Origin of the sequence: Paraburkholderia fynbosensis (genome assembly GCF_902859935.1) — a bacterium.
In the GTDB taxonomy this organism is placed as follows: Bacteria; Pseudomonadota; Gammaproteobacteria; order Burkholderiales; family Burkholderiaceae; genus Paraburkholderia; species Paraburkholderia fynbosensis.
Window position 1 is genome coordinate 399,935 of sequence record NZ_CADIKI010000002.1, and the last position, 184,650, is coordinate 584,584.

Below are 184,650 nucleotides of genomic sequence, written 5' to 3' on the forward strand. Positions count from 1 at the left end.
GCTCGGTGAAGGCGCCGCCGGGCATGTGACGGATGTGCAACTCGATCGGGCCTTCGGCATGCGGCGCGCTCGCCATCGAATAGCTGCGGCGCTTGCCGTCTTTCAGAATGAATTCGAGATACTGGCCGGCCAGATATTGCAGACGTTCGTTGGCGGGCAATTGCAGCTTCACGACGGCGACGTCGTCGGCCTTGCGCTCGATCGCGTTCACGCGGCACGGCAGTTTCTTGACCTGCACGTCGCCGACGCCGGCCACTTCGCGGATATCCACTTCGAGATCGGAGCAGGCGGTGGCGCAACACAGGAGCGCCATGCCGCGCGTCTTTTCGTCGTTCGACAACGCCGACGACGAATGCGCGCGCTGTTCGACTTCGCCGCTCACCACGGTGCCCTTGCACGAACCGCAGGCGCCGTTCTTGCAACCGTAGGGCAGGCCGATGCCTTGGCGCAAGGCGGCGCTCAGCACCGGTTCGTCCTGTTCTACCTGAAACTGCCGGCCGCTTTGCCGGAGCGTGACGTTAAATGCCATAGAGTGTTCGAAATCGAAAAGTCGGGAATCGTTATCGGACTCGCCGGATCAACCGCGCGATACCTGCCGCGCTTGACGGCTACAATGCGTCCACCATGAAAGCGACACGAAACTTCCGCCGGCCGCGCGTGCTGATCGTAGGATGCGGCGATGTCGGCATGCGCTGCGTGCCGCTGTTGCACCCGCGCGCCCACGTCTTCGCGCTGACCAGCCACGCCGAACGCAGCGCCGAATTGCGTGCCGCCGGCGTGACGCCGCTCGTCGGCGATCTCGATGTGCGCCGCAGCCTGAAACGGCTCGCGGGCCTCGCGCCGACCGTGCTGCATCTCGCTCCGCCGCAAAAAAGCGGCGACGACGACCGCCGTACCCGCGCCTTGCTCGCCACGCTGGGCGCGCGCCGCGATGTCGCGCTGCGTGCCGCGAGGGCAGCCGCCGTGTCGCCGGCGGGGCGCTTGCGCTCCGGGTTGCGCGCCATTCATGTCTCGTGGGCGCGTTCTGAAACAGCCCGTATTGTACCCGACGGGGTGCGCCGGACCGCCGCGCCGCGTGCGCCCGTGCGTCTTGTCTACGCGAGCACGACGGGCGTCTACGGCGATTGCGGCGGCGTATGGATCGACGAAACGCGCGCGACGCAGCCGGTCAATGCACGCGCGAAACGCCGCGTCTCGGCCGAGCGGCAGTTGCGGCGCGCGACCGCACGCGGCAGCGTGGCGGCGAGCATCGCGCGGATTCCGGGCATCTATGCGCATAACCGTCTGCCGCTCGCGCGGCTCGACAAGGGCACGCCCGCCCTGATCGACGCCGACGACGTCTATACCAATCACATTCATGCCAACGACCTCGCCGCGATCCTCGTGCGCCTCACGACACACGGCAAGCCCGCGCGCGTGATCCATGCGTCCGACGATTCGTCGCTGAAAATGGGCGAGTACTTCGACGCGGTGGCCGATGCGTTCGGGCTGCCGCGCGCGCCGCGCATCACGCGCGCGCAGGCCGAAGAGCGGATCGATCCGAACCTGCTGTCGTTCATGCGCGAATCGAGACGGCTCGTGAACCGGCGTCTGAAGAAGGAGTTGCGCGTGCGTTTGCGTTATCCGAGCGTGGCGGATTTTCTGCATGAAGCAGGCATGAAGTGAACGTGTGAGCGGGCGGGGCGCAGACGCCGGAAGCGCCGAACCCGAAGCACCCTTCAGAAAGCTCGATCAGGAAGCGCTGCAGAGTTAGCCGAAAACCCGGCAAATATTCGCCGCACCGGGTATTCGTCCGGAAAAATTCCGTTGCGCGTCGCGTTGCCGTCGTGCATCGCGCTGCGCGCGGTTGCGCTCGCTCAGGTCAGCGACGGCAGGAATTCCAGCAGCAGGAAACACAGCATCCCGCCGACCAGAGCGCCGATCAGGTTCGGCGAATATTTGTGCCGCAGCCGCATGATGAGCACCAGTGCGCCGACCAACAGCAGCCCGAAGCATACGAAAGCAACCATCACGTGCGAGATCGTATTGGTGTCGACGATGTGCATGGTGCCCCTCCTTGCAAACCTTTTGTAGTCGTTTGTTTAGACGAGTATAGGGCGCGGTGTAAGGAAGAGCATGCTGCAACGCAGCGGTTCTGCGAACCGCCGCTCGAATCGTTCCCGCAGCTCGACGGGCTTTTCCTGCCGCATCAAGACCTTAAGCAGGCGCTAGCGGTTTACCCGCTCCGTAGAGAATCGAGGTCGGCTTCGTCGAGCCATTGCCAGGCGCCGGGCGCGAGCGCCGTGGGCAACGCGAGTCCGCCGATCCGCTCGCGATGCAGCGCTTCGCAACGATTGCCGGCTGCGGCGATCATCCGCTTGACCTGGTGGTACTTGCCTTCCATCACGGTGAGCGCGAGCGTGTGCGCGTCGCGCGCTTCGGCGTCGACGGCGGCGCTCGGCCTGGTCTCACCATGCAGCAGCACGCCGCTGCGCAGCGCGCTCAATTGCGCGTCGTCGAGCGGATGACGCGTGGTCGCGACGTACAGCTTCGGCACTTTGCGTTTCGGCGACGTGAACAGGTGGACGAACTTGCCGTCGTCGGAGAGCAGCAGCAGGCCGGTCGTGTCCTGGTCGAGCCGGCCTACGCATTGCACGCCGCGCTCGGCGAACTGCGGCGGCAACAGGCTGAACACGCTCAGATGATGTTGCGGATCGCGCGAACACTCGTAGCCGGCGGGCTTGTTCAGCAGCAGATACGCATGCTCGCGATACGGCCAGACGACGCCGTCCACGCTGAAGCGCAGGGTGTCGTCATGGGTCGGGAAATCGGCGTCGGCGTCGGTGCACACAGCGCCGCCGATGCTCACGCGCGCATCGGCGATCAGCGCCCGGCATTGGCGGCGCGAGCCGAAACCTTGAGTGAAGAGAATGCTTTCGAGATTCATGGCGAGCGAAGAATAACACCGCAAGAAGCGGAGCGCCCCGCGGCGCCGGACGGACGACGATGGACTCCCCACCATCACGCAGGAGTTCATCGATGCCCGCCATGTCTTCATCATCCGCGATCCGATTGCCGGCCGTCTTCCAGCGGCTCGCGTGGTCGAATCTGGCCGCGCAATCGGCCGAGCAGATCAGTCTCGCCGCCGCGCCGCTCGTCGCGGTGTTCGCGCTCGGCGCCGACGCGCGCGGTACGGGGCTTCTGCAAACCGCACAGACGCTGCCGTTTCTGTTGCTGTCGATCCCGCTCGGCGTGTGGGCGGACCGCCGCTCGCGCCGCATGTTGATGACGCTCGCCGAAAGCGTGCGCGTGTTCGCGATGCTATGCGTGCTGCTGCTCGTGATGACGCATGCGCTGAGCCTGCCGTTGCTCGCCGCGCTCGGTTTCATCGCGGCGACGGGCACCGTGGCCTACAACGTCGCCGCGCCATCGCTGGTGCCGTCCATCGTGCCGCGCGAAGCGTACGCGAGCGCGAACGGCCGGCTCGAACTCGCGCGCAGCGTCGCGTATTCCGCGGGGCCGGCGGTGGGTGGATTGCTGGTCGGCTGGATTGGCGCGGGCTGGGCCTACGGTTGCGCGGCGGCCTTGTCGGCGCTGGCCGTCGCGTTGCTGGCGGGACTGCGCGAACCGCCGCGCGCGGCCGCTCCCGCGCGCCACTTCATGCTCGAGCTACGCGACGGCACAAGCTTCGTGCTGCGCGACGAGTTGCTGCGGCCGATGCTCGCGACCGCGGTGTTCTTCAACCTTGGCTTCTTCATCCTGCAGGCGGTGTATGTGCCGTACGCGGTGCATCGGCTGGGGCTGAGCGCCTCGGCGGTCGGCGTGACGCTCGGCGCTTATGGCGTCGGCATGGTGTGCGGCGCGCTGGCCGCGCCCGCCATCGCGCGACGGCTCGCGTTCGGCCGCGTGCTGATCATCGGGCCATCGTGCGGTCTGCTCGCCTCGCTCGTGATGGTGGCGACGCTCGTCGCACCGTCGTTCTGGCTCGCGACGGCGAGCTTCTTCCTGCTCGGCGCCGGACCGATCCTGTGGGTGGTCGGCTCCACGACGCTGCGCCAGGCGATCACCCCGGAGCGCATGATGGGCCGCGTCTCCGCGCTCATCAGCACCGCCACCTATGGCGCGCGGCCAGTGGGTGCGCTCCTCGGCGCGGCGCTCAGCGCGCGCTGGAATGTCGACGCCTGCCTGGTCGCGGCAGCGGCGGCTTTTTTCGTGCAGGCGCTGATCATCGTGATGTCGCCAGCGGCGCGGCTTGTGAGTGTTCCGGATCGGACAGCCATGGCCTGCTGACTGCGTTGTCCTTCAACAGTCTCCGCAAAAACCCTCGAAAATGAAAATGAATTTTTTTCCATGGTGTTTTCATGTAAATATACTTTCATGCATTCCAACTACAACCGTCGCGCAGACACACTCGCATGATCGACCATCCTTCCGCCGCATCCCGTCACGCCGAGCAGGCCATTGCCGCGCGCATCGCCGCGGCCATGCCGACGCTGACGCCGATTCACCGGCGCATGGGCGACTACGTGCTGGCCAATCTGTTTCGCGCGGCGACCATGCGGATCGACGAGCTGGCGAGCGTGGTCGGCGCGTCAGTGGCGACGGCGAACCGCTTTGCCCGCGCGCTCGGTTTCGACGGCTATCCGCAGTTCCGCGAAGCACTGGTACGCGGCTTCGAAGCGACGCTCGCACCGGTCGAGCGCCTGCGCAACGCGCAGGAGTCGCTCGCGGCCGGCGACGATCTGGTCGACGCATCGCTGGAGCAGGCCGCCAACAACCTGCAGGCGACGCGCACCGCGATCAACCGCGCCGCCGCTGACGCCGCCGTCGAAGCGATCATCGCCGCGCGCCGCGTGTTCGTGCTCGGCTACGGCGCCAGCGCGTTTCTCGCCGGTCTGATGGAACACGGCCTGATGCCGTATCACGACAACGTGCAGTCGCTCGCGCTGATCGGCGGGCCGTCGCATGCGGCGCGGCGTCTGTTCGCGTCGAACGAAAACGATCTCGTGATCGGCATTGCGTTTCCGCGCTATGTCGAAGACACGATCGAACTCGCGCGCCGTGCCGCCAGCCGGGGCGCCCGCGTGCTGGCGCTGACCGACGGTCCGCATTCGCCGCTCGCGCAATTCGCGAGTCTCTCGCTTTATGTCCGCACCGACCGGCGGCTCGCGGCGAACGCCGATTCCGCCGTGCTGGCGGTAATCGAAGCGCTCTGCGACGCGCTCGCGTATCGCGCCCAACGCTCGGTGAAGGCCGCCGCCGAGGTCAGCGAATTCGTGCTGCCGTGGCTCGTCGAGCCGCAGGCCGGTCCGAGCGACGCAGCGGGCGAACCCGCGCGCGTCACGAGCCGCGCGCCGCGCGCCACCCGCACCCCCCGTACCACCAGCACTCCCAAAACGAAACGATGAACTCCAACGCAGTCATTGCCATTCACGGCGGGGCGGGAACGATCCTGCGCGCGTCGATGTCGGCCGGTGCCGAAACCGAATACCACGCGGCGCTGCATGCAGTGCTGAGCGCCGGCCAGCGCGTGCTCGCCGACGGCGGCAGCGCGCTCGACGCGGTCAGCGAAGCCGTGCGGCTGCTCGAAGATTGCCCGCTCTTCAACGCGGGACATGGCGCGGTCTACACGGCCGCCGGCACCCACGAACTCGACGCCGCCATCATGGACGGCAGCACGCTCGAAGCCGGCGCGATCTGCTGTGTGAAGCGCGTGCGCAATCCAGTTCTGGCCGCACGTCGCGTGCTCGAACGCAGCGAGCACGTGCTATTCACCGGCGAAGGCGCGGAGGCGTTCGCCGCCGCGCAAGGGCTCGAATTCGTCGAGCCCGCGTACTTCGATACCGAAGCACGTCATCGTCAGTGGCTGCTCGCGCGTGATCAGCAGCGCGCGGTGCTCGATCACGACGGCGCCACGCTCGCCGCGGCATCGCCGGCGAATCAAGGCGATGGCGAACCGACACCGCATGAGCCGATCGATCCGAACCGCAAGTTCGGCACCGTCGGCGCGGTCGCGCTCGACCGGCACGGCCACGTGGCGGCGGCCACTTCGACGGGTGGCGTCACCAACAAGCAGGTCGGCCGGGTCGGCGATACGCCGCTGATCGGCGCGGGCTGCTATGCGGACGACGCGACCTGTGCGGTCTCGACCACCGGCTCCGGCGAAATGTTCATGCGTATGGTCGCCGCTTACGACGTCGCCGCGCAGATGGCCTATCGCCATGTCTCGCTGCAGGAAGCGGCCTACGACGTCGTGATGAACCGTCTGCCGAAGATCGACGGCCGCGGCGGTCTGATCGCCGTCGACGCGCGCGGTAACGTCACGCTGCCGTTCAATACCGAAGGCATGTACCGCGGTTTCGCGCGGCTCGGCGAAACACCGGTGACGGCGATCTACCGCTAGCGCGCGACATCCCGCTGGAAGTTTTGCCAGAACCTACGTTAGCCGCGTTCGAAATCAAAGGAACCACCGTGCCGACTCCCTCGCACACTGCCCGTCCGCTTATCGAAACCTTGCCGCCGCAACGCGTGCTCGCGGTCGACGATCTGTCGGTCGCGTTTCGCCGCGGCAACTCGACCTTCAACGCGGTGCGCAATCTGTCGCTGACTGTCGAGCGCGGCGAGACGCTGGCGATCGTCGGCGAATCGGGCTCGGGCAAATCGGTGACTTCGCTCGCGTTGATGCGGCTGATCGAGCATGGCGGCGGGCGTCTTGCCGGCGGCAGCATCGCATTCCGGCGCCGCGACGGCAGCGTGCTCGACCTCGCGCAAGCGTCGTCCGGCACGATGCGCTCGATTCGCGGCGCTGACATCGCGATGATCTTCCAGGAGCCGATGACCTCGCTCAATCCGGTCTTCACCGTCGGCGACCAGATCAGCGAAGCGATCGCGTTGCATCAGGGCAAGAGCCGTCAGGCCGCCCATGCCGAAACGCTGCGGCTGCTCGAACTGGTTCGGATTCCTGAGGCACGGCGGGTGGCCGCGCGCTTTCCGCATCAACTGTCGGGCGGCATGCGTCAGCGCGTGATGATCGCAATGGCGTTGTCGTGCAAGCCCGCGCTGCTGATTGCCGACGAGCCGACTACCGCGCTCGACGTGACGATTCAGGCGCAGATCCTGCAACTGATCCGCGGCTTGCAGGACGAGATGAACATGGGCGTGATCTTCATCACGCACGACATGGGCGTGGTGGCCGAGGTGGCCGATCGCGTGCTGGTGATGTACCGCGGCGAAAAGGTCGAAGCGGGCGCGTCGGATGCGCTGTTCGCCGCGCCCTCGCATCCTTATACCAAGGCGCTGCTGGCGGCCGTGCCGCGCCTGGGTGCGATGCAGGGCACCGATCAACCCGCGCGCTTTCCGATTCTCACCGTCGAACAGGCGAGCCTGAGCGGCGCCGTGCAGGCCGTGCAGTCCGCCGCAGCGATCGCCGACGCGGCGCAGCCGCTGGTGCGGCAAGACACGCCGCCGATTCTGCGCGTGCGCGATCTCGTCACGCGCTTTCCGGTACGCAGCGGTATGTTCGGCCGCATGACGGGACGTGTGCATGCGGTCGAAAAAGTCAGCTTCGATTTGCGGCCGGGCGAAACGCTCGCGCTGGTCGGCGAATCGGGTTGCGGCAAGTCGACGACGGGCCGCTCGCTGCTGCGCCTCGTAGAAAGTCAGAGCGGCTCGATCGAATTCGACGGCAAGGAAATCAGTTCGCTGACCGGCCCCGCGTTGCAGGCGCTGCGGCGCGATATCCAGTTCATTTTCCAGGACCCGTTCGCGTCGCTGAATCCGCGGTTGACGGTCGGCTTTTCGATCATGGAGCCGCTGCTCGTGCACGGCGTCGCGCAGGGCGCACAAGCGCAGGCGCGGGTCGCCTGGCTGCTCGAAAAAGTCGGCTTGCCGGCCGAAGCCGCGCGCCGCTATCCGCACGAATTCTCCGGCGGGCAGCGCCAGCGCATCGCGATTGCACGCGCGCTCGCGTTGAATCCGAAAGTCGTGATCGCCGATGAATCCGTGTCCGCGCTCGACGTGTCGGTGCAGGCGCAGATCGTCAATCTGATGCTCGATCTGCAGCGCGAACTCGGTGTCGCGTATCTGTTCATTTCGCACGACATGGCGGTGGTCGAGCGCGTCAGTCATCGCGTCGCGGTGATGTATCTCGGCCAGATCGTCGAGATCGGGCCGCGCCGCGCGGTGTTCGAAGCACCGCAGCATCCGTACACGAGAAAGCTGATGGGCGCGGTGCCGGTCGCCGATCCGGCGCGCCGGCACGCCAAACGCATGCTCGCCGCCGACGACATTCCGAGCCCGATCCGCGCGCTCGGGGACGAGCCGGTCGTCGCGCCGCTGGTGGCGGTGGGACCGGATCACTACGTGGCGCAGCATCGCGTCGGCGGGGCTTACTGAGGCGCGAGACCTGCAGAAGACCCGAAGCGCAGAACCGAAGCCAAAGAATCGCAGCACAACGTAAAGCAGAACGCAGCGCAAAACCCGAAGCAAAAACGAGCCTCTCGCAACCTCAACTCTGTTTCATCTTGCAGCCTGGAGCCAACCTCATGAACCTGCTGGTCCCGTCTTCTCCGTTTCGTTTGCGCGCGCTGGTCAGCGGCGGCGCGGTGGTGTTCGCGATGCTCGCGGGCAATGCGGCGCACGCCGACACCACGGCCGTGATGGCCGTCGCCTCGACCTTCACGACGCTCGATCCGTACGATGCCAACGACACGCTGTCGCAAGCGGTCGCGAAGTCGTTCTATCAAGGGCTGTTCGGCTTCGACAAAGACATGAAGCTGGTCAACGTGCTGGCCGAGAGCTACGAGGCGAGTCCGGATGCGAAGGTCTACACGTTCAAGCTGCGCCATGGCGTGAAGTTCCAGGACGGCACCGATTTCAACGCGGCGGCCGTGAAAGCGAACTTCGACCGCGTCACCGATCCGGCGAACAAGCGCAAGCGCTACAACATGTTCAGCCGCATCGAGAAGACCGAAGTGGTCGATCCGTACACGGTGAAGGTCACGCTGAAAACGCCGTTCTCCGCGTTCGTCAACGTGCTCGCGCATCCGTCGGCGGTGATGATCTCGCCGGACGCGCTGAAGAAATACGGCAAGGACATCGCGTTCCATCCGGTGGGCACGGGTCCGTTCGAACTCGTGAAGTGGGATCCGGCGGGCGATCTGACGGTGAAGAAGTTCGCCGGCTACTGGAAGAAGGGCTATCCGAAGATCGACGCGATCGACTGGAAGCCGGTGGTCGACAACAACACACGCGCCGCGCTGATGCGTACCGGCGAAGCGGATTTCGCGTTCCAGGTGCCGTTCGAACAGGCCGCGCAATTGCAGTCGAGCCCGAAGGTCGACCTGATCGCATCACCGTCGATCATTCAGCGCTACATCAGCCTGAACGTGAACCAGAAGCCGTTCGACAACCCGAAGGTGCGCGAAGCGCTGAACTATGCGGTCAACAAGGAAGCGCTGAGCAAGGTCGTGTTCGCTGGCTACGCGACGCCGGCCGACGGCGTGGTGCCGCAAGGCGTCGACTACGCGACCAGGCTCGGGCCTTGGCCGTACGATCCGGCCAAGGCGCGTGCGTTGCTGAAGGAAGCGGGCTATCCGAACGGTTTCGAAACCACGCTGTGGTCGGCGTATAACTACTCGACCGCGCAGAAGGTGATCCAGTTCGTGCAGCAGCAGCTCGCGCAAGTCGGCATCAAGGCGCAGGTCGAAGCGCTCGAAGCGGGGCAGCGTGTCGCCAAGGTGGAGAGCGCTCAAGACCCGGCTACCGCGCCGGTGCGGATGTATTACACGGGCTGGTCATCGTCGACCGGTGAGGCCGACTGGGCGGTCACACCGCTCCTCGCGTCCGTCTCGTTTCCGCCGAAGATGGTCAATACCGCGTACTACAAGAACGACACCGTCGACAGCGATCTGAAGCAGGCGCTCGAAACCACCGACCGCACGCAGAAGGCCGCGCTTTACACCGATGCGCAAAAGCGCATCTGGGCCGACGCGCCGTGGATCTTCCTCGTCAAGGAGAAGGTGGTGTACGCGCGCAGCAAGCGTCTGTCGGGCGCGTACGTCGCGCCGGACGGCTCGTTCAATTTCGACGAAATCGCGATCAGATAATGCGTTGAGGGCTCGTCCCGGCGTATTCGATGAAATACGCCGGGACGATAGCCGCGCTACCGCCGGTCTCGACTCTTCGTTGCCCGTATCACTGCCGGATTGGGTTCCATGCTGAACTTCCTCGTCAAACGTTTTTATGGCCTGCTGCCGACGCTCTTCATCGTCGCCGTGCTGGTCTTTCTGTTCGTGCATCTGCTGCCGGGCGACCCGGCGCGGCTTGCCGCCGGTCCCGAAGCGGACGAGGCGACGGTTGCGCTGGTGCGCGCCGATCTCGGTCTCGACCGGCCGATGCCGCAGCAGTTCGCCCACTTCTTCTGGCGCATCGCGCACGGCGATTTTGGTATCTCGACGCGCAGCAAGCGGCCCGTCAGCCAGGAAATCGCCGAGCGCTTCATGCCGACGCTGCTGCTCACGCTCGCCAGCATGGCATGGGCGGTCGTGATCGGGATGACGCTCGGCATCGTGTCGGCGGTGTGGCGCAACCGCTGGCCCGACCGGCTCGGCATGACGCTCGCGGTGTCCGGTATTTCGTTTCCGGCGTTCGCGCTCGGCATGCTGCTCATGGAGATTTTCTCGGTGAAGCTCGGCTGGCTGCCGATCGTCGCCGACGGCTCCTGGCAGAGCTACGTGCTGCCGTCGCTCACGCTCGGCGCGGCGGTGGCCGCCGTGATGGCGCGCTTCACGCGGGCGTCGTTCGTCGAAGTGATGCACGAGGACTTCGTGCGCACCGCGCGTGCCAAGGGTGTGCCTGAGCGGCTCGTGATCGTCAAACACTGCCTGCGCAATGCGCTGATTCCCGTTATCACGATGATGGGTCTGCAGTTCGGTTTTCTGCTGGGCGGCTCGATCGTGGTCGAAGTGGTGTTCAACTGGCCGGGGCTCGGGCGCCTGCTGGTGGATGCCGTATCGATGCGCGACTATCCGGTGATTCAGGCCGAAGTGTTGTTGTTCTCGCTCGAATTCATCATCATCAATCTGGTCGTGGACGTGCTGTACGCCGTGATCAATCCGACCATCCGTTTCAAGTGAGGCCTGCATGAGCACGACCGTGACCGAGTCGAATGTGGCCGACGCCGCGTCCGCCGAACGCGTTATCCGCACACCGTGGAGCGAGTTCTGGCGCAAATTCCGCAAGCAGCACGTGGCGCTCGCCGCCGGCATTTTCGTGCTGCTGCTGATCGCAGTCGCGATTGCCGCGCCGCATATCGTGCCGTACGACCCGGAGAATTTCTTCGACTACGACCCGCTGAACGCGGGGCCGTCCGCTGCGCACTGGTTCGGCGTCGACTCGCTGGGCCGCGATATTTTCAGCCGCATTCTCGCAGGCTCGCGTATCTCGCTCGAAGCGGGCTTTCTGTCGGTGGCGATCGGCGCGGTGATCGGCACGTTCTTCGGGCTGCTGGCCGGTTACTACGAGGGCTGGTGGGATCGCATCACGATGCGCGTCGCCGATGTGCTGTTCGCGTTCCCCGGCATTCTGCTGGCGATCGGCGTGGTGGCGATTCTCGGCAACGGCATGATCAACGTGATCTGCGCGGTGGCGATCTTCAGCATTCCCGCCTTCGCGCGGCTCGTGCGCGGCAACACGCTGATGCTCAAGCAGCTCACGTATATCGAAGCGGCGCGCAGCATCGGCGCGTCGGACTGGACCATCATCGTGCGGCACATTCTGCCGGGTACGATCTCGTCGATAGTGGTGTACTTCACGATGCGCATCGGCACGTCGATCATCACTGCGGCCAGCCTGTCGTTTCTCGGCTTGGGCGCACAGCCGCCGACCCCCGAGTGGGGCGCGATGCTCAACGAAGCGCGCGCCGACATGGTGACCGCGCCGCATATCGCGCTGTTCCCGAGTCTCGCGATTTTCCTCACCGTGCTCGCGTTCAATCTGCTCGGCGACGGCTTGCGCGATGCGCTCGACCCGAAGCTCGACCGGCCATGAGCGCAGCCATCGACTCAGGGCTGGGCGCGCCGCATATCGGCACGTTGCCCGGCGGTCCGCTCGGCACGATTGCGGACGTGCCAGGCGTCACGGTCGGCCATTGCACGCTCGATCAAGGCGCGTTGCAAACGGGCGTGACCGTGGTCCGTCCGCATCGGGGCGATCCGTTTGTCGACAAGGTGCCGGCTGCGGCGTCGGTGATCAACGGGTTCGGTAAAAGCATCGGGCTCGTGCAGGTCGAGGAACTCGGCACCCTCGAAACGCCGATCGCATTGACCAATACGTTCGGCGTCGCATCGGCCGCGCAGGCGCAGATTCGCGCCGCGATACGCGCGAATCCGCAGATCGGGCGCGAATGGTCGACGGTCAATCCGCTGGTGTTCGAGTGCAATGACGGCTACCTGAACGACATCCAGGCGCTGGCCGTTACCGAACAGCATTTCAATGACGCTTTCGACAGCGCGAGCACGCAGGTCGCAAGCGGCTCGGTCGGCGCGGGGCGCGGCATGTCGTGCTTCGATCTGAAGGGCGGCATCGGCAACGCGTCCCGCGTGGTCGAGGTGGCGGGGCGTGGCTACACGGTCGGCGCGCTGGTGCTGGCGAACTTCGGCCGCCTGCCGATGCTGACGATCGACGGCACGCCGCTTGGGCGCTTGTTGGCCGAACGCGCACGCGCGGCACAGGCCGCCTGCGAAACAGCCGCTACGAACACGACGACGAAGCCCGAGCAAGGCTCGATCATCATGATCGTCGCCACCGATGCGCCGCTCGACGCGCGCCAGCTCAAGCGCCTCTCGCTGCGGGCGGCGGCGGGCCTCGCGCGAACCGGCTCGGTATACGGCCACGGCAGCGGCGATATCGCGCTCGCGTTTTCGACTGCTTATACGGTGCCGCACGCCGCCGACTTCGTCACGCTGCCGCCGCTCGTCGCCGACGCGCGTCTGGACCCGCTGTTTCGCGCCTGCGCGGACAGCGTCGAGCAGGCGATCGTCGATGCGTTGTGGAGCGCGGTCTCCGTGACGGGCCGCGACGGTCATCGACGCTTGTCGCTGCACGACGGCGTGCCCGACCTCGCTCAACTACTGAGACCTGCTCGTTAATGAAAGTCCTGATTTCCGCCGACATCGAAGGCGTGGCCGGCGTATTCCACCCCGAGCAGACGCGCGCGGGCAACGGCGAGTACGAAGCCGCGCGCCGCTGGATGACGCTCGAAGCCAACGCCGCGATCGAAGGCGCATTCGACGCTGGCGCGACCGAGGTATGGGTCAACGACTCGCACGGCGGCTTTCGCAACCTGCTGCCGGATCTGCTCGATGCGCGCGCCCAGGTCGTGCTCGGCAAACCGCGCACGCTCGGCATGATGGCCGGGCTCGAATACGGCGCGTCGCTGGTGTTCATGATCGGCTATCACGCGATGTCGCAAACGCGTGGCGTTCTCGCGCACACGATCAACAGCTTTGCGTTCGCGCGGGTTTCGTTCAACGGCGTCGAGCTCGGCGAGGCGGGTGTGTATGGCGCGCTGGCCGAAGAATATGGCGCACGTGTCGCGCTTTTGTCCGGCGACGATGTCTTCGCCGAAGAAACCGCGCCGCGCTTTCCGCATGCGCGCTTCGTCGTCACGAAACGCGCGAGCGGGCACACGAGCGGCGCGACGCAATCGCCGGCCAGCGCGCGCGAGGCGATCAGGAGCGCTGCGCGCGAAGTGGTCCGGCAACACATCGCTGATGGTTATGCCCCGCACGCGACGCGCGCCGAAGCGAAGCCGGTCGAATGCGAACTGCGCGTGCAGACAAGCGCGCTGGCCGACCTGTTCTGCCAATGGCCGACGCTTGCGCGCGTGGACGCGGTGACGTTGCGCTTTGGCGCGGCGTCGGCGGAACATGCGGTGCGGATGCTGAACTGTCTGTCGGCGATGTCGTTCATGCTGCGATAGTCGCAAGTTAAGCGCGGTGAAATGGCCGCGAGCGGGTCTGCGCGCCCATTTCACCGCGCTTACGTCTTGCTCAAGTCCCCCCTTGATGACACGTTTCGCGAGGAAGCGGTACTCTCTGGCATTCCGGAGGTACCGACTTTCTCACTGAACGGGGTACAGCATGGCTAAGCAGACTATCGCGGACTATCTGGCCAGAACACTGGCCGCAGCGGACGTCGAACGGATTTGGGGCGTGACGGGCGACAGCCTGAACGGCTTGTCGGATAGCTTGCAACGGCTCGGTTCGATTCGCTGGATGCATACGCGTCACGAAGAAGTCGCGGCCTTCGCCGCCGGCGCCGATGCCGCCGCGACCGGCAAGCTCGCCGTCTGCGCGGGCAGTTGCGGACCGGGCAATCTGCATCTGATCAACGGGCTGTACGACTGTCATCGCAATCATCAGCCCGTGCTCGCGATTGCCGCACATATTCCGTCCTCGGAAATCGGCCTCGGCTACTTTCAGGAAACCCATCCGCAAGAGTTGTTCAAGGAGTGCAGTCACTTCGTCGAACTGGTGACGAATCCGTCGCAGTTTCCGCGCGTGCTGGCGCGCGCGATGCGCACCGCGATCGAAGAGCGCGGCGTCGCGGTGATCGTGCTGCCGGGTGACGTCGCGCTCGGCGAGGCGCCCGACGAAACGCCCGCATGGGCCGGCACGCTGGAGCGCTCGACCGTGGTGCCGTCCGCCGCCGATATCGACCGGCTCGCCGATCTGCTGAATCAGGCTGGCGGCGTGACACTGCTATGCGGCAGCGGCTGCGCGGGCGCGCACGACGAAGTGGTCGAGTTCGCCGACCAGCTCGGCGCGCCGACCGTGCATGCGCTGCGCGGCAAGCAGTACGTCGAGTGGGACAATCCGTTCGACGTCGGCATGACCGGGCTGATCGGCTTCAGCTCCGGCTATCACGCGATGATGTCGTGCGACACCCTCGTGATGCTCGGCACCGACTTCCCGTATCGCAACTTCTATCCGGCGCATGGCAACGTGGTGCAGATCGACCGGCGCGGCTGCGCGCTCGGCAAGCGCGCGCCGCTGAAGCTCGGGCTAGTCGGCGACGTCAAGGCGACCTTGCAGGCGCTGTTGCCGAAACTGAAGCGCAAGACGGACCGGCGTTTCCTCGAGAACGCGCGCAAGCATTACGCGGATACGCGCAAGGGTCTCGACGATCTCGCGCGGCCCTCCGATCCGGGGCGCGCGATTCATCCGCAATATCTCACCAGCATCGTCGACCAGGTCGCGAACGAAGACGCGGTTTTCTGCGCCGACGTCGGCACACCGACGCTATGGGCCGCGCGCTATCTGACGATGAATGGCAAGCGCACTCTGCATGGTTCGTTCAATCACGGCTCGATGGCCAATGCGATGCCGCAGGCGCTGGGCGCGCAAGCGGCGCAGGCGGGGCGCCAGGTGATCGCGCTGTCGGGCGACGGCGGTTTGTCGATGCTGCTCGGCGATCTGCTCAGCGCGCGCCAGCTCGACCTGCCGATCAAGGTCGTGGTGTTCAACAACAGCACGCTCGGCTTCGTCGCAATGGAGATGAAGGCGGGCGGCTATCTTGAAGCCGGCACCGATCTCGCCGCCACCGACTTCGCGGCGATCGCGCGCGGCGCGGGAATCTACGGAGTCCGGATCGAACATTCGGAGAACATCGAAGCGGCGTTGCGCGAGGCGTTCGCGCATCCGGGGCCGGCGGTGATCGACGTAGTGACCGCAAAGCACGAACTCGCGCTGCCGCCGAAGATTCAGTGGGCGCAGGCGAAGGGCTTCAGTCTGTATATGCTGAAGGCGGTGCTCAATGGGCGAGGCGACGAGGTCGTCGAACTGGCGGCTACGAATTTGCGGTGAAGTTTGAGGCTCATGTGGTGCGTTGGGCAAGGCGGGCGGCTGCGGCGATCAGACTCGCGCAGCCGCAGCCGTGTTCTCGAGCGCATGCGAGACGCACGCCGCAGCCTCACGCGCAGCCGCAGCCGCAGCGCACGGCCGACTACTGCGGCCGGCTCAGCTCACGCGCCGCGCGATCGATCACATCGGCAACCGCGCCCGCATGCGACACCGGCGCAAGATGGCTCGACGCCATCGGCACAACCGTCGCGCCCATCCGGTCGGCCATGAATCGCTGGACTTCGGGCGACACCGCGCGGTCTTTGGTCGTCAGCACGTACCACGACGGCTTGTCCTTCCAGCCGACCTGGCTGACCGTTTCGCCGAACGCCTTCTGCGCAATCGGCACCTGGGCGGTGGAAAGCACGCGCGTCACATTCTCGGGCACGTCCGCGGCGAAGTCAGCGTGATAGCGGGCGCGGTCGAGCCACAGGAAGCCGCTCGGGTCCGCGCTGATAGCCTCGCCTGCGGGCATCGGCGCGGCGCGCTTCATCAGGTCCATCGTCGACTCGTGCAACTGCGGCGCGATCGCGGCGATATACACGAGGCCCGCGACGTTGGGCGCATTCGCGGCTTCGGTGATCACGACGCCGCCCCACGAGTGCCCCACGAGAATCGTCGGACCCTGCTGGCGCGCGAGTACGCGGCGCGTGGCGGCGACATCGTCGGCGAGCGAGGTGAGCGGGTTCTGCACCGAACTCACGTGATAGCCCTTCTGCTGCAATTTCGCGACGACGCCGTTCCAGCTGGACCCGTCGACGAACGCGCCGTGGACCAGCACGACGTTGCGCACGGGGCCGGTCAGCGGCGCGACAGGAGCTTGAGCAGCCATGGCTACTGTCGGCGCGGAACTGGCGGCCGCGGCCGTCGGCGCAGCGGGGGCGGGTGCGCCCGTTTCCATGCCCGGCTGGTCGGCCGGGGCCGGTTGCGCCGTAGGGGCCGCCGTTTGCGCGAAGGCGGCCGGCCCCGCGAAGCAGAGAGACAAGGCAGCGGCGCAAAGCAGGCGTTTGGGCGACATGTTGAATCTCCGCAGGCGGAAAACTTCGACTAGGGCAACATACCGAAGCACCACGCCGGTGACAATCACAAACATCGCGGTTAAGTGCGGCGCAGAACCAACGCGGGTTGCTCCCAGTATTTAGGAAATATCCGCCAAGGTAAAATTACCGGTTTTGCCGGGCCGAACCATCAGTTCGACTGGGTGACCGATATCCATACACTGGGGCGCAATTTGAATAGTGCACAGCAACAAGACGGCCTGAAGCGGGGGCTGAAGAATCGCCACATCCAGTTGATCGCGCTGGGCGGGGCAATCGGCACGGGCCTCTTTCTCGGCTCCGCCAGCGTGTTGCAGGCAGCCGGCCCGTCGATGATTCTCGGCTATGCGATCGGCGGCATCATCGCTTTCATGATCATGCGGCAGCTGGGCGAAATGGTCGCGCAGGAGCCGGTCGCCGGCTCGTTCAGTCATTTCGCGTACAAGTACTGGGGTGACTTTCCGGGCTTCCTGTCCGGCTGGAACTACTGGGTGCTGTACGTGCTCGTCAGCATGGCCGAACTGACCGCGGTCGGCACCTACGTGCATTACTGGTGGCCGGGCGTGCCCACGTGGGTGTCGGCGCTGGTGTGCTTCGCCGCCATCAACGCGATCAATCTCGCCAACGTCAAGGCCTACGGCGAAACCGAGTTCTGGTTCGCGATCATCAAGGTCGTGGCGGTGATCGGCATGATCGTGTTCGGCGGCTTTCTGCTGATCAGCGGCCATGGCGGCCCGCAAGCGTCGGTCACCAATCTGTGGAGCCATGGCGGCTTTTTCCCGCATGGTTTTCATGGCCTCTTCATGATGCTCGCGGTGATCATGTTCTCGTTCGGCGGGCTGGAACTGATCGGCATCACGGCAGCCGAGGCTGCCGATCCGCAGAAGAGCATTCCGAAGGCTGTGAATCAGGTGATCTACCGGATTCTGATTTTCTACATCTGCTCGCTGGCGGTGCTGCTGTCGCTGTATCCGTGGAACGAAGTGGCGGCGGGCGGCAGTCCCTTCGTGATGATCTTCTCGCAGATCGGCTCGACACTGACCGCGAACGTCCTCAACGTGGTGGTGCTGACGGCGGCGCTGTCGGTGTACAACAGCGGCGTGTATGCGAATAGCCGCATGCTCTACGGTCTCGCGGAGCAGGGCAACGCGCCGCGCGCGCTGATGAAGGTCGACCGGCGCGGCGTGCCGTACATGGCGATCGGTTTGTCCGCGCTCGCTACGTTCACCTGCGTGATCATCAACTATCTGATTCCAGCCGAAGCGCTTGGCCTGCTGATGGCGCTGGTAGTCGCTGCACTGGTGCTGAACTGGGCGCTGATCAGCCTGACGCATCTGAAGTCGCGCAAGGCGATGATGGCTGCGGGCGAGACGCTCGTGTTCAAGTCGTTCTGGTTCCCGCTCAGCAACTGGATCTGCCTTGCGTTCATGGCGCTGGTCCTCGTGATTCTGGCGATGACGCCTGGCCTGTCGGTATCGGTGTGGCTCGTACCGGTGTGGCTGCTGGTGATGTGGGGCGGCTACGTGTTCAAGCGTCGGCGCGCGGAGATGCATCGTGGCGCGCGGGTAGCGGGGCGGTAAGTTTTTGTGAGCGGGCGTGGGCGGCGGCAATGCGCTCACGCTGTTGATCGAGGCTGAGACGTCTCTGATGCGATGTGCCCTCGTTAGGCCCGCTCAGACCGCCAGAAACGAAAAACCCCGCAGGCAGCAAACGCTGGCGGGGTTCGTGGCACTACGCAAACAAACGTCAATCGAATTCTTTGGTGCCCAGGGCCGGAATCGAACCGGCACGCCTTGCGGCGGGGGATTTTGAGTCCCCTGCGTCTACCAATTTCACCACCTGGGCAGATCTGCAGCGTACGCGTCAGACTCTGGCGCGCCGCGAAGACGCAGATTATGGCCGAAAATTCGACGACGGGCAAGCCACTTGCTTTCAGCGCGTCATGCGGCGCTCACGCCGTGCGGGAAAACCGTTCGAGCGTCTGCTGGCCGAGATAGCGGTCGAACACCATTGCGATGTTGCGCACGAGCATGCGGCCGGCCATCTGCACGTCGAGCCGCCCGGCACTGATCGACACCAGTCCGTCCTCCTCGAAACCGCGCAAGCGCTCCAGCTCTCGCGCGAACGTTTCGCCGAAGTGGATGCCGTAAGCGGCTTCGAATTCATCGAAGCGCAGTTCCAGGTTGCACATGATTTGCGTGATCACGTCGCGACGCAAACGGTCGTCGGCGGTGAGGCGCACGCCGCGCGCGATCGCGAGCCGGCTCGCGTCGATCGCCGCCGCATAACCGGGCAAGTCCTTCGCGTTCTGGGCATACACGTCGCCGACCTTGCCGATCGACGACGCGCCGAAGCCGATTAGATCGCATTGCGCCCGCGTGCTATAGCCCTGGAAATTGCGATGCAAGGTGCGCTGCGATTGTGCGCGGGCGAGTTCATCGGTGGGCAGCGCGAAGTGATCCATGCCGATGTAGACGTAGCCCGCGTCCGTCAACCGTTCGACCACCCGCTGCAGCAGCGCGAGCCGCTGCGCGGGCGAGGGCAGCGTCGCGGGGTCCATCTGGCGCTGCATCTTGAAGAGCTGCGGCATGTGCGCGTACGCGAACACCGACAGACGATCGGGCGCGAGTTCGATCATCGTGTCGAGCGTGCGGCTGAAGCTGTCGACCGTTTGATGCGGCAGCCCGTAAATCAGATCGACGCCGATCGAATGAAAGTGTGTGTCGCGCGCGGCCTGCATGACGGATGCGGTCATGTCGAGCGGCTGAATGCGGTTGATGGCCTGCTGCACGAGCGGATCGAAGTCCTGCACGCCGAGGCTCAGGCGGTTGAAGCCCAGTTTGCGCAGATGCGCGATGGTGTCGGGCGACGCCTCGCGCGGATCGACTTCGATCGAATATTCGGCCTCGGCATCGGGCTGCAACGCGAAGTGTTCACGCGTGGCGGCCATCAGTTCCGCCGTTTCGTCGTGCGACAGAAAGGTGGGCGTGCCGCCGCCCCAATGCAGTTGCGAGACCGGACGTTGCGTATCGAAACACGCGGCCTGCAACGCGATCTCCCGCTTCAACCGATCGAGGTAGGGACGCGCGTGCGCGCGGTTTTTCGTCGCGACCTTGTTGCAGCCGCAGTAGAAGCACACGGTGTCGCAAAACGGAATGTGGAAATACAGCGAGAGCTCGGTCGAGGATGCGCCTCGGTCGGCGGCAGCGTGCAGATAAGCGGCGGGGTCGAACTGCTCGTGGAACTGCAACGCAGTCGGATAGGACGTATACCGTGGGCCGTTCGCGCTGTATCTGGCGAGCAGGTCAGGGCGGAAAAGCGTATGGGCGAGGGTCATGACGGGCTCGGGCGGTTGGCCACGAGGAAGAGGCGGGAGCCGGCGGGTTTGCCAGACCGGATCGAACTGCGCGAACGCCTCTTGAGCATGGCCTTTTCGGAGTCGTCGAGTTTAAGTGAGGGGTCATCGGCCGGATTGTGTAAAAAGGTCGCACGGAACGCGGTGGCACAATGCGGGTCTGGCAATGCGGTTGCCTGTTTTCGAGATCAGGATGGATGCCGTGAGTGATGTGTTGAACAGCGTGTTGAACAGCGCGTTGACAAGCGTGTCGAAAATCCCGACGAACAGCGACGTGAAGCGCGAGTCGCCGTTTCACGCGGCCGATCATGCGTGCCGTCCCGATTGCGGCGCGTGCTGTATCGCGCCGTCGATTTCGAGCCCGATCCCGGGCATGCCGCACGGCAAGCCGGCAGGCGTGCGCTGCGTGCAACTCGGCGACGATCTGCGTTGTGCAATCTTCGGTCGGCCCGAGCGGCCCGCGTGCTGCTCCGGTCTGCAACCGCAGACCGAGATGTGCGGCACCGACCGTGGCGAAGCGCTCGCCTGGTTGACGCAGCTCGAGGTGCAAACGCAACCGCACGCAGCGGCTCACTAGTCCGTCACATTGGTCGCACCTGCCTCGCGCGCCATCCAACCCGCATCGGCCGACCATCAGGCAACCCAACCGCATGCTCGAGAAGGCTTCCACTGGAGATTTCGCATGATTCGATCCGCAGCGCCGGCCCGGCGCCGCTTTCTGCGCGCCGCGCTGACCGGCTGTAGTGTGCTCGGCATCACCGTATCGCTCGCGGCCTGCGCGACGCCGATGTTTCCGTTCATCCCGTCGCATTACACGTTCTCGCAGCAGCAGGTGCAGGACGCGGTGCAGCGCAAATTCCCATACCAGCGCACGGTCTCGCAGGTGTTCGACGTCTCGCTGACCCATCCGGTAGTCGGTTTTCTGCCGGATGCGAACCGCGTCTCCGTGAAGCTCGACGCGCGCTTCGCGAGCCCGTTCATGCCGCAGCCGGTCGACGGCGTCTTCACGCTGTCGAGCGAGCTGGCCTACGACGCGTCCAGCAGATCGGTCGTGCTGAAGTCGCCGAATGTGGACAACGTCAGCGTGAACGGACAGGCGCAGGTCTATACCCAGCAGATCAACGCGGCGGCGGCGCTGCTCGCGACGCAGTTGCTGACCAACTATCCGATCTACACATTCAAGCCCGAACAACTGCAATTTGCCGGAGTGAATTACGAACCCGGTACAATCACCATCCTTACAAACGGCATACGCGTGCAAATCGTCGAAAAATGACGGAGCGCGCGGCCGGCGGGGCCGCGCAGGCACGTGACTATTCGCGCCGGTCCTGTTCGTTCCGACAATCTACCGCGATAAGGGGCACGGATGGACTGGCTACTGGCTTGCAAGGCGTTGATTCTGGGCGTCGTCGAAGGTTTGACCGAATTTTTGCCGGTGTCGAGCACCGGGCATCTGATCGTCGTCGGCAGTCTGCTGAATTTCACCGACGAACACGCGAAAACCTTCGATGTCGTGATCCAGCTCGGCGCGATTCTCGCCGTGTGCTGGGAGTTTCGCCGCCGCATCGGCACGGTGGTGGTCGGTTTGCCGAGTCGGCCCGAAGCACGCCGCTTCACGCTGAACGTGATCATTGCGACGATTCCGGCGATCGTGCTCGGCCTGCTGTTCGAAAAAACGATCAAGGCGGCGCTGTTCTCGCCGGTGCCGGTCGCGTTTGCGCTGGTGGCGGGCGGTGTCGTGATCCTGTGGGCGGAGGCCCGTCAGCGGACGGGCGGCGCCGAGGTGGTGCGGGTGCGCAACGTGGACGACCTGAGCGCGCTCGATGCGCTCAAAGTCGGTCTCGCGCAGTGTTTCGCGCTGATTCCGGGCACCTCGCGTTCAGGCGCGACGATTATCGGCGGGATGCTGTTCGGGTTGGAGCGGCGAGTCGCCACGGAATTTTCGTTTTTCCTCGCGATTCCGATCATCTTCGGCGCAACTGCGTACGAGCTCTACAAGGACTGGCATCTGCTGTCCACTGACGCGCTTGGCAGCTTCGCGGTCGGCTTCGCGGCGGCCTTCGTCAGCGCGTTCATCTGCGTGCGCTGGCTGCTCCGATATATCGCCTCGCATGATTTCACCGCGTTCGCGTGGTATCGGATCGGCTTCGGCTTGCTGATCCTGCTGGTCGGCTATAGCGGTGTGTTGAGCTGGGCAGAATGAAGTCTCGCGCTTTGCTCGTGCCATGAAAAAAGGTCCGCTCGATTGAGTGGACCTTTTTGCTTTCGGGCAGTCACAACCTGCAGGCGGCTTGCCGGCGCGAGCCTTTACCCGGCGTTGCGTTTGCGGAACACCAGATCCCACACACCATGCCCGAGCCGCAGCCCGCGCCGCTCGAACTTCGTCACCGGACGATACGCCGGGCGCGGCGCATAGCCGTCAGCCGTGTTCTCCAGCGCCGGTTCGGCGCCGAGCACTTCGAGCATCTGTTCGGCATAGTTCTGCCAGTCGGTCGCGCAATGCAGATAGGCGCCCGCTTTCAGGCGCGAGGCGAGCAGTGCGACGAACTTCGGCTGGATCAGCCGGCGCTTGTGGTGGCGCGCCTTGTGCCAGGGGTCCGGGAAAAAGATGTGCACGCCGTCGAGGCTGTCCGGCGCGATCATCTGTTCGAGCACTTCGACCGCGTCGTGCTGAATGATGCGGATATTCGACAGCGACTGCTGGCCCATCAGCTTCAGCAGCGCGCCGACGCCCGGTTCGTGCACTTCGACGCCGAGGAAGTCGTCGTCGGGACGATGCAAGGCAATTTCCGCAGTGGTCGCGCCCATCCCGAAACCGATCTCCAGCACACGCGGCGCGGTGCGGCCGAACACGCTGGTCCAGTCGGGCTGGTGCGGCGTGTAGGGCAGCACGAAGCGCGGGCCGAGTTCGTCCATCGCGCGGCGCTGGCCGGTCGACACGCGGCCGGCGCGCGTGACAAAGCTGCGGATACGGCGCCGATGCAGCGCCTCGTCTTGCGGCGCGTCGTCGTTGGCGGATTGGCCTTCGACAACGCTCGGGGGCGTCGGGAGTTCGTCCGGCAGGCCGGTGTCGTTTGGATCGTGGATCATCTTCGATGCTGCTACAAGGGTGAGGGCTTCGCGGCTCGCGCGGCGTGCCTGTCCGCGCGGGCGGCGCAGGCCGCGAAACGTGCGCGCGGTTGCTTGGGCGCCGTGTTTTGCGATTCACTATGCCGGGCCGCCGCCACTACAAAAAAGCCGCCTTCATGGAGGCGGCTCGTGCGGTATTTTTGCTGAAGGCTCAGCGGAAGGTGGAGCGGGCGATGGGAATCGAACCCACGGCTCTAGCTTGGGAAGCTAGGGTATTACCATTATACGACGCCCGCAGAGCGCGCTATTTTACAGGGGTTTGACGGGTTTGGGGAGTCGGAATCGTGTGAGGTGGCGTGAAAAGTGTATGCACTTCGGAAAATCTTGCTGGCATCGCCGCTAGTATCTTCGTAAGGCGCTCACACGGACGAAAATTTCGAGGTTTTACGTTGAACACGAAACTTTTAATGATAGAATTCGCGTTACTGGAAAACAACCTACGGTGTGTCATGTATGGCGACTTCGCCCGCTGATGGTATTGAAGCACTGGAACAACTCATCGTCCAAAACATTCCGCGCGATGCGCTGATGGCTTGTGAGGATGCATATCACAATGGTGACGCAAAGGCGCGCACCCAAGCGTCTGGGTTTGCGCAAGGGCATCGCCCTTCTGCCGTTGGCTCGGTGAAGCACTTCTACATCAATGAGTCCTTCCACGAAGCCTTGCTCGCTCACGGCGCAGACCCAACTCCGCTCCGCGGCACGCGTCTGGTTGTGGGGCGGTGGGGTATCTTCCACGTCGCCCGGCTCAATGTTCCCGGACACCAGTGGGTCAATCTGCGGCGGAGTGCGACGCGAAAGAAGTTGGCTGAAATCAATCAGAGCATCGAGCGCAAATACGTGCAGCGCGACTTGTTCAATGAAGCGTCAGCCACTACGGCTGGCACCATCTTCATTCTCGGTGTTATGGATGGTGTCGACGCGAACGGCGTCGCTCAGCTGACTCAGGTCAAATTGGCCCTCCCTGCGCCCAATATGAAGTCTTGGTTGTACATGAAGTCTCTGACGGAATTCTTGAGCCTATACGAGCAAACGAACACGGCCGAGCAGCCCGACAACGCTAAGCCCAAACTCAAGACACAACCCAAGAAGCAAACTGGCAATGACGAAGGGAATTAAAGATCTTCAACCCGCAAGGCTTGAACAAGCGCTTGCGGCTCGTGGGCTGACGAAGGGCCAACTGGCAAGCTTGGTTGGCGTTGCGGCGCCGACTGTCACCAAATGGTGCAAAGGCGATCAAGCTCCCGAAGCGGATACGTTTGAGCGGCTTGCGTCTGTACTCAACGTGCAGCCGGAATGGCTCACACGTGCCATGTTACGGCCTGTCTCTAAGCCACTCTATCGCAGCAATGCATCGGCCTTAAAGGCCGCTCGCGCCAAGCTGGAGGCTCGGACCGAATGGACGCAAGAGATTGCCGTTCTCTTGGGCGACTACGTGGATTATCCGAAAGTCAACCTTCCCGTGCGCACGTTTCAGGACCCCGAGCAGATCAGCGACGCCGATATCGAGGCTGCGGCTGAGGAATGTCGCGCGCTTTGGCAATTGGGCCGGGGTCCCGTGCAGAACCTTGCTCTGGCTGCTGAAAGTGCTGGCGTCCTAGTCATTCGCGAAGAAACTGAAATATCGGCTATTGAAGGTCTTTCAAGTTGGAGCGAACTGCTTGGGCGGCCCATCGTGTTTCTGTCGGCTGACAAAGCCAATGCTTTCCGCAGTCGATTTGATTTGGCCCATGAAATCGGGCATCTCATTTTGCATAAGCACATACCGAGAGCTGAAGAGCGCGACCGCTACAACCAGATGGAAAAACAAGCGCATCGATTTGCAGGTGCGCTCTTGCTCCCAGCGGAAACGTTTGCTAGTGAAGTCAGGGTGCCTACAAACCTAGACAATTTGCTCATCCTCAAGCAGCGCTGGGGCGCGTCTGTGGCGGCGATGATGATGCGCTTGCACGCACTTGGCTTGCTTAGTGATGACGATAAGTTGACGCTCTTCAAGCGACGATCTGCCCGTTGGGGATCCAAGGCAGAACCTGGCGACGAAAAATGGGAGCCAGAGGAACCGCGGTTGCTACGACGCACGGTGGAGCTGCTGGTCAACGAAGGGATTTTGCCAGTCGAAAGCATCGCGCGTCACTTGGGCTATTCGCCTCGTGACGTGGAGAAGCTGTGCGGTCTGCGTGTGAATTACTTTACTGCACCAGCTCAGGTAGTGGAGTTAGCCACTCTTCGATCAGCAAGGTCCAGCGATCCGGCTGAGCGTCGAGCCAGTGCCAGTGTGGCCGATGTCGTATCGTTTCAAAAATTCAAGAAGTGACTTGCGACTCTCGACGGGTTCTACAAAATAAACCGATGCCTTCAATGAGAATCGTTGAGGGTTATCTCTAAGACATACCGGCTTGACGAAGCATGAAGCGGTTCACCATTCGTTGAGTCGTGAACGAACTCCGCGTGCAGTGCGGCTCGCATACGCTCCGACAGCAGACCATCGACCAGTCTCGATAATGGTGCCTTATTCGTCTAAAGCAGTTCTTCCTAGCAAACAGATGGGTGCCAAATATCTACAAGCAATAGATTAATCGTGTCTCGATAGTAACTTACCGAAGTGCTAGGGCTTCGCGAGCTTCGCCTGATAGTCGTCTGTAACTTTTATTATCCTATCCAAGATGGCTTTAAACCCATCGAAGTTGATAGTTCCGGCTTTTTTTGCCACGACGTCTCGAGCGAAATGGCCCTTTCCGTAGAAACCAGGCTTGTCATCAGTATGGTTGCTTCGGTCAAATTTCCTGCCATTAAGCTCTTCTTTCAATGTAGCTTCATCGAAAAAATCTTCAATCGCGGTCTCGCTATTGTTGGGCCCGCGTGGCGTTGGAACGACGTATAGGTTGCTCGTAACATGTATAAAATCGGCTAGCCCCTGAGGTTTTTTCTTTTTAGTAATTCCGGCAAGTGCTTCATAGACGCTATGCGCGCCCTTGTCGTTATCTATCAAGACAATGACAGGGAAGCGCGGTGCAGGAGCCTTAAAACAATGTTGCACGTCTGTATGATAGTGTTTGAGAAGCTTGCATATTCCCCCGACACCACCGGTTAGCTCGGTGATCTCGCCGGTACGCGTCTCAGCATACTTATAAAAGCGGACTTTTAATTTTGGCGGCGCGCCTGCCTCAACTAGGCTGGGGTACGTTGCCGATAGCGCCTTTATCGCACAACGTAGGTACACGTTATCCGTCTTACCTTCGCAAACGATGATAGGTTCACGGAGACCGTAGAAGAGGTCGAAATAAAGAAAGCGTCTGAACAACGCCACTCGCCCGGCGGTGCTCTCAAACTCACGACCATTTTCTATGGCTAACTTGTGATTGAATCGATCCACATGGTCGATGTAGGAGAGCATGCCAAGGAGTTGCTTGTTCTCTCCAGCCTTGCGATTTTCAAGAATGATGGTCCCGTTGGCGTCTCTCTTCTTGTAGACGAATTCAAATGCTCCCGTTGTAAAAAGGCTGTGCGCCATCGCACGTACTGTGTATCGATAGGTCGCAGGGACATTTACTTTCTGATTGACCGTAAGACCCGTGACCTCTTGTCGTGAATCACGATATTGCAACCGCGTTTTGGACGGATTGAACGCAAACCCGCTTCTGCTGACCAACCGGTCAAGCTCCGCTCCCGGAACCCACGTATGGTCGCCGTTAAGGGCTGCTATCTCGGGAGGGAACGTCGGATTATTCGTGCTGAATGTGAGGTCATCGGCATATCTCGTATAACTTGCGCTGTGCTTTGCCGCCAAGCTGGAAAGCAGGATATCCATCGGATGGGCGAGCAGGTTAGAGATTACCGGCGAACATGGGCTACCCTGTGGAAGCTTGTTCTCGAAGCACGCTATTTGAGCAATGACCGTGGCAACGTCGGGGTGCAATGCAAAGTTGCGGTCTTTGATAAAAAATCCGCGTACCCGTCCGAAGTTAATCGTGCCAAAGAAATCGTGTAAATCTGCGTTGAAGACAAACCGACGAGTGACATGTACTCGTCCATTCGTCATGATTGTGTGATGCCTCTTGAATCCGTGAGCAATTCCGTGCCGCCGTCCATTTCCAGGCTTAACGTGGGATAGGGCGATTTCGTCACTGCAGTCTTGCAGAACAGATGCTAGCTTTTGCTGAACGAGTTTCAGCCCTAAGGATGGGGCCAAAATTTCTCGTTCTCCGCCATGCCGTTTGGGGATTGTGAAGCGCGTATATTTAGTATCTGGTGCGGTCTTATAAAGAATGTACGCGAGATTTCGTGGCGAGACATCCAGAATAATGGCGAGGTCACGCCGAGCGGCAGCAGCCTTAAGCTTTTGAAGACTTGACATATGTCTCAGAGGAAGTGGCCCGCGGATACTCTTACGCAAACGGCGCAATTCGGATCATGCAGAGGAAATCCGAGGAGCAAATCCCGGAACTTTTATTTCACATGCCATGATTCATGGCAAAAAATCTATCCGCGAGCCGGATGGAACTGTAACAGAATGTTTCGCAGCAGACAATCTCGCTGCGCAGAACGCGCCGAGTTGAGGGCGTTCTGCCGTTGAATGTAGGCGCACGCACCAGCGAGCATTGGTATCAAGATTTTCGATACGTTGCCGTTATGTCGCATTGTGTACAACGGAAGGGCGGATTATCAATGAGAATTGGCCGATTGTGTTTTTGCATCGCCTTGGCATTCCTCGCAACTTTGGCGCGAGGCGAGGGGGCGACCGACCAAACGCTCGAGCGTCAAGAGAAAGCGCTGCACGCGATTGACGAGTTTGCGCACGAAATCTGTAACGATATTTCCACATCAGGTACTCAACAGAACATTACGCTCGATGCAAACGGGCAGGCTCAGTTGTCTCGCCTTCTTAAGTTCGTCGGCGACCTCGGCTTCAACGGAGGCGCGAAGTACTCATTGTCAGATTACAAGGGGCTCGTGCAGGCAGATGTCGGGAAGGCATTGCACGATGCTCAAGAGTGTCGCATAGATGTCTTGAACAGCCTGAAGGACAAGATGCTCGCTAGCCCTTCCGGGTCATCAGACGCCGGTCACACGAGTCGACACGGCGTGCCAACGCAATTGGTATGGCGGCAACCTTCGGAAAGTCCCAATAGCTTTGCGGCTCACTGGCTAACCTACTTGGACAATCAGGAATGGGACAAGGCTTATGCCGAGTTGGGCCAAGAGGCGAAAGACTCGTATAGTGCGAGCGAATTCGCGCAGTTGCTATATTCCCAACGTAGTCCGCGCGGACGTGTCTTAACCCGGAAATTTGTGGGCGCCCAACCAGCGGATCGGAAGGCTACAGCCCCGCCCGACGTGAAGGGAATCGCAGTGCTCTATAACACGACGTTCGAGCATTCATCGAGCGTCACTGCGGAGCCCGGCGAGGTGGTGCTCCTGCTTCTATCACCGCAGGGCAAGTATCGAGTTGCAGCATACAACTGTCAAACGTGTGGTGGGAGTTGACGCGTAGTTTGGAACGTAAGTCGATGCGATGCCGGGGCTCTGATGCCTCTGCGCAGTTTGCGCATGCAGTCAACAACCCTGAAAGACATTATGCTGAGAGAGCGTTTCCCAACAGGCATAGACGCAAAGCTTGAGCAATTTAATTGGGCTTTTGATCGCAGGGCTGATCTTTTGATGGCGGTTCTTCGCGGGCACATGATGGTCGAAGAGCGGCTGCACGATATCATCTCTGCGGGTGTTGCGAACTACGTCAGGCCTGCTGCCGAGAACGATATTTTCAGTTTCGGTACTGCCGCGAAGCTCGTGCGTGCCATGGTGGGCACCGCTGCCACTGCCGATTTTTGGAAGGGCGTTACATCCTTGAATTCCCTTCGCAACGCTCTCGGACACCGGGATCAGCCTGTGCGCCTCGATAAGCTGCTGACTAAGTTCTTCGAAGACACCGAACTGGCAGCTTCTCATCTCTTCAAGGGGCGCGACATAACGTATCGGCATGGTGGTGAATCCGAGGAAACCACCGCCGTTGCCATGCGATTGCGCTGTATGGCGATATGGGCCATCCTCGGAGTCCACGCAGACAATCTCGCGAGAGACTTGGATGCTGCATTAATGTCCCGACGACTGAGATAAAGACCCTTTCGCGCCGTGAGCTTAGTCGCCCGATACGCGTTGAACAACCTCGTTCATCGAGTAGTGAACGAACTGCTTGCCTAGCTCGGTTAGCACATATTGCTTGCTGCCATCGAACGCTGATTCGACCGTGCTGTTGGCTGGTCCGGGCGGCTTACGCACCGTTTGTTTGCGCAGGAATTGTCCATCGGCATTAGTGTCGCGTGCTTGCCGGATGACACCACCTGTACTCAGGTCACGGATCAGCAGCTTGTATAGGTCAGCTTCCGCCGAGTCTTCGCGAACAAGATCGCCGTAATTCGCGGCCCAGATATCGAGCCGGGTTGAGCCGGGATTGCTATAGATCTCGCGGATTACCGCGAGGTGGGATTCGTGGTAAGTGTCCAGCCAGTCGATGAAGAGCCGGACAACGTCATCGGAGCATAGTCGCGTTCCAGCGGCATTCGTCACGAGGTTTGCCACGTAGCGGCGCTTTTCTTCGGTATCGGCCTTGTCCCAGGCGCGAAAGGCTTTCCGCACGATGTCCAGATATTCGTCGCTCGCAAGCCGCTCATCGATATCGTCGCCGATCGCCTCAAATCGCCGACCGATATCTTGCATGGTCCCACTGAGGGTTTCCATCTTGGCTTGATGTTCTTCGAGCCATTGGGTCTGCAGGGAGGCTGCGTGCAGACTGGGTTCTTCAGTCTTCATGCTCGCTAGCGCGCTGATGAATCCACCGACCCAAGGAATACTACCGAGCGCCGCTAAAGCAAACTTCTCAAGGATGCGGCGTTTCGTGCTCGGGTTAAGTTTTTCGAGCTGAGTCCTAATCTGATCGACGGCCGAATCCGTTGGAACGATGGAGTTAGCAGTGCTGTCATTCGAATTCATCTAGCCTCCATGCGTTGCGCTTTAGGGCACCGGCAATTCTACAGCACAGGTTCTCGGTTTTTTGCGTAGAGGGGCGATAAGGGGGTGTCAGCAATCGCCCGTAATGGGTGTGACGACAACGTCCCGTTGTCCAGACAATGTAGTCCGCGGGATAGTATCCGCATGAACGATACCCAATGCGACGGCGATTTTCCGCCTCTTACTGCCGGTCAGATTCTCGATATCGTCGTCACACTTCGCGAAGTATTCGGAAGCACCCTCTCTCGGGCACAGCTTACCGACAGGCTGCTGATGTTTCTTGAGGATGTGCCGGGTTATGAATCTGGCGAGGCGTCGTCATCGCTGATTGAGTCGGCATGGGCAGCGTACCGTAGCCGCTTGGCCGGCCGCTAAGTCTATAAGTTCGTACGTGCCGGGCGGCGTGCTCATCGCACGGCTACCGGAATAAGTTTAGAACACCTGCCGTCGAGAATTTCCTCCGCATGGCGCGGTGTGGCAGATCAGGCTGCCCGCCCGGCGCTCCTGTCTTCCAGAAGCACCGGGAGGGTCCTGCGGACTACGCGTGAAGCCCCCGTAGCGAAATCAACTTCTTGCAAGCGTGACCGTCTTGTTGTGCCTCGGAGTGGAATGCAAAAGTTATCCCAACGTTGTGGCATGAGGTAGTGTGGATTGCCGTGCGCCACTACCGTAGTTTCCGCAATTCCGGAGCGTATTGAGGTGGTCCGGTGGGATTGTTCTCCGCACGGCTTCGCTTCCTCTTAGAATGGCCGCCTTGGCCCATTCTCCGCTTCGCCTTCATCTTGCTAATCGCTCGACACAGCCGTTCCGTTCGTTTGATACTCGCCGCCTTTGCCCTCTGGCTCGTGAGCGCTATTGTCATCGTCGGTGTGTTGGTCGCGTCCGAGACTTCCCGGATGCGAAGGGACTTCACGACTCAGAGCGAGGCCACATACGAAATTATCCGCCAGCGGCTCGACCAGAACGAGGCAGTACTTGCTGGCATCGATTCCATGTTGCACACGTTTCCCGGAGTTGAGTCGGCGGGTCTGAGGGATTATTCACGGCAAATGCTGGCGCGCTATCCGCACATCTACATGATCGAACTGCAGCCGCGTGTCGAAGAAGCTGATCTTTCGAGGTTCGAGGCATGGGCGAGAAAGGCGATTTACCCGCAGTTCTACGTCAAGGACTACGGATACGGCGGCGAGCGACATTGGCATCCGGTGCCAGCTCGCCCGACGTATTACCCGATCACGTTCATGGAGCCTCAGGCCCACGAGGCACTTCCCGTTCTCGGGCTTGATGTCTATGCCGACGGCAAATTCCGTGCTGCGATCGACGAGACTATCCGCACCGGGAAGCCGTCGATCTCCGCGCCATTTGATCTGTACGAAGGCGGACGGGCCTATTTGATCTTTAAAGCCGTCTATGCCCACGTGCCCGATGATCTGGCATCGAGGCCGCGCCTTGCGAGCCGGGTGGTGTCGATGTTGATCCATACCGGCAAGTTCTTGAGCCGCAACGAAGTGCCGTCGCCGTTGGTGTCGATGCGTATCTACGAGCAGGGCTTTAGTTATGACCAGCCGGGCGGGGTGATCGAACGCGTGGATGCGAAACCTGTTCCCGCTTGGATCAGGCGTTTCACTCCGGAATTCGTGTATCGAAAAACGCTTCCGAGCCAGATACAGCCATTCGTCTTCGAGACCCGTCGGCAGCTCGGGGCAGAGGTCATTCCTGTGTTGCCAGTCGGGCTGGCGCTGATTGTTACCTTCGTGATCAGCCTGCTCGCGCTCGTCATCTATCAACAGCAGATCGTGAGTAGGCGGATCGCGCGAGAAACCGAACGACGCGTGTATCTGCGGGAAGAGCAAGCGCAGGTTGCCCGCTTACATACGATGGGCGAAATGGCCTCGGGAATTGCCCATGAGCTAAACCAGCCGTTAGCGGCAATTCTCAGCTACAACCAGGCATGTGTTCGCATGTTGCATGAATCGAACCCTGACTTCGTGGCAATCGAAGGTGCAATGAAATCAATGACCGATCAGGCAAAGCGGGCGGCCGATATCATTGTGCGACTGCGAGCATTCGTCAGCAAGCGCCCGGCTCAGGTTCTTCCGTTGGATATGCGGAAGGTCGTGCAGAGTGCGCTGTCATTGGCCGAGCCGTGGCTAAGGCAGGGTTCTGTGGTGGTCAACGTTGATATTCCGGCGGAAATTCCCGATGTGCTCGCGGATAGCGTGCAGATTGAGCAGGTCGTGCTCAACCTGATCCGCAATGCGGTTGAGGCGATGGATTCTATGCCCGCAGGCAGCCGTGTACTGACGCTTGTCTTAGGTCATGACAGGCTCGCGGTGACGTTATCCGTGCGGGATACAGGGCTGGGTGTCTCCGAAGACATGCGAAAGATGCTGTTCCACCCTTTCCACACAAGCAAGGCCGACGGCATGGGGCTTGGTTTGACTATCTGCCAATCCATTGCGGAAACCTACGGGGGAGCGGTGGTAGAAAACCCGTCGATGTCATCCGGTGCTGAATTTCAATTGAGCTTGCCGATCAGGCAATCGAGGAACCTGACATGACGTCCACCGACGAAACAGTCGTCTATCTAGTCGACGATGACGCAGCGGTGCGTGACGCCTTGGCCCTGCTGATTCGGTCTATCGGGCTGAAGGCCAAGAGCTACGGAGACCCCGCGGCGTTTCTTGCCGAGCTCAAGGGCGACGAGATAGGTTGTCTCGTGCTCGACATCCGGATGCCTGCTCTGAGCGGGTTTGCTGTGCAGGAACGTTTGGCTGCGATGGGCTGCAATTTACCCATCATCCTGATCACGGGGCACGGGGATATGGCGCAATGCCGACGCGCCTTTCGGGCCGGCGCAGTGGATTTCCTGACCAAGCCGATTGACGAGACTGCGCTGATCGAGAGTCTGCAGACCGCCATTCATCGTGGCAGGGAACAGCAGGGCATGAGGCAGCAGATTAATGATGCCCGTGAACGGATGAGTCGTTTGACACCGCGAGAACGGTCTGTATTCGATCTCGTCTGCGACGGCTTGCAGAACAAGTTGATCGCGGACCGCTTGCATCTGTCACTGCGAACAGTGGAGGCGTATCGGGCTTCTATCTTCGAGAAGCTTGAAGTAGCATCGGTTGCCGATCTAGTTCGACTGCGTCTTATCGGCAACGAGCGCCAAAACTTGATACCGTAGATTCCACATTTCTTCCCGTAGTTGCCTGACTGATTGGCTGGGTTGCCGATTCATAGAATCAGAGTGATCGTGGGCAGTCCTCGTCAGTAACTTGAATATGGAGTACGGGAAAATGAAAAGTCTTGGCAAAGTCATCGGGGTAGCCGCAACAATCGCTGTTGCGGCGATGTGCAATGGGGCCGATCTATGACGCACATCTACGATATCGGATGCGATTATGATCTAGAGTACGATATGGTAAGCGATGCGGAACGAGCGAGGCGGCGTCGTATCTTTGAGTCGTTTATGCGGGAAATTGTGTCCTATATGGAGGATGAAATTCCCGACGATCTCACGCGATGTATACCCGCAATGAAATTGCTCATGGAGATGAAGGAGGGGCGCGAGCCACCGCAAGAAATTGCAATTCAGTTAGATATGATTCTTGGCGGTCAGCGTTTTGTTGGTAAGCTTTAGTAATGGTAAGGATACCTTAAAGAAGCGTGTCAATCTCGAACTGCGAATGCTGTAAATCCATTATTGACCGGCGAGTGAGTGAATGTCGCGCAATTCCGAAGATAGCCCGTTCGCAATGATCGTGCGCCTATGGTGCACATTGGTTGCGTGCTTCTGGATCCTCCTGTTCTTATCCCTTCCTCTTCTGGCTTTGTTTGGAATTGCTAAAGCAGCAAAGTATAAAAGAGAGGCAAAGCACAAGATAGAAAAGAAGTACTGGTCGAATCAGATTGTCCAGTGTGGGTGTCTTTTATATATAGCCGTTAATTTGTACGCTCACATCTTTCAGGATTTTCTGCATGTCGGATTTGAAAGGCAAAGGCAGATGATGGGCTGGTTTGATACGGTGATGGGTTTGCCGGGGCTTATTTGGTATATCTTCACTGACCGTGCTGTTGCAAATTCGGGCGATTCATCCCAATTCTTGTTTGTCACTTTCTATGGTGTGTTGATCTTGCTGTTCTTCAGTATGTTCTTGGACTACTGTAAAGTTTACGGTCGTGCGGAATGGGGTGATGGGCACTGGGAGGCTCCAGATCGCGTGAACAGGGCACGAATCGCGAAACGGGAAAAGAGGTTCGCACGCCAACACGCACTATCAGCCGAGTGGCATCAGTTGCAATGTGCACATCCGAGAAACTTGGATCAGTGGGCAGAATTGTCGAAAGCTGAAAGGGAAGCAGCAATCGAGATTTGGGACGAGACGGCGGATGTTCTTTGGAAGAAGCTTGAGCAGGAAAACGCGCGGCTGCGTGAAGACAGCTGAGAGTGAAGTCAGATCTGCAACTCATTAAAAATATAATAAACGGGTTTGCTCGGCTTATGGGCGATGTGAAAAATAGATAACATGCAACTTCCAACGAAAAAAGCTTTCCAACGATGGGGTGGGGACGGACTCGTGTTCTACGGAACCTACCTGCATCCGAATCCGCGTCTATACAAGTACATGTGGCAGATCTGGACGCCGGATTCGGCGCTTGAGGGATCTGACTTCTTCGAGCATGGCCCGCGCTATAGTACGGCGCGCTTTCATGAACTGGAGAGGGAGTTGATCAGTGCGGGCGTTTCGGGATTCATCTACAACCGGAAGTTGCCGCGTCGTGGACTTGGAGCGCCTTTCGACCTGACGCATTCTCGATGGGCGAATAGGGTTTGGGCTCCCTCATGGGAAGATGACCCGGACTCCGAATGGAACGGACATAAGTGAGGGCGAACGCCCCGGTGATTTCAGTGCTTGAAATCCAGGTTACGTGCGCATACTAGGAATTCCAAAAGTCTGGCGGAACACGGATGACGATGCCGAAAAAATTTCTGTAACCGGCTATCTCGGACGCCATTGCCGTGATGAGGAGATCGATATGGGATTCGAAACGTTGTACGAAGGAAAGGCTTGGCCCGAAGCCAAAGAGCGTCTCGGAGTGATGTCGGTCGATACGCTCAATCGTATCTGGCTACTCGTTCTTGAAGAGGATGGTTATCTAATCGCTATCGCGAAGAACGGCGAGGATGCATTGCTCGGTCGCATGTGCAAGCGCGATGATGGCAAGTTCTGCATCGAAATCGTTGTGCGCGCCCCAATCGAAAACAATATGCTTGGCCGTTACGAGTTCTGGCATGTCGATTCGACCGATAAGCAACGTCATGCTCAGAGGCTCAACGAAGTAATACGGGACCATCTCGCTTGATTTCGGATAGAAGAATGATTCCCTCTTCCGGAGCGAGACCGGATACGCGCGGCATCAATCGCGCTGCGCGATCCCGGTTTGTACGCCTTTTATAAGAGATGGAAAGTGACCTGTTTTTCAGGCGGGTTGAAGCCGCCAAGCCCCCCGAGTCATGCGGGGTCGAGCAGCAGCGAGTCGATGACTTTTACGGCCTTGCGACTCGCATCGTTCGGGCTCAGGTGAGCATAGCGCTGGGTCATTTTCGGATCGCTGTGGCCCAGCAACACGGACACTTCATACAGGCTGACACCCGCCCTGACCAGCTTGCTCGCGAAGGTATGTCGAAACGTGTGGAGGGTCACGCGTCCTCCGCGTTCCTTGACCGCTGCCGGATCATTTAGCCCCGCGCGCTCGATCGCTTTCTTGATCGACTTCGTGCTGTAGCCGCGCTCGTTGCCCGTGCGGTCTTCGAAGACGTACCGCTGACCTGGCCTGCGTTCCTCCCACCGGCGACGTAGGATCGCTTCGAGTCGGGAGGTCATGTACAGCACGTCCTCGTTCCTTACCTTGCTCCGGTACAGATTGATTGTGCAGGCGTCGAGGCTGATCGCCGACCACGGAATGTTTGCGACCTCCGAGTATCGACACCCCGTATCTAGCAGGAAGACCGTGATATCGTAGTTGTCCTGCACATTCCGCGTCATCTCGGGTGTTCGCGTTTCTAACGGCTTTAAACCGTTTCTAAGCCGCTCCGGCTCGAGTTCGAGCAATAACGCCGACTCTTCGCTGGAATCCAGATATCGAAGTCTATAAGAAGTCTTAAGCGCGGGAAACACGATTTCGCGATTCACTTTGAAGCCGAGCTTCGTCATCTCGTTGATGGTCGCGCGCAGCAATCCAATCTCGTGTTTGATTGTCGCAGGCTTGTCGCCCTCGGCCTTGCGTTTTGCGACAAGGACCTCGAAATCACGTGTTGTCAGTTCGTGTAGCAGCATGTCGGGCGGAAATCCGTAACACGGAAGCTTTGCCTTCGTCTTCGAATGAAGCTTGTACCCCATCGCTTTCCGAATGCCTGACCACATGCCGCTGTAATAGGCAGTGCCCTTGCGGGACTCCACGTACTGCTCAAGCGCATCCTTGACTGTTATTTCGGGCGAGTCGCCGAGGTATCGCTCGCTGTGCGCGCGGTTGCGGAACTCGCGTTCGACCTGCGCGGCTTTCGTCTTGTTCGGCGTCCCCGTGGAACCGAAGAACTTTTTTCCCTGAATCTGGAACTGGTAGTACCAATTTTTGCTGTTGTTTCGACGGATTAGCGTCATGGCGTTGCTCCTTACGGAATGTAATTTATAAGCAACACCATCCAGTCAGAGACGGAGTATGACAACAGCTTTTGCCCATGCCAGGGACAAAAAAACGGACCGTGCCGGAACACGATCCGTTCGGAAGGAGTCACTTGCGACGGGTTAAGCTGCGGGGGTTCCCCGGTCTTCGTCCGCGTCGAAATTCTCTTCGGTCATGCCGGAGAGCAACTTCTTTTGCCAGTCCTTCTGCCGCTGCTGGACTTCCGCATCGATGAACTCATGCCCGACATAGGCCTTGGTGTGTTCGTTGAACTCAAGATCGACGATCAGCCTCAAGCCCTTGTAAACGCGATGAGGCTTTGATACAGGTTTATACCCCTTGTCCGCCAGAATCATGCCGAACCGCTTGCCGGAATAGGCGAAGTTGTACTGCGAGTCGGTCCACGCCTTAAAAAACTTATAGGTGTCGCCGAAATGGATTTCACCATTGGGATCGTCGCGCGTGAATTCCGACAGCCAGCTTTCGACAACATCCATTTCACTGCGGTATTCCGCGACCTCGTTCGAGATGATCGCCGGCTCATTGAGCTTGTACCCATTCTCCTGCCATTGCTTGCAGCCAGCAAGCGCCCAGTTCAAGATGCCTGGGAGTTCGTCGCGCAGTTTGCGTTCGAGGTCCGGGTCACGTTTCTCGGGCGGAATCGTCACAGTGAACGGAATCAGCTTCATACGACGCCAGATGCCATGATCGTTGCCCTTGATCGTCGGTTTGTAGTTACCAGCGAGCCAGAGCTTGAAGCGCGGCTTGAACTCGAAAGCATTTTGGTAGAGCATGCGCGCGGTGATAACTTCGCCGCCGGTATACCACTTCACCGTTTTCTCGCTGAAATGGCGACCCTCTTCAACCTCGCTCATAGCGACGAGACGTTTCCCGGCCAAGCGGGCAACTTCGCTGCTTGCTGCATTTGGGGACATGGCAGCACCGCCGTTCTTGTCAAGCAACATATCTCCGTTCGCCTGTGCTCCGAGATCTCCGAAGAGAGCCCGCAGCAAATTGAGAAAGGTTGATTTTCCGTTTGCACCGCTGCCAAAAGCGAAGAACAGAGCATGCTCCGACGTTTGCGTGGTCAGCGTATAGCCGATGGCGCGGCGCAGGTACTCCACAAGCTCGACGTTCCCGTTCATAATTTGAATCAGGAATTTCTCCCACAACGGGCATGTCGCATCAGGATCGAAGTTTACCCCCGCAGTTTGCGTAATACGCAGCGCGGGGTCCATCGGCATGAACATGCCGGTCTGCAGATCAACGAGTCCGTTCTTTGCTGGGAAGATCCATTCTCCCTCATCAAGGTTGCGAACCGAGACCGCGATGCCGGGCTCGGACCTGAACAGTTCGACTGCATCCTTGAGAGCTTTGTTGCTTTCGGTGTACTTCGCGTGAAGGACCATCTCCTGGCGACTACCTGGAGACAGGCGGCGAATCTCCTCGTGAATCAGGGGAATGATTTCGCGGGCGAGATACAGCACACGTAAGTCGTCTATAAAACGCCACGCGCCGGTCGAGGTTTTTTCGAGCCACTGCTTCATCTCCGAGACGAAACTGAGTGTATCGCCGTACAGTTCCGACATCCGACGCGCATTTCCGAGGTCAGTCGCGCGCGAGACGTTGCCGTTATTCTTCTGGTGGGAACTGACTACGTTTGCAGCAATCTGCGATACTTCCGATTCCGACAGCGGTGGCTCGCAGTTGGCGGCGTTGTATTCAAGCAGTTCTTCTTCCAGCAGGTCGGGATTCAGGCCAGCATTGAGCAGGGAGAACCCCTCAAACGCGACTGAATCATTGCGGCTACCGATGACCACAGTTTTTAATTTGGCGGCTTTCCGTTTAGGCGACTTCGTGTTTTGTGTGGAGCACAACAAGTTAAGCAACGACGCGGGCGCTTCGGAAATCGGCAAAATGGGTTCGTCGAAGAAATAGGGCTCCCCATTGATGATTGACGGTGGGGCCAGACAGTAGCCGCCTTCTGCCTTCACATCGACGCGAGGCAGAAAATTGATCCGGCTCGGCACCCTGAGGCTCGGGGGATACCTGTAGATAAGATGGTACCCTCCAGATGGCGTGAACACTTTGCGAGTGGGCGGGAGCGCACCGTATTCTTTCTCCAGGCGACGCATAGATTTGAGGCCTGTCGCGTCTCCGTTCTTCACATCGACATCGATAACAAGCGAGTAATCTGAGGCGGGACCTGTCGCGTAGGCTACGTTATAGTCGGGGCATTCATCAGCCCACTCCTGATGCTTTGCTGGATCCTTGCTTGCATCCTTGAATCCATGTGGCGTAGCGGGAGCCTTTTCGTTCGGGCGAATGGGAAAACAGGCGAAACCTTCCGCTGCGAGCTCGGAGTATTTCTTAGTTGGGTCGATATTCATAGTTTAGGAATACGTAATAGATGACCGAGAAACCACTACCGGGGGTCTCTCGGTGTGTTTGGTATAGGATTCCGGAGTTAGTCGGCGCGCGCGGACACGGTGATCACTTTTTGGTCGCGGAAATTACAAACGCACGCAACCGCTTCCCGGCGCCTCGTTGGAATGATGCTAGTGAGTGCATAAACCGCTTTGCACTCGTCGCAAACATTCCCGGCCGCAGCGCGGCGCGAGCCGATTGCCCTAGGTCGTGGGTGCTTCGTCAGATGTTTCGGACAGAGCGCTTCATCACCGGTACCGTAACTACAGACCGTGAAGGGACCTGCATGAAGATCGGTGGCCCAGACCGGATAATGTTCCTCGATGCAGACGAGCTTATATTCTTCGGGCATGAAGGCCGAAACGTCCCGCGAACAAAAGAGCGTGTCAGGTTTCGCAGTTTTAGCCATGCAGCACCTCGCGGAAGTGATCTTCTTCAAGAGATTCCAGCGAGAGAAGCCTGCTAGTCGCATAGACCGTATTGCAGTCGTCACAGACGATACCGCACGCCTCGCAATCCACTCCGATTGTGCGCGCCGGCTCATGGCGAGTCAGGAGGAGCGGGCAGAGGACAAGATCACCGGTGTTGTAGCAGTAGACGGGGAGGGGACCATCGCCGATATCCGCAGGCCAAGTCGGGCGCTCCGGACTCAGATAAGCGATGTCGTAGCCGGGAGCGAACTTCCGAACGTCGCCGTCGCAGATAAACGTGTGAGGATATACAGTAGTAGTTTCCATATTTTCGCTTTCAAATTTTTCTATCGAACCGGGGTTAGATTAGGATCACGAATTTAATAATCGGAATACATGTACTCATGGTTGTAGCCTTCCGATTCAGTTCAGGTGAATAGCCTCAGGTCGGTCGGGAAACGCATTTGGATGGATGCTATCTCCCGAATCACTTCAGCTAGTGAGGTTTGGAATAGGCAGAGGCGATATCACGCGGACGCGCCTGAGTCTTGTTCTGCGGGCGCGGATGCCGTGTAATAGATGTGTTTGCAGCTCGGGCAGAGAATGCCTTCTGCCGGACCGCCCTCGTAGCCCACGGTGTTGCCGACGCCATGCCGATTGCGATGCTTAGGGCACAGCACCAAAGCCCCGGCAGCTACCATAGAAAGAGGGTAGGGTGCGCCTTCGGCGATGCCTTGCTCCGCGAGGGGCCAGACGAGGTGTTCAGGGTCAAGCGAGTATGAGACGCTATATTCCGAGACTGGAATCGGAGGTTTGCGTTTGTACTGTTTGCGCGGACGACGCTGAGCATCGACGTGCTTAGTATCAGTAGTGGGAATATTTTCGGTGTGAGCTGCATCGAGGTTCTGCTTCGATTGGACTGCAGGCTCAGCAGCAGTAGTGCAAGATGAATGCATGAGGTGACCGTCTTCAATTCGAGTGAAGGTCAATGACATGCTGCAAGACGGTAGAGTATATGCAGCGGACGCCATCGACCAAATTCCGTTCGTGATGAACGGGCTTTTGATCGAAGATGCGTCTCACTGCACCACCCAGGTAACTGGACTGAGGACCGCTCAAAACGCGCATCCCCTCGGGCTGGTCACACACATACCTCCATTGCCCGGTGCTGGCGAGAACCCCATCGAAGTCGAAAACGACTTGTTAATTGATGGTTCTAGGTGCCAAGATCTCTTGATGGACTCAACTGTATCGGGGTCGATCCACGCATGCAAGCGGGCGTTGGAAACTGGTAAACATTGCCCGTATCGCGCCGAGGCTGACGGGAAAGGACGTTTTTCGAATACCGGGGCGAGATGGGCTGTTACAAATCCTTGCGGCAGGTTTGTCGTGCGGAGGTCATTGTAAGACGCGTGGCGGGGCTATAAATTTGTCTCCGGCGCATGTTTTCTCTTCCGGTTCCTCCGGCCGCACGCATCCATGCCCCCGCCTCCATGCCTGTTGCGCGAGCGCAACACATCTTAAACAATTCAACGATTCTCATCAATTTTCAGAAAGTTCTCTCTATCTCTTCCTCTATATAAAAACTTTCTAAAAACAAGAGAAATTGTTTAATCGTTTAAAAAGCCGTTCCCTTCAGTTGGATGGGAAGAAATTTGATCCCGACATGCAACGGGCGGTCGGCGACGGCCAAAACACGGGGCTTGGCGGGGATGGTCCTACGGCAGAATCTTAATAAGCTGATGATCTGGCTCGGAAATCCCTGCTAGATCAAGGGTATAGAGCGCCGGTGCGTAAGGGTGACGTGAAAACTGTGACTGTTGCTCGATGAGTTTCGAGGTGGTCGGCGTTGTGTTGGTCATTGTCGTTCGCCTGCCGTTGCCTTGAAGGGCGATCTACGGGACCCTGGACGCACTTTCAACGAATGGAGTGCGATCATGGTTGATCAGAAGCAAGGGGTGGTCAGCAAAGACGTGACAGCAGGCAAGTCGGCTGCTGTTGACCCGAAGGCAGGAGCTGCTACTTCGGCCGCGAGCGCGACGCCTAACGATACCGCAGCGAAGACTGAACCAGCTACGCCGACGAAGATGGAACTGGCGACGGAGATCTACAAACGTATGCGGACCCTCAAAGACGTGACCCGGAAGGACATCATCGAAAAGTTTATCGCCGAGGTGAAGCTGACGAAGGCTGGCGCGAGCACGTACTACCAGATGATCAAGGACAAGCACGAGCCGCAGGGCAAGAAATAATCGATGTTGCTGCCAGATCGAAAAGCTCCTTCCCGGGAGCTTTTTTTTTCGTTCGCCATAGCGCCGGTGCAATCTAATATGGACTTCGGAGTCCATGCGTCAGCTGACATTTCAACCTGGACGTCCCAGTTCGGGCCCGTTGCTGCCGTTCGAGTTCCGCTGCAAAACGTCAGCTCTGCAGCGGGTTGCGATGGTTCGCCCTACGGCCAAGCGCTTCGCTGCTCAGCCATTCAGTTCTGACGACCCCTTCCGCAACGGCCGCTTCAGTGCATCGTTCATCGTTGGTCAAAAGTCAGAGTAACGCTTTGCCCCCTTAGTGCCTAGATGCGCTTGCCGCACCGTTGCATCGTCATCCCCCATATCCGGACGTGCTATCTATCGAGGCGGACACGCAAACGGCGTGCTCGTTCGCGGAACGCTTTCTCCCCCCCTTCCAGTATGTCGCAGACGATCTTACGGATTTCGGCGTCTTCCAAGCCTCCGGCGGTGTACGTGAACGACGGTAGGCCGCCGCTTCCCGACGGGTTGGCGTTGGCTACGATGATCTGATCGGCATCGGTGTTAATTACCAAGTTGGCGTTGTGTGTGACCATTATTACCTGCCGCTTTGATTTGGCCGAAATGAAGAGCGATACCAGTTCGTCAAAGACGGACTTAGGATCAAGATTCTCTTCCGGTTGATCAATAATCAATGGCCGGTCATCGGCATCGTCCAGCGCCAAGTAGAGGAGCAGGAGGACGATACCGCGGGTGCCTGGTGAGAGTTTCCGGATGTCGATGCCGTCATACAGGATTTCGTACCTTACTGCGATGTGGTCCGTACTGAAAAGCCAATGAGCGAATCGCTTGGACCACTGCCGGAAAGCTTCTTGCGCGGCTGGAGCGAGAGGTGCTTGATCGCGCAATGCTTTGTAGTGGGCGGTGATGAACCCACTCATGGCAGTTTGCACGTCCGCGGCAGTACCTGTTTCCCAAGCCGATAGAAGTTCAGCGCGCACCGTGTTCTCCAACGAACCTCGACCATAAAAATCGCCAGCCTTGCGGCAGTCAATCAAATCGTTCTCCCCGACGCTTGCCCATTGAGCCACGTCGGCGATCCGCGATACTTTAAAGCTCAGCTTCTTCAGTGTCCCCTCCATGGCGCCGAGGCGTTCCATGAGTGGCGCGTACAGTTCGGTCAGGGCGTTTTGCTCCTTCACTACGGCGTCGAACAAGCGGCCATATGCAGCTTCCCGCTCCTGCTGGAAAATCTTTCGCCGTTCGGCGGCACCCTTTGCATCGTCTAATCGCGTCTTCAGGGCCTGAAGGGCCGCCTTCTCGGTAGCGATCTTCTTAGACAAAGTAGTGTATTGGTTACGCACCACGGTGTCGGCGCTGATGCGCTTTTCGAGACGGGCCATCTCTGCCTTGAGAACAGCGAGCTGTATCGTCTTCAAGTCTGCGTCCGCCAGTATCAGTGGGACGGTGGGGTCACCCTCGGGCGGGGCAACACCATTTAGCTTTGCGATCTCCTTGTCTGCCCAGCCGACATAGTCGGCGAGTGCTTTGTCGACGTCACCTTGATAGACCAGTAGGAAATCGCCCCATTGCGTCTGGTTGAGGCCACTGTTTGGATGACGCGCTATGACCTGTCGCAGCATTTCTGGCGCCTTCGATGTCCGCGTGCTTTGAACCTCGTCCTGCATTGCGACGAATGTTCTGCGCTGATTCGCCAAGGCGTTAACCCGCGTACTCAAGGCCTGCGCGGCTTCGGTGAGATCCGTGTACCGCTGGACCTGCGCTTCGGCGCCCTTGAGCACGAGCTTAGACAGGTCGAGCGCGTAACCGGCCAGCAGCTTTTCCTTCGCAGCGACCTGGGTTGTAAGGCTACTGACGATGGCTTCTTTCTCTAGTTCATCGGCGATGCGGTCCGACGTCGCCACTATCGCTTCGGCCTCTAGGCGACGTGCTTGGCGGAACCGAGTTGTACGCTGGTCACGCAATTCCTCAAAGCTATATGCGCCATCTTGGCCCAGTGCCGCGTGGGCCTCAAAGATCACGCGCTCTATTTCTCGCACCAGCCCTTCGGACGCACCCTTTGAGGAGCAGAGTTCTTCGACGAACTGTTGCGACAGATATCGGGCGCGAGGAAAGGCCCTGACATCGTCGGCATCTCGACCATCGAGGTAACAGCCTGATTCATCTCCGCCGCCCCAGCCGAGCTTAACAGTCGCTTCTCCGACGAGCGGACGCGCGCGAACCAGGAAGGATGGGCTGACGTCATCGTCGGCTGCCCATGCGGCCTCTGGGATGGCGTCGCATCCCGCGGCAATAACGTCTGCCAAGGCAGTCTTTCCTGAACCCCTTGCGCCGATGATGGCAACCAAACCGGGATTTAGCAGCACAACTTTGGTTGCGGCCCACGCCGCATCATCGATTCGCACATGTGATATCACCTGCGACGGCATTGCACCGGTCGGCGGCTCGCGCCCCACGTAGGCGCGCCCGTCTGGATCAATGCAAGCTTGCTTCAAGCTGTCGAAGGTCAACGCACCCTTTATCCAAGAGAACCTGTCATCTTCAGGTTTCCCGATGGAGGAGAGATCGTGAGCATCACTGCCATGCAAGCAGGGTTTGCATCCACCATATCTGTCGTGCATTTGCTCCAAGGTCACCGTGCGCTTTCCCAGCCAAAATTCGCGCTGCGCTGGACTGCTCGCAAAGATGACGTGTGCAAACTTTTCCAGCTCCTGTCGAATCGTCTTGTCCGCCGCTTGGCGCACGCCAGATGTACCGTCACCTTCGCCGCCAGCTATGGCGATAAGGATGTTCTTATTGGCCCAAGCACTCTCTTTGAACGCCTTGCGCAGCGAATCGAAGTTGACCTTGAACTGCGTGGCTCCTTCAATCAAAGCGGATCGATCGTCTTTGATGGCACTGTCGGAAGCCTTGCCCAGGCGAATCAGGTCTGCCTTAGTGCAGTCAAAGCGATCATCGAAAGCGTTGAACTGGAGCCGGGAAAGAAAACGCTTGATCTCCTCAACGTGAGCCAAGTCAGTCGGATTGACCAGCAGGTGCACGTTTACAAAGCCCTTCTTCGCGGCGATATCGAGACGTAGCTCGACGTTGGGAAGCAGGAGCTTGACGTTGGGCAGTCGGTCGGCGGCCTTTCGGCGAACGACCTCTTCATAGGTGTCCGTCGTGTAGTAGTCCGTGACCGCAAGGGCCTCTATCACTGGCGAGCAGCTTTCCAGCGCAGTCAGATAGCTATTCCATGGGTCTCCCCCGCCAAACTGATTGTTCAGGACGGTGCCAGGGCCGTGAATATGCGGCTCCCAACGATGCCATTCCGATCCCCGGCTCATCATCTTGTTCTCCTTTTTATGGTGTCGTAGTCGTTTGATTCTGGCTGAATGACAGCCGAAGCCGCCCAACGCGTGACAGCCGTGGGCTCAGTACCTGATCACTGATGGGCTGGAAACACCCTAGCACGAGTTTTTCGCGCTTCCTGAGCTATGGATCGCCTGCTGAGCGTAACGGCCTTTCTCAGCCTATATCGGCCACCCGGATTTTATCTTTTTATGACGGTTCTTGGCCGCCATGAGCCGCTCGGGGCTATTGGGCCGATGAGTGACAAGACGGCGAAAAGATGCCATCTAGATCAATAGCTTCCGACTTGATGTGCTGGGGTGAAAACTGGCGTCGCCGTCAAACCCGCATAACACGTGGTTTTCAATGGTGCCCGCTGGAAAACCACGTCTAAAACCCGCATGAATAGTGGGTTTGCTCAAGCCGTTGCAGCTTGGGAAGCTAGGGTATTACCATTATACGACGCCCGCAGAGCGCACAATTCTACTCGGGAAAGGGCGTTCAGCGCAAATCACGCCACGCTTTCCCGCCAACCCTGCGCATCTTCAGATGACGAAGTAGGTGAGTTGAACGGCAGCGCGGGTGACCACCATCAACAGCACCTGCACGATCACGAACAACAGGATTGGCGACAGATCGATTCCGCCCAGTTGCGGAATCACCCGGCGCAGCGGATTCAGGAACGGCGCGGTCAGCTGATACAGAATCGGCATGGCCGGCGAGCGCGGGTTGAGCCAGGACAGCAGTGCCATCAGGATCGTCATCCAGATGATCAGATTCAGCGCCCACTTGATGACGGTCAGCACGGCGACGATCAGCAGCGTCGGCACGAGCGTGAGTGGATCGGCGCCGGTGAGGACCACCATCAGCACGACGTACACGATCGCCGCGATCAGCGCCGCGACGAGGCTCGCCCAGTCGATGCTGCGCGTACTCGGCAAAATGCGCCGCAGCGGCAGCACGATCCAGTTGGTGGCCTGCAGCACGGCGTTCGTCACCGGGTTGTAGGGCGGCATGCGCACGACCTGCAGCCAGGCGCGCAGCAGCAGCGCCGCGCCGAACAGCGTGAAGACGGTATTGAGCAGAAAACGGGCGATATCGCCAAACATCTCGTGTCCTTATGCTTCGGATGGCGGCCGTCGAGCGGTCGCGGAGTGCCGGCGTCGACCGTTCAGTGCGCGCCGGCGGTTCATTGGGATTGCATGCGCGTTTCGCGCGTGGATTCGGTGACTCGGCTTCAGACCGGATGCCCCGGCAAGCATGATGACACGCCACCGTTTCACCGCTGTCTGCTCGACATCACACGGAAATCTTGATCTCGCTGATCAGGATCGTGCCGTTGCCGCCGTCGGTGTAATTGGGAATGTCGGCCGTCAGTTGCTCGGCGGCCGGCTTGAAGACTTTGTAGAAGTCGTCCGCACTGTCGAACAGGAAGTGGCCCGCGGCCACATACGGCGGCGGCGTTCCGGGCGGCCCGGCGTTGATGCCGACGTCGACCGACCAGCCCTTCAGCGACGGCCCGAACAGCTTCGCCGCGAGCGGCATATGCGTGACGCTGTAATAGTCCACATCGAAGTGGCCGTTTTCCCGATACGGATAGAGGATGCTGACCTTGATCATTGTGCGTTCTCGTCTGTTGGTCCCGAAGCGCGGCGCTGGCGGATTGCGTGCTGCGCCGGACGTCACATTATCACGCCTTACTTGACGCTTGCACCTGCTGCGGCCTGATTCAGCGACCGGTTCAGCGATTCTTCCACCGCCGCGGCGATTGCCTCGATCGCCGCGGGCGGGCTCGCGCGGCGCTCGGCGAGTCCGACCGCGCGCCGGGACAGCAAACCGTACAGCGCGGCGTGGTCGCCGCCGAGCTCTTCGAGCAGCGCCAACTGCTTAGCCACGACCCCGGTATCGCCGCGCGACACCGGGCCCGCGAGCGCGTTGGGCAACCCTTTGTCGCGCGCGGTTTCGATGGTGCCGGCGAGCATCGGCAGCAGCGCGCGCAGCGCGTCGTCTTCGGCGAAACCCAGTGTGCCCCACAGCGCGACGCATTCGGCGAGGCTGCACAGCGCGAAGCTGGCGGCGTAGTGGGCAGCGGCGTGATACAGCATGCGGCCGCCCGGCGGAATCGACAGAGGATGGCAGCGCAGTGCGATGGCCAGCGCTGTGAGCGTGTCCTTCAGCGCGCCGTTGGCCTCGATCGTCACCGAGCAGCCGGCGATCCGCTCGAGATCGGCGAGGTCCCCGCTAAAGAGGTACAGTGGATGAAATCCGCCGATCGCCGCGCCCCGGTCGCGCGCCGGTGCCAGCAGATCCACCGGCGACGCGCCGCTGCAGTGCACCAACGCCTTGCCGGACTGGGCAGCGTCCGGGCCGAAACGCAGTGTGTGCGCTGACGTACCGATGCTGTCGTCGGGAACGGCTAAAAAGACGATATCGGCGGCGTCGACAACATGCTGTGGATCGTCCGATGCCGTGCAATGCTCGATCTGACTGGCAAGCCTGGCGGCTGAGCTCGCCGTGCGGCTCGCTACTGCTGTGACCGGATAGCCGGCGCGTGAAAAGCTCAGCGCAAGACAACGCGCGAGCCGGCCCGCACCGATAAACCCGAGGCGCGGCAAAGGGAACTGGGACATGGTTGCCTGCTCCAGACGGGACATTTGAACGGAAAGCAGAAGTATCGCGCATTTGGCTGCCAGCAGACTGATCTGGCACCGACTTTCCTCCGAGCGGCTTGCGCACGATCTGCCGCCTGCAGCCGGTCATTCGACCGCGCCACGGCGGGTTCGAAAACTGCTCGACATTCGCGATTCGCGATTCGCGTGATACGTCAGTTTGGTAGTCGCTGTCTCTGGGTACTTCGTTTCGCAGTCAGATTCGGGAGGTCGACGATGAGCATTTTTTCTTACCGGAAGCACTTGCGGTTCCTGACACCTGCACAGCGCCGTCGCTGGTGGGACCAGAAAAAGCGCCTGACGCCGCGTGTGCGCATCAGCGGCGCATATGTCCCGCCCAGCGTGTCCCGTGAATTTGCCTATGTGAAAGTCGGCTAAACGGCGACGCTCACAGGCGAGAAATGCCCGGCGTATTCGCCGGGCATTTTTTATGGCGCGGCTCGATTGCGCCGTCAGGATTGAAGCTAATTTGTAATCAAACATTACTGAAACGCGAACTCGAAAAACGCCGGTGTCGTGAAATGACGATGGGCGTATCTCTGCAACTCCTCAAACCCTTGATTCTCGGCTCACCACGGTGCTGCGGCGAGGCTCGGCGCGCCTGCCCAAACCGTGAACTATTGCGACGAATTGCAATTTGCAACAAATGCGAACAGAAGTGCCAGGCCTTTTTCGATAAATTGTTCCAATAGCATGCAAGGCATGCGAAGTCGGCGACCTTAATAGGCCGCGCTAGGAGAACAAAGTGAAAAAGATCATTCCGTTCGTTGTTGCCGCAGGGCTCGGCCTTGGCCTTGCTGGTGCTGCTGAGGCGCACGTTTCCGTGGGTATCGGGATTGGGGTTCCGGTCGCGCCTGCTTATCCGGTGTATGCCGCGCCGCCGCCCGTTTATTACGCGCCGCCGCCGCCCGTCTATGCACCGCCCGTCGTGTACGCGCCGCCGCCCGTCGTGGTAGGTGGCTACTACGGGGGCTATGGCCGCCCTTATTATCGCCACGGCTACTATCACGGTTATTACGGACACGGTTATTACGGCCACGGCTACCATCGCCGCTAAATGCGGTATGTCCGTTGAGGACTGACGACGGCGTAACGCCGGCTTGATCGCCGGGTTACGCCGTTTTTGTTTGATGCCGCCGCGCCAGCGGCATTGACGTTCCAAAGCATTCGCGAAGCTGGGAGAATGGCTGTTTCGCCAACGCCCAGGAGAGTTTCGCCGATGCAAGCGCTTCCCGCTCCCACTTTCGACGACGTACTCGACGCCGCTGCGCGTCTTGAAGGCGTCGCCCACCGCACCCCGGTCCTGACATCGAGCACGTTCAACGAGCGCACGGGCGCGTCGGTGTTCTTCAAGTGTGAAAATTTTCAGCGCATGGGCGCGTTCAAGTTTCGCGGCGCCTATAACGCGATTTCGCATTTCGACGCGGAACAGCGCAAGGCGGGGGTGCTGACCTATTCGTCGGGCAATCACGCGCAGGCAATCGCGCTGTCGGCGCGCCTCGCCGGCATCCGCGCGACGATCATCATGCCGCACGACGCCCCGGCCGCCAAAGTAGCGGCGACCAAGGGCTACGGCGGCGAAGTGATCACCTACGACCGCTACAAGGAGAACCGCGAGGAGATCGGCCGGCGGCTTGCCGAGGAGCGCGGCATGACGCTGATTCCACCGTACGACCACCCGCATGTGATTGCCGGGCAGGGCACCGCGGTGAAAGAGTTGCTCGACGAAACCGGCCCGCTCGACATGCTCTTCGTATGCCTCGGCGGCGGCGGCTTGCTCGGCGGCAGCACTTTGTCGGCGGTCCAGCTGAGCCCGACGTGCACGATAATCGGCGTGGAACCGGAGGCGGGCAACGACGGCCAACGGTCGCTCGCGCGCGGCGAGATCGTGCATATCGACACGCCGCGCACGATCGCCGACGGCGCCGCCTCCACGCATCTCGGCGACTACACGTTCGCGATCATCCGCAAGCACGTGGCGCGGATCGAAACCGTCAGCGACGCGCAGTTGATCGAGACAATGCGCTTTTTCGCGCAGCGCATGAAGATGGTGGTCGAGCCGACGGGTTGCCTCGCCGCGGCGGCGGTGTTCAACGGCATCGTGCCGGTGAAGGGCAAGCGGGTCGGCGTGGTGCTGAGCGGCGGCAACGTCGATTTGCCGAAGCTCGCGGAGTATCTCGCCTGAACGACGACGGCTTGCCAGCGCAAGCCGTTTCTTCATCAGCTCGCGACGTGCGTGCTTTGCACGATCAGATCGCGATACCCGTTGACGATCACGCTGTACGAAAAATACGCGAACAGCAGCGCGGACAGCACATGGCAGGCGCGCAGCAGACCGGCGCCGGCGCGCTTGCGGCCATGACTGCCGAGCCCGCAGATGAAGATCGTCCAGCACAGCCCGCCGAGGAAAAAGCCGCCGAGGAAGATCAGTGCGGTTCTCGGACTGGTGGCGCCCGCTTTTGCGATTAACGCGCCGCCGACCGCCGCGAACCATAGAATCGCCGACGGCGACGACACCGCCAGCAGCACGCCGCGCAAAAAACCGCGCCATGGCAACAGAGGCGTCGCAGCGGCGCCTTGGCCCGCTACCGCCGGCGCCGTTGCCGGGAACATTGCCTCGCGCGCCATTTTCCACGTGAGAAACAGCAGGACCGCCGCGCCGCCGATCCATACCACCCAGCGCACCGATTCGAACTGCAGCAGTGCGGCCATGCCCGCGAGCGCGAGCGCCGCGTAAATCAGATCGCCGACACATGAGCCGAGGCCGAGCCAGAACCCCGGCTTGAAACCGTGCGACAGCGTCAGCGAAATAATCGCGACATTCACGAGGCCGATATCCAGGCACAGCGACAACGACAGGAAAAACCCGTCCGACATCATAGAAAAGGCGTGCATCCGAGCAACTGCTCCATCTGCTTTGTTATTGGTCTTGCCGTACGGCTCGCCTTACAGGCCCAACTCGTTCCACAAGCTGTCCACGCGCTGTTTGACCGCGTCGTCCATGACGATCGGGCGGCCCCATTCGCGGTCGGTTTCGCCGGGCCATTTGTTGGTCGCGTCGAGCCCCATCTTCGAGCCGAGGCCCGCGACGGGCGACGCGAAATCCAGATAGTCGATCGGCGTGCGATCGACCAACACGGTGTCGCGCGCCGGATCGATACGCGTGGTGATCGCCCAGATCACCTCTTTCCAGTCGCGGATATTGACGTCCTCGTCCACCACCACGATGAATTTCGTATACATGAACTGGCGCAGGAAGCTCCACACGCCGAACATCACGCGCTTCGCGTGCCCAGGGTAGCTCTTCTTCATCTGCACGATCGCCATGCGGTAGCTGCACCCTTCGGGCGGCAGATAGAAGTCGGTGATTTCGGTGAACTGCTTCTGCAGCAGCGGCACGAACACTTCATTGAGCGCGACGCCGAGCACGGCCGGCTCGTCGGGCGGTTTGCCGGTGTAGGTGGAGTGATAGAGGGCGTCGCGCCGCATCGTGATGCGCTCGACCGTGAACACCGGGAACCACTCCTGTTCGTTGTAATAGCCGGTATGGTCGCCGTACGGGCCTTCGAGCGCGTGCTCGTACGCCGCCGACGCGCCCTTCGCCGGACGCGGCGGCGCGCCTGCGGGAGCGGGCGAGGGCGTGCCCTCTTGCGGATAGATGAAGCCTTCGAGCACGATCTCGGCGCGCGCGGGCACCTGCAGGCCGTCGACGCCCGGCGTCAGGCACTTAGCCAGTTCGGTGCGCCCGCCGCGCAGCAGACCTGCGAACTGGTATTCGGACAGGGTATCGGGCACCGGCGTGACCGCGCCGAGGATGGTCGCCGGATCGGCGCCCAGCACCACGGCCACTGGATACGGCTTGCCGGGGTTTTGCAGCGCGAACTCGCGAAAATCGAGCGCGCCGCCGCGATGCGCGAGCCAGCGCATGATCAGCTGGTTGCGCCCGATCAGTTGCTGGCGATAGATGCCTAAATTTTGCCGGCTCTTGTTGGGACCTTTCGTGACGGTCAGGCCCCATGTGATCAGCGGACCGGCGTCGCCTGGCCAGCACGTCTGGATGGGCAGTCTGGCGAGGTCCACGTCATTGCCCTCCCAGACGATTTCCTGGCAGGGCGGCGCGCTCACCGTCTTCGGCGCCATATCCCACACCGCCTTGGCGAGCGAGAGCAGCTTGCCCGCGTCCTTGAGGCCCTTCGGCGGCTCCGGCTCCTTCAGTGCCGAGAGCAGCCGGCCAACGTCGCGCAGCGACTCTAGCGCCGCGCCGTCGCCTTCGCCGGCTTGCGCGTCAATACCCATGCCGAGCGCGACCCGGCGCGGCGTGCCAAACAGGTTGCCGAGCACCGGGAACGCATGCCGCTCCTTGCTCTCGAACAGCAACGCGGGGCCACCGGCGCGCAGCACGCGGTCGCATACCTCGGTCATTTCCAGGTTGGGCGAAACGTTTTGCGAGATGCGGCGCAGTTCGCCAATCGTTTCGAGGCGGCCGACGAAGTCGCGCAGGTCTTTGTATTTCATCGGGTGCGGTCAGGGCCGCATCAGCGGCGAGAGAGAAGGGCGCGGCGGGCTGCAGGGTGCCGGGACGAATTGTCGATTTTACCTGCGTTGGCTAGCGCACGTAGATCGACCGAACGACGTAAGCCGAACAGATGAGTTCGGTGCCTCCAAAAGGCGCATCCCGTGCGGCTTCTGACGGACTGAACACCGTTCATTATTACAAATAGTTATACATTTGCTATTCTATAGTGTTGACGATCTATAAAACCCTGCATAGAATCCGTCCACATTGGTTGCAGGGCATGAACCTTTTTACCACTGCCCCCGGTCCCACTGACGCAACGCGTCACCGCTTACCGATTCCCTGCACGGTTTTGCCGGCTTTTGAAGTCCTTGCCAGCGCCGATTGACGCTGGTTTTTCGCGTGGGAGCCAACGCCTGCCTTCTTGGCATCGCGTTTGCCATTTTTTTCGAGATGGCTCCCCACAAACGGTATTTGCCGTTTTCCCGACGTCGCTGCTGCCCTAACCAGACAGAGCGCGCGATGTCTTGACTCTACGAACGTGTGGTACCGCCATCTTCATTGGGCGGGGTTCGCAGATCATGCAACATGGGAGATCTGAATGAACGCCTGGTTATCGTGGCGTCCCGATGAGCGTATCGCGCAAGTTGTGCGTGGTGTGCTGCGTCGCGGGACGCGAATGAGTCATTATCTGTTCAGCATTGTCGGCGGTGTCGCTGTCGTGCTGGCAGTCGCGCTGTGGCTGATGCCGGCTTGGCGCGGCACGCTCGCCGCGCGGTTGATGCCGGTCATCTCTGCGGCCGTGCAAGCGGGTCCCGCCCGTCTGCTGCAGGGCAATCCGCTGCCGTCCTTTGGGCCGCCTGGCAACGTGGCTGCGTCTTCCGACGACACGCTGTCGGCCAACTCGACGAACGGTGCGGAAACGAACAACGGTGCAAACAGCGGCGGCACCAGCCTTACCGTGAGCAATACCAGCTTCGACGGCGCTTTTGACGGCTCCGGCTCGACCGGTATGGGCGTCGCGGCGCTGAACGGGCTCGATCCGCGCACCATGCAGAGCGTCACCGCGCTCGCGCGCATGATCCCGTCGCAGCGCGTGTCCGCCGATGCGCGTGACGATCGCGTGCTGATCTCGAGCCGCGAGCAGGATCTGGTCGCGTCATACCTGGCGCGGCGCTATCGCGTCGCTCAGGAGCCTGTCAGCGAGTTGGTGAAGGCAGCCTTCGACACCGGCCGCGAAGTCGGTCTCGATCCGCTCCTGCTGCTGTCGGTGATGGCGATCGAATCGGGCTTCAACCCGTACGCCGAGAGCGGCGTGGGTGCGCAAGGCCTGATGCAGGTGATGTCCAAAGTGCATTCGGACAAGTTCCAGTATTTTGGCGGCGAGAGCGCGGCCCTCGAACCGGTCGCGAACATCAAGGTGGGCGCGCTGGTGCTGAAGGATTGCATCGCCCGCGGTGGTTCGCTGCCGGGCGGCTTGCGTCTTTACGTCGGCTCGACCTCGCAGGACGACGGCGGCTACGGCGCCAAGGTGATGGCCGAGCGTGGCCGTCTGCGCGACGTGGCGCGGGGCCGCAAGGTGCCGATCAACGCGCCGCAGGCTCCGGTACTGACCGCGTCCACCACCGCCAATGCGGCGGCCAGCGGCGGCAAGCGGGTGCAGGTGACGCTTCAGGGCGCCCATCAGCTGAGCGTGGCGAGTCCGGTGACGGCGCCGGCGGCTCCTGAGCAGGACGATGCCAACACGAAGCACGTGGCATCGGCTTCGGAGTTGGGCGCCTGAAGCTGGGCGGCATCGTGCCGACGTAGCTGTCGGCAATGTGATGCATGAGCAGCGGTGATGGAAAAAGGACACCTAGGTGTCCTTTTTTTGCGTCTGGAGGATCAGGAGGGGGCGCGGCGCGCTGGTGGTCGGCGCGTCAGGCGTGTGATGGCGCAGAGGTACTTGGCAGGTCCAGCGCGAAAAATTCCGGGCGCGGCAGATCCCGCCCGCAGCACGCTCAGTGCCGCCCGAAAAGCTTCGCCAACCGCTCGACCGCCTCCTCCAGCTTCGGATAGGCCGTGGCATACGACAACCGGATGTACTCCTTCGGCGCGTGCGTGCCGAAGTCCATGCCCGGCACCAGCACTACGCCCGCGTCGTGCAGCATGGCTTTGGTGAGCGCCGCGCTGTCGCCGGCAGCCGCATGCGAGACGGTGCGGCAATCGGCATACACATAAAAGGCGCCGTCCGGCATCACCGGGACCGAGAAGCCCAGCGACTGCAGCGCCGGCGCGATGAAGTCGCGGCGGCGCTTGAACTCGAGGCGCCGCGCTTCATAGACGGCGATCGTTTCCGGCTCGAAGCAGGCAAGCGCCGCGTGCTGGGCGAGCGCCGACGCGCAGATGAACAGGTTCTGCGCGAGCTTTTCGAATGCGCCCACCATGCCGGGCGGCACCACCAGCCAGCCAAGCCGCCAGCCGGTCATGTTGAAATACTTCGAGAAGCTATTGACGGTAATCACGTCGTCGCCGAACGAGAGCGCCGACACCGGCTTGGCGTCGTAGCTCAAGCCCTGGTAAATCTCGTCGACGATGGTGAATCCGCCACGCGCCCGTACGGACTTGACGATGCGTTCGAGTTCGGCCGGTTCGATCGACGTGCCGGTCGGATTCGACGGCGACGCGAGCAGCACGCCGCGGGTGTGCTCATTCCACAGGCGCTCGACATCGGCGGCGGTCAGCTGGAAGCGTTCGGCCGGGCCGCTCGGCACCATTACTGGCTTGCCTTCGGCGGCGATCACGAAATGACGGTTGCACGGATAGCACGGATCGGGCATCAGCACTTCGTCGTCGCGATCGACCAGCGCCGCGCAAGCCAGCAGCAACGCGGCGGAGGCGCCGGCGGTGACGACGATCCGCGCCGGATCGACGCTGACGCCGTAGACCTCGGCGTAATGCGCCGAAATCGCTTCGCGCAGCGCGTGCAGGCCGAGCGCATTGGTGTATTGCGTGACGCCACGGCGAAGCGCATTGGCCGCCGCTTCGATGACCGGCTCGGGCGCGGTGAAATCGGGCTCGCCGATTCCCATGTGAATGATGTCGCGTCCGTCGCGCTCGAGAAGCGCTGCCTCCTTGGCCAGTTCCATCACGTAGAAAGGCTGGATGGCGTCGACACGCGCAGCAAGCCGCACCAAAGGTTCGGTCACGGAGTTCATACGATCAAATCCAGTTCAGAAGCAAAAGCGGGACGGCGTCCGGCGCATTCATCACGCGCGAAACGGCGTCCCCGCAAACAGTTCGGCTTTGTCAGGCGAGGCGCGAGACACCGGCGTGGCCGGGGTCTTGCACCTCATACTCAATGCTTGCGAGCCGCCTGTGTTTCGTCAGCGCGCAGTTGCGCCGAGAGCTTGTCCAGCACGCCGTTCACGTATTTGTAGCCGTCGGAGCCACCGAACGTCTTGGCCAGTTCAACCGCTTCGTTGATGACCACGCGATAGGGAATATCGACGTGATTCTTCAACTCGAACGCGGCAACCAGCAGCACCGCGCGCTCGACGGGCGAGAGCTGCTCGATGGGACGGTCGAGACACGGGGCGATGGCGGCGGAGAGCGCTTCCGAGTCGCGCATCACACCATGCAGGATCGCGTCCAGATGCTCGTGGTCCGCCTTGTCGAAGCCTTGCGCGCCGCGCAGTTGCGCGTCGATCTCGCCGGCGGGCGAACCCGACAGCAGCCACTGATAAAGCCCCTGCGTGGCCAGTTCGCGGGAGCGTCGGCGTGCGCTCTTCATGCCTCTTCCTCTTCTTCGTCTTCTTCTTCGTCGTCGCCGCCGAGTTGTTCGAGCGCGACGGCGAGATTCGCCATTTCGACGGCCACGCGCGCCGCGTCACGACCTTTCTCGGTCATCCGGGCGACGGCCTGTTCGTCGTTCTCGGTAGTCAGCACGGCGTTCGCAACCGGAATGCCGAAGTCCAGGCCGATGCGCGTGATGCCCGCGCCGCTTTCGTTCGACACCAGTTCGAAGTGGTATGTTTCGCCGCGAATCACCGCGCCCAGCGCGATCAGGGCGTCGAACTGCGCGCTTTCCGCGAGCTTTTGCAGCGCCAGCGGGATCTCCAGTGCGCCCGGCACGGTGACGAGCAGCACGTCTTCGCCGGTCACGCCGAGGCGTTCCAGTTCTTCGATGCAGGAGTCCGCGAGACCGTTGCAGACGGGTTCGTTAAAGCGCGCCTGAACGATGCCGATGCGCAGTCCGTCGCCGTCGAGATTCGGTTGGTATTGTCCGATTTCCATGTGAATTCCGTAGTGTTTTGAGTGGGCGCTAAGCGCGTGAATGGTCGGATCAGCCTTGCGGAGCCTGCGCGGCGCTGCCCGGCATCGGAACGAACCCCGTGACTTCGAGACCGTAACCCGACATGCTGCCCAGCTTGCGCGGGTTCGACAGCACCTGCATCTTGCCGACACCGAGCTCGCGCAGAATCTGCGCGCCGATGCCGTACGTCTTGAAATCGACCGGCCGGCGCTTGAGCGCGTTGGCTTTTTCCTTTGAGTCGAACGCCTTGAACACGTCGATCAGATGGTCTTTCGAGTCGCCGCAGTTCAGCAGCACGACCACGCCGAGGTCGCGTTCGGCGATCTCTTTCATCGCCGCGTCTAGCGTCCACGAGTGCGTGGATTCGCCGACTTCGAGCAGATCCAGTACCGACAGCGGCTCGTGCACCCGCACCAGCGTGTCCTTGTCCGGGTTCGGGGTGCCGCGCACCAGCGCGATATGTGGCTGGCCGCTCGGCTGATCGAGATACATGACCGCGCGAAACGCGCCGTGCGCGGTCTGCATGGTGCGTTCGCAAATACGCTCGACGATCGACTCCGTGCGGCTGCGGTAGTGGATCAGATCCGCGATCGTGCCGATTTTCAGATCGTGCTCTTTTGCGAACTCCATCAGGTCCGGCAGGCGCGCCATCGTGCCGTCGTCCTTGATGACTTCGCAGATCACCGCGGCCGGCGTGAGACCCGCCAGCGCGGTGAAGTCGCAACCCGCCTCGGTATGGCCGGCGCGCACCAGCACGCCACCGGGCTGGGCCATGATCGGGAAGATGTGGCCCGGCTGAACGATGTGCTCGGCTTTGGCGTCCGGCGCGACCGCCGCGGCGATCGTGCGGGCGCGATCGGCCGCCGAAATGCCCGTGGTCACGCCTTCGGCCGCTTCGATGCTGACCGTGAACGCCGTGCCGTACTGCGTGCCGTTGCGGTAGGTCATCAGCGGCAGGTTCAGCAGCTTGCAGCGCTCCTGCGTGAGCGTCAGGCAGATCAGGCCACGGCCATAGCGCGCCATGAAGTTGATCGCTTCCGGCGTGACGAACTCGGCGGCGACCACAAGATCGCCCTCATTTTCGCGGTCTTCTTCGTCGACGAGGATCACCATCCGGCCGGCTTTCAGTTCGGCGATGATCTCTGGAGTGGAGGCGAGCGTCATGTTGGCGAGATTTTCGGGAAAGCGCGTATTTTACGCCACGCGCGAGTCCAAGTCGCCTCCGCCGGATGGCATAGGTCGTTTGGCCGACTGGCGACGGCCCCCAGGGCGTTGCTATGCTCCTCGAAACGATGCACGCATGAAGCGGCTGAAAGCGGCGGGGCGCCGCTGTCAGCCCATGCGCGGCCGGGCCTTGGCCCGGCGCGGGTCCGTTATTTCGGCGCGTTCAGCATGCGCTCGACGTAGCGCGCAATCAGATCGATTTCCAGATTCACCTGCGTGCCTTCGCGCAAACGCTTGAGCGCGGTTACTTCAACCGTGTGCGGAATCAGGTTGATCGAGAACTCGCAACCGTCGTCGCGATCTTTAACCGAGTTGACGGTCAGGCTCACGCCGTTGACGGTGATGGAGCCTTTGTACGCCAGATAGCGGCCGATCTCGCGCGGCGCCAGCACGCGCAGTTCGTGCGATTCGCCGATCGGCGCGAAATGCGTGACCGTGCCGAGGCCGTCCACGTGGCCGGAGACGATATGGCCGCCGAGCCGGTCGTGCGCGCGCAGCGCCTTCTCCAGATTGACTTCGCCGATTTCGCCGAGGCCCGCCGTGCAGTTCAGGCTTTCGCGCGACACGTCGACTTCGAACGAATGCGCGGTCTTCGCGACCACGGTCATGCAGGCACCCTGGATCGTGATGCTGTCGCCGAGCTGCACGTCGCCGAGGTCGAGGCCGCCGGCTTCGACGTTCAGGCGCACGCCTGCGTCGCCGTCCGTGCCCAGCGGTTTGACTGATTCGATGCGGCCCACTGCCGCGACGATTCCTGTGAACATCGTGCTAATCCTTCATTTCGAAACAGAGGGAGGCGCGGGAGTCGTGCCGGTTTCGGCTGAGGTCTGCGGCGCGATGCGCGCGAGAATCCGCAGATCGTCGCCGATCCGGTCGACCGCGTGGAAATTCAGCTTGACACGGCCGTCGAGCGATTCGGGCGCGCCGAGGTTGAACATGCTCATCGAATCCATGCCGAGCAGACTCGGCGCGAGATAGACGAGCAGTTCGTCGACGCAGTCCTCGCGCAGCAGCGAGCCGTTCAGCTTGTAGCCTGCCTCGACGTGCAACTCGTTGACGTTGCGCTCGCCGAGCACTTTGAGCAGGCGCGGCAGATCGACCTTGCCGGCCGCGTTCGCCAACGGGATGATCTCGGCGCCGCGATCGCGTAACGCGGCCGCCCGATCGGCATGGCGCTGATCGAGATTGCCGCAGAAGATCAGGGTGGGTGCGCCGGCCAGAATCTGTGCGTCCGGCGGCACGTCGAGCTGACTGTCGATCAGCACGCGTTGTGGCTGACGTGGCGTGTCGACCGCGCGTACCGTCATGCGCGGGTCGTCTTCCCTGACGGTGCCGATGCCGGTCAGAATCGCCGATGCGCGGGCACGCCATGCATGACCGTCGGCGCGCGCCGTTTCGCCGGTGATCCATTGGCTGATGCCCGACGGCAAGCCGGTGCGGCCATCCAGCGAGGCCGCCACTTTCATGCGGACCCACGGGCGGCCGCGCGTCATGCGCGACACGAAGCCGATGTTCAATTCATGCGCTTCGTTCGCAAGCAGCCCGCAACGCACTTCGATGCCGGCGTCGCGCAGCATCGCGAGACCTCGTCCGGACACTTGCGGATTCGGGTCTTCCATTGCCGCGACCACGCGCGCGACTTGCGCGTCGACGAGCGCGTTCGCGCACGGCGGCGTGCGGCCGAAGTGGCTGCACGGTTCGAGCGTCACGTAAGCGGTGGCGCCGCGCAGATCGTGGCCGCGCGAGCGCGCGTCCTTCAACGCGCGAATCTCCGCGTGATCCTGGCCGGCAGGTTGCGTGAAGCCTTCGCCGATCACCTCGCCGTTCTTGACGAGCACGCAACCTACGCGCGGATTCGGATCGGTGGTGTACATGCCGCGCCTGGCCAACGCGAGCGCGCGTTCCATATGGACGAAGTCGGTTTGCGAAAACATCGGGATCCGGTCGGGTACGGTGGCTAGGCTGTATCGTGTTTCGGTTTCGGCGGTCTTTGCTGCTTCGAAGCCGCGCGGGCCTCAGGCCGCGAGCGACGCAAAGGCGCCGCGCGCCGCGTCGATCGTGGCGTCGACGATCGCATCGTCGTGAGCGATCGACACGAAGCCCGCCTCATACGCCGACGGCGCGAAGTACACGCCCGCGTCGAGCATCTTGTGAAAGAACGCGTTAAAGCGCGGCACGTCGCTCTTCGTGACTTCGGCGAAGCTGCTAGGGATCGACTCGGCGAAGTAGAGGCCGAACATGCCGCCGAGCGAATCGGCCGCGAACGGCACCTTCGCTTCGCCTGCGACTTGTGCGAGTCCCTGCACGAGGCGTGCGGTGCGTGCCGCGAGCGTGTCGTAGAAGCCTGGCGCCTGGATCAATTGCAGCGTCTTCAGGCCTGCGGCAACCGCAATCGGATTGCCCGACAGCGTGCCCGCCTGATAGACGCCGCCGAGCGGCGCGAGGTGAGCCATGATGTCGCGCCGTCCGCCGAAGGCCGCCGCCGGCATGCCGCCGCCGATCACCTTGCCCAGACACGTGAGGTCCGGCGTGATGCCGTACACCTCTTGCGCGCCGCCGAGCGCCACGCGAAAGCCGCACATCACTTCGTCGAAGATCAGCACCGAGCCGTATTCACTGCATAGGCGGCGCAACGCCTGCAGGAATTCCGGCGTGGCGCGCACGAGGTTCATGTTGCCCGCGACCGGCTCGACGATCACCGAGGCGATCTCGTTGCCGAACGCCTTGAACGCTTCTTCGAGTTCGGCGACGTTGTTGTATTCGAGCACGGTGGTGTGCTTCGCGATGTCCACCGGCACACCCGCCGAGGTCGGATTGCCGAAGGTCAGCAGGCCCGAGCCGGCTTTGACGAGCAGGCTGTCCGCGTGACCGTGGTAGCAGCCTTCGAACTTGACGATGCGGCTGCGGTTCGTGAAGCCGCGCGCGAGACGCAGCGCGCTCATGGTCGCTTCCGTGCCGCTCGACACCATGCGGACCTGTTCGATCGACGGCACGAGCTCGCAAATCTCTTCGGCGATTTCCACTTCCGACTCGGTCGGCGCGCCGAACGAAAAGCCGTTGGCCAGCACGCGCTGCACTGCTTCGAGCACTTCCGGGTGAACGTGGCCGAGGATCATCGGGCCCCACGAGCCGATGTAGTCGGTGTAGCGCTGACCGTCCGCGTCCCAGAAGTAGGGGCCTTGCGCGCGCTCGATAAAGCGCGGCGTGCCGCCGACGGAACGGAAGGCGCGCACCGGCGAGTTCACGCCGCCAGGAATGGTGCGTTGCGCGCGTTCGAAGAGGAGTTCGTTTTTGGACATGGCGATGGCTGGAATTGGGGTTGCGCAGCGGCGCAGGCTGCCCGTGGGCGATTCGCGCGATGCTGGGATAGGTGGAGAAATTGTACCGGAGTCGGCGTGAACGGGTCTTGCGGCGGGCCCGATAGCGTCCTTATGGCGCGGCTCGTGCGCCACGCCTTTTAACTTTGTTGTGCGCGTTTCGTCACGCCTTCTTCGCCGTGGTCCGGGTTGCCGGCGCGCGTCTCTGCTTGCTTGTCGTCTTTGGCTTCGAGTCCTCGGGACTTGGGGCCGTGCGTTGTGCGGCCTTCGCATGCGCCGTGACTTTGCTCGAACGCGTGGGGCCCGCCGGCGTGTCGAGTTTCGGCGGCTTGCGTTTGCCCGTGAGTTCGGCCCAGCGCTTTTCCAGCGCGCCTTCGGCGATCGGCTTGATCACGGTGCCCGAACTCTGCGCGTCCCATGTCTGCACGGAGAACGGAAATGTGCGCAACATCTCGCGCGGGATCACCGGTGCTTCGTGCGCGTCGACGAGCCAGTCGTACACGAAGTCGATGCATAGGCGATAGCCGCGTTTCGTCGCCGGGTCGAGGACTTCATAGGGGGCACGCGTTACGTAACCCGAGCCGAAGATGCCTTTCGGTTGCTGCGCGACGCGATGCAGGAATACGCGATCGCCCGGCAGGATGCTGCGCGCAAATCCGCAGCCCCACACGTCGCCGACCGCGACGCCCGCGGCGACGCGTTTCGCAACGTCGGGCAACTCGGGCCACGGCCATTTCTTGGGGCTCCAGATCAGCAGGAAGGCGGTCATCGCATGCTCGAAGCAGAATGGATGGGGAAGGGCGTGCCTAGCTCCTGGCCGCGGCCCGAACGGTCAGGCGGCAGCTTAACCGATCGACGGCGCGCTTGCCGCGCGGTGTCCACCCAGTGGCCGTCCGGCCATGTTCGCGTGTGGAAACCGGCGAGGCACGGCTAAACACGGTGAGATACGACGCGAACGGCCCGAACGGCCCGAACGGCCCGAACGGCGAGCACAGCCCAGGCACTCGCAAGCCGAGCCCGTCGCGTACAATCGGTCCCGATACGTTGCTGCTATCCCGTTCTACCCGCTCTGCTGCCGATGTCGGCGCGGCGCTCCATCCGGATTCCCATGTCTCACGTCCCCAGAAGCCGGCCAGATGGCCGGCTGATTCTGTTGCTCGGTGCGCTTGCCGCGTGCGGGCCGATTTCCATCGACATGTATTTGCCGAGCCTGCCCACCATCGCGCAGGCCTTCGCGATCAGCACCGGCGCGGCCCAGGCGACGCTCACCAGTTTCATGTTCGGCTTTTCGATCGGCATGCTGCTGTACGGCCCGCTGTCTGATACATATGGACGGCGGCCGGTGCTGCTAGGCGGCATCGTCATGTATGCGCTGGCGAGCGTGGCGTGCGCGCTGTCGTTCTCGATCGGCTCGCTGGTGATGTTCCGCTTCGTGCAGGCGCTCGGCGCGGGCGCGGCGTCGGTGCTCGCGCGTGCGATTGCGCGCGACGCACACGGGCCGACCGATGCCGCCCGCGTGCTGTCGATGCTCGCGATCGTTACGTCGATCGGTCCGTTGCTCGCGCCGCTGATCGGCGGACAGCTACTGCTGCTCGGCGGCTGGCGCGTGGTGTTCGTCGTGCTGACGCTGTTCGGCGCGGTGTGCGCGGTGACCGCTTTCTTCAAGGTGCCGGAAACCTGGCCGCGCGAGAAGCGCGCGCAGTCGGCGCTGCTGAAATCGTTCGGCGCGTACGGCAAGCTGCTGCGCGATCCGGTGGCGTGGGGGCACATGCTGTGCGGCGGCATGGCGTTCGCATCGATGTTCGCCTACATCACGGCGACGCCGTTCGTGTACATCGAGTATTTCCACGTGTCGGCGCAGCATTACGGGTTCCTGTTCGCGTTGAATATCGTCGGCATCATGTTCGGCAACTTTCTGAACACGCGTCTGGTCGGCCGGCTCGGCTCGCTGCCGATCATCTCCTTTGCGGCGACCGTGAGCTGTGTGGCTTCGCTGTTCGTCTGCCTCGTATCGCTGACCGGGTGGGGCGGCTTGTGGTCGATCGTGTTCGGTCTGTTCTTCGTGGTGGGCGTGGTGGGTGTGCTGTCCGCCAATTGCACGACCGATCTGATGCACCGTTATCCGCTGAATGCCGGCGCTGCGGCCGCTGTGTTCGGCGCGGTGCAACTGGCGCTCGGCGCATTGTCGAGTCTGGCGGTCGGACTATGGCAGGACGGTTCGCCGAGAGGCATGGGCATCGTGGTCGGCGTCGCCGGTTCGTTGTGTTATGTCGGGCGGATGCTGGTCGTCCGGTGGCATGGGACGAAGGCGCCTGCGGCGGTCGTGTGACGGTTGCCACGAGGTTTCGGCCGAGGTTGCCTGAGCCTTGCCCGAGGCGAACCCGATAGATCGCCGGCATGACACATCCGTTCGTCGCTCGCAACCGGGCGTCTCTACGGAAAACACCAGGTGTTGCGTGCGCGCGACCTTGCGTTTCAAATTGCATTGCTATGATGGCGTCACTGTTCCTCGGAGCGGCAATCATGGCGATCAGAGACTTGATGAATGGCGAACGGCAGCATGCGGCTTTCGCCGAAGCGCAGAAGCTGGCCGACAGCGGCGCTTATCACGATTACACGGACATCGAATACGTCTTGCGCTTTGATTATGGGTTGACCGATGTATCGGCGCTGCTCGACAGTCAGCCGATGCATCGCGACCTGAATCGCCGTTGCGCGGACGCGCGCGAAAAGCTGGAGACGCTCAGCGCGTGACGGGGCGGTGGGCGGACTCGTTGGTCGATGCGTGTGAGCGGTGCCGGATGCTGGTTGGTTCGTGGCGCGCAACCTCGTGCAGCGAATGCGGCGGCTTCCATTCGCTATGGCCGCGGGTTGCGTGACCCTTCGTCACCATTGGAGTGAATTCATGGCGGATAGCCAGCAGGAACCACGTCTACCAAAGACGGACAATCCCTCTACGCTTGCAAAACCAGGTGGTTATTACAGCCACGTCGCGATAGCAAACGGCTTCGTGTTCGTCTCCGGGCAATTGCCGATCAACGCGCAAGGCGACAAGCTCGCCGATGCGTCGTTCGAAGCGCAGGCCGAACAGGTTCTGGCGAACGTGCAGGCCGCTCTCGACAGCGCCGGCAGTAGCATCGCGCAACTCGTGCAGGTGCGCGTCTATATCGTCGATGTCGAACACTGGATGAGCTTCAACCAGATCTACACTCGCTGGGCTGGTGAAGCACGGCCCGCACGTGCCGTCGTGCCGGTGCCCCAACTGCACTATGGATTCAAGATCGAAATCGAGGCGACTGCGCTGGTTTAGATCGTGGTGTTTGCGCCGCAGCGTGACCGCACGCGGCACAAACGAAAAACGGGCCAATTGGCCCGTTTCGTGATGACTTGGCGGAGGCGGTGTTCGCCAATAAGGCCGCCTAGCAAGGGATTGTGGGCGAGATTGGCGATTCGTCCACCATCCAGTCCACCATCCGCTGCTGTGCCCTTCAGAGGTCAGCGCAGGCGCCGTAAACGTCTGTGTTACCAACCTACTGAAAAGAAAAATGAGAAGACTCTGTTGCGTGATACTGTCCGTTATGGCCCTGACCGGCTGCTCTGATGGCCACTTGAAAGTGAGTTTGGGAACCAACCCGTACTCGACCAGCATGCCTCAACTGCGTATCACCGCGGTCGAACAAGGGATGGTCCTTCGAGGCGTCAAAATAAATGACGGAGATTGCAACCTAGCCCCGCTGGAGTTCTTCCCAAGACGATTGTTTGTCGACAGGGCGGAAACGGTCAACGTTGCGGGAGAATGCGTCGTGAAAAAAGCAGAGATCACAACGGCGGACGGGACGTACTCGTTCCGGTTTTAAAGCCGGCCCCGATCGGCGCCGCGGCGACTGACCTTTAACACCTCTTGCCGCCATCGAAACCGCATCAAAGCCCCGCAGCGCAATGCGAAGGGGCTGATTAACGCGTGTTAATGGCCTTAACAAAATCGCTGAAGGGGAAAATTTTCTGCGCGTGCGAGAACGTGCGGTCTAGGCCGGCTCAGGCCGACGAAGATTCCTCATAGCCCTGGCGTCGGCGCGCTGCCGCGGCGCCTCTTTGGATCATCCCAGCGAACGTGATAAGAGCCCTTCATGTCCGGGTTGCCCTCGTGGAATTCGCGCCACACCTCCGTCGGCGTACGCCCCGGCATCAAATGACTCTGGGCATGAACGTGCGCGCCGCCCTTGAAATGATTTTCAGCAACGTTGGTATCGCGTTGATCGAAGTAGAAGAAGGTCCATCTCGTATGGTCGGGTAGATAGAACATGTGTCCAACGAGAAAGCGGCGCTCTTCGAACGTCTGCGTGATCTTTCCGAACGCCTTCAATGCAACCGGGTTGAGTCTGCCAACCCCGTTCGTCGCGATGGCTCTGCGATCGTCTTCGGTCAGGTCGAGGTGGGGAGGCAAGAAGTCACGATGCGAGATCTGATGGAGCCAAGGCAGTATTCCAGCGTCACACGCGACGACGATATTCACAAAGTCGCTGACGTTAATTGTCTTGTCACGGCAAAGCTTCTTCACGTCCTTCAGTTTTTTGGAGAGGAGCAAATCCATGATTATCTGCAATCCGGCCGGACTACCTCGTTCGATGTGGTTTGTTCTTTGTCATCACTGACGTCTGACGGGGATGGAATATGGTGGATATTAAATTTTATTTTTCGCGGGCGTGGAAATTTGACGAACTGGTCGGTCCCGGGCTGGCATGCCCCCGACTTTGCCTACACCCCTTGGGTGCGGCCAATGAAAGAGCCGCGCCAAGAACGTCTGGCGCGGCTCAGTGCCGGTGCCTCAGGTAAGGCCGGCGGGGACTCGCGTTGCCCCCGGCACATCCCGGCTCGCCATGGCTCGCCTCTGACGTAAGGGTGTCTCTTACATCATAGGCTGCATGGTGACGCGTACTTGTGCATTATCAATTGCTATCAATCGTGCGGCCGGGGACCTGGCGGTGCGTGGGGTGATCGGTCAGGCGTGCGTGAGAGGGCAAGGTAAAGCACGCGTCCTATCGGTATTCGTCAATCTCAATGGTGCCGCCCATGGCTTCCATCATTGCCCGAATGTCATCAGGCACGTCGGGCACGCGGTCGCCGGTCTCGTTGTCCCAATAGCAGAAGAAACGCATCTGTGCGCCTTTGTTTGCGAGTAGCTGGCGCAAGTCGTCTCGCGGCAAATTCAGGCGATCAATGAGATAGCGGAGATGCGGTTCTAGCGAGTCGCTACGAATGGCGGCCTTGCTTTTCACCCCCCACACGCCGGTACGCCCCGGCACCCTGCTCAAGCGCCCCGACGGAGTCATAAAAGGCTTGCCCTTGACTATCGCCGTGTCCGGCGGAACGCCGAAATATCTAGTCCAAACTTCGGGATCCAAATCATCCCCGGCTATCGAAAATGATGCATGTGCGAGTTGATGTGCGTTCATCGTATGAAGGTCAGTTTGCATAGTCGTGCATATTGCCGATGATGTTTTTCCTAAATTCAACGTCCCCACTATCGTGCCAAATGACATTGTCATCGCCTCGCAGCTTGAGGTCGTCTTTCATCGCATGGACCATGTCGCCAAACGTGTCGCGGTCGTATCCGAGCATTTTTGCCGCGTAGTTTGGATTGTTTGTTCTAGCCGCCAGCTCTTCCACGTCACCGCTCACGGCATCCGGGGTGTACTCGAAAGGCTGCGCGTCGCCGAGTGGCGTCGAGGTGTCGTTGCCCGATTCTGCGAACCCATCGGCCACGCCGTCATCTTTATCCATATCCATATCCGTGTCGCCGCCGACAAGCGCGCCGGCCACGGCCTCCACTATCCCAAGCAGGCCACCGCCACTGCTGCTGCGGCTGCCGGTCATCGCGGCGCGCGCGGCTATCCGTCTCACCTCGATGGTAGCGGGATCGTACGGGCCGGACAGGACCGGCTCGCCGTTGAATGAGGCGGTGCCGGGAGGGAACAGATTGGGTGAGCGGCTCCAGTAGGTTCCACCTCCACCCCCCGACGCCGGCCAGCGCAGCGGTGCTGGGCTGGGGCTGTACACACGGGCCAGCCCCGAGTGCCGATCGCGATGGACCACCGGCATCAGGCGTTCGTCCGCGACGGCTCGCCTGAGAACGCGCTCGATGCCGGCATTGTCGGTCGGCAGGTTCCAGTGCGGGAGACCCAGCGCATCCCTGACATAGGTCTGGATTTCGCGTAGAGCCTGACCGCCCGTGATCGTTCGAAGATCCCAGCGTGGCCGGAAATACCGGTCGAAGTCTTTCCGGTCCTGTTCAAGCTGCCTGCGCGCGTCTTCTTCTTCGTCCCGCCTGGCGTCCCTCATGAACGACGACCAGCCTCGCGAGCGGCGGCTATCACGATCCCAGGACAGGTGACTGCACCGTTCCCGCTCCATGCTGTGATACTGGCTGGCGGGATGCAGTGTGCATTGCCAGCCGCACTCCAGCGGAATTTCGAGCGTGTTCCGAGACATATGGAGATCTCTGTTTTTGTGACGGCGTAAAACTAGCAGATGATCGCAGCGCTATGTTTTTGGGATAGACCCTTGCCAGAAATCTTCACGGGCCAGTCTCGATCGCCGCATGAAACGGTTGTCCGGTCCGGACTCGAAACGAAAACCGGCCCTTGGGGGCCGGCTGCACTGCTTATCTGAGGCGTACAGAGACGCGAGTACTCAGAAAAGGCTCTGTCGACGCATCAGCTCCAGCAGCGACATGTCGGACAGCGCGCGGCCGGAGCGTGGGCTTGGGAATACGAGGTCAACGTCTTTCTTCCGCTCGATCGACTCAAGCAGGCGAACGGCCGCCGGCGAAAGCGGCACGCGATGCTCTTTCTTGGCCTTCATTTTCTCGGCAGGCACCGACCAGACCTTCTTTTCCATGTCGATCTCTGACCACTCGGCGAAGCGCGCCTCTCCGGAACGCGCCGCGGTCAATATCGTGAATTCCAGACAGCGGGCGCTCGCGCCTTCCGTCGCACGCAGCGTGACCATGAATGCACCCATCTGCACGATCGGCAGGGCGGGGTGATTGCGTATGCGCTTCGTCTTTTTCGGCGCGGACAGCAGCTTGTCGAGGTTGCCGCGCCACGCCGCCGGATTCACGCCTTCATCGCGGAAGCCTTTCACGCGCGCCCAGTCGAGAATCGCTTCGATGCGGCCCCACAGGCGCGATGCGGTTTCCGTCTTCGTCGTCCAGATCGGCTCAAGGATCTCTGTGACGTGAGCACGCGTGACGTGTCGAACCATCATCTTGCCGATGAGAACGTATGCATATTCTTCGAGTGTGTAGGTCCACTGGGCGCCGTGCTTCGAGTTGCGCCATTCCGGCTCTTTGGCCGTGATGAAACGCTTCGCCGCTTGCTCGAACGTCATTTCGAGTGCTTGACTCGCGCGCAGACGGCTTTTGGCCGCTTTCTTCTGCATAACCGGATCGACGCCGGGGGCGATATCCTCACGCGCGGCCAGCGCCTTCATTCGCGCTGCCGCGACACCCATGCCGGATTCGGCGTATGCGCCCAAGTCAATTTCACGGCGCTGACCCGCGACGGCGACACGGAGCACCCATGAGCGCGCATGTTCGCTGACGACTTTGAGATACAAGCCGGCCACGCCGCCAACGGGATGTTTTCCCGGGGTCGTCAGTCGCTTGACGGCCAGCGGCCCGAGTTCCTTGGCTTTCTTTGGTATCGTTGCTCGTTATCGATCGGCGCGCCGGCAGTCCACCAACGCTAGTCCACCATCCAGTCCACCATAAGATTTACGACTGAACGCGATGAATTGCAACGAAACCGGACGACTACATCTGGGAGTTTTGCGCTGAGAGCCTTAGCTGGTAAGGCTTGCGCGATTGAATCGGATTGACCCGGACGGACCAAAACAAGCGTCCTGGCGGAGGCGGTGAGATTCGAACTCACGGAAAGATTGCTCCTTCGCCGGTTTTCAAGACCGGTGCCTTAAACCACTCGGCCACACCTCCAAGCCCGAAATTGTAACCCGAAAAAACCTCGCTGCGGTGCTCAGTCGCTCGGCAGTCACTGCGGATCTTTCAGAAACAGCGCTTGCAGATCGTTCAGGAACGCCTGGCCGAGCGGCGTGGGCGCGATCTTCTCGTGGTCGCGTGTGATCAGCTTGCGTTTTTCGGCTTCCTGCAGCGCCGGCTCGATCGACGTCATCGACAGCCCCGTGCGCTCGATAAACCGATGCACCGGAAACCCTTCCACCAGCCGCAGCGCATTCAGCATGAACTCGAACGGTAAATCGCGCGGCGCGACTTCGTGCTCTTCCTGCACCGCCGTGCCCGCCTTCGCCTGCTCGATGAACGTGGTCGGATGTTTGTAGCGAACCTGGCGCAGCACGCGATTCGGAAACGACAGCTTCGTATGCGCGCCGGCGCCGATGCCGAGATAGTCGCCGAAGCGCCAGTAGTTCAGATTGTGCTTGCTCTGCCGATGCGGCTGCGCATACGCCGACACCTCATAGCGCATGTAGCCTGCGGCCGTCGTGCGTTCGTGGATCCAGTCCTGCATGTCGGCGGACGCGTCGTCGTCGGGCAACGCGGGCGGGAATTTTGCAAACAGCGTGTTCGGTTCGAGCGTCAGGTGATACAGCGACAGATGCGGCGGCGCGAACGACAGCGCCGTGTCGATATCGGCCTGGCATTCGGCGAGCGTCTGCCCTGGCAGCGCGAACATCAGATCGAGGTTGAAGTTGTCGAACGTGGTCGCGGCGACTTCGACCGCGTGGCGCGCTTGCGCCGCGTCGTGAATCCGGCCGAGCGCCTTCAGATGCGCTTCGTTGAAACTCTGGATCCCCACCGACAGCCGGTTCACGCCGCTCGCGCGAAACTGCGCGAACTTGTCGGCCTCGAACGTGCCGGGGTTGGCTTCGAGCGTGATCTCCGCGTCGGCGTCGAGCGGCAGCAGCGCGCGGATATCCGACAGCATCCGGTCGAGACCTGCCGCCGACAACAGGCTGGGCGTGCCCCCACCGATGAACACCGTATGCACCTGACGACCCCAGATCAGCGGCAGCGCCATCTCGAGGTCGGCGCGCAATGCGTCGAGGTAATCGTTCTCCGGAAACGTCTCGCCTTTCCACTCGTGCGAGTTGAAATCGCAATACGGACACTTGCGCACGCACCACGGAAAATGCACATACAGCGCCAACGGCGGCAGCGATGTCAGCCGAATACTGCCCGGCGAGGTGAATGCCTTGATGACGCCGTTGCCGATGTCGGCGGGCGCCGGCCTGATCGGAATCATGCTTCCTCCGAGAGGCGCGCAAGCAGTTGCCGCAACGCAATCGCACGATGGCTGCTGGCGTTTTTCACCGCGGGCTCCAACTCGGCGGCGCTCGCGTTCAACGACGGCAAAAAGAAGTACGGATCGTAGCCGAAGCCATGTTCGCCGCGCGGTGCGTCGAGAATTTCGCCATGCCAGCGGCCTTCGGCGATCAGCGGTTCGGGATCGTCCGCGTGACGCACGAGCGCGAGCACGCAGTAGTAATAGCCGCGCCGATCGGTTTCACCCTGCAACGCGGCGACGAGGCGCGCGTTATTCGCGGCGTCGCTTTTCTCGCCGCCGGCGAGCTGTGCGTAGCGCGCCGAATACACACCCGGCGCGCCGCGCAATGCGCGCACACACAGACCGGAGTCGTCGGCGAGTGCGGGCAGGCCGGTGAGCTTCGCCGCATGACGCGCCTTGGTCAGCGCGTTTTCGACGAAGGTCGGATGCGGCTCTTCCGCTTCCGGCACGTTCAGCGTGCCCTGGGCAATCAGTTCGATGCCGGCCGCGTCGAGCAGCGCCGCGAACTCGCGCAGCTTGCCCGCGTTGTTCGACGCCAGCACGACTTTCTTCAACGCCGCGCCTGATGCATGCGCGCCGTCGTCTTGACGAACCTCATTCACTCTTTTGCTCCAGCGCTTCTTTCTGCCTCGCGATCAGCGTGTTGATGCCGTCGCTCGCCAGGTCCAGCAGCGCGTTCATTTCGTCGCGCGAGAACGGCACGCCCTCGGCGGTGCCCTGAATTTCGACGAAGCCGCCTGCGCCCGTCATCACCACGTTCATGTCGGTGTCGCACTGCGAGTCTTCGTCGTAGTCGAGGTCGAGCACCGGCAGCCCGTCGTACACGCCGACCGAGATGGCCGCGACGTAATCGGTGATCGGTGAGCTTTCGATGCGGCCCGTGGTCAGCAGTTTCGCCACCGCGTCATGCGCGGCCACAAACGCGCCGGTGATGCTGGCCGTGCGCGTGCCGCCGTCGGCCTGGATCACGTCGCAATCGATGTGCAGCGTACGCGCGCCGAGCTTCTCGAGATCGAACACCGAGCGCAGCGCGCGGCCGATCAGCCGCTGGATTTCCTGGGTGCGCCCGGTCTGCTTGCCGCGCGCCGCTTCGCGGTCGCTGCGGGTATGGGTGGCGCGCGGCAGCATGCCGTATTCGGCGGTGAGCCAGCCCTGGCCGCGGTCGCGCAGGAACGACGGCACGCTCTCGGCGATGCTCGCGGTGCAGATCACTTTTGTGTCCCCGAACTCGACCAGCACCGAGCCCTCCGCGTGCTTCGTGTAGTGGCGCGTGATGCGCACGTCGCGCAGCTGATTGGCCTGGCGGCCGCTGGGGCGTTGGGTGTCGTTGGTCATGTCGGGATCGGTCAGGAAGAAATGCAGAGGGAAACCGCGATTTTACAGCCGATCGACGGGCGCGGTGGGCCGCGCCGAATGGTGCATCGGTAAAGTCGAGTCACTGCGCGGGCCACTAAGCGGGTCACTGAGCGGACCACTTAGCGGACCACTGAGCGGACCACTGAGCGGACCACTGAGCGCTCGCCCGCACGCACGCTCGCTCGCGGGGGAGGTCGCCGCCAAAAATGGGATAATGCCGGTTCTCCGTCCCGCGTCTCGTACACGCCGGGCGATCTGCCTCTCAGGCCTGCGTCGAACGCATGGCCGCAATCGCGAGAAATACGATGATCTACAGCATGACTGGCTATGCGAGCGCCACGCGCGAACTCGTCGCGGCCTCGGGCACAGGCGGCGTGAGCGTGTCGGTCGAACTGCGCACGGTGAACTCGCGCTTTCTCGATCTGAATTTCCGCATGCCGGAAGACGTGCGCGTCTGCGAGCCGACGCTGCGTGAAATGCTGATGAACAAGCTGTCGCGCGGCAAGGTGGATATCCGCATCAACCTGCAACGCAGCGAACAGTCGGCGAACGCGGGCGCGATCAATCGCGACGCGCTCACGCAGCTGGCACTGCTCGAACGCACGGTGCTCTCGACATTCCCGGAAGCGGGCCGCCTGCGCACCGGCGAGATTCTGCGCTGGCCGGGCGTGCTGGCCGAAAGCGGCGTGGCGCCGGAAGTGCTGCGCGACGCGGTGCTCGCGTGCGGCAAGCAGGCGATCACCGACCTGATCGACGTGCGGGCTCGCGAAGGCGCGCAACTCGCGACGATGCTGCTCGCCAACGTCACCGAAATGGAAACGATCGTCACGAAGATCACGCCGCTCGTGCCGGAACTGATTACGAGGCACCAGCAGAAGATCGTCGAACGGTTGCAGGAGGCGCTCGGCATCGCCGCGCCGGACACGGCCGCGACGATCGTTTCGCGCGAAGAGATCAACGAGCGGATTCGCCAGGAAGTGACGATGTACGGCATCCGTATCGACATCGCCGAAGAACTGTCGCGCCTCACGGCTCACCTGAACGAAACGCGTCACGTGATCGAGAAGGGCGGGAAGGTCGGCAAGCGGCTCGACTTCATGATGCAGGAGCTGAACCGCGAGGCGAACACGCTCGGCTCGAAGGCGGCCGCGAAGGAACTCGCGGATTCGTCGATGACCCTGAAGCTGCTCATCGAACAGATGCGTGAGCAAGTACAGAATCTGGAATAAAGCTGGACACCACCAACATGATCGATCACCACACACGCGAAAGCGGCGCACCGCGCAATCCGTACGCCGGCGCTTATCCCGGCAATCTGTTCATGGTCGTCGCGCCTTCGGGCGCGGGCAAGTCGACGCTCGTGAACGCGTTGCTCGCCGGCGACGACGCGATCCGCCTGTCGATCTCGTACACGACGCGCCCGCCGCGTCCGAAGGAGCAGGACGGCGAACACTATCACTTCACCAGCGTCGACGACTTCATGAAGCGTCACGACGAGGGCGAGTTTCTCGAAAGCGCGGAAGTGCACGGCAACTACTACGGCACGTCGCGCGTGTGGATCGAGGAACAGATGAGGAGCGGCCACGACGTATTGCTCGAAATCGACTGGCAGGGCGCACAGCAGGTGAAGAAGCAGTTTCACAACGCGGTCGAAATTTTCATCCTGCCGCCGTCGCTCGACGCGCTCGAAGAGCGTCTGAAAAAGCGCGGCCAGGACGAGCCGAACGTGATCACGCGCCGCCTGCTGGCAGCCGGCAGCGAGATGGCGCACGCGGCCGAAGCGGAGTACGTCGTAATCAACGAGAACTTCGATCGTGCATTGAGCGAACTGCAGTGCCTCGTCGCCGCCACGCGTTCGCGCTTCGCCTCGCAGTACGCGCGTCACACGCAGCTTTTCGTGCAGCTCGGCATTCACCTGCCGCACGCTTGAGCGCGGCGTTGTGCCGAGCACATAAGGTAGAATAAGCAACATACTGAGAAGGAACCCAACATGGCCCGCATTACCGTCGAAGACTGCCTCAAACAGATCCCGAACCGTTTCGAACTCGCGCTTGCCGCAACCTATCGCGCGCGTCAGCTCGCTCAAGGCCACACGCCGAAGATCGAAAGCCGCGACAAGCCCACCGTCGTCGCGCTGCGCGAAATCGCATCCGGCCAGGTCGGCGTCGAAATGCTGAAGAAGGTGCCGGTTTAAGGCGCAGTGTTCCGTTTTCGATTGCCACGTATTTGCCACACCCAGTTGCATCACTAACGTACAGACCGGCGTCCAACCCTAACCCGCTACGGAGGCGACCATGAGTGCTACCCCGCCCGCCGCCACGGAAGCGGACCACGACGCCGACTCACCCTCGTCTGCACGGAAGTACATCGACGCGGTCCTGGAACAATCGTTCCGCCATCTGTTCGGACCCACCGCCACGCCGGAGCAACCGCGCCGGCATGACGTCGTCTCCATCGCCAAACTGACGTCCGTGTTGTCCGGCTATCTGCAGCCGGAAGAGATCAAGGACATCAAGGCGGCGTTCCATTTCAGCGACGAAGCCCACCTCGGCCAGTACCGCCAGAGTGGCGAGCCTTACATCACGCATCCTGTCGCCGTCGCGGAAATGTGCGCCGGCTGGAATCTCGACGCCCAGTCGATCATGGCGGCGCTGCTGCACGACGTGATGGAAGACCAGGGCGTGACCAAGGCCGAACTCGCCGAGCGCTTCGGTGCGAAGGTCGCGGAACTGGTCGACGGCCTGTCGAAGCTGGACAAGATGGAGTTTCGCAATCGCGAAGAAGCGCAGGCGGAAAACTTCCGCAAGATGCTGCTCGCGATGGCGCGCGACGTCCGCGTGATTCTGGTGAAGCTCGCCGACCGGCTGCACAACATGCGCACGCTCGGCGCGGTGCCGCCGGAAAAGCGCCGCCGCGTGGCCCGCGAGACGCTGGATATCTACGCGCCCATCGCCCACCGCCTGGGCCTGAACAACACCTATCGCGAACTGCAGGATCTCAGCTTCGCCAACTTCAATCCGCATCGGTACGCCACGCTCGAAAAAGCCGTCAAGGCGGCGCGCGGCAACCGGCGCGAGGTGGTGGGCAAGATTCTGGAGTCGGTGCAGCGCGCCATCGCCGACGCGAAGATCGACGCCGAAGTCACCGGCCGCGAGAAAACCATCTTCAGTATCTACAAGAAGATGCGCGACAAGCAGTTGTCGTTCTCGCAGGTGCTCGACGTGTACGGCTTCCGTGTGGTGGTCGAAAGCGCGCTGGAGTGCTACACCTGCATCGGCGCGCTGCATGCCTTGTATAAGCCCGTGCCGGGCAAGTTCAAGGACTACATCGCGATCCCCAAGGTGAACGGCTATCAGTCGTTGCATACCACGCTGGTCGGCCCGTTCGGCGCGCCGATCGAGTTCCAGGTGCGCACGCGCAAGATGCACGAGATCGCCGAAGCGGGCGTGGCCGCGCACTGGCTGTACAAGAACGGCAGCGCGGATCTGAACGATGTGCAGAAACGCGCGCACCAGTGGCTGAAGTCGCTGCTCGACATTCAGAGCGAAGCGGGCGATTCGAGCGAGTTCCTCGAGCACGTCAAGATCGACCTGTTCCCGGACGCAGTTTATGTGTTCACGCCGAAGTCGAAGATCATGGCGCTGCCGCGCGGCGCCACCGCGCTCGATTTCGCGTATTCGATCCACAGCGACCTGGGCAACCAATGCGTCGCGGTGAAGATCAACAATGAACTGCTGCCCTTGCGCACCGAGTTGAAGAGCGGCGATATCGTCGAAGTGATCACGGCGCCGTACTCGAAGCCGAATCCGGCATGGCTCGGTTTCGTGCGCAGCGGCAAGGCGCGTTCGGCCATTCGCCACTATCTGAAGACGATGCGGCTGAACGAGTCCGTGCAACTCGGCGAGCGTTTGGTCGACCAGGCGCTGAAGGGCTACGGACTCGCGCTGTCGGATGTGACGCCGGAAGCGTGGGAAAAACTCGTGCAGTGGACGGGCAACAAGAACCGTCAGGAAATTTTCGCGGACATCGGTCTCGGCCGGCGTGTCGCGGCGGTGATGGCCAAGCGCATCGAAGTGCTGATGAGCGGGCGCGACGCCGACGACGACGGCTCGCGCTCGGGGTCCACGCCGCATGCGCCGCCAGTGGTCATCACGGGCACCGAGGGCATGTCGGTGCAGTTGTCCGCCTGCTGTCGTCCGATTCCGGGCGACGACATCATGGGCTATATCGGCATCGGTCTTGGCATGGCCATCCACACCACCGACTGCCGCGTCGCGCAGCGCATCCACAAGCGCGATCCGGGCCGCTGGATCGACGTCGCGTGGGCGCCGCAGCCGGGCCGCCTGTTCGACGTCGCCGTGAAGGTGCTGGTCAAGAACACCAAGGGCGTGTTTGCCCGCGTGGCGGCCGACATCACGTCGGCGGATGCGAACATCGTCCATATCGCGATGGACGAAGATCTTTCGCAGGAATCCACGGTGCTGCGCTTCGTCATTCAGGTCAGCGATCGCGTTCATCTGGCCAACGTGATGCGCCGCGTGCGTACGAACCCGGACGTCATGCGCATTGCGCGTGAACGGCCGAGCGAAGAAGGGCATCACCGTCACGAAGGCGGCATGCGAATCGATCGCGAGCGCGCGGACTACTGAGCGCGGTTTTGCGCCGCTGGTTCGCCTTGGCGTACTCAGCGGGCGCCAGATGTTCTCTGCTCTTATCTGAACGTGCCGGCTACCGGCAAGTCTCACCTGAAACTCTGGGAGAACGCTGATGAAAGTAGCCGAGCTCAACGGCGTGGCGCTCGATTATTGGGTGGCCCGCAGCCTGCACGACTTCGTGCGCGAAATCTATTTTACCGACAGCGGCGAAACCGTTTCGATTCGCGGCAATGACCGCGGCCGTCCATGGGACGGGCGCTTCACGCCATCCACATCGTGGGAGGCGGCCGCGGCGGTCCTCGAGCGTGCGCAGCGGCTCGAAGTCAGTGAGCGGACCGATGGCGGCGCGGCGCACTGTGTCGCGGAGTTTCACGGCGGGCAGCGGGCCGTCGAAGGGCGGGGCGATTCATTGCGGGTGGCGTTGCTGCGAGCGTTCGTCGCAAGCCGTTTCGGCGATAGCGTGGACGAAGTGCTGCGCGAGCCGCAAGCGCTGACCGGCGACCGGGTTCGGCCGATCGGCGAGCGCACGTCCGGGGATGTTGTCGAGGATGTGCCGAGCCCGGATGGGCGAATTGGAGATATCCAGTCGCCGCCGCGGTAACCTGAGGGTGATGCGAGCAGAGTGCCCGAGCGCTTGCGCAAAAGCACGAGACAAAAACAAAGGGCCTTCCGAATAGAAGGCCCTTCATAGGTGGTGCGGCTGGCAGGATTCGAACCCACGACCCCTTGGTTCGTAGCCAAGTACTCTATCCAACTGAGCTACAGCCGCACGCTTAAACCGGTGATGCTTGCTGCAATGAAACTGGGTGAAACTGAGGACTTCCGGCAGGAAACCCTCGAATAGTTGGTGCGGCTGGCAGGATTCGAACCCACGACCCCTTGGTTCGTAGCCAAGTACTCTATCCAACTGAGCTACAGCCGCACACAGAAACGAGATTATAGCCAAACGTTTTGGAAAATGGAAGCGTGTAACCGCGATTTGTCTCGTGGGCCTGATCGTGTACCCTTGATAGGCAGTCGATTGCTGCAGTTAACGGACCATCATGAACAAGGCCTTTGTCAAAGAGTCGAGTGAAGAGAATGACGACGACCTCGACGTCGCCCAGCCGGAAGTCCCCGCGGGTACCAAAAACTACATCACGCCTGGCGGTTACCGGCGCATGCGCGATGAACTGCTGAATCTGATCGATGTCGAGCGGCCGGAAGTGGTCAGACTCGTGTCGTGGGCGGCGTCGAACGGCGATCGCTCGGAGAATGGCGACTACATCTACGGCAAGCGCCGCTTGCGCGAGATCGACCGGCGAATCCGTTTTCTGACCAAGCGTCTGGACCTCGCTGAAGTCGTGGATAGCAGCAAACAGGAGAACGTCGATCAGGTTTTCTTCGGCGCGACCGTCGACTATGCGACGGAAGACGGCGCCGCGCATGCCGTGACAATTGTCGGGATCGACGAGGTTGATCTGGATATCGGGCACGTGAGCTGGATTTCGCCGATTGCCCGTGCGCTGCTCAAGGCAAAGATCGGCGATACGGTCACGTTGTTCACGCCGGCCGGTCCGCAGCCGATCGATATTCTCGACGTCAAGTACCCGCCGCCGGATCCGGGCGGATAAGCGCGCCCACGGCGTGCTTGATATCGATGAGGGCGGGGAGCGGATCAGACGGTCTCGTTGAAATCCTCCGCGCTGCTGCTCAACGTGGGGCAGCAGGGAGCGTTTCTCTGCTATGGGCAAGCAGTGCAGGCACCCGATCGACCACGCCGCTACGCTTCCAGTTCAGATACCTCGCGTAGCAGGTTTGTTGCGGCGGCTTGTGTGCGGGAAGGCACATGCAGCGCTCGCCGGTACACTCGATCCATAGAATGGCTTCGGGCACACGGCGCGCGACTCGGCGGCCGGGTGTCCGATGGCCTTTTGCATGGCTGCCGGCGGAACAGCTATTGAATGTGCCCCCGCCCGGCACTCGCCAGTCGCTCTATCTCGTCTGTTCCTCAAAAGCATCGTAGGGCGCATGTAGACGGGGCGAAAAAAAGGCGCCGCGAACGGCGCCTTCGATACTGCGAGTACTCCGCAGCTCTTGAAGCTTAGAAGCGATGACGCAGACCTGCGGTCACAGCGATTTGCTTGTTGTTGCTCGACGCTGCGCCCAGACCATTGATGCTGGCGTCGACGATGGCGCCCTCGTTGGTTTGCTGATACACGCCTTGCAGGTACACGTCGGTACGCTTGGACAACGAGTATGCGGTTTGCAGGTTGAACTGATTCCAGTGCATATGCGAGCTGGACAGGTTCGCGCGAGTGTACGTATATGCACCGGCGATGCTCAGAGCCGGCGTCAGAGCATAACGGGCATTGGCTTCGAAGTTCTGGAAATGAGCGCTGTTGGTCGGGAAGCCAACGCCACCCGCCACGCCCGACGAGCCCTGGCTGATGCCGGCGAGGCCCGACAGGTTCGTTTGCGAATACACGAGGCCGACCGTTGCCGGGCCGAACGCGTAGTTAGCGCCTGCGCCCCACGTTTGCTGACGTTCAGCGATGAACGTGTTGTCGCCCGAAACCGCACCACCCGAGTTGAACGCAGCGGCTGCAGTGTTCGCGCCGTTGCTGTTCAGTTGCATGTAAGCAGCAGCGACGTTCAGGCCACCCCAGTTGTACGACGCGCCTGCGCTGTACGCACGGTTGTTCGCGAAGCCGGCAGCCTGGTTCGAGAAGCCGTACAACGCGCCGAACTTGAAGCCGCCGTAGTTCGCGCTCTGGTACTTGACCGAGTTATTGATACGGAACGAGTTGTTCAGGTTGTCGTTGTCGAACGGGTGCGCGAACTGCGTACCGCCATATTGCGTGCCCGTCAGCGCCAGCGGGCCGACGTAATCGACCATGCTGTCATACTGACGACCGAGGGTCACGGCGCCGAATTGGTCGCTTGCCAGACCGACGAACGCCTGACGGCCGAACAGACGGCTGTTCTGCTTGAGCGTGCCATCATTGATGCCGAAGCCGTTTTCCAACGTGAAGATGGCCTTCAGACCGCCGCCCAGATCCTCAGCGCCACGCAAGCCGAAACGGCTGCCGTTCACCGAGCCGCTCGTCATCTGCCAGTTGCTGTGGTCGTGCTGGTTGTTCGTATAGGTGATGCCGGCGTCGATCAAGCCGTACAACGTCACGCTGCTTTGCGCATGCGCGGCGGTTGCAAAAACGCCCGTGAGGGCCGCGACCATGAGTGTCTTCTTCATTGTGTAACTCCGAGAGCGAGAGATGTACTTTGAACCCTGGCTTGGGAGACCTTCACACGAGCGCATGTGCTGCGAGAGGCAGATTCGTGTGAAAAGCGCGTTGACCAATTCGCGCTGGTTTCCGGTTAGGCAGAGTTTAGAGAGACACTTCGCAAAGTGGGCGTTCCGATTTTCGCAATAAAGTATTACTCGATCTGAAACGATGTGCGAATGCTGCTTGAGCCTTATGGATAAAGGCTTGCAGCGTTATTGCGGGAGCGGGGTGACGGATTCGCGTTCGATTGCGTTGCTCATTTGCGACACTAAACGATGCAAAAAAACAACGCACCAATATCAAAAACAGGATTGTTGTTGTCTATGCAATAGCAGATTGCTAATTGTGTGAATAATGGAAATGAGTTGTGCGTCTATACTGGAAGTTCTGCTTCTCGAAGCAGACTTTTTCGTTGACGAAAAAGATCTCCAAACCTTTGTCGGCGCGACTCCCCAGTCGCGCTTTTTTTTCGTCTGCGCGCTTCGAATTCGCAGCGCATCACTCAGTGTGCGTGCGCTGCGCCCTCAAGGTCGCTCCAGTCGGTTGTCGGCGGGGCGCTCCAGTCTTCCATCACGTACCGGCGGGCGTCCATCGGGGACGACAGCAGGTTCTGCCAATGATCCCCGTGCCACATGGGATCGAATTCGAACGGCGCCTCGCTGACCGGGTCGGGATGATCCGAAACGCTCTTTGCGTGCAAGGGGGCGAGCCAGACAAAGAGGCGGCGGAGGTGATTGAGCAGCATGGCAATCTCCTGATACACGTTCACTTACAACCACTAGATTCGATCTTCCCGCCGTGAATGTGGCGCAGCAAGTCGGACAAACACTTACTAAATACAGCTTTTGTTACATTTTATTTTCCATAAAGCAGAAAAATTTCCCGTCGTCGGAGGCGCATTTGAAATGTTCGGACAATATTGCCTTGATGGTTTACTCAGTAGTTAATGAATATGCGTTCGGGATTTAATAGTGAAATCCGGTCGTTATCTCGGCATGTGCTAACTGCATATGAAAAATTTACTTGACGACGATTATTCGTTCCCCGTATAACGGCAAGTCTGAATTTCAGCTGTCAGCTCCGGTCTTGGCAGGCTGCCTGATATCAGGGTGGCCGGCGAAGCGACGGTGTTATTCGGACATAAGGGCAATGCCCGATTTTTGTACATCATCGAGGGAAACTGAAAATGGAAACTGGTATCGTCAAATGGTTCAACGATGCTAAGGGTTTTGGCTTCATTACGTCGGATTCGGGTGGAGAAGATCTGTTCGCACATTTTTCCGAAATTCGCGCTGAAGGCTTCAAGTCGCTGAAGGAAAACCAGCGGGTTTCCTTCGAAGTCAAAGCCGGCCCGAAAGGCAAGCAGGCAGCGAACATCCAGCCTCTGTGAGCCGTGCGGGCGCGCCGCCGATTGCCAGAGAGCCCTCGCCCCGTGCGAGGGTTTTTTTATGGCTTGTACAATTTTTCCAGTCAGATCCGTGAGAGTTTTTTGATTAAAGCCGCGTGGCTTGAATGGCGAAGCGTTGATTTTTGGGCGTGGTAGTTATTGTTTTGGATCAAATCGAATAGTGTTCCCCGGTTCGCCGGCCGTGAACGGCATCGGGCGGTTTACGCTAAAAAGGGCGTTCTCTCGGGCGATCGCATCGCGTCGATGCGATGCGATTTGGGTGCGGGCGGGTCAACTAAGGCATACTTGCCGCAAAGCCACGCGTCTAAAGTATCTCTTTCCATGTCCGAACAGTTTTTGCCGGAACCGGCCCTTGATGTACCCATTGTCTTCGTCGACCTCGAAACCACTGGCGGCTCGACCAGTGAGCATCGCATTACCGAGGTCGGCGTCGTCGAAGTAGGCCCGGCCGGCGTGTCGCGCTGGAGCACTCTGGTCGACCCGCAACAGTCGATTCCGTCATTCATCCAGCAGCTCACCGGCATAACGAATGCGATGGTGCGCGGCGCGCCGACCTTCGACGAAATCGCACCGGCGCTGTTCGAACGCCTGAGCGGCAAGCTCTTCGTCGCGCATAACGCCAGTTTCGACCGCGGTTTTCTGCGAGGCGAGTTTCGACGGACCGGGCTCGCGTTTGATCCCGATGTGTTGTGCACCGTGCGTCTGTCGCGCGCATTGTTTCCGACGGAAAAGCGTCATGGTCTGGACGCGCTGGTCGAGCGTCATGGGCTGGTGCCTTCAGACCGCCACCGTGCGCTCGCCGACGCCGATCTGATCTGGCAGTTCTGGCAACGTCTGCACGGCCTCGTGCCGCTGGACGTGCTGCGCGCGCAGATCGAGCGCACCACGCGCCGCTACCGGCTTGCCGGTGACATCACGGAAGATCTGCTCGACACCGCGCCCGCCGGTTGCGGCGTCTACGCTTTTTATGGCGAAGGAGACTCCCCGCTGTACGTCGGGCGAAGCGTGCGCGTACGTCAGCGGTTGCGCTCGCATCTGACAGGTGAGCGGCGTTCGTCGAAGGATATTCGGCTGGCGCAGCAGGTACGGCGTGTCGAGTGGCGTGCGACCGGTGGGGAGCTGGGGGCGATGCTCGCGGAGGCGCAATGGATTGCGACGCTGCGTCCTGGCCATAACCGGCTTCCGCGCGTGACAAAAAGCGACCCGGCGGATGCGCCCTGGCCATTTCAGGGGCCGGTCGTTTTTGAGGAGCGCGAGGAAGCGTCGCAGGCGCGGGCTTTCCATGTCGTCGACCGCTGGCGCTACGTCGGGCATGCGCCGTCGCTCGCGCAGGCGGCCGAGTTGTATGCGTCGAGCGTTGCTGGGTCATTCGAGCTGTCGACGTATCGCATCCTGCAGAGCCATCTTGCACGTGGGCTACGCGTGGTGCCACTGAGCGTTTCGAGCGACGCACCGGCTTCGAGCCTCGCTTGACGCGCGGCCTCACCGCTCAAAGCAAAGCAGGTTCAGTCAATCAGGTGAGCGCAGTTCGGCCGTGCGCGGCAGGCCGAGCGCCTTGGGCCACGTGCTTCGTCCCCCGGTCACGATCAGCCAGTCGCGCCCACGCCGCCCGTTTCGCACACGTGACCTAGCGCGCGCGTCAATGCGCTCGCGTGAGCAGAGTCGTAGCGGGTCAGCGATTTCCAGTTGGCAAGCGATTGCGCGACGCGCGACGGGCAGTCGTCCGCCGTGCGCAGCGGCTGCACACGCGCAAGACTGGTTACGAGCGATTGCGTCAGCCGGTCCAACTGCGGCCTCGTGCTGGTCGCGAGGTCGGGCGCGGGCCCTTGCGGCGGTTGCGTGCTGCGCCAGGTCGCAAACAGCGCGTTCTGCACGTCCTTGCTTGCGTCGATCTGATCCTGGAAGAACGCACGGGCGAACGCCGGGTCGACGTTCGCCGCCGTGGCGCGCTTTTCGACATCGGCAAGCAGTGCGTTCTCGCGCGGCGTATCGGTAATCGCCTGATGGTTGGCCCACTTCCAGCGCGCGACCGGTTCCGCGAGCGCGAGGCGCTGCGAAGCCAACGCAATCAGATTCGTGAGCGCCGTGTCGTCGCCGTCGGCGACGGCGGGGGACGGGGCGAGGGCGACGCAAGCGGCCAACGCGAGTGCGCAGGATGCGCCAAATCGATACGAGCGATTCATGGGAAATGGACTTGGCCGAATGGCCGCTGAAGAAAACCAGAAGAATAAATGATGCGGCGGTCGCGGAGCGTTTAGTCCGACCGACAGTCAGTGTCCGGTTGTCAGACGCATGAACCGGAAGCGCGCGCGATGAGACGCCGCGGTCCGAAAAGTCGGACGGCGCGCGCTTCAGCCGAGCCGAACTAGCGTCGCGCGCCGCACGCAAGACGCTTAGTGGGACGCGCGCTCACACCGCGCGTCCGCTACGCGCGGAATTCGATGCTGCATCGCGCCACTGTCCAATTACTTGGAGTCGCACGACCTACGTTGTTCGTCGAAAAATGCGCGCACGTGCTCAGGCAATTCGGCACCCAGAAACTCGACGCCAGCGGGTTCCGGATCCGGGCAAAAGACTTTATCCGGGGTCGGAATCTTCGTTGGTTTGGCATCCATGATCTTTCTCCTTTACCAACCGATTATCTGCCTCGGTCGCTGTTTTGCACCAGTGTGAGATGCTGGTCGGATGTTCTCTGTTGCTTTAACGGCACAAGCCAACACTTCAACAGAGTGTTTGAATAGAATTTATCGTCTGCCTATTGTCGTGCGATTCTTCCGCGCGAATCAAAATCAGTCCGGCCTGCTGCGTCGTGTCCTTCCCCGCCTTGTCCCAGCGGCTTCGCGCCCGAAGGCCCCTTTGGCGCCCGCGCGATACACACTGCCGATGACTTTCGTGTGACCAAATCGGCGTATTTCGTGCGGTGCAGCATCGGCAGGATTTTCTCGATAAGTGACTGAACGTTCGTTAATTACCGATGCACCTAGTCTCGATCGTCGTCGTCTCCCTACTGTTTCGTAAACGATTGATTTACGGTTTCGTTGACGAAATTAACCTTTATTAAGGTTTTTCTTCGAAGACTCGCGAATTCACAATCGGCATCAGTTCGAACTCAAGTCTTGAACGACTTGGCGTGGCGAGCGAAACAGCTGATCGCCCGCCGAACCGAGTCGCGCATTGCGGGGCAAAGGGGCGGCCACGCCTGTCCTGGAAGAGGGTGTGCCTTCGCGTCGGCAGTGCGCGTTGGCGTGCATTCATGTTCCGACTCAGGTCGGCGAGATTAGAAGCGCGACCGCGAATGACCCCCCGCGTTTCTGCACGCGATGCCACGCTCGGCTTTCGCGCCAAAACATCCTCACCGGATGAGATGCCGCTCAACGCAGCCGCCGCCTATGCTTGAAGGAGCTATCTCCCACACGACGTGCGGTGGCTAACGGACGCGGCTATCCCCGACGCGGACGATGTCAGTCTTCGCTCTTTGGAGAAGTTCCATGGAAAACGCTGTCTACTGGAAAGGACGTCAAGTCGGAATCGAATGTGCCGGCAGAATCTTGTGGTTTGCGTCGGCGCCGCAGGCAGCGGTCGCCGCGTACGGCAAGGCACGAGAAGAGCCGGCGGTGGCGGAGGATTCCATCGTGGCCCGCAACCTCGTCATGACGCAGTCATATGACCGCTCGCATTTTCGAGGATGATCAGCGCGGCCGCTTTCATCGAACTGGCTCCGAAGGGAGTCAATGAAACCCGACTTGCTCCTGGCGCGAGCGAATTGAACATTGGCCGTTCGCGTCGCGGAATTCTCTTATTGCGCGACGGAGCGCTTGACGCATTAACGTCGTCGTATGAGCTTTACCGCTTCAACCGGAAAGCAGGTTCACAAGGGCTCGAGCCAGCGAGTTCTGAATGACGGCTGCGCGACAACTCCGTTCAAATGAACTTACGGGACGCGGACGACTCCTCGCCGGCACGTGCAGTCGACCTGCGTCAGGTTGATCAGCGCGAATGTTTCGCCCATCTCTTCCTGTTTCCGCTTTGCACGAAAGCGCGGTGACATTGTTCGGCGCTGAGCCGATATTTTGAGATGCGTGGATCGACGTAGTGAGCGATGCGGATCGCACGCGCGTCTGTCTCGTCGATGGACACCCAGAAAGCAAAAAGCCCAGTCGCAAGGACTGGGCTTTTTGCTTGAATCTTGATGGTGCCGGAAAGAGGAATCGAACCCCCGACCTTCGCATTACGAATGCGCTGCTCTACCGTCTGAGCTATTCCGGCATCAGGAGAAACGAGATTATAGGGACTTCTTCAGCAGCTTGGCAAGTCCCCTAACTCATTTTTTTATTTCGAGATGGTAGCGGGTGACGCGATCGACCTCGTTCTTCGAGCCGAGGAACACCGCTACGCGCTCGTGCAGGCTTTTCGGCTGAATGTCCAGAATGCGTTTTTCGCCGTTGGTCGCCGCGCCGCCCGCCTGCTCGACGATAAACGCCATCGGGTTCGCTTCGTACATCAGGCGCAGCTTGCCCGGCTTGTCCGGCGTGCGCTTGTCAGCGGGGTACATGAAGATGCCGCCACGATTCAGGATACGGTGCACGTCCGCGACCATCGACGCGATCCAGCGCATGTTGAAATCGCTCTGGCGTGAACCATCCTTGCCGGCCTTCAATTCGCCGATGTATTGCTCGACCGGCGGATACCAGTGTCGCTCGTTCGACGCGTTGATCGCATACTCGCGCGTTTCGACCGGAATGCACATGTCGCTTTGCGTGAGCACCCACGATCCGAGTTCGCGGTCGAGCGTGAAGCAATTCACGCCGTTGCCCGTGGTCAGCACGAGCACGGTTTGCGGACCGTACACTGCGTAACCCGCGGCGACCTGTTGCGTGCCCGGTTGCAGGAACGACTGCTCGGTTGGCTGCTGGCCGTCCGGGCAACGCAGCACCGAGAAGATCGTGCCGATCGACACATTGACGTCGATGTTCGACGAGCCGTCGAGCGGATCGAACACCAGCAGATATTCGCCCTTGGGATAGTTCGCCGGAATCGGGAAGAACTGTTCCATTTCCTCGGATGCCATGCCGGCCAGGTTGCCGCCCCATTCATTGGCTTCGAGCAGGATTTCGTTCGACAGGATGTCGAGCTTCTTCTGCACTTCGCCCTGTACGTTCTCGCTGCCCGCGGTGCCTAGCGCATCGCCGAGCGCGCCTTTGCTGACGTGGTAGCTGATCGCCTTGCATGCACGCGCGACGACTTCGATCAAAAGGCGCAGGTCGGCTGGCAGGTTATTGGTCTCGCGCTGCTGCTCGATCAGGTACTTCGTGAGAGTGGTACGACGTTGCAAAGCCATTGCTGTGCTCCGGGAAGGCTAGAGGAATATCCCGATTTTACCCGCTCGGTGTGTCTGCTCTGTGCTTTTAAGCGCGAAGAGCGTGCGTTGATGCGGCCGGCGCTGTGCGGCGCGGGCGTCATCAGGCTTTGCGGCGTGCTTTGCCGGCGGCGTGGCTGCCCCGCACGCTGACCGCGAGCGCTGCTGCGCGGGCATGCTCGGCCGACACTCTCGGCATTTTCGGGCGATCCGCCCGGGGCATCGGTTCGATCTCCCGTTCGATCTGCTCGCCGGCCGCCGCGGTGGCGACGCGCAGGTCGTAGGCGATCTGCAGGTTGAGCCAGAATTGCGCGCTCGGTTACTGGGCGGCGCGCGCAGACTCATGATGGAGTCGGCGCATCGATCATCCGCAGCCTGTGGCGTGCGAGCGTCTGGATGTGACGCGGCAATGAGTGCACGAACTCGCCTTGAAAGGTTCTCGCAGTAGTTTTGTCGCCGAATGTCGTGATCATAGAGATCACATAACGCATGGCGTTAAACGCAAGCCGTTAAGTGAATGCGTTTGCTTTCGCCCCGCCGGCGTCAGACGAACAGTCGTCCAGATGGCTAACGCCTACTTCGCCAAGTACGGACGCCGGCGCCTAACTCAGGACAAAAAAAGCCGGCAACGCGTGCCGGCTTGTCGAAGCGAGTGCCGCTGTCAGGCGGCGATCAGGCCAAGGCTTTTTCCACGATCTCGCGCACGTCGCGCGACTTCACCTGTGACGCCACTTTCTCCAGCGCCGCGCGCATGCCTTCGCGCAGCGCCGGTGTGAAGCGGCGCCACAATTCGAGCGAGCGGGCGAGGCGGGCGGCCACTTGCGGATTGATCGCATCGAGCGCGATCACCTGATCGGCCCAGAACGCGTAGCCCGAGCCGTCTTCGGCGTGGAATTGCGCGGGGTTCGCCGCACAGAAGCTGAAGATCAGCGAACGCGCGCGGTTCGGATTTTTCAGATTGAAGGCCGGATGCGTCATCAGCTTGCGCACGATGTCGATCACCGGACGTTGCGCGCTGCCGCGCTGCGTGGCCTGCAAGGCGAACCATTTGTCGATGACGAGCGGCTCCTTTTCGAAGCGCCGGTAGAAGTCGTCGAGCGCCTGCTGCGCCTGAACGCTGCCGCCGTTGGCGGCAGCCGCGTTGAGCAGCGCGGAGAGCGCCGCCGCGCGGTCGGTCATGTTGTTCGCCGCGTCGTATTGCGCGGACGCGAGGCGCACCGCCTCGGCGGGATCGTCCAGCTCCGCGAGATACGACAGTGCGAGATTCTTCAGCGCGCGATGGCCGCCCGCCTCGGGCGTCGCCTCGTAGGCGCCCGGCGTGCGATGCTGCTCATATACTTTGAGCCAGTCGTTTTTGAGCGCATTCGCGAGACGCTTGCGCACGAACTGCCGGGCGGCATGCACGGCCGCCGGATTCGACTCGGCCATCTGCTCGGCCAGGTACGCTTCGGACGGCAGCATCAGCGCGAGTTCGCGGAACGCCGGCGACAGTGTTTCGTCGGTGAGCACGCGCGCAAACGCGGCGACCACCGAGTCGTCGAGTTGCAGCGGCACGCCCGAGGCCGCGCGGCCGGCGAGCGCCATCAGCTCGCGAGTGGCGAGCCGTTGGCCGGCTTCCCAACGGTTGAACGGATCGCTGTCGTGCGCGAGCAGGAACGCGAGCTGGTCCGCCGAGTAGTCGTATTCGACGATCACCGGCGCGGAGAAATTGCGCAGCAGCGACGGCAGCGGCTCCTGCGCGACGTCGACGAACGTGAAGGTCTGTTCGGTTTGCGTGAATTCGAGCACGCGCGTGGTGGCGGCCGACGCCTTCGCTTCGCCTTCCAGCTTGAGCGGCAAATCCGTGCCGTCCTTGCCGATCAGGCCGATCGCAAACGGAATCAGCAGCGGTCCTTTTTGCGTTTCGCGCGCGGCCGCCGGAGCGTCGCCGTAACCTTGGCGCAGCGTCACGCTGTAGCGCCGCTGCGCGGCGTCGTACTGGGCGCGCACGGACACCCGGGGGGTGCCGGCCTGGCTGTACCAGCGCTCGAACTGCGCGAGGTCGCGGCCGTTCGCGTCGGCGAGCGCGTGGCGGAAGTCGTCGCAGGTCACGGCCTGGCCGTCATGGCGCTTGAAGTACAGGTCCATGCCCTTGCGGAAGCCGTCACGGCCGAACAGCGTCTGATACATCCGCACGACTTCCGAGCCTTTCTCGTAGACGGTCATCGTGTAGAAGTTGTTGATTTCGACGTAGCTTTCCGGACGCACCGGATGTGCCATCGGACCCGCGTCCTCGGCAAACTGCATCTGGCGCAGCACGCGCACGTCCTCGATGCGCTTGGTCGCGCGCGCGGCTTCGTCCGTCGCGCCGCCGGCCATGTCGGCCGAGAATTCCTGATCGCGGAACACCGTCAGGCCTTCCTTCAGGCTCAGCTGGAACCAGTCGCGGCAGGTTACGCGGTTGCCGGTCCAGTTGTGGAAGTACTCATGGCCGACCACCGCCTCAATGTTCGCGAAGTCGGTGTCGGTTGCCGTTTCGGGGTTCGCCAGCACGTACTTCGTGTTGAAGATGTTGAGCCCCTTGTTTTCCATCGCGCCCATGTTGAAGTCGCTCACCGCGACGATCATGAAGCGGTCCAGATCGAGTTCGAGCCCGAAGCGTTCTTCGTCCCAGCGGATCGAATGGATCAGCGAATCCATGGCGTGACGGGTCTTGTCCAGATCGTGCGGCTCGACCCACACCTGCAGCAGCTTTTCCTTGCCCGAGCCGCTCTTCACGCGTTCTTCGAGTGCGACCAGCTTGCCCGCGACCAGCGCGAACAGATAGCTAGGTTTCCTGAACGGATCTTCCCAGCGCGCGAAATGACGGCCGTCCGGCAACTCGCCTTCTTCGAGCAGATTGCCATTCGATAGCAGTACCGGATAGTCGGCCTGGCTCGCGCGCAGCGTGACCGTGAAGGTCGCCATCACATCCGGGCGGTCGAGGAAATAGGTGATGCGGCGAAAGCCTTCGGCCTCGCACTGCGTGAAGAAGTTGCCGCCCGATACATAGAGGCCCGACAGCGTGGTGTTCGCGGCCGGATTGCAGATGCTGGTGAGCGTCAGTTCGAAGCTGTCCGGCACGTTGTCGAGCAGCAGTCCGTGCTCGTGCGCATGCGCGTTGGCGAACGGCTGGCCGTCGATTTGCGCGCCGACGAACTCCAGTTGCTCGCCCATCAGTTCGAGATGCGCGGCGCGGGACGCGTCCGGGTTGCGGCGCACGCGCATCGTATTCCTGACGACCGTGCGTTCGGGAACCAGATCGAACTCCAGCGCGACGGTGTCGATCAGGAAGGCGGGCGGCGCGTAATCGGCGCGGCGGATCACATTGGGCGTTGCGGTATCGGCCATGGCGTTCTGTAGTGTTGGTACTCGAGCGGTCAGGCGCGCGAAGGGCACGCAAGCCGGGCTGGTCGGGCCATTGTACAAAGCCTCGGGCAATCGTGCGGAGCGAACTTTTTACCGGTTCGCGGAGTCAGCGTCTTATCGGGCACCCGCGCGTGAAAAAGCCGCGTGCGCGTTCGACGCAGCGGTCATCACTGGCGATAATGGGCAATTCAAAGGCCTCACGAGGTAGACCATGAATATCGATCGATGGACCCGCCGCGTCACGCTGCTGTTGGCCGCGCTGGCGGTGCTCCTGTCCGGCTGCACGACCTACGTGACGACTCAGGTCACGGCGTTCTCCGACTGGAGCGGCAGCGACGCCACCCGCACCTTCGCGTTCACGCGGGCGCCGGATCAGCAGAACAATCTCGAACTCGCCACCTACGAGCGCATGGTCGCCAGCGAACTCGCGGCGCATGCGTTCCGTGAAGTCGACGGCGCACAAGCGCGCTATCTGGTCGGACTCTCGTACGGCATCCGCTCGGACATGGTGACGGTTGCGCAACCGGTGTACTACAACCCGTGGCCGTCGCCGTACTGGGGCCGGCCGTTCGATCCGTGGGGACCGTGGGGTCCGTATCCGGCCACATATGTGAACCAGACCTATCCGATTTTCACGCATCTGCTGGGCATACGGATCACCGAGCGCGCGACCGGCAAGGAGGTCTACAACGTGACGGCCCGCAACTCGGGCGGCGAGTCGTCGCTGGTGAGGGCGATGCCGTATCTGGCGCGCAGCGCGCTGGCCGATTTCCCGCTCGGCAATGGCGCAGTGCATACGGTGAAGATTCCGCGCGGCGAGGGCGGCGGCCCAGCGAACGAAGTGGTCGCGACCGGCAGCGCGCCGGCCGGGGTGCCGGTTCCGGCGTCGGGCGCCAAGGCGGCGGAGTAGGCGACGGGCAGCGTGGCGCAGGTGGAAGCGCAATAAGAACGGCCCGGCGGGTTATCCCTGCCGGGCCGTTCCGTTTGTGCAGTCTTGAGAAGCAGGACGTCTTACGCGATCCGGAGTTTTACAGGCTGGCCGTGCAGCGAAGCGCAACGCTAGTGCGATGCACCCGAGCGCGCCGTGCCGCCCGAACACCGCACAGGCGCCGCCCGAGCGCCGCCTAAACGCCGACCCCAAACAACGCCATCGCCCCCAGCACCACGAACAGCACTGCCGCGATGCCGTGCACGAGCCCGGTCGGCAGGCGGTGGGCGAAGCGGTCGCCGAGCAGGATCGCCGGCACGTTGGCGATCATCATGCCGAGCGTGGTGCCTGCCACCACGCCGAAGAAATCGTGAAAGCGCGCGGCGAGAGCGACCGTCGCAATCTGCGTCTTGTCGCCCATTTCCGCGATGAAGAACGCCACCACGGTCGCGCCGAAGACGCCGAAGTGCGTGCGGTTCGTGTTGGCTTCGTCCTCGTCGAGCTTGTCCGGCACGAGGATCCACAGGCCCATCGCGATGAACGAGGCGGCCAGCGCCCAGCGCATGATGGTCGGCGTCACCAGCGAGCCGAGCCACGCGCCGAGCGCACCCGCACCCGCGTGATTGATGAGGGTCGCGGTGAGCACGCCGAGAATGATCGGTACGGGTTTGCGGTAGCGGGCCGCGAGCACGAGCGAGAGCAGTTGTGTCTTGTCGCCGATTTCGGCGAGCGCGACCGCTCCAGTCGAAATGAGAAAAGCGTGATTCACGATTGTGAGGGTTCCTCGGGCCGAGATGTGAACGAGCGACGACCCACGACACGCCGGGCCCTGTTGCGGCGCGTGTGTGGATCATCGGTCTCGCCAGGCCAGAGGCTGCGGCTGCCATGGCCATGCAGGCCAAGTCTGTTGACAGGCGCCCCCGCGAACCGCACGTTCGACGCACCGGGTACAGCGGTGCGCAATGCCGCGGGGCGGCTACTCCCCAATGAGCGACGGAGTATAGCAGCCAGGGATGTGTCGGATTGCGCGAGCGGGCTGCGCGGCGACCGCGCGTTGCTCAGGCGGATGGGCAATGAGCGGGTCGAGCGAGGGAAATGTTTCTCGCATACCGGGCCCGCCGTAACGCTTGGCCTGTGTGCAAATGTTCGGATCTGAAACACCTGTGAAGAAAGTCGAATGAAAGTATTCGCGCAGATCACGCGTTTCCGACCGGGCCGCCGGCCTGATCCGAAACATGCCGGAAGGGACTTTCAGCCGGATCGCGGCGTGGGGCGCAAATGTCAATGCGGCGGCCCGGCACGGTTTAGCCACCTGTCGCACCGGCGATACGGATACAGATGGATACGTCTTTTGTGGCTGATTTAATCCAGAATATTCAGTATGATTCCGGCGACCAGGAGCGCCTCGGACGATTCATCTGACTCAACGTCACAGGCCTCTAACAATTAGGGCAAGTGCCGTTAATGCGCGACCCTATAAGAAAATTGCCCACCGGCTGGAGATCGCCGATCCGCGCGGCGTGTGCAGGCCGCGACGGTTCGTGTTCCGTCTGGCGCCTGAGCCTCTCCCCCGTTTCAACGCGCAAGCACCGATATGCCCGATCTGCACTGGACCATTCCGGTCGGTCGCTGGTCTAGCTGGCCGGCCACCGCATCTGCCGCACCCGATATTGGCTTTATCGAGCCGATCGTGCGGCGTCGTCTGAGCACGCTGTCGAAAGTCGCGCTGAAGGTCGCGCATGACTGCGTCGCGCAGGACGCGGTCCGGGTGGTGTTCGCGTCGCGGCATGGCGAATTGCGCCGCACCACCGACATCCTGCGCAGCATCAGCGCTGGCGAACCGGTTTCGCCGACCGCCTTCAGCCTGTCGGTGCTGAACGCCATGACCGGCGTGTTCGGTATCGCGCGCGGCGACCGCTCGGCGGCCAGCGCGATTTCGGCCGGCGCGCAAACGCTCGGTTACGCGCTGCTGGAAGCGCACGCGCAATACGCGACGCAGTCCGACTCGCCGGTCTTGCTGGTGTACGCCGACGAACCGGCCGACGCCGCCTACGGCACGATTGAAGACGAAGTGCAGGGCGGCGCGCTCGCCATTCTGCTCGACGGCGAGGCGGCGACTGGGCATATGGTGTGCTCCCTGTCGCGCGCCGTCGGTGATCAGACGTCCGGGCGGCTCGGCGGCGTAAGCGAAGCCGGCGCAGCCCAACCCGGCGAAACCGGCATTGACGCGGGCGCGCGCGCAAGCACCGGCGTCGCTCCAACCCCCGCGCCCGCGTCGTTCGCGACCCAGAGCCAGGCGTTGCTGCACTGTCTGGAAACCGGCCAGCCTGCATGCTGGCAGCGCGCCGACATCATCTGGCACTGGAGTTGGCATGACCGCGCGGCTTGATTATCTGTGGCGTTTTTGCGCGACCGGCATGGCCTTCGTGATATTCGGCGTGTGCGGCATGCTGTTTTCCGTGCTGGTGTTTCCGCTCGCATGGCTGTGGCCGCATCGCGCGTCGCGGCAGCGGGCGGTGACCGGCGTGATCCACTGGTTTTTCCGCGCGCTGGTCGCCGTGTTGCGGCGCATCGGCGTGATGGCGCTCGACGTGTCGGGATCGGACGCGCTGCGCGCCGGCGGCCCGGCGATCGTGGTGGCGAATCATCCGACCTACCTCGACGTGATGGTGCTGCTGTCGCTCACGCCGCGCGCCTGCTGCGTCGTGAAGAACGCGCACTGGCGCAACCCGTGTTTCTGGGGGATCGTGCGCGCGGCGCAATACGTCAGCAACGCAGACCCCGCCGAATTGATCGAAGCGGGCGCACGGCAACTCGCGGCCGGCTACACGATGATTATTTTTCCCGAAGGCACGCGCAGTCCCGCGCCGAACCGGCTGCACGCTTTTTCGCGCGGCTTCGCGCACATGGCGCTGAAGGTCGGCGCGCCGATCGTGCCGGTGCTGATGGATTGCGATCCGCCCGCGTTCACCCGGCAGATGCGCTGGTACGACGTGCCGGCGCGCGCGTTCCGGATGCGCGTGAACGTGCTCGATCCGCTCGGCGTCGAGCAGTTCGCGGCGCATGACACGGCACCGGCTCTGGCGGCGCGCAGCGTGACGAGCGCCGTCGAAGCCCACATTACCCGGCACCTGTTCGATTATGGATTCTTTAAAACTGGAAATTAAACAGCTTCTGATCGAAGCGCTCGATCTGGAAGACCTGAGCCCGGCCGATATCGACGACGATGCCCCGCTGTTCGACACCGACGGCATCGGTCTCGATTCGATCGACGCGCTCGAAATAGGCATCGTACTGCGCAAACAATACCAACTGACCATCGCGGCCAATGACGAACGCACGCGCGAACATTTTCGCTCGATCAGCACGCTAGCCGCGCTGGTCGAGAGTCAGCGCGAAGCGGCGCACGCAGCGAACGAAACCGCAAAGAAGGGGGAATAAACCGTGTCCGACGCAGAGATTCTTGAACGCATCCGTGAGATCTTCAAAGAGAACTTCGCCATCGAGCCCGAACAGGTGACGCCCGACGCTCATCTGTTCGAAGACCTCGATCTCGACAGCATCGACGCCGTCGACCTCGCGATCAAACTGCAGGAAATGACCGGCCGCCGCATCAAGCCGGAAGAATTCAAGTCGGTGCGCACCGTCGGCGACGTGATCGGTGCGGTCGAATCTCTGCTGGCGGCCCAGGGCTGATGCCGCTCGCGCGCTCGCGGGTGGCAGCGGCGCCGCCGGACGCTGCCGTGGCGACGCCCGGCACTGAGCGCCATTGGGGCAAGACCGTCGTGCAGGTGCTGTTCAAGCTCGCGTATCCCGCGCTGATTCTGTGCGCGTGGCGCTGGGACGAGCCGCGCCTCGTCGGCGGCATGCTGTTTGCGATTTTGTGGCTGCAGCGCTGGGCGGGCAGCGGCCCGGTCGCGGCTTCGCTGCGGCGTCTGTCGGCGATCGACTGGGGCGTGGTCGGCTTGCTGAGTGTCGCGTCGGCGGCGATCGTCGTCACCGATAGCGAACTGCTGTTGCGCCTCTACCCGTCGCTCGTCAATCTTGGTTTGCTGATCGCGTTCGGTGCGACGCTCGTGCGCGGCCCGTCGATGATCGAAAAATTCGCGCGCCTCGGCAATCCGGATCTGCCGCCCGCGGCGGTCCATCACACGCGGCGCGTGACGCAGGTGTGGTGCGCGTTCTTCGTGCTGAACGGCGCGTTCTCCGCCTACACGGCGCTGTACTGGAGCCGCGCGAGCTGGTCGTTGTATAACGGCGCGATTGCCTATGGACTGATCGGCGTGCTGCTCGTGGCCGAACTCATCTGGCGTTATCTGGTCGTGTTGCCGCGAGCCGCGCGTTCGGAGGCGGCATGATCGCGCTGCATGATCTGCTTTCGGTTTGCGGGAAACCATCGTCGAACACGCCGGTGTGCCGGGACGGCGGCGAGGTGCTCGATCGCGCGGCGTTTCGCGCGCGCGTCGCGGCATGGATCGCACGGGTGCAAACGCGGGCCGCGCAACGCTACGCGTTGTGTATCGACGATCCGTTCGACTTCGCCTGTGCGTTGTTCGCGCTGTTCGCGTGCGGCAAGGAACCGGTGATTCCGGCCAACGCGACGCCCGGCTATCTCGCTGATCTCGCCGACGCCTACGATGCCATGCTGACCGATGCGGATCTGCCGCCGTTCGCGCGGCAAGCGGGCGCAGACGCCAGCGCAACCGTCGGCACAGGACACTTCATCGACCCACAAGCCCCGCTGACGCTCTACACGTCCGGCAGCAGCGGCAGCCCCAAACCGATCCGCAAGACGCTCGCGCAGTTCGACGCCGAAGTGCACACGCTCGAGCAGCAGTGGGGCGCTTTGGTCGGCGACGCGACGATGCTTGCGAGCGTGCCGCATCATCACATCTACGGTTTGCTGTTTCGCGTGCTCTGGCCGCTGGCGGCCGGCCGCGCGTTCGACCGGGCGATCAGCCTCGAGCCGCTGCATTTGCAGAGCCGCATCGAGCAATGCGGTGCAACCGTGGTCGTCTCGACGCCCGCGCAGTTGTCGCGTTGGCCCGCGTTGCCCGGCTTCGCGTCGTTGCTGCCGGCCCCGCGCGCCTTCTTTTCGTCGGGCGGCCCGCTCGCGCTCGATGCCGCGCAGCCCTACGCTGCGGCTTACGGCGCCGCGCCGCTCGAAATCTACGGCAGCACGGAGACGGGCGGCATCGCGTGGCGGCGTCAGGATCGGACCGATGCGTGGCAACCGGTGAGCGGCATCGAAATTCGCCGCGATGAAGATGGCGCGTTGAACGTGCGCTCGCCGCATCTCGGTCACTCTGGCTGGCACCGCACCGACGATCAGATCGCCTGCGACGAGCATGGCCGCTTCCGTCTGCTGGGCCGGCTCGACCGTGTGCTGAAGCTGGACGGCAAACGCGTGTCGCTGCCCGAGCTGGAAGCGCGTCTCGCGCTGCATCCGTATGTCGCGCAAGCGGCGCTCGTGCCGCTCGCCGGCGCGTCGCGCGAACGCGTCGGCGCGCTGGTCGCACTGACCGAAGCGGGCAGCGTGGCCTTGCGCGACGAAGGCCGCGTGCTGCTCGCGCGAACCTTGCGCCGGCATCTCGCCGGTTATGTCGACGTGGTGGTGCTGCCGCGTCATTGGCGTTTCCGGCTGAGCTTGCCGTTCGACGCGCGCGGCAAGCTGCCGGTCAGCGCGGTGGCGGCCGCTTTCGGCGCGCGCGCCGAAGGTATGGAAGTGCTGGCCGAAGCGCTGACCCGGGCACACAGCGGCGACACGCTGCACTACGAACTGCGCGTGCCGCCCACGCTCGTGTATTTCGCCGGCCATTTCCCGGGGCTGCCGATTCTGCCCGGCGTGGTTCAGGTCGACTGGGCGGTTCGCCTTGCCGCCGATCATCTGCCGGCCGTGCGCGCGGTGGCGTCGATCGATCGGCTCAAGTTCATGGCGCCGGTTTCGCCGGGCGCGGTGCTCAAGCTCACGCTGGCCCACGACGCCGCACGCCGGCGCGTGCAGTTCGCGTACCGGCTGGAGGGCCGTGAATGCGCGTCGGGCGTGATCGTCTATCGGGAGCCCGGGTGATGAAGTTCGCTCCCTGCATCGTCATTCCGATCTACAACCACAAGGACGCGATCGGCGCGAGCGTCGCGCATCTCGCGGTGCATCGCCTGCCGATCTTCGTCGTCGACGACGGCAGCGACGACGCGACGCAGCAGGTGCTCGCCGCGCTTGCGCAGCATTACGCGGGGCAACTCACGCTGTTGCGGCTGCCCGTCAACGGCGGCAAGGGCGCGGCGGTGATGGCGGGGCTGCGCGCCGCGCGCGAGGCAGGCTACACGCACGCATTGCAGATCGACGCCGACGGCCAGCACGACGCGACCGACGTGCCGCGTTTCATCGACGCCGCGCGCGCCGAGCCTCGCGCGGTGATTCTCGGTCGCCCGGTCTACGACGAGAGCGTGCCGAAAGCGCGCCTTTATGGCCGCTATCTGACGCACGTGTGGGTGTGGATCGAAACGCTGTCGCTGACGATCCGCGACTCGATGTGCGGCTTCCGCCTTTATCCGCTGGCGCTCGCATGCGAGCTGATCGACAGTGTGCCGTTGCCCACGCGCATGGACTTCGACATCGAGATCCTCGTGCGCCTGCATTGGCGGCGCGCGGCGTTCCGCTCGATTCCGACGCGCGTCACCTATGCCGCCGACGGCGTGTCGCATTTCGACGTGCTGTGGGACAACGTGCGCATCAGCCGCAGCCACACGCGGCTCGTGTTCGGCATGCTGTGGCGTCTGCCGATGCTGCTCGCGCACAAGCTGATGCCGCGCCGCGCCGCGCCCCTGGATGCACCGCACGAAGCACAACAACGCGATGAACCGGATGACGAGGCCTGGTGGCGGATCGCCGAACGCGGCAGCCACCTCGGCATGGCCTTGCTCGCGCTCAGTTGCAAGCTGTTCGGCCGCCGTTTCACCGGGCTCTGGCTGCATCCGGTCGTCGCGTACTTCCTGCTGACGGGACGCGCCGCGCGCGAGGCGTCGGGCACATACTTCAGGCATCTCGGCGCGGCCGCGCCGCAAGACGAAACGCCGCGCCCGGGGTGGTTGTCCGCGTATCGTCACATGCTGGCGTTCGCGCAGTCGGGTTTCGACAAACTCGCCGCGTGGTCCGGCCGCTTCGACGACTCGGACGTGACGTTCGAAGATCGTTCGGCGTTCGAAGCATTATTGGCGAGCGGCAAGGGCGCACTCGTCATCGGCGCGCATCTCGGCAACCTGGAGATGACCCGCGCGCTCGCCGCACACGGTGCTCACGCGAAGGTCACCGCCGTGGTCTACACGGAGCACGCGCGCCGCTTCAACAGCGTGCTGGCGTCGGCCAATAGCGAGTTCTCGCGGCATCTGCTCGAAGTCCGCGACTTCGGACCCGAGACCGCGATGCTGATGCAGCAGCGCATCGATGCCGGCGAGCTGCTGGTGATCGTCGGCGACCGTGTGCCCGCGCACGAAGCGGGCCGTACCACCGATGCGCGGTTTCTCGGCGCGAGCGCGCCGTTCGCGCAAGGTCCGTATGTGCTCGCGCACGCGCTCGGCTGCCCGGTCTACCTGTTCTTCTGCCTGAAAGAGCACGACGGTTATCGTCTGTATTTCGAGCCGTTCGCCGAACGCATCGAATTGCCGCGCCGCGAACGCGCGCAGCATCTCGCCACGTGGGCGCAGCGTTACGCGGCACGTCTCGAACACTATTGCCGCAAGGCTCCCTATCAATGGTTCAACTTCTTCGATTTCTGGGCCAGCCCCAAGCGAGGCGCGAATGGCCGAACATGATCTGAGCGAAGCCGGCACGAATACGCAAGCCGGCGTGAATCGACACGCAGCGGCGGTCGTGATCGGCGCGCGCAAACTGACGATCGAAGAGGTCGTCGCGATTGCGCGGCAGCGCGCACCGGTCGCGCTGAGCGCGGACCCGGCATGGCGCGCGCGTATCCAGCGCGGCGCGGAGTTTCTGCGCCGCCATCTGGCCGCGGGCGCGACCGTCTACGGCGTGAACACCGGTTACGGCGACGCCTGCGTGGTCGATGTGCCGATGGAACTGGTCGAAGCGTTGCCGCTGCAACTGATGCGTTATCACGGCTGCGGTATGGGCCAGTATCTCGACGACGCACAAACGCTCGCGGTGATCGCCGCGCGCCTGAACTCGCTCGCGTATGGTTTTTCCGGCGTACGTCCGGTGTTGCTCGAACGCCTTGCCGATCTGATCAATCATCGCGTGTTGCCGCGCATTCCGGCCGAAGGCTCGGTCGGCGCGAGCGGCGATCTGACACCGCTGTCGTATGTGGCGGCGGCACTTGCCGGCGAACGCGACGTGCAGTTCGACGGCGCGCTGCGCGATGCGCGTGACGTATGGACCGAACTCGGCCTCGCGCCGCTCACGCTCGCACCGAAAGAAGGCCTCGCGCTGATGAACGGCACGGCGGTGATGACAGGCCTCGCCTGTCTCGCGTTTGCCCGCGCAAATCATCTGACGCGGCTCGTCGCGCGTTTGACGGCGCTCTCGACCGTCGCGCTCGACGGCCGTGCCGCGCATTTCGACGCGACGCTGTTCGAGGTGAAGCCGCACGCGGGCCAGGCCGAAGCAGCCGCGTGGATTCGCGACGATCTGAGGGGCCGCGACGATACGCCCGGGCATCGTCTGCAGGACCGGTATTCGATTCGTTGCGCGCCGCACGTGATCGGCGTCGCGCGTGATGCGCTGACGTGGGTGCGCCGCGATGTCGAGAACGAATTGAACAGCGCCAACGACAATCCGCTGATCGATCCCGACAACGGGCGCGTGCTGCACGGCGGCAACTTCTACGGCGGGCATATCGCGTTCGCGATGGATGCGCTGAAGGTCGCGATCGCCAATCTGGCCGATCTGATGGACCGGCAACTCGCGCTGCTGGTCGACGTCAATTTCAACAACGGCTTGCCGCGCAATCTGTCGGGCGCCGAGGCCGCGCGCGCCGCGATCAATCACGGCTTCAAGGCCGTGCAGATTTCGTCGTCGGCATGGACTGCGGAAGCGTTGAAGAACACGATGCCCGCGAGCGTCTTTTCGCGCTCGACCGAGTCGCACAATCAGGACAAGGTCAGCATGGGCACGATCGCCGCACGCGACTGCTTACGCGTGCTGGAGTTGACCGAACAGGTGGCCGCCGCGCATACGCTCGCGACGGTGCAGGCCGCGCGGCTGCGGTTGCGGACCGACGGCACGACGCCGGTGCCGGCGCCGCTGCGGCGGTTTATCGACGAGGTGGGCGCGGTGTCGCCGTTCGTCGCCGAGGACCGGGCGCTGGAGAGCGAGCTGCGCGCATTGACCGCGCGCATCGCCGCCGGCGATCTGCTCGACGGCTATGGTCAGGGAGCGAACGCATGAGCGGAACGCCCAAAGTGCTGAGCGCGAGCGCGACGGTCGAAGTGGCGTTTCACGACGTCGACGCGATGAACGTGTGCTGGCACGGCAACTATCTGAAGTACTTCGAGATCGGCCGTGCAGCGCTGCTGCGCGCGTTCGACTACGACTACCGTGAAATGCAGGCGTCGGGCTATCTATGGCCGATCGTCGAGGCGCATCTGAAGTACGTGCGCCCGGCCGTCTACGGTCAGAAGCTCGATGTGCGCACGCAACTGCTCGAACACGAAAACCGTCTGAAAATAGGCTATGAAATTGTCGATTGCGAATCCGGTACGCGACTGACGAAGGGCTATACGATCCAGGTCGCGGTCGATGCCGCGACCCAGGAGTTGCAGTTCGTCTCGCCACCAGTCGTGTTCGACAAGCTGGAGCGAGTATGGGGACGATGACATTGCGTGCGCTGATGGTGAGCGTGTCGAGCCTGATCGGCGTGGTTGGCGTGATGGCGTGGCCGGCACCAGCCGTGAGCGCAACGGCGGCACCGGCGGCAGCCACCGCACCCGCTGGCAACCCCGCGCTCGTTTCGCAGATCGCCGCGCACCTCGCCGAGGCCAAGGGGGTGCGCGCGCAGTTCACGCAGACGCAGACCCTGGCCGCAATGAAACAGCCGCTCGTCAGCAACGGCACGCTGCTGTTCCTGCGCGAGCGCGGCGTGCTCTGGCGGATCGACACGCCGTATCAAGCCGCCTATGTGATCACCGACGCGGGCGTCGTGCAGATCGACGCCACCGGTCGGCGCGTGAACGCCCACGGCGCGCAAGGCACGCGCGGCGTCGCGCAGGTCTCGAAGATGATGCGCGCAATGCTCGGCGGTGACTTGTCGGCGCTGTACTCGCAATTCGACGTGCAGGCCGAAGGCAGCACCGCGCAATGGCGCATGCAGCTGACGCCGAATCAGCCGCAGATCGCGCAATCGATCAAGCGTCTGGAAATGGAGGGCGGCGACTATCTGCAAAGCTTGCGCATCACGCTGGCGAACGGCGATGTGACGAAGCTAGAGTTCACCAGGAGTACGGCGGTGAGCGAACCGACGGCGGCTGAAGGTAGCCTGCTCGGAGCGCCGTAATGAATATACGGGACGTGCGACACATGCCGCGACAGCGGTCGGCGAAACAGACGTGGGGCGTGCGCGCCGCGTGGCTGCTGCTCGCGCTGATCGCGGCGCTGTATTGCGCGTGGCGCTTCGCGGGGCCGTCGCCGTTGCAGACCAATCTGCTCGCGCTTCTGCCCGCCACCGAGGCGGACCCGGTCGCCGAAAAAGCGGTCGACACGCTGGCGAGCGCGCTCGGCGACCGCACCGTGCTGCTCGTCACGAGCAACGACGGCGCGCACGCGAAAGCGGCGGCGAGGCAGCTTGGCGCGGCGTTGCAAAAGAGCGGGGCGTTCGGCTCGGTGACGGCGGAGTTGCCGCCGTTCGATCTCGCGCAGATTGCTGCGTTGTACATGCCATATCGCTTTGGCTTGTTGACGGCGGCCGATCGCGCGGCGCTGGCGGGAGGGGCGGCCTCGGAAAAGGCAGCGCCCCAAGCCAACTCGACCCTGCGCGGCACCCTCGCCCAACGCATCTACAGCCCATTACACGGCGGCCTGACCACGTCGCTCGCCGACGATCCGTTCGGCTGGCTCGAACGCTGGCTTAGCGGCCTGCCGCTCGCGACGTCGAACCTCGACATCGAAGACAACCTGCTGGTGGCGCATCGCGGGGCCGCGACCAGCGTGCTGATCGTCGCGACATTGCGGGGCTCCGCGTACGAAACCCAAACGCAGCGCGCGGTGCACGCGGCGCTCGTCCAAGGCGAAAGCGCGTTGCGGCAGACGTTCCCCGATGTGTCGGTAGCGCGCACCGGCGCGGTGTTCTACGCGGAGTCGGCGCGCAGCGCGTCCGAGCGCGAAGTGCATCTGATCGGCGTCGCGTCGCTGTGCGGGATCGCGCTGCTGATGATGTGGGTGTTCCGCTCGCCGCGCCTGTTGCTGCTCGGCTTCGTGTCGACGGCGCTCGGCATCGTCTGCGCGCTCGCGGCCACGCTGCTGGTATTCGGCCAACTGCATCTGCTGACGCTGGTGTTCGGCGCGAGTCTGATCGGCGAGGCCGTCGATTATTCGATCCAGTACTTCGTCGTGTATCTCGGCGCGCAGCGCGACTGGGACGCACGGCGCGGCGCGCGCACGGTGCGGCCCGCGCTGACGGTCGCGTTGCTGACGAGCCTGCTCGGCTACGCGATCCTGCTGTGGGTGCCGTTCCCCGCGCTCAAGCAGATCGCGTGCTTCGCGATGGTCGGCATCGCGACCGCATTCGCGTCCGTGCTGTCGCTATTGCCCACGCTGCTGACCCGCGCGCCGAAGCGCAGCCCGCAACGCGTGTTCGCGGGTGCCGCACGTTTGCTGACGCTCTGGCATCGCGCGATGGGCGGACGGCGCGCATGGGGTGTGGCCGTGTTGTTGCTGATCGCCGCGATTCCCGGCTGGCTGCGCCTGACCAGCGACGATGATATCCATCTGCTGATCCAGCGCGACCCGTCGCTCGTCGCGCAGGAGAACAAGGTGCGCGATGCGGTGGGCGTCGATAACAGCGCGCAGTTTTTCGTCGTGCGCGGCGCGACGCCGGAAGTCGTGCTGCAACGCGCCGAAGCGCTGGGCGCGAAACTGGACGGCTTGGACGGTACGCCGAACCAGGTCGGCGGTTATGAGTCGGTGGCGCAATTCGTGCCGTCGGCACAGCGGCAGAACGACGACCGCGCGTTGCTCGCGCAGCATGTGTTCAACGATCCCGCTGCGTTGCGCGCGACGCTGCTGCAAGCGGGCTTCAAGGACGAAGTCGCCGATGCCTGGCTCGCCGCTTACGCGAAGCCACCAGCGCCGCTCACCGTCGAGCGCTGGCTGGCCGCGCCGTGGTCGCAACCATACCGGCATTTGTGGCTCGGCGAAGTCGACCCGGCCGCGAAAACCTATGCGGCCGTCGTGATCCCGCAAGGCGTGACACCGCACAACGCGCCCGCACTGAATGCGCTCGCGCAAAGCGTGCCGGGCGTCGCGTTCGTCGACAAGGCCGCGAGCGTGTCGAAACTGTTCGGCGCGTATCGTGTCGACAGCGGCTGGTGGCTCGGCGGGGCGCTTGCACTCGTGCTCGTATTGCTGATCGTGCGATACGCGCCGAAGAAAGCCTCTTTCGGTAGCGCTTCGAATGAAGCCGCCTTGGGGCACACGCCGCAGAAAAACGTGTTGCAAAACGCCTCAGAGCAAGACCTCTCCTGGGCCGCGCAACCCGACGCGCGGCTCGCGCCCACGCAACGTGAAGCCTCTTCGGTGGACGCCCGGAACACGGCCTCTGCGTCCGACGCTCGGCAAACGGTCTCCCCGGCAGCCGGCCTGCGCGGCGGCATCGCCACCACGTTGCCGGTGGCGCTCGCAGTCGGCGTGACGCTCGCGGTGTTCGGCTACGCGGGCGTACCGCTCAACCTGTTCAACTGGCTCGCGTTGATGCTGGTACTCGGCGTCGGCGCAAACTATGCGGTGTTCCTGCGCGAAGGCTGCCTGCGCGCGCACGCGGATCTCGGCGCGGTGTGGACCGGCGTGCTGCTGTCGGCGGCCACCACGCTGTTGTCGTTCGGCATGCTCGGCATGAGCGAGATGCCCGCGCTGAAGAGCTTCGGCGCGACGCTCGCGCTCGGCATCGCGGTCTCGGTGCTGCTCGCGCCGATCGGCATGCCATCGGAATCGAGGAGGGTGGCATGAAGACGCCATCGGTTTATTTGCATGCGCTCGGCATGATCAACGCGCTGGGCGGCAACATCGACGAGATCGTGCCGGCGCTCGCCGCGACGCGCGCACCTGGCATGGCGAACGTGCATACCGGCATCGGCGACGCGTTTGCCGGCAGCGTGCTGGCGCCGCTGGATCTTGCGCCGCCCGCTGCCCTCGTGCGTTACGACTGCCGCAACAACCGTCTGCTGCTGGCCGCACTCGCGCAGATCGCCCCCGCCATCGACGCCGCGCGCGAACGTTACGGCGCTCACCGGATCGGCGTGGTGCTCGGCACCAGCACGTCGGGCATCGAGGCGGCCGAAGCCGCGTTCGTCTATCACGCGCAGGCGGGCCAGTTGCCCGAGAACTTCAACTACCGGCAGATGGAGATCGGCACCGCCGCGCCGTTCGCCGCCGCCGCGCTCGGCGTGCAAGGGCCGGCCTTCACGATTTCGACCGCGTGCACGTCGAGCGCGAAAGCCTTCGGGTCGGCGCGGCGTTTGCTGCAATTGCAACTGTGCGATGCGGTGGTGGTGGGCGGGGTCGATTCGCTGTGCGAATTGACCCTGCAGGGTTTCGCGTCGCTCGAATCGACCAGCGGTGTGCGCACCAATCCGATGAGCGTGAACCGTTGCGGGATCAACGTCGGCGAAGGTGCCGCCGTGTTTTTGATGAGCCGCGACGAAGCGGCGGTGCGTCTCGCGGGCCTCGGCGAATCGAGCGACGCGCATCATATTTCGTCGCCAGACCCGCAGGGCGCGGGTGCCGAGCTGGCGTTGCGCGAAGCGCTCGCCGATGCGGGCATCGGACCGTTTGCGCTCGACTATGTGAACCTGCACGCCACCGCCACACGCAAGAACGACGCAATGGAAGCGAAGCTGATGGCGCGCGTGTTTCCCGACGGCGTCGCGACGAGCGGTACCAAGCCCTTGACGGGCCACCAGCTCGGCGCGGCGGGCGCCACCGAACTCGGCTTCGCGTGGCTCACGCTCGCACGCGAGGACGTGCCACTGCCGCGTCACGTGTGGGACGGCGAGGCCGACCCCGCCTTGCCGGCGCTCGACCTCGTGGAAAGCGAACGCTTCCTGTCGCGGGGCGCGGGCGCGCAATACGTAATGAGCAATTCGTTTGCGTTTGGCGGCAGCAACGTCAGCGTGATCCTCGCACGGTGACGCGCATGACGGCCACGACGCCCAGCTTCGCGCAACTCGCGCAGCAACCGATCGAAGCGATCATTCCGCATCGCGGCAGCATGTTGCTGATCGACGCCGTCGACACGTTTGCCGAGGAAACGCTGAGCGCGCGCGCCCGCGTGGACTCGCAGGCATGGTATGCCGACGCCGATGGCGCGATGCCCGCGTGGATCGGCATCGAACTGATGGCGCAGGCGATCGCCGCGCACGTCGCGTTGCTGGCGATGCGCGGCGGCGGCCACGCGCGGCCAGGCGTGCTGCTCGGCTCACGCAGCTACAAGGCGTTGCAGCCGACGTTCGCGGCCGGCGCGTGCCTTTCGGTCCGCGTCCTCGAACTGTTGCGCAGCGAGGCGGGCCACGGCGCATACGAATGCACGATCCATCACGGCGAGCTGTGTTGCGCCGAGGCCGTCATCAAGGTTTTTCAACCGCCCGATTTCCAGTCATTCATCGAAGGGAGTTTCAGTTCATGAGCCGGCGTGTTCTCGTTACCGGCGCAAGCCGCGGCATTGGCCGTGCGATTGCGTACAAGTTGGCCGCCGACGGCTTCGCGGTCTCCGTGCATTGCCGCACGGGACGCAGCGAAGCCGACGCGGTTGCGACGGGCATCGCCGCGCAAGGCGGCACCGCGCGCGTGCTGCAGTTCGACGTGCGCGAGCGCGCCGCGTGCCGCGAGGTGCTCGAAACGGACCTCGCCGCGCACGGACCGTACTACGGCATCGTATGCAGCGCGGGCGTGACGCGCGACGCCGCGTTTCCCGCGCTCACCGAGGAAGACTGGGACATCGTGATCGAGACCGGTCTCGACGCGTTCTACAACGTCGTCCATCCGCTCACCATGCCGATGGTGCGCGCGCGCAAGGGCGGGCGCATCGTCACGATCGCGTCGGTGTCCGGCGTGATGGGCAATCGCGGCCAGGTCAATTACAGCGCGGCGAAGGCCGGGCTGATCGGCGCGACCAAGGCGCTCGCGGTCGAACTGGCGACGCGCAACATCACCGTCAATTGCGTCGCGCCGGGTCTGATCGAAACCGGCATGCTCGAGCAGATGCCGCTCGAACAGGCCTTGAAGACGGTGCCGATGAACCGCGTCGGCCAGCCTGCCGAGGTCGCCTCGGTGGTCAGCTTCCTGATGTCGGATGCGGCTTCCTATGTGACGCGCCAGGTGATCGGCGTCAATGGCGGGATGGTGTGATGAAGCGCGTCGTCATTACCGGCATGGGCGGCGTTACCGCATTCGGCGATAGCTGGGACGTCATCGAGGCGCGCCTGAGAAGCGGTGAGAACGCGGTGCGGCGCATGCCCGAATGGGATTACTTCGAATCGCTGCATACGCGGCTCGCCTGTCCGCTGCCCGATTTCAACGTGCCGGCCCACTATCCGCGCAAGAAAACGCGCTCGATGGGGCCGGTGTCGATGTACTCGGTGCGCGCGAGCGAACTCGCGCTCGCCGATGCGGGGTTGGCGGACGACCCGAGCATCGCCGACGGCCGCATGGGTGTCGCGTACGGCTCGTCGTCGGGCTCGGTGCAGCCGATCCGCGCGTTCGGCGCGATGCTCGAAACCGGCTCGATGGGCAGCGTCACGTCGAACAGCTACGTGCAGATGATGCCGCACACCACGGCGGTCAACGTCAGCCTGTTCTGGGATCTGAAAGGCCGGATCATTCCGACTTCGTGCGCGTGCGCGTCGGGCAGCCAGGCGATCGGCTACGCGTTCGAGGCGATCCAGAGCGGCAAGCAGACGCTGATGCTCGCGGGCGGCGCGGAAGAACTGTCGGGCCCGGCGGTCGCGGTGTTCGACACGCTGTACGCGACCAGCACGCGCAACGACGAGCCGCATCTGACGCCGCGTCCTTTCGATGCCGCGCGCGACGGCCTCGTGGTCGGCGAAGGCGCGGCCACACTGGTGCTCGAAGAATACGAACACGCGGTGGCGCGCGGGGCGCGGATTCATGCAGAGATCGTCGGCTTCGGCTGCAATTCGGACGGCGCGCACATGACCCAGCCGACCGCCGACACTATGGCGCTCGCCATGCAGCTCGCGCTGCGCGACGCGCAACTGCCGCCTGAGGCGATCGCGTACGTGAACGCGCACGGTACCTCGACCGATCGCGGCGACATCGCCGAGAGCCATGCGACCGCGCAGACTTTCGGCGAGCGCATGCCGATCAGTTCGCTCAAGAGCTACGTGGGGCACACGCTCGGTGCGTGCGGCGCGCTCGAAGCGTGGTGGACCATCGAGATGATGAAGCGCAACTGGTATGCGCCGACCTTGAACCTCCACAGCGTCGATCCGGCCTGCGCGCCGCTCGACTACATCGTCGGCACGGCGCGTGAGATCGATGCCGAACATGTGATGAGCAATAACTTTGCATTCGGCGGCATCAACACGTCGCTGATTTTCAGGCGCGTTCGATGAGCGTCGCGCTGCAACGCGTGGTCGTCACGGGCATGGGGATCGTGTCGTGCCTCGGCAATACGCTCGACGGCGTGTCCGCCGCCTTGCGCGCGGGCCGCTCGCGCATCGAACGGATCGACGCGTGGCGTGAGCGCGGGTTCGGCTCGCAGGTGGCGGGCGTCGCGTCGGCCGCGCACGAGCCGCCGTTCGAGCGCAAGCTCGAACGCTTCATGGGCGATACCGCGCGCTTCGCCTGCCACGCGGCGCGCCACGCGGTCGACGACGCCGGGCTCGCGCCTGCTGCGTTGCGCTCGCCGCGCGCCGGGGCGGTGATTGGCTCGGGCGTCGGCACCCTGGCGAGCTACGACGCCGCGCTCGCGATCGCGCAGGCGCGCGGCGTCGAAAAGGTGCCGCCGTACATCGTGCCGCATGCGATGAGCAGCACCGCGTCGGCGAACGTCGCGCAGGTGTTCGGGCTCGAAGGAGTGAGCTATTCGCCGTCGTCGGCATGCACGACCTCGGCGCTCGCCATCGGCCAGGCGATGCAGTTGATCCAGACGGGCCGCCAGCAGATCGTGCTGGCCGGCGGCAGCGAAGCGCTGCACGAGAACACGACATTGCTGTTCGACTCGATGGGCGCGCTGTCGCGGCGCTTCAACGACACGCCGCAGCACGCGTCGCGTCCGTACGATACACAGCGCGACGGCTTCGTGATCGCGTCGGGCGGCGGCGTGCTGGTGCTCGAAGCGCTCGATCACGCGTTGGCGCGCGGCGCGCGCATTTACGCGGAGCTGACCGGCTTCGGCGATTGCACGGACAGCGCGGCGATGGTCGCGCCGCGCGCGGCCGGCATCGCGCGGGCGATGCGCGGCGCGCTCGACACGGCGACCAGGCGTCCCGATTACATCAACACGCACGCACCGTCGACGCCGCTCGGCGACATCGAGGAACTGCGCGCGTTGCGTGACGTATTCGGCGCCGCGTCCGGGCGGCGCATGCCGGCGTTTTCGTCGACCAAGGGGATGACCGGGCATTCGATCGGCGCGTGCGGCGCGCACGAGGCGATCTACACGCTCTTGATGATGCGCGATGGGTTCATCGCGGGCACGGCGGATATCGGCGCGCCGGAGCCGGAAGTGCGCGGTATGCCGCTCGTGCGCAGTGCGCACGCTGCGCGTATCGACGCGGCGATGTCGGTGTCATTCGGGTTCGGCGGCAGTTGCGCGAGCCTGATGTTCGAAGCATGGCAGAGCGGTTGAATGGGCCGGCAACGCGGCCGGAAAAAGCGGCCGCGACTTCAAAAATAACGAAGGTGATGACAATGAAAAAAAAGGCTGTGCTGGGTGCGCTCGTCGTGGTGGCGTTGACGCAGGCGGGTTGCGCGACGCAGGTGAAGTCGCTGCCGTTCGCGGCGGCTGGCGGCGAGTCGCGTGGCGAGGTACCGGTGTTCTTCGGTCGGCAGGACCATCCGGCGGTACAGAGCCAGCTGGGCGAAGTGGCGTATTCGGTGCGCATCGCGCGCAAGGTTTCGAGTCCCGACGACGCATGCCACGAAGCGCTCGCCGAAGCGGTGCGCAAGCTGCGCGACGCGGCGCGCGCGCGTCATGCGAATGCGGTGATCGACGTGTCGACGCGGTTTCATAGCACCGAAACCAGTTCGTCGACCGACTTCACGTGTGGCGTGAGTCCGAGCGCAGCGGCGCTTGCGGTGCGCGGGCAACTCGTGGTGCTGGAAGCGCATTGAGTCGAAACGAGGCGGCAAGGAGCCTTGCTGCCCGGTTCTCGGAAAAGGCGCGTTGCAACCGGCTTTAATCAGCCTTGAGCGCCGCGACATTGACCAGCGTCTCACGACGCTTGCCCGGTTGCGGGCGATGCAGACCGAGCCGTTCGAGCAGACCGAAGTCCTTCGCGCGGCTCCACCAGAGATAGGGCAGCGAGACGTTGCGCTGGCCGAAGCTGAAGCCGCAGCGGCGAAGCATGTCGAGGTAGCCGTCGGCGCTCTTTTGCACCTGCATCGGATGACGGAACAGCAGCCGGATCACCCAGGACTTGATGTACGCATCGGTCGATTCGGCGAACAGCAGGATGCCGCCCGGCTTGAGCACGCGGCGGAACTCGGCGAGCGCACGCTCCTGTTCGACGAGATGATGGAAGGTTTGATGGCAGAACACGATATCGGCGCTGGCGTTGGGCAGCGGCAGGTTCGCGCAGTCGCCGTGCAGCAGTTCGATATCGGCCAGCGCGGCGCGGCAGGCCCGGGCCGCGTCGGCGGCGAGCGTGAGCGACGGCGCATGGAAATCGATGCCGACGATGCGGCGCGGCTTGAACGCATCGGCGAGCAGGCGAAACGAAATGCCTTGCCCGCAGCCGACGTCGACGATGACCGGCGCATCAGGCAGGGGGGTGTCGATCAAACGTTTGAGATCGTTGATCGCGACGCGCAGCACATGATGCTCCCACGTGTGCGTGCGCAGGAACCAGATGCCGAAAGCCGTCTCCGGCACGAACGGCACGCTGGATGTTTCGGTTGGCGACACGCTGCACTCCCGGCGAAATGTTGTCCTTGCAGTCAGAGGCGTGATTGTAACGAGAAGTAAGGGCGCGACGTATTGCGGCGCGCCGCATGCAAACCATTGAGGCAATTTTGAGCACACATTCATCAAAGCGCATGAGCGTCGATGTGGCGATCATCGGAGCCGGTCCGGCCGGTGCGGTAGCGGCCGCGCTATTGCGCCAGGCGGGCCGTTCTGTGCTGGTGCTGGAGCGTCGGCATTTCCCGCGTTTCTCGATCGGTGAGAGCCTGCTGCCGCAAAGCATGGCCTACCTTGAAGAGGCGGGGATGTTGCAGGCGGTGGTCGAAGCGGGCTTTCAGCATAAGAACGGCGCGCATTTCGTGTATCGCGACCAGTCGTCGTCGTTCGATTTCCGTGACAAGCATTCGGCCGGTTGGGGCACCACTTATCAGGTCGAGCGCGCGGCGTTCGACGACATCCTGATTCGCTGCGCCGCCGCGCAGGGCGCCGACGTGCGCTTCGGCCATACGGTACGCGCGGTGCATCCCGGTGCCACGCCGCTCGTCGACGTGATCGACGAAGCGGATCACGCGTATCAGGTCGAGGCGCGTTTCGTGCTCGATGCGAGCGGCTTCGGGCGCGTGCTGCCGCGTCTGCTGAATCTCGAATCACCGACGCGGATGCCGACGCGCGCCGCGATCTTCACGCACGTGCGCGACGGTATTCCGGTCGACGCGTGGGACCGCAACAAGATCTGCATCGCCACGCATCCGGAGCGCCGCGACGTGTGGTTCTGGATGATTCCGCTGGCGGGCGGGCGCTCGTCGGTGGGGTGCGTGGCGCAGGCGAGTTTTCTCGACATACCGGAAGCGGAGCGCGACGCGATGCTGCGCGCGCTGATCCAACAGGAGCCGACGTTGAACCGGCTGATTGGCCACGCGCCGTTCCTGATGCCGGTGCGCCATATCGGCGGCTACGCGGCGAACGTCGAGCGCCTGCATGGGCCCGGTTACGCGCTGCTCGGCAATGCCGGCGAATTTCTCGATCCGGTGTTCTCGTCCGGCGTGACGATCGCGCTGCGCTCAGCGCATCTCGCGGCGCACACATTGAACCGGCAACTGGACGGCGAAACGGTCGACTGGTCGGCGGATTACGACGTGCCGCTGCGCAAAGGCATCGACACGTTCCGCGCGGTCGTCGAGCGTTGGTACAGCGGCGAGTTGCAGGACATCATCTATTACCCGGACCAGGTGCCGTCGATTCGCCGCATGATCAGCGCGGTGCTGGCGGGCTATGCGTGGGACGAGTCGAATCCGTATGTTGCCGATCCGGTGCGGCGGCTTACTGCACTGCATGAGGTGTGTATGCAGCGGTGAGCGGCGGCATCGTTTGGGCCGCACGTTGAAGAGGTCAAATGAAAACGGCGCTTTCCGATTGAAGCGCCGTTTTTCATTCAGCGGCCCGAGCGAGGCGGCCTCGTCATGTCGCGATCAACGCGCACTCAAGCCGCACTCAAGCGGCACTCAAGCGGCATTCAAGCCGCAATCCGCGCCGCCCGAGCCGCATGCTGCCGCACAGCGTCGCGACGATGCACGCGCTTGCCGGCCGCATACGTTTCGTAGACCGCACGATCGTCGCCGAGCAGCGCAAACGCGAACAGCAGTTCTTCCAGCGATTCGGTGCGCGCGGTGCGGCGCGCGAGCAGCGGCGTCGCCCGCGGATCGAGCACGACGAAGTCTGCTTCCGAGTTCGGTTTCAACGTGCCGACCTTGTCCGCGAGATCGAGCGCAACGGCTGCGCCCGCGGTCGCCAGATAGAACATGCGCGTGGCGCTCAGATGATGCCCGCCCAGGCGAGCGACCTTGTGCGCCTCGTTCATCGTTTGCAGCATCGAGAACGAGGTGCCGCCGCCGACGTCGGTTGCCAGCGCGATCGGCATGCCCGCCGCGTCGGCCTTGTCGAAATCGAACAGACCGCTGCCGAGAAACAGGTTCGAGGTCGGGCAATGCGAGGCGAGCGTGCCGGTTTGCGCCATGCGTTGGCGATCCTCCTCGTCGAGGTGGATGCAATGGCCGTACACCGCGCGGCGGCGCAGCAGGCCGTAGTGATCGTAGATGTCCAGATAGCTGCGGTGGCCGGGAAACAGACCCGCGACCCATTTCACTTCGTCGACGTTTTCCGCGACGTGGCTCTGAATGAACACGTCCGGATGCTGGCGCGCCAGCACGCCGCACGCTTCGAGCTGCGCTTCGGTCGAAGTCGGCGCGAAACGCGGCGTGAGCGCGTACATCTGGCGCCCGCGATTGTGCCAGCGGCCGATCAGTTCGGCGCTGTCGTCGTAACCCGATTGCGCGGTGTCGCGCAGGAACTCGGGGCAGTTGCGGTCCATCAGTACTTTGCCCGCGACCATCCGCAGATTGCGCGCTTCGCTCTCGGCGAAAAGCGCGTCGGCGGATTCCTTGTGGACCGTGCAGTACACGAGCGCGGTGGTCGTGCCGCACGCGAGCAGTTCGTCGACGAAAAAGCTCGCGGTGTCGCGTGCATACGCCGGATCGGTGAAGCGGCGCTCGGTCGGAAACGTGTAGGTGTCGAGCCACGGTAACAAACCCGGCGCCGGCGACGCAATCATGTCCGTTTGCGGAAAGTGAATGTGCGTGTCGATGAAACCCGGCACGATCAGCTTGTCGCGCATTTCCTGCACCTGGGTCCCCGGCGCGAGCCGCGCCGCGAGCGCCGCATACGCGCCCGCCGCGGCCACGTGGCCGTCCTCGACGATCAGCAGGCCGTCCTCGTGGAACACCGCCGCATCGGGCGACTGAGCGGGGTCGCCGGTGAAGGTCAGCAGTTGCGCGCGAAATGCCGACTGCGCTGCTTTGGCCGGGTGGGCCGGGTTAGTCGCTTGAGTCATGGAAAAACCGTCTCCGAATGTGAAAAGCCTGGCAGCGCGGACGGACGAACGGTGCCGCCGTGGCCACTTTATGTCGGCACCGTCAGTGCGAGCCGCTTTGATGCCAGTGCGCGTCGAGCTTCGCGATCAGCGCGCCACGCTCCGCGGGCGTCACGAACGACGCTTCGAAGCTGTTGCGGATGATCGTGTAGACCTCGGCGTCGTTGAGCTTCAACGCGTCGATGGTGGCGAGATAGTTGGCGTTGACGTAGCCGCCGAAGTAGGCCGGGTCGTCGGAGTTCACCGTCACCGCGACGCCGCGATCGAGCAGGTCCTTCAGCGTGTGCTTGGTGAGGTCGTCGAAGACGCACAGCTTCAGGTTCGACAGCGGGCACACGGTCAACGCGACGCGCGAGTCGGCCAGACGCGTGACGAGCGCCGGGTCCTCGATGCTGCGCACGCCGTGATCGACACGGTCCACTTTCAACAGATCGAGCGCTTCGTAAATGTACGAGGGCGGCCCTTCCTCGCCCGCGTGCGCGACGAGTTTCAGGCCGAGCGCGCGCGCCTTCGCGAACACGCGTTCGAACTTCGATGGCGGATGGCCGCGCTCCGACGAGTCCAGGCCGACACCGATCAAGCGGTGCTTGTACTGCTCGAACAGCGGCAACGCTTCGTCGAAGGTGGCGAGCGCATCCTCCTCGGACAGATGACGCAGGAAGCACAGAATCAGCTTGCTCGTCATGCCGCGTTTTTCCGCATCGGCGAGCGCGCGTTCGATGCCGGCCACGACGGTGGCGATCGGCACGCCGCGCTCGGTGTGCGTCTGCGGGTCGAAGAAGATCTCGCTGTGAATCACGTTGTCGGCGAGGCACCGTTCGACATACGCCATCGTCATGTCGTAGAAGTCCTGCTCGTGCAGCAGCACGCTCGCGCCCGCGTAGTAGATATCGAGGAACGATTGCAGATCGGTGAACGCGTAAGCGGCGCGCAGCGCGTCGATCGAGTCGTACGCGAGCGTCACGCCGTTGCGCCCGGCGAGCGCGAAAATCAGTTCGGGTTCGAGCGAGCCTTCGATATGAATGTGCAGCTCGGCCTTCGGCGCCCGCGTGGTCTTATCGGCGAGCGAGGAGGAGATCGTGGTGGCGGTCGTTGTAGTCATGGTGGTTCGAAGTTTGTTGGAGCCGTTGCGCGCCGGGGTCGCGTTTCAGACCGCTTGCGGCGCGTGATGCGTGCCCGTGTTTGCCTCGACGGCCTGCAGCACCTGCGCGGCCGCCGAGATCGCGATGATCTCCGGCGACTTGTCGACGATGCCGTCGACGCCGAGCGGGCACTTCATCCGCGCGATCTGCGACGGGTCGATGCCGCGCGCCGCAAGCCGGTGTTCGAACTGCTTGCGCTTGCTATGCGAGCCGATCATGCCGAAGAACGCGAAGTCGCCGCGCCGCAGAATGCGCTCGGCCAGTTCGAGATCGCGCGCATGATTGTGCGTCATCACGATGAAGTATGTGTTCGGCGCGGCCTGATCGATTGCTTCGTCGGGCGCGTCGTTCGGATCGAGCTTGACGTTCGGCGCGTGCAGCGATTCGAGCGGCGGGAACTGGGCGTCGCGTTCGTCGACCCAGCGCACGGTGCAGGGCAGCGTGGCCAGCACGCGCACGAGCGCGGCGCCCACATGGCCCGCGCCGAACAGCACGACGGAGAAGTCGCCCGGCGCGATGGTTTCGGTGAGCAGCGCGCTGCTGTCGTCGAAACCGGCGCCGTCCCACAGCAGGCAGTCGGCGGCATCGACGCCTGGCTCGGGCTCGGACAGCATCACCGCGTCCGGCGCGGGGCCGAATGATACGCTACGCACGGTCGATTGACCCGCGGCCACGCGCTTCGCGAGCGACGTGATCCAGCCGAGGTCGCCGATGTCGAGCCGCTCGAACGCCAGTATCACCGCGCCGCCGCAGCATTGGCCGAGGCTCGGGCCGAGCGCGAAACGCTCCAGCCGGCGCATATGCGGCGAGCGCATGCCGTCGCGCAGCACCTGGCGCGCGGTCTCGATCGCCTTCCATTCGAGGTGGCCGCCGCCGATCGTATGCTTCGCCGATTCGCGGGTAACGATCATCTTGGTGCCGGCTTCGCGCGGCGCCGACCCTTCGACGCGCGCGACCGTCACCAGCACGGCGGCGTCGCCGTGCGCGAGCAGTTGTTGCAGCTCAGGTAGCCAGGCTTGCATCCGGCGTTTCTCCATACAGGGCGGCGCGGGGTGTCCGCGCGGCCGGTTGCGCTTTTGCGTGCGGCCTGACGCGTTCGTGTCGCGTGAGGCCGTGGGGTCGATTCATTCCGGTCATTCTATTGCGGTTGTTTCAGGCCGTCGCGCCGGTGCTCGTCTGCGTGGCGGATTGTTCGGCCGCATAAGCGGACTGCAACGCGTCCAGCGCATCGAGTATTGCTTCGGGCGTGGCCGGCGCGCGTAACGGTGGAGCAGGTTGCGCGCCTGGCACGGCCGCCGCGATCGCGTCGCGAATCGCAAGGAACACCGAAAACGGCAGCAGAAGCGGCGGCTCGCCGACAGCCTTCGAGCGGAACACGGTCGGCTCCGCGTTCTGGTTCTGATAGAGCTGCACATAGAACGCGGCGGGCGTGTCGCTGACGGCGGGAATCTTGTACGTGGACGGCGCGTGCGTCATCAGCCGGCCATCGCGGTTCCACCACAGTTCCTCTGTGGTGAGCCAGCCCATGCCCTGAATGAAGCCGCCTTCCACCTGGCCGATATCGATCGCCGGATTGATCGACTGCCCGGCATCGTGCAGCACGTCCGCGCGCAGCAGTTTCCATTCGCCGGTCAGTGTGTCGATCACGACTTCGGACACCGCCGCGCCATACGCGAAGTAATAGAACGGATGGCCGGTCAGCGTCTTCGCATCCCAGTGCACTTTCGGCGTCGTGTAGAAACCGTCCGACCACAATTGCACGCGCGCGAGATACGCCGCGCCGACCAGTTGTTCGAAGGGCATTGCGCCGCCGTTCACCGACACCGTGCTATTGGCGAATTGCACGTCTTGTGCATTGCCGCCGAGCTGTTTCGCCGCGAGTTCGGCGAGCCGCGCGCGAATCGTGTGCGCCGCCGCTTCGGCCGCTTTGCCGTTCAGATCGCTGCCGGTCGACGCCGCGGTCGCCGACGTATTCGCGACTTTGGACGTATCCGTCGCCGTCACCCGCACGCGTGAGAGCGGCAAACCGAACTGATTCGCGACCACCTGCGCGACCTTCGTGTTGAGCCCCTGGCCCATCTCGGTGCCGCCGTGATTGACGAGCACCGAGCCGTCCTTGTACACGTGCACCAGCGCGCCGGCCTGGTTCAGAAACGGCACGTTGAACGAGATGCCGAACTTGACCGGCGAAAACGCGATGCCGCGCTTGAGCACCGGACTGCTCGCGTTGAAGGCGGCGAGCGCCGCGCGCCGTGCGCGGTAGTCGCTGCTATCGAGCAGCGCGTCGGTCAGCGGCGCGATGATGTTGTCGGTGACGCGCTGCCCATACGGCGTCGTATCGCGTTCGCCGACGCCGTAGTAGTTGGCGAGACGCACGTCGAGCGGGTCGCGCTTCAACTGACGCGCGATGCCGTCGAGCATCACTTCCGTCACGAGCGCGCCTTGCGGTCCGCCGAAGCCGCGGAACGCGGTGTTCGATTGCGTGTTGGTCTTGCAGCACAGCGCGACGATATCGACGTCGCTGAGGTAGTACGCGTTGTCGACGTGGCACACGGCGCGCGTCGCGACCGCGCCCGACAGATCGGCCGAATAGCCCGCGCGCAAAGCGATTTCGACGCGCGCGCCGAGAATGCGGCCGCTGTCGTCGAAGCCCGCCTCGTACTCGTAGACCGCGTCGTGGCGCTTGCCGGTGATCATGAAATCGTCGTCGCGATCGGCGCGCAGCTTGACCGGACGGCGCAGCAGCTGCGCCGCCAACGCCGCCACGCACGCGAACAGGGCCGACTGCGATTCCTTGCCGCCGAAGCCGCCGCCCATGCGCCGGCATTCGCACACCACGTTGTGCGCGGGCCAGTCGAGCATATGCGCGACCACCTGCTGCATTTCGCTCGGATGCTGCGTCGAACTGTAGACGAGCATGCCGTCCATTTCCTTCGGCACCGCGTAGGCGACCTGGCCTTCCAGATAAAACTGCTCCTGGCCGCCCACTTCGAACGTGCCGCTGATTCTGTGCGGCGCGGCGGCGATCTGCGCGTCGGGCTCGCCGCGTTTCAGATGCAGCGGCGGCAGCACGAACTGCTTCGCGGCCTTCGCTTCGGCGGGCGTGAGGATGGCTTCGAGCGGTTCGTAGCGGATCACGTCGTCGCTTTTTGCGAGCGCTGCCGCTCGGCGCGCCAGTTCGTGGCTCTCGGCAATGACCGCAAACACCGGCTGGCCGAGATACAGCACTTCGTCGACGGCGAGAATCGGGTCGTCGTGCAGCACCGGGCCGCAATTGTTTTCGCCGGGGATGTCCGCCGCGCTCAGCACCGCGATCACGCCGGGCGACTTCCTGAGCGCGTCCAGATCCATCGACACGATCCGCGCGTGCGCATGGCGCGACAGGCCGAGCGCCGCGTGCAGCGTGCCTTGCAGTTCGGCGATGTCGTCCGTGTAGGTGGCTTCGCCGCTCACATGCAGTGCAGCCGATTCGTGCGGCAGGGACACGCCGATTGCGGCGTGGTTGTCGTGTTCACGCGCGGCGGCGTGCTTGCTCGCCAGCGTCCCGCCCGCGTGTTCGACGAAAGCATCGGTGCGGTTCATCACAATGGCTCCTTCGCTGCGGCCGCATCCGGCACCGCCGCCACGCCTGACAGCGCGGCCGCGAAGCCGAACGCATTCACGTCGAGCAGCGCGAGCGGCGCGTCCTGGCGCGTTTCGAGGTGAAAGCGCCACAGCAGGTTGCGCGCCACCTTCAGCCGGTAGGCGCTCGACGCGCGCATGTCGGTGAGCGGCTGATAATCGGCGACGAGTGCGTTCATCGCCTGCCGCGCGGTGCTTTCGTTCCAGGTTGCGCCGTTCAGCACGGCTTCGGTTTGCGCGGCGCGCTTCGGCGTGGCCGCCATGCCGCCGAAGGCGATGCGCGCGGTCTGAATCGCGCCGTCGGCGCCGAGGTGCAGGGCGAACGCAGCGCATACCGCCGAGATGTCCTGATCGTAGCGCTTCGACACCTTGTACGTGCGAAAGCGCAGGTTGCCCGCCGGGCGCGGCACGCGCAGCGCCGCGACGAATTCGCCGGCGGCGAGCGCGGTTTTCTGATAGCCGAGATAGAACGCGTCGAGCGGCAGCGTGCGGCGGGTCGGGCCGTGGCGCAGCACGACTTCTGCGCCGAGCGCGAGCAGCGCGGGCATCGAATCGCCGATCGGCGAGCCGTTCGCGACATTGCCGCCGAGCGTGCCGGCATTGCGGATCGGCAGCGACGCGAAGCGCGTCCACAGTTCGGCGAGTTCGGGATAGTCGACGGCGAGGGCCGCGTATGCGTCTTCGAGCGTGACGGCCGCGCCGATCGTCAGCGTCTGCGCATCACGTTCGATGGTTTTCAGTTCGGCGACGTTGCCGATGTACAGGATGTCGCCGAGATCGCGGAACTGCTTGGTGACCCATAGGCCGACGTCGGTGCTGCCGGCGAGTAGCCGTGCCTGAGGATGCGCGGCACGCAGCGTGGCGAACGCCTCGAGCGTGACCGGCGCGCGGAAGGTGGACGAGCCGAACGCCGCGCCGCGTGCATCGGGCGCGCCGTATTCGAAGGTGTCGTGGCGTTGCAGATCGCGCAAGGTGTCCGCGATGGCGGCGCGGTCCAGCGTCACGCGCGGGTAGTGCGGATAGTCGAACATCTTCTGCGACGCCTCGACGATCGGCCGGTAGCCGGTGCAGCGGCACAGATTGCCGGACAACGCGGCGTTGATTTCATCGCGGGTGGGCAGGCCGGCGTCGGCGGGCTGGTTTTCGTAAAGCGCCCACATCGACATCACGAAGCCGGGTGTGCAGAAGCCGCATTGGGAACCGTGGCAATCGACCATGGCCTGTTGCACGGGGTGCAGCGCGCCGTCGGCGGCGCGCAGGTCTTCGACGGTGAAGAGCGCGCGGCCGTCCAGCGTGGGCAGGAACTGGATGCAGGCGTTGACCGCTTTGAGCGCGAGCGCACCGCGCGCGTCCAGTTCACCCACGACCACCGTACAGGCGCCGCAGTCGCCTTCCGCGCAACCTTCCTTGGTGCCGGTGCAAAACGCGTCCTCGCGCAGGTGCTGAAGCACGGTGCGCGTCGCCGGGACGCCCGCGACCTCGCGGACGGACCCCTGGTGATAGAAGCGGATGGTTTGCGTTGTCATGGCGAATCCGAAAGACAGTGCGGACCGGGCGCGCGTTACGCATGGGGTCGCCAAAGCCGGCCTCGCGCACGTAGATCGCCATCCAGGTCCCAAGATAGCATTACCGCGGCCCGAAAATATTTCCCATGTCGCATGAAGCTTATTCGGCGGTGGTCATGAGCGGTCCGTCGCCTCAGTACGATTCGCGCGGCGACGGGAAGTTGCGCGGGCGGGCGGGATTGGGCAAAAGCCGGACGGGAGCGTGTGGGCGGGTGCTTGCCCGGGCGCTTGCCGGTTATTGCCGGGTCTTTGGTAGGTCATTGCGGCGTTGGTGCCGCGGTTTTTGCCGATTCATTGCCGGGCATCGCAAAGACGCTCGCACAAGCCACGCGGACGCAAAAACGCCGGCCTTCGGCCGCCGCGAACGGCGATGCGAAGTCCGGCGTGGTGTCGGGACAGGAAGGGGGAAGCGCGTTCAGGCGATCCGGCGGCGATTGCGGACCAGGCTCAAAGCCAGCGGAATGAACGCGAGCACGAACGCGACCAGCGACCACATCGGCAGCGTCAGGCCGAGAATCGGCGGATAGGCCGTCTCGCACAGGCCGGCCACCTTGAACACGCCCGGCAGCCAATGGGCGGGCGGCAGACTGTCGACCACGGGCTGCAGCGCGTCGAAGCCGCAGCTAAAGCCCGGATTGGCCTGCACATACACGTGGCGCGCGGCCGTCACGATGCCCGCGAGCGCCGACAACGCCGCCAGCAGTTCCAGCAGACGCACGCCGCGCCAGTGGTTGAAGCGGGCGCCGAGGAAGGCGAAGATCGCGGTCAGCAGGAAGAAATAGCGCTGGATGATGCACAAGGGGCACGGGTCTTCGTGCAGGAAGTACTGCAGGTACAACGCGCCGCCCACCAGGGCGACGCAGATGAGGCCAAGCAGAACCAGCAGGGAGCGCTCTCGGCGCAGCATCGCAGTGTCGTTGTTCATGGATCGTAGGGCCGTCTGAAGACAAAAGGGCAAGTGCCCGCGATTCTAGCGCGAACCCCTGCCCCGACGCTTATCGCACTATTGCGTCCGCTGGGCCGCTGGGCCGCTGGGCCGCTGGGCCTCCTAGCCGCCCGGCATCGCACTCGCCGCCCCCTCCCGCTCAACGAATCGCGTTGAGCACCGCCTGCGCGCCGCGCCCGATCGCCAGCAGCGCATCGTCGGCGTGCAGCGCGCCCGCCAGCATCAGCCCGACCGGCGCGTCGCCGCGCAGATGGCAGGGCAGCGACAGCGCACAGGTATCGAGGAAGTTGAACACGCTCGGGTTGCGCAGGATCAGCGCATTGGTGCGGCCAAAGGTGTCGTCGTCGTGGATCAGGTCTGCCACGCGCGGTGGCAGCACCGGCACGGTCGGCGCGACCACAGCGTCAAAGCGCTGCCACAGCGTGCGCGCGGCTTCGTCGAGCATCGCTTCGCGTTCGGCGAGCAGGTCCAGATAGTCGACGGCGCTGGCCGGCTGGCCTTTGAGAATGCGCGTGAGCACGCGCGGGTCGTATTGCTCGCGATGCTTGTCGAGCAGCGGCCGATGCCACGCATACGCTTCGATCGGCGAGAAGCCGAAGCGGTTGATTTCGGGCAAGCGGTCGAGCGGCGCGAAACGCACTTCGCTGACGATCGCGCCGGCCGCTTCGAGGTGCTTGAGCGCGGTGTCGATCGCGGCGGCGACCGCCGGCTCGACGCCGTCGGTGACGAAGTTCGTCAGCACGCCGAGGCGCACGCCTTCGAGCGGCCGCGCGGCCGGAATGCGCGGCTCCAACCCGGCCAGCATCCGGTCGACCAGCGCGCAGCACGCGACCGACACGCCGATCGGCCCGAACGAATCGAGCGTCGTCGAGAGCGGCACGCCGCCCTGCTTCGGGATGCGCGAGGCAGTCGGCTTGAAGCCGGTCAGGCCGCACAGGGCGGCCGGGATGCGGATCGAGCCGCCGGTGTCGGTGCCGAGCGCGATGGCCGCCATGCCGTCGGCAACCGAGGCCGCCGCGCCCGACGACGAGCCGCCCGAAATGCGCTCGTCGCCTTTCACGTTGCGCCGGTACGGCGAGAGCGGATTGCCGTAGTGCGGATTCAGGCCGAGTCCGGAAAACGCGAACTCGCTCATGTTGGTGCGACCGACGATCACCGCGCCGGCCCGCTTCAAACGCGCGACCGCGACGGCGTCGGTTTTCGCGGGCGGGGCGTCGGCGAGCACGACGGAGCCCGCGCGGGTCGGCTGGCCTTCGATGTCGAACAGGTCCTTGACCGACACCGGAATCCCGGCGAGCGGCGAGAGCACGGTGCCGGCTGCGCGCAGGCGGTCATGCGCGTCGGCGGCGGCGCGGGCGCTGCCGGCGTCGACGTGCATGAAGGCGGCCGCGCCCTGGCCGGCCGGATCTTCGATCCGTTCGAGCGCGGTTTCGACGAGCGCGCGGCTCGTGGTGCGTCCGGCGGCGAGGTCGGCGGCAAGCTGGGCTAGCGGCGGGAAGGACGTGAATTCAGTGGCCATGATGTCGGTGAGAATCCGGTTGAACCGGGCGAAGCCGGTTGATCAAGGGATGCGGCAGGTGAAGGTGGCTAATGAAGAGGGCAAACAGGTGTGCGCTTGAAAACGGTCGCCGTGACGCACCGTGATGCGTGCGCCCCGGATGCTTCAGATGCGGTTGAAGAGCGTCGCGCGGAACGCCTCGATATGCTTCTGCACCGATCGACGCGCGCCTTCGGCATCGCGCTCGCGCAGCAGCCGGAACAGTTCGAGATGTTCTTCATGGACATCTTCGAGATGATGCGGCTCGGACAGCGAAATGAACCAGAAGCGCAGCGAGCGCTCATGCAACCCGCGCAGGATGTCGGCGAGCACCGGGTTGCGCGAGGCGGCCGAGACGGTCAGATGAAATTCGCGGTCGATGTCCATCATCCCTTCGACGTCGTGTGCGGCGACGCACACCGACGAGCGGTCCAGCAGCGCCTGCATCGCGTCGTAGTCGTGCTGCTGCGCGTGGCGCGCGGCGAGTTCGACGCAGTAGCTTTCGTTGACGAGACGCACGTCGATGATCGCCAGCACGTCGTCGAGCGAAACCGGCCGGACCATGATGCCCTTTCTCGGCATGATGGTCAGCATGCCTTCGTGCACGAGGCGGTGCAGCGCCTGGTGGACCGGCGTTCTACCGATCCCGGTCAGCGCCATCAGTTCCGCTTCGTTGAGCACCTCGCTCGGCCGCAGCCGCATCGTGATGATCTCGCGCTTGACGAACGCATACGCCTGTTCGGCGAGGCTCGCGGCGGCGCTCGCACGGGTGGGCGGGGAAGGGCGGGCAATTTGCTGGAGCGTCATGGGTCGAGCGAGCGGGCGGTGTCGTCCGCATTGTAGTGCAAGGTTTTGCGCGCACGGGGCGCGCGGTGCGCATGGATGTCGAGCTGCGCGGACATCGCCGCGATCGTGCTCCGGGGGCGGGCCGGATGCGCACCAGACCACGTGTGCTGCGCGTCATCCGTCACGCCCCTGCGCCACGCATCTGTGTCGCTCTTTGCGCCGCAAACTCGATTCCGGCGCGCTTCATGCCGGGCTCACGCACGCCCCGGCGCAACCTGCGCCGCATGCCGCACCTTCACGCGCGGCATCATCAACGTGACCAGCCCGCCCACGGTCAGCGCCCCCGCGATCAGCACCAGTCCGAACGTCACGCTATGCGTCGCGTCCTTGACGATGCCGAGCACGTACGGGCTCACATAGCCCGCGAGGTTCGCGATCGAGTTGATGACCGCGATCCCCGCGACGGCCGCCGTGCCTTGCAGGGCAGTCGTCGACATCGACCAGAAGATGCCGAAGCCCGCGAGGATGCCGATATACGCGATCGAGAGGCCGGTGACGGCGAGCGGAATCGAGTTGGTCACCGATGCGCTGCCAAGCAACCCCGCCGCGCCGATGAAGCAGCATATCGCGTAGTGCCAGCGCCTCTCGCCGGTGATGTCCGACGAACGGCCGATCAGGATCATGCCGATGCCGGCGGCCAGATACGGAATCGCGGTGACGAAGCCGTTGGTGACGAGGTTCGTCACGCCGAGATCCTTGACGATCTGCGGCAGCCAGAACGAGAAGCCCGCGTTGCCGGTGACGAGGCAGAAGTAGATCAGCGTCAGCAGCCAGAAACGGCCCGAGCGCAACGCGACCGCGAGACTGTGCTCGGCGCCGGCCGCCGTGGCCGCGCTGTTTTCCCGCGCGAGGCGGCTCGTGATCACGCGCTTTTCGTCGGCGCTGAGCCACGCGGCTTCGGTGGGCGTGTTGCGCAGGACGGCGAGCGCCCAGAAGCCCGCGAGAATCGACGGAATGCCTTCGATCAGGAACATCCACTGCCAGCCGCGCAAGCCGTGCGCGTCATGCAGCGCCGACATCAGAAAGCCCGACAAAGGCGCGCCGATAATGCCCGCCACCGGAATGGCCGCCATGAACACGGCGACCATTCGTGCGCGCCGGTCGGACGGAAACCAGAAGGTCAGATACAGCACCACGCCCGGCACCAGCCCGGCTTCGGCCACGCCGAGGAAAAAGCGCAGCACGTAGAACATCGTTTCGCTGTGCACGAACATCATCAGGCACGACAGCAGGCCCCACAGCATCGTGATGCGGGCGATCGTGGCGCGCGCGCCGAACTTCTTCAGCAGCAGGTTGCTCGGCACTTCGAACACGAAGTAGCCGAAGAAAAAGATCCCCGCGCCGAGTCCGTACGCCGCGTTCGACAACCCGAGGTCGCCGGTGAACTGCAGCTTCGCGTAACCGATGTTGACGCGATCCAGATACGACAGCACATAGACGAGAAACAGGAACGGCATGATGCGCCAGGTGATCTTGCGCAGCGCGGTGGCTTCGAGCAGCGCGTCGGCATTGACGGCGGGCGATGGGGAGCTCATGCGTGCCTCATTCGACGATAGGTAGCGCGCGCACGCGATAGGCGTGGCGCAGCGTGCGGTTCAGGATGGGGTCGTGCAGTTCGAGTTCGAGCGCATCGCCATCGGCCATCCCGACGATACCGCCTTGCACCGCCAGCGTGCCGCAGAACATCGCCGCGCCGGCGGCGAGCGGCGCGCGAGCGAGCAACTCGGCGGCCGGCAGCAGCGATGCGACGCTGCCTTGCTGATAGACGCGCCGCTCGCCGTTCGCGACGGCATACGCGCGCATTTCCAACTGGTCCCAGTGGCCGGCGACGTCGTCGAAACGCCACGCGTCGCGCGCGAGCGGTTTCGGGCAGACCTGCTTGGAGACGGTCACGCCGTACGCCTCCACCTCGCGGTCGGTGTGGTCGGAGCCGATCGTGACGAGCAAGCCCGCTGGCGTTTGCAGCAGCACACACTCGGCTTCGCCGCTGGACTTCACGCCGACCACGTCGATCTGCTCGGCCTGCGTCAGCAGTTCTGCACCGAGCCGATAGAAGCACGGCGTGGTGGACGGCCGCTTCACGCCGAGTTCGGCCAGTTCTGCAATGTGATGCTCGATGGCCGCCTGATCGCGCCCGGCCCACCCGGCGATGGTCAGACGGCTCACCTCGACCTGCTCCGCACGGCTCTGGCCGGCGCGGTCTGCAACATGGAAAGACAACGGCTGCATCAATCGGCTCCAAGGGAAAATATGCGGCAGATATTATTGTGATATTTCACACAAGTCCAGCGTGTCAAAAATATTCCGGCTGACGCTGCGCGCAACGGGTGCGATATTCCTGGGAGAATCCCAAGCCCTTCGGCCTTTTGCGCGATCGGGCGGTGCGGACGCGGCTGGTACACTGCCTCTTTGAGATTACTTTTTGTAAGGGACGCATCCATGCACCATGGCATTGGCTTCATTCAGGATCTGGCGGTCGTGATGGCGCTCGCCGGCGTCGTCACCGTGCTGTTCCATCGCCTGAAGCAGCCGGTGGTGCTCGGTTATATCGCCGCGGGCGTGATCATCGGGCCGTACACGCCGCCGTTCCAGTTGATCCACGACGAGCAGACCATCCAGACGCTGGGCGAACTCGGCGTGGTGTTCCTGATGTTTTCGCTGGGCCTCGAATTCAGCCTGCGCAAGCTCTTCCAGGTCGGCGCGACCGCGATCGTCGCGGCGCTCTCCGAGATCGTGCTGATGCTGTGGATCGGCTACGAGATCGGTAGCGTGTTCGGCTGGAGTCCGATGGATTCACTGTTCCTCGGCGCGATCCTCGCGATTTCGTCGACCACCATCATCGTCAAGGCGTTGTCCGAACTGGGCCTGAAACGCGAACGTTTCGCGCAACTGGTGTTCGGCATTCTGATCGTCGAGGACATTCTCGGCATCGCGATGCTCGTGCTGTTGACCGGCATCGCGCAGACCGGCCAGTTGAGCGCCGGTCTCGCGATGGTCACGCTCGGCAAGCTGCTGCTGTTCATGACGGTGTCGCTGCTGGTGGGCGTGCTGGTGGTGCCGCGTGCGCTGAACTACGTGGCGCGCACGCGCAGCGACGAGATGCTGCTGGTGTCCGTGCTCGGCTTCTGCTTCGGCTTCTGCCTGCTGGTGGTGAAGCTCGACTACAGCATTGCGCTCGGCGCGTTCCTGATCGGCGCGATCATCGCGGAGTCGCGCCATCTGCATCGGATCGAGCATCTGATTGCGCCGTTGCGCGACGCCTTTTCCGCGATCTTCTTCGTGACGATCGGCCTGATGCTGAACCCCGCCGTGCTGCTCGACTACGCGTGGCCGATCGCGGTGATCACGGTCGCGGTGATCGTCGGCAAGATCGTGTCGTGCGGGCTCGGCACCTTCCTCTCGGGGCAGGACGCGCGCACCTCGATGCGCGTGGGCATGACCGTGTCGCAGATCGGCGAGTTCTCGTTCATCATCGCGTCGCTCGGCTTGACGCTGAAGGTGACGAGCGCGTTTCTCTATCCGATCGCGGTGGCGGTGTCGGCGCTGACCACGCTCTTCACGCCGTATCTGATTCGCGGCGCCGATCCGCTGACCCGGCGCCTCGGCCAGGCGATGCCGGCCACGCTCGCCAACGCGTTCAGCCTCTATGGCCAGTGGCTGCGCAGCTTGAGCACGGGGAGCGGCGAGCCGACGCTCTTCAGCATGACGCGCAGGATCATCGTGCAGATCGCGGTCAACCTCGCGCTGGTCGCCGCGATTTTTCTGACCGTGTCGTATAGCGCGCCGTATACCGGCAAGCTCCTCGCGCACTGGCTGAGTTCGGAGCCGATGCAGCGGGTGGTGCAGTGGAGCGTCGCGCTGGTCGTGTCGCTGCCGTTCCTCGTGGCGGTGTATCGCAAGACCAAGTCGCTCGCGCTGCTGCTCGCCGAAGTCAGCGTGCAGCCGGCGACAGCAGGGCGCTTCACGAGCGCGCTCCGTTACGCGATCTCCGACCTGGTGCCGGTGGTGTCGATGGTCGGCGTGTTTCTGCTGGTCGCGGCGCTGTCGGGCAGCATCCTGCCGCCGACCGGCCTGCTCGCCGTGGTGCTGGTCTGCGCGGCGGTGCTGCTCGCGCTCGTGTGGCGCTGGTGCGTGAAGATCCACGCGTCGATGCAGATCGCTTTGCGCGAGACTTTCGAGGAACAGCCGGATCATGAGTGATCGGGACGGACGCTGTGCGCTCCGCGGCTTCGCCAGCCGCGAGTTCCGCCGGAGTGCCCGCAACAATGTGAGCAATTGTGTGTGCGTTTGCGGGGCGTGGCGGGCTGGCGGATAATCAGGGCATATTCATTCGTTCGCGTGGAAGGCGCCTGTCTGACTGTCATGAGCGAAAATAAACCTGACAACGCCGGCGAGCCCGGCAGCCCATCGTCGCCTTCGGCGTCGCCAACCCCGGTGCCGCCGGCAGCAACGCCCGGCGCGTCGAAACCCGGCGCCACACCGCCCGAACCGGCGGTTTCGCTACCTCCCTCGCATGAAGACGCGATCCAGTCGCCGATGAAGGATGTGACGCCGGCTGCCGAAGAGGCGGCCGCGCGCTCGTCCACTGACGACCCCGAGAGCGCGTCGACCGTGACGCCCACCGATCCCCAAACGGCCCGCCGGCGCGATGCGGCCGAAGCGCGCAGTTCGGCCGCTGCATCGACGGCGAAGCAGGAAGCCGAAGTGCATGAGCGCGAGGCGCGCCATGCGGGCGCACCCACTGCGCATCCCGGCATCATGAAAGGCGCGAAGAGCGCGGCCGGCACGACAAGCACCAGGAGCGCGCCGAGCTTCGCGAGCAGCGAGCCGTTGGCCGGCGGGTTGACCACGCCGGTCTCGACCGACGACAACGCCGCCGAACCAGCGGAGACCTCCACCTCGCGCCCGGCCGGCGCGCCGCCGCCGGGCTTCGGCGCGGCGCCCGACTTCAGCGCGACCAATCCGCCGCCGCCCAATGCGTTGCCACCGTCGCCGCCGCGCTATCTGAAGCAGAACGATTCGGCGTGGACGGTGTTCGGGCGCATCATCGCGGCGCGCGCGCGTCAACTGTTCGATCGCGCGGGACAGCGGATCACGCAGCGCACGCTGCGCATCGGCGTGTCGGCGCGCATCTTCCATCCGGAGCCGGGCGCGAAGGGGCTGCGCGGCAAGACGCTGCAATACCTCGAGGAATCGATCGCGCACTGGGTGATGTCGCGTGACGTACTGGTGTTCATGATTCCGACCGTCGGTCATCAGGGCATGCTGCATCCGAGCAACATCCGGTTGCGTGACTACGCGAAGCATCTCGACGGCTTGCTGTTGCAAGGCGGCGCCGACGTTTCTCCGCAGACTTACGCGGAAGAGGCGAGCAGCCACGAGTGGCCCGGCGACCGCGTGCGCGACATGTACGAACTGGAGTTGCTGCACGAGTTTGTCGAGTCGGGCAAGCCGGTGCTGGGCGTGTGCCGCGGCTGTCAACTGATCAACGTGGCGTTCGGCGGCACCTTGTATCAGGACATCGCGACCGATGTCCCGACGGCGGCTGCGCACGTCAACGAGAACTACGATCAGCATCGGCACGGGATTCATTTTCCGGACGGTTCCACGCTGGTCAACATGTTCCCTGGCCGGCGCGATGCGATCGTCAACTCGATTCACCATCAGGCGGTGAAATCGCTCGGGCGCGATCTGAATATCGAGGCGGTGTCGGCGACGGACGGCATCATCGAAGCCGTGCGCTACCGGCGTGCGCCGTTCGTGATGGGCGTGCAGTGGCATCCGGAGTTTCATCGCGCGGGCGGCCCGGAGTTGCTCGATTGCACGCCGCTGCTCGATACGTTTTTGCGGGTGGCGCGGGAAACGCGGTTTTGAGGTTTTTTGTGTTGGTCTGGCTCGCGTTCCGGTGTGTGGACTGGGAGGGGAGCAGGCTTCGGTTAAATGCTGTTCCCCGAAGCTAATTTGTTTGACGCGCCGTCGCGTGATGCGGCGGTGCGCTTCGCGCGGCATTCGGCCTGCGCTATTTCCCTTTGTTTCCATCTGGCAGTTTGCCTCTGCATTGTCTTGACGGCTGGTATTGCGCGACCTCGCGTGACTGATGCGAGCACTCCGGGTTCCAGTTCGTCAGCCTCTCTTTATCAAGACAATAAGGAATCCGATCGTAGATGAATTTTGCGATATGGCTCCGGCTGTCTATCGCAATATTGAAACCCGCTCGCTGTTGGATTCGTACAAATCCAACGACAAGTTGGGAAACTTGTGCGCGAGGTGGTTTGCTACGGTTTGCTCCTATCCCGAAACGTTTATTTGCTGATTGGCACTTTGCTTATCCGGATTCGTTCGCCGTCAATGTATCTCAATTTGAAGCCGTGTCAGGCGGCATTTGAGTGCTTCGCTTCACGGCAAATCCGCGCGATAATCTGCGGCTCTCTTGGGATCTGGATGGAGCAAGCAGGTATGAAGTATCACTTAATAATACGGCGTGCCATGCTGCTCGCGGTTTCATACGCACTGCTGCCGCATGCCGGTTTGGCGCTCGCGGCGCAAAGCGAAGATGCCGCGCAGATTGGCGGTATGCGGCCGGCAACCAGCGCGTTGACGCCGCAGCCCAATGCGGCCGCTCTCGCCGATGCGCGGGCGGATACATCGTCCGCATCGGATGCATTGGACGCAGAGAACTCCTCGAGCGACGCGCCAGGCAATGTCGCCGAATTGATGCAGATGATTCACGACGCGAAGCTGAGCGAACTGCGCACCACATACAACGGCAGTTACGGCGCGAGTCTGTTCTTCTACCCGCAAGAAATGACTTACTACGTCGCGTTATTTCAGAACAAACATTTCTGGCGCGTGATCAAGTCCGAGAACGTGAATCGGTCGGAAGCGATCTACGCGGAGTTTGCGCAGCAGACGGCGCAGCTCGCAGATGTCGAAATTCGCCGTGTGCAGTTACAGGCGCAAAAGGCGTACATCGCGGAGATCATCGCGATGTCGCAGGATCGCGCGAAACGCCTGCAGGCCGATCTGGCTGTCGCACGTACGCAGCAGGCCAAGGTCGATGACTACCAGCGACAAGCGCAGGGCGAGGCGGTCACGTTGCGCGCGGAAAAGGAACGCGCGCAGGCGCAATTGCGTGCGGCGCAGAACGAAGTGATGCAATTGCAGCGGCAGACGGAATTCGGTCTGCCGACGCAGAGTGGACTGCCGCCGCAAAGCGGATTGTCGAACCGGAAGTAATGGCCAAATAGCGGCGTTGTGATTGGAGAAAAGCCCGGCTATGAACGAACAGCCGGGCTTCCTTTTGCCGCCCAGATTTCGCTGGCGGCGGGTAGCGGCACGTTAGCGCTTCACTTCCCGAATTGATCTGGGACCTCGGTCACGCGACGCTGTGACATATGGTTTATCCATTCCGTCCCGTTGCCGATCGGCGAATGGTTTGACGCAGCAGGGCGGGGCGGCGGCGCGATATCGCGCAGGTGCGTGGCGGCGGACATCGTGACGTCGGCGTATTCGTCGACGCCGAGTTGCGCCGGCGCGAGAGGCGAGTAATTTCCCGCAGCGGAAGGTGCCGGCGAGGTTCGTTGCGCGCTCGGCGGGACGGTGATGTGCGGCATACCGTCGACCATGGGCGCAGCGCGCGATAGCGGATTTGCAGTCGTGCTGCGCGCAAGATGATCGCGTGTTTTTTCTCGCCGGCTGCCGGCCGTTTCGCGAAGCGTGTGGCGGCGTGAGACAGGATCGCTGCTTGCGACATGCGGCGCCGCCGCTGCTTGAGTCGCGCGGGGCACAGGCGCATAAGTGGAGCGGGCAGACGAAGATGCACGCTCCGCACGCGCCGATGTCGCGCTTCGAGCCCGCGCTTTAACTGCGCCACCGCTAACGGGTTCCCTCGCAATAACCACATCGGGCACGCGACGCTGCGCCGGCGGCACATCGCGGTTGGCGGTGGCCGTGACCACGGGTTTCTCAACGGCGATCATCTGGCGATGCGCCGAATCATCGAACGCAATCCATGCGAGTATCGCGGCGCCACTGAGTGCGCATGCGCCACCTGCGAACGCTTTCCAATGGGGCGGAACATCGCGCGACCTGGACACGAACACAGGTGCCTCGACCATAGTCAGCGCGCCGGCCTCAGCGCCCCCATGCGGAGTTTCTTCACGCGCAGGGTGAAATACCGTCGTCGCACGCGTCGCTGTTGCTGCCGAAGCAACTGCCGCAGCAGCGCGCCGTGCATTCAACGGCACCCATGTGCAAAACGACAAGATGGCCTTGTCGCTCATGCAGAAGGTGCGCAGCACCGCTGCATAGAGCGCCTTGATTTCGGTGCGCCAGCTTTGACCAGGCGGAAGAAGCGTCCAGTCACGGCCGAAGGGCGTCGGCAGACGATCGAGCGGACGCAGGCGCGGCATAGCGATCGCGCCTTCGATCAGGGTGAACGGAATAGTGGACATCGGTCTGTTCCGGCGCCTCGTAGTGGGGCCGCCGTGGGCGGCTGCGGGGATCGGTAGGGACTCAGGCTTGCGGTGATGCAGATAGAACGCCTTGCATGCATACCGCACGTCGACGCGAACATCAGCAAGCGTATTCACGAGGAACACATGACCGGGTGCACGCACGCCAACCGGTGACGCCCTCGATTACACGCGATGATGCCGGGCCGCTGTCATACCGGAAATCAGACCGCTCCGAAAAAATGGGGACATCCCCGAGACCCGGACCGATCCAACCACGACGACCCGTCCTCGCGCTCGCCGCCTTATCGATTCAACCGGTACACGTAGCGCAGCGCGGTGATATCCACGCCGCCCATGTGATCCGGTTCAGCGCCGACGAACTGCCAGCCCTGCCGCTCATAGAATCCGATCGCCGGCGTATTGCCTTCGAGCACGTACAGATACAACTGCGCCTCGCCTTGCGCGCGCGCCCAGTCTTCGGCGGCGCGCATCAGCAGCTTGCCGACGCCGATGCCCTGATAGCCCGGCAGCGCATGCAGGTTGTCGAGCAGCACGCCCCACGTTGATTCCGGTTGCCGTTCGACGCAGACGAAGCCGATCGGCTCGCCCGCCAGTTCGGCGATCAGCACGATGCGGCGCTCGCCGCCCGGCGCACTGAGCCGCGCTTCCCAATATGCGGCGCGCTCGCGCGTGACTTCGCCATCGAGGAACGCGTCGGGCAGCAGGCCGCGATACGTGGCTTGCCAACTGGCGCTGTGAATCGACGCAATCAACGCGGCGTCGTCGACGGTGGCGGGGCGCAACGAAAGAGCGGGGAGGGTTCGCATCAGCTGTTGATCAACGCAAGTGCCGGGGCAGAACAGTTTACCGCGATGAATGCTCGCGTCGTCCGTAAGCAAACTGTATGCATTTCGCAACAGCGCCATCAACGGTAACATTACCTGGGGCGGCTTCCGCATGAGTCTCAAGGTTTGCCCTGATTCCGCGTCGATACGTTCACCAGGATAATGCTGCGCCCCCCGGCACGGTCTTTCCTTACCGTTTGCCTGCGGCCTCCGTTTGCACTCGTGCAGCGGATCGTTTCAACTGCCCGCCGTCATCGTGTCACGGCGACGGGCCTATCAGAGAATTTCATGTCCACAGCTTCTCCGACCCTTTCCGTTCAGGAAGAATCCAAGGTCAAGACAGTGTTCCGCGTCGTCAGCGGCAACTTTCTTGAGATGTACGACTTCATGGTCTATGGCTACTACGCCTCGGCGATCGCCAAGACCTACTTCCCCAGCGGCAACGAATTCGCATCGCTGATGCTGTCGCTGTCGGTGTTCGGCGCGGGCTTCCTGATGCGGCCGATCGGCGCGATCGTGCTGGGCGCCTACATCGACCATCACGGCCGCCGCAAAGGTCTGATCCTCACGCTCAGCCTGATGGCGCTCGGCACGCTCACGGTCGCGGCCATCCCGGGCTACGCGACCATCGGCCTCGTCGCACCGGTGCTCGTGCTGCTCGGCCGGCTATTGCAAGGCTTCTCCGCCGGGGTCGAACTGGGCGGCGTGTCCGTGTATCTGTCGGAGATCGCGACGAAGGGCAACAAGGGCTTCTATTGCTCATGGCAGTCGGGCAGCCAGCAGGTCGCCGTGGTGTTCGCCGCGCTGATCGGCGTGACGCTGAACAAGCTGCTGCCCGCCGACCAGATGACCGCCTGGGGCTGGCGCGTGCCGTTCCTGATCGGTTGCCTGATCGTGCCGTTCCTGTTCATCATCCGCCGTTCGCTGAAGGAAACCGAGGAGTTCAAGGCGCGTAAGCATCGTCCGAGCATGAGCGAGATCATGAAGTCGATGGTCACCAACTGGGGCGTCGTGCTGGGCGGCATGGGCATGGTCATCATGACCACGGTGTCGTTCTACACGATCACCGCCTACACGCCGACCTTCGGCAGGGAAGTGCTGAAGCTGTCGTCCATCGACACGCTCGTCGTTACCGTCTGCGTGGGTCTGTCGAACCTGGTCTGGCTGCCGGTCGCGGGCGCGCTGTCGGATCGCATCGGCCGCCGTCCGGTGCTGCTCGCGTTCACGATTCTGACGATCGCCACCGCGTATCCGGCGCTGCAATGGCTGGTCGCCGAGCCGTCGTTCGCGCGCCTGCTGGCGGTCCAGTTGTGGCTGTCGTTCCTGTACGGCAGCTATAACGGCGCGATGGTGGTGGCGCTGACCGAAGTGATGCCGGTCGAAGTGCGCACGGCGGGCTTCTCGCTCGCCTACAGCCTCGCGACGACGGTCGGCGGTTTCACGCCGGCGATCGCGACGCTGCTGATTCACGTCACGAGCAACAAGGCGGCGCCGGGTCTGGTCCTCGGCGTGGCGGCGATCTGCGGCTTGATCGCGACGCTGTTTCTGTATCGGACGCGGGAGTCGCGCAATCAGTATCGAGCGGCTTGAGCGCTCGCGGCCGCGCCGCGGTTGCACGGGTTAAAGAAAAACCCCGCGTTCTCACGGACGCGGGGTTTTTTTATTATTGAACGTGGCGGGGAGCGTGTGATGCAGTGCTGTCGTGCGGGTTGCCTGCGGTCGCTGGCTTGCGGTGCGGTGCGGCGCTTTGCGTGCGCCCCTGCGTGCCCGGCGCCCCCATGCGACCTTGCTTCCATCACCACGCGCAACTAGCCTTTGCGCAACTCGCTCGCCACCTTGTCGACGACTTCGTCCCACGCGCCGGGCCGCGGCTGACGCACGAGGGTCGCGCCCGGATACCACGGGCTGCGCGCGTCGCCCTCGAACCAGCGCCAGTCCGCCGCAAACGGCAGCATCAGCCAGAGCGGCTTGCGCAATGCGCCGGCGAGGTGAGCGATGGACGTGTCGATCGACACCACCGCGTCGAGCCGTTCGATGATCGCCGCGGTGTCCGCGAAGTCGCCAATCCGCGCGTCGAACCGATGGATCGATGCGGCGCGCGGATGCGCGTCGAGCGTCGCGCGTTCGTCGGCGCTCAGCTCGGGCTGCAGCACGATCCAGTCGATGCCGTCGAGCGCGAACAGCGGTTCGAGCGCGGCGAGCGGCATCGAACGCGTTTCGTTCTGCTGGATGCGTCCCGACCACGCGAGGCCGATCTTGCGTTTGGCCTGGCCACCGAGCGAGCCGCGCCATTTGCGGCCGTATGCGGGCGGCACGTCGAGATAAGGCGTGCGGGCGGGGATGGTGTCGAAGCTCGTGCCGAGCGCGAGCGGCAGGCTCAGCAGCGGGCATTGCAGATCGGCGGCGGGGCGCGGCGCGCCCTGCGCGATCAGCGTCACGCGCCAGGCCTGGGCGGCGGGCGCGAGCAAGGGCAGCAATGGCGGCTGGACTTCGAGCACCACGCGCGTCGCGCGCTGCGCGGCGAGCGGGACGAAGCGCACGAACTGCAGCGTATCGCCGAAACCCTGCTCGGCGTGGATCAGCAGCGTGCGTTGTTCGATCGGCTCGCCGTGCCAGCGCGGCAGCGTGTGGATGACCGGCTGCGCGACGGTCTGCAGCCGCCATTCGTATTCCGGCAGCCCGCGTGCGAAGTCGCGCAGGGTGAGCCACGCGAGCGCGCGGTTCATGTGCGCGGAGGCGAGCTCGGGGCGCAGGCGCAGCGCCTGATCGAACGCGCGCACGGCTCGCGCGGGCGCGCCGAGCGCCTGATGCGCGGTGCCGAGACTGAGCCAGGCGAGCGCGAATTGCGGATCGAGGCCGACAGAGCGTTCCAGATACGGCAGCGCCTGCGCGTGGCGCCCGAGTGCGGCGAGCGCGTTGCCCATCCCGTAGATGGCGGGCGGCAGGTTCGGCTGGAAACTCAGCGCGGCCTCGAACGACGCGACCGCTTCGGCATGGCGGCCGGTGGCGTCGAAGGTATTGGCGAGATTGAAGTGCGCGGCGACGAAGCGCGGCTCGGCGGCGAGCGCCGCCTGGAAGCACGGGATCGCCTCGTCCGCGCGACCCAGCGCGTTCAGCGCCATGCCCATGTTGTTCAGCGCGCCGGCATGGCCGGGGCGCAGTTCGAGCGCGCGCCGGAACGACGCGATCGCTTCCGCGTGGCGCCCCAGCGCGTGCAGCGCGTTGCCGAGATTGTTGTGCGACGACGCGTCACCGGGCTGCAGGCGCAGCGACCGTTCGAACGCCTCGGCGGCGTCTTCGTGACGACCCAGCGATGCGTACGCGTTGCCGAGGTTGTAGTGCGCCATCGGGAAGGACGGCGCGAGGGTCAGCGCGTTGCGGAACTGTTCGATCGCGTCGTCGATCTGGCCGAGCGCCTTCAGCGCGTTGCCGAGATTCAGTTGCAGCGCGGCGTCTTCCGGGCGCAGGTTCACGGCGCGCCGCACGAGTGCGGCGGCTTCGGCGTGCTGGCCTTGCTGATGGCGCAGCACGCCCAGCAGGTGCAACGCGTCGACGTGCGTGGGATTGCCGTCGAGCGTCGCGCGATAGCCGCGTTCGGCGTCGTCGAGGCGGCCGTCACGATGCGCCGCGAAAGCGCGGTCAAATACAGGTTGCATGACGGGGGATGGCGTTCGGGTGAGGCAGAGGCCGCATTTTCCCACACTCGCCGGAGCGCGCTCCGGTTTGACCGGTTTGCCTACCCTCTATAGCATCTGGATACCTGTGCATGGTTTTGCTGCGATGCATCGATTCGAGATGTCCGTGGCGGATTGTTCAACGGGTTCCTGCGGGGCTTTCGTGCTGGGTGTGTGTCTGCGCCGGCCAGTGGCGCGGCGCGTGCGGCACGCGATCGGCGTGCAGCCGGCCGGGTTGCTTCGCCTGCCCGGCGACAATTCTCTGGATGCATGATGAAGAAGAAGGATGCGGTGGGTCTCGAGGATGAAGGGCTCGCGCGGGAGCGGAACGCGCATGGACCTGCGCATGCCGCCGGTGCGCATCGGCGCGATGGGGTGGACGGACTTCGTGATGAAAGCGGTGGGGACGGCTCTCATGGCGGGGATGTCCGAAGCGGCAATCCGCCCCGCGGTCACGATGGAAGTGGTCACGGCGATAGCGGCAGCGCCCATGGCGGTCACGAGCACCACGATCACCGCGACCCCAGCCAGCCCAGCAACACCCACGGCCACCACCCCCGCGCCGGCCACCACCATCACCACCACATCCCCGCCGCAGGCCATGGCCGTGCTTTCGCCATCGCCGTCGCGCTGAACATCGCGATCGTCGTAGTTCAGGCGATCTACGGCGTGCTCGCGCATTCCACCGCGCTGCTCGCCGACGCGGGCCACAACCTCTCCGACGTCCTCGGCCTGCTGCTCGCATGGGGCGCCGCCTGGCTCGCCACGCGCCGTCCGTCGGCGCGCTATACGTTCGGCTACGGCAGTTCGTCGATCCTCGCCTCGCTCGTCAACGCGGGGTTGCTGCTGTTCGCGTGCGGCGTGATCGTCACCGAGGCGATCGGGCGCCTGATGAACCCCGCGCCGGTGGCCGGGCTCGCGGTGTTCGTCGTCGCGACCGTGGGCGTGGTGGTGAACGGCGTGTCCGCGTGGCTTTTCATGCGCGGCCAGAAGGAAGACCTCAACATTCGCGGCGCCTTCCTGCACATGGCCGCCGATGCCGGCATTTCGGCGGCGGTCGCGGTGAGCGGCCTCGTGATTCTCTATACCCGCTGGCTCTGGCTCGATCCGCTGATGAGCCTCGTCGTGGTCGCGGTCGTCGTGGCGGGCACGTGGAGCCTGTTGCGCGATTCGCTACGCCTCGCGCTCGACGCCGTGCCGCCCGGCATCGATGCGCAACGCATCCGCGAATATCTGGCCGCGCAACCCGGCGTGGTCGACGTGCACGACCTGCACGTGTGGGCGCTGTCGACCACCGGCAACGCGCTCAGCGCGCATCTGGTGATGCCGGCGGGCCATCCCGGCGACGAGTCGCTCGACCACATCGTCAGCGCGTTGCGTGAGCGTTTTTCGATGCAGCATGCAACGCTGCAAGTCGACCTCGGCACGACCGAGCATCGTTGCGCGCTGGACCACGCGCCGCATGCGGATTGATTCAGATAGTGCGCAACTGAGGTGATGCGGCTGGACTCACGTCATGCGGAGCGGCAGTGCAATAAGCCGCTCCGGGAACGTCATCGGCAGAGCGCCGTGCGCATTCCCACGTCTGCCGAATGACGCAGCGCACTGCCGCCCTCAATATCGGCGGCGTACACTAGAGCGCATTGTTGTCTCCGGAGTGCCGCATGGACGCTGCAGCCTACGACGCGTCGCCGGTGCTGATCGTCGGGGCGGGTCCGACCGGACTTGCCGCAGCGATGAGTCTCGCGCGTGCCCATATTCCCGTGCGTCTGATCGACAAAGCGATGCAGCCGAACCCATATTCGCGGGCCATCGGCATTCAGGCGCGCACGCTCGAACTGCTCGAGCAGCATCGGCTGGTCGAACCGTTTCTCGAACTCGGTCATCGCGCGCGCATCGCCAATCTTTTTTCGAACGGCATGCGTCTCGCGCAACTCGATTTCGATCCACTGCACACGCGCTATCCGTATCTGCTGTTTCTCGACCAGTCCGTGACCGAGCGCCTGCTCACTGAACATCTCGCCACCCTGGGCGTGGCGATCGAACGGGGCGTCGAACTGACGATGTTCTCGCAGGGCTCCGCAGGCCTGCAGGCGACGCTGCGTCGTGCCGACGGCCACGCCGAAACGATGCGCCCGTCATACATGATCGCCGCCGACGGCGCGCACAGTGCGATCCGTCATCGGCTGGGTCTGAGCTTCGAGGGCAAGACCTTCGAGCAGACCTTCCTGCTCGCCGATCTGCACGCCGAAACCGCGTGGCCCGATGACGAGTTCCACATCTTTGCGTCGGGCGAAGGCCTCGTCGCGCTGTTTCCGATGGGGCACGGCCGGCATCGGCTGATCGCGGATCATGCGATCGAACCGGCCGCGGTCGCCTCGCCCCCCACACCCGTGGTGCTCGGCGAGCCGCCGCTCGACCGGGTGCCCGAGCCGTCGCTCGAACAATGCAAGGCGCTGATCGCGCGGCGCGTGCGCGAACGCGTCGACGTGTCGGATCTCGCGTGGTCCTCGTATTTCCATCTGAACAGCCGGATGGTGGAGCGGCTGCGCGTCGGCCGCATCTTCCTCGCTGGCGACGCCGCGCATGTGCATAGCCCGGCCGGCGCGCAAGGCATGAACACCGGCATTCAGGAAGCGTTCAATCTCGGCTGGAAGCTCGCGCGCGTGCTCAAAGGCGCGGCGCCGGACCGGCTGCTCGATACCTACCATCTCGAACGGCATCCGATCGAGCGCGACGTGCTGCGGCAGACCGGCTTCATTACGCAGATGGCCGAGGCCGATCACGGGCCGCTCAAGCTGCTGCGCGAACGCGCGATGCCGGTGCTCGCCGCGTTCGGTCCGCTGCGCGATGCCGCGCGCCTGACCATCAGCGAATTGTCGATCCAGTACCGGCGCAGTCCGCTCACGCTCGAACGGGTGCTCGACGGCGGCCCGCGCGCCGGCGAACGCGCGCCCGATGCGCTGGTGCATGTGGTCGATGGGCCGCTTGGTCGCGCGCCGGGTGTCGGCTGCATTTTCGATCTGCATGATCCGGCGTTCTTCTCGCTATTCCTGCTGGTGCCGCCGCTGCCCGTCGACGATACGCCGCTCGATCCGGCCGCCAAACATGCGCCGCCGCCAGACCCGGAACTGGAGCGGCTCGCTGCCGAAGTCGAGCGCCTGCTACCGGGCGCGGTGCGGATCTGGCGCATCACCGATACGACCGGCGACGGCGGCCCGGCGTTGTCCGAATCGTATGGACGCACGCGGCCGTCGTTCTATCTGGTGAGGCCGGATGGCTATATCAGTGCGCGCGGACGCACCGGCTCAGATTTGCACGGCCTGCTGCGCCATTGCGAAGCGTGGTTTGCGGTAGGGGGCGAGATACCGGAGCAGGCGGCGCTGTGAGGTGAGCCGTTGTTGGTTTTCGCTGTCTTGCCAGGAAGAAGAGGGAGAGCGCCGCGCGACCGGTTGTGCGTGAATCGTGAGCGAGCAGAGACCGACTCGTGAATTCGCCGCTGCCTGAAGCGAAAGGCTGGCCGCGTCGCAAGCTCGTGAGGCACGTCTGCTTTCTGAATATCGAGGCGGCTGCTCTCGAGCCGTCGCTTAAGCGACGGTTCGAGCCGCTGCTCGATCCACCGAGCAGCCGCCTCGATCTGAACCGCCTAAGCGGTCGAAGCCGCCGCGGGCGTCAACTCCTCGCGATGCCCGACGAGCGCCTCCCTGACGAAGTCCGACAACACAATGCCGTTCGCATCCGGTGCCTCGTCGAGCGCCGCCAGCAGCGCGCGCCGCATGCGCGGCTCCCAGAACCGGCGAATATGATCGGCAACCCCGGCGAGCGCCTCCTCGTGGTCCGGCATCGACTCGAAGAAGTCGCCGATCCGGTTCGCCATGTCGATCAGGTTTTGAGTGTCCATCGCTCGCCTCACTTACCCGATGTCGTATTGGCCAGCTCGCGCTGTCTGAGCAGATCGAGCTGCTCGCTGTTAAAGCGCGAGTAGTCCTGCTGCCATTGCGACGGCTGTTCGACCGGCGTCACCTGCACCGCGGTCACCTTGTATTCCGGACAGTTGGTCGCCCAGTCCGAGCTATCGGTGGTGATCACGTTCGCGCCCGATTCGGGGAAGTGGAACGTCGTGTAGACCACGCCCGGCTGCATGCGCTCGGTCACCTTCGCGCGCAACACGGTCTGCCCCGCGCGCGATTCGATGCCGACCCAGTCGTCGTTCCTGATGCCGCGATCTTCGGCGTCCTGTGGATGGATTTCGAGCCGGTCCTCGTCGTGCCAGCGAGAGTTCTCGGTGCGGCGCGTTTGCGCGCCCACGTTGTACTGCGACAGGATGCGGCCGGTCGTGAGCAGCAGCGGAAACTTGCGCGTGACTTTTTCCGGCGACGCGATGAACTTCGTGATCACGAAGCGGCCCTTGCCGCGCACGAAGGCGTCGACGTGCATGGTCGGCGTGCCGTCCGGCGCGTTCTCGTTGCACGGCCACTGGATGCTGCCGAGTTCGTCGAGCTTCTGATACGACACGCCGTGGAAAGTCGGCGTGAGACGCGCGATCTCGTCCATGATCTGCGACGGGTGCGTGTAGTCCATTTCATAGCCGAGCGCGCGCGAGAGCAGGATCGTCGCTTCCCAGTCGGCGTAACCCGCGAGCGGCGGCATCACCTTGCGCACGCGCGAAATGCGGCGCTCCGCGTTGGTGAAGGTGCCGTCCTTTTCGAGGAACGACGAGCCGGGCAGCAGCACGTGCGCGTACTTGGCGGTCTCGTTGAGGAAGATGTCCTGCACGACGATGCATTCCATCGACGACAGCGCCGCCGACACATGATGCGTGTTCGGGTCCGACTGCACGATGTCTTCGCCCTGGCAGTAGAGGCCCTTGAAGGTGCCGTGCACGGCGGCGTCGAACATGTTCGGAATGCGCAGGCCGGGTTCCGGCTGCAGCGTAACGTTCCAGGCGTCTTCGAACAGCGTGCGCGTGACCGTGTCGCTGATATGGCGGTAGCCCGGCAGTTCGTGCGGGAACGAGCCCATGTCGCACGAACCCTGCACGTTGTTCTGGCCGCGCAGCGGATTCACGCCCACGCCTTCGCGGCCGATGTTGCCCGTTGCCATCGCGAGGTTGGCGATGCCCATGACCATCGTCGAACCTTGCGCATGTTCGGTGACGCCAAGGCCGTAGTAGATCGCGGCATTGCCGCCCGTCGCATAGATGCGCGCGGCTTCGCGCACCTGCTGCGCGGGCACGCCGGTGAATGCCTCCGTGGCTTCCGGCGCGTTCTCCGGCAGCGCGACGAAATCGCGCCACTGCCCGAACGCGCGGGTTTCGCAACGCTCGGCGATGAACGCTTCGTTCAGCAGACCTTCGGTGACGATCACGTGCGCGAGCGCGTTCACGATGGCCACGTTGGTGCCCGGGCGCAATTGCAGATGATGCGACGCCTTCACGTGCGGCGTATCGACGATATCGATGCGCCGCGGATCGACGACGATCAGCTTCGCGCCCTCGCGCACGCGGCGCTTCAGACGCGAGGCGAACACCGGGTGGCCGTCGGTCGGATTCGCGCCGATCACCATGATGACGTCGGCTTTATCGACCGACGCGAACGTCTGCGTGCCCGCCGATTCGCCGATCGTCGTCTTCAGGCCATAGCCGGTCGGCGAGTGGCACACGCGCGCGCAGGTGTCGACGTTGTTGTTGCCGAACGCGGCGCGCACGAGCTTCTGGACGAGATAGGTTTCCTCGTTCGTGCAGCGCGACGACGTGATGCCGCCGATCGAATCGCGCCCGTGCTTCTCCTGGATGCGGCGGAATTCGGACGCGGCATAGCTGATCGCTTCTTCCCAGCTGACTTCGCGCCACGGGTCGGTGATCTTCGCACGGATCATCGGCTTCGTGATGCGGTCCTTGTGCGTCGCGTAGCCCCACGCGAATCGGCCCTTCACGCAGGCGTGGCCTTCGTTGGCCTGGCCGTTCTTGTGCGGCACCATCCGCACGACCTGGTTGCCCTTCATCTCTGCCTTGAACGAGCAGCCGACGCCGCAATACGCGCAGGTGGTGACGACCGAATGCTCGGACTGGCCGAGCATGATCACGGACTTTTCCTGCAGGGTCGCAGTCGGGCATGCGGCGACGCACGCGCCGCACGACACGCACTCCGAGTCCATGAACGGCTGGTTCTCACTGGCCGCCACGCGCGATTCGAAGCCGCGTGCGGCAATGGTCAGCGCGAACGTGCCTTGCGTTTCCTCGCATGCGCGCACGCAGCGATTACAGACGATGCACTTCGACGGGTCGTACGTGAAGTACGGGTTCGACTCGTCCTTCTTGTCCTTCAGGTGATTCGCGCCGTCGAAACCGTAGCGCACTTCGCGCAGCCCGGTCACCCCCGCCATGTCCTGCAGCTCGCAGTCGCCGTTGGCGGGGCAGGTGAGGCAGTCGAGCGGGTGGTCGGAGATGTACAGCTCCATGACGTTGCGGCGCAGCGACTGCAGACGCTCCGTTTGCGTGCGGACCTTCATGCCTGCTTCGACCGGCGTCGTGCACGACGCGGGATAGCCGCGCTTGCCTTCGATTTCGACGAGACACAGCCGGCACGAGCCGAACGGTTCGAGCGAATCGGTCGCGCAGAGCTTCGGCACGTTGACGCCGGCTTCGGCGGCGGCGCGCATCACCGAGGTGCCGGCGGGCACCGTGATCGCCTGGCCGTCAATTTCGAGCGTGACGTCGACGTCGGCGTGACGCGCGGGGGTGCCGTAGTCGGTGTCGTCGAGGAACGAGCGGGTGGCGCGTTGCTGCGCTTGCGACTTGCACGCGCAGTTGCCTGAGCCGCAGCCGCCGGCGGGAGAGTTGAGCATGTCTGACATGGTGAGCTCCTGGGTCAGGCCGCGGCCTTGGGCACGCTGTGAGTTGTATCGGCGAGACCGAAGTCTTCGGGGAAATGGTCGAGCGCGGACAGCACCGGGAACGGCGTCATGCCGCCCATCGCGCAGAGCGAGCCGGACACCATCGTGTCGCACAGATCGCGCAGCAACTGCACCTGGCGCGTGGACGTGTCGCCGTTGCGAATCCGGCCGATCACTTCGACGCCGCGCGTCGAGCCGATCCGGCACGGCGTGCACTTGCCGCACGATTCGATCGCGCAGAAGTGCATCGCGTACTGCGCGAGCTCGGCGAGATTCGACGTGTCGTCATGCACGACGAGACCGCCGTGGCCGACCACCGCGCCGACCGCCGCATACGCCTCGTAGTCCATCGGAATGTCCCACTGGCTTTCAGGCAGATACGTGCCGAGCGGGCCGCCCACCTGCACGGCACGCGCCGGCCGGCCGCTGGCCGTGCCGCCGCCGAAGCCGTAGAGCAGTTCGCGCAGCGTCACGCCGAACGCGAGTTCGACGAGGCCGCCTTGCTTGACGTTGCCGGCCAGCTGGAACGGCAGCGTGCCGCGCGAGCGGCCCATGCCGAAGTCTTTGTAGAACGCCGCGCCGCGCGCGAAGATGATCGGCACGGTGGCGAGCGTGATCACGTTGTTGATTACGCTAGGCTGGCCGAACAGGCCCGAGAGCGCCGGCACCGGCGGCTTCGCACGCACGATCCCGCGCTTGCCTTCGAGCGATTCGAGCAGCGCGGTTTCCTCGCCGCAGACGTACGACCCGGCGCCTTTCGCGACGAACAGTTCGAAGCGGTGCGCGCTCTCGCCGAGCACGCTGTCGCCGAGCCAGCCGGCGGCGCGCGCGCGGGCGATGGCCGCTTCGAGCGTCGCGATCGAATGCGGATATTCGCTGCGTACGTAGATGTAGCCGACCGTCGCGCCGGTCACGACGCCCGCGATGATCATGCCTTCGACCAGCATGTACGGATCGCTTTCCATCACGAGGCGATCGGAGAAGGTGCCCGAGTCGCCTTCGTCGGCATTGCAGACGATGTACTTTTGCGCCGCTTGCGCGCCGCGCACCGTGCGCCATTTGATGCCGGCCGGGAACGCAGCGCCGCCGCGGCCCCGCAGGCCGGATTCGATCAGCGCGGCGCAGGCGGCGTCGCCGTCGGTTCGCAGCGCCTGACGCAGGCCTTCGAGGCCGCCGTGCGCGACGTAATCGTCGATCGAGAGCGGGTCGGTGATGCCGATGCGCGCGAAGGTCAGGCGTTGCTGCTTCTTCAGATACGGAATCTCGTCGACCACGCCGACGCGCCGCGCATGCTCGCCGCCTGCGACGAAGCCGGCGTCGAACAGCGCGGCGACGTCATCGGCTTCGATGTTGGCATAGCCGATGCGGCCTTCGGCGGTGGCGACTTCGACGAGCGGTTCGAGCCACAGCAGGCCGCGCGAACCGTTGCGCACCAGTTCGATCTCGACGCCGCGGCGCGCGGCTTCGGCTTCAATGGCCTGCGCCACGGCATCGGCGCCGAGCGCGAGCGCCGACGAATCGCGGGGAACGTAGATGCGCGTCATGCCGGCACCTCCACGCATTTGCTGGCGGCGGCGAAGAGCGCGTCGAATTTCTGCGGCGTGACCCTCGCGTGCAATGTGCCGTTGAGCATCATTGCCGGCGACAGTGCGCATTGACCGAGGCAATACACCGACTCCAGTTCCACCGTCGCGCCAGGCTGATGGCCGGCGTCGAAGCGGCAACCGGTGTGCGCCTCAATGTGCTGGGCGAGCGCTTCGGTGCCCATGCTGCGGCAGGCTTCCGCGCGGCACAGTTGCACGGTGACCGGCGCGGCGGGCTCGCTGCGGAAGTGGTGGTAGTAGGTGATGACGCCGTGCACTTCGGCACGCGACAGGTTCAGCGCACGCGCGAGCGGCGCAACGGCGCCGGGCGGCACGTAGCCGAGTTCATCCTGAATCGCGTGCAACACCGCAAGCAGCGACATACCCGGACGCGCGTGACGCTGCACGAGCTGATCCGGCACGATAGTGAGGGAATCGGTCAAAGGGGGCTCCTCCAAGGTCATATATGCACTTGTTATTCATAAAGCGTGCACTTATGCTTCGTCTATTCAAATATGGTGTAGGTATAGCCGAACGATAGGCGGGCAAATCGGCTCGCGCAATAGGAAAGAGTTGAACATATATGATCAGGATCGAATGTCAGGCACAACTGGTGGTGAAGGGTGCGGACGGGCGCGAATCCAGCCTGTCGGACGTGGTGCCGCTGCTCGCGCTCGTCGACGAATCCGGCAGCATCGCGCAGGCGGCTACGCTTAAGGGTTTGTCCTACCGGCATGCGTGGGGTTTGCTGCGCGGCATCGAAGAGCGTCTGGGCGGTCCGTTGATCGCCAAGGAGCGTGGCCGCGGCTCCGTGCTATCCGAGCTTGGGCAGGCGGTTCTGCGTGCGCAGCGTCTGTGCGGCGAGCGGCTCGACGGCAACATGCAGGCGCTCGCGAGCGAAGTGGCGAGCGACCTGAATCGCTGGCTCGCGCCGCTCGCCGACGACGTGCGGATTCATGCGTCGCACGGCTACGCGGTGGCCACGCTGGTGACGGTGCTGGTCGCGAGCGATCTGCCGGTCGAGATCAAATACCGCGACGGTGTGGACGCCGTCAGCGCGCTCGCGCGCGGCGAGTGCGACCTGGCGGGCTTTCACCTGCCGCTTGGCGAGTTCCGCGCGGCTTGCGCCGACACGTACCGGCGCTGGCTCGATCCGCAGCGGCACGTGCTCGTGCACCTCACGCGACGCAAGCAGGGGCTGTTCATCGGCAAGGGCAATCCGAAACGGATCGACGGACTCCGCGATCTCGCACGCGACGACATTCGCTTTGTCAATCGTCAGCCGGGCTCGGGCACGCGCATCCTGCTCGATCTCGCCCTGCGCCAGCTCGGCATCGATCCGGACCGGGTCAATGGCTATGCGTCGACCGAACTCACGCATTCGGCGATCGCGGCGTTCGTCGCGAGCGGCATGGCGGATGTGGGCTTCGGTGTGGAGCCTGCGGCGCATCACTTCGGGCTCGACTTCATCCCGATCGTCGACGAGGACTATTACTTCGCGTGCGACCGCGCGAATCTCGAACGCACGCCGCTCGCCACGGTGATCGATCTGTTGCGTGGCAGCGCGTTTCGACATAACGTCGAGCATCTCGACGGCTACGATCCGCGCGGCTGCGGCAAGCTCGTCGATCTTGCCGCCGGTCTCGCCGGATCCCCCGATGCGCTGACGTAAGAGGCTGTAAACTTCGGGCTGCCTGCGGCGCTGCGAATCGCCGCCGTTTCGGCTACTCTCTCAACTTCCGCTTCCGCCTTAACCGCGCGCCACGCCGCGCTGACTCGATATGAAAGCTCTTCTCCACGTATGTGCCGCCGCCGCGACGGCGAGTGTGCTGCTCGCTACCGCCCCGGTCGCCTTTGCACAGAATTCACCCGGCGTGCCGGGCGGCATCCTGCAAGACCAGTTCCGTCTTGCCGAACATCCGCAAATGCCGTTTGCCGCGTCGGCGCCGTCGGGCAAATACCAGTCCGGCAAAAAGTCGGCCATGCGCAAGCGCGGCGACATGGGCGATCCGAACGGCTGCAATCTGCAGTGTCCTAAAGACGAATAACGTTGCCCGCATGGCGGCGCAGGGCTCGCCCCGGCGCCGCCGTTTCACGGCCGATGTTCGATCGGCCGCTGCTCACACTCAGGGCTTGGCCGTGTGCCACATGTCCTTGAAGCCTTCCCCCTTCGCATCCCCCGCCTGCTTGTCCTCCGCGTAGCGATACAGCGGATGGCCCTTGTACGCCCATTGCTTCTTGCCGTCGGCGCCGGGGATCAGCGTCCAGTCGCCCGACGGTTTGTCCGCCGGGCCCGCCGTGGCCGCGGGCCAGTGGCTCATGCAGCCGCCGGTACAGGCGCTCACGCCGGGCGTGGTGTCTTTGTCGAACGTATAGAGCGTCATGCCGTCCGCATTGACAAAGCGGCCATTGTTCACCTTGGGCGGGTCGGCGAACGCGCTTTGTTGCAGCGCGACTAGCGCGAGCGGGGCGAGGAAAAGGATGGTCTTGCGCATGATGCGGGCTCCTGGGTTGACAGTGTGGTTGACTGCGTGTGGTTGGAGTATAGGCAGCGGGTGGAATCCGGCCGGCCATCGGTGTGCCTGCCAGCAATAAACGGATGAGCGCGGGTGGATATTCCGTGTCGGGTCGATTGTTGCGGAGTTTTTCGTAAAGCCGTGATTTGCGGCGATTAAGTTTATTGAAATTGCAAATGGGCCGTGAATTTTCCTTGCGGAATTGGGAAGGTTCCCTGTCATTTTTATGAAAAATAATTCAGTCTATTGGCCATATTTAATGTGGCTGCGCTATTGTCGTGTCTGATTAATGAGTAAATCAATGAGTGTTTTAGCCGGCTGCGGATAAAGACAAGACGCCCAAGGAAGAAGATCGTCGACGCGTGGCGCCGCGGCGTGCCGCGATGCATGTATGTGGCGCCTGCGATTTGATAATCGGGTGGTGGTTATTAAATACACCCGGGAAGTGTAAAAAAACGCAAAGAGCCACTCATAAAGAATTCCCGATGTTAGGATTTGCATCGCTCGGTGAATCGGGGTTTTATCTCGCGAGCTAATTTTTTTAACCATTAGATAGGTAATCAAAATGCAAAAGATCAATCGCAATGACTTGGCTAAATCCGCTGTTGCAGGCGGCTGCTGCAAGGGCGCTGCCAGTACGCCGGCCACGCAGACGCCCGTTGTCAAGGCGTAAGCTTGTGAAGGCGTAAAAGTCTCACGCGCCGGAGTGGTCGTCGTACGACCACTCCGGCCCTTTCGCGTCAACGTGGAGTGAAATATGGGGTGGTGGAGCGCCGCTCCGGTCAGGATGACTTCGCTGCGAAACGAAATCGCGCGCGCAAGGCGCCGGCTGCAAGGATGGTCGATCGCTCATATGCCGCCTTCGGTAATCGAACCGTTGGCCGCTGCCGTATGGAAAGCTCACAGCCTCGTCGACGCGCGTGCACGCTGGAACGGCATCTCGCGCTGCGAGAGCGGGCGCGACATGCCGGGGTCGGCGCCGTTCAGCGCAACGCAGGTTTCGTCCGGCAGCTTGCGTGAAAGCCTGATCGACAAGCGGATCTATTACGGCCGTCTGTTGCGCGGCCGCGAGGACTGGCCGGACCTGCAACACGTGGCGCAGATGCTTGCCGCCCGAATCCGGCAATTGCAGGCCGAGGTGCCGGGGCGTCCTGTCATCGTGTCGCCGTTTCACTACGTGTCGCAATACGCGAACATTTATGTGATCGACGCATTGCGCGAAATGCTCGGGCTCGAATCGATTTCGGTGGTGTCGGGCGTGCCGCGCGACATGTACGGTGACGACCAGACGCTCATCCCCAGCGTGACCGTGCTGTACACGTACGGCGACGATAACCGTAATGGCCTTGGCCTGCGCGTCGCGAGAACGTTGAGGCGCAACGGCGTCGCGGTACTGTTCGCCGACGTGCCGCCGTTCGCGCTGCACCGCTATCCGATGGAAACGGTCGGCGTGTCGATCTTCGGTCGCAACGCGCGCATTCACAACGGCGTGTTCCGGCTAGGCGCGCCGTTCAATGCCATGCTGCTGCCGTTTTATCTGCGTTTCCGGCAAGGGCGGTTCAGCGCCGAACTGTTCGGACCTTTGCCGCTTGCCGCTCCTGACGCTCCGCAATGGCTCGCCGGTTACATCGAAAGCGCGGCGCTCGACAACTATCCCGACTGGCTCGTATCAGGACATCCGTCGATGTACGCGTTCGCGCCGGTCCGCTAGACACCCGCGCCCAGCCTGGTGGCCGCGTGGCACGACGTTCGCCCAGACGGGCCGCTGCGGCGGAACTCATAACAACACTGGCCGGCACCGGGCAGCAATCACGCTATGGAACCCATCAATCTCCCCCAGTTCAGGGACGTCTCATGGCGCTGGATCGCGTATGCGACCTCCGCACTCGTGAGCGTCGCCATCGTGTTCGCGTTCGTCTACGACGTCGAACTGAAGCAGGACGTGCGTGCGGAAATCGTATCGCCGTCCGAAATCAAGATTCAGGGGCTGAGCGGCCTCGTGTCGGACATCTATGTGAATCGTTCGACGCGCGTCGCGCAGGGCGCGCCGCTGTTTCGCCTGGACCGCGATCTCTCGCTCGCGAGCAATGGCCTGCAACGCAAAGCGTTCGACGAGCATGACCGCGACGAACAGCTCCGCACGAGCGACGCGCAATATCTTCAGCGCAGGGCCGATCTTGCCGCGCAACTGAATGCCGCGCGGCTCACCGCGCAAAGCCGCCGGGCGGAAATCTCCGCGCTCGACGAACAACTGGCGCAGAACCGCGCGCTCGCCGACGAAGCCGGCCGCAAGCTGACGCGGCTCGTGTCGGTGGCCGACTACATCACCGCCGACCGGATCGAGCAGGCGAGTGCCGACATCCATCAGGCGAAAGTCGCGCTCGCGCAAAGCGCGGCGCGCCGTCAGCAACTCGACGCGGATCTGGGCGCGGCGATCGGTACCCAAACGGGCCTGGGCGCGCAACTCAATGAACTGGACGCGCGCCACGCACGCGAGTTGCAGGACATTCGCATGCGCTTCGAACAGACCCGCCGGGACGCGACGATCTCCGCGCCGAAAGCCGGCGTGGTGACGTACTCGGGCCTCGTGCCGGGGCGCACTCTCGCACCCGACGACGTCGCGCTCGTGATCTCGACCGGCGAGAAGGGCGCGTTGCGCGCCGCGCTGCGCATTCCGTCGCGACGGCGCGGTTTCGTGCGCGAAGGGCAGATCGTGCGCCTCAAGTTCGATGCGTTTCCATACGCGAAATTCGGCAGCTACCCCGCGCGGATCGATTCGATCTCCCGCACCACCGTGCGCTCGGCGATGTCGCCCGCAGCCGCATCCGAGCCGGGCAGTCCCGACGGAGACTACATGGCGTGGGCCACGCTAAGCGGCGACACGTTCCACTTCGAGCGGCAACGCTTCGACATTCTGCCGGGCATGGCGGCGACGGCGAGCATCGTGATCGAGCGCCGCACCATCGCCGAATGGGTGCTCGCGCCGCTGTTCCGTGTGCTGCGAGGCTGACGATGCGCGCGATCTATCAGAACGAAGTCGCCGAATGCGGTTACGCCTGTCTGGCCATGGTGCTGTCGCACTTCGGCCGCGCGACCGAAGTGCGCGAGCTGCAGGCGTTCAGGCCGATCTCCGCCAACGGTTTGACGATGATGGACCTGTACGACGTCGCGCTCGAATACGGGCTTGCGGTGCAGGCGTACCGCTTCGGCAGCGGCGATCTGGCGAGCGTGAAGCGCGGTTCGATCATGCATTTCGGCGGCGCCCATTTCGTCGTGTTCGAAAAGTACGGGCGCGGCTACGTGCAGGTGATCGATCCGGCCACCGGTCGGCGCCGTATTTCGATGGACACGTTCGTCGCCAATGTGTCAGGCTTCCTGCTCGAATGTGCGCCGACGCCGGCCATGCCGCGCGTGCGCAACAAGTCGCGGGTGCCGGCGGCGCTCGCGCGGGTGCGTGCGCTGAATCCGCAACTCGGCGCGCAGATCGTCAAGGTGATCTTCATTGCGCTCGGCAGCCAGTTCGCGATTCTCGCGATGCCGTACCTCGGCAATCTCGTGCTCGACGACGTCGTCGCCGCCGACAACCTGAATCTGCTCAACGTGCTGGTGCTGACGTTCTCCGGCATTTTCATCGCCGGCGCGCTGAGCCAGTACATCCAGACCTACCTCGTCGAACTGTTGCACGGCCTCGTGCAGATGAACATGATCGAGGGCTTGCTCGCGAAGCTGTTGAGCAATCCGATTCCGTACTTCGAGAAGCGCCATGTCGGCGATCTATTCGCGCGCGTGAAAGCGCAGGACGAGATCAGCATCTACGCCACACGCACGGCGATTTCGCTTGGCATCGATCTCGTGGTCGGTTTGCTCGCGCTGCTCCTGATGCTGGTGCAGAGTCCGCAGCTGACCGCGATTGCGCTGCTGATTTTCGTGCTCTACGTGGCGGTCTCGTTTGCGCTGTTCACGCGCATGCGCGATACGCACGCACTCGTGCTCGAAGAATCGGCGCGCTGCGACGACATGCTGATCGAGACGATACGCGGCGCGTCGTTGATCAAGCTGTCGCAGGGCGAGACGCGGCGTACGGCGATTTTCATGGCGAAGTATCGCGCCTATTTTGCGGCGCTCGTGCAGAACAGCCGTCTCGGCAGCGCGCGCGATGCGATCCTGAAGCTCGTCAACTACGCCGACATGATCGCGATCACGTGGTTCGCCGCGCGCCTGATGCTCGGCGGCGCGATTTCGGTGGGCGTGTTCTATTCGTTTCTGATCTACAAGTCGCTGCTGTCGGAGCGCTTTGCGAACTCGATCAACGCGGCCTTTGCGTACTTCATGCTGAGCGTCCCGGTCGCGCGGGTCGGCGATATCGTGGACGGTGACGCGGAGCGCTACACGCCGCCGGGCGAGGCGCACAAGAGCGTCGAAGTGCGTGCTTTCGAGCGCATCGACGTGCGCAACGTGACGTTCCGCTACGGCGCGTCGGATCAGCCCGTGCTGAAGAACGCGAACATCGTGATACGCAAGGGCGACAAGATTGTGATCACCGGCGCGTCGGGCAGCGGCAAGTCCACGCTGTTCAAGCTGCTCGCGGCGGCCGAACCGCTTCAGGAGGGCGAGATCATGCTGAACGGCATCGCCTGGCCGAATCTCGCCGTCGACGAAATCCGCCGTCACGCCGTGCATATGCGGCAGGGCGATCTGATCCTGCACGGCTCGATTGCGGACAACGTGACACTGTTCGCGGGCAACGTGGACGAAGCGCGCGTTCACGCGCTGCTCGACGACGTCGGGCTGCTGCGCGACGTGATGCGCTTGCCGATGCGCACGCGCACGGTGATCAGCGACACGATCGCCAATATTTCCGCCGGGCAGCGGCAGCGCCTGCTGCTCGCGCGTGCGCTGTACCAGCAGCGCGAACTGCTGCTGCTCGACGAGCCGACGTCGAATCTCGATCCCGCGTCGGTGCGGCAGATCGTGGCGTTGCTGCAGCGTATCGAACGCACGGTCGTCGTGATTACGCACGACATGTCGCTCGCGGCGGCGTTCGACACGCGCTACCGGCTGGTCGAAGGCGAGCTGGTGTGCGAGGCGCGCGCCGAGGTGTTGGCCGATGAATAAGCGCACCGTATCGCGCCTGCTGATCGTGCTTGCCTCCGCCGCGCAGACGAGTACCGCGGCGGCAGCCGACCTGCTCAGCGTCGCCGCTCTGGCCGCCGACCATGACGCGGACCTGGCCGCCTCGCGCGCGGGTTCCCGGGCCGCGCGCGAGGCGCTGCCCAAAGCCCGCGCGGCGTTGTTGCCGCAACTGTCGGGCGGCTGGGGACGCGCCTACAACCGCACGGCGATCGAGGGTTTCCCACGCGACAGCTACTGGCAGAACGGCTGGACTGTCGAGCTGTCGCAACCGGTCTTCGACTGGGGCCGCTGGACGGCCTTCCGGCAGGCCGACCTGATCGGCGCGCGCGGGGTGGTCGATGCGGCGCGCGCGCAGCAGGCGGCCATTCTGCAGGCGGTACGCGCGTACTTCGACGAACTCGCCGCCGAAGACGAACTGGCCCGCGCCGACGACTACACGGCCGCGCTCGAACAACACATGGTTCAGCTGCATCGGCGGCAGGCGGCGGGCGAGGCGACTGTGATCGACTTGCAGGAGGCCGAGGCGGCGCGCGAGCAGGCGCAGGTGCAGCAACTGGATGCTCGCAGCGATTTGCAACTGCGGCGGCTCTCGCTCGAACAGATCACAGGGCAGCCGTTTGCGGGGTTGTCGCGGCTGCCGGATACCGTGTCGATGCCGTGCCTGAGTCCCGACAACGAGGCCAGCTGGATCGCGCAGGCTGAAGCACACGACTATCTGGTGCAGTTGAAGCAGATCGACCGGCGCATCGCGCAATTCGACGTCGAGAAGGCGCGGGCGAGAAATCTGCCGGTCGTGAACCTGACGGCGAGCCATACGCCGGCAGGCGCCGCCTCCGGCTACTCCCGTCCGACGACGACCACCACCGCAATGCTGTCGGTGACGATTCCGATTTTCGAGGGCGGCGGGACGGACGCGATCATCGACGAGACGCTGGCGCTTCAGGACAAGGCGCAGGACGAACTGGTCGGCGCAACCCGGCTGGCTGGCGCGACGGCGCGGGAAAACTGGTCACGCTTTCACGACGGCGTCACGCGGGTCGATGCGCTGACGCGTCTCGCGCAGACTTCGCACGCCGCATTACTTGCGACGCAGGTGGGCTACAAGGTGGGCAGCAGGACGAGCACCGACGTGTTGCGCGCGGCGGATTCGTTTTACGCGAATCGCCGGGATCTGATTCGGGCGCGCTACATGGCGCTTGTTGGGTTGCTGCAACTGAAGGCCGCGACGGCGGCGCTGGACCTGGACGAGGTAGCGCGGGTGAATGGTTTGCTGGTTGGCGCGGACGGGGGCAGGGCGATCGAGACGGATCGCGCCGTCGTGGAAAAAACGGATCGACGCGTTGCGCCTGAAAGCATGCCGCCGACCAGGTCGATCGACGGGCCGCCAGTGATGACGCCATTCGAAGCCTTGCGCGTCGCGCAGCGCAAACCGCTTGCGGCGGCTCCTTGACCGGAGCGGCTGGGGCTAGGCCGAAATGCTGGCGAATGCCGGCTGCATTGGGCAAACAAAAAAACCCCGGGAGCCTGCGGCTAACGGGGTTTTTCATACAACGCTATTGCTTGCGCGGTGTTTGGTGGAGGCGGCGGGAATCGAACCCGCGTCCAGAAGCACTCTACGACCAGTTCTACATGTTTAGTTCTGTCATTTGATTTAACCCCAGTGACGCGGACGAACACGCTGCACTAAAGCGATTCACTAGATTTTCGACCCGGGCGTCGTGACGCCGCCAAGGCTTAACTGACGTATATGACCTCTGTCGGTATTGCTACCGGTCTTGCGACACTAGCCCGTCAGTGAACTAGGCAGAGGACGGCGGCCCTTAGGCTGCCAGTGCGAACGTATCGTCGTTTGCAGTTACGTTTTTCCCATTGATTAACGAGGTGACGGGTCCTCGACATGCCCTAGCCGCTTCGCAACCCCTGTCGAAACCAGGTCGCCCCCGCGGTTCGTTGCTCAAGATTTCTGAGCCAGAAGCAGATTTTACAGTAGTTTGACGGCCGCGTCCTGACTCATTGGCATAGCGGCCACCGTGGTGCTTCAGCCAATATCGCGCAGCAGCTTCTGCAATTCGCCCGGCGATTGGACGACATGCTGTGCATGCCACTGCGTCGGTGGAATGTCGTTGCCGCAGTAGCCGTACGCGGCTGCCACGGTCTTCATGCCCGCCGCGAAACCGGCCTGCACGTCGCGCAGGTCGTCGCCCACATAGACGATGCGCTCCGGCGCCACGTCCAGTTCCTGCGCGGCGTGCAGCAAAGGCGCCGGGTGCGGCTTCGAATGCGCAGTCGTGTCGCCGCTCACCACGCAGCCCGCGCGCTCTTCGAGCCCAAGCTGCGCGACCAGCGGCTCGGTCAGCCGCGCCACCTTGTTCGTGACGATGCCCCAGCGCACGCCACGCGCATCGAGATCGTCGAGCAGTTCGGGGATGCCGGGAAAGAGCGTCGTCTCGATGCACAAGTCCGCTTCGTAGTTGGCGAGAAACTCTTCGCGCATCGACGCAAACTCGTGATTGTCCGGGCCGATGCCGAACGCGCCGCCGATCAGCCCGCGCGCCCCCGCTGATGCCAGCGGACGCAGGTCTTCGAGCGGCACCATCTCGAGGCCGCGGTCGTGGCGCATCTTGTTGACGGCGGCCGCGAGATCGGGCGCCGTGTCGGCCATCGTGCCATCGAGATCGAACAGCACAGCCTGGCAAAGACCGAGCGCGTTGTCGTTGTCTTCTCGTTGGGGCAGGGCAGTAGGGTCGCTCATTATCGGATTGGGTTGGGCATGTCGGGGCGGATCAGGCGTCGCGGCGGCAGGCGAGCAGGTAGTTCACGCTCGTGTCGGCGGACAGCGTGAAATGCTTGCTGAGCGGGTTGTAGACGATGCCTTTGATGTCGGCCGCGCGCAGGCCGGCGGCGCGCACGAAGCTCGCCAATTCCGACGGACGGATGAAACGCGCGTAGTCGTGCGTGCCCTTGGGCAGCATCCGCGCGATGTATTCGGCACCGATCACCGCGAACAGATACGACTTCACGTTGCGGTTCAACGTGGAAAAGAACACCCAGCCGCCGGGCTTCACCAGCGTCTTGCAGGCCTCGACGATCGCACCGGGCACGGGCACGTGTTCGAGCATTTCCATGCAGGTGACCACGTCGTACGTTCCCGGTTCGCGGGCGGCGAGCGCTTCCGCGGCGATTTCTTCGTAATTAACGGTTACGCCGCTTTCAAGGCTGTGAAGATCGGCGACGCCGAGCGCTTGGGTCGACAGGTCGATGCCCTTCACGTGCGCGCCGAGACCGGCCATCGATTCGGAGAGAATCCCGCCGCCGCAGCCGATATCCAGCACTTTCTTACCCGCGAGATGCGCGTGGGCGTCGATCCAGTTCAGGCGAATGGGGTTGAGTTCGTGCAGCGGCTTGAATTCGGCATTCGGGTCCCACCACCGGTGCGCGAGGTCGCTGAATTTCTGTAGTTCGTGGGGATCGGCGTTGGTCATGGCGAAAGCTGCCTCGATGAGAGCGGTGAGCGGGCGCTCGAGGATAAACCCTGAGTATATAGGTCGAGGGACAGGGCGGCAAAAGGACGGCTCGTGGCATCGCCTCGACAGGTGCCCGTGCGGCTTGGTGGGCGACGCTCGCGGCTGCCACAGGGCGACGCGACCTGCATTGCGCGACCGGCTATGCATAAAAAAAGCCCCGCCGAAGCGGGGCTTTGATACTGCGGCAACCTGAAGCTTACTGCTTCGGCGTGCCCACAACTTCGACTTCCACGCGACGATCCGGTGCGAGGCAGGCGATGAGTTGCTTGCGGTTCTTCTGGTTGCAACCGGTCGTGACCGGGTTGCGACGGCCCTTGCCTTCCGTATAGATACGGTTGGCTTCGATGCCCTTGCTCACCAGGAATGCCTTCACAGCTTGAGCGCGGCGCATCGACAGACGGTCGTTGTACTTGTCCGTACCGATACGGTCCGTGTGACCCGTTGCGACGACGACTTCCAGGTTGATGCCTTGGATCTTCGATGCGAGTTCGCTCAGCTTTTCCTTGCCGGCCGGCTTCAGAATTGCCTTGTCGAAGTCGAACAGCGCGTCAGCTTGATACGTAATCTTTTCGCTAGAGATAGCCGGTGCGGGTGCGACCGGTGCTGGCGGGGTCGGAGCCTGGGCAACCAGGGCGCCGTCGCACTTGGCGTTGGCCGTTGCCGGCGTCCAGAATGCATCGCGCCAGCAAAGCTCGTTCGTGCCGTTCATCCACACGTATTCGCCGGTACCATTCACCCAGTTGTCGTTCGTAGCTTGTCGCGACGCCGGCACCGACTGCGCCACGGCGGATGCAGCCATAACTGCGGTAGCTGCAATGAACGCGAGCTTTGAAAGTTTATTCATATTTCTCCTCTCGAAATTGAGATTACCGCAGGTTTACTGCGAGCCTGTTGACGAAGACAAGTCATACATTGCTCGAAGTATAACATTGGTGCGGAACAAAAAACTTGGTGTGTAGACTTCGAGCAGTGTCTAACTCTTTGTGCGTTGGCATTTTGCCATATCGTTCCCTTCCGACGATAAAAAAATCCGCGCCCGATCAAATCCCCCTTTAATTGTGGTGCATGCGCAACAGAAGCAATCGCCTGGAGGGGCCGCCAGTCATGGCTGAGCGGCGGATTGCCCCACGCACGAATCGCGCCTGGGCGGCAAGAAAACGGAGTCCCCGCGAGCGCCTCGCGGAACTCCTGCTAGTAGGTATACGTACCCTCGGCGGAGGCGGATTCACGGCATGTTAGAATCGCGTGATGCGTTGCGCCTGCAATGCTTACGCGAAGGCGCGGGGTTGATCCGTTGCCTTGGCATGTAAAAGATACGGATAATGGATCAATTCGCCAAAGAGACTCTGCCAATCTCCCTAGAGGAGGAAATGCGCCGTTCGTATCTCGATTACGCGATGAGCGTGATCGTAGGGCGTGCGCTTCCCGATGTTCGCGATGGCCTGAAGCCGGTGCACCGGCGCGTGCTGTACGCGATGCACGAACTGAACAACGACTGGAACCGCGCGTACAAGAAGTCGGCGCGTATCGTCGGCGACGTCATCGGTAAATACCACCCGCACGGCGACACGGCTGTATACGACACCATCGTCCGGATGGCGCAGAATTTCTCGCTGCGCTACATGCTAGTGGACGGCCAAGGCAACTTCGGTTCCGTCGACGGCGACAACGCCGCGGCGATGCGCTACACCGAAATCCGCATGGCGAAGATCGGCCACGAACTGCTGGCCGACATCGACAAGGAAACGGTCGACTTCACGCCGAACTACGACGGCAGCGAAAACGAGCCGGCCATCCTGCCCGCGCGCATTCCAAATCTGCTGATCAATGGCTCCTCCGGCATCGCGGTCGGCATGGCGACCAACATTCCGCCGCACAACCTCAACGAGGTCGTCGACGCCTGCCAGCATCTGCTGAAGAATCCGCAAGCCACGATCGACGAACTGATCGAGATCATTCCTGCGCCCGACTTCCCGACCGCCGGCATCATTTACGGCGTGGCCGGCGTGCGCGACGGCTATCGCACGGGCCGCGGCCGCGTGGTGATGCGCGCGCTCACGCACTTCGAGGAAATCGATCGCGGCCAGCGCATGGCGATCATCGTTGACGAACTGCCGTACCAGGTCAACAAGCGCTCGCTGCTCGAGCGCATCGCCGAGCTGGTCAATGAGAAGAAGCTCGAAGGCATTTCCGACATCCGCGACGAGTCCGATAAGAGCGGCATGCGCGTCGTGATCGAGTTGAAGCGCGGCGAAGTGCCGGAAGTGGTGCTCAACAATCTGTATAAGGCCACGCAGCTTCAGGACACCTTCGGCATGAACATGGTCGCGCTGGTCGACGGCCAGCCGAAGCTGCTCAACCTGAAGGAAATGCTGTCGTGCTTCCTGTCGCATCGCCGGGAAGTGCTAACGCGGCGAACTGTATACGAACTGCGCAAGGCCCGCGAACGCGGTCACGTGCTCGAAGGCCTCGCGGTCGCGCTCGCCAACATCGACGAGTTCATCGCGATCATCAAGGCCGCGCCGACTCCGCCGATCGCCAAGCAGGAATTGATGGCGCGTCCGTGGGATTCGTCGCTGGTGCGCGAGATGTTGTCGCGCGCCGAGACGGAAAACGCGTCGGCCGGCGGTCGTGAAGCCTACCGTCCGGACGGGTTGAACCCGTCGTTCGGTATGCAATCCGATGGCCTCTACCGGTTGTCCGACACCCAGGCTCAGGAAATTCTGCAGATGCGTCTGCAGCGCCTGACCGGTCTGGAGCAGGACAAGATCATCGGCGAGTACCGCGAAGTGATGGCGCAGATCGCCGACTTGCTGGACATTCTGGCTCGTCCGGAACGCATTACGGCGATCATCGTCGACGAACTCGCGTCTATCAAAGCCGAATTCGGCGACGCGCGCCGCTCGAAGATCGAGCTGAACGCCACCGAGCTGAACACCGAAGATCTGATCACGCCGCAGGAAATGGTCGTGACCATGTCGCATGCGGGCTACGTGAAATCACAGCCGCTGTCCGAGTACAGCGCGCAGAAGCGGGGCGGTCGCGGCAAACAGGCCACGGCGATGAAAGAAGACGACTGGATCGACACGCTGTTCATCGCGAACACGCACGATCACATTCTGTGCTTCTCGAATCGCGGACGCGTCTACAGCGTGAAAGTCTACGAAGTTCCGCAGGGTTCGCGGAATTCGCGAGGCCGTCCGATCATCAATATCTTCCCGCTTCAGGAAGGCGAAAAGATTACGGTTGTTTTGCCGGTCAAGGAATTTTCGGCTGACAAGTTCGTCTTTATGGGCACCGCGTTAGGAACCGTCAAGAAGACGCCGCTGGAAGCCTTTGGCCGCGTGTTGCGCAAGGGTATTATTGCCGTCGGTCTGGATGATGGCGATTACCTGATCGGCGCAGCGATTACGGACGGTCAGCACGACGTGATGCTGTTCTCGGATTCGGGCAAGGCGGTTCGCTTCGATGAGAACGATGTGCGTCCGATGGGTCGGGAGGCGCGCGGCGTGCGCGGCATGCAGCTCGAAGACGGACAGAACGTGATCGCGTTGCTGGTCGCCGGCGACGAGCAGCAGTCGGTGCTCACCGCTACCGAAAACGGCTTCGGCAAGCGTACGCCGATCATCGAGTACACGCGGCACGGGCGCGGCACGAAGGGCATGATCGCGATCCAGACGTCGGAGCGCAACGGCAAGGTCGTCGCCGCCACGCTGGTGGATCAGGAAGCGCAGATCATGCTGATCACCAATACGGGTGTGCTGATTCGCACGCGCGTGTCGGAGATCCGCGAAATGGGACGTGCAACCCAAGGTGTTACACTCATCAGCCTCGACGAAGGGACCAAACTTTCCGGTCTGCAACAGGTTGCTGAGGCCGTAACGGAGGGTGACGTGGAAGGCGACGCCGAAGGTCCTGCCGAAGGTGGCAACGGCAGTGAAGACGGTGGCGCAGCCTGATTCGCGTCGGCCGATTTCAGTCTCGGTTAATGGTTGAAAGCTAAGCTGCGCCGGGAATGATGGCGTGTCGGATCGATACGTATCCCGCGCAGCGCGCAGTTCAAGTTAATTTCTCTCAGGGAGTAATGATGCAAAAACGATTCAAACAACTGATGTTGCTGGCTGCCCTCGTGCCGACCTTCGCTATGGCTCAAGCACTGCAAAGCCAGGCCCCGGCGGCCCCGGCTGCTGCCGCAGCACCGGTTGACCCGGCCAAGCAGGCTGCCATCAAGGACCTGCTGGACGCAATCGACGCGCAGAAGCTGGTCGGCGCGATCGGCAACAGCGCGCAGATGCAAGCCAAGCAACTGGTTCCGGCTATCCTGTCGGACGCGCTGAGCGAAAACAAGACGATGTCGGACAAGCAGAAGCAGGCTGCTGTGCCGTCGCTGCAAAAGAACGCCGTGCCGAAGCTGGTTGACGGCGCGGGTCAAGTGTTCGCAACCGACAGCTTCCGTCAGGACGCAATGCAAGCTCAGTACGACGCCTACGCGAAGTACTACAGCACGTCGGAAATCAAGGACCTGACCGCGTTCTACAAGAGCGCGACCGGCCGCAAGTTCATCCAGGTGCAAGACCAGGTTGGCCGCGACGTCGTGAACGGTCTGATGCAAAAGTACATGCCGCAATCGATCAAGGCGACGCGTGACCAGGCTGACAAGGAAGTCGCTTCGGTCAAGCCGGCTAAGTAATTCCAGGTCGAAAGGCTGCGCTGAAGTCGCGCGAGCCGCCGCCTGGTGAGCGCGCCTCGTAGCTTGTACGGCGCGCCGGGTTTGGCGGGTTGGCGTTGACAATGCGATAATGGCCGTTTGCGCACACGCGCAGACGGCCATTATCTTTTTTTGGCGCAGAATCGCGGCGGATTCGTTGTGACATTCGCTTTAGCCAGTTCTCGCCAAGCGAACCCGAGCCGTCGAATTCGCTTGGCCCGCTTCACTGTGGCTGCCTACCGGTTGCCACCTTCGCCGATTTTCGCGCGATCTTTCTTTTTTCGCGCCCGCTTCCAGGACTTCACGATGCGCGTCTTTAATTTCTCAGCCGGCCCGGCGGCCATGCCCGAAGAAGTGCTGCGCCAGGCTGCCGACGAGATGCTCGATTGGCAAGGCAGTGGCATGAGCGTGATGGAAATGAGCCATCGCGGGAAAGAATTCATGTCGATCCACGAGGAAGCGCTCACCGACCTGCGCGAGTTGCTCGCGGTGCCGGCGAGCCATCGCATCCTGTTCCTGCAGGGCGGTGGTCTGGGCGAGAACGCCATCGTGCCGATGAACCTGATGGGCGCGAAGCCGCGCGCGGATTTCGTTATCACCGGTTCCTGGTCGCAGAAGTCCTCCAAGGAAGCGCAGAAGTACGGCACCGTGCATCTGGCCGCTTCCGGGCAGACGGCGGACGGCTTTACACGCGCACCGGCGCGCTCGGAGTGGCAGTTGTCGGACGATCCGGCATACGTGCATCTGTGCACGAACGAAACCATCCACGGTGTCGAAACTTTTGAGATTCCCGATCTCGGCGATATTCCGCTCGTTGCGGACGCGTCGTCGCACATCCTGTCGCGTCCGATGGACATCGCCAAATACGGCGTGCTGTTTGGCGGCGCGCAGAAGAACATCGGCATGGCCGGCGTGACGGTGGTGATCGTGCGCGAGGACATGCTGGATCGTGCGCAGGCAATCTGCCCATCGGCCTTCGAATGGAAGACCGTCGCCGAGAACAATTCGATGTACAACACGCCGCCCACCTACGCGATCTACGTCGCCGGGCTGGTGTTCAAGTGGTTGAAGAAGCAGGGCGGCCTTGCCGCGATGGAAGCGCGCAATCTCGAGAAGTCGAAGCTGCTGTACGACGCAATCGACTCGAGCGGCTTCTATTTGAACAAGGTCGAGCGAGGCTCGCGCTCGCGGATGAACGTACCGTTCTTCCTCGCCGACGAGTCGCGCAACGAAGATTTCCTGGCCGGCGCGAAAGCGCGGGGAATGGTGCAGCTAAAGGGCCACAAGTCCGTCGGCGGCATGCGGGCGTCGATTTATAACGCCGTCCCGCTCGAAGGCGTCAAAGCGCTTGTCGAATACATGAAGGAATTCGAACAGCGCAACGCCTGAGTCATTGACTAGCAGGCGCGCGCATCCTTTCCAGCAGTTACCCGGCAGGACCGTTTTCACCCAATGGACGACGAACTCAATACCCGACTCAAACCCCTGCGCGATCGCATCGACGCGCTCGACGCGCAGTTGATCGCACTGCTCAACCAGCGCGCCGCGGTGGCGCTCGAAGTGGGCGAGGTCAAGAAGCATTTCAACGCGCCGGTGTTCCGTCCCGAACGCGAGCAGCAGGTGATCGCGCGTTTGCAGGACATGAGCGAAGGGCCGCTCGCGAGCGAGCATATCAGCGCGATCTGGCGCGAGATCATGGCGGCCAGCCGCGCCCTCGAAAAGACCATCAAGGCGGCGTACCTCGGGCCGGTCGGCACCTACAGCGAACAGGCGATGCACGAGTACTTCGGTCAGTCGATCGAAGGCCTGCCGTGCCCCTCGATCGACGAAGTGTTCCGCTCGGTCGAAGCGGGCGCGGCGGAATTCGGCGTCGTGCCGGTCGAGAATTCGACCGAAGGCGCGGTGTCGCGCACGCTCGATCTGCTGCTGCAAACGCAGCTCACGATCGGTGGCGAACTGGCCTTGCCGATCCACCACAATCTGTTGACGCTGAACGGCGGCCTCACGGGCGTGAAGCGCGTCTGCGCGCATGCGCAGGCGCTCGCCCAGTGCCAGCGCTGGTTATCGACGAACGCGCCGCATCTGGAACGCCAGGCGGTGTCGAGCAATGCGGAAGCCGCGCGGATGGCGGCGGAAGATCCGAGCGTCGCGGCCATCGCCGGCGATCGTGCCGCGACCCACTACGGTTTGCTGGTCGTGAACGCGCTGATTCAGGACGACCCGCACAACCGCACGCGCTTCGTGATGATCGGCAAGCAGCCGGCCGGGCCGAGCGGTTACGACCAGACTTCGCTGATCGTGTCGGTGGTCAACGAGCCGGGCGCGATGGTCAAGCTGCTGGAGCCGCTCGCGCGCCATAGCGTGTCGATGACCCGTTTCGAATCGCGTCCGGCTCGCGTCGGCACGTGGGAGTACTACTTCTACATCGACGTCGAAGGCCATCGCGACGATCCGGCGGTTGCCGCCGCGCTGACCGAACTCGGCGAAAAAGCCGCGTTTCTGAAGATACTCGGTTCGTATCCGCGCGCCCGCTGACGGCGAGCTGCCAACGGAACGTACGCAATGAGACTCGGGCGGCATCGGGCCGCCCAGCCGCATATTCAATTACACATAGTCGTTCGGAGATATTCATGACAGCGTCTTTCGGCCCCTCCTACGTGCGCGCGATCGCGCCTTACATCGCCGGCAAGCCGATTTCGGAAGTGGCCCGCGAGTTCGGTCTGGACGAAGCGACCATCGTGAAGCTGGCATCGAACGAGAATCCGCTCGGCATGCCCGAGTCGGCGCAACGCGCGATGGTGCAAGCCGCGAGCGAACTCGGCCGCTATCCGGACGCGAACGGTTTCGAACTGAAGGCGGCGCTGAGCGAGCGCTACGACGTGCCGGCCGACTGGATCACGCTCGGCAACGGCAGCAACGACATCCTCGAAATCGCCGCGCACGCGTTCGTCGAGAAGGAGCAGTCGATCGTCTTCGCGCAGTATTCGTTTGCGGTCTACGCGCTCGCGACGCAAGGCGTGGGGGCGCGCGCGATCGTCGTGCCGGCCGTCAAGTACGGTCACGACCTTGACGCGATGCTTGCCGCGATCACCGACGATACGCGCCTCGTTTTCGTCGCCAATCCGAACAATCCGACCGGCACCTTCATCGAAGGTCCGAAGCTGGAAGCGTTTCTCGACAAAGTGCCGCGCCATGTGGCCGTGGTGCTCGACGAGGCGTACACCGAGTATTTGCCGCAGGACAAGCGTTACGACTCGATCGCATGGGTGCGCCGTTATCCGAATCTGCTGGTCTCGCGCACGTTCTCGAAGGCGTTCGGCCTTGCCGGCCTGCGCGTCGGCTTCGCGATTGCCCAGCCTGAATTGACCGATTTGCTAAACCGTCTGCGTCAGCCGTTCAATGTGAATACGCTGGCGCAGGCCGCGGCCATCGCCGCATTGAACGACAAGGCGTTTCTCGAGAAGAGCGCGGAGCTGAACGCGCGAGGCTATCGCCGTTTGACGGAGGCGTTCGACAAGCTCGGTCTCGAGTACGTGCCGTCGGACGGCAACTTCGTGCTGGTGCGCGTCGGCAACGACGACGCGGCCGGCAACCGCGTCAACCTCGAATTGCTGAAGCAGGGCGTGATCGTGCGTCCGGTCGGCAACTATGGTTTGCCGCAATGGCTGCGCATTACGATCGGGCTGCCGGAAGAAAACGAAGCATTCCTTGCGGCGCTCCAAAAGACGCTCGCCGCCGCCTAAGCGGTACTTCTCGACCCGCGCGCCTGATCGGCAAACCTGATCAGCATGACTGGCGCGCTTTTCCTGTGACCGACGTGGCCGCGTTTTCTTTTAACAAGCTGGTGATTTTCGGTGTCGGGTTGATCGGCGGATCGCTCGCGCGCGCTCTGCGTGAACGCGGCGAGACCGAGGGAGCACGCAAGGTGATCGGCGTCGGGCGTTCGTCCGCGTCGAGCGAGCGCGCTTTGGCCTTGAGCGTAATCGACAGCGCCGCGGCGTTGAGCGACGACGCCGCACTGCGTGAGGCGCTATCCGGTGCCGACTTCGTGCTGCTGGCGGCGCCCGTCGCGCAGACTCAACCGTTGCTCGAACGCATCGCGCCGCATCTCGACGCGAGCACCATCGTCACCGATGCTGGCAGCACGAAGTCGGACGTAGTCGGCGCCGCTGGTGCGGCGCTCGGCGCGCGGATCGGCCAGTTCGTGCCGGGGCATCCGATTGCCGGCCGCGAGTCGAGCGGCGTCGATGCCGCCTTGCCCGATCTGTATGTCAATCGCAACGTCGTGCTGTGCCCGCTGCCGGAGAACGCGCCGCAGGCAGTCGAGCGGGTCGCGGCGATGTGGCGCGCCACCGGCGCGCTCGTGCGCGAAATGACGCCCGCGCAGCACGACCGCGTGTTCGCGGCGGTCAGCCATTTGCCGCACGTGCTGTCGTTCGCGCTGGTCGAGCAGATTCTCAATTCACCTGACGCCGCGTTGAAATTCTCGTTCGCGGCGGGGGGCTTCCGCGACTTCACGCGGATCGCCGCGTCGAGCCCGGAAATGTGGCGCGACGTGTGCGTCGCCAATCGCGTCGCGCTGCTCGACGAACTCGACGCGTACACCGCGGTACTCGGGCGGCTGCGCGCAGCGATCGACGCCGCCGACGGCGCCGCGCTCGAAGCCGTATTCGCGCGCTCGCGGGTCGCCCGCACCGAATGGCAGGAGCAGCGCGCGGTGGGCACGGCCCAAAGCGACGCGTCGAAATAACCGGAAACTGGACTCAATCATGGAATTCCTCGATCTCGGACCATTTTCTCGTGCGTCCGGCACGGTTCGTCTGCCCGGCTCGAAGAGCATTTCGAACCGGGTGTTGCTGCTCGCGGCGCTCGCCGAAGGCGAAACGACGATCACGAACCTGCTCGACTCCGACGACACTCGCGTGATGCTCGACGCGCTCGAAAAGCTCGGCGTGCGTCTGAAGCGCGACGGCGACGCCTGCGTCGTGACCGGCACGCGCGGCGCCTTCACCGCGCGTCAGGCCGACCTGTTCCTCGGCAATGCAGGCACGGCGGTGCGTCCATTGACCGCGGCGCTGGCCGTGAATGGCGGCGATTACCGGATTCACGGCGTGCCGCGCATGCACGAGCGGCCGATCGGCGATCTGGTCGACGGCTTGCGCCAGATCGGCGCGAGGATCGACTACGAAGAGAACGAAGGGTATCCGCCGCTGAGGATTCGCCCGGCGCGGATCACCGCCGACGCGCCGATCCGCGTGCGCGGCGACGTGTCGAGCCAGTTTCTGACCTCGCTGCTGATGACGCTGCCGCTGTTGCGCACCGAAAGCGGCGCGACCACCGTGCAGGTGGACGGCGAACTGATCTCGAAGCCGTATATCGAGATCACGATCAAGCTGATGGCGCGCTTCGGCATCGAGGTCGAGCGTCACGGCTGGCACCAGTTCGTCGTGCCGTCGGGCCAGCGCTATCAGTCGCCGGGTACGATCATGGTCGAGGGCGATGCATCGTCCGCTTCATACTTTCTCGCGGCCGGGGCGCTCGGCGGCGGGCCGCTGAAAGTGGAAGGCGTGGGCCGCGCGAGCATCCAGGGCGATGTCGGCTTTGCCGATGCGCTCATCAGGATGGGCGCGAACCTGCAGATGGGCGACGACTGGATCGAAGTGCGCGGTGTCGGCAACGACCACGGCAAGCTCGATCCGATCGACATGGACTTCAACCTGATCCCCGACGCGGCCATGACGATTGCCGTGGCCGCGCTGTTCGCGGACGGCACGACCACGCTGCGCAACATTGCCAGCTGGCGCGTCAAGGAAACCGACCGGATCGCCGCGATGGCGACCGAGTTGCGCAAGGTCGGCGCGAAGGTGCAGGAGGGCGAGGATTTTCTCGTCGTCACGCCGCCTGAAAAGCTGATTCCGAACGCTTCCATCGACACCTACGACGACCACCGGATGGCCATGTGCTTCTCACTGGTGAGCCTCGGCGGCGTGCCGATCCGCATTAACGATCCGAAGTGCGTCGGCAAGACGTTTCCCGATTATTTCGAGCGCTTCACCGCGCTCGCTCAACCCTGATTCGACCCGAATCGACTGACGTGCGACTTTTTCGATGAAACCGATCCGTCCCTTTCACCAGACGCCCGTCATTACGATCGACGGCCCGAGTGCCTCCGGCAAAGGCACGGTGGCCGCGCTGGTTGCCGCGAGCCTAGGCTTTCACCTGCTGGATAGCGGCGCGTTGTACCGGCTCGCCGCGCTGGCCAGCCTGCGCTACGGCATCGCGCCTGACGATGCCGACGCCCTTGTCAGACTGATCGACGACCTGCATATCACTTTCCGCGAGGGGCTGGCGCAGCTCGACGGCGTCGACGTGTCGGCCGAAATTCGCGCCGAGGACGTCGGCAGCCGCGCCTCGGCGATCGCCGTGCACGCGCCCGTGCGAGCCGCGTTGGTGGCGCGTCAACGGGCCTTTCGCAAGGAGCCGGGGCTGGTTGCCGACGGCCGCGACATGGGCACTGTGATCTTCCAGGACGCCGTGCTGAAGGTGTTCATGACCGCCAGTGTCGAGGCCCGTGCGGCGCGCCGGCATAAGCAATTGATCCAAAAAGGGTTTTCTGCTAATATGGATGACTTGCTTCGGGATTTGCGTGAGCGCGACGAGCGTGACAGTCAGCGCGCCGCCGCGCCACTCAAGCCTGCAGCGGATGCAAAGCTGCTTGATACCTCCGCGTTGTCGGTCGACCAGGCGGTCGAACAGGTGGTGCAATGGTATGAAGCTCTAGTCCCGCATGGCTGATCCACGAGCAGTGTTTTGAGTCAGCGCGTGGGCGCCGTAGAAGTCCGTTGTCAGTAGGTGCTTCGCGATTGTCGCGAAGCGTTGTATTAACCCTTTAACCCCGCGTGGCATTCGCTTTCTTGCCGAAGTTGCTGACCGTCCGGCCAGCCGGGCACCGCGAGAACCATGCAAATTTTGATTTTTATGTCCGACCTGCAAACCTCTACCCCGAATACCGAATCTTTTGCGGCTCTGTTCGAAGAGTCGCTGACCAAGCAAGACATGCGCGCCGGCGAAGTGATCTCCGCCGAAGTCGTGCGTGTTGACCACAACTTCGTGGTCGTCAACGCTGGTCTCAAGTCCGAAGCCTACATCCCGCTCGAAGAGTTCCTGAACGACGCGGGCGAGGTAGAAGTGCAGGCGGGCGACTTCGTTTCCGTCGCGATCGACGCGCTGGAAAACGGCTATGGCGACACGATCCTGTCGCGCGACAAGGCGAAGCGTCTGGCTTCGTGGCTGTCGCTGGAAAAAGCGCTCGACAACAACGAACTCGTGACCGGCACGATCACGGGCAAGGTCAAGGGCGGCATGACCGTGATGGTCAACGGCATCCGCGCGTTCCTGCCGGGTTCGCTGGTCGACACGCGTCCGGTCAAGGATACGACCCCGTACGAAGGCAAGACGCTGGAGTTTCGCGTCATCAAGCTCGACCGCAAGCGTAACAACGTCGTGCTGTCGCGTCGTGCCGTGATCGAAGCAACCCAGGGCGAAGAGCGCGCAAAGCTGCTCGAAACGCTGAAGGAAGGCGCGATCGTGGAAGGCGTGGTCAAGAACATCACCGACTACGGCGCGTTCGTGGACCTCGGCGGTATCGACGGTCTGCTGCACATCACCGACATCGCATGGCGTCGTGTGCGTCACCCGAGCGAAGTGCTGTCGGTTGGCCAGGAAGTCACCGCGAAGATCCTCAAGTTCGATCAAGAGAAGAACCGCGTTTCGCTGGGCATCAAGCAACTGGGCGACGATCCGTGGGAAGGCATCTCGCGCCGTTACCCGTCGGGCACGCGCCTGTTCGGTAAGGTCACCAACATCACCGACTACGGCGCATTCGTCGAAGTGGAATCGGGCATCGAAGGCCTCGTCCACGTGTCGGAAATGGACTGGACCAACAAGAACGTTGCACCGTCGAAGGTTGTGCAGTTGGGCGACGAAGTCGAAGTCATGGTTCTCGAAATCGACGAAGACCGCCGCCGTATCAGCCTCGGCATGAAGCAGTGCAAGCCGAACCCGTGGGACGACTTCAGCCGCAACTTCAAGAAGGGCGACAAGCTGCAAGGCGCCATCAAGTCGATCACCGACTTCGGCGTCTTCATCGGTCTGCCGGGCGGCATCGACGGTCTGGTTCACCTGTCGGACCTGTCGTGGAGCGAAACGGGCGAAGAAGCAGTTCGCAAGTACAAGAAGGGCGACGAAGTGGAAGCGATCGTTCTCGGCATCGACGTCGAGAAGGAACGTATTTCGCTGGGCATCAAGCAGCTCGAAGGCGACCCGTTCAGCAACTTCGTTGCAATGAACGACAAGGGTTCGACCGTCGACGGCGTGGTCAAGACGGTGGACGCGAAGGGTGCAGTGGTTCAGCTGTCGGCTGAAGTCGAAGGCTACCTGCGCGCTTCGGAAATCGCACAAGACCGCGTGGAAGATGCTCGCAACGTGCTGAAGGAAGGCGACAAGGTCAACGCGATGATCATCAACATTGATCGCAAGTCGCGCGGCATCAACCTGTCGATCAAGGCTAAGGATTCGGCTGAGCAACAGGAAGCCATCCGTGGTTTGGCTTCGTCGGATTCGAGCGCGGCAGCTACCGGCACGACGAACCTCGGCGCGCTGCTGAAGGCCAAGCTTGACGGCCAGAACCAGTAAGCCTGAGAGGTCTGCTGCAGTATGACCAAATCGGAATTGGTCGCCCAGCTGGCTACGCGATTTCCGCAGCTTGTACTTAAAGATGCGGATTTCGCGGTGAAGACGATGCTTGATGCGATGTCGGAGGCGCTTGCCAACGGTCATCGCATCGAAATTCGCGGCTTCGGCAGCTTCGGCCTCAACCGCCGTCCCTCCCGCGTCGGACGCAATCCGAAGTCGGGCGAGAAGGTGCTGGTACCTGAGAAGCACGTACCGCACTTCAAGCCGGGCAAGGAATTGCGTGAGCGGGTAGATCGTCGCGCGGGCGAGCCGTTGAAGGCCGAAGAGCCGGATGACGACCTGTAAATGCTTCGCTGCGCGTTTTGCAGCGTGGCATTGGTAGCGTCAGCGGCCAAAGCCAGTTGGCAAAAGACCAGAAAAAGCGCCTTTGGGCGCTTTTTTTTCGCCCATAGATTTTCTAGCCGCGTTGTCGTAGCTGTTTGACCGCACCAAGCCGCATCAAGCCAAGCTCACGCGCGTGCGTCCCTTCGCCACTCTGCCAGGCCCAAGCACCCGTCCCCTCAGTCCTTATTTGCGGCGAGAGCAGGATAAACCCCACGTAAGCCGCAATTCGCCACTTCCTGCCCAGCCACGAGGGCTTCAATTACAATACGGGTCACTTCGGCGCGGGCAATACATTGGCGCGACGCGTCATCGAGCCGGCGTCACCTCGCAACTGCCGTCAAGAGACACATTCATGAAATTTATCGTCTGGTTGATCCGTGTGCTGGTGTTCGTGCTGCTGCTGGTGCTGGCGCTCTCCAACACACAACCTGCTACGTTGAATTTCCTCGCCGGCTACATGTGGTCGGCGCCCTTGATCCTGATCGGTCTCGCGTTCTTCGTGGTGGGGCTGTTGGCCGGACTGGTGTCGGCAATGCCGACTACGGTGCGCCTGCGCATGGAAAATGGCCGGCTCAAGCGCGAGTTGCGCGCGGCGCGCGAAACGCCAGTGGTGGTCGAACAACCACCCATGCCGCCGCTGATCTGAATTTCCTTCCGCCGCGCAAGGTTGAGCGCGGCTTTCCGTTCCTGCTTTCCCGCACATTTGCATTAATCGCATGGATCTAGACTTCTGGTGGCTGCTCGTCATCCCCGTCGCTTTCGCGTTCGGCTGGATGGCTGCGCGCTACGACCTCAAGACGCTGCTGTCCGAGAGCGCCAACCTGCCGCGCTCGTATTTCCGCGGCCTGAACTTCCTGCTCAACGAGCAGCCTGACCAGGCGATCGATGCATTCATCGAAGTGGTCAAGCTCGACCCCGAAACGATCGAACTGCATTTCGCGCTAGGGAATCTGTTCCGGCGCCGCGGCGAAACGGACCGCGCGATTCGCGTGCATCAGAATCTGTTGAGCCGCGCCGACCTGCCGGTCAGCGAGCGCGACCACGCGCTTTACGAACTGGGCCAGGACTTCCTGAAAGCGGGCCTGCTCGATCGCGCGGAGGAAACTTTCCGGTCGCTCGAAACCGGCGACTACGCGTTAGGCGCACAACGAGCGCTCCTCACCATCTACGAGATCGAGAAGGACTGGGTCAAGTCGATCGACACCGCGCGCCATCTGGAAACGATGGGCGCCGAATCGCTCGGCAAGGAAATCGCGCAGTTCCATTGCGAGCTTGCGCAGGAAGCGCTGCAGCAGAACAATCCGGACGAGGCCCGCCGCCAGCTCGGCTTCGCGCTGAAGGCGAACCCGACCAACGTGCGCGCCACTATCCTGTTCGGCGACGTCGACGCGGCTGGCGGCGAGCAGGCCGCGGCCATCGACCAATGGCGGCGCGTCGAGGAGCAGAATCCGGCCTATCTGCCGCTGGTCGCGGAGAAAGTGATGAAGGCCTATGAGGCGCTTGGCCGTCCGCAAGAAGGCGCCGATCTGCTTACCGCCTGGGTCGACCGGCATCCGACCAACGATCTGCTCGATGTAGCCTATCAGCACGTCGCGTCCCTGCGCGGTCCCGATGCGGCGCACGCGCTGGCACGTTCGCAGATGCAGAAGTCGCCGAACCTGGCCGGCATGACGCGTCTACTGGAGGCGCAGCAGGCCGTCGCGGAGGAGCCGCGGCGCAGCGAGCTCGAACTGATGCGTACGCTGATCCGTCAGCGCACCAAGAATCTGCCGCGCTATACGTGCCAGAATTGCGGCTTCAGGGCGCGGCTTTTCTATTGGCAGTGCCCGGGTTGCAGCGGATGGGAAACCTATGCGCCGCGTCGTGTCGAACCGATTGTCGCGTCGAATTGACGGCACTGCGGGCGTCGCGGCATTAACCGCAGGGCCGCCGCGCCCCGCGCATGGCGGCAGCATCGGCGCGGGCGGATTTTGCAGCGAGTTCGTCCCGGCCTCATGACCGGCAATCATCACCGGAACCCTCTACCGGAAGGCGTATGAAAATCACCATTATCGGCACAGGCTATGTCGGCCTCGTCACTGGCGCGTGTCTCGCTGAGATCGGTCACGACGTTTTCTGTCTTGACGTCGATCCGCGCAAGATCGAAATCCTCAATAACGGCGGCGTACCGATTCACGAGCCGGGTTTGCAGGAGATGATCGCCCGCACGCGCGCGGCGCGCCGCATCACGTTCTCCACGGATGTCGAGGCCAGCGTGGCGCACGGTGACGTGCAGTTCATCGCGGTCGGTACGCCGCCTGACGAAGACGGCTCGGCCGATCTGCAGTACGTGCTCGAGGCGGCTCGCAACATTGGCCGCACGATGAACGGCTTCAAGGTGGTCGTCGACAAATCGACGGTGCCGGTCGGCACAGCGCAGCGGGTGCGCGCGGTGATCGCGGAAGAGCTCGCCAAACGCGAATTGGCGGGCAGCGACCAGCATCGCTTTTCGGTGGTCTCCAACCCCGAGTTTCTGAAGGAAGGCGCGGCGGTCGACGACTTCATGCGACCCGATCGCATCGTGATCGGCAGCGACGAAGACGAAGCCGGCCAACGCGCGCGCGAACTGATGAAGCGCCTGTACGCGCCGTTCAACCGCAATCACGAACGTACGCTGCACATGGACGTGCGCTCGGCCGAATTCACCAAATACGCGGCCAATGCGATGCTCGCCACGCGCATTTCGTTCATGAACGAAATGTCGAATCTGGCGGATCGCGTCGGCGCGGATATCGAAGCGGTGCGCCGCGGCATCGGCTCGGACCCGCGCATCGGCTATCACTTCCTGTATGCCGGTTGCGGCTATGGCGGCTCGTGCTTTCCGAAGGACGTGCAGGCGCTGATTCGCACCGCCAGCGAGAGCGGGCACAACCTGCGAATCCTCGAAGCGGTCGAGGAAGTGAACGACAGGCAAAAGGACGTACTGGTTCAAAAGATCACCGCCAAGCTCGGCGACGATCTGAGCGGCCGCACGTTCGCCGTCTGGGGCCTCGCATTCAAGCCGAATACCGACGACATGCGCGAAGCGCCCAGCCGTCGCGTGGTCGCCGAACTGCTGGCGCGTGGCGCTCAGGTGCGTGCGTACGACCCGGTCGCGGTGACCGAAGCGCGCCGCGTATTCGAGCTCGATTTGCACAACGCGCCCGAGCAGCTCGCGCGTCTGACCTTCACGAGTACGCAGGACGAAACGCTCACCGGCGCCGACGCGCTCGTGATCGTGACCGAATGGAAGGAATTCAAGAGTCCGGATTTCGTGTACCTCAAATCGGTGCTGAAGTCGGCGCAGATTTTCGACGGCCGCAATCTCTACGAACCGGACGCGATGACCGAGCTCGGCATCGACTATCACTCGATTGGACGCCCCTATGCCCAACCCTCTGAACTTCCGGCCGATGCCTGAGGCCATGCCGGGAGCTCCCGCGTCCACGCCGGCGGCGCAGCTCACGGTCGTGCCGCGCGCGCAACTCGGCGCGGCGCGCGTGCTGGTGGTCGGCGACGTGATGCTGGACCGCTACTGGTTCGGCGACGTGAACCGCATCTCGCCCGAAGCGCCGGTGCCGGTGGTGCACGTGCAGCGTCAGGAAGATCGTCTGGGCGGCGCGGCGAACGTCGCGCGCAATGCGGTCGCGCTCGGCGCGCAGGCCGGCTTGCTGTGCGTGGTCGGCCATGACGAACCCGGCGAGCGCATCGTGCAGTTGCTCGGCGAAAGCGGCGTGACGCCGCATCTCGAACGCGATCCGGCGCTGCTCACCACGATCAAGCTGCGCGTGCTGTCGCGGCAGCAGCAGTTGCTGCGCGTCGACTTCGAAAACTCGCCGGCGCATGAAGTGCTGCTCGCGGGCCTCGCGCGTTTCGACGACTTGCTGCCGTCGCATGACGTGATTCTGATGTCGGATTACGCGAAGGGCGGCCTGACCCACGTCACGCAGATGATCGCGAAGGCGCACGCGGCGGGCAAGCCGGTGCTGGTCGATCCGAAGGGCGACGACTGGGAGCGTTATCGCGGCGCGACGCTGATCACACCGAATCGCGCGGAGTTGCGCGAGGTTGTCGGTCAGTGGAAGTCCGAGGAGGATCTGCTCGCGCGCGTGACGAAGCTGCGCGCCGAACTGGCGTTCAAGGCGCTGTTGCTGACGCGCTCGGAAGAGGGCATGACGCTCTTCTCCGACGACGGCGTCCTGCACGCTTCGGCCGTCGCACGCGAAGTGTATGATGTCTCGGGTGCGGGCGACACCGTGATCGCCACGCTCGCCGCCATGCTGGGCGCGGGCCTCACGCTGGTCGACGCGGTTGGCCTCGCGAATCGCGCGGCGGGCATCGTGGTCGGCAAACTCGGTACCGCCACCGTCGACTACGACGAACTCTTTCATTGATGCGGTCCGCCGGGTCTTTCGTCACGCGCCATCGCGCAGCGTGAAAAGAACCCACGGGGCGTCAACCGAAGTCCCATGCAAAGCTGTCGATTGGAGTCGGCGTTTTAGCGCTCGACCCCAGTCCCACGCAGGGCTCATTACCGCAGGATCATCATGACTCTCATCGTCACCGGCGCGGCCGGTTTCATCGGCAGCAATCTCGTGAAGGCGCTCAACGAGCGCGGCGAACAACGCATCATCGCCGTCGACAATCTGACGCGCGCCGACAAGTTCAAGAATCTGGTCGATTGCGAAATCGACGACTATCTCGATAAGACCGAATTCGTCGAGCGCTTCAAGCGCGGTGACTTCGGCAAGGTGCGCGCGATTTTCCACGAAGGCGCCTGCTCGGACACGATGGAGACCGACGGCCGCTACATGATGGACAACAACTTCCGCTACAGCCGCGACGTGCTCGATGTCTGCCTCGCGCAGAACATCCAGTTTCTGTATGCGTCGTCGGCAGCGACGTACGGCGGGTCGAGCCGCTTCGTCGAAGAGCGTGAAGTCGAGCAGCCGCTGAACGTGTACGGCTATTCGAAATTCCTGTTCGACCAGGTGATCCGGCGCGTGCTGCCTACCGCGAAGAGCCAGATTGCGGGCTTCCGTTACTTCAACGTGTACGGGCCGCGCGAAACGCATAAGGCGCGCATGGCATCGGTCGCGTTTCACAACTTCAACCAGTTCCGCGCCGAAGGCAAGGTCAAGTTGTTCGGCGAATACAACGGCTATGCATCGGGCGAGCAGACGCGCGATTTCGTTTCCGTCGAAGACGTGGTGAAGGTCAACCTGTTCTTCTTCGACAATCGGGACAAATCGGGCATCTTCAATCTCGGCAGCGGCCGTGCGCAACCGTTCAACGACATCGCGAGCACCGTGGTCAACACGCTGCGTGCGCTGAACAACGAGCCGGCGCTGTCGCTCGCGGATCAGGTGCAGCGCGGCCTGATCGAGTACATTCCGTTTCCCGACGCGCTGCGCGGCAAGTACCAGTGCTTCACGCAGGCCGACCAGTCGAAGCTGCGCGCGGCCGGCTACGATGCGCCGTTCCTGAGCGTGCAGGAAGGTGTCGATCGCTACGTACGTTGGCTGTTCGGCCAGGTGTAAATAATTCGGATCCCTCTTTAAACTGGAATCTCCCGGTTGGTGATGGTCGCCAACCGGTTGTACGAGGGAGGTTCCACATGTTTCGAAAAATTCTGGTCACCGCGGCCATGCTCGCCGCATTCGGCCACGCGTATGCGGCGGTCGACGTCAACACGGCTAACGAGGATGCGCTGCGCGGTATCAAAGGCATCGGTGCTGCCAAAGCGAAAGCCATTCTCGACGAGCGTGCAGCGCATGGTCCGTTCAAGGACCCGGCCGATCTCGGCAAGCGCGTCAAAGGCATGGGCGGGCATACCGTCGAGCGCCTGCAGGCGGAGGGTCTCGCTGTCGGTCCGGCTGGCGCTGCTGCTAACACGCAGGTTGCGGCGGCTGCACAGACCAAAGTCGCGGCCGCTCCGGCCGACGGTTCCAAAAGCAACCTCGCAGTGGCGGTAAAGAAATAAGCCGACGCGGGCCGTGCGCGCGGTTGCTTCACTGTGCGCACGGCCCGCGGCCGTCACCCCCTTCATGGTCGGAGTGAAACGAACACTCCTTCAGCTGTCATGCAGATGACTGGCTCCCGCGGTTCTCAGTCGCGGGGTTTTTTGCGTGGCGGGGCGCACGGCTCACGTCGGTTTTTTGCGTGTCGCAGCATGGCGGACGCGCGCGATGACCGTATTGCATCCATGCCGCCAGAAGGGCCGCACGGCGGCCGCGGGCACGGTGGTTTAGAATCAATAGATTAAGACTCCGCGCATCGACAGCACCAGAACCGATATGGCTTACAAAACGATTGAAGATACGATCGGCAATACGCCGCTCGTGCAACTCGTCCGGCTCCCCGACGACGAAATCCGCAGCCGCAATAACGTCGTGCTTGCGAAACTCGAGGGCAACAATCCCGCGGGATCGGTGAAGGACCGCCCGGCCCTGTCGATGATCAAGAAAGCGGAAGCCCGCGGGCGCATCAAGCCGGGCGACACGCTGATCGAATCGACGAGCGGCAACACCGGCATCGCGCTCGCGATGGCGGCGGCGATCCGTGGCTACAAGATGGTGCTGATCATGCCGGAAGACCTGTCGGTGGAACGCCGTCAGAGCATGGCGGCCTATGGTGCGCAGATCGTTCTGACGCCCGTGACCGGTGGCATGGAGTACGCGCGCGATCTAGCCGAACAGATGCAGCGCGAAGGCAAAGGCATCATCCTCGACCAGTTCGCGAATCCGGACAATCCGGCTTCGCACATCGAGGGCACGGGCCCGGAAATCTGGCGCGACACCGAAGGGCGCATCACGCACTTTGTCTCGTCGATGGGGACGACCGGCACGATCATGGGCGTGTCCACTTATCTGAAGACGCAGAATCAGGCGATCGAGATCATCGGCGCGCAGCCGGAGGAAGGCTCGCGCATTCCGGGTATTCGCAAATGGCAGGAAGCCTATCTGCCGAAAATTTTCGACCGCAGCCGCGTGGATCGCGTCGAGAACGTGAGCCAGGCCGCCGCCGAAGCGATGGCGCGCCGGATGGCATCGGTCGAAGGTATCTTCGCCGGCATTTCGTCGGGCGGCGCATGCGAGGTCGCGCTGCGTATCGCGCGCCAGGTCGAGAATGCGACGATCGTGTTCATCGTCTGCGATCGCGGCGACCGGTATCTGTCCACCGGGGTCTTTCCCGCGTAAGCGTGCATCGCCACGCCCGCCTATGAAAAAGCGCCGGTCGAACCGGCGCTTTTTTTATGTCGGCTGGTGAGGCGCACAGAGCATGCGCATCACGATCGCTCTATTGCGAATTGCCGTTCGGCGCCGTCGCGCCAGTGGCGCCGTTCGCCGCGTTGCTTGCCTCCATCTGCGCTTTGACCTTCTGGCCCAACTGATACACCGCCAGCGCATAAAAGAAGCTGCGGTTATAGCGCGTCAGCACGTAGAAATTCTTCAGCCCCAGCTTGAACTCGGTGCCGCGCCCCGGCGACGGCAGGTCGACCACCGTCACCGGCGTGCCGGCTTCTGCGGCGACGTCCACGTCCGGTTCGTTCAGCAGCAGTCCGGCGCGCAGCAACTGTTCGAGCGGCCAGTGCGGCTCCGGCTGGCCGTCGGCGGCCGCTTGGGCGACGCCCAGGCTGCCGGCGTCCGAGCCGATCCGCCACACCACAGGCCGGCCGTTTTCCCAGCCGTTCTGACGCAGATAGTTCGCCACGCTGCCGATCGCGTCCGCCGCGCTCGTGCGCAGGTCGATGCGCTTGTTGCCGTCGTAGTCCACCGCGTATTGCGTGATGCTGCTCGGCAGGAACTGCGGAATGCCGATCGCGCCGGTGTACGAGCCGAGCACCGTGGTCGGGTCGATCTGCGCGTCGCGCGTCCACACCAGATAGTCTTCGAGATTCTTGCGGAAGGTGGCCTGACGGTCGCCGCGATTGGCGGTGTTCGGGTAGTCGAAGCTCAGGGTGGTCAGCGCGTCGAGCACGCGGAAGTTGCCCATGTAGCGGCCGTAGATCGTTTCCACGCCGATGATGCCGACGATCACCTCCGGCGGCACGCCGAACTCTTCATACGCGCGTTGCAACGTAGCCTGGTTCTCGCGCCAGAAGCGCACACCGGCGTTGATGCGAACCGGGTCGAGAAAGCGCGACTGATACACGCGCCAGTTCTTCACTGCCGGTGACGGCGAGGGCGTGACGAGCTTGACCGCAGTCGCGGAATAGCTGACGCCGGCGAACAGTGTGTGCAGCGCGGACTCGTCGAAGTCGTAGCGCGCGACCATGTCGTTGATGAACGCGTCGACATTCGCATTGTTCGCGTAGCGCTGCGGAATGATCTCTTCTTCAAACGTTTGCCCTTGGGGCACGGACGGTTGCGGCTGGCCCTGCGCGAGCAGCACCGGCTGTTTCTTGCCGACGCCTTGCGCGAGCGCGGGACTGGTTGCCATGACCAAGCACGATGCGACGGACAATGAGGCGGCCAGCGCGCCGAGATGAAGCCGGTTTCGTGCAGACAGAGCAAGCTTGACGGTCATAGTGAGCAAGGGGTGCAGTGTGCGGGAGACGGGGAAAAGTTTCGGGGGCAGTATACCCGACGCCTTCTGCAAAACCGTGTCGAACTCGTCACAGCCGCATCGTGTGGTAACTTGACGAGTGTCGGCGCGCCGCGAGGGTGCGCCCCTGGATGGAGACACGCTACGCGCGCTGCGAAGGCGTTGCGTCGCAGAAGAAAATCATGGCAACAGGTTTTTATTCTCACGCCGACTGTCTGCTGCACGACATGGGGCAATGGCATCCCGAATGTCCCGCGCGCCTGCAGGCCATCGAAGATCAATTGATCGCGAGCCGCATCGACTCGCTGATCGAGCGCGAGTCCGCGCCGCTCGCCGACGAAGCCGCGCTGCTGCGCGTGCATACGCAAGCGCACGTCGACTACATCCGCAGCCGTTCGCCCGCCGAAGGCATCGCCGAGATCGATCCCGATACGGCGATGAACCCCCACACCTGGCAAGCCGCGTTGCGCGCGGCGGGTGCCGCGGTGGCCGCGACGGACGCGGTGATCGAAGGCCGTTACGACAATGCTTTCTGCAGCGTGCGTCCGCCCGGCCATCACGCGGAGCCGGCGCGCGCGATGGGCTTCTGCTTCTTCAACAACGTCGCGATCGCCGCGCGCCATGCGCTCGACGTGCACGGGCTGCAGCGCGTGGCGATCATCGACTTCGACGTGCATCACGGCAACGGCACCGAAGCGGCCTTCTCGGGCGATCCGCGCGTGCTGATGTGCAGCATCTTCCAGCATCCGTTCTATCCGTTCACCGGCGCCGACAACCAGGCGTCCAACATGTGCAACGTGCCGATGCCCGCGCGTTCGAAGGGCATGGAGGTGCGCGAGGCGGTGGACATGCTGTGGCTGCCGCGCCTGCATGAATTCAAGCCCGAGATGCTGTTCATCTCGGCGGGCTTCGACGCGCATCGCGAGGACGACCTCGGTAACATGGGCCTCGTCGAAGACGACTACGCATGGATCACCGATCAGATGCGCGAGATCGCGAAACGTCATGCGCGCGGACGCATCGTCAGTTGTCTCGAGGGCGGCTACAACCTGTCGGCGCTTGGACGCAGCGTGGTCGCGCACATGCGCTCGCTGGCCGGCATCTGAACAGCCTGCCCTGCCATTGGCGGCAACCACGCAACGCAAATGAGGAGCGGGTCATGAACGCGAAGGCGAGCAGCGCTTCACTGATCGAGATCGAACACGATGCGTATCGGGTGCCGGGCGTCGTGCAGTTGACGATGAACCGGCCCGACGCGTTCAACGCGCTCTCCGAGGCTTTGCTCGATGAGATGCAGAATGCGTTGACGCAGATCGCGGCGTCGGATGCGCGCGTGGTTGTCATCGCGGGGGCGGGGCGGGCGTTCTGCGCGGGGCACGATCTGAAGGAAATGCGCGCGACGCCATCGCTGGCTTATTACCAGCGGCTGTTCGCCCGCTGCACGAAGCTGATGATGACGATCCAGCGTCTGCCGCAACCGGTGATCGCGCGTGTGCAGGGCATTGCCACGGCGGCCGGCTGTCAACTGGTGGCGATGTGCGATCTGGCGGTCGCGGCGGACTCCGCGCGTTTCGCCGTATCTGGTGTGAACCTGGGGCTGTTCTGCGCGACGCCTTCGGTGCCGCTCTCGCGCAACTTGTCGCGCAAGGCGGCGCTCGATATGCTGCTCACCGGCGAGTTCATCGACGCCGCCGAAGCGAAGCACCAAGGCCTCGTGAACCGCGTGGTTCCCGCCGACGCGCTCGACGTGGAACTCGCGCGCCTCGCCGCGACGATCTGCGCGAAACCGGTCGAAGCGGTGAGCGCTGGAAAGTGGCTTTTCTATCGCCAGCTCGAAATGGGCATCGAGGCGGCTTACCAGCTCGCCGGCCAGACGATGGCCTGCAACATGATGGATGACTCCGCGCTCGAAGGCGTGCAGGCGTTCATCGACAAGCGCGCGCCGGACTGGAAGCGCTAGGCGGGCGCAAGGGTAACGGTGGGTGCTGTGGTGACCTCGGCGGCCAGGGAGCATCAAGGTCAGCGCGTTTGCGAGTGGCCACGGCGGGAGAGGCCGCGCTTCGCCATCGCGTCAAACGCTCAACGCCCCACCGCCCGCTTCTCGATCCAATCGATCAGCCCCCCGATCACACGGTCGCGATCGAGATCGTTCATCGTCTCGTGATAGCTGCCTTCGTGCAGCGTAAGCGTCTTGTCCGGCGAACCTGCGTGCTGGCCGAAGGCGCGGCTGCCGTCGGGCTCGGTGAGCTGGTCGGCGGTGCCGTGATACACCAGCAGCGGCATGCGCAAATTCGCACGGCCACGTTCGATCCGCGCCATCGCCAGCAACAGCTCCGCGGCGGTGCGCGCCGGAATCGCATCGTGATGCACGAGCGGGTCGTTGCGATTGGCATTCACCACCGGCTGAAGACGCGACAGCAGCGCGGCATCGATCTTCATCGCCGGGAAACCTGGATAGACACGGCTGATCACCTGGCTTAGTGCAAGCATCCAGCGCGGCACGTCGCGTCCCGGCGCGAGCGCGGGGCTCGACAGGATCAAACCGCTCAGCCGCCGGCCGCTCGCGTCGAGCCGCTCGATCGCGTACAGCGCGGCGATCGCGCCACCCATGCTGTGGCCCATCAGAAAGAGCGGCGCGCAGCTTTGCGCGGCGGCGTCGAGCAGGGCCTGCGCGTCGAGCAGATAGTCGTCGAAACGCTTCACGGAGACCCGCTTGCCGGGCGCGTGTCCGTGGCCGCGCAGGTCGATCGCGACCAGTTCGATGCCGGCCGCATTCAGACGCCCGGCCAACGCGGCGTAGCGGCCCGCGTGCTCGGCCAGCCCGTGCAGCAGTGCGACGGTCGCGCGCAGCGGCCCCTTGGCCGGCCAGCGGTACAACGGCAATGCGACGCCATCGGCGGTGGTGACCGACGAGCGCTGCGGCCCGTCGACGTTCTGCCTCCCGCCGCTCGCGCGCACGTTGTTATTTTCGGATGTTTCCATGGCTGCAGCTCGTCCTGATTCTGGTTCGCCCGATCATAGTCGCAGCGATGCCCGGCGCGCGAGCATTGCATCTCACGCGACCCTCTAATGCTCATAGGTTATGAAAAGATCGTAATTGATTATTAAAGGGAATGACGGCCCTGCGGTAGAATTGCGGCCTCAAATCCCAATAAAAGCAACGGCGGCCGCTTGTCGCGAGCGCACAACGCTCGGCGACAGACTCCGCCGTTTCGTTTTTCCATGATCGAAATACGCAACATTTCCCAGCGGTTCGCCGGGCCCCAAGGCTGGGTCGAGGCGCTGCACAACGTCAATCTGTCGATTCCGGCGGGCGAGGTGTTCGGCATCATCGGCCGTAGCGGCGCGGGCAAGAGTACGCTCGTGCGCACCATCAACCTGCTGACGCGCCCCTCCGAAGGCAATATCGTCGTCGACGGGCGCGATCTGACCACGCTGCCCGCCGCGCAGTTGCGCGAGGCGCGCCGCGAGATCGGCATGATCTTCCAGCACTTCAACCTGCTGTCGTCGCGCACCGTGTACGAAAACGTCGCGCTGCCTCTCGAACTCGCCGGCATGAATCGCGACGAGATCGAAGCGAATGTGTTGCCGCTGCTCGAGCTGGTCGGCCTGTTGGCGCAGAAGGATCGTTATCCGGCGCAGATCAGCGGCGGGCAGAAGCAGCGCGTGGGTATCGCGCGCGCACTGGCGAGCAAGCCGAAAGTGCTGCTCTCGGACGAAGCCACCTCCGCGCTCGACCCCGAAACCACGCGGGCGATTCTCGACCTGCTCAAGCGCATCAATCGCGAACTGAACCTGACGATCGTGCTGATCACGCACCAGATGGACGTGATCAAGCAGGTCTGCGACCGCGTCGCGGTGCTGGACGCGGGCCGGGTGGTCGAAGAGGGCAAGGTGATTGACGTGTTCCTGCAGCCGCGTCATGAAGTGACGCGCGCGCTGATCGGCGACGTGATCGCGCAGGAGTTGCCGCCAGCGATGAAGGCGCGTGTCGCAGAGCGCCTGAAGACCGGCAGCGGCCACCTGCTGCGGCTCGCGTTCACGGGCTCGGGCGTCGACCAGCCGATCCTGTCCGAAACGATTCGCCGCTATGAACTCGACTTCAACATCCTGCACGGCCAGATCGACGAGATCCAGGGGCAGGCGTTCGGCTCGCTCGCGGTGCTCGCGGGCGGCGAACCGGCTAAGGTGGCGCAGGCGCTGACGTACCTGCGCGAACAGGGTGTGGTGGTGGAGGAGCTCTCGCATGTTGAGTGAAATGTTCGATATGTTCGTCCAGTCGTTCTGGGAAACGCTCGTGATGGTGGGCATTTCCGGACTGGTCGGCGCATTGGTGGGATTGCCGCTCGGCGTGCTGCTGTATCTGACGGACCGCCAGGGCGTGCTGGAAAACGTCGCGGTGAATCGTGTGATGGGCGTGATCGTCAATGCGGTCCGCTCGACGCCGTTCATCATCCTGCTGGTCGCGGTGATTCCGTTCACGCGCCTCGTCGTGGGTTCGTCGATCGGGACGGCGGCGGCGGTCGTGCCGCTGACGATCGCCGCCGCGCCGTTCATCGCGCGGCTGGTCGAGACCGCGCTGCGCGAGGTCGATCGCGGGCTGATCGAAGCGGCCCAGGCGATGGGCGCGACCACCGGCCAGATCGTCTTCAAGGTGTTGCTGCCGGAATCGCTGCCGGGCGTGGTCGCCGGCTTGACGATCACGTTCGTGTCGCTGGTCGGTTATTCGGCGATGGCCGGCGCGATCGGCGGCGGCGGTCTCGGCGACCTCGGTATTCGCTACGGCTATCAGCGTTTTCTGCCTGAGGTGATGTTGACGGTCGTGGTGATCCTGATCGTGTTCGTGCAGCTGGTGCAGTCATTCGGGGATTGGCTCGTGCGTCGTTTGAGCCATAAATAAACACGGGTCATCGGAACCCGCTAGCAGAGTCGGAAAGGTCCATCATGCAACGTCGCTTCATTCTCAAGCTCGCAGGAGCGTTCGCCGCCGCGTCGCTGTTCGCCGCCGCGGCTCACGCCGAAGACAGCATCAAGGTCGGCGTCACCGGCGGTCCGCATGCGCAGATCATGGAAGTCGTGAAGACGGTCGCGGCGAAGAACGGTCTGAATATCAAGGTCATCGAATTCTCCGACTACGTACAGCCGAACGCGGCGCTCGCCGGCGGCGATCTGGACGCGAACAGCTACCAGCACGACCCGTACTTGCAGGCGCAGGTGAAGGATCGTGGCTACAGGCTCATCCGCATCGCGGACACGGTTACCTATCCGATGGGAATCTATTCGAAGAAGGTGAAAACGCTCGCCGAACTGCAACCGGGCGCGAAAATCGCCGTGCCGAACGATCCGACCAACGGCGGCCGGGCACTGTTGCTTCTGCAGAAGCAGGGTCTGCTGAAGCTGCGCGCCGATGCGGGTCTGAAGGCGACGCCGCTCGATATCGTCGAGAATCCGAAGAAGTTGAAGATCGTCGAACTCGACGCCGCGCAAATCCCGCGCTCGTTGAACGACGTCGACGCGGCCGCCATCAACACGAACTTCGCGATGGAAGCCGGCCTGAAGCCGAAGCAGGACGCGATCGCCATCGAAGATCCGAAGGGGCCGTATGTGAATATCATCGCAATTCGCGAAGCCGACCGGAACAAGCCGTGGGTCGCCAGGCTGGTCGCGGCGTACCATTCGCCGGAAGTGAAGCAGTTTGTCGACAGCAAGTTCGGTGGGTCGGTGATCACCGCCTGGTGAGCCAGCCGCCTGCACATCGGGCAAGAGACGACGGCCATGACGAATTAGAGGCGTAAGTTGAAACCCGGGGTTGCCGCCCGGGTTTTTTCGAGATTAAAATAGAACGATCGTTCGTTATTGTCGTCACGCCACTGGGGAGCGATATCCTTCTGCTAAAGCGCCCGCGACAAAAGGCTGTCCCGAGGCCAGTCGCTATAATGTTCGTTGGGTTGACGTATTCGTAACTTTGGAGCGTGTGCATGAAAATCCTGGTGCCAGTCAAGAGAGTGGTCGATTACAACGTGAAAGTCCGGGTCAAGTCGGACGGCACGGGCGTCGACATCGCGAACGTGAAGATGTCGATGAATCCGTTCGATGAAATCGCGGTGGAAGAAGCGGTGCGTCTGAAGGAAGCCGGTGTGGCGACGGAAGTGATCGCCGTGTCGGCCGGTGTGACGCAGGCGCAGGAAACGCTGCGCACCGCGCTGGCGATCGGCGCGGATCGCGCGATCCTGATCGAGTCGACCGACGAACTGCAGCCGCTGGCGGTCGCCAAGCTGCTCAAGGCGCTGGTCGACAAGGAACAGCCTTCGTTGATCATTCTGGGCAAGCAGGCCATCGACGACGATTCGAACCAGACCGGCCAGATGCTCGCCGCTTTGGCGAATCTGCCGCAAGCGACGTTTGCCTCGAAGCTTGTCGTGGCTGACGGCAAGGCAACCGTGTCGCGCGAAGTGGACGGCGGCGCCGAAACGCTGTCGCTCACATTGCCGGCCGTGGTCACCACCGACCTGCGCCTGAACGAGCCGCGCTACGTGACGCTGCCGAACATC

Annotated in this window: 161 protein-coding genes, 6 tRNA genes, 1 other RNA gene, 1 pseudogene and 1 riboswitch (1 of these 170 running past the window's edge); of the genes and pseudogenes, 95 read left to right on the forward strand and 74 right to left on the reverse strand. The window is 63.2% G+C overall.

Translation table 11 applies throughout. The features are described from left to right. A protein-coding gene (locus HV770_RS04780; RefSeq protein ID WP_175158325.1) for a CDP-6-deoxy-delta-3,4-glucoseen reductase crosses the window boundary here: on the reverse strand, window positions 1-529 show its 5' portion. 503 nt of this gene lie to the left of the window's left edge; the window shows 529 of its 1,032 coding nt (coding positions 1-529); the start codon lies at window positions 527-529; its stop codon lies beyond the left edge, outside the window. Window positions 530-624: 95 nt separating this feature from the next. Between HV770_RS04780 and HV770_RS04785 the strand changes: the two genes are divergently transcribed. Continuing rightward, complete coding sequence (locus HV770_RS04785; RefSeq protein ID WP_175158326.1) at window positions 625-1,665, forward strand: Rossmann-fold NAD(P)-binding domain-containing protein; 1,041 nt, start codon at window positions 625-627, stop codon at window positions 1,663-1,665. A gap of 191 nt (window positions 1,666-1,856) precedes the next feature. Here the strand turns inward: HV770_RS04785 and HV770_RS04790 are convergent, their stop codons facing one another. Next, complete coding sequence (locus tag HV770_RS04790; RefSeq protein WP_175158327.1) at window positions 1,857-2,045, reverse strand: hypothetical protein; 189 nt, start codon at window positions 2,043-2,045, stop codon at window positions 1,857-1,859. A gap of 170 nt (window positions 2,046-2,215) precedes the next feature. Further along, window positions 2,216-2,926 carry a pseudouridine synthase gene (locus tag HV770_RS04795; protein WP_175158328.1) on the reverse strand — a complete coding sequence of 237 codons (711 nt, stop codon included), beginning with the start codon at window positions 2,924-2,926 and terminating at the stop codon, window positions 2,216-2,218. Window positions 2,927-3,018: 92 nt separating this feature from the next. On the opposite strand from HV770_RS04795, the gene HV770_RS04800 reads away from it, so the two are divergent. From HV770_RS04800 to poxB, 10 genes are all read left to right on the forward strand, one after another. After that, window positions 3,019-4,269: an MFS transporter gene (locus HV770_RS04800; protein ID WP_175158329.1), complete on the forward strand. Its 1,251-nt coding sequence runs from the start codon at window positions 3,019-3,021 to the stop codon at window positions 4,267-4,269. Window positions 4,270-4,394: 125 nt separating this feature from the next. After that, complete coding sequence (locus tag HV770_RS04805) at window positions 4,395-5,387, forward strand: MurR/RpiR family transcriptional regulator (protein ID WP_175158330.1); 993 nt, start codon at window positions 4,395-4,397, stop codon at window positions 5,385-5,387. Further along, window positions 5,384-6,382, forward strand: coding sequence for an isoaspartyl peptidase/L-asparaginase family protein (locus HV770_RS04810; RefSeq protein WP_175158331.1), 999 nt, complete (start codon window positions 5,384-5,386; stop codon window positions 6,380-6,382). The genes HV770_RS04805 and HV770_RS04810 overlap by 4 nt, the downstream gene beginning before the upstream one ends. 68 nt (window positions 6,383-6,450) lie before the next feature. Next, complete coding sequence (locus HV770_RS04815; RefSeq protein WP_175158332.1) at window positions 6,451-8,373, forward strand: dipeptide ABC transporter ATP-binding protein; 1,923 nt, start codon at window positions 6,451-6,453, stop codon at window positions 8,371-8,373. 149 nt (window positions 8,374-8,522) lie between these two features. Then, complete coding sequence (gsiB, locus tag HV770_RS04820) at window positions 8,523-10,085, forward strand: glutathione ABC transporter substrate-binding protein GsiB (protein WP_175158333.1); 1,563 nt, start codon at window positions 8,523-8,525, stop codon at window positions 10,083-10,085. A gap of 108 nt (window positions 10,086-10,193) precedes the next feature. Then, the gene (gsiC, locus tag HV770_RS04825) at window positions 10,194-11,114 is read left to right on the forward strand and encodes a glutathione ABC transporter permease GsiC (protein WP_175158334.1); all 921 of its coding nucleotides are present in this window, start codon (window positions 10,194-10,196) and stop codon (window positions 11,112-11,114) included. A 7-nt stretch (window positions 11,115-11,121) separates the two neighbouring features. After that, complete coding sequence (gene gsiD, locus HV770_RS04830) at window positions 11,122-12,027, forward strand: glutathione ABC transporter permease GsiD (protein WP_175158335.1); 906 nt, start codon at window positions 11,122-11,124, stop codon at window positions 12,025-12,027. Beyond that, window positions 12,024-13,127, forward strand: a complete 1,104-nt coding sequence (locus tag HV770_RS04835; RefSeq protein WP_175158336.1) for a DmpA family aminopeptidase — start codon at window positions 12,024-12,026, stop codon at window positions 13,125-13,127. The genes gsiD and HV770_RS04835 overlap by 4 nt, the downstream gene beginning before the upstream one ends. Beyond that, window positions 13,127-13,960 (forward strand): M55 family metallopeptidase, encoded by an 834-nt coding sequence (locus HV770_RS04840; RefSeq protein ID WP_175158337.1) that lies wholly within the window; start codon window positions 13,127-13,129, stop codon window positions 13,958-13,960. Before HV770_RS04835 ends, HV770_RS04840 begins: the two co-directional genes overlap by 1 nt. A gap of 160 nt (window positions 13,961-14,120) precedes the next feature. Then, the gene (gene poxB / locus HV770_RS04845; RefSeq protein WP_175158338.1) at window positions 14,121-15,845 is read left to right on the forward strand and encodes a ubiquinone-dependent pyruvate dehydrogenase; all 1,725 of its coding nucleotides are present in this window, start codon (window positions 14,121-14,123) and stop codon (window positions 15,843-15,845) included. A 139-nt stretch (window positions 15,846-15,984) separates the two neighbouring features. Here poxB and HV770_RS04850 read toward each other — a convergent pair whose 3' ends face one another. Continuing rightward, complete coding sequence (locus HV770_RS04850) at window positions 15,985-16,899, reverse strand: alpha/beta fold hydrolase (protein WP_175158339.1); 915 nt, start codon at window positions 16,897-16,899, stop codon at window positions 15,985-15,987. A gap of 213 nt (window positions 16,900-17,112) precedes the next feature. On the opposite strand from HV770_RS04850, the gene HV770_RS04855 reads away from it, so the two are divergent. After that, window positions 17,113-18,498, forward strand: coding sequence for an amino acid permease (locus HV770_RS04855; protein ID WP_175158340.1), 1,386 nt, complete (start codon window positions 17,113-17,115; stop codon window positions 18,496-18,498). Window positions 18,499-18,678: 180 nt separating this feature from the next. Here HV770_RS04855 and HV770_RS04860 read toward each other — a convergent pair. Further along, window positions 18,679-18,763, reverse strand: a tRNA-Leu gene (locus HV770_RS04860). Between the two features lie 106 nt (window positions 18,764-18,869). Next, window positions 18,870-20,255, reverse strand: a complete 1,386-nt coding sequence (gene hemN, locus HV770_RS04865; protein ID WP_175158341.1) for an oxygen-independent coproporphyrinogen III oxidase — start codon at window positions 20,253-20,255, stop codon at window positions 18,870-18,872. 274 nt (window positions 20,256-20,529) lie between these two features. Here hemN and HV770_RS04870 point away from each other — a divergent pair, with 274 nt between their 5' ends. The 3 genes from HV770_RS04870 to HV770_RS04880 all read left to right on the forward strand — a co-directional run bounded on the left by HV770_RS04870 (window position 20,530) and on the right by HV770_RS04880 (window position 22,476). Then, on the forward strand, window positions 20,530-20,850 hold the full coding sequence (locus tag HV770_RS04870) for a YkgJ family cysteine cluster protein (RefSeq protein WP_425497372.1): 321 nt from the start codon (window positions 20,530-20,532) through the stop codon (window positions 20,848-20,850). Window positions 20,851-20,955: 105 nt separating this feature from the next. Beyond that, window positions 20,956-21,549 (forward strand): DUF1439 domain-containing protein, encoded by a 594-nt coding sequence (locus HV770_RS04875; RefSeq protein WP_175158342.1) that lies wholly within the window; start codon window positions 20,956-20,958, stop codon window positions 21,547-21,549. 90 nt (window positions 21,550-21,639) lie between these two features. Continuing rightward, entirely contained in the window at window positions 21,640-22,476 is an 837-nt protein-coding gene (locus HV770_RS04880; protein ID WP_175158343.1) for an undecaprenyl-diphosphate phosphatase, read from the forward strand. Between the two features lie 104 nt (window positions 22,477-22,580). Here HV770_RS04880 and trmB read toward each other — a convergent pair whose 3' ends face one another. Together trmB and HV770_RS04890 are read right to left on the reverse strand one after the other, a co-directional pair. Continuing rightward, window positions 22,581-23,363 (reverse strand): tRNA (guanosine(46)-N7)-methyltransferase TrmB, encoded by a 783-nt coding sequence (gene trmB, locus HV770_RS04885; RefSeq protein WP_175158344.1) that lies wholly within the window; start codon window positions 23,361-23,363, stop codon window positions 22,581-22,583. Between the two features lie 201 nt (window positions 23,364-23,564). Continuing rightward, window positions 23,565-23,638 (reverse strand) — tRNA-Gly (locus tag HV770_RS04890). A 217-nt stretch (window positions 23,639-23,855) separates the two neighbouring features. Between HV770_RS04890 and HV770_RS04895 the strand changes: the two genes are divergently transcribed. Together HV770_RS04895 and HV770_RS04900 are read left to right on the forward strand one after the other, a co-directional pair. Beyond that, window positions 23,856-24,521 carry an alpha/beta hydrolase gene (locus HV770_RS04895; RefSeq protein ID WP_175158345.1) on the forward strand — a complete coding sequence of 222 codons (666 nt, stop codon included), beginning with the start codon at window positions 23,856-23,858 and terminating at the stop codon, window positions 24,519-24,521. Further along, complete coding sequence (locus tag HV770_RS04900; RefSeq protein ID WP_175158346.1) at window positions 24,505-25,716, forward strand: XRE family transcriptional regulator; 1,212 nt, start codon at window positions 24,505-24,507, stop codon at window positions 25,714-25,716. The genes HV770_RS04895 and HV770_RS04900 overlap by 17 nt, the downstream gene beginning before the upstream one ends. Before the next feature lie 291 nt (window positions 25,717-26,007). On the opposite strand, the gene HV770_RS04905 is transcribed toward HV770_RS04900, so the two are convergent. Continuing rightward, complete coding sequence (locus tag HV770_RS04905) at window positions 26,008-27,756, reverse strand: retron Ec67 family RNA-directed DNA polymerase/endonuclease (RefSeq protein WP_175158347.1); 1,749 nt, start codon at window positions 27,754-27,756, stop codon at window positions 26,008-26,010. 311 nt (window positions 27,757-28,067) lie between these two features. On the opposite strand from HV770_RS04905, the gene HV770_RS04910 reads away from it, so the two are divergent. Further along, window positions 28,068-28,886 (forward strand): DUF4019 domain-containing protein, encoded by an 819-nt coding sequence (locus HV770_RS04910; RefSeq protein ID WP_175158348.1) that lies wholly within the window; start codon window positions 28,068-28,070, stop codon window positions 28,884-28,886. Between the two features lie 63 nt (window positions 28,887-28,949). Beyond that, on the forward strand, window positions 28,950-29,516 hold the full coding sequence (locus HV770_RS04915; RefSeq protein WP_175158349.1) for a hypothetical protein: 567 nt from the start codon (window positions 28,950-28,952) through the stop codon (window positions 29,514-29,516). Between the two features lie 21 nt (window positions 29,517-29,537). On the opposite strand, the gene HV770_RS04920 is transcribed toward HV770_RS04915, so the two are convergent. Then, complete coding sequence (locus HV770_RS04920) at window positions 29,538-30,389, reverse strand: hypothetical protein (protein WP_175158350.1); 852 nt, start codon at window positions 30,387-30,389, stop codon at window positions 29,538-29,540. A gap of 162 nt (window positions 30,390-30,551) precedes the next feature. Here HV770_RS04920 and HV770_RS04925 point away from each other — a divergent pair, with 162 nt between their 5' ends. The 6 genes from HV770_RS04925 (at window position 30,552) to HV770_RS04950 (ending at window position 35,777) form a co-directional block, all read left to right on the forward strand. Next, window positions 30,552-30,782 (forward strand): hypothetical protein, encoded by a 231-nt coding sequence (locus HV770_RS04925; protein WP_175158351.1) that lies wholly within the window; start codon window positions 30,552-30,554, stop codon window positions 30,780-30,782. 332 nt (window positions 30,783-31,114) lie between these two features. After that, window positions 31,115-32,968, forward strand: a complete 1,854-nt coding sequence (locus tag HV770_RS04930; protein WP_175158352.1) for a CHASE domain-containing protein — start codon at window positions 31,115-31,117, stop codon at window positions 32,966-32,968. Then, window positions 32,965-33,597, forward strand: coding sequence for a response regulator transcription factor (locus HV770_RS04935; RefSeq protein WP_175158353.1), 633 nt, complete (start codon window positions 32,965-32,967; stop codon window positions 33,595-33,597). Before HV770_RS04930 ends, HV770_RS04935 begins: the two co-directional genes overlap by 4 nt. Window positions 33,598-33,783: 186 nt before the next feature. Further along, on the forward strand, window positions 33,784-34,053 hold the full coding sequence (locus HV770_RS04940) for a hypothetical protein (RefSeq protein ID WP_175158354.1): 270 nt from the start codon (window positions 33,784-33,786) through the stop codon (window positions 34,051-34,053). 82 nt (window positions 34,054-34,135) lie between these two features. Continuing rightward, complete coding sequence (locus HV770_RS04945; protein WP_175158355.1) at window positions 34,136-34,858, forward strand: hypothetical protein; 723 nt, start codon at window positions 34,136-34,138, stop codon at window positions 34,856-34,858. Window positions 34,859-35,342: 484 nt separating this feature from the next. Beyond that, window positions 35,343-35,777 (forward strand): hypothetical protein, encoded by a 435-nt coding sequence (locus HV770_RS04950; protein ID WP_246290708.1) that lies wholly within the window; start codon window positions 35,343-35,345, stop codon window positions 35,775-35,777. A 149-nt stretch (window positions 35,778-35,926) separates the two neighbouring features. Here the strand turns inward: HV770_RS04950 and HV770_RS04955 are convergent, their stop codons facing one another. The 5 genes from HV770_RS04955 to HV770_RS04975 form a co-directional block, all read right to left on the reverse strand. Next, a complete protein-coding gene (locus tag HV770_RS04955) occupies window positions 35,927-37,075 on the reverse strand; it encodes a site-specific integrase (RefSeq protein WP_175158357.1) in 1,149 nt (382 codons plus the stop codon). A gap of 144 nt (window positions 37,076-37,219) precedes the next feature. After that, the gene (locus HV770_RS04960; protein WP_175158358.1) at window positions 37,220-39,487 is read right to left on the reverse strand and encodes a phage/plasmid primase, P4 family; all 2,268 of its coding nucleotides are present in this window, start codon (window positions 39,485-39,487) and stop codon (window positions 37,220-37,222) included. Between the two features lie 438 nt (window positions 39,488-39,925). Beyond that, window positions 39,926-40,261 carry a hypothetical protein gene (locus tag HV770_RS04965; protein WP_175158359.1) on the reverse strand — a complete coding sequence of 112 codons (336 nt, stop codon included), beginning with the start codon at window positions 40,259-40,261 and terminating at the stop codon, window positions 39,926-39,928. Window positions 40,262-40,461: 200 nt separating this feature from the next. Beyond that, window positions 40,462-40,929, reverse strand: coding sequence for a hypothetical protein (locus HV770_RS04970; protein ID WP_175158360.1), 468 nt, complete (start codon window positions 40,927-40,929; stop codon window positions 40,462-40,464). A 723-nt stretch (window positions 40,930-41,652) separates the two neighbouring features. After that, window positions 41,653-41,796 (reverse strand): hypothetical protein, encoded by a 144-nt coding sequence (locus HV770_RS04975; protein ID WP_175158361.1) that lies wholly within the window; start codon window positions 41,794-41,796, stop codon window positions 41,653-41,655. Between the two features lie 75 nt (window positions 41,797-41,871). Between HV770_RS04975 and HV770_RS04980 the strand changes: the two genes are divergently transcribed. Further along, window positions 41,872-42,186 (forward strand): hypothetical protein, encoded by a 315-nt coding sequence (locus tag HV770_RS04980; RefSeq protein WP_175158362.1) that lies wholly within the window; start codon window positions 41,872-41,874, stop codon window positions 42,184-42,186. A 371-nt stretch (window positions 42,187-42,557) separates the two neighbouring features. Here the strand turns inward: HV770_RS04980 and HV770_RS04985 are convergent, their stop codons facing one another. The 4 genes from HV770_RS04985 to HV770_RS05000 all read right to left on the reverse strand — a co-directional run bounded on the left by HV770_RS04985 (window position 42,558) and on the right by HV770_RS05000 (window position 48,164). Further along, complete coding sequence (locus tag HV770_RS04985) at window positions 42,558-45,533, reverse strand: TrlF family AAA-like ATPase (RefSeq protein ID WP_175158363.1); 2,976 nt, start codon at window positions 45,531-45,533, stop codon at window positions 42,558-42,560. Window positions 45,534-46,079: 546 nt separating this feature from the next. Then, complete coding sequence (locus HV770_RS04990; protein ID WP_121315481.1) at window positions 46,080-46,643, reverse strand: YggT family protein; 564 nt, start codon at window positions 46,641-46,643, stop codon at window positions 46,080-46,082. Window positions 46,644-46,833: 190 nt separating this feature from the next. Next, window positions 46,834-47,154, reverse strand: coding sequence for an EthD family reductase (locus tag HV770_RS04995; protein WP_121315480.1), 321 nt, complete (start codon window positions 47,152-47,154; stop codon window positions 46,834-46,836). A 77-nt stretch (window positions 47,155-47,231) separates the two neighbouring features. Continuing rightward, window positions 47,232-48,164, reverse strand: coding sequence for a Rossmann-like and DUF2520 domain-containing protein (locus HV770_RS05000; protein WP_175158364.1), 933 nt, complete (start codon window positions 48,162-48,164; stop codon window positions 47,232-47,234). A gap of 784 nt (window positions 48,165-48,948) precedes the next feature. On the opposite strand from HV770_RS05000, the gene HV770_RS05005 reads away from it, so the two are divergent. Next, window positions 48,949-49,260 carry a hypothetical protein gene (locus HV770_RS05005; RefSeq protein WP_175158365.1) on the forward strand — a complete coding sequence of 104 codons (312 nt, stop codon included), beginning with the start codon at window positions 48,949-48,951 and terminating at the stop codon, window positions 49,258-49,260. 162 nt (window positions 49,261-49,422) lie between these two features. Continuing rightward, window positions 49,423-50,388: a threo-3-hydroxy-L-aspartate ammonia-lyase gene (locus HV770_RS05010; protein ID WP_175158366.1), complete on the forward strand. Its 966-nt coding sequence runs from the start codon at window positions 49,423-49,425 to the stop codon at window positions 50,386-50,388. Between the two features lie 35 nt (window positions 50,389-50,423). Here the strand turns inward: HV770_RS05010 and HV770_RS05015 are convergent, their stop codons facing one another. Beyond that, window positions 50,424-51,098 (reverse strand): LysE family translocator, encoded by a 675-nt coding sequence (locus tag HV770_RS05015; RefSeq protein WP_175158367.1) that lies wholly within the window; start codon window positions 51,096-51,098, stop codon window positions 50,424-50,426. Window positions 51,099-51,149: 51 nt separating this feature from the next. After that, entirely contained in the window at window positions 51,150-52,718 is a 1,569-nt protein-coding gene (locus HV770_RS05020) for a UbiD family decarboxylase (protein WP_175158368.1), read from the reverse strand. A gap of 602 nt (window positions 52,719-53,320) precedes the next feature. Here HV770_RS05020 and HV770_RS05025 point away from each other — a divergent pair. Next, entirely contained in the window at window positions 53,321-54,502 is a 1,182-nt protein-coding gene (locus tag HV770_RS05025; protein ID WP_175158369.1) for a lytic transglycosylase domain-containing protein, read from the forward strand. 217 nt (window positions 54,503-54,719) lie between these two features. Here HV770_RS05025 and HV770_RS05030 read toward each other — a convergent pair whose 3' ends face one another. The 8 genes from HV770_RS05030 to HV770_RS05065 form a co-directional block, all read right to left on the reverse strand. Beyond that, window positions 54,720-55,916: a pyridoxal phosphate-dependent aminotransferase gene (locus HV770_RS05030; RefSeq protein WP_175158370.1), complete on the reverse strand. Its 1,197-nt coding sequence runs from the start codon at window positions 55,914-55,916 to the stop codon at window positions 54,720-54,722. Window positions 55,917-56,056: 140 nt separating this feature from the next. Beyond that, complete coding sequence (gene nusB, locus HV770_RS05035) at window positions 56,057-56,491, reverse strand: transcription antitermination factor NusB (protein ID WP_121315472.1); 435 nt, start codon at window positions 56,489-56,491, stop codon at window positions 56,057-56,059. Continuing rightward, window positions 56,488-56,994 (reverse strand): 6,7-dimethyl-8-ribityllumazine synthase, encoded by a 507-nt coding sequence (gene ribH / locus HV770_RS05040; protein WP_006050161.1) that lies wholly within the window; start codon window positions 56,992-56,994, stop codon window positions 56,488-56,490. The genes nusB and ribH overlap by 4 nt, the downstream gene beginning before the upstream one ends. A gap of 49 nt (window positions 56,995-57,043) precedes the next feature. Beyond that, window positions 57,044-58,177: a bifunctional 3,4-dihydroxy-2-butanone-4-phosphate synthase/GTP cyclohydrolase II gene (gene ribBA / locus HV770_RS05045; protein ID WP_121315471.1), complete on the reverse strand. Its 1,134-nt coding sequence runs from the start codon at window positions 58,175-58,177 to the stop codon at window positions 57,044-57,046. Between the two features lie 209 nt (window positions 58,178-58,386). Continuing rightward, complete coding sequence (locus tag HV770_RS05050) at window positions 58,387-59,001, reverse strand: riboflavin synthase (RefSeq protein WP_175158371.1); 615 nt, start codon at window positions 58,999-59,001, stop codon at window positions 58,387-58,389. A 12-nt stretch (window positions 59,002-59,013) separates the two neighbouring features. Further along, on the reverse strand, window positions 59,014-60,171 hold the full coding sequence (gene ribD / locus HV770_RS05055) for a bifunctional diaminohydroxyphosphoribosylaminopyrimidine deaminase/5-amino-6-(5-phosphoribosylamino)uracil reductase RibD (RefSeq protein ID WP_175158372.1): 1,158 nt from the start codon (window positions 60,169-60,171) through the stop codon (window positions 59,014-59,016). Window positions 60,172-60,252: 81 nt separating this feature from the next. Beyond that, on the reverse strand, window positions 60,253-61,536 hold the full coding sequence (gene hemL, locus HV770_RS05060; protein WP_175158373.1) for a glutamate-1-semialdehyde 2,1-aminomutase: 1,284 nt from the start codon (window positions 61,534-61,536) through the stop codon (window positions 60,253-60,255). A 181-nt stretch (window positions 61,537-61,717) separates the two neighbouring features. Beyond that, window positions 61,718-62,323 carry a hypothetical protein gene (locus tag HV770_RS05065; protein ID WP_175158374.1) on the reverse strand — a complete coding sequence of 202 codons (606 nt, stop codon included), beginning with the start codon at window positions 62,321-62,323 and terminating at the stop codon, window positions 61,718-61,720. A 339-nt stretch (window positions 62,324-62,662) separates the two neighbouring features. Between HV770_RS05065 and HV770_RS05070 the strand changes: the two genes are divergently transcribed. The 3 genes from HV770_RS05070 to HV770_RS05080 all read left to right on the forward strand — a co-directional run bounded on the left by HV770_RS05070 (window position 62,663) and on the right by HV770_RS05080 (window position 64,864). Beyond that, complete coding sequence (locus HV770_RS05070) at window positions 62,663-63,883, forward strand: Bcr/CflA family multidrug efflux MFS transporter (RefSeq protein WP_175158375.1); 1,221 nt, start codon at window positions 62,663-62,665, stop codon at window positions 63,881-63,883. A gap of 194 nt (window positions 63,884-64,077) precedes the next feature. Continuing rightward, complete coding sequence (locus HV770_RS05075) at window positions 64,078-64,308, forward strand: hypothetical protein (RefSeq protein ID WP_175158376.1); 231 nt, start codon at window positions 64,078-64,080, stop codon at window positions 64,306-64,308. A gap of 151 nt (window positions 64,309-64,459) precedes the next feature. Then, window positions 64,460-64,864 carry a RidA family protein gene (locus HV770_RS05080; protein ID WP_175158377.1) on the forward strand — a complete coding sequence of 135 codons (405 nt, stop codon included), beginning with the start codon at window positions 64,460-64,462 and terminating at the stop codon, window positions 64,862-64,864. A gap of 744 nt (window positions 64,865-65,608) precedes the next feature. Here the strand turns inward: HV770_RS05080 and HV770_RS05085 are convergent. From HV770_RS05085 to rph, 8 genes are all read right to left on the reverse strand, one after another. Next, window positions 65,609-66,145 (reverse strand): hypothetical protein, encoded by a 537-nt coding sequence (locus HV770_RS05085; protein WP_175158378.1) that lies wholly within the window; start codon window positions 66,143-66,145, stop codon window positions 65,609-65,611. 445 nt (window positions 66,146-66,590) lie between these two features. Then, entirely contained in the window at window positions 66,591-67,007 is a 417-nt protein-coding gene (locus HV770_RS05090) for a DUF4279 domain-containing protein (protein WP_175158379.1), read from the reverse strand. 10 nt (window positions 67,008-67,017) lie between these two features. After that, entirely contained in the window at window positions 67,018-68,043 is a 1,026-nt protein-coding gene (locus tag HV770_RS38420) for a hypothetical protein (RefSeq protein WP_246290709.1), read from the reverse strand. Between the two features lie 201 nt (window positions 68,044-68,244). Further along, window positions 68,245-69,180 carry a tyrosine-type recombinase/integrase gene (locus HV770_RS05100; protein WP_343048050.1) on the reverse strand — a complete coding sequence of 312 codons (936 nt, stop codon included), beginning with the start codon at window positions 69,178-69,180 and terminating at the stop codon, window positions 68,245-68,247. A 277-nt stretch (window positions 69,181-69,457) separates the two neighbouring features. Continuing rightward, window positions 69,458-69,547: transfer RNA gene (locus tag HV770_RS05105), tRNA-Ser, on the reverse strand. Between the two features lie 55 nt (window positions 69,548-69,602). Continuing rightward, complete coding sequence (hemW, locus tag HV770_RS05110; protein ID WP_175158380.1) at window positions 69,603-70,832, reverse strand: radical SAM family heme chaperone HemW; 1,230 nt, start codon at window positions 70,830-70,832, stop codon at window positions 69,603-69,605. Continuing rightward, a complete protein-coding gene (gene rdgB / locus HV770_RS05115) occupies window positions 70,829-71,476 on the reverse strand; it encodes an RdgB/HAM1 family non-canonical purine NTP pyrophosphatase (RefSeq protein ID WP_175158381.1) in 648 nt (215 codons plus the stop codon). The genes hemW and rdgB overlap by 4 nt, the downstream gene beginning before the upstream one ends. Continuing rightward, window positions 71,469-72,209, reverse strand: a complete 741-nt coding sequence (gene rph / locus HV770_RS05120; protein WP_121315456.1) for a ribonuclease PH — start codon at window positions 72,207-72,209, stop codon at window positions 71,469-71,471. Before rph ends, rdgB begins: the two co-directional genes overlap by 8 nt. Before the next feature lie 326 nt (window positions 72,210-72,535). Between rph and HV770_RS05125 the strand changes: the two genes are divergently transcribed. From HV770_RS05125 to HV770_RS05145, 5 genes are all read left to right on the forward strand, one after another. Then, window positions 72,536-73,459, forward strand: a complete 924-nt coding sequence (locus HV770_RS05125; protein WP_121319031.1) for a YicC/YloC family endoribonuclease — start codon at window positions 72,536-72,538, stop codon at window positions 73,457-73,459. 17 nt (window positions 73,460-73,476) lie between these two features. After that, window positions 73,477-74,160 (forward strand): guanylate kinase, encoded by a 684-nt coding sequence (gene gmk, locus HV770_RS05130; protein WP_121315455.1) that lies wholly within the window; start codon window positions 73,477-73,479, stop codon window positions 74,158-74,160. A gap of 60 nt (window positions 74,161-74,220) precedes the next feature. After that, window positions 74,221-74,424, forward strand: a complete 204-nt coding sequence (gene rpoZ / locus HV770_RS05135) for a DNA-directed RNA polymerase subunit omega (RefSeq protein ID WP_044848533.1) — start codon at window positions 74,221-74,223, stop codon at window positions 74,422-74,424. A 100-nt stretch (window positions 74,425-74,524) separates the two neighbouring features. Further along, window positions 74,525-76,879, forward strand: coding sequence for a RelA/SpoT family protein (locus HV770_RS05140; protein WP_175158382.1), 2,355 nt, complete (start codon window positions 74,525-74,527; stop codon window positions 76,877-76,879). A gap of 118 nt (window positions 76,880-76,997) precedes the next feature. Continuing rightward, window positions 76,998-77,486 carry a phage protein NinX family protein gene (locus HV770_RS05145; RefSeq protein WP_175158383.1) on the forward strand — a complete coding sequence of 163 codons (489 nt, stop codon included), beginning with the start codon at window positions 76,998-77,000 and terminating at the stop codon, window positions 77,484-77,486. A 91-nt stretch (window positions 77,487-77,577) separates the two neighbouring features. On the opposite strand, the gene HV770_RS05150 is transcribed toward HV770_RS05145, so the two are convergent. Together HV770_RS05150 and HV770_RS05155 are read right to left on the reverse strand one after the other, a co-directional pair. Further along, window positions 77,578-77,654 (reverse strand) — tRNA-Arg (locus HV770_RS05150). A 76-nt stretch (window positions 77,655-77,730) separates the two neighbouring features. Then, window positions 77,731-77,807 (reverse strand) — tRNA-Arg (locus HV770_RS05155). Between the two features lie 121 nt (window positions 77,808-77,928). On the opposite strand from HV770_RS05155, the gene greB reads away from it, so the two are divergent. Beyond that, complete coding sequence (greB, locus tag HV770_RS05160; protein ID WP_175158384.1) at window positions 77,929-78,498, forward strand: transcription elongation factor GreB; 570 nt, start codon at window positions 77,929-77,931, stop codon at window positions 78,496-78,498. A gap of 79 nt (window positions 78,499-78,577) precedes the next feature. Here the strand turns inward: greB and HV770_RS39640 are convergent, their stop codons facing one another. From HV770_RS39640 to HV770_RS05175, 3 genes are all read right to left on the reverse strand, one after another. Next, window positions 78,578-78,847 carry a transposase gene (locus tag HV770_RS39640; RefSeq protein WP_425497368.1) on the reverse strand — a complete coding sequence of 90 codons (270 nt, stop codon included), beginning with the start codon at window positions 78,845-78,847 and terminating at the stop codon, window positions 78,578-78,580. Between the two features lie 121 nt (window positions 78,848-78,968). After that, on the reverse strand, window positions 78,969-80,117 hold the full coding sequence (locus HV770_RS05170) for a porin (protein WP_175158386.1): 1,149 nt from the start codon (window positions 80,115-80,117) through the stop codon (window positions 78,969-78,971). Window positions 80,118-80,653: 536 nt separating this feature from the next. Continuing rightward, window positions 80,654-80,896 carry a hypothetical protein gene (locus tag HV770_RS05175; RefSeq protein WP_175158387.1) on the reverse strand — a complete coding sequence of 81 codons (243 nt, stop codon included), beginning with the start codon at window positions 80,894-80,896 and terminating at the stop codon, window positions 80,654-80,656. A gap of 441 nt (window positions 80,897-81,337) precedes the next feature. Between HV770_RS05175 and HV770_RS05180 the strand changes: the two genes are divergently transcribed. Next, window positions 81,338-81,541 carry a cold-shock protein gene (locus HV770_RS05180; protein WP_175158388.1) on the forward strand — a complete coding sequence of 68 codons (204 nt, stop codon included), beginning with the start codon at window positions 81,338-81,340 and terminating at the stop codon, window positions 81,539-81,541. A gap of 339 nt (window positions 81,542-81,880) precedes the next feature. Then, window positions 81,881-83,032 (forward strand): exonuclease domain-containing protein, encoded by a 1,152-nt coding sequence (locus tag HV770_RS05185; RefSeq protein ID WP_175158389.1) that lies wholly within the window; start codon window positions 81,881-81,883, stop codon window positions 83,030-83,032. A gap of 113 nt (window positions 83,033-83,145) precedes the next feature. Here HV770_RS05185 and HV770_RS05190 read toward each other — a convergent pair whose 3' ends face one another. Both HV770_RS05190 and HV770_RS05195 read right to left on the reverse strand, forming a co-directional pair. Next, entirely contained in the window at window positions 83,146-83,742 is a 597-nt protein-coding gene (locus HV770_RS05190) for a chorismate mutase (protein ID WP_175158390.1), read from the reverse strand. Between the two features lie 282 nt (window positions 83,743-84,024). Beyond that, window positions 84,025-84,174 (reverse strand): hypothetical protein, encoded by a 150-nt coding sequence (locus tag HV770_RS05195; RefSeq protein WP_175158391.1) that lies wholly within the window; start codon window positions 84,172-84,174, stop codon window positions 84,025-84,027. An 873-nt stretch (window positions 84,175-85,047) separates the two neighbouring features. Here HV770_RS05195 and HV770_RS05200 point away from each other — a divergent pair. Beyond that, on the forward strand, window positions 85,048-85,248 hold the full coding sequence (locus HV770_RS05200) for a hypothetical protein (protein WP_175158392.1): 201 nt from the start codon (window positions 85,048-85,050) through the stop codon (window positions 85,246-85,248). Window positions 85,249-85,749: 501 nt separating this feature from the next. Here the strand turns inward: HV770_RS05200 and HV770_RS05205 are convergent. The 4 genes and pseudogenes from HV770_RS05205 to pepN all read right to left on the reverse strand — a co-directional run bounded on the left by HV770_RS05205 (window position 85,750) and on the right by pepN (window position 90,284). Next, a tRNA-Thr gene (locus tag HV770_RS05205) sits at window positions 85,750-85,825 on the reverse strand. A 55-nt stretch (window positions 85,826-85,880) separates the two neighbouring features. Further along, window positions 85,881-86,897 carry a class 1 fructose-bisphosphatase gene (locus tag HV770_RS05210; protein ID WP_175158393.1) on the reverse strand — a complete coding sequence of 339 codons (1,017 nt, stop codon included), beginning with the start codon at window positions 86,895-86,897 and terminating at the stop codon, window positions 85,881-85,883. A gap of 121 nt (window positions 86,898-87,018) precedes the next feature. Then, window positions 87,019-87,231: pseudogene (locus tag HV770_RS38425) on the reverse strand (HigA family addiction module antitoxin); the annotation flags it as partial. A 356-nt stretch (window positions 87,232-87,587) separates the two neighbouring features. Next, window positions 87,588-90,284: an aminopeptidase N gene (gene pepN / locus HV770_RS05215; protein ID WP_175158394.1), complete on the reverse strand. Its 2,697-nt coding sequence runs from the start codon at window positions 90,282-90,284 to the stop codon at window positions 87,588-87,590. Between the two features lie 229 nt (window positions 90,285-90,513). Here pepN and HV770_RS05220 point away from each other — a divergent pair, with 229 nt between their 5' ends. Next, window positions 90,514-91,212 carry a DUF4136 domain-containing protein gene (locus HV770_RS05220; RefSeq protein WP_175158395.1) on the forward strand — a complete coding sequence of 233 codons (699 nt, stop codon included), beginning with the start codon at window positions 90,514-90,516 and terminating at the stop codon, window positions 91,210-91,212. Between the two features lie 214 nt (window positions 91,213-91,426). Here HV770_RS05220 and HV770_RS05225 read toward each other — a convergent pair whose 3' ends face one another. After that, the gene (locus tag HV770_RS05225; protein ID WP_175158396.1) at window positions 91,427-91,999 is read right to left on the reverse strand and encodes a TMEM165/GDT1 family protein; all 573 of its coding nucleotides are present in this window, start codon (window positions 91,997-91,999) and stop codon (window positions 91,427-91,429) included. Between the two features lie 12 nt (window positions 92,000-92,011). Continuing rightward, window positions 92,012-92,227: riboswitch (yybP-ykoY riboswitch) on the reverse strand. Window positions 92,228-92,824: 597 nt separating this feature from the next. Between HV770_RS05225 and HV770_RS05230 the strand changes: the two genes are divergently transcribed. The 17 genes from HV770_RS05230 (at window position 92,825) to HV770_RS05315 (ending at window position 109,750) form a co-directional block, all read left to right on the forward strand. Then, the gene (locus HV770_RS05230) at window positions 92,825-93,619 is read left to right on the forward strand and encodes a beta-ketoacyl synthase chain length factor (protein WP_175158397.1); all 795 of its coding nucleotides are present in this window, start codon (window positions 92,825-92,827) and stop codon (window positions 93,617-93,619) included. Continuing rightward, the gene (locus HV770_RS05235) at window positions 93,603-94,397 is read left to right on the forward strand and encodes a lysophospholipid acyltransferase family protein (RefSeq protein ID WP_175158398.1); all 795 of its coding nucleotides are present in this window, start codon (window positions 93,603-93,605) and stop codon (window positions 94,395-94,397) included. The genes HV770_RS05230 and HV770_RS05235 overlap by 17 nt, the downstream gene beginning before the upstream one ends. Next, the gene (locus tag HV770_RS05240; RefSeq protein WP_121315440.1) at window positions 94,372-94,671 is read left to right on the forward strand and encodes a phosphopantetheine-binding protein; all 300 of its coding nucleotides are present in this window, start codon (window positions 94,372-94,374) and stop codon (window positions 94,669-94,671) included. Before HV770_RS05235 ends, HV770_RS05240 begins: the two co-directional genes overlap by 26 nt. A 3-nt stretch (window positions 94,672-94,674) precedes the next feature. Continuing rightward, entirely contained in the window at window positions 94,675-94,926 is a 252-nt protein-coding gene (locus HV770_RS05245) for an acyl carrier protein (RefSeq protein WP_175158399.1), read from the forward strand. After that, window positions 94,926-95,588: a COG4648 family protein gene (locus tag HV770_RS05250; protein WP_175158400.1), complete on the forward strand. Its 663-nt coding sequence runs from the start codon at window positions 94,926-94,928 to the stop codon at window positions 95,586-95,588. The genes HV770_RS05245 and HV770_RS05250 overlap by 1 nt, the downstream gene beginning before the upstream one ends. Further along, window positions 95,585-97,300 (forward strand): ApeI family dehydratase, encoded by a 1,716-nt coding sequence (locus HV770_RS05255; RefSeq protein ID WP_175158401.1) that lies wholly within the window; start codon window positions 95,585-95,587, stop codon window positions 97,298-97,300. The genes HV770_RS05250 and HV770_RS05255 overlap by 4 nt, the downstream gene beginning before the upstream one ends. After that, on the forward strand, window positions 97,300-99,042 hold the full coding sequence (locus HV770_RS05260; RefSeq protein ID WP_175158402.1) for a glycosyltransferase family 2 protein: 1,743 nt from the start codon (window positions 97,300-97,302) through the stop codon (window positions 99,040-99,042). The genes HV770_RS05255 and HV770_RS05260 overlap by 1 nt, the downstream gene beginning before the upstream one ends. Then, window positions 99,029-100,633, forward strand: a complete 1,605-nt coding sequence (locus HV770_RS05265) for an HAL/PAL/TAL family ammonia-lyase (RefSeq protein ID WP_175158403.1) — start codon at window positions 99,029-99,031, stop codon at window positions 100,631-100,633. The genes HV770_RS05260 and HV770_RS05265 overlap by 14 nt, the downstream gene beginning before the upstream one ends. After that, a complete protein-coding gene (locus HV770_RS05270) occupies window positions 100,630-101,061 on the forward strand; it encodes an acyl-CoA thioesterase (protein WP_168664760.1) in 432 nt (143 codons plus the stop codon). Before HV770_RS05265 ends, HV770_RS05270 begins: the two co-directional genes overlap by 4 nt. Further along, on the forward strand, window positions 101,049-101,738 hold the full coding sequence (locus HV770_RS05275; protein ID WP_175158404.1) for an outer membrane lipoprotein carrier protein LolA: 690 nt from the start codon (window positions 101,049-101,051) through the stop codon (window positions 101,736-101,738). Before HV770_RS05270 ends, HV770_RS05275 begins: the two co-directional genes overlap by 13 nt. After that, window positions 101,738-104,404, forward strand: coding sequence for an MMPL family transporter (locus HV770_RS05280; protein WP_246290712.1), 2,667 nt, complete (start codon window positions 101,738-101,740; stop codon window positions 104,402-104,404). The genes HV770_RS05275 and HV770_RS05280 overlap by 1 nt, the downstream gene beginning before the upstream one ends. Further along, the gene (locus tag HV770_RS05290; protein WP_175158405.1) at window positions 104,401-105,585 is read left to right on the forward strand and encodes a beta-ketoacyl-[acyl-carrier-protein] synthase family protein; all 1,185 of its coding nucleotides are present in this window, start codon (window positions 104,401-104,403) and stop codon (window positions 105,583-105,585) included. The genes HV770_RS05280 and HV770_RS05290 overlap by 4 nt, the downstream gene beginning before the upstream one ends. Window positions 105,586-105,590: 5 nt before the next feature. Continuing rightward, complete coding sequence (locus HV770_RS05295; protein ID WP_175158406.1) at window positions 105,591-106,079, forward strand: hotdog family protein; 489 nt, start codon at window positions 105,591-105,593, stop codon at window positions 106,077-106,079. Continuing rightward, window positions 106,076-106,801 (forward strand): 3-ketoacyl-ACP reductase FabG2, encoded by a 726-nt coding sequence (locus HV770_RS05300; RefSeq protein WP_175158407.1) that lies wholly within the window; start codon window positions 106,076-106,078, stop codon window positions 106,799-106,801. The genes HV770_RS05295 and HV770_RS05300 overlap by 4 nt, the downstream gene beginning before the upstream one ends. Beyond that, window positions 106,801-108,027, forward strand: a complete 1,227-nt coding sequence (locus HV770_RS05305; protein WP_175158408.1) for a beta-ketoacyl-ACP synthase — start codon at window positions 106,801-106,803, stop codon at window positions 108,025-108,027. The genes HV770_RS05300 and HV770_RS05305 overlap by 1 nt, the downstream gene beginning before the upstream one ends. After that, a complete protein-coding gene (locus HV770_RS05310; RefSeq protein ID WP_175158409.1) occupies window positions 108,024-109,265 on the forward strand; it encodes a beta-ketoacyl synthase N-terminal-like domain-containing protein in 1,242 nt (413 codons plus the stop codon). The genes HV770_RS05305 and HV770_RS05310 overlap by 4 nt, the downstream gene beginning before the upstream one ends. A gap of 62 nt (window positions 109,266-109,327) precedes the next feature. Then, window positions 109,328-109,750 carry a signal peptidase gene (locus tag HV770_RS05315; RefSeq protein ID WP_175158410.1) on the forward strand — a complete coding sequence of 141 codons (423 nt, stop codon included), beginning with the start codon at window positions 109,328-109,330 and terminating at the stop codon, window positions 109,748-109,750. 64 nt (window positions 109,751-109,814) lie between these two features. Here the strand turns inward: HV770_RS05315 and HV770_RS05320 are convergent, their stop codons facing one another. Further along, window positions 109,815-110,543, reverse strand: a complete 729-nt coding sequence (locus tag HV770_RS05320) for a class I SAM-dependent methyltransferase (RefSeq protein ID WP_175158411.1) — start codon at window positions 110,541-110,543, stop codon at window positions 109,815-109,817. Between the two features lie 107 nt (window positions 110,544-110,650). Here HV770_RS05320 and HV770_RS05325 point away from each other — a divergent pair, with 107 nt between their 5' ends. Next, window positions 110,651-111,895: an NAD(P)/FAD-dependent oxidoreductase gene (locus HV770_RS05325; RefSeq protein WP_175158412.1), complete on the forward strand. Its 1,245-nt coding sequence runs from the start codon at window positions 110,651-110,653 to the stop codon at window positions 111,893-111,895. A 158-nt stretch (window positions 111,896-112,053) separates the two neighbouring features. Here the strand turns inward: HV770_RS05325 and guaD are convergent, their stop codons facing one another. The 10 genes from guaD to HV770_RS05375 form a co-directional block, all read right to left on the reverse strand. Further along, on the reverse strand, window positions 112,054-113,427 hold the full coding sequence (gene guaD, locus HV770_RS05330) for a guanine deaminase (RefSeq protein WP_175158413.1): 1,374 nt from the start codon (window positions 113,425-113,427) through the stop codon (window positions 112,054-112,056). 82 nt (window positions 113,428-113,509) lie between these two features. After that, complete coding sequence (locus HV770_RS05335; protein ID WP_175158414.1) at window positions 113,510-114,568, reverse strand: adenosine deaminase; 1,059 nt, start codon at window positions 114,566-114,568, stop codon at window positions 113,510-113,512. 45 nt (window positions 114,569-114,613) lie between these two features. Further along, on the reverse strand, window positions 114,614-115,630 hold the full coding sequence (gene xdhC / locus HV770_RS05340; RefSeq protein ID WP_175158415.1) for a xanthine dehydrogenase accessory protein XdhC: 1,017 nt from the start codon (window positions 115,628-115,630) through the stop codon (window positions 114,614-114,616). A 130-nt stretch (window positions 115,631-115,760) separates the two neighbouring features. After that, window positions 115,761-118,190 (reverse strand): xanthine dehydrogenase molybdopterin binding subunit, encoded by a 2,430-nt coding sequence (xdhB, locus tag HV770_RS05345; protein ID WP_175158416.1) that lies wholly within the window; start codon window positions 118,188-118,190, stop codon window positions 115,761-115,763. After that, a complete protein-coding gene (xdhA, locus tag HV770_RS05350) occupies window positions 118,190-119,755 on the reverse strand; it encodes a xanthine dehydrogenase small subunit (protein WP_175158417.1) in 1,566 nt (521 codons plus the stop codon). Before xdhA ends, xdhB begins: the two co-directional genes overlap by 1 nt. Window positions 119,756-120,209: 454 nt before the next feature. Beyond that, window positions 120,210-120,719 carry a disulfide bond formation protein B gene (locus HV770_RS05355; protein ID WP_175158418.1) on the reverse strand — a complete coding sequence of 170 codons (510 nt, stop codon included), beginning with the start codon at window positions 120,717-120,719 and terminating at the stop codon, window positions 120,210-120,212. A 160-nt stretch (window positions 120,720-120,879) separates the two neighbouring features. Then, on the reverse strand, window positions 120,880-122,259 hold the full coding sequence (locus tag HV770_RS05360) for an amidase (protein ID WP_175158419.1): 1,380 nt from the start codon (window positions 122,257-122,259) through the stop codon (window positions 120,880-120,882). 144 nt (window positions 122,260-122,403) lie between these two features. Continuing rightward, entirely contained in the window at window positions 122,404-123,084 is a 681-nt protein-coding gene (locus HV770_RS05365; protein WP_175158420.1) for a GntR family transcriptional regulator, read from the reverse strand. Between the two features lie 233 nt (window positions 123,085-123,317). Next, window positions 123,318-124,658 carry an MFS transporter gene (locus HV770_RS05370; protein WP_175158421.1) on the reverse strand — a complete coding sequence of 447 codons (1,341 nt, stop codon included), beginning with the start codon at window positions 124,656-124,658 and terminating at the stop codon, window positions 123,318-123,320. A gap of 7 nt (window positions 124,659-124,665) precedes the next feature. Beyond that, window positions 124,666-125,352 (reverse strand): DUF2848 domain-containing protein, encoded by a 687-nt coding sequence (locus HV770_RS05375; RefSeq protein WP_175158422.1) that lies wholly within the window; start codon window positions 125,350-125,352, stop codon window positions 124,666-124,668. 210 nt (window positions 125,353-125,562) lie between these two features. Between HV770_RS05375 and HV770_RS05380 the strand changes: the two genes are divergently transcribed. From HV770_RS05380 to HV770_RS05390, 3 genes are all read left to right on the forward strand, one after another. Then, window positions 125,563-127,323: a cation:proton antiporter gene (locus HV770_RS05380; RefSeq protein ID WP_175158423.1), complete on the forward strand. Its 1,761-nt coding sequence runs from the start codon at window positions 125,563-125,565 to the stop codon at window positions 127,321-127,323. A 162-nt stretch (window positions 127,324-127,485) separates the two neighbouring features. Next, window positions 127,486-128,997: a gamma-glutamyl-gamma-aminobutyrate hydrolase family protein gene (locus tag HV770_RS05385; RefSeq protein WP_175158424.1), complete on the forward strand. Its 1,512-nt coding sequence runs from the start codon at window positions 127,486-127,488 to the stop codon at window positions 128,995-128,997. A gap of 582 nt (window positions 128,998-129,579) precedes the next feature. After that, window positions 129,580-130,359, forward strand: a complete 780-nt coding sequence (locus HV770_RS05390) for a DUF2968 domain-containing protein (RefSeq protein WP_175158425.1) — start codon at window positions 129,580-129,582, stop codon at window positions 130,357-130,359. A 110-nt stretch (window positions 130,360-130,469) separates the two neighbouring features. Here HV770_RS05390 and HV770_RS05395 read toward each other — a convergent pair whose 3' ends face one another. Together HV770_RS05395 and HV770_RS05400 are read right to left on the reverse strand one after the other, a co-directional pair. Beyond that, window positions 130,470-130,736 carry a hypothetical protein gene (locus HV770_RS05395; RefSeq protein WP_175158426.1) on the reverse strand — a complete coding sequence of 89 codons (267 nt, stop codon included), beginning with the start codon at window positions 130,734-130,736 and terminating at the stop codon, window positions 130,470-130,472. A 1,145-nt stretch (window positions 130,737-131,881) separates the two neighbouring features. Continuing rightward, on the reverse strand, window positions 131,882-132,406 hold the full coding sequence (locus HV770_RS05400) for a GNAT family N-acetyltransferase (protein WP_175158427.1): 525 nt from the start codon (window positions 132,404-132,406) through the stop codon (window positions 131,882-131,884). Window positions 132,407-132,712: 306 nt separating this feature from the next. Here HV770_RS05400 and tcuC point away from each other — a divergent pair, with 306 nt between their 5' ends. Continuing rightward, window positions 132,713-134,014, forward strand: coding sequence for an MFS transporter (gene tcuC, locus HV770_RS05405; protein ID WP_175158428.1), 1,302 nt, complete (start codon window positions 132,713-132,715; stop codon window positions 134,012-134,014). Between the two features lie 218 nt (window positions 134,015-134,232). Here tcuC and HV770_RS05410 read toward each other — a convergent pair whose 3' ends face one another. After that, window positions 134,233-136,080 carry a tetratricopeptide repeat protein gene (locus HV770_RS05410; RefSeq protein ID WP_175158429.1) on the reverse strand — a complete coding sequence of 616 codons (1,848 nt, stop codon included), beginning with the start codon at window positions 136,078-136,080 and terminating at the stop codon, window positions 134,233-134,235. A 291-nt stretch (window positions 136,081-136,371) separates the two neighbouring features. Here HV770_RS05410 and HV770_RS05415 point away from each other — a divergent pair, with 291 nt between their 5' ends. Both HV770_RS05415 and HV770_RS05420 read left to right on the forward strand, forming a co-directional pair. Beyond that, on the forward strand, window positions 136,372-137,571 hold the full coding sequence (locus HV770_RS05415) for a cation diffusion facilitator family transporter (RefSeq protein WP_175158481.1): 1,200 nt from the start codon (window positions 136,372-136,374) through the stop codon (window positions 137,569-137,571). 191 nt (window positions 137,572-137,762) lie between these two features. Continuing rightward, complete coding sequence (locus HV770_RS05420) at window positions 137,763-139,487, forward strand: FAD-dependent monooxygenase (RefSeq protein WP_175158430.1); 1,725 nt, start codon at window positions 137,763-137,765, stop codon at window positions 139,485-139,487. Window positions 139,488-139,744: 257 nt separating this feature from the next. On the opposite strand, the gene HV770_RS05425 is transcribed toward HV770_RS05420, so the two are convergent. Genes HV770_RS05425 through HV770_RS05440 form a run of 4 tightly spaced genes read right to left on the reverse strand, consistent with a single transcriptional unit; the run spans window position 139,745 to window position 145,039 of the window. Then, window positions 139,745-139,999: a formate dehydrogenase subunit delta gene (locus HV770_RS05425; protein ID WP_175158431.1), complete on the reverse strand. Its 255-nt coding sequence runs from the start codon at window positions 139,997-139,999 to the stop codon at window positions 139,745-139,747. Between the two features lie 8 nt (window positions 140,000-140,007). Then, the gene (fdhF, locus tag HV770_RS05430; protein ID WP_175158432.1) at window positions 140,008-142,953 is read right to left on the reverse strand and encodes a formate dehydrogenase subunit alpha; all 2,946 of its coding nucleotides are present in this window, start codon (window positions 142,951-142,953) and stop codon (window positions 140,008-140,010) included. A 14-nt stretch (window positions 142,954-142,967) separates the two neighbouring features. Further along, a complete protein-coding gene (locus HV770_RS05435) occupies window positions 142,968-144,536 on the reverse strand; it encodes a formate dehydrogenase beta subunit (RefSeq protein WP_175158433.1) in 1,569 nt (522 codons plus the stop codon). Then, window positions 144,533-145,039: an NAD(P)H-dependent oxidoreductase subunit E gene (locus HV770_RS05440; RefSeq protein ID WP_175158434.1), complete on the reverse strand. Its 507-nt coding sequence runs from the start codon at window positions 145,037-145,039 to the stop codon at window positions 144,533-144,535. The genes HV770_RS05435 and HV770_RS05440 overlap by 4 nt, the downstream gene beginning before the upstream one ends. Before the next feature lie 119 nt (window positions 145,040-145,158). Here HV770_RS05440 and HV770_RS05445 point away from each other — a divergent pair, with 119 nt between their 5' ends. Together HV770_RS05445 and HV770_RS05450 are read left to right on the forward strand one after the other, a co-directional pair. After that, window positions 145,159-146,247, forward strand: coding sequence for a substrate-binding domain-containing protein (locus HV770_RS05445; protein ID WP_175158435.1), 1,089 nt, complete (start codon window positions 145,159-145,161; stop codon window positions 146,245-146,247). 109 nt (window positions 146,248-146,356) lie between these two features. Then, a complete protein-coding gene (locus HV770_RS05450) occupies window positions 146,357-146,623 on the forward strand; it encodes a hypothetical protein (protein ID WP_175158436.1) in 267 nt (88 codons plus the stop codon). A 78-nt stretch (window positions 146,624-146,701) separates the two neighbouring features. On the opposite strand, the gene HV770_RS05455 is transcribed toward HV770_RS05450, so the two are convergent. Beyond that, a complete protein-coding gene (locus HV770_RS05455) occupies window positions 146,702-147,070 on the reverse strand; it encodes a COG4315 family predicted lipoprotein (protein WP_175158437.1) in 369 nt (122 codons plus the stop codon). Window positions 147,071-147,944: 874 nt separating this feature from the next. Here HV770_RS05455 and HV770_RS05460 point away from each other — a divergent pair. The 4 genes from HV770_RS05460 (at window position 147,945) to HV770_RS05475 (ending at window position 153,674) form a co-directional block, all read left to right on the forward strand. Then, entirely contained in the window at window positions 147,945-148,802 is an 858-nt protein-coding gene (locus tag HV770_RS05460; protein WP_246290714.1) for a hypothetical protein, read from the forward strand. Between the two features lie 105 nt (window positions 148,803-148,907). Further along, on the forward strand, window positions 148,908-150,101 hold the full coding sequence (locus tag HV770_RS05465) for an HlyD family secretion protein (protein WP_175158439.1): 1,194 nt from the start codon (window positions 148,908-148,910) through the stop codon (window positions 150,099-150,101). 2 nt (window positions 150,102-150,103) lie between these two features. Then, window positions 150,104-152,206, forward strand: a complete 2,103-nt coding sequence (locus tag HV770_RS05470; RefSeq protein ID WP_175158440.1) for a peptidase domain-containing ABC transporter — start codon at window positions 150,104-150,106, stop codon at window positions 152,204-152,206. Further along, window positions 152,199-153,674 carry a TolC family protein gene (locus HV770_RS05475; protein WP_175158441.1) on the forward strand — a complete coding sequence of 492 codons (1,476 nt, stop codon included), beginning with the start codon at window positions 152,199-152,201 and terminating at the stop codon, window positions 153,672-153,674. The genes HV770_RS05470 and HV770_RS05475 overlap by 8 nt, the downstream gene beginning before the upstream one ends. 122 nt (window positions 153,675-153,796) lie before the next feature. Here the strand turns inward: HV770_RS05475 and ssrA are convergent. From ssrA to ompA, 4 genes are all read right to left on the reverse strand, one after another. Further along, window positions 153,797-154,166, reverse strand: a transfer-messenger RNA (tmRNA) gene (ssrA, locus tag HV770_RS05480). A gap of 96 nt (window positions 154,167-154,262) precedes the next feature. Then, a complete protein-coding gene (gene gph / locus HV770_RS05485; RefSeq protein WP_175158442.1) occupies window positions 154,263-154,976 on the reverse strand; it encodes a phosphoglycolate phosphatase in 714 nt (237 codons plus the stop codon). Between the two features lie 31 nt (window positions 154,977-155,007). Then, window positions 155,008-155,706, reverse strand: coding sequence for a bifunctional 2-polyprenyl-6-hydroxyphenol methylase/3-demethylubiquinol 3-O-methyltransferase UbiG (gene ubiG / locus HV770_RS05490; protein ID WP_175158443.1), 699 nt, complete (start codon window positions 155,704-155,706; stop codon window positions 155,008-155,010). Window positions 155,707-155,944: 238 nt separating this feature from the next. After that, window positions 155,945-156,592, reverse strand: a complete 648-nt coding sequence (gene ompA / locus HV770_RS05495) for an outer membrane protein OmpA (RefSeq protein ID WP_175158444.1) — start codon at window positions 156,590-156,592, stop codon at window positions 155,945-155,947. Between the two features lie 478 nt (window positions 156,593-157,070). Between ompA and gyrA the strand changes: the two genes are divergently transcribed. The 17 genes from gyrA (at window position 157,071) to cysM (ending at window position 176,751) form a co-directional block, all read left to right on the forward strand. Continuing rightward, complete coding sequence (gyrA, locus tag HV770_RS05500) at window positions 157,071-159,707, forward strand: DNA gyrase subunit A (protein WP_175158445.1); 2,637 nt, start codon at window positions 157,071-157,073, stop codon at window positions 159,705-159,707. Window positions 159,708-159,835: 128 nt separating this feature from the next. Beyond that, window positions 159,836-160,438 carry a DUF2059 domain-containing protein gene (locus HV770_RS05505; RefSeq protein WP_121315390.1) on the forward strand — a complete coding sequence of 201 codons (603 nt, stop codon included), beginning with the start codon at window positions 159,836-159,838 and terminating at the stop codon, window positions 160,436-160,438. A gap of 324 nt (window positions 160,439-160,762) precedes the next feature. After that, window positions 160,763-161,845 carry a 3-phosphoserine/phosphohydroxythreonine transaminase gene (serC, locus tag HV770_RS05510; protein ID WP_175158446.1) on the forward strand — a complete coding sequence of 361 codons (1,083 nt, stop codon included), beginning with the start codon at window positions 160,763-160,765 and terminating at the stop codon, window positions 161,843-161,845. 63 nt (window positions 161,846-161,908) lie between these two features. Next, window positions 161,909-162,991, forward strand: a complete 1,083-nt coding sequence (gene pheA / locus HV770_RS05515) for a prephenate dehydratase (protein ID WP_121315388.1) — start codon at window positions 161,909-161,911, stop codon at window positions 162,989-162,991. Between the two features lie 95 nt (window positions 162,992-163,086). Beyond that, on the forward strand, window positions 163,087-164,199 hold the full coding sequence (hisC, locus tag HV770_RS05520) for a histidinol-phosphate transaminase (RefSeq protein WP_175158447.1): 1,113 nt from the start codon (window positions 163,087-163,089) through the stop codon (window positions 164,197-164,199). A gap of 65 nt (window positions 164,200-164,264) precedes the next feature. Further along, a complete protein-coding gene (locus HV770_RS05525) occupies window positions 164,265-165,206 on the forward strand; it encodes a prephenate dehydrogenase (RefSeq protein WP_175158448.1) in 942 nt (313 codons plus the stop codon). Window positions 165,207-165,225: 19 nt separating this feature from the next. Then, entirely contained in the window at window positions 165,226-166,530 is a 1,305-nt protein-coding gene (aroA, locus tag HV770_RS05530) for a 3-phosphoshikimate 1-carboxyvinyltransferase (protein ID WP_175158449.1), read from the forward strand. A gap of 34 nt (window positions 166,531-166,564) precedes the next feature. Beyond that, entirely contained in the window at window positions 166,565-167,251 is a 687-nt protein-coding gene (gene cmk, locus HV770_RS05535) for a (d)CMP kinase (protein ID WP_175158450.1), read from the forward strand. A gap of 165 nt (window positions 167,252-167,416) precedes the next feature. After that, window positions 167,417-169,150 carry a 30S ribosomal protein S1 gene (rpsA, locus tag HV770_RS05540; RefSeq protein ID WP_175158451.1) on the forward strand — a complete coding sequence of 578 codons (1,734 nt, stop codon included), beginning with the start codon at window positions 167,417-167,419 and terminating at the stop codon, window positions 169,148-169,150. A 21-nt stretch (window positions 169,151-169,171) separates the two neighbouring features. Further along, on the forward strand, window positions 169,172-169,495 hold the full coding sequence (locus HV770_RS05545) for an integration host factor subunit beta (protein ID WP_175158452.1): 324 nt from the start codon (window positions 169,172-169,174) through the stop codon (window positions 169,493-169,495). 391 nt (window positions 169,496-169,886) lie between these two features. After that, window positions 169,887-170,180: a LapA family protein gene (locus tag HV770_RS05550; protein ID WP_175158453.1), complete on the forward strand. Its 294-nt coding sequence runs from the start codon at window positions 169,887-169,889 to the stop codon at window positions 170,178-170,180. A gap of 70 nt (window positions 170,181-170,250) precedes the next feature. Next, a complete protein-coding gene (gene lapB / locus HV770_RS05555; RefSeq protein WP_175158454.1) occupies window positions 170,251-171,426 on the forward strand; it encodes a lipopolysaccharide assembly protein LapB in 1,176 nt (391 codons plus the stop codon). A gap of 143 nt (window positions 171,427-171,569) precedes the next feature. Continuing rightward, a complete protein-coding gene (locus HV770_RS05560) occupies window positions 171,570-172,973 on the forward strand; it encodes a UDP-glucose dehydrogenase family protein (protein WP_175158455.1) in 1,404 nt (467 codons plus the stop codon). Next, entirely contained in the window at window positions 172,939-173,946 is a 1,008-nt protein-coding gene (gene rfaE1, locus HV770_RS05565) for a D-glycero-beta-D-manno-heptose-7-phosphate kinase (RefSeq protein ID WP_281366193.1), read from the forward strand. The genes HV770_RS05560 and rfaE1 overlap by 35 nt, the downstream gene beginning before the upstream one ends. 153 nt (window positions 173,947-174,099) lie before the next feature. Further along, complete coding sequence (rfaD, locus tag HV770_RS05570) at window positions 174,100-175,092, forward strand: ADP-glyceromanno-heptose 6-epimerase (protein WP_175158456.1); 993 nt, start codon at window positions 174,100-174,102, stop codon at window positions 175,090-175,092. A gap of 77 nt (window positions 175,093-175,169) precedes the next feature. Further along, window positions 175,170-175,535 (forward strand): ComEA family DNA-binding protein, encoded by a 366-nt coding sequence (locus HV770_RS05575; RefSeq protein ID WP_175158457.1) that lies wholly within the window; start codon window positions 175,170-175,172, stop codon window positions 175,533-175,535. A 313-nt stretch (window positions 175,536-175,848) separates the two neighbouring features. After that, a complete protein-coding gene (gene cysM, locus HV770_RS05580; protein ID WP_175158458.1) occupies window positions 175,849-176,751 on the forward strand; it encodes a cysteine synthase CysM in 903 nt (300 codons plus the stop codon). Between the two features lie 100 nt (window positions 176,752-176,851). Here the strand turns inward: cysM and mltB are convergent, their stop codons facing one another. Further along, on the reverse strand, window positions 176,852-178,000 hold the full coding sequence (gene mltB / locus HV770_RS05585) for a lytic murein transglycosylase B (protein WP_175158459.1): 1,149 nt from the start codon (window positions 177,998-178,000) through the stop codon (window positions 176,852-176,854). Window positions 178,001-178,281: 281 nt separating this feature from the next. On the opposite strand from mltB, the gene HV770_RS05590 reads away from it, so the two are divergent. Beyond that, the gene (locus HV770_RS05590; protein WP_175158460.1) at window positions 178,282-179,205 is read left to right on the forward strand and encodes a histone deacetylase family protein; all 924 of its coding nucleotides are present in this window, start codon (window positions 178,282-178,284) and stop codon (window positions 179,203-179,205) included. A gap of 53 nt (window positions 179,206-179,258) precedes the next feature. After that, on the forward strand, window positions 179,259-180,059 hold the full coding sequence (locus HV770_RS05595; RefSeq protein ID WP_175158461.1) for an enoyl-CoA hydratase: 801 nt from the start codon (window positions 179,259-179,261) through the stop codon (window positions 180,057-180,059). A 119-nt stretch (window positions 180,060-180,178) separates the two neighbouring features. On the opposite strand, the gene HV770_RS05600 is transcribed toward HV770_RS05595, so the two are convergent. Then, complete coding sequence (locus HV770_RS05600) at window positions 180,179-181,081, reverse strand: alpha/beta hydrolase (RefSeq protein ID WP_175158462.1); 903 nt, start codon at window positions 181,079-181,081, stop codon at window positions 180,179-180,181. A 240-nt stretch (window positions 181,082-181,321) separates the two neighbouring features. Here HV770_RS05600 and HV770_RS05605 point away from each other — a divergent pair, with 240 nt between their 5' ends. The 4 genes from HV770_RS05605 to HV770_RS05620 form a co-directional block, all read left to right on the forward strand. Then, the gene (locus HV770_RS05605) at window positions 181,322-182,356 is read left to right on the forward strand and encodes a methionine ABC transporter ATP-binding protein (protein ID WP_175158463.1); all 1,035 of its coding nucleotides are present in this window, start codon (window positions 181,322-181,324) and stop codon (window positions 182,354-182,356) included. After that, window positions 182,346-182,999 (forward strand): methionine ABC transporter permease, encoded by a 654-nt coding sequence (locus HV770_RS05610; protein ID WP_121315372.1) that lies wholly within the window; start codon window positions 182,346-182,348, stop codon window positions 182,997-182,999. The genes HV770_RS05605 and HV770_RS05610 overlap by 11 nt, the downstream gene beginning before the upstream one ends. 44 nt (window positions 183,000-183,043) lie before the next feature. Beyond that, window positions 183,044-183,838: a MetQ/NlpA family ABC transporter substrate-binding protein gene (locus HV770_RS05615; RefSeq protein ID WP_175158464.1), complete on the forward strand. Its 795-nt coding sequence runs from the start codon at window positions 183,044-183,046 to the stop codon at window positions 183,836-183,838. Between the two features lie 239 nt (window positions 183,839-184,077). Next, a partial coding sequence (locus tag HV770_RS05620; protein WP_175158465.1) for an electron transfer flavoprotein subunit beta/FixA family protein occupies window positions 184,078-184,650 on the forward strand: 573 nt, incomplete at its 3' end.

Coding starts and splice junctions, on each gene's coding strand:
- HV770_RS05185 (WP_175158389.1), top strand. CDS start 81,881: ATGTCCGAACAGTTTTTGCCGGAACCGGCCCTTGATGTACCCATTGTC.
- HV770_RS05545 (WP_175158452.1), top strand. CDS start 169,172: ATGACCAAATCGGAATTGGTCGCCCAGCTGGCTACGCGATTTCCGCAG.
- HV770_RS05400 (WP_175158427.1), bottom strand. CDS start 132,406: ATGCGAACCCTCCCCGCTCTTTCGTTGCGCCCCGCCACCGTCGACGAC.
- HV770_RS04790 (WP_175158327.1), bottom strand. CDS start 2,045: ATGCACATCGTCGACACCAATACGATCTCGCACGTGATGGTTGCTTTC.
- cmk (WP_175158450.1), top strand. CDS start 166,565: ATGAAACCGATCCGTCCCTTTCACCAGACGCCCGTCATTACGATCGAC.
- HV770_RS05275 (WP_175158404.1), top strand. CDS start 101,049: ATGGGGACGATGACATTGCGTGCGCTGATGGTGAGCGTGTCGAGCCTG.
- HV770_RS05025 (WP_175158369.1), top strand. CDS start 53,321: ATGAACGCCTGGTTATCGTGGCGTCCCGATGAGCGTATCGCGCAAGTT.
- hemW (WP_175158380.1), bottom strand. CDS start 70,832: ATGATTCCGATCAGGCCGGCGCCCGCCGACATCGGCAACGGCGTCATC.
- HV770_RS04985 (WP_175158363.1), bottom strand. CDS start 45,533: ATGATGAGCCGGGGATCGGAATGGCATCGTTGGGAGCCGCATATTCAC.
- HV770_RS05175 (WP_175158387.1), bottom strand. CDS start 80,896: ATGCTGCTCAATCACCTCCGCCGCCTCTTTGTCTGGCTCGCCCCCTTG.
- HV770_RS04965 (WP_175158359.1), bottom strand. CDS start 40,261: ATGGAAACTACTACTGTATATCCTCACACGTTTATCTGCGACGGCGAC.
- HV770_RS04920 (WP_175158350.1), bottom strand. CDS start 30,389: ATGAATTCGAATGACAGCACTGCTAACTCCATCGTTCCAACGGATTCG.
- HV770_RS05140 (WP_175158382.1), top strand. CDS start 74,525: ATGAGTGCTACCCCGCCCGCCGCCACGGAAGCGGACCACGACGCCGAC.
- HV770_RS05460 (WP_246290714.1), top strand. CDS start 147,945: ATGCCGCCTTCGGTAATCGAACCGTTGGCCGCTGCCGTATGGAAAGCT.
- cysM (WP_175158458.1), top strand. CDS start 175,849: ATGGCTTACAAAACGATTGAAGATACGATCGGCAATACGCCGCTCGTG.
- HV770_RS05455 (WP_175158437.1), bottom strand. CDS start 147,070: ATGCGCAAGACCATCCTTTTCCTCGCCCCGCTCGCGCTAGTCGCGCTG.
- gsiB (WP_175158333.1), top strand. CDS start 8,523: ATGAACCTGCTGGTCCCGTCTTCTCCGTTTCGTTTGCGCGCGCTGGTC.
- HV770_RS04895 (WP_175158345.1), top strand. CDS start 23,856: ATGGCGACTTCGCCCGCTGATGGTATTGAAGCACTGGAACAACTCATC.
- HV770_RS05575 (WP_175158457.1), top strand. CDS start 175,170: ATGTTTCGAAAAATTCTGGTCACCGCGGCCATGCTCGCCGCATTCGGC.
- ubiG (WP_175158443.1), bottom strand. CDS start 155,706: ATGACCAACGCCGATCCCCACGAACTACAGAAATTCAGCGACCTCGCG.
- HV770_RS04940 (WP_175158354.1), top strand. CDS start 33,784: ATGACGCACATCTACGATATCGGATGCGATTATGATCTAGAGTACGAT.
- nusB (WP_121315472.1), bottom strand. CDS start 56,491: ATGAAGAGCGCACGCCGACGCTCCCGCGAACTGGCCACGCAGGGGCTT.
- ribH (WP_006050161.1), bottom strand. CDS start 56,994: ATGGAAATCGGACAATACCAACCGAATCTCGACGGCGACGGACTGCGC.
- HV770_RS05315 (WP_175158410.1), top strand. CDS start 109,328: ATGAAAAAAAAGGCTGTGCTGGGTGCGCTCGTCGTGGTGGCGTTGACG.
- xdhA (WP_175158417.1), bottom strand. CDS start 119,755: ATGACAACGCAAACCATCCGCTTCTATCACCAGGGGTCCGTCCGCGAG.
- ribBA (WP_121315471.1), bottom strand. CDS start 58,177: ATGACGCTCGCCTCCACTCCAGAGATCATCGCCGAACTGAAAGCCGGC.
- HV770_RS05190 (WP_175158390.1), bottom strand. CDS start 83,742: ATGAATCGCTCGTATCGATTTGGCGCATCCTGCGCACTCGCGTTGGCC.
- HV770_RS05265 (WP_175158403.1), top strand. CDS start 99,029: ATGGCCGAACATGATCTGAGCGAAGCCGGCACGAATACGCAAGCCGGC.
- HV770_RS05550 (WP_175158453.1), top strand. CDS start 169,887: ATGAAATTTATCGTCTGGTTGATCCGTGTGCTGGTGTTCGTGCTGCTG.
- HV770_RS05355 (WP_175158418.1), bottom strand. CDS start 120,719: ATGAACAACGACACTGCGATGCTGCGCCGAGAGCGCTCCCTGCTGGTT.
- HV770_RS04960 (WP_175158358.1), bottom strand. CDS start 39,487: ATGAATATCGACCCAACTAAGAAATACTCCGAGCTCGCAGCGGAAGGT.
- HV770_RS05125 (WP_121319031.1), top strand. CDS start 72,536: ATGATCTACAGCATGACTGGCTATGCGAGCGCCACGCGCGAACTCGTC.
- HV770_RS04980 (WP_175158362.1), top strand. CDS start 41,872: ATGGTTGATCAGAAGCAAGGGGTGGTCAGCAAAGACGTGACAGCAGGC.
- xdhB (WP_175158416.1), bottom strand. CDS start 118,190: ATGAACCGCACCGATGCTTTCGTCGAACACGCGGGCGGGACGCTGGCG.
- HV770_RS05365 (WP_175158420.1), bottom strand. CDS start 123,084: ATGACGCTCCAGCAAATTGCCCGCCCTTCCCCGCCCACCCGTGCGAGC.
- HV770_RS05260 (WP_175158402.1), top strand. CDS start 97,300: ATGAAGTTCGCTCCCTGCATCGTCATTCCGATCTACAACCACAAGGAC.
- HV770_RS05170 (WP_175158386.1), bottom strand. CDS start 80,117: ATGAAGAAGACACTCATGGTCGCGGCCCTCACGGGCGTTTTTGCAACC.
- HV770_RS04850 (WP_175158339.1), bottom strand. CDS start 16,899: ATGTCGCCCAAACGCCTGCTTTGCGCCGCTGCCTTGTCTCTCTGCTTC.
- HV770_RS05295 (WP_175158406.1), top strand. CDS start 105,591: ATGACGGCCACGACGCCCAGCTTCGCGCAACTCGCGCAGCAACCGATC.
- HV770_RS04995 (WP_121315480.1), bottom strand. CDS start 47,154: ATGATCAAGGTCAGCATCCTCTATCCGTATCGGGAAAACGGCCACTTC.
- serC (WP_175158446.1), top strand. CDS start 160,763: ATGCGCGTCTTTAATTTCTCAGCCGGCCCGGCGGCCATGCCCGAAGAA.
- HV770_RS05610 (WP_121315372.1), top strand. CDS start 182,346: ATGTTGAGTGAAATGTTCGATATGTTCGTCCAGTCGTTCTGGGAAACG.
- HV770_RS04910 (WP_175158348.1), top strand. CDS start 28,068: ATGAGAATTGGCCGATTGTGTTTTTGCATCGCCTTGGCATTCCTCGCA.
- HV770_RS04935 (WP_175158353.1), top strand. CDS start 32,965: ATGACGTCCACCGACGAAACAGTCGTCTATCTAGTCGACGATGACGCA.
- HV770_RS05235 (WP_175158398.1), top strand. CDS start 93,603: ATGACCGCGCGGCTTGATTATCTGTGGCGTTTTTGCGCGACCGGCATG.
- gyrA (WP_175158445.1), top strand. CDS start 157,071: ATGGATCAATTCGCCAAAGAGACTCTGCCAATCTCCCTAGAGGAGGAA.
- ompA (WP_175158444.1), bottom strand. CDS start 156,592: ATGAATAAACTTTCAAAGCTCGCGTTCATTGCAGCTACCGCAGTTATG.
- HV770_RS05070 (WP_175158375.1), top strand. CDS start 62,663: ATGTCTCACGTCCCCAGAAGCCGGCCAGATGGCCGGCTGATTCTGTTG.
- HV770_RS05145 (WP_175158383.1), top strand. CDS start 76,998: ATGAAAGTAGCCGAGCTCAACGGCGTGGCGCTCGATTATTGGGTGGCC.
- HV770_RS05010 (WP_175158366.1), top strand. CDS start 49,423: ATGCAAGCGCTTCCCGCTCCCACTTTCGACGACGTACTCGACGCCGCT.
- HV770_RS05220 (WP_175158395.1), top strand. CDS start 90,514: ATGAATATCGATCGATGGACCCGCCGCGTCACGCTGCTGTTGGCCGCG.
- HV770_RS05410 (WP_175158429.1), bottom strand. CDS start 136,080: ATGCAACCTGTATTTGACCGCGCTTTCGCGGCGCATCGTGACGGCCGC.
- tcuC (WP_175158428.1), top strand. CDS start 132,713: ATGTCCACAGCTTCTCCGACCCTTTCCGTTCAGGAAGAATCCAAGGTC.
- HV770_RS04945 (WP_175158355.1), top strand. CDS start 34,136: ATGTCGCGCAATTCCGAAGATAGCCCGTTCGCAATGATCGTGCGCCTA.
- aroA (WP_175158449.1), top strand. CDS start 165,226: ATGGAATTCCTCGATCTCGGACCATTTTCTCGTGCGTCCGGCACGGTT.
- HV770_RS04955 (WP_175158357.1), bottom strand. CDS start 37,075: ATGACGCTAATCCGTCGAAACAACAGCAAAAATTGGTACTACCAGTTC.
- HV770_RS05600 (WP_175158462.1), bottom strand. CDS start 181,081: ATGGAAACATCCGAAAATAACAACGTGCGCGCGAGCGGCGGGAGGCAG.
- gph (WP_175158442.1), bottom strand. CDS start 154,976: ATGAGCGACCCTACTGCCCTGCCCCAACGAGAAGACAACGACAACGCG.
- HV770_RS04915 (WP_175158349.1), top strand. CDS start 28,950: ATGCAGTCAACAACCCTGAAAGACATTATGCTGAGAGAGCGTTTCCCA.
- fdhF (WP_175158432.1), bottom strand. CDS start 142,953: ATGTCAGACATGCTCAACTCTCCCGCCGGCGGCTGCGGCTCAGGCAAC.
- HV770_RS05065 (WP_175158374.1), bottom strand. CDS start 62,323: ATGACCGCCTTCCTGCTGATCTGGAGCCCCAAGAAATGGCCGTGGCCC.
- HV770_RS05030 (WP_175158370.1), bottom strand. CDS start 55,916: ATGAACTCCGTGACCGAACCTTTGGTGCGGCTTGCTGCGCGTGTCGAC.
- guaD (WP_175158413.1), bottom strand. CDS start 113,427: ATGACTCAAGCGACTAACCCGGCCCACCCGGCCAAAGCAGCGCAGTCG.
- HV770_RS05050 (WP_175158371.1), bottom strand. CDS start 59,001: ATGTTCACAGGAATCGTCGCGGCAGTGGGCCGCATCGAATCAGTCAAA.
- hisC (WP_175158447.1), top strand. CDS start 163,087: ATGACAGCGTCTTTCGGCCCCTCCTACGTGCGCGCGATCGCGCCTTAC.
- HV770_RS05590 (WP_175158460.1), top strand. CDS start 178,282: ATGGCAACAGGTTTTTATTCTCACGCCGACTGTCTGCTGCACGACATG.
- HV770_RS05290 (WP_175158405.1), top strand. CDS start 104,401: ATGAAGACGCCATCGGTTTATTTGCATGCGCTCGGCATGATCAACGCG.
- HV770_RS04800 (WP_175158329.1), top strand. CDS start 3,019: ATGCCCGCCATGTCTTCATCATCCGCGATCCGATTGCCGGCCGTCTTC.
- HV770_RS05435 (WP_175158433.1), bottom strand. CDS start 144,536: ATGACGCGCATCTACGTTCCCCGCGATTCGTCGGCGCTCGCGCTCGGC.
- HV770_RS05020 (WP_175158368.1), bottom strand. CDS start 52,718: ATGAAATACAAAGACCTGCGCGACTTCGTCGGCCGCCTCGAAACGATT.
- HV770_RS04875 (WP_175158342.1), top strand. CDS start 20,956: ATGATTCGATCCGCAGCGCCGGCCCGGCGCCGCTTTCTGCGCGCCGCG.
- HV770_RS05395 (WP_175158426.1), bottom strand. CDS start 130,736: ATGCCGCACATCACCGTCCCGCCGAGCGCGCAACGAACCTCGCCGGCA.
- HV770_RS05560 (WP_175158455.1), top strand. CDS start 171,570: ATGAAAATCACCATTATCGGCACAGGCTATGTCGGCCTCGTCACTGGC.
- HV770_RS04990 (WP_121315481.1), bottom strand. CDS start 46,643: ATGTTTGGCGATATCGCCCGTTTTCTGCTCAATACCGTCTTCACGCTG.
- HV770_RS05380 (WP_175158423.1), top strand. CDS start 125,563: ATGCACCATGGCATTGGCTTCATTCAGGATCTGGCGGTCGTGATGGCG.
- HV770_RS05465 (WP_175158439.1), top strand. CDS start 148,908: ATGGAACCCATCAATCTCCCCCAGTTCAGGGACGTCTCATGGCGCTGG.
- HV770_RS05080 (WP_175158377.1), top strand. CDS start 64,460: ATGGCGGATAGCCAGCAGGAACCACGTCTACCAAAGACGGACAATCCC.
- ribD (WP_175158372.1), bottom strand. CDS start 60,171: ATGTTTTCGCAAACCGACTTCGTCCATATGGAACGCGCGCTCGCGTTG.
- rph (WP_121315456.1), bottom strand. CDS start 72,209: ATGACCAACGACACCCAACGCCCCAGCGGCCGCCAGGCCAATCAGCTG.
- HV770_RS04900 (WP_175158346.1), top strand. CDS start 24,505: ATGACGAAGGGAATTAAAGATCTTCAACCCGCAAGGCTTGAACAAGCG.
- HV770_RS05280 (WP_246290712.1), top strand. CDS start 101,738: ATGAATATACGGGACGTGCGACACATGCCGCGACAGCGGTCGGCGAAA.
- HV770_RS05310 (WP_175158409.1), top strand. CDS start 108,024: ATGAGCGTCGCGCTGCAACGCGTGGTCGTCACGGGCATGGGGATCGTG.
- pheA (WP_121315388.1), top strand. CDS start 161,909: ATGGACGACGAACTCAATACCCGACTCAAACCCCTGCGCGATCGCATC.
- xdhC (WP_175158415.1), bottom strand. CDS start 115,630: ATGCAAGCCTGGCTACCTGAGCTGCAACAACTGCTCGCGCACGGCGAC.
- HV770_RS04785 (WP_175158326.1), top strand. CDS start 625: ATGAAAGCGACACGAAACTTCCGCCGGCCGCGCGTGCTGATCGTAGGA.
- HV770_RS05240 (WP_121315440.1), top strand. CDS start 94,372: ATGGATTCTTTAAAACTGGAAATTAAACAGCTTCTGATCGAAGCGCTC.
- HV770_RS05305 (WP_175158408.1), top strand. CDS start 106,801: ATGAAGCGCGTCGTCATTACCGGCATGGGCGGCGTTACCGCATTCGGC.
- HV770_RS05420 (WP_175158430.1), top strand. CDS start 137,763: ATGGACGCTGCAGCCTACGACGCGTCGCCGGTGCTGATCGTCGGGGCG.
- HV770_RS05450 (WP_175158436.1), top strand. CDS start 146,357: ATGAAAGCTCTTCTCCACGTATGTGCCGCCGCCGCGACGGCGAGTGTG.
- HV770_RS05085 (WP_175158378.1), bottom strand. CDS start 66,145: ATGGATTTGCTCCTCTCCAAAAAACTGAAGGACGTGAAGAAGCTTTGC.
- greB (WP_175158384.1), top strand. CDS start 77,929: ATGAACAAGGCCTTTGTCAAAGAGTCGAGTGAAGAGAATGACGACGAC.
- HV770_RS04805 (WP_175158330.1), top strand. CDS start 4,395: ATGATCGACCATCCTTCCGCCGCATCCCGTCACGCCGAGCAGGCCATT.
- lapB (WP_175158454.1), top strand. CDS start 170,251: ATGGATCTAGACTTCTGGTGGCTGCTCGTCATCCCCGTCGCTTTCGCG.
- trmB (WP_175158344.1), bottom strand. CDS start 23,363: ATGATCCACGATCCAAACGACACCGGCCTGCCGGACGAACTCCCGACG.
- HV770_RS38420 (WP_246290709.1), bottom strand. CDS start 68,043: ATGTCTCGGAACACGCTCGAAATTCCGCTGGAGTGCGGCTGGCAATGC.
- pepN (WP_175158394.1), bottom strand. CDS start 90,284: ATGGCCGATACCGCAACGCCCAATGTGATCCGCCGCGCCGATTACGCG.
- HV770_RS05195 (WP_175158391.1), bottom strand. CDS start 84,174: ATGGATGCCAAACCAACGAAGATTCCGACCCCGGATAAAGTCTTTTGC.
- HV770_RS05605 (WP_175158463.1), top strand. CDS start 181,322: ATGATCGAAATACGCAACATTTCCCAGCGGTTCGCCGGGCCCCAAGGC.
- gsiD (WP_175158335.1), top strand. CDS start 11,122: ATGAGCACGACCGTGACCGAGTCGAATGTGGCCGACGCCGCGTCCGCC.
- HV770_RS05200 (WP_175158392.1), top strand. CDS start 85,048: ATGGAAAACGCTGTCTACTGGAAAGGACGTCAAGTCGGAATCGAATGT.
- HV770_RS04925 (WP_175158351.1), top strand. CDS start 30,552: ATGAACGATACCCAATGCGACGGCGATTTTCCGCCTCTTACTGCCGGT.
- HV770_RS05475 (WP_175158441.1), top strand. CDS start 152,199: ATGAATAAGCGCACCGTATCGCGCCTGCTGATCGTGCTTGCCTCCGCC.
- rpoZ (WP_044848533.1), top strand. CDS start 74,221: ATGGCCCGCATTACCGTCGAAGACTGCCTCAAACAGATCCCGAACCGT.
- HV770_RS04810 (WP_175158331.1), top strand. CDS start 5,384: ATGAACTCCAACGCAGTCATTGCCATTCACGGCGGGGCGGGAACGATC.
- HV770_RS05615 (WP_175158464.1), top strand. CDS start 183,044: ATGCAACGTCGCTTCATTCTCAAGCTCGCAGGAGCGTTCGCCGCCGCG.
- HV770_RS05415 (WP_175158481.1), top strand. CDS start 136,372: ATGAAGAAGAAGGATGCGGTGGGTCTCGAGGATGAAGGGCTCGCGCGG.
- HV770_RS05300 (WP_175158407.1), top strand. CDS start 106,076: ATGAGCCGGCGTGTTCTCGTTACCGGCGCAAGCCGCGGCATTGGCCGT.
- HV770_RS05000 (WP_175158364.1), bottom strand. CDS start 48,164: ATGTCCCAGTTCCCTTTGCCGCGCCTCGGGTTTATCGGTGCGGGCCGG.
- HV770_RS05180 (WP_175158388.1), top strand. CDS start 81,338: ATGGAAACTGGTATCGTCAAATGGTTCAACGATGCTAAGGGTTTTGGC.
- HV770_RS04975 (WP_175158361.1), bottom strand. CDS start 41,796: ATGACCAACACAACGCCGACCACCTCGAAACTCATCGAGCAACAGTCA.
- rpsA (WP_175158451.1), top strand. CDS start 167,417: ATGCAAATTTTGATTTTTATGTCCGACCTGCAAACCTCTACCCCGAAT.
- HV770_RS05230 (WP_175158397.1), top strand. CDS start 92,825: ATGCCCGATCTGCACTGGACCATTCCGGTCGGTCGCTGGTCTAGCTGG.
- HV770_RS05090 (WP_175158379.1), bottom strand. CDS start 67,007: ATGAACGCACATCAACTCGCACATGCATCATTTTCGATAGCCGGGGAT.
- poxB (WP_175158338.1), top strand. CDS start 14,121: ATGGCTAAGCAGACTATCGCGGACTATCTGGCCAGAACACTGGCCGCA.
- rfaE1 (WP_281366193.1), top strand. CDS start 172,939: ATGCCCAACCCTCTGAACTTCCGGCCGATGCCTGAGGCCATGCCGGGA.
- HV770_RS05250 (WP_175158400.1), top strand. CDS start 94,926: ATGCCGCTCGCGCGCTCGCGGGTGGCAGCGGCGCCGCCGGACGCTGCC.
- HV770_RS05390 (WP_175158425.1), top strand. CDS start 129,580: ATGAAGTATCACTTAATAATACGGCGTGCCATGCTGCTCGCGGTTTCA.
- hemN (WP_175158341.1), bottom strand. CDS start 20,255: ATGACCCTCGCCCATACGCTTTTCCGCCCTGACCTGCTCGCCAGATAC.
- HV770_RS04905 (WP_175158347.1), bottom strand. CDS start 27,756: ATGTCAAGTCTTCAAAAGCTTAAGGCTGCTGCCGCTCGGCGTGACCTC.
- hemL (WP_175158373.1), bottom strand. CDS start 61,536: ATGTCCAAAAACGAACTCCTCTTCGAACGCGCGCAACGCACCATTCCT.
- gsiC (WP_175158334.1), top strand. CDS start 10,194: ATGCTGAACTTCCTCGTCAAACGTTTTTATGGCCTGCTGCCGACGCTC.
- HV770_RS05360 (WP_175158419.1), bottom strand. CDS start 122,259: ATGGCCACTGAATTCACGTCCTTCCCGCCGCTAGCCCAGCTTGCCGCC.
- HV770_RS05470 (WP_175158440.1), top strand. CDS start 150,104: ATGCGCGCGATCTATCAGAACGAAGTCGCCGAATGCGGTTACGCCTGT.
- HV770_RS04970 (WP_175158360.1), bottom strand. CDS start 40,929: ATGTCATTGACCTTCACTCGAATTGAAGACGGTCACCTCATGCATTCA.
- rfaD (WP_175158456.1), top strand. CDS start 174,100: ATGACTCTCATCGTCACCGGCGCGGCCGGTTTCATCGGCAGCAATCTC.
- HV770_RS05440 (WP_175158434.1), bottom strand. CDS start 145,039: ATGACCTTGGAGGAGCCCCCTTTGACCGATTCCCTCACTATCGTGCCG.
- HV770_RS04835 (WP_175158336.1), top strand. CDS start 12,024: ATGAGCGCAGCCATCGACTCAGGGCTGGGCGCGCCGCATATCGGCACG.
- HV770_RS05370 (WP_175158421.1), bottom strand. CDS start 124,658: ATGAGCTCCCCATCGCCCGCCGTCAATGCCGACGCGCTGCTCGAAGCC.
- HV770_RS04795 (WP_175158328.1), bottom strand. CDS start 2,926: ATGAATCTCGAAAGCATTCTCTTCACTCAAGGTTTCGGCTCGCGCCGC.
- HV770_RS04880 (WP_175158343.1), top strand. CDS start 21,640: ATGGACTGGCTACTGGCTTGCAAGGCGTTGATTCTGGGCGTCGTCGAA.
- HV770_RS05505 (WP_121315390.1), top strand. CDS start 159,836: ATGCAAAAACGATTCAAACAACTGATGTTGCTGGCTGCCCTCGTGCCG.
- HV770_RS05385 (WP_175158424.1), top strand. CDS start 127,486: ATGAGCGAAAATAAACCTGACAACGCCGGCGAGCCCGGCAGCCCATCG.
- HV770_RS05075 (WP_175158376.1), top strand. CDS start 64,078: ATGGCGATCAGAGACTTGATGAATGGCGAACGGCAGCATGCGGCTTTC.
- HV770_RS05015 (WP_175158367.1), bottom strand. CDS start 51,098: ATGCACGCCTTTTCTATGATGTCGGACGGGTTTTTCCTGTCGTTGTCG.
- HV770_RS05375 (WP_175158422.1), bottom strand. CDS start 125,352: ATGCAGCCGTTGTCTTTCCATGTTGCAGACCGCGCCGGCCAGAGCCGT.
- HV770_RS04840 (WP_175158337.1), top strand. CDS start 13,127: ATGAAAGTCCTGATTTCCGCCGACATCGAAGGCGTGGCCGGCGTATTC.
- gmk (WP_121315455.1), top strand. CDS start 73,477: ATGATCGATCACCACACACGCGAAAGCGGCGCACCGCGCAATCCGTAC.
- HV770_RS05335 (WP_175158414.1), bottom strand. CDS start 114,568: ATGACTACAACGACCGCCACCACGATCTCCTCCTCGCTCGCCGATAAG.
- HV770_RS05445 (WP_175158435.1), top strand. CDS start 145,159: ATGATCAGGATCGAATGTCAGGCACAACTGGTGGTGAAGGGTGCGGAC.
- HV770_RS05210 (WP_175158393.1), bottom strand. CDS start 86,897: ATGGCTTTGCAACGTCGTACCACTCTCACGAAGTACCTGATCGAGCAG.
- HV770_RS05270 (WP_168664760.1), top strand. CDS start 100,630: ATGAGCGGAACGCCCAAAGTGCTGAGCGCGAGCGCGACGGTCGAAGTG.
- HV770_RS05255 (WP_175158401.1), top strand. CDS start 95,585: ATGATCGCGCTGCATGATCTGCTTTCGGTTTGCGGGAAACCATCGTCG.
- HV770_RS05595 (WP_175158461.1), top strand. CDS start 179,259: ATGAACGCGAAGGCGAGCAGCGCTTCACTGATCGAGATCGAACACGAT.
- HV770_RS05425 (WP_175158431.1), bottom strand. CDS start 139,999: ATGGACACTCAAAACCTGATCGACATGGCGAACCGGATCGGCGACTTC.